Below are 230,686 nucleotides of genomic sequence, written 5' to 3'. Positions count from 1 at the left end.
CGCGCGCGTCGACGTCCTGGTGCGGCCGGCCGTGGATGATGAGCTGGCTGACGCTGTCCGACTTGGGCTTGAGCAGCAGCGGGTTCATGTGGACGATGGGCCGCTGCCTCGCCGCGAAGGACTGCACCGCCGTGGCCCGGGCGATTTCCTCGTTCTCCTCCGTGACGAAGGAGTTGAGGGACATGTTCTGCGACTTGAAGGGGGCCACGCGCAGCCCTTTGTTTGCGTACAGACGGCACAGGCCGGCGACCAGCGTGGTCTTCCCCACGTGGGAGCCCGTGCCTTGAATCATGAGGTGAGGGTGCTTCGGCATGGCGGGCCTCCTGGCGCGCGTGCACTATAAGGCGTCAACCTCTCACGGGTTCCCTGCTGCTCATGTCCGTCGCGCGCTCCCTCTCCCTGCTCGTCGTCTCCCTCACGCTCCTCGTCGGCTGCCAGCGCTCCGCGCCGGCTCCGGAGGCGGGGACGCGGCGAATCGTCTCGCTGTCTCCCGGAATCACGGAGACGCTCTACGCGCTGGGTGCGGGTGAGCAGGTGGTGGGCCTCTCCGACTGGGCCTCCTGGCCCTCCGAGACGGCATCCGTGCCCAAGGTGGGCTCCACGCTGTCGCCCAACTACGAGGCCATTGCCCGCCTCAAGCCCACCCTCATCATCGATGAGCAGGTGAAGCAGGCCCCCGCGGGCTCGCTGTCCGCGCTCGCCCCGGTGAAGGTGCTGCCCTGGCTCTCCGTCGACGATGTGGCGAACGGGATTCGCGAGCTGGGCCGCCAGACGGGGCGCGAGGACGCGGCCACGAAGCTCGCCCAGAAGGTGGAGACGACGCTGAAGCGCAAGCCCCCACCGGACGCGCCCCGGGTGCTGCTGGTGATTGGCGACCCGGAGGCCGCGCTCACCAGCATCTGGTACATCCGCAAGGGCTCGCTTCACGGTGCGGCCCTGGAAGCGGCGGGCGCGCGCAACGCCGTCGCCGAGGACCCCGCGGGCCCGCCCAACGTCTCCGTCGAGCAACTCATGACGTTGGACCCGGACATCATCCTGGTGCTGGTGGAGGGTCCCCGCCTGACGCCGGAAGAGGAGGCGCGACAGCTCGCCCCGTGGAAGCAACTGACGGTGCTGCGCGCGGTGAAGCAGGGGCGGGTGAAGCTGGTCGCGGGCCCGGGCGTGCAGTCCACCGGCCCTCGCATCCTGGACGTGGTGGAGCAGCTCCAGGCCGCGCTGCGCTTCGACACGAAGACCCCATGACGTCTCTTCTGGAGGTCTCCGGGGCGACGGTGCGCAAGGGCGAGCGGGCGTTGCTGGAGGATGTGTCCCTCCGCGTCGCACCGGGAGATTTCGTCGCCGTGGTGGGACCCAATGGCGCGGGCAAGACGACGCTGATGCGCGTGGCGCTCGGCCTTCAGCGCCCCGACGCGGGTCGCGTCACCGTGAATGGACGCGACGTGGGAGCCCTCTCCCCCCGGGAGCGCGCCGCGTTCCTCGCGTGGCTGCCCCAGCGCGTCCAGGTGTCCGAGCCCATCACCGCGCTGGAGCACGTGGCCGCCGCGCGCTACCGCTTCAAGGAGTCCCACCGTCGCTCGGAGGAATCCGCGCTCGTGGCGCTCGCCCGCGTGCAGGCGGAAGCCCTCGCCTCGCGGCCCATCACCGAGCTGTCCGGCGGAGAGCAGCAGCGCGTCGCGGTGGCGGCGCTGCTCGCGCAGGAAGCGCCCCTGGTGTTGCTGGACGAACCCGCCAACTTCCTGGACCCGGCCCAGCAGTTGGAGCTGTATGCGCTCGTGGGGCAGATGTGGCGCTCGGGGCTGGGCGTGCTGTGCATCACCCATGACATCAACGTGCTCGCCCATGCGATGCGCGCGGGCAGCGAGGGACGGATTCGGGTGCTGGGCTTGTCGAAGGGCCGCGTCGCCTTCGAATCGCACTACGACGCTCCGGACCTGGGTGAACACCTGGGCCGGGTGTTCTCCGTGCGGATGCGAGGCGTCGAAGTCGAGAACCGCCGGGTCTTCGTGGGCATGTCCCTGGAGCGTGGGGAATGAGGACGCGACTGGTGGTGATGCTGGCGGTGTGCGCGCTCGTGGTCGCCGTGGCGCCCTTCGTCGGGCCGCCCATGCCTCCGGACGCGCGCGACTTCATCCTCTGGCAGTTGCGCATCCCCCGGACGTTGATGGCGCTGGTGGTGGGAGGCACGCTGTCGCTGGTGGGCGCGGTGTATCAGTCCCTCTTCTCCAACCCGCTCGCCGCGCCGAGCACCATTGGCACCACGGCCGGCGCCACGCTGGGCGCGCTGGTGGCCATCGTCCTGGGCGCGCGCACCGCGCTGTGGGGCCTGCCGCTCATCACCGGCGCTGCCTTCGCGGGCGCGCTGGGGGTCAGCCTGCTGGTGGCCGCCATCGCGGCGGGGCGCAACGTGCGGATGAATGACCTGGTCCTCGCGGGCATCGCCTTCTCCATGGCGGCGGGCGCCATCTCCACGGGCGTGCAGTTCTCCGCGGACTCCGCCGAACTGCTCACGGCCATGCGGTGGACCATGGGCCACCTGCCGCAGGTGGGCTATCAGAACATCGTGATGTTGTTGCCCATTGCCGCGGTGTCGGTGGTGGGCCTGCTGACGCTCACGCGGGCGCTGGAGGTGTTCATCTCCGGTGAGGAGCACGCCGAATCGCAGGGCGTCAACGTGCGCGCGGTCCGCATGGCCTCCATCGGCCTGGGGGCGCTGGGCGTGGCGGGCTGTGTCGCGTGGTGCGGTCCCATCGCCTTCGTGGAACTCATCGTCCCCCACATCGTCCGGCGGGTGCTGGGGGTGAGTCGGCGCGTGCTGCTTCCGTGCTCGGTGGTGGTGGGCGCCAGCTTCCTCGTGCTCTGCGACGCGGTGGCCCGCATCATCCTTCCAGGCAGGGAGACTCCCGTGGGCCTGGTGACGGCGGCCCTGGGCACGCCGCTCCTCATCTACCTGGTGGCGCGCAAGTCGTCCTGAGTCGCTCAGCCCTGGCAGGGCAGTGAGGTGAGGCCTCGGAACACGGCGGTGTCGCGCCGCTTCCACGCGCCGGGTACCAGTCGCAGTCCAGGCAGGTCCCTGGCCAGCATGCCCAGCGCGCCCTGGGCCTCCATGCGCGCGAGCGCCGCACCGATGCACTGGTGGATGCCGTGGCCGAAGGCGATGTGCTGGAGGTCCGGGCGTTGGATGTCGAGCGTGTCGGGTTTCTCGAAGCGCCTCGGGTCCCGATTGGCCGCGCCCAGCAACACCCAGGCCCACTCACCCGCGCGCACGGCGGCGCCGCCCACCTCCACGTCCTCTTGCGCCATGCGGGAGCAGAGTTGCAGGGGCGTGTCGAAGCGCAGCAGTTCCTCCACGGCTCCCTTGAGGCGCGAGGGCTGGGCACACAGCGCCTCCCACTGCGCGCGGTGCTCCATCAGCGCGAGCACTCCGTTGCCGATGAGATTGACGGACGTGTCGTAGCCTCCGAAGAGCAGGAGCATGCAGGTGGGCAGCAGCTCCTCCTCGCTCAGCGCCTGCTCGTCCTCCTGCGCGGCCACCAGCAGCCCGAGGACATCGCCGCGACGCGACTGCCTGCGCCGGGTGACGGAGGCCTGGAGGCTCTGGCTCACCTCGCGGGTGGCGGCGCTGGCGGCCTCTCTCACGGCCAGCGGCGCGGAGGCGTCTCCACAGCGCGCGAGCGCGAGCGCCCAGCGCTGGTACAGGTCCGAGTCCAGCTCGTCGGCGCCCACGAGCCAGCGCAGCGTCGTCCGGGCCAGCGGCGCGGCCAGGTCCGCGATGATGTCCAGCTCTCCTTTCTGCCGCGCGCGGAAGAGGAGCGCCTCCACCGTGGCCTGGACGTGCAGGGACAGTTCCTTCATGCGTGGACCCAGCGCGCGCTTCGTCACGGCGCGCAGGCGCGTGTGGTCCGGCGGGTCCATCAACAGGAACCACTGACGGTGCATGGCGGACAGCGCCGCGAGCGCCTCCGGAGGCGAAGGGAAGTCCTCGGGGCGGCTCTCCCTGGCGCCCGTGATGTTCCGGCTGAAGCGCGGATGGGAGAGCACCTCCACGCAGTCCGCGTGGCGGGAGAACAGCCACAACCGGAGTTCGGGGTTCCAGCAGGCGGGCCGCTGGAGGAGTTGCTCATAGACGGCGTAGGGATTGCCCCGTGACTCGGCTGAGAAGGGATTGAGGCAGTGCGTCTCACGGGCCCCGGGGGCGCTGGGAGGCCTGTCGGCTTCGCCTCGCGGGTCGCTCTCCATGGGACGGGTCCCCCGTGCGGCGGATGGACGATGTGAGAAAGACAGACACAGCGCCGCGCCGTGAATCGCAAAGGCTACGCCTCGCGGACAAAACCGGTCAAGCCGAGGGCCCCGGGGGGCTGGCCCGCTGTGTCACGGCGCCGCGTTCGTCAACTTCACCACGGGCTCATCGCCATAGAAGTCGATGACATTCACGGCGGCGTGGACCTGGTCCAGGCGGAACAGATGTTTGTCCGCCATGCCCAGCGACTCGGCGAGGAGGGTGCGGTTGACGCCTCCATGCGACACCAGGGCGAAGCACTGTCCGACATGTCGCGCGCGCAGGGCTCGGCCCCCCGCACGGACGCGCTCGCGCATCTCCGAGAAGGTCTCTCCTTCTGGAAACCGCACCCGCTCGGGGTGCGCCATCCATTCCGCGTACACCTCCGGAAACTGGCGCTCGGCCTCCTCGTAGGTGAGGCCCTCGAAGAGTCCGAAGTCGATTTCGCGGAAGGCCTCCTCCACGCGGATGTCCAGGCCCCGTCCCTCCGCCACGCGCTTCGCGGTATCGAGGGCTCGGCGGCGAGGACTCGAGTAGAGGCCCTGGAGGTCCGCGCTGGCCAGCAGGGTCGCGGCACGCTCCGCCTGGGCATGCCCCTCCGGCGCGAGGCCCACGTCGAGCCGTCCGTAGCAACGGCCCTTCATCTCCTCGGAGGGCTTGCCGTGCCGCAGCAGAATCATGCGCGTCACGCCGCTCGGTATTCGCCAGTCCATGCCGCGTCCGTTCCCTATGCTCGCTTCACCACTTCAGCCGAGTGCCAGCGCGAGCACGAGCACCAGCGCCTCGCAGACCTCGGTGTTGGCTCCCATGGTATCGCCGGTGATGCCATCGATTTTCTTCCGGCACCAGAGGCCCTGGAGCGCGGATACGACGGCCACCATCACCAGGGCCACGCCCCCTCGCCAGCCCATCAGGCCCAGCGCGAAGCCGAGCGCCAGCACCGTGGCGCCGATGACTTCGACGCGGCCCACATAGTCGGTGATGGCCATGCCGATGCCCCCGCTTCGCCGCGCATAGGGAAGCAGCCAGCCTTGAGGGACGGAGCCCCAGCGGCCCAGCGCCAGCGCCACGACCAGCGCGGCGTCCGCCTGCCCGCGCTCCAGCAGCGCCGCCAGGGCGGTGGCCTTGAGTCCCACGGTCAGCAACAGCGCGACACCTCCATAGGCGCCAATGACGTGGTCTCTCATGATGCGCAGCACGTCCTCCTTGGTGCGCCCGCCGCCGAAGCCGTCCGCCATGTCCGCCAGCCCGTCCAGGTGCAGAGCGCCGGTGAGCAGCGCGTAGACGGCGAGCAGCAGATACGCCGTCACCATCGACGGCAGCAGGGGGTAGAGCGCGAAGCGCACGCCGACGAGCAGGGCGGCGAGCAGGGCGCCCACCAGGGGGAAGCACAGCGTCGCGCGGCCCACGTCGGCGGCATCGAAGGTGGCCGCCCCGGGGACGGGGATGCGACTGAGGAAGGCGATGCCGGCGAGGAGTCGCTTCATGGGGGCTCGGGTGTCGCGACTCCTGCCACGTTTCGGCCGGAGGAGCGAGCCTCAGCGCCGGCTCTTCTCCGCGACGCCCGCCGAGGCGAACGTCGCCATCTCGTGCAGGATGTGCATGCTGCTGTCCATCAGCCCCATCGCGAGCACGGCGCCCGTGCCCTCGCCCAGGCGCAGGCCCAGGTCGAGCAGGGGCCGCAGGCGCAGGGCCTCCAGCACCCGGCGGTGGCCCGCCTCGCGCGACATGTGACTGGCGAGCAGGAAGGGCATCACCTTGGGACACAGTCGTGCGGCCACCAGCCCGGCGACCGAGGAGATGAAACCATCCAGCATGACGGGCACCCGCCGCGAGGCCGCGCCCAGCGCCGCGCCGGCCAGGCCCGCGATTTCAAAGCCGCCCACCTTGGCGAGCACGTCCAGCGGGTCCGCCGCGTCCGGCTTGTTCACCGCGAGCGCGCGGCGCACCACCTCCACCTTGCGCGTGAGGCCCGCGTCGTCCACGCCCGTACCTCGCCCGGTGGCCATGTCCGGTGACACGCCCGCGAGCACGCACGTGAGCGCCGCCGACGCGGTGGTGTTGCCAATGCCCATGTCGCCCAGGCCCAGCAGCGTCACGCCCGAGTCCGCCAGTTCCAACGCCAGGAGCGCGCCCACGCTCAGGGCCTCCTCGGCCGTCTTGCGCGACATGGCCGGCCCTCGGGCCAGGTTGGCCGTACCGGGGCCCTGGCTGTGCATGCGCACGCCCTCCAGTCCCTCCACGGGAACGCGCACGCCCATGTCGACGACCTCCACGCGCACGCCGTGCTGTCGGGCCAGCACGTTGATGGCGGCGCCACCTCGGGCGAAGTTGGCCACCATCTGCGCGGTGACCTCCGCGGGGTAGGCGCTCACGCCTTCCTCCGTCACGCCGTGGTCCGCCGCCATCACCACCAGCCCCTTGCGCGGCATCGCGGGCGCGGGCTCACCGCGCAGCGTGGCCCACTGACACGCCAGCTCCTCCAGGCGGCCCAGGCTTCCCTGGGGCTTCGTCTTCATGTCCAGCAGGCCCTGGCACTGGCTCCCTGCCTCGGCATCAGGTTCGGGAATCCTGGCGAGCACGTCACGGTACGCAGGCATGGGGCCCCCTTCGAGGGAAACCCCTTCAAGCTAGGCGTGCGCGGTGCCGCGAGGCAATGGTCGCGGGCCGGTCCGAGGGCGCGGTGCTGCATGGTGGTGGACACAACCCCGCACGCGCGTCCTGTCGTGGAGGCCACGGGCGGTGTGCCTTCGAGGGCTGGGAGGCCATGCGACGAGGGGTGCCCTTCGAGGCGGGCGCATCGTCGAGCAGTGAGGGATTGGATTCCGGCGCGTCGGGTCAGTGACAGCGCTGAGGCGTGTGTCCCTGGCACGCGGCGCGGCGCGGGTGAAAGTGCGCGGGCCGCTGTACGGCTGTCCCGAGCTCAGGGCGGCGGGGGGAGGCGCTCATGAACAGGAAGGCACGGTGGTGGGGGCTGGCGCTGGTGGCGCTCGTCGCGAGCTGCAAGTGCGGGAGCGAGTCGGACCCGACGGGCACGGGGGGCAGTGGAGAGCCTCCGCCCCTGGTGGAAGTCACCACGCCGGAAGGGGGTGAGCCGGTGTCGCTGGCCATCATCGAGGCCTTCACTCGCCGCGAGGGAACGCCTCCACGCACGTCGTTCGTGACGAGCGAGGAGCTGGTGGTCCGCGCGCGCGTCACGGGCGGCGAGGCGGGGTTGGTGGACCGCATCAAGTGGACGGTGACGCCGGTGGGCACGCGCACCGGGCCCGCGGAGCCCGCCACGGCGACAGGCGCCGAGCTGACGTTCCGAGGCAAGTCCGCGCAGTCGGTGGCGGGCAGTCGGGACCCCAACCCTCCGCTCGAGTACGAGGTGTTGGGCGTGCTCGACCTGGAGGATGGCCGCGGGCTGGAGGTGAAGCTGCCTCCGTCCTCGTTCCTCCGCCAGGACGAGACGGACACGCTGAGACAGGAGTACGTGGATTACGACACGGACTTCCAGCCGACGCTGGCCAACATCCGCGTGCCGGGCAACACGACGCTCAACCGGGGCAACTACACGCTCGTCGCCGAGGAGACGCCGGGCGACCTGGACAAGCTGCTCCAGGACGTGGACGCCGAGCTGAACAAGCTCCTCAAGGATGATGTGCAGGTGGTGCCGGTGGGCACGGTGACGAGGAGCCCCGCGACGGTGGTCGTATCGTCCGGGGGGTCGGTGCTGATGCTCGGGCCCCTGGGAGACACCACGCCGAGCGGCGATGACGTGTGCGCGGGACTCCGGGTGGGCGGCCTGTGCGCGGGGCCCATCCTCGCCGGGCCGAACCGGCGGGCCGACACCACCGCGAACAACCGCGTCGCGACGGTGAGCGTGGAGCCCTTCATCACCAGCGCGTTCCGCAATCCCCAGCGCAACCGGTTCATCGGCTCGGGCTCCATCAACAGCCGTCACACCCGGGGACGCGCGCTCGACATCGACCCGCGCTCCATGGTGGTGCCAGGCAGGGACGCGCGGCAGCTCATGTGTCTGGTGGAACTCGCGGGCATCCGGGTGGTGGGCGAGGAAGACAGCTTCACGGAGAACGGGCCGGTGACGTTCCTCGACTGCAATGACCCGGCGGCGGACCACGTCCACATCCAGCGGTAGCAAGGAGGGCAGATGAGCGCGAAGGTTCTACTCGTCGCGGTGTGGGGGGTGCTCACGCCCGTGTTGGCACAAGTCCCGTCGTCCGCGGCGCCCAAGCCCTCGGTGGCGACGCCCGCCACGCTGTCACCCACGGCGAAGGAGGGCATCCGGTTGGCGCAGCGGGACTGTCCCTCGGATGGCTTCGACAAGGCGCGCTGCGCGAGGGCCATCGCCCTGCTGGAGGAAGCGGCGAACGAGAACCCGAACCAGCAGGACGTGCAGCTCGCGTTGGCGCAGGCGTACTGGAACACGTCGTTTCGCGAGTCACCGCAGGGGCGCTCCCGGGGGGACTTGCGGCAGCGCTCGCTGGACATCTACCAGCGGCAGGTGGAGCTGGGCTCGAAGGATGCCAGGCCCTACTGGGAGCTGAGCCTTCGACAGAAGGACGAGGCGCAGCGACTGCCGCTGTTGCGACGCACGGTGGAGCTCAACCCGGTCCATCCGCAGGCCAACCGGGAGCTGGCGCGCACGGAGCTGTCGGTGGGGGAGGTGGACGCGGCGGTGCTCAGCTACCAGAAGCACCTGGAGGTGAGCCCCTATCGCGACTCGAGTGATGCGCTCGCGCACCTGGACTTCGCGAAGCAGTTGGAGGGCGCGGGACGCCCGAAGGACGCGGCCCAGGTGACCGAGCGGGTGTCGACGCTCATGCAAGGCGAGCGTCGTGCCACGCGCTGCGAGGTCTGGCGGTCCGCGGACCCGAAGCTGTACGCGCAGAAGGCGGAGCTGTCGAAGAAGGTGAAGGAGCTGCTCCCCTACTGCACGGAGACCGCGTCACTCGAGCAGGCGGCGGAGCTGGAGCGCCAGGGGCGGGTCGACGAGGCGATTGTCGCCGCGAAGCGACAACTGGAAGAGAACCCGAAGCCCGAAGCGACCCACGTCATGCTGGAGCGCCTCTATCAGAGCAAGGGCGAGCCGGCGCAGGCCGCGCAGGTGGCCACGCAGACCCTGGAGCAGGAGCCCGATGCGAAGGAGAAGTGCGAGCGCTTCCGCGAGCTCGCGCCCACCACCGTGCGGGCCATGCCGCAGGACCAGGTGGAGGCGCTGCGGCGCGACTGCCATCAGCCGTGAGGGCCACGTCGCTCGGCGCTCCCGGGTGCGGGCGCCTCGCGCTCCCCGAGGAAGCGCCGCCGCAAGGTCTTCGTCACCTCCGCGTCCCAGCGCGGGGACAGCAACTCGACGAAGGTCCGCCGCCAGTGCAGCGCGCACGCGAAACACGCCAGCGTGGTGATGAGGCCGATGACGGCGTTCTGCCACGACGAGAGGTTCCACTGCCCCTGCCAGAACCACTCCCGGAAGCTGGTGGGCCAGTAGTAGTAGATGGGCCACCCCGGTCCGCTGCCCGCGAGGTCGCAGAGCAGGTGCAGGTGGAAGGTCCCCAACGCGAGCAGCCCCACGCGCAGCCGTTGTCGCGCCAGCCCCATGCACACCGCGGCGGTGAGGAGCGCCCCCACGTAGCCGTGGAACAGCACATGGTGATAGCGCACGTACAGCTCCTCGCCCCCCAGCAGCGTGAGCCCATCCAGGTCCGGGGCCAGGCCCGCGCAGGTGACCAGGATGCGGTCTCTTCGCTCGCGCAGCCCCTGCGCCGCCAGCCACGAGAACTCCGCATGGACGAGGGGATTCATGAAGCCCCGGAGCCTACGTCAGCCGCGCGTCCCCGCGCTCACGTGGGCACGGGCGAGCGACGGGGTGTGCCCAACAGCTCCAGCGTCCGCACCGCCACGTCCGCCAGCGTGGCCGAGCACGGCTGGCAGCCTCCACCACAGCAGGGGGACCAGTCCCCCTCCGGGTCCCTGAGCAGGCCATACACGCAGCTGCGCAGGGAGTCCGGCAGCCCGGCCTCCTCGGAAGCACGGCGCAGCGCCTCCTGCACGGTGGGGTCCTTCACGTCGAGCACACCCCTTCATAACGGTGCGCGTGGCCCTTGGGGATTCGCCTTCACTCCCCGGGCAGGCGAGCAGCCCTGCCTGTCTCTTTCTGGCGCCCTCCCGCAGATTTCTATTGCGCCCACTAGTTAGGGGCCTTACGAGTTGGGGGCGGCATCTTTTCGCCGCGCATCGAGATGAGCGTGAGTCCTCCTCCCATCACCCGCTTCGAGCGGTTGCAGCGACTGGCGCGGCGCTTCCCGCAGCTCGACACGAGCGGCCTGGAGACGTGCATCACCCTGCTGCGCCTGTCGAACGATTTATCCGACGCCTACGACGCCAGCCTGGCGCGACACGGGCTGTCGAAGGGGCGCTTCACCGTGCTCGTCCGGCTGTTCTCCACCAGCGAGGCGGAGGACGGCCGAGGGCTCACGCCGGCGGAGCTGGCGGAGAACTCGTGTGTGAGCCGCGCCACCATGACGGGCCTGCTCGACACGCTGGAGAAGGACGGCCTCATCTCCCGGGAGGACCACCCGGAAGACCGCCGCATGTACACAGTGCACCTCACGCCGAAGGCCCGGCAACTGCTCGAAGGGATGCTCCCCGAGCACTACCGCCGCGTCGCCGCGCTCATGTCTCCGTTGAACGAGCAGGAACGCGTCACCCTGCGCGAGCTGCTGGCCAAGGTCTCCACCGGCATCCCGGCCTTCCGGGAGCCGTGAGCCACCCCCTGAACCCTTGATTCCCCTTTGCCGATTCGGCGGATGAGCCGCTGCGTCCAGATGGTTAGCCACCAAATCATCGACCCGCTGAACCTTTGAGAACCACCATGAGCACTGCTTCCCCCTCCCTGGATGTGCAGGACAACGATGTTCCGAAGAACCTCCCCACCGTCGTGAAGGAGCCCGCGGCGCCGCGCTCGCGAGCGAAGAAGGTGTTGCCCGCCCTCGTCGCGCTGGCGCTGGTGGGAGGTGGCGCCCGCTGGGTGCTGACGCGTGGCCACGAGTCCACGGATGACGCGCAGGTGGAAGGCCGCATCGCCAACGTGTCGCCGCGCGTCTCCGGCATGGTCGCCAAGGTGCGGGTGAGCGACAACCAGGCGGTGAAGGCCGGCGACGTCCTCGTCGAGCTGGACTCCACGGACCTGGACGCGAAGCTGGAGGTGGCCCGCGCGGACGTGCTGAGCGCGGAGGCCCAGGCGTCCAACGCCCAGTCGCAGCTGGCGCTCACGGAGGTCAATGCCGGCGCCAACCTGCGCCAGGCGCGCGGCGGTGTGGTGCAGGCGAACAGCGGCATCAGCTCGTCCAAGGCGGCGCTGGACCAGTCGCACGCGGACGTGGCGGCGGCCGAGGCCCGCTTCAAGCTGGCGGACGCGGACATGACGCGCGTGAAGACGCTGAAGGCGGAGGGCGCGGTGACGCAGGCGGACCTGGACGCGCGGCAGTCCGCGTATGACCAGGCGAAGGCGTTGCTGGACGTGGCGCGCGCGCGGCTGACCTCCACGCAGGCGGGGGTGCAGGGCTCCTCCGGTGGGCTGGAGACGGCGCAGGGGAAGCTGGCCGCCGCGGAGACGGGGCCGGTGCAGGTGCAGGCGGCGCAGGCGGCGGTGAAGCTGTCCGACGCGAAGCTCAAGCAGGCCCAGGCGGCGCTGCATCTGGCGGAGCTGGCCGTCTCCTACACGAAGGTGCGCGCGCCGGTGGACGGCGTGGTGAGCCGTCGCACGGTGGAGGTGGGGCAGATGGTGGGCCCGGAGCGTCCGCTGATGGCGGTGGTGCCGCAGGACGACGTGTGGGTGGTGGCCAACTTCAAGGAGGACCAGGTGGGCGAGATGAAGGCGGGCCAGCCGGTGGAGGTGGAGGTGGATGCCTTTGGGAGCCACGCCTTCAAGGGCCATGTGGACAGCCTGGCCGGCGCCAGCGGCGCGCGCTTCGCGCTGTTGCCTCCGGACAACGCGTCCGGCAACTTCGTGAAGGTGGTGCAGCGCATCCCCGTGCTCATCCGCTTCGACGGTGAGTCGCAGGTGGCGCTCAAGCCGGGCATGAGCGCCGTCGTCACCGTGGACACGAGGAGCAACTAGTCGTGAAGGGCGACGTCATCACCGGCTCCAAGGCCGGCATCACCATCGCCGCCATGGCCGCGGCGCTGATGTCCGTGCTGGACATCTCCATCGTCAACGTCGCGCTCAGCGACATCCGCGCGAGCTTCGGCACGCCGTTGGACCAGATTGCCTGGGTGTCCACCGGCTACATGATGGCGAACGTGGTGGTCATCCCGATGACGGGCTGGCTCCAGCGGCGCTTTGGTTTCCGGCGCTACTTCACCGCGTCCATCCTCATCTTCACCGCGGCCAGCGTGCTGTGTGGCCTCGCGTGGGACCTGCCGTCGCTGGTGGCCTTCCGCATCCTCCAGGGCATGGGGGGTGGCGCCATCATCCCCACGTCGCAGGCCATCCTCTTCGCGCGCTATCCACAGAAGGAGCACGGCATGGCCGGCGCGCTCTTCGGCCTGGGCGCGGTGACAGGGCCGCTCCTGGGGCCCACGGTGGGCGGCATGCTCATCGAGGTGGCGAGCTGGCACTGGATATTCCTCATCAACCTGCCGGTGGGCCTGTTCGCCGCGTTCATGGCGTGGCGTCACATCAAGCAGGAGGACTTCGCGCCCTCCACGGCCCGCGTGGACCGGTGGGGAATCGCCCTGCTCGCGGTGGGCATGGCGGCGCTCCAGTTCGTGCTGGAGGAGGGCACGCGCGAGGACTGGTTCGACAGCATGAAAATCACCGTGCTCGCCGTGGTGGCGGGCGTGGCGCTCATCACCTTCATCGTCCACCAGTTGGAGACACCCGAGCCGGTGGTGGATTTGAGGGTGTTCGCCAACCGCTCCTATGCGGCGGCCACGGGGGTGAACTTCCTCGTCGGGACGGCGCTGTTCGGAGGCTCGTTCCTCTTCAGCCTCTTCTGCGGCACGGTGATGCACTACTCGGCGCTCGACATCGGCCTGGTGTTCCTCAAGGGCAGCTTCATCCAGGTGCTGTTGATGCCGCTCATCGGCAAGTTCGGCGGCAAGCTGGACGGGCGGTGGCTGGTGGGCCTGGGCATCGTCGGCATGTGCTTCTCGCTGTGGACCAACGGCCACTTGAGCAGCACGGCGGACGAGGCGGCGCTGATTACACCCGTCTTCATCCGCGCCTGCTCCATGGGCTTCATCTTCGTGCCGCTGTCGGTGATGGCGCTCAGCAATCTGCGTCCGGACCAGCGCGGCAACGCGGCGGGGCTCTTCAACCTGACGCGCGAATTGGGAGGCTCCATCGGCACCGCGTGGATGAGCAGCGCGCTCAACCGGCTGACGAAGGTGAACACCACGGCGCTCGCGTCGCACGTGGACCCGTACAGCCAGGTGACCCAGGAGCAGCTCGCCGCCCTCAAGGCCACGGTGGCCGCGCGGGTGACGGACCCCCTGGCCGCCGCCTATGGCCTGTTCAGCCAGCGCATCAACATGCAGGCGCTGGTGCGGGCCTTCAACGCCAACTTCACCGTGCTCACCGCCATCTTCGCGTGCTCACTGGTGCTGGTGTTCCTCCTCCAGCGCGCCAATCCCGGCGTGAAGGTGGAGGGCGCTCACTGACGTCCGGGCGGCTCGCGCCGCGCACGCGCTGAAAACACAAAAGCGGGTCCGCTCTCGAGGAACGGACCCGCTTTCGTGTTTCCAGGCGGCGGAGAAGAGGTCCGCCGGTTCATCTCAGCGCCGGGGGGCGCGGACTTGCGCGGGCTTGCGACGACGGCTCAGCAGCGTGGCCATGGCCAAGAGCGCGGTGGCGGCGACGAACGGAGCGCCGCCCGTGGCCGACGCGCCACAGCCCTGCGCGCCGCTGTCGGACATCGGGTTGTGGGTGCCATCGCCAGGATTGTTCACCACGCCGACGTTCGGCGTGCCGGTGCCGGGCAGCGTGGGCACGGTGATGACCGGAGGCGGGGTGGGCGTCGGGGTGGGGGTGGGCGTGGGGTCCGGCGTCGGCGTGGGAGTCGGCTCCGGCACGGGCGTCGGCGTGGGAGTCGGCTCCGGCACCGGCGCGGGGGGAATCACGTCCTCGAGCGCGGTGCTCATGGTGAAACCATCGTGGTACACGCTCGCCTCGGGCTGGATGGTGTCCTCGCGGTACAGGCCGAGCTTCAGGTAGTTCATCTCGCTGCCGAACTGCGTGGCGCCCATCGTCTTCGGCAGCGCCAGCTTGCCGTTGTGCCAGAGCTGCACGAAGCCGACCTTCGCGTTGGAAGACCACTTCACCTGGAGCACGAAGTCGTGCCACGAGCCCCGGGAGAGCGGGCCCTGCCAGGGGATGGGACCTTCGGAGCCGCCCACGCGCAGGAACATCTGGTCGCCCTTCACGAAGAACTCCAGCGGGGGCGAGCCACAGCAGCCCTCCTGGTGCCACTGCGCGAAGACCTGCCACCCGTCCGACAGGGGGTAGTCCTTCGGGAACAGCGTGCTCCACTTGTAGAAGTACGTGGAGCCCGCCTTCTCCTCACTGATGTAGAGCAACTCGTTGCGATTGCCGCTGGCGCCGATGGGGTCATCGCCCTGGCGCACGGTGGCCTTCAGGGCATAGCGGCCTTCGCGCACCATGTCCGTCACCACTTGAAGACGGCTGTTGGAGACGCTCTGCGAGCGCGTCCACTGCGAAATGTTTCCGGTCTCGAAGTCGCCCTTCCACACCACCTCCGCGGAGGCGAGTGAGGGAACCAGCAACACCAGGGCGGCGAGTCGAAGGAATGCGGTCAAACGAGGTCCTTTCATTCCGGGTTGGCGCATGGGGACACCCGGCCGGGCGTGCTACTTCCCGCTCATGACTGGCTGCCAACCCCCAGGGGTGCGCGCCCTCGTCCGTTCGCCCGGTGGGGAGTGAAGCGGCACGGCGCTTTCGTGCTCGCTCGCCGGTTGCCGCATCGCGCAGTGATTCTGGGGGGATGGAGCGCCGCGTCGCGGGTGGGTGCGCGGGCCACCTCGCGTCGTGTCGTGCTCGCATGCTCCACGGCCTGGGGACGCGCCGTCGTCCCGCACGTCCGCCGTTGCATGGGAGATCCGGACCTGCGTCACCGGTGCCGAGGATTCGGCGGCATGTCCGTTCGTACGAGACGGACGTGGACTCCCGAACGTCCGCACCCTGGGGGAGGGGTGTCTGCTTTCCGTCGAAAGTCGGCGGAGGCAGGAGGGTTGGTGTAGAACCCAACGCGTGGGCGGCTGCTTGGGGGAGGCGCCCGAGGGGGCAGCATGTTGAAGTCGACGTACGACAAGGCCCTGGTCCTGGCGTTGGCCGCGCCCGTGCTCGTTGTCACCTTCCTGCTCGCGCGCACACCGTCCGGGGGGAGCGGAGTGGAGACGCGATTCTGGGCCGAGCGCCGGGCGTCCGCGCGCATCGAGGCCCGCCTCACCTACCCGGAAGCCGACCGTTACCGTCCGCGCGTCTCCGCGGGTGGCTGTCTCATTCCTCCCGAGCCCATTCCGTTGAAAGAGCTGGCCCGGCTGGAGGAGGAGGGCGACTGGGCGGGCATCGCCGCCGCGTACGGCCTGCAGGGCGAGTGGAACCAGTCCGGCTCCTTCCTGGAGCGGATGACGTCATCCCCGGACCGCGACAGCGATCTGGCCGCCGTGCACCTGGCGAAGGGAGCCCACGAGCAGGCGCTGAGGTTGCTGGATGGCGTGCTGGCGACGAAGCCCCAGCACCCGCAGGCGTTGTGGAACCGCGCGCTGGTGCTGCGCGACATGGGGCTCACCATGAAGGCGGCGGAGACCTTCGAGAAGGTGGCCGCGCTCGGTGAGCAGGGATGGAGTCGCGAGGCGAAGGCGCACGCGCTGACGCTGCGCGAGGAGACGCTGGAGCGGGCGAGGAAGTGGCGCGGCGCGCGCGACGCGACGCTGGCGCTGATGGACGACGCGAAGGCGCCGCTGCCCCTCCAGGAAGCGCGTCAGAGTCCGGGGGTCGTCCGGCAGCACTTCTACGACGTGGTCCGCGCGGCGCCGTCGAAGGAGCGCGTGCTGGCGCTGATGCCGCTGGCGCGGGAGTTGGACCGCATCCAGGGCGGCTCCTCGCTCGGGGACTATGTGACGCGCGTGTCGTCCCGCGACTTCGCCCGCCGGGGTGAGCTGTCGCGGAGTTACGCGGAGGCGGTGCGCAAGCGCGCCGCCGCGCCGGAGTCGCTGGTGGAGATGGTGCGCGCCTCCAGTGAGGACGACCTCTTCGTCGGGCTGGCGCTGCACAACAAGGCCGCGCTGCGCTACCTGCCGGACCTGGAGTCGCGAACCCAGCGCGACCAGGACTCCTGGTTCAGCCTCTATCTGGAGCGCGAGCGGGCCCGCAAGGAGGTGGCGGACGGGGAGTGGTGGAAGGCCGAGCAGCGCCTGTTCAACGCGCTCCAGCGCTGCCGCGAGGGCGCCTTCTCCGTGCGCTGCGTGGAGCTGGAGGGCCGCCTGGGCATCCTCTACGCGGACCTGCGGCGGCTGACGGAGGCCGAGCAGCACACGCGCACCGCCTGGTCCTGGGCGCGCCAGCTCCAGGAGTGGGACCTGGAGCTGACGGCGCTGGAGAACCTCAACCACATCGCGAGGGACCGCGGCGATTTCTCCAGCGCGCTCGCCTATGTGGAGGAGTGGTCCGCGCGCGGCGGTCGCATCGACCCCTGCTACTGGCCGAACATCAATCGGGCCCACACGTCCTACCTGGCGCTGCGTCCGGAGGCCGCGCGTGACGCGCTGGCCGCCGCCGCCGCGTGCCCCCAGGCGCCGTTGGACCTGATGTTCGGCGCGACGTTCGCGGAGATGGCGCGCGCGCGTCCGGACCCGAAGGACGCGGAGCGGCTGCGCCACGTGTTCGACGTCGCGCGGGTCAACAACCCGATACCCGGCGACGCCGTGTACGCGCGCTACATCGAGGGCCGCTTCGCGCTGGACCGGGAGCATGAGCGGGGCGTGGAGTTGCTCACGCGCGCCATCGAGGACGCGCGGAAGCTGCCGTCCACCGACGTGCTGGCGCGCGAGTCGTGGACGCTGAGCTACTCCTCGCTCGTCACCGATGCGGGGCGCACCGGCGACTGGGCGCGGGTGCTGGAGTTGATGGCCGCGCAGCTGGAGACGCAGGTGCCCGCGAAGTGCGCGCTGGCCGCAGCGGTGCACAGCGAGCGCTCCGTGGCCGTCGCGCGCGGACCGGACGGCGAGCTGGTGGGCGACTACCAGGGAGACCGCAAGGCGCCCTTCGCCGAGAGCCCCAGCGCGCAGCTCATTCCCGAGCGGGTGCGGCAGGCGCTGCGAGGCTGCCCCCAGGTGGACGTGCTGGCCTGGGCCCCTGTCTTCGGGCGCACGGACCTGCTGCCCTCGGACCAGCCCTGGAGCTTCCGCATGGGCCGCACCGTCCCGCCTCCTGGCGGCGCGCCCTCGTCCCGGCGGCTGGTGGTCTCCAGCGTGGAGGCGCCCGCGCTCCTGCAACTGCCCCGGCTGCCCCCGTGGACGCCGTCGACCGAGACGGAGTCCACGGCGCTGGAGCTGCTGTCGGGCCCGGACGCCACGCCCTCGCGCGTGCTCTCCGGCATGTCGGACGCGACGGAAATCGAGATTCACGCGCACGGCATCAGCGACCCGGTCCTCTCCGACGCCGCGTTGGTGGTGCTGACGCCCGAGGGCAACGGCCGCTATGCGCTGACGGCGGACATCGTCCGGCAGCAGAAGCTGGCGGGCGCGCCGCTCGTCTTCCTCGCGGCGTGCAGCGCGGGGCGGCTGGCCTCCACCACCACCCATGAGCCCTTCAGCCTGCCGGCCGCGTTCATCGAGGCGGGCGCGCGCGCGGTGCTCGCCTCCACCGTGGACATCCCCGACGCCGCGGGCCGCTTCTTCGACGGCGTGCGCCAGCGCATCCGCGGCGGCACCGCGCCCGCCGTGGCCTTGCGCGACGAGCGACAGAAGTGGCTCGCGCGCGATGCCCGCAACGGCTGGACGCACCACGTGCTGCTGGTGGAGACGTCCGACTGAGCACGCGCCGCTAGAGCGGCGTGGGCAGGTACGTGTTCCCCTGGGGCACGAGGAAGTGGTGGAACGTGACGGACGCGCTCACGTCGAGCGCGTGCACCCAGTGCCACCAGCCCACGGGGATGAAGACCAGCTCTCCGGGCTCCAGCACGGCCTCCACCACGTGCGCTTCCGAGAACAGCGGGAAGCGCTCGGCGTCCGGGCGCGCCGCGTCCACGTGGCTGAACGTCCCATAGCGCGGGTACATCAGGTGGCGCTGGAAGGAGGGGATGAGCTTGATGTGCTTGCGCCCCATCACCTGCGCCAGCATCACGTTCATGTTGTCGTGGTGCAGCGGGGTGACGGTGCCCGCCGGGCCCAAGAGCAGCGTCATCATGTCCGGGCGGAGCTCCGCGTCGATGATGCCCTGGGGCGCGCGCACGTCGTCGCGCAGGGGCTTGAAGCCGTCGCGCTGCCAGTTCTCGTTGCGCGGCACCATGTAGTAGTCGTTCGTCGTGCCCCCCGTCGCCACGCGGTGCACGTAGTCGCGAAAGCGCATCGCCTCGCGGTGCTTCTCCGGCTCGGGCGCGTGGTCCGGGTTCGACTCCCGCCGCGTCATCACCTCCACCTCCGCGTCGCCCACGCGCTCCGCCAGGTACGGCAGCGTCCAGCGCTCCAGCGCGGGCCAGTCCTTCATCAACCCCGTCAGCACCACCGGCCGGTGGCCGAAGTAGTAGCGCGTGAAGAACTCGTCCGCGGACAGTCCCTCCCGCCGCTCCAGCGCCGCGTGCCCGCCCGACTGCCGGTGCAGCGTGCTGTAGACATCCATGACGGACTCCAGCCAGCCGTAGCGGCGCCCCAACCGCTGACACGCCTGGAAGAAGGGATGCGCCTCCACGCGCGCCACTTCCTCCCGCGCCACGTCCTCACCCACCCCCACGCCCATCAACGCGCGACAGGCCTCCTCCCGCGTCACCCCCAGCGCGAGGTTCTCCACCAGCCAGACTTGCCACTCCAATGCCAACCGGGACGTATCCGCGCTCATTTGGAAATCCTTGGATTTCACGACTCAATCCACCCCCCTGCCTCTCACGGAACCGCACCGGAGCATGGTAAGGACGGCGACAGTTTCAAAGTTTCATCCACCAGCAACTTGTACGTGCTGCCTGTATCCCAGCACGAGGAGCGAGGCATGACGCCCGGTTCCAAGCAGTCCCCGAGTGCGAAGGTCGTCGAGTCGAGTGCCGCGGACGCCCACGTGAAGAACAACTACGTGGACTGCGCCACCGAGGTGGGGGTGCAGCGCGAGCGCAAGCCCCTACCGATGCCGTCCACCCCCGCCCTGGCCTCCGCTCCGGAGCTCCGCTAGGCCGCTTCCCCGACCGGCGGCGGGGCCCGCACCCCCCGCTGAGATCCAATGCCCGGACGGGAATGACCCCCCTCCGGGCATTTCCTTGTCTGTGCCCTTGCGCTTTTTTCTCAAGGATCGGGCGCCTTCGCGTCTTTGACTGGGAAACCTGCCGCGCGAGCATGTAGGACAACATGGCAAACCTCTTCAACCGGGAGCGGAGGCGCTTTGAGGCGTTCATCCGACAGCACCGGCCCAGTCTTCTGGGTCTGGCGCGCCGGTTGTCCGCCCGTTCGAGCCTGGAGGCGGAGGACCTGGTCCAGGAGGCCTTCGAGCGGGCGATGCAGGACTTCGAGGCGTTGAAGGACCGGACGGACGCGGCGGCGGCGGCGTGGTTGTGCACGACGATGACCAACCGCTTCCTGGATTACTGCCGCAGGCAGCGGACGGAGTCGCGGGGGATGCCACACCTTGCCCTGGTGCAGGAGGGGGTGGCGCAGGGGGAGGCCCAGGAGAACTGGGAGCTGGTGAGCACCGAGGAGTTCCAGAAAGCGGTGGAGCGGCTGAAGCCGCACCTGCGCGACGCCTACCGGCTGCATGCGGAGGGCAAGCGCTACAACGCCATCGCCGAGCATTTCAACGTTCCCGTGGGCACGGTGGGCAGTTGGCTCACCCTGGCACGCAGGGACCTGAAGGACTTGCTGCTGCCACAGGTAGCGGTGGCCCGGGAGCGGGGGGCAACGAGCTCATGACGACGCCATGCACCAACAACCGACTGCACCTCTTCGTCGACGGAGAGCTTTCCGCCACGGAGGGTGAGGCCTTCCGGCAGCACCTGACGCGGTGCGCTGAGTGCGAATCGGGACTGAGGGACTTGCTGCAACTGGAGCTGCTCGCGGCGCGGGCGCTGGGGGGCGCTGCTCCGGTGGCCGAGCCGGTGGAGGTGGCCGAGCCGGTGTCCGCGAAGGTGGTGCCGCTGCGGGCCAGGCTCCAGAAGGTCTACCGCACCGCGGTGCCGCTGGCGCTGGCGGCGGGCCTGGCCGCGGTGGGGGTGTTCCGCTTTCAGGAGCCGCCCCAGATTCCGGACGCGGTATGGCTGGCGAGCGCGGACTCCCGCACGTTCGAGGCGCGGCTGAGCCACCCGAAGGCGGACCGCTTCCTTCCGTACAGCCCGATGCGCGGCACCAGTCACGCGTCGGAGATGTTGCCGCTTCGGCCGCTGGCGGAGCTGGAGGAGCGGCACGACTTCCGGGGCATCGCCGCGGCGTATGCGCTGCGCGGGGACTGGCAGCAGGCGGAGGCGTTCCTCGGGCGTGAGCCGGAGTCGGCGGACAAGGCGAACGACCAGGCGGTCGTGGCGCTGAGCCGGCAGCGGTACGAGGAGGCGCTGGGGCTGTTGACGAGCGCGCTTCGCCAGAACCCGAACCATGCGCAGGCGCTGTGGAACCGCGCGCTGGTGCTGAGGGAGAGGGACTTGCTGGACCGCGCGGCGGCGTCGTTCGACACCGTGGCCTCGCTGGGTGAGGAGGGCTGGAGCGCGGAGGCGCGTCGGATGGCGGCGGAGCTGCGCACGCAACTGGCGGAGGAGCGGGTGCGGTGGCGGCGGCAGGTGACGGACGCGTGGCTGACGCTGACGGGGGAGGCGCCCTGGGACGCGAAGCAGCTCGCGCAGCGGCCGGTGGTGGCGCGCGCGGCGCTGTACGAGGCGGTCCGCACGGTGACTTCGAAGGAGGGCGTGGAGGCGCTGTTTCCGCTCGCGAAGGAGCTGGACACGCTGGGGGGCGGCTCGGTGCTGCAGGACTACGTGCGGCAGGTGGCGACGCGGGACTTCGCCGCGAGGGCGCCGCTGGCGCAGGGGTATGCGGGGCTCCTGAGGGAGCGCGAGACGAAGAAGGACGCCACGGCGCTGTTGGAGTCGCTGCGCCGCTCGGGGGAGCGGGACATCTACTTCGGGGCGCTGGTGCATACGGGGAGCGCGGTGGTGGACGGCACGGCGCTGAGCGCGCTGCGCGGCTTCGCCGAGGGCACGCCGGACCCGTGGCTGCACCTGCTGGCCGAGCGTGAGAGCATCCGCCGCGAGCTGGCCGCCGGCCACACGGCGCTGGCGGAGAAGCAGCTGATGGACGCGATGCTGACGTGCAACGGGCTGGGCAACATCGTCCCGTGCATGGAGCTGAACTGAGGACGACGCGGCGTCCGCGCTGAGGTGTCGAGGGGTCGGTCCATCAGGGCCGGCCCCTTCGTCTTTGTAGGGCGCGTCGCGCTGTTGTCCACCGTGCGAACGCCGCACGGTGTGAGCGCGGTGTCCTTGGGGTGCGTGGCAGGCTCGCCCGCATGCCTGAGTTCGCGCCCCGCAACATGAGCGATTACGCGGCCACCCACCGTGACTTCCGATGGGAGCGGCCCGAGCACTTCAACTTCTCCACCGACGTGGTGGACCGGCACGCCACCGAGCGTCCGGAGTCGCTGGCGCTCTTGTGGTCCGACGAGTCCGGCCGCGAGCAGCGCTTCACGTGGCAGGGCGTGCGGCAGCGCTCGATTCACGCCGCGCAGTTCCTCGCGGGCCTGGGGCTGAAGAAGGGCGACCGGGTCTTCATCATGATGCCCCGGGTGCCGGAGTGGTGGTTCCTGGTGCTGGGCTGCATCCGCGTGGGCATCGTCTTCATGCCCGGCACGCCCATGCTCACCGTCAAGGACATCCGCTACCGACTGGTGGCGGCGGACGCCAACGCGGTCATCGCCGACGTGAGCTGCCTGGACCGCTTCGAGGGACTCGCGGGCACCGGCCGCGTGGAGACCTGGGTGGCGGTGGGCGATGGCGCCCCCGAGCCATGGGTCTCCTACAAGGCAGGCACGGTGGGCACCGGCGCGCATGGCCAGCCCTTCGCCGCCACGCGCGCGGAGGACCCGCTGCTCATCTACTTCACGTCCGGCACCACCGGCATGCCGAAGATGGTGTTGCACACGCACGCGAGCTACGGCCTGGGCCACGTGATTACCGGGCGGTACTGGCTGGATTTGACGCCGGAGGACCGCCACCTGACGCTGAGTGACACGGGCTGGGCCAAGTGTGCCTGGGGCAAGCTCTTTGGCCCGTGGAGTCAGGGCGCGTGCAACGTCGTCTACGACTTCCGGGGTCGCTTCGACGCGGGGAGGATTCTCAAGCTGCTGGAGTCCCAGCGCGTCACCACCTTCTGCGCGCCGCCCACCGCGTGGCGCTCGCTGGTGCTCCAGGACCTGAAGGCCTTCGACTTGTCGTCCCTGCGCCACACGGTGAGCGCGGGCGAGCCGCTGAACCCGGAGGTCATCGACTCCTGGAAGGCGGCCACGGGGCTGCACATCCGCGAGGGCTACGGGCAGACGGAGACGGTGGTGGTGGTGGGCATGTTCCCCTCGGTGGAGCCGCGCGTGGGCTCCATGGGCAAGCCGTCCCCGGGCTTTACCGTGGGCGTCATCGACGACACGGGGCAGGAAGTGAAGGACGGACAGGAGGGCGACATCGCGGTGCGCGTGGCGCCGGAGCGGCCGGTGGGGTTGTTCCAGGAGTACGTGGGGGACGACTCGGCCAACGCGGCCTGCCGCCGGGGGGACTGGTACGTCACCGGGGACAGGGCGGTGCGGGACGCGGAGGGCTACTTCTGGTTCGTGGGCCGCGCGGACGACGTCATCAAGACGTCCGGCTACCGCGTGGGCCCGTTCGAGGTGGAGTCCGCGCTGCTGGAGCACGCGGCGGTGGCGGAGTCGGCGGTGATTGGCGTGCCGGACGACAAGATTGGCCAGCGCGTGAAGGCGTACGTGGTGCTGGCACCGGGCTTCACGCCGTCACACGAGCTGGCGAAGGAGCTCCAGGAGCACGTGAAGCGGACGACGGCGCCGTACAAATACCCGCGCGAGGTGGAGTTCGTCTCCGAATTGCCCAAGACGGTGAGCGGCAAGATTCGCCGCGCGGAGCTGCGCGCCACGCCGCCGAAACCGGGGTGAGGACATCACCCCGGCTCCGAAGCGCTGTCAGCTGTTCCAGTCCGAGTGCACGAAGCCGGCGTCGGGCTTGTCCCGGCGCTGGTACGTGTGCGCGCCGAAGGCGTCACGCTGGGCCTGGGTGAGGTTCTGCGGCAGCTCCGGGCTGCGGTAGCTGTCCAGGTACGCCAGTGACGAGCTGAACACGGGCACGGGGATGCCCAGCTTCGTCGCCGCGCCCACCAGCTTGCGCCAGGACGGCGACAGCTTCTCGAGCACCGGCGCGAAGGCGTCCGAGACGAGGAGGTTGGGCAGCTCCGGCTGGCGGGTGAAGGCCTCCCGCAGCGGGGTGAGCAGCTTCGCGCGGATGATGCAGCCGCCTCGCCAGATGCGCGCCATCTCCGCCAGGGAGATGTTCCACTTGTACTCGTCTGACGCCGCCTGGATGAGCCGCATGCCCTGCGCGTACGTCACCACCCGCGCCGCATACAGCGCGTCATGGGCCCACGCCGCCAGCTGCGCCTTCTCCTCGGAGGACAGCGCCTCCGAGGGGCCCTTGAGCTTGTGGCTCGCCGCCACGCGCTGGTCCTTCATCGACGACAGGTTGCGCGCATCCAGCGCGGAGGCGATGGAGGGCACCGGCACGCCCAAATCCAGCGCCACCTGCACCGTCCACTTGCCCGTGCCCTTCTGCCCGGCCTTGTCCAGCACCAGGTCCACCAGCGGCTTGCCCGTCTCCGCGTCCTTCTTGCGCAGCACCTTGATGCTGGTCTCCAAGAGGAAGGACTCGGCGATGCCCTGGTTCCACTGCGCGAAGAGGTCCGCCACGCCCTCCGCCGACAGGCCCAGGCCCCGGCGCAGCACGTCGTACGTCTCCGCGAGCAGCTGCATGTCCGCGTATTCGATGCCGTTGTGCACCATCTTCACGAAGTGGCCCGCGCCATCCGGCCCCACGTGCGTGACACACAGGCCCTCATCGGTGCGCGCGGCGATGGCCTCCAGCACCGGACGCACCAGCGCGTACGCCTCCGTCGGGCCGCCGGGCATGATGGACGGGCCGTGACGCGCGCCCTCCTCGCCGCCGGACACGCCCACGCCCAGGAAGTGCAGCCCCTTGGACTTGCACAGCTCCTCGCGCCGGCGCGTGTCCAGGAACCAGGAGTTGCCCGCGTCCATGATGACGTCGCCTGGCGACAGGAGCGGGAAGAGCCGCTCCAGCATCTGGTCCACCGCCGCGCCCGCCGTCACCATCAGCAGGATGCGCCGGGGGCGCTCCAGCCGCGAGACGAACTCCTCCATCGACGCGGTGCCCTTCAGCTCCGGATGCCCGTGCTTCTGGTGCATCTCGTCGATGCGCTCCGGATGCCGGTCCCACGCCGTCACCCGGAAGCCGTGGTCCGCGATGTTCAGGGCCAGGGCCGCGCCCATGACGCCCATTCCCGCCACGCCGAACTGCGCGCCCGCCTGGGCGCTCGCTGCCGCACTCATGCATCCTCCGAGAAGGCCCGCTCACCGTCCCGCGGCGGCGGAGTCCAACATCCACTGCGCATTCGTCACCCGGGCCGCCGGAAGCGCCGGGTCGCCCGCGAGCGCCCGGTGCACCGTCTCCCGCTTGCCCGCGCCCGCCACCAGCATCAGCACCGCGCTCGCTGACAGCAGCGTCGGCATCGTGAGCGTCATCCGCCAGGGCGGCGGCTTGGGGCCCACCACGGACAGCACGCGCCGGCTCTGCTCCTCCAGCGCCGGGTGGCCAGGGAAGAGGCTGGCCGTATGCCCGTCCTCTCCCATCCCCAGCAACACCACGTTCAGCACCGGCGGCAGCTTCGCCTCGTACTCGCGCGCGGCGACTTCGCGGTCCCCGCGCTCGCCCTCCATGCGGAACACCTGCGACGGCGACAGCCGCAGCGGAGCCACCAGCGTCTCCTCCACCATGCGGTAGTTGCTGTCCGGGTGGTCCGGCGGAACGAAGCGCTCGTCCACGAAGTAGAGGTCCACCCGCTCCCACGGCAGCGTCAGCCGGGACAGCTCCCGGTACGCGGGGCCCGGCGTGCCTCCACCCGACAGGGCCAGGCTCACCCGCCGGTTCATCGCGAGCGACGTCTGGAGCGACCGAGCCATCCACTCGGCGGCCGCGCGCGCCAGGTTCTCCGGCGGGACGATGCGTGGAGGCAGCGCGCTCATAGCTGCGTCCACCGCCGCCCGTCGCGGGCCAGCAGAGCGGAGGCGGCCTGGGGGCCGGTGCTGCCGACCGCGTAGGAGTGCACCGTGCCGCCCTCGCCGGACTCCAGCGCCTGGAGGATGGGCGTCACGTAGGCCCACGCCTGCTCCACGCTGTCCTGCCGCGCGAAGAGGGTGGCGTTGCCGCGCATGCAGTCCAGGAGCAGCCGCTCGTACGCCTCCGGTACGGGCTTCTGGAAGCTCTCCTCGTAGTTGAAGTCCATGGTGACGCCCGCGATGTTGACGTCCTCTCCGGGCACCTTGGACTCGAAGGAGAGGGCGATGCCCTCCTGGGGTTGAATCCGCAGCGTGAGCACGTTGGGCTGCAGCCGCTGGCAGGTGGCGCCCTCGCCGGAGAACAGGCCGATGGGCACCGACTTGAAGTGGATGGACACCTCCGTCATCCGCTTCTTCAGGCCCTTGCCCGCGCGCAGGTAGAAGGGCACGCCCTCCCAGCGCCACGAGTCCACGCTGAGCTTCATGGCCACGTACGTGGGCGTGCGCGAGTCGGGCTTGACGCCCTTCTCCTTGAGGTAGCCCTCGTACTGACCGGCCACCACGGCGCGCGCCACCTCCTTGCCCTCCACGGGGCGCAGCGCGCGGAACACCTTGTTCTTCTCGTCGCGGATGTCCTCCGCGCCGAAGGACACCGGTGGCTCCATGGCGCACAGCGCGAGCACCTGGAGCAGGTGGTTCTGCACCATGTCCCGGATGACGCCCGTCTCGTCGTAGAAGCCGCCGCGGCCCTCCACGCCAATCGCCTCCGCCGCCGTGATTTCCACATGGTCGATGTGGTTGCGGTTCCACAGCGGCTCGAAGATGGCGTTGGCGAAGCGGAAGACCAGGATGTTCTGGACGGTCTCCTTGCCCAGGTAGTGGTCGATGCGGAAGATCTGCTTCTCGTCCAGCACCGCCGCCAGTTCGCGGTTCAGCTCGCGGGCGCTCTCCAGGTCGTGACCGAAGGGCTTCTCGATGACGAGCCGCCGCCAGGGCTTCGCCTGCGGATGCTCCTCGCGCTTGAGCAGCCCGGCGCCGGCCAGGCTGTGCAGAATCTGGGGGAAGGTGGAGGCGGGCGTGGCCAGATAGTAGAGCTGGTTGCCCTCGGTGCCCTGGCGCTTGGCGACCTGCTCCAGCCGCTCGCGCAGGCGCTTGAAGGACTCCGCGTCGTCATAGCCGCCGGAGATGCCCTCCAGGCGCGGGGCGAACTTCTGCCACGTCGCCTCGTCGAGCGGCTGCGTGCGCGCGAACTTCCGCAGCCCTTCCTTCACGTGGTCGCGGAAGGCTTCGTCGTCGAGCTGCGAGCGACTGAAGGCGACGACGGAGAAGTGGTCCGGCAGGAGGTTGGCGCGCGCCAGCTCGAAGAGGGCGGGGAACAGCTTGCGCTGCGCCAGGTCTCCCGTCGCGCCGAAGAGCACCACCGTGCATGGGTCCGGGCGCGTGGCGCGCAGCAGCGGGTCTCCCTCTCGGGGATGCGTCTCGATGTGCAGGCCCTGCGCGTCCATTCCGCTGCCTCCTCCGAGTGCCTTCGTGCGGGGCCACCTTACGCCGCTCTCGTTGCCTCGCGGCAAGCCAGAGTGCGCGCAGTGATGTGCGCGTGACGTCTGGAGCGTCCGAAAGAGCGCCTCGCGGGGCCTGCTCTAACGGCGGGCCTCCGGAGTCGCCACGCTCTGTCGAGGGAGGACCGTGCGTGGCGACCCTGGCGCGGACTCAGCGGTCGCCGCCGAAGGTGCCCACGAGCCGGATGTGGCTCTTGCCCGTCTCCGAGCACGTGAGGTCGAGGCTCACGCTCCAGGTGGGGACCTCGGAGTTCCAGGTGAGGCGCCCCGTCCAGGAGCCGCACGCGGAGGTGGGCAGCTGGCTGTTGAGTCTTATGCTGGTCACCCGGGAGTCCGGCAGCGTGTAGACGGTTCCCGGCGCCGGCAGGGGACGCTTGATGCGGAAGCTCACCCCGGTGAAGGCGACTCCGCACGTCGGAGCCCGGGAGGTGAAGTGGGTGAGGCTCACGTCGAAGCCGTCGTCCGTGGCGCAGTACGTCGGCGGCGAGCAGAACCACTCACCGGTGGTGGGCGTCGTGGAGTAGGTGCTGGCTTCGTAGAACACGCCCGTGGAGCTGGGGCTGGTCAGGTTCCAGTGGCAGGTGGGCTTCACCGTGCGACAGCACGCGGCGGCGTTCCCGTTGCAGCCGGTCGTGAAGCAGCCCATGGGATTGGTGGCCGTGCCATCTCCCTCGCACTTCATGCCCAGCACCGCATCCGTGCCGGTGCGCGTGCAGGACCACAGCGAGGTCCCTTCGCAGAAGGACTCGCCCGGCGTGCAGAGCTGGGGCGCCTGGCCCATGGGCCCCATCGGTCCCTGCGCCCCTGTGTCGCCCTTGGGGCCCTGGACTCCCTGGGGACCCACCACGCCGCGAGGCCCTTCCATTCCCTGCGGACCCTGTGCCCCCGTGGAGCCTGTCTCGCCGCGAACGCCTTGCGCGCCCTGAACGCCCTGCGGCCCGCGCTCACCGGTGTCGCCCTTGGGCCCCTGGGCGCCCTGGAGCCCCTGCTCTCCCCGAGGACCCGGCGGACCGCCCTCGGGACCTCGGGGGCCCTGGGGACCTTGCGGACCCTGGGTTCCGGTGGGGCCCTCGGTGGTGCAGGCGGCGGTGGTGAACAGGCAGCACAGCAGCAATGGCGCGAGTGCGCGCCAGGGGGTCTTCGTCATAGGGCGCGCCCGGTATCAGCTTGCCCTGCCGGGGGCAATACATCGCATGGGCCGAGACACGGCGAGTACGTGCCCCCGAATCCCTCTCATCCACGGCGTCTGCCTTCTGGAACCCCGGGTGAAGCGACCCGGGTTCAGATGCCCGGGGGCGGTGGAAACACCTGGGCGCGCAGCAACTCCGTTCTCCGGCGTCGGTGGGCATTGCCCTCGTCCAGCAAGGTGGCCAGCGAATAGAGCCGAAGCGCGGGCATGCGCTGCTCGTCCGCCTCCAGGGCTTCTCCACGCTCCGTGGCCAGGTCCGCGAGTCGCTCGCGCTCCACGGGCGAGGGCAACTCGCTCGACGGCTTGTACGTGAGCACGCAGCGCCAGCGCTTCAGGCCCCGTTCCGCTTCGCCGTCCCGGATGTCCTGCTCGAGAAGGCGTGTCAGTGCTTCTCGGTCCGGCGCCAGCGCCGCGCTTTTTCCTCCCGGACAGCGAGGGTCCTCCGTGGCCGACAGGCCGATGAGCTGCCACTCCGTCCCGCCGATATGCCGGAAGTTCGGCATCAGTCCGGGCAGTCTCGCCAGGTAGTGGCTCGGGCCGTGTGAGTCGAGAAGGAAGGGGGGCCCTTCCGACAGGAGGTAGTCCGAGAGGGCCTGGGGATTGCCCGAGTGATGCGCGATGGCATAGTCGCCGAGTCCCGCCACGTCGACGAGCTCCGCCTCGCGGAGCACCATGGCCTGCCCGCCCAGGTCCGGTGCCGCCACCAGCGGCCGGAGTTGACCCAGCTCGGCGGCGAGCCGCTTCACGCCCACGTAGTGACTGGCGACGTATTGGAAGGGCAGCTCCGGGGATGCCTTGATGCGAGGCGCGCGCAGCGTCGCCTCTCTCAGGCCTGGAAGACCCAGCCAGAGGGCCGCCACTCCCACGGCGCCCAAGCCGATGCGCGCGGGCCAGCGCCAGCGCTCACCGCGCGTGGTCAGCGCCGCCGCGCGCGCACGCACGCCCGACAGACCTGACGCCATGCACACGCCCAGCAAGGGCACCAGCGGCGCGATGAAGCGCCACTCGCGCATCCAGTCACCCGAGCGCCATGCGAAGAACCCACCCGCAGCCAGGAAGAGGGCGCCGAGCGCCGCGCTCCTCGCGGAGGCCACGCCTCCCATCAACCCCAGCACGGCGCCTGCCAGGGCGAGCTGAACCAGCGGGAGGGAGAGGTGGAGGTAGTCCTTCAGATATTTGCTTCCGTCGAGCTTCCAGAAGCGCTTGGCGTAGTAGGTGTTGGGGAACAGGTCCGCGAAGTAGGCCCACCTCACCGCGTACCATCCGCCCACCAGCACCAGCAGCCAGCAGGCGATGCCCAGCGCCTGTCGTCCGGTCCAGCGTCGCTCCAGGGTCCGGTGCGTCAACCACAAGAGGCCGGCGCCCAGCAGGTAGAGGAGTCCCTCGGGGCGGGTGAGGCACAGCAGCGCCAGCGCCAGACCCGCGCTCGCGCCCCGGCCCGTGCGCAGCTCGCGCAGGAGCAGGACGCCGGCCGTGGCCAGGAGGAGGGCCTGGAGTCCGGTCTCCATGCCGCTGGAAATCCACGTCATGTAGATGGGGCTGGTCGCGGCCACCCAGGGCGCCGCGACGTCCTCCAGTCGCGGACGGCGGCGCTCCGAGACAGGCCCCCAGAGCGCGAAGAGGGGCAGCGCCAGCAGACCCAGGATGATGCCCAGCGAGTGCGCGTACGTTTCGGGCGCCAGGCCCAGGGGCTGGCTCAGCCCCAGCAGCAGCGTCCACAGGGGATTCGAGAAGCCCTCCACGGGCTGCGAGTGAGGCGTGACACGCAGCCCCGCCCCCTCGAAGAAGCTGTGGCCGTAGGCGATGGAGATGGCGGCGTCGTCCACGACGGGCGTGGCGAGGTAGCCGCAGTGGTACGCCCCCGCCGCCACCGCGGCCAGGACAAGGCCGGCGGTCAACGCCAGCTCCCAGTCGGTCTTGAAGCGAGGGAGCGGTGGGTTGCTGGGCGTGGGGAGGCTCATGTACTCCGGACTTGGGGCAGGGCGCCGGGATGATAGCAGCGCCAGGCGGGCGGGCGTCCCGCGCACGTCGCGGGGGCCAAAAGGTGATATGCCCGGGCGTCCGTCTCGACCTCTCCCCGGCTTGTCGCGAGAGTCCCCTTCCGCTGCGCCGTGCACCGCGATGAAGTACCTCGTCACCGTCTGGTTCTGGCTCGTCTTCCTGCTCACGGCGCCCGTGCTCTTCACGCTGGGGGCGCTGCTGCTGCTCGTCACGTTCCCCGTCGACCGGGACCGCCGGATGTTGCACTGGCTGGTGTGTGGCTGGTGCCACTGGCTGTGGCTGCACCTGTCCCCAGGCTGGCGCACGCGCTTCGAGGGCCGTGAGCACCTGCCTCAAGGCCCGTGTGTCATCGTGGTCAACCACCAGTCCGCCATGGACATCCTCGCCGTCATGGGGCTGAACCACCCGTACAAGTTCGTGGCGAAGGCCTCGCTGTTCAACCTGCCGCTGGTGGGTTGGATGATGACGCTCCTGGCCTACGTGCCCATCGTCCGGGGCTCGTCCAGCGCCATGCACCAGTTGCTGGACCCGTGTCGCAAGTGGCTGCGTCGGGGCATGCCCGTCCTCATCTTCCCGGAGGGCACCTATGCGACGGGTGGACAGCGGCTGCCCTTCAAGCGCGGCGCCTTCCAGCTCGCGTTGGAGGAGCACGTCCCGGTGGTGCCCATCGTCGTGGAGGGCACGACGCAACTGCTCGACGGAGACGGGCCCTGGATGAACGCGCGGGCGTCCATGCGCGTGCGAGTCCTGCCGGCCCTGCCGCCGGAGTCACTGGGCGAGGACGCGGTGGAGCTGGCGGAGCGGGTGCGTGCGTTGTACGAGCGCACCCTCGCCGTCGGCGGCTGAGTCACGCGCATGGGCTGGCTACTCTGGACCTTGGAGACCTTGCTGGCGGTGGCCGCCGCGTGGGCGCTGTCCGCCGCGCTCCTGCGTGAGCGGTCCACGCTGGAGCGCTGGATGGCCGCGCTCCTGTTCGGCGCCGCGAGCATCCTCACCTGCGTCCAGGGGCTGGGCCTCTCGGGGCAGTTGGGCCGAGTGCAACTCGCCGTCGCGGGGCTCGTGCTCCACGGGGCCATGCTCGCGGTGGCCGTGCTGCGCGTCGGCGGCGCGGAGTTGCTCGCCCGACTGCGCGCCGACCTGGGCGCTCCGGTGCGCCTCTTGCGCGACATCCATCGGCGCCAGGAGCTGGCCGCCTGGGCGCTGCTGCCAGCGGTGTGCGCGCTCGTGCTCTCCTGCGTCGTCGCATGGTACTACCCGAACTGGGCCTGGGACGTCGTCTGGTACCACGTCCCCAAGACGAACTACGCGGTGCAGACGGGCAGCATCACCTGGGTGGACACCTCCGTCTGGTACGTCAACGGCTACCCTGAGCTCACCGAGCTGCTCTCCGTCTGGAACGTGCTGCTGCCCCGGCACACGCGGCTGGATGACCTGTCGCAGATTCCCTTCGGCCTGCTCGGGGCGCTCGCGGTGGCCGCGCTCTGTCGCCGGGCGAGCGCGAGCCCCGCGCTGGCCGCCTCGCTGGGCGCGATGTGGCTCACCCTGCCGGCGGTGTTCCTCCAACTGCACACCTCGCACGCCGACGTGGTGGCCGGCGCGCTGTTCATCACCGCCTTCTACTTCCTCACCGAGCGGGACTGGAGCCCCGTCGCGCGCACGCTGACGCTCCTGGCGCTGGGCCTGTACGCGGGCACCAAGGTGACGGGCCTCTTCCACCTCGCGCTCCTGTCGCCGCTGCTGCTGCTGCGAGGCGTGCTCGTCCTGCGACGCGCGAAGGGTGCGCGGTGGCGGACGCTGGGACAGGCGGGGCTCGCGGTCCTGCTGCTGCTCTGGCTGGGCGCACCCACGTACGTGGAGAACGCGGCGCGCACCGGCAACCCGTTCTGGCCCGCGCGCATGCGGGTGCTGGGGCGTGAGCTGGCGGGCCCCATCGGCGCGGAGGAAATCGCCGGGCCGCCGGCGTTCTTCGGCGCGCCCGGGGCCTTCGCGCGCATGGTGGACAACTGGAGCGCGCGCGAGGGGATGTACTGGCCCGACGTGCGCGAGCGCGCCTTTGGCTGGCTCTTTCCGTACCTGCTCCTGCCCGTGCTGTTGTGGGTGAGCGCGTCGGCCCTCTTCAGTCGTGAGCGCTGGTTCCGGTTGTCGCTGCCGCTGCTCGCGGGCCTGGCGGTGCTGGTTCCCGCGGCGTGGTGGGGCCGCTTCACGCTGGGGCTTCCCGCCGCGGGGCTGGTCGCGTTCGCCGTGCTGCACCGACAGGTGGGCACGCGCTATCTCCAGGCGCCGCTGTCCGCCCTCGCGGCCTTTCTCTGCGTGGCGTCCTTCGCGAAGGCCTCCGTGGGTTATCGGGTGTTGCCCACGCTGGGGCCGCGCGCCACCCCGGACGTGCGAGACGAGGACCGCCTCCGGTTGCAGATTGGCTGGCTGTGGCCACTGGAGGCGATGCACCTGCGCGAGCAGGAGCTGCGCCCCGGTGACGTGGTGGCGTACGACAGCGCGACGTCCTTCCTTGGCGAGTACTGGACGGACGACCTGCGCAATCGCGTCGAGTACGTCAACCACGAGGGCAATGACGGCGTGTACCTCGACAAGCTCCGCGCCCTCCGGCCGCGCTGGGTGAGCGTGCGTCGAGAGAGTCCCGCCGAGCATCTGCTGCGCGCACGGAGTCATGCCTTCGAGCGGCTCTTCGATTGTCCCCTCAGCTCCGCCGTCATGTATCGAGTCACCCGCGCGGACTGGTAGGTGTCTCGGCGGAAAGCTCCGTGTCGTGGCGCCACCTGGGAGTGAAGGCCACAGCCTCGCTGAAAGAAATCGGTGAGCGTGCGAACTCGCACGACGCATTCGGTTCAGTTGACGGACGGGGTGCGCGTGCCCGGTGCTGTATCTTCCGGGCCATGCGCCAACTCTTGATTCTGCTTCTATTGCTCGCAGCGCCAGTCTGGGCCGCCGTACCCACCGGCTTCACCGAGACCGTCTTCCAGTCGAGCACCCTGAATCAGGCCACGGGCATGGCGTGGGCCCCTGATGGCTCGGGGCGCCTGTTCATCACCATCAAGTCGGGGGCCATCCGGGTGGTCTCGACGGAGAGCGGCCTGCCGCAGACGACGACGCCAGGCGGCACCGCGCTGGTGACGAGCCTGTTCGCGACGGAGCCGGTCGTTCACACCAACAGTGAGTGTGGCGTCATCGGCATCGCGTTCGACCCGAACTTCACGGTCAACCGCTACGTCTACATCTTCGTCACCGTCTCCGCGTCGGAGCAGCAGATTGTCCGCTACACGGACTCCAACGGCACGGGCACGGCGCGCACGGTGATTGTCTCGCGGCTGCCCACTCGCGGAGAGAATCACGACGGCGGTGGCATCGGCTTCGGGCCGGACGGCAAGCTGTACTTCGCCGTGGGCGACCTGGGCAACGGCACGGGTGTGGATGCGGACCTGACGTCGATGGCGGCGAAGGTGAGCCGGGCCAACCGCGACGGCACGCCCGCCAACGACAACCCGTTCAACGACGGCGTGGGGCCGAACAACGAGTACATCTGGGCCCGAGGCGTCCGCAATCCGTTCACGCTGACCTTCCAGCCGAGCACCGGCCTGCTCTGGGTCAACGTGGTGGGCGACGGCTACGAGCAGACCTTCGTGGTGAACCGGCGCAACCACGCGGGCTACAACGACTATGAGAACAACCAGCCGGCCGGCAACGACTACATCACCCCCGTCATCAAGTACCGCACCAACAACATCGACACGCGCACCCTCACCGCGACGGGCGCCGCGCGCGCGGGCGGTATCGCCACCTTCACCACCACCGGCAACCACGGCTTCCGCAAGGGCGAGAAGCTCACCATCGAGGGCGTGTCGGATGCTTCGTTCAACGGGGACTTCTACGTCGCCAGCGTCCCCAGCGCGACGACCTTCACGCTGACGCAGACGGGCTTGCCCGATGTCGGCAGCGGCGGTGGCACCGCGAAGACCCAGGCCCTGGGGGCCTGCCTGAACGGCGGCGTCTTCTACGACTCCACGCTCTTCCCAGCCGAGTACCGCGGCAACTACTTCTTCGGTGACTATGTCTCCGGCAAGTTCGCGCGCGCCACGCTGGCGCAGGACAACACCGTGGCGACGGTGGACCTGTGGGGGACGGAGTTCAGCTCGTATGTCGACGCGACGGTGGGACCCGACGGCGCGCTGTACACCATCGGCGTCACCAACGGGCGTCTGCGCCGCATCGTGCCCAACGCTCCCGGACAGCGCCTGGTGGTGACCGGACTCTACCCGCGCGTCGTGGAGGGAGGCCGGGCCACCTTCACCGTGCGGCTGGCGGAGGCTCCCACGGCCCCTGTCGTGGTGGATGCCTTCAGGGCGGCGGGCGGCAGCACCGACCTGCGCCTGTCAGGTGTCTCCACCTTCACCTTCACGCCGGGGAACTGGAACGTTCCGCGCGTCGTGACGATTGAGGCGCTGGAGGACGCGGACGCGGTCGTGGACACGGCCACCTTCACCGTGGCGTCCAGCGGGCTGACCTCCGAGTCCGTGCTCGCGACCACCATCGAGGACAATTCCGCGCAGTTCGTGCTCTCGTCCAGCAACGTGAGCATCAACGAGGGCGGGACGGCGACGTTCGACGTGTCGATGAACCGCGCGCCCGCGAGCAACGTGAGCGTCACGGTGGCGCGCACCGCGGGCGACACGGACCTCACCGTGCAGTCCGGGGCCGCGCTCACCTTCACGACGTCCAACTGGAGCACGCCGCAGACCGTCACGTTGAGCGCCGCCTCGGACGCCGACAACGCGGATGGCGTCGCCACCTTCACCGTGTCGGCGACGGGCCTGGATTCGCGCGCCGTGACGGTGACCGAGGCGGATGACGAGCCGCTGGCGCCCGTCATCACCTCCACGGCTCCCCTCACCGCGGTGGTGGGCAACCCGTATCGCTACGATGTGGAGGCGCGCGCGAGGCCGGTGCCCACGTACACGCTCACCACCTCGCCGCCGGGGATGTCCATCGACGCGGCCACGGGCCTCATCTCCTGGACGCCCACCACGGTCATGACGGTGCCCGTCGAGGTGCGCGTGGCCAACACCGTGTCCCCGGATGCGACGCAGACCTTCTCCATCACCGTGAAGGAGGACGAGGCGCCCCGCGCGGTCCTCACGCGTCCCACGGCGGAGGAGCGCGTGTCCGGTGCGTTCTCGGAGTTCTACGGCGACTGCATCGACGACTACGGCTGCACGCGCGCGGAGTTCTTCGTCGACGGAGTGCGGCGGTACGCCGACGAGCGCACGGACAATCACTTCCACTTCGGCGGCGAGCACAACCGCTGGGACACGACGGACCTGGCGCCCGGTGGCCACCTGGTGAAGTTCGCGGTGGTGGACACCTCGGGGAAGCGGCACGAGGTCGAGGTGAAGGTGTGCGCCGGTGACGGTGACTGCACGCTGGTGCCGCAGGGGCCTCCGGATGCCGGCTCGGAGCCGGACGCTGGCGTGTCACCTGACGCGGGTTCGCAGCCCGATGCGGGTTCGCAGCCCGACGCTGGCCCCAGCCCTCAGTTGCCGGGGGAGGATGACGGCTGCGGCTGTGGCGCCGCCCCGGTGGGCTCGCTCGCGTGGGTGGCCCTGGCCGCGCTGGCGATGTCGCGCCGACGTCGCCGTCAGGCCTGACGGCTGCGTGCCTTGAGCACCGGTGCTCGCCTGGCGGCCTGAATCAGGGTGTCGGCCAGGGCGAGCGCCGGAGCGATGTGGGTCTCCAGCGCCGAGGTGGATGCGGGGACGCCCCGGTGCTCCGCCTCCAGCAGTCCCGCGACGATGGAGAAGCGCTGGTAGTGACGGTGGGCGCGCAGCAGGTGCTCGCCCACCTGGGGCGTGGTGAGCAGGGCGTGCGATTCCGGCGACAGGCCCTTCAGGTTGAGCGCCGAATCCAGCGCCACGTCACCCAGCTCCTCGTCGCGCACGCTGAACAGCTTCAGGAACTTGTCGCCCAGCCCCTCGGTTTCCAGGTGCAGCTCCTGGGGCACCACGTCGCTCACGTCCAGGCGCAGCACCATCACGTGGTACGAGCCCTGGTTCTGGCCGCGGACCTCGGTGAGCAGGGAGAGCTGCCGGTCCTGGTGGAGCCCCTGCACTTCCATGAAGTCCTTGGACTGGGTGAAGCTCCAGCCTCTCCGCGTCGCGAAGACGAGCCACGCCTTGCGTTGCCGACGCTTGTCCCTGGCGGCGAGGGTGAGCACGACCACGACGAAGAGCACCGTGCCCAGGAGCGCGAGCCATGGGACGAACGTGGATTCCATGCGGGAAAGCATCCCCCCGAGGGGACGGGCTCGGCCAGTCTCCCTGTCGGGTTCACCGCGCCCCCAGGACGCGTGGGGCCGGGTGGGGTCGCAAAGGCGCGAAATTCCAGGGGCTTGCCCGCATGTCAGAGGGAGCGTGTAAGGGAGCAGGCGCCCGGCGCTTGGAGCAGGCGGCTTCCCCGGAGGAGGCTGCCGGGCGGCCTGAGTGCCGTGGGGTGAGGGAGGGTGAACGCGGGATGCGCTTGCTGCACACGTCGGACTGGCACCTGGGACACACGCTGTACGACGTCTCGCGGGAGGCGGAGCACGGCGCGTTCCTGGAGTGGCTGCTGGACACGCTGGAGGCCCAGGCGGTGGACGCGCTGCTGGTGGCCGGCGACATCTTCGACACCTCCAACCCCAGCGCGGAGGCGCAGGCGGCCTGGTACCAGTTCGTCGCCAAGGCCCGGCGGCGGCTGCCCCGGCTGGACGTGGTCGTCATCGGTGGCAACCACGACTCCGCCGCGCGGCTGGATGCGCCGGACCCGTTGTTCGCGGCGCTGGGTGTGAAGGTGGTGGGCGGGCTGCCACGTGCGGGGGGCTCGCTGGAGTTGGAGCGACTGCTGGTGCCGGTGCACGACGCGAAGGGACACGTGGGCGCGTGGGTGGCGGCGGTGCCCTACCTGCGGCCCGCGGACCTGCCGCCGGTGCGGGAGGAGGCGGGGGACCGGTTGGTGGAGGGGGTTCGCGCGGTGTACTCGGAGGTGCTGGACGCCGCGCGGCACCGACGTCAGCCCGGTCAGGCGCTGGTGGCCATGGGCCACTGCTACATGACGGGCTCGGAGCTCTCGGTGCTCAGCGAGCGGAAGATTCTGGGCGGCAACCAGCACGCGCTGCCCGTGGAGCTGTTCTCGGACGATGTCGCGTACGCGGCGCTGGGGCACCTGCACAAGGCGCAGCGCGTGGGTGGGCGCGAGGGCGTGCGCTACAGCGGCTCGCCCCTGCCGCTGTCGCTGTCGGAGGCGGGATATCGGCACCAGGTGTTGCTGGTGGATTTGAAGGGGGACGCGCTGGAGGCCGTGCAGTCGCTGCCCGTGCCGCGTCGCGCGGAGATGATGCGCGTGCCGGCGCGGGACGCCGCGACGCTGGAGGAGGTGCTGGCGTTGCTGGAGGCATTGCCGGCGCTGGAGGAGGACGCGGTGGAGTGGCGGCGTCCCTACCTGGAGGTCTGCGTGTCGCTGCCCCGACCGGAGCCGTCCCTGCGGCAGAAGGTGGAGAAGGCGCTGGAGGGGCGCGCGGCGCGGCTCGTGAAGCTGACGCCCGCGTACACAGGCACGGGCGGCGCGCTGGCGGAGGTCCAGCCAGGGCTGTCGCTGCGTGAGCGCACGCCCGAGGACGTCTTCCGGGCGAGGTATGCGCGTGACTACGAGGAGCCGCCCTCGGAGGTGTTGCTGGAGGCGTTCCACACGCTGCTGACCCAGGTACAGGAGGACGCGTCATGAAGGTCCTCTGCATCCGGGGCAACAACCTGACGAGCTTCGCGGGGACGTTCGCGCTGGAGCTGGACCGGCCGCCGCTCGACAGGCTGGGACTGTTCGCGATTACGGGCGCGACGGGCGCGGGCAAGAGCACGCTGCTGGACGCGCTGTGCCTGGCGCTGTTCGACCGGACACCGAGGTTGGGCGGGCGGGGTGGTGTCCCGGTGGGGCGCGCGGACGAGGAGGAGGAGGCGCGGCTGTCCGCGTATGACGTGCGCGGCATGCTGCGGCGAGGCGCGGGCGAGGGCTTCGCGGAGGTGGACTTCCAGGGGAAGGATGGGAAGCGCTACCGGGCACGCTGGTCGGTGTGGCGGGCGCGCAGTCGCGCGGAGGGGCGCTTCCGGCCTCAGGAGATGACGCTCACGGAGGTGGCCACGGGACAGCAGTTCGGCCGCACCAAGGGCGAGGTGCTGGCGGCCATCCAGGAGCGGCTGGGGTTGTCGTTCGACCAGTTCCGCCGCTCGGCGTTGCTGGCGCAGGGGGAGTTCGCGGCCTTCTTGAAGGCGGATGCGAGCGAGCGCGCGGAGCTGCTGGAGCGGATGACCGGCACGGAGGTGTACAGCCGGCTGTCCATGGCCGCCCACGAGAAGAACAAGGGCGAGCAGGAGGAGCTGGCGCGCCGGGAACTTGGGCTGGCGGCGATTTCGCTCATGGAGGCCGGGGAGCGCGGCGCGGCGGAGGGGCGGCTCGTCGAGGAGGCCGAGGCGCGCAAGAGCGTGGAGGCGCAACTGGGGGAGGCGGAGGGCGCGGCGGCGTGGCACGCGGACCTAGCGGCGCTGGTGGGGGCGCAGCGAGACGCGGAGGAGAAGGAGTCGCGAGCGGCGGAGGCACTGGCGGCGGCGGCGCCTCGGGCGAAGAAGCTGGAGGAGGTCCGCGCGGCGGAGTCGTTCCGAGGGGCGGTGACGGCGGCGGAGGGGGCGGAGCGTCGGTGCGAGGAAGCGGACGCCACGGGTCGGGTTCGTGGCGCGGAGGTGGCGGAGGCGAAGGCTCGCGCGGCCCAACTGCTGGGTGCGTTGCGGGTGGCGGAGGAGGGGCGGCAGGAGGCGCGGTCGGCGCAAGAGGTCGCGGCGCCGGCGCTGGAGGCCGCGGCGGAGTTGGATGCGCGGAGTGCGACGGCCGCGCGTGACGCGGAGGAAGCGCGGGCGCGGGCGCGGGTGTCGGAGGACGAAGCGGTGAAGGCTCGGGCGGTGCTCGAGGAAGTCGTGGTCCGCGAGGAGGCCGCGCGGGTGGCGGGAGAGGGGGCTCGGGTCTGGTTGTTGGAGAAGGCCCACTGGGAGGCGCTCGCGAGGGAGTGGCCTCGCTGGCAGCGCGAGCTGGAGCGCTACGAGGTGGCGCTGGGCGAGGGGAAGACGGCGCGGGCGGCCGTGGAGAAGCTGCGCGGGGACGTGGATTTGCTGAAGGACGCGGAGCGTCTGAGGCGTCAGGAGCGGGACTCGGCGGCGGAGGCCGAGGCGCGGGCGCAGGCGGCGACGACGCATGCGGAGACCTCGCTGGGGGAGGGGACGGGCGTGGAGCGGCGGGTGCTGCGGGAGTCACTGCTCGCGAGGCAGGAGACGCTGCGCGCACTGGAGCTGGCCCGGCAGGGCCTGTGTTCGGGAGAGGCCGAGGCGCGAGAGGCCGCGCGTGAATCGGCGGTGGCGCGGGAGGAATCGGAGTCCGCGTCGGTCGCGGTGCGGGACTCGGCGGTGCGTCGGTTGGAGCATGAAGCGGCGCTGAAGGAAGCGCGCCGTGCGCTGTCCGTGGCGGAGGCGACACAGGGGCATGCGGCGCAGCGGGCGCTGCTTCGCGAGGGCGAGGCGTGCCCGCTCTGTGGTGCCACGGAGCATCCGTATCGGCATGAGGTGCCGGCCCTGGCGGGGTTGGTGGCGGAGTCCGCCGCGCGGGTGGAGACGCTGGAGTCCGAGCGGAATGAGTGCTCTCGCGAAGAAGTGGACGCGAGCGCGAGGCAGGCGGCGGCGCGAGCGCGAGTCACCCAGGCGGAGTCGCGGCGAGAGGGCGCGGCGGCCCGCTGTGGAGAGCACCGTGACGCGTGGGCGCGGGGCCGCGAGCAGTGGCGGCGGGTGCGGACTCAGGGCTCGGCGTCTTCGGGAGGTGGACCGGGACTGAGTGCGCGAAAGGGTGTTGTCGGGGCCCATGACTCCGAGTCGCCGGGTGGCGAAGAGGGTGCGGGAGTTCGTGACGCCACATCAGCCCCGGGAGTCGCCAGCGCGCGTGACGCCGCGTCTGCTCCCGAAGAGGGCTCGGGCCCGGAGGCGAGCGTCTGGCTGGAGGCAATGGTCGCCGAGGTCCAGGCACGGCTGTCCGCGCTGAAGTCCGAGGAAGAGGCGGCGGAGGGACTGGCCCGGACGGCGCGCGAGGCGCGAGCGGCGCTGGAGGCGCAGCGCACCCGACGTGAGGTGGCGGCCGATGCGCTCCGGCGCGCGGAAGAGTCCTTCACGCGAGTGGAGGGCGCGCTGAAGGAGGGGCTGGCCCGGGTGGAAGCGGCGGACGCGACGGTGCGACAGGTCCTGGCGGACGTGTCCCCCATCTTCGCCGCGGACGCGGGATGGGAGGCCAAGCTGGAGGCCGCTCCGGCGGACTTCCGCCAGAAGTGCGGCAAGCGCGTCTCCATGTGGAAGGAGCGCGAGGACATCGTCCAGAAGGCGAAGTCTCGGGAGGACGAGGAACAGCGACACCGTGCTCACGCGCAGGGCTTGCTGGAGGTGAGCGCTCGCCGTGCCGAGGAGGACGCCGCTCAGGCGACGCTCAAGGGCCAGGCTCGGGATGCAGCGGTGCGGGCCCGCGCCGCGCTGCTGGAGGGCCGCCCCACGGAGGAGGTCCGCGCGGAGCTGCGCGCGAAGCTGGAGGCGGCGCTGGCGGCCTACGAAAAGGCCCGCGTGTCAGCCGAAGCGGCACGACAAGCCGAAGGGGTGGCGCTGGCCCGCGCGGAGGATGCGTCACGCGACCTCACCCGTGCGCGGGCGGCCCGCGAGTCGGCCCGGAAGGAGCTGGAGCAACGGCTGGCGGCCCAGGGTGTGTCGCTGGACGTGGTGAAGGCGCTGCTGGCGAACGATGCCGCGTGGTGCGAGGCGGAGGCTCGGGCGCTGGCCGTGCTGCGCGAGGCCCAGGCCCAGGCGCGCGCGGTACGCGACGAGCGACGTGAGCGGCGCACGGGCCACGAGTCGAGCGGACCGCCCCGCTTGTCGGAGGAGGAGGCGACCACTGCCCGCGAGCACCTGCGAGGGGACGTGGAGGTGCGGCGCCGAGCCGAGGCGATGCTGCGCGCGAAGCTGGAGGCGGACGACGCGGCCCGTGCCCGTCACGGCAGCGAGGCCCAGGCGCTGGCGGAGCGCAGGCGCGCGGGCGAGGTGTGGAAGGCGCTGGGTGACCTCATCGGCTCGCATGATGGCAAGCGCTTCAAGGTCTTCGCGCAGAGCCTCACGCTGGACGCGTTGTTGCTGCACGCCAACGCGCACTTGCAAGAGCTGGCACGGCGCTACCGCCTGATGCGCGTGCCCGGACATGACCTGGACCTCCAGGTGGTCGACGGGGACATGGGGGACGAGGTGCGTGGCGTGGCCAGCCTGTCGGGTGGCGAGAGCTTCCTGGTGTCGCTGGCGCTCGCGTTGGGGTTGGCCTCGCTGTCGTCGGAGACGACGCAGGTGGAGACGCTCTTTATCGACGAGGGCTTCGGGACGTTGGACCCGGAGACGCTGGAGGTGGCGCTGGCCACGCTGGACGCACTCCAGGCCACGGGTCGACAGGTGGGCATCATCTCCCACGTCTCGGGGCTCGCCGAGCGCATCGGTGTGCAGGTGCGCGTGGTGAAGCAGGGCGGAGGCCGCAGCCGGCTGGTGGTGGAGGGCGACCTGGGCCTGCCGTACGTCGCGGTTCAGCAGCTCGCGTGAGGTCCAGGCCTCACACGCCCGTGCCCATCAACCCGCGCACCACGGCGGCCACGGCCAGCGGCGTGGCCACGCGGTCATCGGAGAGGGCCGCGAGGGCCCGCGCGAACTGCTCCGCGGAGCCGAAGCGCTGCGAGGGGTGAGGCGCCAGCGCGCGGTCCAGCACCAGCGCGAGCGCGTCCGACACCTCTGGCACCTGCATCCGCACGGGCTTCACCCGGCCCCCCCGGATGGCGGACTCCACCTCCTCACCGGGGCCAGAGGGGAAGGGCGACTCCAACGACAGCAGCTCGTACAGCAGCACCGCGGTGGCCCACAGGTCCACCGCCACGGACACCTCGCCCGCCAGCAGCTCCGGCGAGCGGTAGTGCTGCTTGCCCAGGCGTCGCGCGTCGAGCGCCATGCCCGCCCGTGAGCGAGCCACGCCGAAGTCCGCCAGCTTCACCTCTCCAGTTCGCGACAACAGCACGTTGTGCGGGGACACGTCGCAGTGCACGACGCCCAGCGGACGGCCCGTGGTGCTCGTGGCCTGATGCGCGTGCGCGAGGGCCTCCAGCACCTGCCGGACGATGAGCACGGAGATGTCGATGGGCAGCTCGATGCGCCGCCGTCGGCACTGTGCCAGCACGCGCCCCAGGTCCGGCCCCTCCACCAGCTCCAGCGCGAGGTAGCCCCCGTCGGGCAGCTCTCCATACTCGACGAAGCCGACGATGTGCGGATGCCGCAGACACCGGGCCAGCTCCGCTTCATGCAGGAGCTGCTCGTGCGCCTCGTCGTCGTGCGCGCGCTCGGGACGCACGCGCTTGAGCGCCACGTGCTCTCCGGCCCGCGCGCCGTGCTTCACGCGCGCGAGGAACACCTCCGCCATGCCCCCGCGTCCCAGGCGGGACAGCAACTCGAAGCGGCCACAGTCCCTCGGCCAGGTCTCCTCCACCACGTCCATGACTCAGCTCACCCCACCCACCAGGCTCGCCAGGTAGCCGTCGAGCGTCCGGGAGAAGGTGACGTCGTCACTGAGGAACGCAAGCCCCACGCCGCCGCTGTAAGGGTCATCCAACACGTGCACCACCACCGCCTCGCCCTGCAGATGCTCCCCGTTGGGCAGCTTCACGTCCACGGTGACGACGCTGTCGGGCGGAGGCCGGTGCGCGGTGCGCACGAAGAGGCCGCCGTTGGAGATGTTCAGCGCGTGCTCCCGCACGAAGTCCAGCTCGGTGCGGAACTCCAGCTCCAGCCGCACCGCGAACCGGCGCCCCCGGCGCTGGGGACCGCCCGTTGGCGCGGAGGGCACGCGGCGTGGATCATCCTCCGACGTGGGCACGGCGGCGGGACTCGGTGGCGCCGAGGGAGCAGGAGCCGCGGGTCGCGAGGCCAGCGCGCTCACGTGCTGCTCCAGCGCCCGTGCCGCGGCGGTGCGCTCCTCGCCCGCGTAGGCCTTTCCTCCCGCGAAGATGCTGTTGCGAAGCGCGTCGCGCTCCGGCTTGGGCAGACGCCACAGCTCCACGAAGGTGCCGCCGCTGCGCTTCACCTCGTTGGCGAGCCGCTCCACCGCGGCACGCGGATAGCCCGGGGCCTCCACCTTGAGCTCGATACCGGCCTGCTCGGCCTGCACGGAGACGACGAGCTGCATCGATTGCGCGGAGGGCAGCAGCTCGCCAAGCCCCTCCACCACCGCCGCGGCGCGTTCTGGTGAAGCCCCTCTATTCCACAATGCCGCGAGACCGAAGACAGGCACGAAAGAGACGATAACCGACGCTTCCCACCCCGCGAACAGTGTTCGCCAACAGTCATGCCGCAATCCGTCCATGAGGTTGGACAGAGAGCATACGAAGAGCGACGAAGAACTCGTACCGAGGGGAATAGTCACTGACCAAAAGGCGCAGGTCTTCATAGACTTCAGGTTCCCCCTGACTCATCCCAACCCCCCCGGAGTCAGGGAAATGGAGTCGAATGATGCGTACGTCCTTCACCCGGCTCATCGCCTGCGTGCTCGTGTCAGCTTCGTTGCTGGCTGGCTGCGGCGGGTCGGACCCCGAAGACCCCACTCCGCCCGGCAATGAAGATGCGGGTACGACCCCAGACAGTGGAACACCGCCCCCGGAGGATGCGGGCGTCGAGCCTGACCCGGACCCGGATCCAGGTCCGGTGCCCACGGATGTCGACGACAGCAAGAACCCCACCAAGGACTCCGACTGCGACGGCCTCACGGACGCGGAAGAGTTCGCCAATGTCTATGCTGGCGGGTTGAAGACGGACCCGGGTCGGCGTGACACCGACGGTGACGGCATTCGTGACGGCGTCGAAGTGGGCCGCACCTCGAGCATCAACACCACGTGTTCGTTCCGCGCGGACCTGGACCCGGACTCGCGCACCTCGCCGGTGAAGGCGGACACGGACGGCGACGGCATCCCCGACGGCCTGGAGGACACCAACCGCAACGGCGCGAGGGACCCGGGTGAGACGGACCCCAACGCCCTCGACTCGGATGGTGACGGGCTGAAGGACGGCGAAGAGGACGTCAACCACAGCGGCACGGTGAGCCCCGGCGAGACGGACCCGCGCAAGCGCGACACGGACGGCGACGGCCTGTCGGATGGTCAGGAGCGGACCATGGGCACGGACCCGCTCAAGCCCGACACGGACGGCGACTCGTGCAGCGACGGCGAGGAGGACCGCAACCGCAACGGCGTGCGGGACAGCGGCGAGACGGACCCGAAGGTGGCTGACTGCGCCGCCTCCATCCCCGACGCGGACTTCGACGGCATCCCGGACGCGGTGGAAGTGGCCACCGGCACGAACAAGGACAAGGCGGACACGGACGGTGACGGCCTCGACGACGGCGTCGAGGACGAGAACAAGAACGGCAAGGTGGAGGCGAACGAGTCGGACCCGCGCTTGACGGACACCGACTGTGACGGCCTGCAGGACGGCGCGGGCCGCGATGGCTTCCTGGGTGAGGACGGCAACGGCAACGGCAAGGTGGATGCCAACGAGACGGACCCCACCAACCCGGACACGGACGGCGACGGCCTGCGCGACGGCCTGGAGCGCGGTGTGACGACCGCCGCGGCGCCGCGCAAGGACTGCGGCTACGCGGGCGACGCGCACCCGAGCAGCACCACGAGCCCCACGACGGCGGACTCGGACGGTGACGGCATCGCGGACGGCGCGGAGGACGCGAACCAGAACGGCCAGGTGGACGCGAACGAGCTGGACCCGAAGAACCCGGCGGACGGCGCGCCCAACACGCCGGCGGGCCAGGCCTGCCGCGCGAACAACCTGCGGCCCGTCACCTTCAAGGAGGACAATGGCGCGGACGTGCGGCTCGCGCTGCCGGCTACCTTCAAGGACGCGAACATCACCAACATCACGGTGGCTGGCGCCACGGTGGGCGTCATCGGCTGGGACGACACGAAGCAGGTGACGCTGATTGCGTACAAGCGTGGCGCGGTGGGCGGCTCCATCACCCCCGCGGGCGACGAGGCGGGCATCCGCGGTGCCTCGTTCAACACCGCGACGAGTGACTACGCGCAGACCTTCAACACCTGGGACGGATACGCCGCGCTCGCGGCTCGCTACTCGCTGGCGGGCGGCGAAGACCTGAAGGCTCGCACCAACTCGCTGGTGCGGTCGCTGGTGCCCAGCAGCGCCGGTTCGCTCGCGGGTTCGGCGGGAATCACCGGTCCGTTCACCATCCAGGCGCAGTACGTCCACCGCTCCAACGACAGCGTGCTGGTGGTCATCGCCATCACCCCTACGTCCCGCTACAACGAGGCGGGCAGCCTCTTCTCGCTGGCGGACACGGCGGGCGGCTCGGCGCTGGCGCAGTTCGGTGACGCGGACGCGGTGCAGTGTGAGCTGTTCACCTCGCGCCAGGCGGTGGTGGACTTCATCTTCGTGGTGGACGACAGCGGCTCCATGGCCAGCTCGCAGCAGTCGCTGGCGGACGCGGCCACGGCCGTGGCGAACAAGCTGGGCAACTCCACGCTGGACTGGCGTGTGGCGATGGTGACCACGAGCTACACCTCCACCAACACCAACCATGCCAACCGCAACGTGGTGCGTGGCTTCACGCGGAACATCAACCAGTTCCGTGCGTGGCTGACGCAGAACAGCACCTGCGCCAGCGGCCAGTGCAATACCGTCACCATCCCCGCGGGGACGACGCCCACCACCTGTACGAACAACCAGTCGTGCTGGGTGGGTTTGAGCGGCTGGGGTGACGAGAAGCCCATGGAAGCGGTGCGAGCGGCCATCAACACCACGCTCGTGCCGAATGGCACGTCCTCGGACTCGCGCATCCGCGACGGCGCCAAGGTGGTGGTCGTCATCCTCACGGACACGCATGACTACTCGGCGGATTCCATCCAGACCTTCGAGCAGTACTTCAAGAGCACCGGCAACACGCCCGCGACGAAGAACCCGCTGAACCAGGTCATCCAGGTCCACGGCATCATCTGCCCGCCGGAGTTCGCCACCAGCAACACGGCGACGTGGTGTCACAACCAGGAGGACCCCCGCGACCCGAAGCACCTGGACATCATCCAGGCGACGGGCGGCGTGGTGGGCAGCATCCGCAACTCCACCTCCATCACCACGACCATCAACGGCATCATCGACAGCGTCATCGCGTCGGTGGGCTACCGCACGCAGCAGCCGCCCATCGGCGCGTCGGTGAAGGTGTCGGTGGCGACGGTGGCGGACGCGGTGTCGTGCCCCACGGCGGCGGACCTGCCGCGCAGCCGCACCAACGGCTTCGACGTGGATGGTATCAACCGCACGCTGTCGTTCTTCGGCGGCTGCCGGCCGCAGGCGGACAACACGCAGGCGGCGGTGTCCTACCGCTACTGGAGCGACCGGACGACGAACGCCAACGGCGTGCCGCCTCCTTGCAAGACGGACCCGTATTACGACGCGACGGAGGCGGACTACTGCGACGGCAAGCTCTCCTGCAACCGCACCACGGACAAGTGCGAGTGCCCGTCGGACTGCGGTGGTGTCGGCGCTCCGGGCCAGGTCTGCAACACGGACCCGGCGGTGTGCGCCTACACGTGCGCTTCGGATTGCGGTGGCACGTGCGGCACGTATGAGTCGTGCAACTCGGCGACCTGCGCGTGCTCGTGCGTCCAGACGGCCACGTGCGCGGCGGGCTACAAGTTCGACCCGAGCGTGTGCGCCTGTGCGTGTGACACCGCGTCGCTGAGCTGCGGCTCCACGACGCAGCCGGACGCGGCCTCGTGCTCCTGCGCTTGCAAGGCGGACTGCGGTGGCTGCCCGTCGAACACGGCGTGCAACCCGAGCACCTGCGCCTGCGAAGGCGTCATCGGCTGACGGTGACGTGAAGCGCCGGCCTTCACTCGAGGGCCGGCGTGGCGGAGTGCTTCCTCGGAAGCTGTCTGGGTCCGAGGAAGCCAGGGGCCTGGTGACGAAACGTCGCCGGGCGTCTGGGACCTGGCTCAGGACATGAAGAAGGCCCCGGTGGCGACGTGCCTCCGGGGCCTTCGTGTTTCTGGGGACTCAGCGGTGGTGACGCGCTACCGGCCCGCGGTGAGGCCCGTGGGCGCGGTGGCCGTGCGGAGGATGGGGTAGACGCGGTGCTGGGTGTCGCGAGCGGGGTGGCGCTCGTAGAAGAACCGCAGGCGCGCGCGCGGGTCCTTGGCGAAGGCGGGGTCCTTGAGCTTCGCGTCCCACTCGGCCTTCACGGTGGCGTCCCTGGCGAGCAGCTCCCGCGCGAAGGGCTCCAGCACGTAGTCCTCGATGTATTCCTTCTGCTCGAAGTGGGCGTTGAAGAAGCCCCACGCCAGGAGCGAGTCCGGCGCGGAGGGCTCCAGCAGGTGGGCCACCATCTCCACACCCGGCTGCGCGGTGGGGACGTACAGCGCGCCGGCGGAAAGTGACTGCGTCTGCTTCTCCCACGCGCCCTTCACAGACAGCGTCTGACGGCCCTCGTTGGACTGGGGACTCCACTTCGCCTCGGTGGCGCGGAACACCTCCACGTCGGTGGCGGGCGTCGGGCGGGACAGGCGCTGGAAGCGCAGGCCGTGGGTGGTGAGCTTCTGGGCCACCCAGGCGGCATGGGACGGCGGCACCAGGTAGCCGCCCGAGGGGATGGAGACGGTGAGGGCGGGCTCCACCTTGTCGAAGTACGGCACGGTCCACACCTGCGGCTTGGAGTCGTCGTAGCGAATCCACGTCTGCCCGGAGACGTCGGAGGCGCCGCGCTCGTAGGCGTAGCCCCGGAAGGCGATGGGGTGGCTCTCCGGCGTGTTCTTCCACGCGACGACGACGTCGCGCACCTTGCCGGCCTGGGCCTCCGCGTCGGCCGCCTTCACGGCGTTCATCAGCCCGGCGCCATCGCGGGCGACGAGGCGCAGGAGGCCGGCGACGACATCGCGCGTGGCCTTCACGCGCTCGGCATAGGGCTTCCACGAGTGCGTCTCCACGAGCACTCCGAACCGGTGGTACGCGGCGGCGTAGGCGTGGCTGAAGCGCGGAGGCGGCACGCCGTAGGCAAAGCCGGACGTCGGGTCATCGTCCTGGATGAACGAAGGGTAGAACTCCAGGGGCTGGTGGCCTTGCGTCTCCAGTTCCTGGAACAGCTCCTGGCGCAGCTTCACGCCGAGGGGGCGCAGGCGCTCCGGGCCGGACTTCTGCGGCTCGATGCCGACGGCGACGTCGGGCTCGAACTTGGCGCCGTCGGTGACGTGCAGGTCCGCGTAGACGAGCGCGTCCCAGGAGTGGAGGTAGCGCAGCAGGGCCACCATCTCCGGGCTCTCCGCCTTGGCGTAGTCGCGGTTGAGGTTGAGGTTCTGCGAGGTGACGCGCCAGCCCATCTCCTCGGGGCCCACCTGGTTGGGGCGGTTGTTGCGGCCGAAGCGCTCGTGGCCGTCGACGTTGAAGACGGGGACGAAGACGGCGGTGACACCCTTGAGGACACCCGGCAGCGTCTTGCCGGAGAGGACGTCTCGCAAGAGCGCGAAGCCGGCATCCTTGCCGTCGATTTCGCCGGCGTGGATGCCGCCCTGGAAGAAGACGACGGGGCGACTCTTCTTCGAGTTGGCGGCGGGGGTGAGCGTGCCGTCGGCGCTGGCGACGAGGGCGAGCATGGGCCGGCCCTCGGGCGTGGTGCCGAACGTGTCGCAGCGCACCTTGCCGGGGTAGGCCTTGGGGAAGGCGCGGCAGAGCGACTCCACCTCGGGGTAGCGGCCGGTGCGTGTCCAGCCGCTCTGCTCGGACGCGGTGGTGAGAGGCGGTGGAGCCTGGGCGAGCGCCAGGGAGAGGGCGGTGGCGAGGAGCATGGCCAACCCACAACACAGGCTCCCGTGGGTTTCAACCGCCTCGCACGGTGAGCGTTCCACCCACCGGTAGGACGTGGACGTGCTCGTGCGGCCAGCCTCGGCGGTTCCACTCGGCGTCCAGGCGGCGGGGCGGTTCGTCGAGCGGCTCGTCGGTGAGTTTGAACGTGCCCCAGTGCATGGCGAGGAACTCCCGGGCTCCGAGCGCCTCGAAGGCGCGGACGGCCTCTTCGGGGTTCATGTGCTGGCGGCTCATGAACCACTCCGGGTCATACGCGCCAATGGGGAGCAGGGCGGCGTCGAGCTTGGGAAAGCGGCGGCCGATTTCCTGGAAGCCATCGAACCAGGCGGTGTCACCGGAGTGGTAGACGCGGGCGCTGGAGCCCTCGACGACGAAGCCGCCCCAGAGCATCTCGTTGGCGTCGTTGAGGCCGCGTCGGCTCCAGTGTTGCGAGGGGACGTAGTGGACGGTGACGGGGCCCACCTGGGTGGATTGCCACCAGTCCAGTTCGGTGACGGCGAGCTTGCCGCCCCGGAACACGGGGGACTGTCCCAGGCCCGTGACGATGGGAGCGCCCACGTCGGTGAGCGTGGGCAGGTCCAGGTGGTCGTAATGGTTGTGGGAGACGAGGCTCGCGGCGATGGGAGGCAGCTTGTCGACGGGGACGCCGGGCGGGACGTTGCGGCGGATGACGACGTTGATGGCGTCGCGCAGCACGGGGTCGATGAGAAGGGAGAGGCCGTCGAGCTGGACGAGCCAGCTTGCGTGGCCCAGCCATGTGAGGCGCGCGCCCTCGCCGGGGGCGGGCGGTGTGGCGAGCAGGGCGAGGTCCGGCTCCACGCGAGGGACGGGTGCATGGTCGGGCGACTTGCGGCGGCGGCCGGAGAGCTTGTCGGCCACTGCCCATTTGAAGACGCTGCTGAACGGCTGAGGGCCGCTGCCGTCCAGGTTCTTGAAGCGCAAGGCCATGATGCGTGCTCCTCGAAGGACACCGGAGCGCGGAGCTCCGAGCGTCTGTCATGCTCGCGGGACGGTGCGGTTCGCAAGGGGAATGGAGCCCCTACCATGGTCGACATCACACATCGCATGCTCGAGACGAACGGGATTCGCCTTCATGTCGCGGAGGCGGGGAAGGGGCCACTCGTGCTGTTGCTCCATGGGTGGCCGGAGTCCTGGTACTCGTGGCGGCATCAGCTTCCGGTGCTCGCCGCCGCCGGCTACCACGTCGTCGCGCCGGACGTTCGAGGTTATGGGCGCAGTGACAAGCCGGGGCCCGTCGAGGCGTACAGCATGCGGAGCCTGGTGGCGGACTTCGTGGGGCTGCTGGATGCGCTCGGGGAGAAGACGGCGGTGGTGGTGGGGCACGACTGGGGCGCGGCGATGGCGTGGACCTGTGCCGCGCTTCATCCGGACCGCTTCAGGGCCGTGGTCGGCATGAGTGTGCCGCATCTGGGGCGTACACCGATGCCGCCCACGCAGCTCTTCAAGGCCGTGTTCGGTGAGAAGTGGTTCTACATCCAGTACTTCCAGCAGCCCGGTGTCGCGGAGGCGGAGCTGGAGGCGGATGTGCCGCGGACGGTGCGCACCGTTCTGGCGGGCTCCGTCGCGGGCTTCGACACGAAGTCGGAGTTGGTGCGCGCGAGGAAGCAGGGGGACGGGTTTCTCACGGGCATCGAGACGCCCGCGACCTTGCCCGCCTGGCTCACGGAGGAGGATGTCGCGTACTTCGTGAAGGAGTTCGAGGGCAGTGGGTTCCGGGGTGGGTTGAACCGTTATCGCAACATGGACCGGGACTGGGAGGAGCTGCCCGAGCTGGCGACGGTGCGAATCGAGCAGCCCGCGTTGTTCATCACGGGAGAGAAGGACCCGGGGCGCGCGCTGGCGCCGGTGGAGGTGATGAAGCCGCTGGTGCCGAATCTGAAGGACGTGCTCGTTGTTCCTGGAGCGGGGCACTGGGTTCAGCAGGAGCGTCCCGCGGAGGTCAACGCCGCGTTGTTGTCGTTCTTGAAGTCGCTGCCCGCGTGACGTCGCGGTGGGGCGGGTCTGTCACCAGTCGGGGTGACAGACCCATGGGCTTGAGGGGCGGCGCTGGAAGCAGCGGTAGCCGTCGTCACAGGTGTTGGGGCCCTTGGGGTCGCAGGGCTGCTCGCAGGCCCATCCGTCACAGATGAGGCCATTGGGGCATGGGGGGAGGTCCTTGCCGCAGCGCTCTTCGCATTCGGACCAGATGCGGTCGGGGAACCGGGAGGCGTGCATGAACTCGCAGGTCTGGCCCGAAGGGCAGGGGGTTTGTTGGCACTGTGGGCCGAACACCCTGGCGCACGCGGAGGCCCCTTCTTCGTGGCGGATACAGTGCTGTCCTTCGGGGCAGCCGCTCTTCTCACAGGTGGGGAGGCAGAGCGGTTCGGGTTGAGTGTCCGCGCAGAAGAAACTCGGAGTGCAACTTCCCGGCTCCGTCAGTGAGCAGGGGCGCGCGCAAAAACCGCCTTGGCTCCCGCATATCAATCCAGGTGCACAGGCTTCTTCCCGAGAGGCGGGAACCTTGATGCACCGCTCTCCTTCCGTGCGCACGCCGAGCAGCAAGCAGTAGCGCACCATGGGGCCGTGGCCTTCGGTTGCGAGGAGCTGACAGTGCTGTCCATCCTCGCATTGCGCATCCGTGAGGCACTGGCTGTCGGCGCAGTACTGGGCATGAGCTCGCGCATCCATGAGGCAGCCCAGCGGTGCCTCACAGTCGGAGCTTCGGGCGCAGTTCCGGTGATAGGTCCGCAGTGGGCCGCGTTCCTCTTTGGAGAGCAGGGGACTGACGGGGCGCCCTCGAAAGTGCTCCGGTCGCTCGGGTTGAAGTGTGCCGCCGAGGATGAGGACCAACGGCAGAGGAAGAAGCAGAGCGATTCCAACCCCCATGGGCGTTCGCCAGTTCATTCCGCTTCACCACAGCGTCGGATGCATTCCGGGTCCTTCGACGCTTCTCCGCTGCAGTATTGCTCGCGCTCCACGCTGGAGCAGCGCGTAGGGATGTTCTCCAGCGCATCTTGATGCGCGGCCCGGTCCACGAGGCCGTCACGCCGGTGGACCTCGGGACAGCCCATGACGGCGCAGGACAGCGCACAGACCCAGAAGGTCATCCATGGCATCGCTGTGTCCCCCCGACAGAGGAAACGACACAGGCATTCTACCGAAGGTAGGAAGTCGCGGAGACAACCTGGTTGATGGGGCGAGTGAGACTGTGCACGCGCCGACATCGCTCACCCACACGGCCCCGCACTCCCTTATATAGAGCGCGATGCTTCCCACCTCCGGCTCCACGACTCGCAAGCTGCTGCTCGCCTTCGGTGCGCTGGTGGCGCTGTTCACCGCCGCATCGGGCTTCGCGCTCGCTCGGCTGGCGGACATCCACGACGCCTCGCACGAGCTGCGTGAGGCCGGCGGCCGGGTCCGCGAGGCACTCGAGCTGGCCACCGCCGTACGAGACCAGTACGCGCATCTGGCCCACACCATCATCCTCGGCAACGCCAGCCACGTTCACTTCCACGAGGAGTCGCGAGCACGCGTCGAGACGCTCACCCGCCGGCTCCGAGAGCAGGCTCAGGACGCCGAGGAGCGCGCCTGGGTGGCGGACATCCAGGAGAACGGTGACGCGCTGGACCGGCTGTATCGCGAGACACTCCTGCCCGCCGTGCTGGCGAAGGACCACGCCGCCGTCACCACCGCCCACGGCCGCGCCCTGGAGCGCGTCTCCCTCATCCAGGCCCGCGCCGAGGCCCTGGCGCGCCGCTTCGACACTTCCATCGGCTCGTTCGAGGAACACGTCGCCGCCGTCGAGCACACCAGCTTCCGCTGGGCCCTGCTCTTCCTCGGAGGCGCGACGCTGTTCGCCGTGGGCGTGGGCATCTACATCGGCAACTCCGTGGCCCGCCCCGTGGCTCGACTGTCCGAAGGCGCTGCTCGACTCGCCCAGGGCGACCTGGACACGCGCATCCCCGAGGACGACCCGGGAGAACTCGGCCGACTCGCCGCGCAGTTCAACCGGATGACCGATGCCCTGCGCACGCACCAGGCCCAGCTCGTTCAACACGAGAAGCTCGCCAGCGTCGGCCGACTGGCGGCGGGCGTCGCCCACGAAATCAACAACCCGCTCGGCGTCATCCTCGGCTATGTGCGCATCCTCCAACGCAAGGCGGAGGGTGCCCTGGCGGAAGACCTGAAAGTGGTGGAGGAGGAGGCCGTGCGCTGCCAGCAGATTGTCGAAGGGCTCCTCGACCTCTCCCGCCCGGGCCAGGGCCCGGTGGAAATAGTCCCCCTGCGCGAGACGTGTGAGGACGTGGTGGCGAGGCTGCGCGAAGCAGAGAGACTCGGACAAGTGGACGTGCGCGTGGAGGGCTCGGCGAGCGCGTGGGCCCAGCCGTCGCGGCTGCGCCAGATTCTCCTCAACCTGGTGAAGAACGCCGCCGAGGCCGCCGGAACCGGTGGCACCGTCGAGGTCCGAATCGCGCCCGCGAAGGACGGCGGCGCGAGCGTCTCCGTCTCCGACTCCGGCCCCGGTGTGAAGCCCGAGGACCGCCGCCGCCTCTTCGAGCCCTTCTTCACCACCAAGTCCACGGGCACGGGCCTGGGGCTCGCCGTGAGTCAGGCCATCGCGGAGGCACACGGCGGACGCATCGAGGCGGACACGGGCCCGCTGGGAGGCGCGCGCTTCACGCTGCGCCTGCCCCCCGCGTCGGCGGAGCGGGAGGCCATGGCATGAGCACTCCAACCCAACCCGGCGTCCTGGTGGTCGACGACAAGGAGAACATGCGCAAGCTGTTCTCCCGCATCCTCGGAGACGCCTACGCCGTGACGGAGGCCGCCGATGGCGAGCAGGCCATGTCGCTGCTGGCCTCGCGCGACTTCGACGTGGTGGTGACGGACATCCAGATGCCCGGAGCGGACGGCTTCGCGGTGCTGCGCGAAGTGAAGCGCCGCGCTCCCGACACGGAGGTGATTCTCGTCACCGCGTTCGCCAGCATCCCCAAGGCCGTCGAGGCCATCAAGGAAGGCGCCTACGACTACCTCTCCAAGCCGTTCGACCCCGACGAGGTCGCGCTCGTCGTGGCACGTGCGCTGGAGAAGCGTCGCCAGGGCCGGGAGGCCGCGGGACTGAAAGCCCGGCTCGCGTCGGCCCCCGAACTCCACGGGCTGCTGGGCGGAAGCGCCGCGATGCACGCCCTGCACGGCCTGCTCTCCCAGGTCGCGGCGAGAGACCTCACCGTCCTGCTCACAGGCGAGACAGGCACGGGCAAGGAGCTGGCCGCGAGGGCTGTCCACAAGGAGAGCCCACGCGCCGCGAAGCCCTTCGTGGCGGTGAACTGTGGCGCGCTCCCCGCGGAGCTGGTGGAGAGCGAGCTGTTCGGTCACGCGAAGGGCGCCTTCACGGGCGCCACGGTGGCGAAGCCCGGACTCTTCGAGGAGGCCCACGGCGGCACGCTCTTCCTCGACGAGATTGGAGACCTGCCGCTGCCCGTGCAGGTGAAGCTCAACCGGGCCCTCCAGGAGAAGGAAGTCCGGCGCGTGGGCACCACCGTGCCGGTGAAGGTGGACGTCCGCGTGGTGGCCGCCACGCACCGTGACTTGTCCGCCGAGGTGGCCGCCGGTCGCTTCCGCGAGGATCTCTACTATCGCCTCAACGTGGTGACGGTGCGACTGCCCGCGCTGCGAGAGCGACGTGAGGACGTCCCATTGCTCGCGATGCATTTCCTGTCTGGCGCGGGACGGTCTGAAGTGGAGAGCTTCACCGCCGAGGCCCTGCGCGCGCTCGCGTCCTACGACTGGCCTGGCAACGTGCGACAGCTCGAGAACGCCGTGGCGCGAGCCGTGGCCGTGGCCCGAGGTACGCGCATCACCCCAGAGGACCTCCCTCCCGAGGTGGCCACGTCACGCGGTGTCACCTCGGGCGCCACGGCTCCGGGAGTGAGGGCCACCGCCGAATCCCTGGCGAAGCTGCCATACCGTGAAGCAGTGGACGGCGCCCGCGACACGGTGTCCCGCGAGTACCTCACCGCGTTGATGCAGGAGTTCAGCGGCAACGTCACCCACGCCGCCGAACGCGCCGGCATGGAGCGCGAGAGCCTCCACCGGTTGCTCAAGCGCTACGGAGTGCGCTCGGAGGACTTCAAGCGCTCCGAGTGACGTGCGTCGCAGAACGCTGGCACCACTAATCCGCCGCGAGATGCGGCAGTGCTCTCAGCCTGAAGCGCCCTGCGCAGCGAACCGCGCGACTCAGAACGCCGGCACCACCGCGCCGCCGTACTGGGACTCGATGAAGCGGCGCACCTCTCCGGACTGGAGCGCCTTGAGCAGCACCCGGACCTCGGGGCGGGACTCGTCGCCCTTCCGGACGACGAGCACATTCGCATAGGGATTGCGCGTGGAGGACTCGCGAGCCAGCACCTTCGCGTCCAGCTTCAGGTGCTTCTGTGCCTCCAGGAAGTAGTTGCCGTTGATGACGGCGGCGGCCACGTCCTCCAGCGTGCGCGGCTGCTGCTCGGCGTCGATCTCCCGCAGCTCCAGCTTGCGAGGGTTGCCCACCACGTCCTGCACCGTGGCGACGGCGCCCGCGCCCTCCTTCAGCCGCAACAGGCCCTGGTCCGCGAGCAGATGCAGCGCGCGCGACGCGTTGCTCGGGTCTGACGGAATCGTCACCTGCGCGCCCTCGGGCAACTCCGCGAGCTGACGGAACTTCGTCGAGTACAGCGCCAGCGGCTCCAGGTGCACCGCGCCCGCGCTGCGCAGGGAGAGCTGACGGTCCGCGGAGAAGCGCTCCAGATACGGCACGTGCTGGAAGTAGTTGGCGTCGAGCTGTCCATCCGCCAGGGCCACGTTGGGCTGCACGTAGTCGGTGAACTCCACCACCTCGATGCGCACGCCGTCACGCAGGGCCACGGGTACCGCGGCGCGAAGAATCTCGCCATGCGGCACCGGGTTGACGCCGATTCTCAGCGTGGGCACTCCGGGCGCCTCGCCGATGGCGGGAGCCTCCGACTTCTTGCAGCCCGTTCCCACGAGCAGCGCGATGGAGACGGCGGCGAAGGCCAGGGGGATGATGAAAAATGATGCAGGTGGCTTCATGGGGTGTGGATTCCGGAGGAGAGGCCGCGGGCAACAGCGTGACCGGGTGGATATTTCAGTCGTGCGCGCGGCGGGAGTGCGGCGAGGTGTGGTCGAAGCGCGAAGCCACTCCATCCCCAAGCCACTGCACGAGCTGCACCAGCGCCAGCAACACGGCGAGGCAGCCCAACATGACGTCGGTGCGGAAGCGCATGTACCCGTACTTCACCGCGAGGTCTCCCAGCCCACCTCCGCCCACGGCGCCCGCCATGGCGCTGTAGCCGAGCAGGCTGATAACCACGAGCGCGGTACCGCGCACGAGAGATGGCAGGGCCTCGGGAATCAGGACGCGGAAGATGACGCGCCGGTGGGTGGAGCCCATGGCGATGGCGGCCTCCACCAAGCCGGAGTCCACCTCGCGCAGCCCCTGCTCCACCACGCGCCCCATGAAGGGAATCGCCGCGACGACCAGCGGAACGATGGCGGCGGTGGTGCCAATCGTGGTGCCCACCAGCAGGCGAGTCAGGGGAACGATGGCCACCATCAAGATGATGAAGGGCACCGAGCGCCCCACGTTGACGAGCGTGCCCAGCACGCGGTGCAGCGCCGGGCGCTCCCACAGTCCGCCCCGGTCCGTCAGCACCAGCAGCACTCCCAGGGGCAGCCCCGCGAGCACCACCAGCACCGTGGCCACCGACGTCATGTAGAGCGTCTCCAGCGTGGCCACCCACAGCGAATGCGTCAGCTCACCAGGCATGGGCCGCCTCCTCCGACGTCAAGCCCTGCTCGCGCAGGAACGCCAGGGCCTGGCTCACCGCGTCCGGAGCACCCGTGAGCTCGAAGAGCAGCCGCCCCACGCGCGCCTCGCCCACGCGCTCCAGCGAGCCCTCCAGCAGATGCGCGTCCACGTCGAAGCGACGCGCCAGGGTGGAGAGGATGGGACGCGTGGAGTGCTCGCCCGACAGTGACAGCTCCACGCGCTGACCGCCCCGAAGGACGGCGCTCTCGCCCGTCGTGAAGGGTGGGTAGCACAGCCCATGCAGATGCGAGCCCGGACGGGAGAGCAGCTCCACCACCTTGCCCTGCTCCACGAGCCGTCCCTGCTCCAGCACGGCCACCGAGTCGCAGATGGCCTTCACCACCTCCATCTGATGGGTGATGAGCAGGATGGTGAGGCCGAGCTGTCGGTTCAAATCCCGGAGCAACGCCAGCACCGAGCGCGTCGTCTCCGGGTCCAACGACGACGTCGCCTCGTCGGACAGCAAGATGCGAGGACGCGGCGCCAGGGCGCGGGCAATGCCCACCCGCTGCTTCTGCCCACCCGACAACCGCGCCGGGTAGGTGTCCGCCTTGTCCGACAGGCCCACCAGCGAGAGCAGCTCCGCGACGCGCGCGCGAATCTGCTCGCGTGGCAGCCCCGCCACCTCCAGCGGATACGCGACGTTGGCCGCCACCGTCTGCGAGGAGAACAGGTTGAAGTGCTGGAAGATCATCCCGATGCCCTGCCGCGCCAGACGCAGCTCATCGGGATTCAGCGACAGCAGCTCCTTCCCATTCACCCGCACGCGGCCCTGGGTGGGACGCTCCAGGAGGTTGACGCAGCGGATGAGCGTGGACTTGCCGGCGCCGCTCTGCCCGAGCACGCCGAACACTTCTCCTGGGTCCACCCGCAGCGACACGTCCTGGAGCGCCGACACCTCGCGCCCGCCCTGCCTGTACACCTTGCTGATACCGCGCAGCTCAATCATCCACCGACTCCCTGCGGTGTGTTCGCCAGCTCTTCGGCGAACGCCGCGAACGAACTCCAGTACCGCTCACCGGTGTCGGGCAGCACGGTGAGCACCGTCTTGCCGGGGCCCAGTCGCCGCGCCACCTGCCGGGCCGCGTGCAGCGCCGCGCCACTGGAGATGCCCACGAGCAGACCCTCCCGGCTCGCCAGTTCCCGCGCGGCGAGGTACGCGTCGACATCCGCGACGTCGATGACCTCGTCATAGACGGAGCGGTCCAGCACCTCCGGCACGAAGTTGGCGCCAATGCCCTGGATGCGATGCGGCCCCGCCTTGCCCTGGGTGAGCAGGGGCGAGCGCAGCGGCTCCACGGCGATGACCTGCAGGGACGGGTTCTCCTTCTTGAGCACGCTGCCCGCGCCCGTAATCGTGCCGCCCGTGCCGATGCCCGCCACGAAGGCGTCGAGCTTGCGCACGTCCAGGTCTCCGAGAATCTCCTTCGCCGTGGTGCGCCGGTGAATCTCCGGGTTGGACGGGTTGCGGAACTGCTGCGGCATGAAGCCCTTGTCGCCCAGCTCCTTGATGAGCTCGTCGGCCGCCTCGACGGCGCCGTTCATTCCCTTGGCCGCGGGCGTCAGCACCAGCTCCGCGCCATAGGCCTCCAGGATGCGGCGGCGCTCCACGCTCATGCTCTCCGGCATGGTGAGGATGATGCGGTAGCCCTTCACCGCGGCGACCATGGCCAGGGCCACGCCGGTGTTGCCGCTGGTGGGCTCGACAATCGTCATGCCCGGACGCAGGCGGCCCTTGTTCTCCGCGTCCTCAATCATCGCCAGACCGATGCGGTCCTTCACGCTGCCACCGGGATTGAAGGACTCGACTTTCGCCAGCAGCGTGGCCGCGTCAGGGCCTCCGACGCGCGACAGGCGGATGATGGGCGTGCGGCCAATGAGCTGCGTCACGTCGGGGTAGATGTTGTTGGGCATCCGCGTCTCGGGGTTGGGGCCGGGACTTCGATGCAGCGCCCCGGCGTGTGGGGAAAATGGAACGGCCCGTCTCCAGGTTTCTGGGGGGACGGGCCGGACACGCCTGCGCGCGAAAGACGCTCAGTACGCTCGAACGGACGGACCCGTCGTGACGCGGCAACACATGCCGCGACAACAGGACCCGAACGGAGCGACGAAGCAGAGCATCGGCTTCAGGACGTAACCAATCCGCCGGAGACTGTCAACCCGACCTCCCTTTCACGCGGCCTCCTTCAAGGCCCGGCCCAGCGCGAGCGCGAGGTCCGCTTGCAGGTCCTCCAGGTCCTCCAGACCCACGGAGAAGCGGATGAGGCTGTCGGTGATTCCCCGTCGCTCGCGCTCGGCGGCGGGCACGGAGGCATGCGAGTGCCTCGCCGGCACGGTGATGATGCTCTCCACCGCGCCCAGCGACACGCCGAGCAGCGGCAGCCGCAGCGAGTCCACGAACGTTGCCGCCATCGAGTCGTGGGCGAGTCGGAAGGACACCACAGCGCCGGTGCCTGGATAGAAGACCTCTCGAATCTCCGGCCTGCCTCCGAGCCAGCGAGCGAGCGCCCCGGCCGTGCGCACCTGCCGCTCCATGCGGACCTGCAGCGTCTTGATGCCGCGCTGAAGCAGGAAGCAGTCCTGCGGCCCAAGCACCGCGCCCACCGCGTTCTGGAGGAAGTAGACCTCCTTCGCCAGCTCCGGCGTCCGCACCGCCACGGTACCCGCGATGATGTCGCTGTGTCCGCCCAGGTACTTGGTGGCGGAGTGGATGACGATGTCCGCGCCCTCGGTGAGCGGACGCGAGAGGTAGGGGGATAGGAAGGTGTTGTCCACGATGAGCAGCGCGCCGTACGTCCGCGCGAGGATGGACATGGCGGTGACGTCGGTGCGCCGCAGGAAGGGATTGCTCACCGTCTCGACGAGGAGCCCCTTCGTGTTGGGGCGGAACGCGGCGCGCACCGCGTCCGTGTCCGAGGTGTCCACGAAGGTGGCTTTGAGTCCAAAGCGGCTGAACACCCGGGTGAGCACGCGGTACGTGCCGCCGTAACAGTCGTCGGTGACGACCAGGTGGTCCCCCGCGCTGAAGAGCATCAGCACCGTGGACAGCGCGGCCATGCCGGAGCCGAAGGCGAACGCCCCGGCGCCCTCGTCCAGACTCGCGAGCACGCCCTCCAGCGCCTTGCGCGTGGGGTTGCCGGAGCGCGCGTAGTCGAACTCGCCGGAGTGCTCCAGACCCGGCTGGTCGAACATGGAGACCTGGTAGATGGGCACCGCGGCGGCGCCCGTCACCGGGTCGACTTCATGACCCGTGTGCAGCAGTCGGGTGGCGAAGTTCGACGGGCTGGGAGCGCCCTTCGAGCGCCTGGGCCAAATCGGAGATGATGTCATGGCAGTCCTCGATACCCACGGAGAGGCGAAGCAATCGGTCGGTGATGCCAAGCTGTTCCCTGCGCGCGACGGGGATGTCGGCGTGGGTCTGCGTGGCGGGGAAGGTGATGAGCGTCTCGACGCCGCCCAGGGACTCGGCGAAGAGGCAGATGCGCACGGCGGCGAGCACCTGGGGCACCAGGGCCGCGTCGGTGACGTCGAAGGAGAGCATCCCGCCCGAGCCCGGGTAGTAGACGCGCTCCACCTGGGGGTGGCTCGACAGGAACGCGGCCACCTCGCGAGCGTTCGACTGGTGGCGCTCCATGCGCAGCGCGAGCGTCTTGAGCCCGCGAATCACGAGGTAGGAGTCCTGCGGCCCGAGGATGGCGCCGATGCCGTTCTGGACGAAGGCGAGCCGTTCGCCCACCGCCGCGTCCTTCACCACGAGCGCTCCGGCGACGACGTCGTTGTGTCCGGCCAGATACTTCGTCGCGCTGTGGACGACGATGTCCGCGCCCAGCTCCAGCGGGCGCTGGAGGAACGGTGTGTTGAAGGTGTTGTCCACGATGAGGAGCGCGCCCGCCTTCCGGGCGACGTCCGCGAGCGCGGACAGGTCCGCCGTCTTCATCAGCGGGTTGGTGGGCGACTCCACCAGCAGAGCCTTGGTGTTGGGGCGCAGCGCCGCGCGCACCGCGTCCAGCCGCGTGGTGTCCACGAAGGTGTGGGGGATGTGGAGCAGCTTGTCCACCAGTCGGAACGTTCCGCCGTAGAGGTCCTCGGTGAGGACCAGGTGGTCCTCGGGGCCGAGGAGCTGGAGCGCGCAGTGCAGCGCGGCCATGCCGGAGGAGAAGGCGAGGCCCCGGCTGCCGCCTTCGAGGCCCGCGAGCGCGTCCTCGAGCGCGGCGCGGGTGGGGTTCTTCGTGCGCGAGTAGTCGTACCCGGTGGACTGCCCGAGCGCGGGGTGTTGGTAGGTGGCGGAATGGTAGATGGGCACCGCGACCGCGCCGGTGGTCGGGTCTCTGCGTGTGCCGGCGTGGACGAGGGCGGTGGCGAGTTTCATGACGTGGCTCCAGTTTCCGGGTGGACGGGGCTCAGCGGCCCCGAAGCGTCTGGGAGACGCGGAGAATATCGGCGAGCACGCCCGACGCCGTGACAGCGCCCCCCGCGCCCGCGCCTCGCACGGTGAGGGGGAACTCGCTGTGTCGCGTGGTGGTGAAGGAGACGAAGGACTCGGAGCCGCGCAGGTCCGCGGCCGGCTGGCCCGCTTCGACGGCGGTGAGTCCCACGCGGATGACGGGCGCGTCGGTGCCCAGCCGCGTCGGGTCGATGCGCGCCAGGTAGCGCAGCACCGTGCCGGACTGTCGGCAGCGCTCCACCTTCTGTGTGTACTCCGCGTCGAGTGCGCGGAGGCTTCGCAGATAGGACTCGGGGGAATCGCCCGCGTCCGAGGGCTCCGGGACGAAGGGCTCCAGGGCGACGTCGGAGAGTGACAGCGACAGGCCCAGCTCCCTGGCGAGGATGAGCGCCTTGCGTGCCACGTCCGCGCCGGACAGGTCCTCGCGCGGGTCCGACTCGGTGAAGCCGCGCTCGCGGGCCGTGCGGACGGCCGTGGACAAAGGGACGCCGGCCGTCAGCTCGTTGCAGATGAAGCCCACGCTGCCGGAGAGGGACGCGGTGATGAGGCGCACGGTGTCGCCGGTGCGCACCAGGTTGGCGAGCGTGTCGATGACGGGGAGGCTGGAGGCTACCGTCGTCTCGTAGTGGTACGCGACGTGGTGACGGCGTGCCTCGGCGAGCAGGGCCTCGCGCTCGTTCCAGGGCAGGGCGAGCGGTTTCTTGTTGGCGGCCACGACGTGGATGCTCCGACGGAACGCCTCCGTGTAGAGCGAGGCCACATCGCCGTCCGCCGTGCAGTCGACGAGGATGGGCACGGGCAGCCGGCGCAGTTCGTCCAGCAGCGGCGCCAGTGCGCGCGTGCCCGGCTCACCTCGGACGACGCGAGCGAGCTGCTCCTCGATTCCGTCCAGGGAAAGGCCGGCCGGGTCGAACAGGGTGTGTCGGCTGTCGGCGATTCCGACGACGCGCAGCGCGATGCCGTGGCGCTGGCGGAGCTGTTCCTGCTGGGCGCGAAGCTGCGCGAGGAGCTGACCTCCCACGGTGCCCTTGCCGAGCAGGAAGAGGCTGACTTGTTGATGGGCGAGGTTGAAGGCGGCGTGTGTCGTACGCACCGCGATGGCGGTGTCCTCCGCGTCCACCACGCAGGAGATGGAGCGCGAGCTGGCGCCTTGTGCGCTGGCTCGCACGCCGACGCCGACCGCGCCCAGAGCGCTGAAGAAGCGGCCGGCCACATTGACGCCGTGGCCCATCGCCTCGGCCACCAGGGTGACGAGCGTCACCGGCTCGCGGACGCCGAGCGGCTCCACCTCACGGCGCGCCAGCTCCTGCGCGAGCTCTGCTTCCAGGGCGTTGCGGGCGCGCTGCGCATCGGGTCGGGGGACGACGAGGGCGATGGACTGGCCGTTGGCGGACTGGGCGGTCATCCACACCGTGACGCGGGCGGCGCGCAGCGCGGAGAGGGCGCGCTCGCCGAGCTGGAACTGGTCGGAGAGCTTGCGCACCTCGATTCCCAGCAGGGCCAGGTCCTCGCGCGTGGCGATGCACGTGGGGCGCTGCCCGTCGCGCGAGCCGATGGCGTCGATGAGCGTGCCCGGGTGGTCCGGGTGCATGGTGTTGCGGATGCGCAGGGAGATGCCGGCCTCGATGAGGGGAATCATCGTGCGCGGGTGCAGCATGCGGACGCCGACGGCGGCCAGCTCCAGGCCCTCGCCATGGGTGAGGTGCGCCACGGGGTACGCGTCGCTGACGAGGTCCGGGTCGGCGGTGTGCAGCCCGAGCACGTCGGTCCACACGGTGACTTCAGAGGCTCCCAGTCCCTGCGCCACCAGGGCCGCCGTGTAGTCGGAGCCGTTGCGGCCCAGGGTGGTGGTGCGTCCGTCCAGCGTCGCGGCGATGAAGCCGGGGATGATGGGGACGGTGGTTCCCCACTCGGCGGTGGCTGACTGGAGGCGCTCGCGGGTCCGCGTCACATCCACGCGCGCGGTGCCGAAGGTGTCGTCCGTCACGAGCAGCAGGCGGGCGTCGCGAAAGTGAGCCTCGGTGCCCGCGGCCCTGAGCAACTCGGCGAGGAGGGTGGCGGAGATGAGCTCACCGAAGGAGAGGACCTTGTCCTTGGAAGGCGGGGAACACTCGCGGGTGAGGGAGATGCCCTGGAGGAGTTGCTGGAGTGGGGCGAGGAGCTGGTCGACGCGCGCGGCGAGCGTGGTGGACTGCGCGGGGTGGAGCGCGGCGGCGTTCGTCTTGGCGAGGTGGGCGATGCGGGCCACCACGGTGAGCGAGCCCTCCAGCTCGCCTCGGGTGGCGAGGTCGGCGGCCTCCAGGAGCCAGTCGGTGGTGTCGCCCATCGCGGAGACGACGACGGCGAGCGGGCCCGTGCGGGAGTGTTTGCCAATCAGCTCGATGACCTGACGCAGCCGGCGGGGTGAGCCCACGGAGGAGCCGCCGAACTTCATCACCCGAAAGGAATTGCTGCTCATCTGCGAACCTCGAACGAGGGCCGTGGCCCTGAAGACATGAGAGGGCGCGAGGCCGCGCTGTCGACACACGTCGAGCGAGCGCGGCGCCTGGGCGCCGACGAAGGAAGGAAAGGGAATGGGAGCGGAGTGGGAGCGCTAGCCGACGTGTAGCGGCCCGCGCATTCGCGGGACGGTGACGTGGCGGGCGCGGCGCATTCGAGCGCTCTCGCGGCGGGGGCGCTGCGTGGCGCGAGGGGATGCGGCGGAGGTGGATGGAACCACGGAGGTCCTCTCTCACCGAAGCTGAGGAGTTGCCTCGCTTCGGACGCTTGGTTTGCCCGTGGAGCACCTGCTCCCTGAGCCGCATCGTTTGGACACCTTGGAGGTCCGTCTCCAGGTTGTCGGGCCACCGCCGAAGCGGTACCGCTCTTGATGCTGCACGCGAGATAAACGGGATGCGGGGCCTTGTCAATCCCTCGCAGCGCGACTGCGGCTAGGTTTCGCCAGATATGCCGCTCATTCGCGACTCATTGTGGTTGCTGGTTGCCGCGCACTTGCTGGCTTGCTCCACCGCGCAGCACGTTCCTGACCCTCATGAGGTGGGTGGGACGGAAGTGGAGTGTTCCGCTCCGAGTTTGGACCGGTGTGTCGCGCTCCTGTGCCTGGGGGACATGTGCGGTTTCTATCGGTGTGAGGATGTGGCCAGTGACTTCGAACTCGCGCGCTTTCCTCCGTCACGTCCGCCAGCGGCGGCAGCGGCTCCCGGGATGGGGCCTCGACGGAACTGGGGCGGTGCCCAGCAACTCCCCAAGGGCGCCGTCATGGTCTTCCCGAATTGGAATGGTGCCCCCGAACGCGTCATCCCACCGTCCCATCAGCTCCCTCGGGGCCGGTTCGAGAAACACCACATATTCCCCCAGGCGGAAGATCTGGCGCGGTGGTTCGAGCGCCAGGGTCTCAAGATTCACGACTACACCATGCCCATTCCTCGAGACCTCCACAGAAGGATTCACGAAGGAGGACCCTCGGGAGGAGCTTGGAACAACGCCTGGCGGGAGTTCATCCGGAGCAACGACGATGCGCGGCCCGAGGAGATCTTCAAGCACGCAGGGGAGCTCATCTATCGATTCCAGCTCATGGGAGGTCCCATTCAGCCCTACCATTCCAGGCCGGGAGCGTGATGCGCGTCTTCGAACTCAGGTGGGACAAGTCACTCTGGCCTCGCTTTAACGGAGGCCTCAACGCCGCGCACAGGTGGGGGCTTCCTGGCGCGCACTGCACGATGTGTGGTGCGACCTGGAGTTCCTCGGGACACCAGTATCCGGCGGTCGACCTGTCCGGACTGCCAGACCAGGATGAGTTCTTGAAGGCCCGGCCCGAACCCTTCCCTGAGTTCGCACGTCTCCGAGAACGAGTGAGGCCGCTGGCACCGTCGACCGCGACGTTGCCTCCTGGAACGGCATTCGGCCCGCTGGTGGGGACTGCTTCTGGCAGGTTCGCAGCCTTCGCCTGGTTGGGCGACAGCTTGCTGCTGGTTCGGAGTGAAGTGCTGGAGCCGCTTCAAGCGGAGGGCGTGCGCGGACTCGTGGACTGCCGAACAGAGCTTCGCTTCCGTCAACAAGAACCCCTAGCGTTGCTGGAGCTTCAGATCGAACCACGCGGACGGCTGCACCCGGATTGTCTTCCTCCGGATTTGCCTCCGCCGTGTTCGACTTGCGGACGGGTCGGGCTCCGGCTGCCAGAGGAGCCCATCCTCGACGCCGCGACCTTGCCCCTGGACCGTGACCTCTTCAGGGTGGGCGACTTCGCCACGGTGATTGTGGGAACCGAGCGGTTCATGGAGGCGGTGCATCGGTTGGCCTTGGAAGGAATCTCCTTTCGCGAGCTGCCGACGCGCTGAGCAGGTCGCCCCACTGGGAGCGCTGGTCGCTCGGGCCCATCACAGTGTGATGGACATGGTCACACCTGGTGCGGCCTCACTTGTGCCCAACTTGTTGGAATCCTTGGCCTTCGGGTTGGGTACGCGACTTGCGTTGGGACGTGGACATGTTGCTCGTGCCCGCTGCCCTGTCGCTCGTGCTGGCTGCCTCGCCCCTGGAGGCGTGGCCGCTGGCGCGCGTGGCGTCGGAGGCCGTGGCTCGAAGTCCCGAGGTCGCGGCGGCACGCGCCGAGGAAGAAGGTGCCGAGGGAACTCGCGCAGCGGACGGCCGCTGGCTTCGAAACAATCCCTCCCTCGAGGTCGCGGTCGTCAGTGATGCCCTCACGGGCGCACAAGGTGAGCAGCGCACGGAAGTCGTGCTGAGCCAGATGCTGGAGGTCGCTGGACAGCGCGGCCTGAGACTGGACCGCGCGAGGTCTGCTCAAGAGGCGGCGCGTGCGCGGCGTCAGGCCGCGATGCTGAGCGCTTCGTCAGGTGCGGTGGATGCGGCGGTGGAGTTGGAGCGGCGCGAAGCTCGCTCCTCCCTGGCTCGCGAGGCGCTGGAGCTGACCCGGGAGATGGAGACCGCCACGGTGCGCCGCTTCGCCGCGGGTGACGTGTCGGAGCTGGAACGCAATGCCGCGACCTTGGAGCGAGCCCGCGCGGAGGCTCGGGTCGCACAGGCCCACGCGGAGGCGCAGGCGGCTCGCGTCGAACTGAATCGGAGACTGGGCCGCCCGGCGGACGCGCCGCTCACGGTCGCCCTCCTCGACTCGGCGACGGACACCCTGCCGTCGGAGCTGACGGGCGAACAGCCGACCCTGGTGGCCGCGCGCGCGGAGGTGACGGCGGCGGGCTCCGAGGTGGACCTGCTGCGCCGCGAGCGCATCCCCAATCCCACGCTGTCCCTGGGCTACGAGCGTGAACGTCGGCCGGAAGCCCACGGTGCCTTCACGGACCTGCACACCGAACACCTGCTCATCGCCCGACTGTCGGTGCCGCTGCCGTTGTGGGACCGCAACCAGGGCGAGCTGGCGCAGGCTCGGGCTCGACACAAGGTGCGTGAGTCGGAGCGCATCGCGCGAGCGCGTGAGGTGGAGTCAGAGCAGGCCGTGGCACGCACGACGTTCGAGGCCGCGCGAGCCGCGCACACGGCCTTGATGTCGGTGCGTCCTTCGGTGGACCGAAATCTGGAATTGGTGCGCCGTGCCTACGAGGCGGGGCAACTGGGACTGGACTCGTTGTTGCTCGCCAGGGACCGGTCCTTCGCCGCCTCGGCGGACGCGGTGGACGCGGCGGCGGCGCTGGCACGTGCGCGCACGGCCTTGCTGCGCTCGGTGGGACGGATGCCTACGGGCGAGGTGCCGGAATGAGGACCGATGAACGGCTCGGGTTCGCGACCCAGATGCGGCGAGAAGCAGGGACGAGCCGCTCTGCTTCCGCACGAGGTGTCGCGATGAGGGCAGCGCGGTGGTGGGTGTTGATGGCCTGCATGTCGCTGCCAGCCCTGGCGCATGAGGGCGCGGCCCACGGAGACACCGCCACCGCGTCCGTGCCGGGTGAGGCCTGGCATGTCCTCTCCGCCACGGGAGAGGTGTTCGAGGTGGTGCTCAAGCACCCGGAGCATTCAGAGGCGGCGAAGACGCCTGTTCGCCTGTGGGTCGCGGACGTGGAGACGAACGCGCCGGTGAGCAGCGCCCATCTGGAACTCACCCTCACCGGGTCGACCGTGCAGACGCTGGCGCCGAAGCTGGAGTCCCCCGGCGTCTACGTGGCCGACGCGGAGCTGCTACCCGGAGCGGAGCTGGCGGCGGTGGTCACTGTGACTCGTGGCAACGACCTGGACGTGCTGGCGCTGGGGACGGTGCATCTGTCCTCGGAACACGACGCCACCGATGCCGGCCCTGGCTTGCGCGGGCCCCTGGGCTGGCGTGCCACGGGTGGCATCGTCCTGTTGCTGGTGGCGGGTGCGTGGTGGATGAACCGACACAAGAAGGTGCGGCCATGAGCGGGTCTGCTATCTCCCTCACTGCTCGTGGGATGCTGTCGCTCACGCTGCTCCTCACGAGTCCCCTCGTCCTGGCGCACGCTGGTGAGCAACACGGGAAGCCCGCTGCGGCGCAGCAGCCCATTGTCGCTGGCGCCTCCTTCACCGTGCCGAAGGAAACACAGTTCCTGCTGGAAGTCCGGACGCAGCGAGCGGCGGTGCGCTCCCTGGAGTCGCGGCTGGTGACCCCGGGAAAGGTGGTGCCGCGCACGGACCGCTTCGCACAGGTGTCCGCGCCCGTGTCGGGAAGGGTGCTCGCCGCGAATGGCACCGTGCCGCTCGTGGGCCAGCGCGTGAAGCGCGGTGAGGTGCTCGCGCTGGTGCAGCAGAGCCTGTCCACGTCGGAGTCCACGGGGCTGTCGACCAGTCACTTCCAGGCCGAAGCGGAGGCCGTACGCGCGCAGGCGGCCCTGGAGCAGGCCCGTCGGGATTTGACGCGCCTGGAGTCCCTTCAGGGCGTGGTGGCGGAGAAGGAAGTCCAACAGGCGCGGCTCGCGGTGAACACCGCCGAACAGGAGTGGAGCCGAGCGAAGTCCGCGCGAGACGTGCTCGCGGGCGCACGACAGGGTCAGGGCACCGCGCGCTTCTCGCTCGTCTCGCCCATCGACGGAGTGCTGGTGGAGGCCCGCGCATCCGTGGGCGAGCAGGTGGACCCGTCTCGCGCCCTCTTCGCGGTGTTGGACTCTTCCGTCCTCTGGGTGGAGGCGCGGGTCTTCGAAGGAGATGTGTCGCGCGCGGAGGGCACCACGGGCGCGCTGGTGACCACGCCCGCCTACGCGGGCCAGCACTTCCCCGCGCGGCCCTACCACGTGGGGCAGATGGTGGACGAGTCGACGCGCAGCGTGCGCGTGCTGTTCGAGGTCGACAACCGCGACGGTCGACTGCGGCCGGGCATGTTCGTGGATGTGGCCCTCGGAGAAGGTGGCCAGAAGGACGCGCTGGCGGTGCCGAAGGACGCGGTGGTGGAGGAGGAAGGGCGGACCTTCGTCTTCGTCCACACCGCGCCAGAGGCCTTCGAGCTGAGGCCCGTGGTGCTGGGTGGCAGTGACGGCGCGTGGCGCGCCGTGCTCAAGGGCTTGCAGGCCGGTGAGCGGGTCGTGGTGACCGGGGTGGCGGCATTGAGGTTGGCCAGGGGAGGGCGGTAGTGCTCGACCACGTCATCCTGTTCTCGCTGCGCCACCGCCTGTTCGTCGTGCTGGCGGCCGTGGCGGTGCTGCTCTACGGCGGCTGGGCCGTCACGCGTCTGCCCGTGGACGTGTTCCCGGACCTCAACCGTCCCACCGTGACGGTGATGACCGAAGCGGGCGGCCTGTCTCCCGAAGAGGTGGAGACCCTCATCACCACGCCCATCGAGACGGCGATGAACGGCGCGCCGGGCGTGCAGCGCGTGCGCTCGTCCTCGGGCGTGGGTCTGTCCATCGTCTACGTGGAGTTCGATTGGGGCACGGACATCTACCTGGACCGACAGCTCGTCTCCGAGCGACTCCAGGTGGCGAGCGAGCGACTGCCGCGTGACGTGGCGCCCCACCTGACGCCCGTGTCCTCCATCATGGGAGAAATCCTCCTGCTCGGCGTGCAGAGCGAGGAAGGCCGCACGTCACCGCTGGAGCTGCGCTCCCTGGCGGACTGGGTGCTGCGTCAGCGGCTCCTCACCATTCCGGGCATCGCGCAGGTGACGGTGCTGGGCGGCGGGGTGAAGCAGTTCCAGGTGCGCGTGGCACCGGAGAAGTTGCTGTCATTCGGTCTCACCTTCGAGGACGTGGAGCGCGCGGCGGGACTCTCGCAGGGCAACACCACGGGCGGCTTCGTGGACCAGGGTGGGCGTGAGTACCTGGTCCGCAACCTCGCGCGCAGCGCCTCCGTGGAGGACCTGCGCGGGACGGTGGTGGCGGTGCGCGAGGGCGTGCCCGTGCGACTCTCCCAGGTCGCGGAAGTGGACGTGGGGCCCGCGGTGAAGCGCGGTGACGGCGGAATGAATGGGCGGCCCGCGGTCATTCTCGCCGTGCAGAAGCAGCCCGGCGCGAGCACCCTGGCGCTCACGGAGCAGGTGGACGCGGCGGTGAAGGACCTCCGGCTCACGCTGCCCGACGACGTGCGGGTGGAGACTCTCTTCCGACAGGCGGACTTCATTCAAGCCGCTGTCGGCAACGTGGTGGAGGCGCTGCGAGACGGCGCGCTCCTCGTCGTAGTCGTTCTGTTCCTCTTCCTCGTCAACCTGCGCACCACGGCGATAACGCTCACCGCGATTCCGCTGTCGTTCGTCATCACCGCGCTGGTGATGAAGGCCTTTGGCCTGTCCATCAACACGCTGACGCTCGGCGGACTGGCCGTGGCCGTGGGCGAGCTGGTGGACGACGCCATCGTCGACGTGGAGAACGTCTATCGACGCCTGCGGGAGAACCGCGCGAAGGACACGCCGGAGCCCGCGCTCCGGGTCATCTACCGCGCCTCCGCCGAGGTGCGAGGCTCCATCGTCTTCGCCACCCTCATCGTGGTCCTGGTGTTCCTCCCGCTGTTCGCCCTGGGTGGCATCGAGGGACGACTCTTCGCGCCGCTCGGCGTGGCCTATGTGGTGTCCATCCTCGCCTCGCTGCTCGTGTCCCTCACCGTGACCCCGGCGATGTGCGCGTACCTGTTGCCGCGGGGCCGCTTGCTGGAGCATGGCGACGGAGCGCTGGTGCGGTGGTTGAAGGCGCGAGCGCGGCGAGTGCTCGACGTGGCCCTGGGCCACCCGAAGCCCGTGCTGGTGGGCGCGACGCTGCTGGTGCTCGCCGCCGTGGCGGTGGTGCCCTTCCTGGGCCGCTCCTTCCTTCCGCCGTTCAACGAGGGCACCGCGACGGTGAATGTGCTGGCGCCTCCGGGCACCTCGTTGGAGGAGTCCAACCGCTTCGGGTTGCTCGCCGAGCGGCTCATCGCCTCCGTGCCGGAAGTGAAGACGGTGGGGCGACGCACGGGCCGCGCCGAGCAGGACGAGCACGCGGAGGGCGTGCACTACTCGGAGCTGGATGTGGACTTCAAGGAAGGGGGCCGGCCTCGCGACGTGGTGCTGGCCGACCTCCGCGAGCGACTGGCGGTGCTGCCCGGCCTCTCCGTGTCCGTGGGGCAGCCCATCTCCCACCGCCTGGACCATCTGCTGTCGGGCATCCGCGCGCAGGTGGCGGTGAAGCTCTTCGGCCAGGACCTGGATGCGCTGCGGAGCAAGGCGGAAGAGGTCCGCGCGGTCATGGCCCAGGTGCCCGGCGTCGTGGACCTCCAGGTGGAACAGCAGACGTTGATTCCCCAGCTCCAGGTGCGCCTGAAGCGCGAGGAGTCGGCGCGGCTGGGCGTGCAGCCGGGGGCCATGGCGGAGCAGCTCGAGAAGGCGTTCAACGGCGTGGTGGTGGGGCAGGTGCTGGAGGGACAGCGCACCTTCGACGTGCTGGTGCGGTACGAGGAACGCGCGCGCGTGGACGCGGAGGCTTTTCGCCGGGCGCTGGTCGACACGCCGTCCGGCGCGCGCGTGCCCGTGGCCGCGATCGCCGACGTGGTGGAGTCACGGGGCCCCAATGTCATCCACCATGACCACCTCCAGCGGCGCGTGGTCATCATGGCCAACGTGGCCGGGCGTGATTTGGGCGGCGCCGTGGAAGAGGTCCGCGAGCGCGTGGCCGCGAGTGTGACGCTTCCGACCGGGACCTTCCTCTCCTACGAGGGGCAGTTCGAGAGCCAGCAGTCCGCCACGCGGCTCATCGCCTTGCTGTCGCTGCTGTCGCTCGCGGGCATGTTCCTGGTGCTGTACGCCCACTTCCGCTCGGTGCGACTGGTGGCGCAGGTGATGCTCAACATCCCGCTCGCGTTGGTGGGCAGCGTGACGGCGGTGGTGCTCACCGGCCAACCGCTGTCGGTGGCGACGCTGGTGGGCTTTGTCACCCTGTGCGGCATCGCCAGTCGGAACACCATCATGCTCATCTCGCACTACCTCCACCTCGTGGAGCAGGAGGGCGAGGTGTTCAGTCGCGAGCTGGTGCTGCGCGGCTCGCTGGAGCGACTGGTGCCGGTGTTGATGACGGCGCTCACGGCGGGGCTGGCCCTGGTGCCACTGGCGCTCGCCTCGGGGGCGCCGGGCAAGGAAATCCTGCACCCGGTGGCGACCGTCATCCTCGGCGGGCTCATCAGCTCCACGCTGCTGGACCTGCTCGTCACCCCGGCTGTGTTCTACCGCTTCGGGCGTCCGGCCCTGGAGCGTTACCTGGCGCGCAAGGCCGCGGCGCGCGCCGAAGATGACCTGACGCTCCCCGGGCCGAAGCCCGAGGGAGAGCGACTCGCGAGCGCGGGCTGATGACCGGGCCTCGCGTGGCATTGGATTGAGGAGACAGGGTGCGTTCGATGGGACAGAGAATCATCGCGGTGTTCGCGGCGGCGGGGTTGGTGGTCGGATGCAGCAAGAAGGAAGCGCCCGCGCCCGAGCCCACGCCGACCGAGGTGGCCCACTCCGCGCGGCAGGCCCACGCCCACGCGGCGCCTCACGGTGGTCAGGTGGAGTCCACGCCCCGAGGGCACCTGGAGTTGGTGACCACGCGTGGCGGTGGCTATCGCGTGTACCTGCTGGACGACGCGCTGGCACTTCGTCCGGTGGCGGGTGCCACGGGCTCCGTGAAGGTGGCGAAGGGGGGCTATCCGAATATCGTGCTGACGCCTTCGGGAGACCACCTGTCGGGGCAAGGGCCGGAGCACGCCGATGACCACCTGGCCATGGTGGTGACGGTGGTGCGGGACGGGAAGCCGGAGGTGGCTCGCTTCGCCGCGCACCTGGAGGCGAATGGGCATGGCGGTGGAATCGTGGGGACGCTCCGCCTGGCTCCGTGCCCGACGCCACCCGCCGTGGGACTGAGCGCCGAGGCCTGCGCGAAGCAGGGCGGCGTGTACTCGCTGGAGAAGGAGGGGGGCGCCACGGCCCTCGTGCTCGCCTCTCCGGGACAGGACGTGAAGACCTTGCTGGGGGCTCGCGTGGGCCAGCGCGTCCACGTGAAGGGCACGGAGGCCGAGGGACGCGTGGTGGCCGAGGCCGTGGCCCTGGAGCATGACCACACTCCGTTCCATGGCGGTGTCGTGGCCATGAGCGGAGACACGCATCTGGAAGTGGTGTCCCTGCGGTCCGGCGAGGTGCGGGTGTGGGTGACGGATGCCTTCCGCCAGCCGCTCCCCCTGGCGGGCCGCAAGGGAACGGTGGAGGTGGGCGGTGTGTCCGCGCCGCTCGTGCCCGAGGGGGGAGGGACCTTCCTGACGGGAACGCTCCCCGCGGCGGACGCCGAGCGCGAAGTGACGGTGCGCCTGCCCCTGCCCGAAGACCCCGAGTACTTCATCGGCTTCCTGCTGACGCCCATGGACGCGCCGAAGCCGTCCTCGAAGTCCCCGGAGTCGAAGGGCGACGCGGTGCAGGAGGTGACGATTACCGTGCAGGGTGGCTACCAGCCGAGCGAGGTCACGCTGAAGCAGGGTGTGCCCGCGCGGCTGCGCTTCGTGCGCAAGGACTCCGGTGGGTGCGGTGACGAGCTGCTCATCCCCGACCTCGGCATCCAGCGTCCCCTGCCTGGTTTGTCGGAGACCGTGGTGAGCTTCACGCCGGACAAGGTCGGCGCGTTCCCTTTCACCTGCGGCATGCAGATGATGAAGGGCATGCTGGTGGTTCAATGAGTGAGACCGGACATACGGGCGTCGAGGCGACACGGGAGGACGGCGACGCGGTGACACGCGCGCTGGTGGAGAACCATCGCCAGTTCCTGGCCTTCGTGGAGCGCCGCGTGGGCAATCGCGCGACGGCCGAGGAAATTCTCCAGGCCGCCTTCGTGAAGTCACTGGAGAAGGGCGAGACGTTGCCGGAGCCCGAGGGCGCGGTGACGTGGTTCTACCGGCTCCTGCGCAACGCGCTGGTGGACCATCGCCGTCATCAGCAGGTGGAAGGGCGGGCCCTGGCGCGCGAGGCCCGCGAAGCCGAGGAGCCCTCCGAAGACCCCGAGCTGAAGCAGACCGTCTGTGCCTGTGTGGGAGCGCTCCTGCCCACCCTCAAGCCGGAGTACGCGGAGCTGGTGCGCAAGGTAGACCTGGAGGAGCGCGCCGTGCCCGACGTGGCGCGCGAGGCCGGCATCACTCCGAACAACGCGGGCGTGCGACTGCATCGGGCGAGGCAGGCCCTCAAGAAGCAACTGGAGCGGAGCTGCGGCTCCTGCGCGGCGCATGGCTGCCTGGACTGTTCGTGCAAGGCACGCTCCTGAGCAGGCGGTGGGCGGGGCGCTCGCGGCGCGAGAGAAAGCCCTTGCCGAAGTTCCGCCCCCGCCGTTAACTCTTCACAGAGGTGCCGAGGGGCGCCTTCCCGAAAAGACGACGTCACCCTCGTTTCTCCCGGCAGGCCCACAGTTTCCGATGAGTTCCTTCCACGGCCCGTGACACGGGTGGGGCCGCCAACGAGGGACTTTTCATGGGAACCGTCTCACCCGCCGCCGAGCTCCTCTCCCTCCACGAGTGCAAGGTCCGCGCTTCGCTCCTGCTCAAGGAGCTGGGCTCGACAGACTCGGCGCGAGCGACGCGGGCCGCCGAGCGACTGCGGGCGCTGCCTGTCTTCGCGGGACTGCCGCTGGGCGAGGTGCTCGCGCGTCGGGAGTCGGTGCAGCGCAAGCACGTGCTGGCCGTCATCGCTCGGGAGCAGGGGTACGCCACCTGGAGCGAGCTGAAGCACGCGCTGGAGGCTCGGGACGCGCCTCGGGTCGACTTCGAGCGGCTCCTGGAGCGCGTGGGCCCCCACTTCCTCAACCACTGGTTCGCCACGTACGAAGACGCCGTCGCCTCGCTGCGTGTCTCGGGAGGTCATCTCTTCCCCTTCCGTGAGCAGTTCTTCATCTGCCAGTCCGCGGTGTTGACCGCGCTGGGCCTGGACCCTTCCGACGTCGATTGGAAGCTGGCGGGGCCCAACTGGCTGGAGCCGCTGGATGCGCAGGCGCATGCGCGACTGGAGCAACGCCTGCTGAAGCTGTGCGGCGATGACGCCGCCGAAACACTGTCCCCCCCTCACCCAAGGAAGTCCGCCATGTCGTCCACGGATTCGAGCCGAGCGCGACGCTCGGACCTGAAGCGCGAGTACAAGGAGAAGCCCCCGCCGATGGGCGTGTATGCGGTCCGCAATCGCGCCAACGGGAAGGTGCTGGTGGGATCGAGCCTCAATGCCCCCGGCATGCTCAACCGCATCCGCTTCGAGCTGACCAGCGGGATGCCTCGCATCCCCGCGCTCCTGGAGGACTGGAGGCGCGACGGCGCGGACAGCTTCTCCTTCGAGGTGCTCGACGTGCTGGAGCCTCCCAAGGAGCCGGGCGTGGACCTGAAGGCGGAGCTCCAGGTGCTGGAGAACCTCTGGCTGGAGCGCCTGAAGCCCTACGGGGACGCGGGCTACAACGAGCCGCCGAAGTGAGCCAGGGAGCGCTCGGCGGCCCCCTGGCCCGGCGCTGATTCGCCGTCGGTGGACACCTGGGCCACTCGGGGTGCGCATTCTTTCGAAAAGTCACCTGTAAGAGCTGGCCGGGTATCTCGTTGGCCTGGGTGAAAGGAGAGACGCACCATGAACCGCCACTCCCACCCGGGCTCGCATCATCACTCGCATCCGACGCCCCCTCTGCCTCCAGGCGAGGGGACTCACGTGGTCGACCCTGTCTGCGGGATGAAGGTGGACCCCCTGGCTCCCAAGGGCGGCAGCCTGGAGCACGAGGGGCACACCTTCTCCTTCTGCAATCCGAAGTGCCGGGAGCGTTTCCGCGCGGACCCGGCGCGTTTCCTCGCGCCTCCCGCCGAGAAGCAGGAGGAGCCGCCCGCCGCGCCGGGGACGATGTACGTGTGCCCGATGGACCCGGAGGTGCGTCAGGACCACCCGGGGGCCTGCCCGAAGTGCGGCATGGCGTTGGAGCCGGAGACGCTCTCCGTCCCGGAGACGCGCGTCGAATACGTGTGCCCCATGCACCCGGAGGTGGTGCGAGACGGGCCGGGGAGCTGCCCCATCTGCGGCATGGCGCTGGAGCCTCGCACCGTGCTGCCCGAGGACGTTCCGGACCCTGAGCTGAAGTCCATGTGGCTGCGCTTCCGTGTCGGCATGGGCCTCACGGTGCCGCTGCTGGTGCTGGCGATGTCGGACATGATTCCGGGACAGCCCGTGCAGCATGCGGTGCCGGCCTCGGTGCTGGCCTGGGCGCAGCTCGTGCTGGCCACGCCCGTGGTGCTGTGGGGCGGCTGGCCCTTCTTCCAGCGCGGCTGGACGTCGGTGCGCAACCGGCACCTCAACATGTTCACGCTCATCGCCCTGGGGACGGGCGCGGCGTATGCCTTCAGCGTCTTCGCCACGCTCTTCCCGCATGTGTTGCCGGAAGGGCTGCGCACGGGACATGGCGGCACGGCGCCCCTCTACTTCGAGGCCGCCGCCGTCATCATCACCCTGGTGGCCCTGGGGCAGGTGTTGGAGTTGCGGGCGCGCCACGCGACGTCGGGTGCGCTGCGCTCGCTCCTGAGCCTGGCGCCGCCGGTGGCTCGGCGGATGCGTGACGACGGGCATGAAGAAGACGTGCCGCTGGCGCATGTGCATCCAGGGGACCGGCTGCGGGTGCGGCCGGGCGAGAAGGTGCCCGTGGACGGTGAGGTGCTCGAGGGCGCCAGCGCGGTGGACGAGTCGATGGTGACGGGCGAGTCGCTCCCGGTGGAGAAGTCCTCGGGCGCGAAGGTGACGGGCGGCACGGTGAATGGGACGGGCTCGCTGGTGATGCGGGCCGAGCGGGTGGGGAAGGACACGCTGCTGTCGCGCATCGTCCAGCGGGTGAGCGAGGCTCAGCGCACCCGCGCGCCGATTCAGCGACTGGCGGACAAGGTGGCTGCGGTCTTCGTGCCGGTGGTCATCGTGGTGGCGGTGGTGACGGCGGTGGTGTGGGGTGTGTGGGGGCCGGAGCCTCGGCTGGCGCATGCGCTGGTCAACGCGGTGGCGGTGCTCATCATCGCGTGCCCGTGCGCGCTGGGTCTGGCCACGCCCATGTCCATCATGGTGGCCACGGGGCGGGGCGCGCAGGCGGGGGTGCTCATCCGTGACGCCGCCGCGCTGGAGCGTCTGGAGGCGGTGGACACGCTGGTGGTGGACAAGACGGGAACGCTCACCGAGGGCAAGCCGCGCCTCGTGTCCGTGATTCCCTCGGAGGGCTTCGACGAGGCGACGCTGTTGCGGTTGGCCGCCAGCCTGGAGCGTGGCAGCGAGCACCCGTTGGCGGAGGCGATTGTGTCCGGTGCGAAGGAGCGCGGCGCGGTGCTGACGGCGGTGGAGGACTTCCGCTCGGACACCGGCAAGGGCGTGGTGGGGCGGGTGGATGGCGTGGAGGTGGCGCTGGGCAACGCGGCGTTGATGACAGCGCGTGGGGTGGAGGCCACGGACCTGACGGCCCGCGCGGAGGCGCTGCGAGGGGAGGGTCAGACGGTGGTGCTGGTGGCGGTGTCGGGGCGCGTGGCGGGGCTGCTCGGCGTGGAGGACCCGGTGAAGGAGTCGACGCCGGAGGCCCTGGCGCTGCTGCGTCAGGAGGGGCTGCGGGTGGTGATGTTGACGGGGGACAGCCGCACCACGGCGGAGGCGGTGGCTCGCCGGCTGGGAATCTCCGAGGTCATCGCGGGGGTGTTGCCGGAGGGGAAGGGGGACGTGGTGAAGCGGCTTCAGAAGGAGGGCCGCGTGGTGGGCATGGCGGGGGACGGGGTCAACGATGCGCCGGCGTTGGCCCAGGCGGATGTGGGCATCGCCATGGGGACGGGCACGGACATCGCGATGGAGAGCGCGGGTGTCACCCTGGTGAAGGGAGACTTGAGGGGCATCGTCCGGGCGCGGCGGCTGAGCCAGGGCTCACTGCGCAACATCCGGCAGAACCTCTTCTTCGCCTTCATCTACAACCTGCTGGGGGTGCCCCTGGCGGCGGGGGTGCTGTACCCCTTCTTCGGCCTGCTCCTGAGCCCCATCTTCGCCAGCGCGGCGATGAGCCTGTCCTCGGTGTCCGTCATCGTCAACGCGCTCCGGCTGCGGCGGCTGAAGCTGTAGGCGGAAGGGGGCCTCCCGTGTGGGTGCCGACTGCTCGGCCCCCGGCGGGAGGCCCGGGCGCTCACGGGAAGGCGTGCACTGGCCGTGCGCGCCATTAGACTGCGTCTCATGAGCTCCCGCGAGGAGGCGCGCACCCCAGGTGCGGCCGCCGGTCACGTCTCCGTCGTTCACCTGCCGAATGCCTGGTTCATCCTCTGTGCGTCGCGAGAGCTGGGCGACAAGCCGCTCGCGCGCACGCTTCAGGGCACGCCGCTCGTCCTCTTCCGGGGCGAGGGCGGCAAGCCCGGCGCGTTGATGGACCGCTGCCCTCACCGCAACGTGCCCCTGTCGCTGGGGCGGGTGAAGGAGGGGCAGCTCCAGTGCGGCTATCACGGTTGGCGCTTCGACACGGGAGGGCAGTGCCGCGCCATTCCGGGCTTCCTAGGCGAGCCCGAGGCCCGCACCCGCTGTGCGACGTCCTATGCGACGCGTGAGCAGGATGGCTTCGTCTGGGTGTACTCCACGCCGGGCGTGGAGCCGACGACGGAGCCGTTCCGTTTCCCACTGCTGGACGCGCGCGAGTACACCACGGTGAGACGCGTGCTGCGTGCGCCGGGCTCGCTGCATGCGACGCTGGAGAACACGCTCGACGTGCCACACACGGCCTACCTGCATGGGGGCCTGTTCCGCACGGAGGAGAAGCGCAACGAGATTGACGTGGTGGTGCGCCGGAGCGCGGACCGGGTGGAGGCCGAGTACATCGGTGAGCCTCGTCCCAGTGGAGTCGTGGGTCGGCTGTTGGCTCCGGGTGGCGGCATGGTGCAGCACTTCGACCGCTTCCTGATGCCGTCCATCGCGCAGGTGGAGTACCGCATCGGCGAGGGCAGCCACATCATCGTGACCTCGGCGATGACGCCCGTGGCGGACTGGGACACGCTGGTCTACGCGGTGGTGACGTTCCGACTGCCGCTGCCGCGTTGGCTGCTTCGCGCGGTGCTGCCGGTGGCCATGCCCGTGGCGCTCCACATCTTCAGCCAGGACGCGCGCATCCTCCGGACGCAGACGGAGAGCATCCGCCGATTCGGAACGGAGACGTATGCGTCCACCGAGATTGACGTGCTCGGGCCCGGCATCCTCCGATTGCTGCGCGCCGCGGAGCGCGAGAAGCCCGGCGCGGTCGGTGATGCCGTGCATGAGACCCGACTGAAGATGCGGACTTGAGGCTGGGCGTCAGCGGGAGGCTTGGCGCGGTGCACGAGTCCCGGCTGAGGATGCGGACCTGTGCGACTGCCCGTCGCCAACCGTGAGAAGCCCGGTACGATCCGCGACGCCGTGCATGGGACGCGACTGAAGCTGCGGAAGTGCGTGGCTTCATGCGGGCCAGGCCCGAACTCGCGGCCAGGCTCAGGTGTGTCGTCAGTCTGATAGGCGCTTTGGTGCGAGGGTTCGCCCAGCCAGTACGAGCCTCGAGCTGGGCGAACCACTGTTGTTGCTCAGCCCTGCCCGAGTCCCGCCGGTGACGCGGGCAGCGCCTTGGGTGGCGCATTCACGTCGATGCCGTCCTGGCGCAGTTCCTCCGTGTTCGCCGCCACCGCCAGCGTGCCGGGCGGGTTGTCGTACCAACCCGGGTCTCCATCGCCGGCAAGCCGCTCGCGCACCTTGAGCACGGTGAACATTCCTCCCATGGTGATGACGTCGTGCTTGCCCCGCGCTCCGCTCATGGGGATGGAGTTGGCGGGCACCGGCATGCCCATCTCCACCATGTCGCCCATGCCCGTCTGCCCCATGGTCATGTAGCCCGGCAGCAACGTGCGCACCTTCGCGTCGAGCCCACCCGGCTTCACGCCGATGAGGTTGGGCAGGTCATGGCCCATCTGGTTCATCAGGTGGTGTGTCATGTGGCAGTGCATGGCCCAGTCGCCGGGCGCATCGGCCACGAACTCGACGGTGCGCGTGCTGCCCACCGGGACGAGCACCGTGGTCTCCGGCCACTGCGCGGACTCGGGGATGCGTCCCGCGTCCGTCTCCGTGATTCGGAAGTGGTAGCCGTGCAGGTGGATGGGGTGATGGTCCATCGCGCTCAGGTTGCCCAGGCGGATGCGCACCCGCTCGCCCTGTCGCACCACCAGCGGCTCCGTGCCGGGGAACGCCTTCGCGTTGAACGTGAGCAGGTTGAAGTCCGTCATCTCGTTCGGGTCCGGCCGGCTCGCACCCGGGTCCACGCGCCACTCGTGCAGCATGAGCGCGAAGTCGCGGTCCACGCGTGGGCCCACGGGCCGCCGCGGGTGCATGATGAACAACCCCACCATGCCGAGCGCCATCTGCGTCATCTCGTCATGGTGCGAGTGATACATGCCCGTGCCGGACTGGCGGATGGTGAACTCGTAGCGGAACGTCTCTCCCGGGGCGATGGACTTCTGGTTGAGCCCACCCACGCCGTCCATGCCGTTGGGCAACAGCAGGCCATGCCAGTGCACGGTGGTGGGCGCGGGCAGTCGGTTGGTGACGTAGAAGCGGACGCGGTCGCCTTCCACGACTTCGATGGTGGGCCCGTGCACCTGGCCGTTGTAGCCCCAGCAGTGGACCTTCAGCCCGGGAGCCAGCTCGTGTTCGACCTCCTCGGCCACCATGTGGAAGACCTTCACGCCGTCCACGACCTTCCACGGCAACTTCGAGCCGTTCGGCACGATGACGGGGCGATAGTCCCGGTTCGGCATTCCCGGAGCCAGCCAGTCCCGCCGGCCCGCGCGCGGAGCGGGGGGACGTGGCGCGACTTGCGCCTGCGCGACACCACCTCGGAGCAGCAACGCACCACCCGCGAGCGTGGCGCCGGCCGTCGCCAGCATGCCTCGTCGGGTCATCGCGCCCGGAGCGGTCGTCGTCTCCGTCGTGTCCTCCGCATCCTGCGCGCGGAGAGAGGAATCAGGGGAGAGGGGATTCATGGAGTCGCTCCGTGGCCGTGTGCGGGGGGATGGCCGTTTCCAGAAGGGGGTTCAGTGGGAGGCGAGGACTCAGGAGGGGTCGCCTCCGGTGGACGCTCGGATGCCGGGGGCGTGGCGTTGCTCGGTGCGTCCTGGCGCGAGGCCGTGCCGGGCAGACTGCCGCCGACGAGTTGCTCCAGCTCCGCTCGGGCCATCCAGTAGTCGCGGACGGTCTCGATGAAGGTGCGGTACGCCTCGACCTGGGACTGCTTCGCGTCGAGCAACGCATACAGGCCAATCTGCATCGCGTTGTATTGGAGCTGGGACTGCTCGACGACCTTCTCGCGCAGGGGCAGGACGACGCGCTGGTAGCGCTCGGTGACGCCTCGGAGCGTGAGCAGGCGGGCCCTCGCGGCGCGAACTTCCGAGCGCGCGTTGATGGACAGCTCCGCGAGACGACGCTCGCCTTGGCGATGCTGTGCCTCCAGCCGGGCGATGAGTGCCTGTCGCTGGTCGAAGATGGGCAGCTCCAGCGTGAGCGTGGGCCCGAAGAGTCGCGGACCGTTCGCGTCCCGGTGCGTGTGGAGACCCACGTCGACGCGGCCGAAGAAGCGCGTGCTGCGCGCCAGCTCCAGCGCGTTCCACAGGAGCTCCGACTGCTTGCGCGCGGCGTCGATGTCGAGCCGCTGCCGGATGGCGAGCGACTCCAACCGCTCCAACGACGCCTCCTCCAGGGGCGGTGCCGGGAGCTTCTCGGAGATGGCCCACTGGGTGCGCGGCCCCCACAGGCCCAAGAGGCGGTTGAGCCGCTCCCGGTCTTCCACCAGGGTCAGCTCCTCGCGCGCCAGCTCCAGGCGGGCCTCCTCGGAGGCGGCCTGCTCCGTGACCAGCTCCAGGTCGGTGATGTTGCCCGCGCCGTGTTGGAGCGTGGCCAGCTCGGCGGCGGCCTCGGTGGCCTGGAGGACCATGCGGCGCAGCTCCACGAGCTGCTGCCGCGCCTGGACCTCGCTGAACAGCTTGCGCACCTCCGCGGCGGTGGAGAGCGCTTCGTGCGCGACGCGCAGCGTGTCCGCCATGAACTGCTCCTGGGCCACGCGCTTGCGCAGCGGCAGGGTGAACAGCTCCACGAAGCCCTGCACCAGCGAGAACTCCGTCTCGCTGACACCGTCGTTGGAGAGCGGGAAGCCGATGCTCGCATCGAACGTCGGGTTGCTGAGCAGGCCCGCCTGCACCATGTCGGCCTGGGAGATGCCCAGGTCTTCATAGGTGGATTGCAGGGCGGGATTGTTGAGGAGGGCCACCTCCACCGCGTGGTCGGAGGTGAGGTCGCCCTTCAACAGTCCGTCGAGGTGCCGCGACACCTCCGCGTCCTCGGGCGTGCCCTGGTTCCACCGCGTCTTGCGGCCGATGCGCTCCTCGACGAGCGTGGCGACCTCCGCGTGGCCTTTCTCTTTCTGGATGGAAGCGCAGCCGCCCGCGAACAGCAGCGCGCAGGCGAGGGTGAGCAGTCTCACGGATGGGCTCCGTGTCCTTCATGACCGGGCGCGGCCTTCTTGGCCGGCGCGGTGTCATCGGGCTTCACGGGCGTCAGCTTCATGCCGCACTTGGGGCAGGTTCCGCCCGGCTTGTCGGACTGGACTTCGGGGTGCATCGGGCACGCGTAGACGGTGGTGCCCGCGTCCTCCTTGGCGGGTTTGGGCGCGTCGGAGTGCTGCGGTCGGGAAGGTGGCGTCGCGGCGAGCGCGGTGGGCAGTGAGGCGAGCGGGGACTCGGGCGCATCGGGGCTCGACGGGTCCACGGCGGGAGCGAGCCTCTTGGGCTCGGAAGCACAGGCGGCGAGCGTGATGAGGCTCGCGAGGACACAAAGGAAGGAACGCATGGAAGACCTCGAAGTGGCGCGACGCGGTGGCGCCAGGAATCGCAGCGGTGTTGAGCAAGCTCCAGGCCACGAGGACCGGAGACACAACTCCGCGGACTGACGACGCACGAGAGGCCAGGGAACGCAGGTCCGCGCGGTCCCGGTGTAACCGGGGTCATCACACTGTGATGGCCGCAACCGTGCCTGGTTGTTCACCGGCGCACTTCATGCGGCGCGCGCTTCCGGGGAACAGGCGGGACACCTGCCCGTTTCAAACACGAAGCGCGGGGAGCGTCCCGAAAGGACCCTCGACCCGCGCTTCACCACACCTGCTTCACCGCGTCAGCTCAGGAGATGCCCTTGCGCAGCCGCGACCAGTCGAAGTTGGGGGCCGGGTCGTTCTTGCGGCCCTTGGGCACCGCCACGTCCGCGTGGCCGACGATGTTCTTCATCGGCACGTCGTACTTCTCCTTCAGGTGGCTGGTCAGCTGGGTGAGCGCCTTGTACTGCGCCTCCGTGAAGGGCGTCTTGCCGCTGCCGTCGTTGACGATTTCGATGCCGATGGAGCGCGCGTTGACGTCCGTGGGAACGCCATGCAGCTCGCTCTTGCCCGCGTGCCACGCGCGCTTGTCGTCACCCACGAGCTGATAAATCTTCCCGTCGCGGTCCACCATGTAGTGCGCGGACACGCCACTCTTCGGGTTGCGCATCCACGACAGGTCCGCCTTGCCGTCGTTGGACGCGGTGTGGTGCATGACGATGGTGTCGATGTCCGCGCCGTTGCGGCTGTCGGAGTTGGGCGAGGGCGCGCTGATGACCGCCGGCTTGGTGCCCGGCGTCGTGGGCGTCGTCGGAGTCGTGGGCGTGCCCGCCAGCGCCTTCTTCAGCGCCGCCTGCGTCTGCTCGCCGTAGTAGCCGGTGGTGGGCAGCTTCTTGTCGCCCTGGAACTTCTTCACCGCCGCTTCGGTCTGCGCGCCAAAGGTCCCCGGGCCCGTGTTCACCTGGGCCTTGGTCAGGTAGCCCAGCTTCAACAGCGCGTCCTGGAGCTGTTTTACCTTCGGGCCTGAGTCACCCTTGCGAAGTCCCGCCGGAGGCGCGGTGACGGTCGTCGCCGCCGCTGAAGCCTTGGTGGAGGTGGTACGGGTCGCGGTGGCGGAAGGAAGGCGAACGCTCATGAGAGGCCCCGACGTGTGGAATAGGGGAAAAACACGGGATTGTCGGTGTTCCGGGCCGAAAGTTGCCGGTCCAAGGCCCGGAACACCTTCCCTGTCTCTCAGGACACAGTTGACCTGCGATCGGCCACACGCCGGCTGATGCGCTCTCTCACGCCATGAACAAATGCGTAGAAAGTGGGAAGAACCAGCAGGGTGAAGAGGGTCGAGGTCACCAGTCCGCCCACCATGACGACGGCCAGGGGCCGCTCGATTTCCGTCCCGTGCAGGGGCAGCACGAGCAGGGGAAGCAGGCCGAGGATGGCGGTGGCGGCGGTCATCAGCTTGGGGCGGACGCGACCGAGGCTCGCCTGACGGATGGCCTCGTCGAAGGGCATGCCGCGTGAGAGCAGGTCCTTGGTCTGAGAGACCAGCACGAGGCCGTTCTGCACGGCGATGCCGAACAGGCCGATGAGGCCCACGAGGCTGGAGACGTTCCACGTCTCTCCGGCGATGAGCAGCGCGAGGATTCCGCCGACGAAGGCATCCGGGAGCGTGGCGAGGATGACGAGCGCCTCCGCCACCGAGTCCAGCGCGAGGTACAGCAGGATGAACACCGCGAGGATGGCGACGGCGATGGCCATGGCCAGCGACTGCGCGGCGCGCTGCTGACTCTCCACGCGTCCTCCCACGTCGAGGAAGTACCCGGTGGGGAGCTTCAGCTCCGCGGCCAGCCGCTCGCGCACCTCGGCCGCGGTGCTGCCCAAATCCCTGCCGGACACGCTGGCCTCCACCGCGAGCCGACGGCTGCCGGCCTCGCGCCGCACGCTGCCCGCGCCGAAGGTCTCCTCGATGGTGGCGAGCTGACTCAGGGGAATTCGCGTGCCGTCATGTCCATCCACCAGGAGGTTGCGCAGCGCCTGGAGGTCTCCCCGCTTGTGGTCCGCCAGCCGCAGCACCAGGTCGTGCCGCCGCTGACCCTTCCACACCTGGGAGGACTCCTCGCCCACCAGGCCCACGCGCACCGCGCGGATGACGTCGCCGGGCGTCAGCCCCACCCGCGCCACCGCGGCGCGATTCACGGTGATGCGAAGCTGCGGCAGACCGCTGAGCTTCTCGACGCGCAGGTCCTCCACGCCGTCCACCTTCGCGAGGATGGCGCGGGCCCGCTCTCCCAACGTGGCGAGCGTCTCCAGCTCCGGCCCGAAGATGCGCACGGACAGGTCCGCGGGGCTGCCGCCCAGGCCCTCGTCGATGCGCATGCCCAGCGGCGTGGTGAACAGCGTGGTGACGCCGGGCACGCGCGCCACGGCGACTCGCAGGTCCGCCTCCAGCTTCTCCAGGTTTCTGCCCCGGTCCTTCTTGAGCACGACGAGCACGTCCGACACCGTGTGAGGCATCGGGTCCTCGGTGCGCTCGGCGCGGCCGGTGCGCCGCACGACGTCCTCCACCTCCGGGAAGCCGAGCAGCACGTCCTCCACCAGGTGGTTGAGCCGGTCCACCTCCTCCAGTGACGCCTCGGGCGGCAGCACCGTCTGGAGGAGGAAGGCGCCTTCATCCAGTCGAGGCATGAAGTCGCTGCCCACCGCGAAGGCGAGCCCCAGCGCCGGCACGGTGATGGCGAGCGCCACCAGTCGCACCAGTCCCGCCCTGCGCATGCACGCGTCCAGCATGGGCGCGTACACCGTCTTGATTTTGCGGATGAGCCACACGTCCTCGGGTTGTCCCGGACGCGGGGCCTTGAGCAGCAGCGAGGAGGCCACCGGCACCAGGGTGAGCGCGAGCGCCAGCGACGCGGCGAGGCACGCCACCACGGCGGCGGCGAGGGGCTGGTACATGCGCCCCTCGATGCCCGTCATGGCGAACAGCGGGATGAAGACGGACACGACGATGAGGGTGGCGAAGGCGATGGGACGCCCCACCTCCAGCGACGCGGACAGCGCTTCATCGCGCACGGACTTGCGCCCCGCGCCTTCGCGCAGGTCATGGATGATGTTCTCGGTGACGATGATGGCCGCGTCCACCAGCAGACCCACGGCGATGGCCAGGCCGCCCAGCGTCATGGTGTTGATGCCGATGCCGGCGAGCTTCAGGAGGATTCCCGCCAGCGCCAGCGACAGGGGCAGGGTGAGGGTGACGATGAGCGCGGCGCGCCAGTCTCCCAGCAGCGCGAACAGCACCAGCACCACCAGCAGCGCGCCCAGGAGGATGGCTCGGCTGACACCCCCCAGCGCCTCGTCCACCAGCACCGACTGGTCATAGACGACGCGCAGTTGCACGCCCTTGGGCATCGACTGCTCCAGCTCCTTGATGGCCTCACGCACGCCCGCGGCCACCCGCTGCGTGTCCGCGCCGAACTGCTTGATGACGCGGCAGCTCACCACCTCGCCCTTGAGGCGGTGCGCGATTCCCCGACGCAGCGCGGGGCCTTCGCGCACGTCGGCCACGTCCGCCAGCAACACGGGCGTGCCCGCGCGCAGCGCCACCACCGTGCTGTTCAGGTCCTCCACCGTCTGCGCGCGTCCAATCGCTCGCACCGTCCACTCCATGGGGCCCTGCACCACGAAGCCGCCGGACGCGTTGAGGTTGGCGCCCTCCAGCGCGTGCTCCACCTCGTTGAGGCTGATGCCGCGCGCCACCATCTGGTCGGGGTCCAGCAGCACCTGGAACTGCCGCAGGTAGCCGCCCAGTCGCTCCACGCCCGCGACGCCGGGCACGGCGAGCAGCCGGTTCTTCACCTCGAACTCGGCCAAATCCCTCAGCGCCATGAGGTCCGCCGCGCCGGGCTCCGCTTCGAGGGTGAACTCGAAGACTTCATTGAGCCGGCCGGTGAGGCTGGAGACGAGGGGCGCGTCCGTGCCAGGGGGCAATTCTCCCTGGGCCTGGGCCACGCGCTCGGCGACGTACTGCCGGCTGCGGAAGTAGTCCGCGTCCGGCTCGAACTCCACCGTGACCTGGGTGACGCCCAGCTGCGAGGTGGAGCGGATGCGGCGCACGTCGGGCAGGCCCGCGAGCGCGACCTCCATGGGAATGGCCACCGCCGTCTCCAGCTCCTCCGCGCCCATGGCGGCGTTCTGGACGATGACGTTGAAGATGGGCGCCGACAGGTCCGGGAAGACGTCGCGGCGAAGCCCATGCAGCGCCACCGCGCCGAAGGCGGACAACGCCAGGGCCAGCACCACGGTGAGGCCGGGCCGCGCGAAGGACGTGCGCAGCACGCGCCCCACCAGGGACGACGTGGGCTCAGTGGCCATGTTCGGCACCTCCGCCGGCGGACTTCTCGACTTCCGCCTTGAGGAGGAAGGCGCCGTCCACCACCACCTGCTCACCGACCTTCAGGCCGGAGAGCACCTCCACGTGGTCTCCCAGCGTGCGGCCTCGTCCCACCTCGCGCCGCTCGAAGGAGCCGCGCTCCCCGGTGGGCAGGAATGCCACCCAGCCATTCTCCAGGCGCTGGAGCGAAGCGGCCGGCACGGTGGTGATGGTTCCATCCGGGCTGCCGAGCGGAATGGATGCGGTGGCGGACATGCCCGGCTTGAGCAGGCCCTCGCGGTTCTCCAGCACCAGCCTCACGGGGATGGTGCGCGAGGAGGCGTCCACGCGCTGCCCCACGTGGCCCACCTTCGCGGTGAGCTCCTTGCCCGGGAAGGCGGCGAAGGTGACGCGGGCCTCGGCGTCCTTCTGGATGCGCACCGCGTCGCGCTCGAAGGCGTGGACGATGAGCCACAGCGAGCCCAAATCACCGATGCGGAAGAGGGGATGTTCGGCGTCCGCCATCTGTCCCATCCTCGCATCACGCTCGATGACGGTGCCCTGGATGGGCGAGCGCAGGATGAAGCCCGGCGTGCCCGCGCCCTGACGAAGGTCCCCTTCGCTCGCGCCCAGCGCCGCCAATTCCGCGAGGGCCGCGGCGACCTCCGCATCGGCGCCCGCGGCGTCCACGTCCGCGGCCTGCACGTCCTTCTGCGCGACGATGCGCTCGGCGGCGAGCGCGCGCTTGCGCTCTGCGGTCTGTCTGGCGGAGGCGGCGCGGGCCTTCGCGGACTGGAGGGCGGCGCGGGCCTTGCCCAGCTCGGGGCTGCGCAGCTCGGCCAGCTTCTCGCCTTCCTTCACCTCCTGGCCGGTGGTGACGAAGACGGTGCCCACCCGGGCGGAGATGGGGGAGGCCACCTCCGCGTAGGCGTCCTCGCTGAACATCAGCTCGCCCAGCGCGGTGACGCTTTCTCCTCCGGGACGCGCCGACGCGGGCGCGGTGGTGACGCGCAAGTCACGGAGCATCTCCGGCGCGATGTGGACGTGGGACTCATCGTGTCCCTCGTCATGTCCCTTGGGTTCGGCGCCTTCTTCGTGCGCGTGGTCGTCTTCATGCTCGGGCTTGTCGGACTTGCAGGCGGACAGCACGACGAGGGCGGACAGGAGGAAATGAGAGGGCTTCATGGCAGGGCTCCTGTCTCGACGGCGAGCTGCACGCGGGCGAGCGCGGCCTGGAGGTGACTGTCGAGCAGCGCCACGCGCGTCTCGAGCGTTTCACGGCGGACGAGGAGGAACCCCGCGAGGTCCATCTCCCCGGCTTCATAGGACTTGCGGGCGAGCGACTCGTTCTCGTCCAGCAGTGGCAGGGCATCGCGCGTCAGCACCTCCAGCGCTTGCTGGCGCCGGGTATCGCGGACGCGGGCGGCTTCCACCTGGACATCGCGCGTGCGGCGCGCGGCCTCCAGCAGGGTGCGCAGCCGTCGCACGCGGGCCTCTCCCGTCACCTTCTCTTCCTGACCTCGGGAGAACACGGGCAGTGGCACGCTGAGGGTGCCGAGCCACGCGGACTCGTCCACCTCCTTCTCGTAGCGCACGCCCACGCTCAGGTCCGGCAGCGCCTGGCTGCGTCCCAGTCGAAGCTCCGCCTCGGCCTGGGCGAGCGCCGACTCCAGGGCGCGGATGTCCGCGCGCTCGGAGGAACCCGTGGGCTTCGCCACCGGGAGCGAGGAGAGTTCCTTGAGCGCGCCGCGCACCGCGAGCGGCTCCTGGAGGGGCAACCCGAGCTGTGCGCGCAGCTCGCTCACGAGCGCCTCCTCCTCGCCCTCGGCCACGACCACGGCCGCATGGGCCCGGGCCTGCGCCACGCGCGCCACGTTGACGTCCACCACGGGCACGTCACCCGCCTCGAAGCGCTTGCTCGCGGAGCTGGCCAGGTTTCGCGCGGCCTCCTCCGTTTCGTGCATCAGCCGCGAGAACTCGCGGGCGTAGAGAGCGCGCAGGAACGACGCGGCCACTTCACCGAGCACGCGTCGCTCGGCGTCCTGCTGCTCGGCGCCCTCGCGGGCGAGCCCCGCGCGAGCGGACTCCCGACGCGCGCCCTGCTTGCCACCCAGCTCGAAGGGCTGCGCCAGCCCGAGTGAGAGTTGGAGGCCCCGGGTGCCGTCGTCGAGCCTGCGCGGGCCCACCTCGGCGCTCAGGGTCGGGTTGTCACGCAGCCAGGGCGCGGAGCCCGCGACGGCCCCCTGTGCCTCCGCGACGCGGCCCGCTGCATCCAACAGGGAAGGAGCGCGCTGGCGGGCCAGGGCCAGCGCGTCTTGGAAGGACAACTCAGAAGGTGAAGCGGTGCTGGCGCAGGGCCAGACCAGGGCGGCGGCGAGCCCAAGGGCCGCCGTCGCGGAAGGATTGAACACGGAAGTAGACCTCGCGAAAGGGAAGCGAGCGTCAGGCGCGAGGTGTCCTGGTACTGCCGTGGACGCACCTCACCTGGAGCCGCTCGCGCGAAGAGACGGACACTGCCTCAGGCGAGGAGGGCTTTGGGGACGTGGAGGATGTCGTCCAGGTCCGCGGAGGCGGGCGCATCCTCATCCTGAAGGACGAGACGCGGCCGAGGTGCTTCCAGGAGCAACGAGGGAGGGGAGACGGGCGCGGCGATGGAGCGCACATGGCCGCAGCAGGTGCAGTCCGCGCAGTCCGGCGCGCACTGACCGCTCGCATCGTCATCCGGGCAACGTTGCGCGCACACGGTATCCGTCACGTCGGCGATGACCTTCCACAGGCCACCTTCCGTCGGGGCGAACAGCAACAGGCTGAGGCACAGCCAGATGCGTGTGAGCACGAAGTCGGCTTCTAGCATGACCCCGGACGGTGCGCACGCGGATGCATGCTCAGCGTGAACCAGGCATCGGAAGAGGGCGTGCCTGCTCGCCCGTGAGGGCCGGCGGAGTGTTGTCGCGCCGGCCCTTTGCGTGAGTGTGCGTCAGGCCACGACGCGCGGCGGCGCGGGCCGGTGCTGAATCAGCTCGGTGGAGAAGTAGCGCTCCATCCGGTCCGGGAACACCGTCACCACCTGCGCGCCGGGACCCAGTCGCTTCGAGGCCTCCACCGCCGCCACGTAGTTGAGGCCGGAGGACGGGCCCACCGGGAAGCCCCGGCGGATGAGGGCGCGCGCGGTGCACATGGCCTCTTCGTCCGACACGTCCAGCTCCACGCGCCCCGGCATGTCCGAGTCGCGGTACAGCTTGGACATGCCGTCCACGACACCGGGCACGCGCGGACTGAAGCTGCAACACTCGATGTCGCAGCCGAGCCCCGCGATGGGCCGCGCGATGAAGGCCGTCACCGGACAGCCCGCTTCCGCGAACGCCTGGTACAGGCCCACCACCGTGCCGCCCGTGCCCACGCCGCTCACCACGCCATGCACCAGGCCGCCCGGAATCTGGGAGAGGATCTCCTGCCCCGTCCACACGCGGTGCGCCTCGGCGTTGTCCGGGTTCTCGAACTGGCGGGGCGCGAAGGCCTTGCGCTCCCGGGCAATCTGCTCCGCCTTGGCGATGGCGCCACGCACGCCCTCCGCCCTCGGCACCAGCACCACGTCGCCGCCGTAGGCGCGGATGGTGAGCACACGCTCGTCGGTGACACCCTCGGGCATCACCGCGGTGAAGCGCACGCCCATCTGCGCGCTCGCCAGCGCGAGCGCGATGCTCGTCGAGCCGCTGGACGCCTCCACCACCTCGCCGCCGGGCTGCAACTCGCCCAGGCGCCAGGCCTTCTCCAACATGTAGCGCGCGATGCGGTCCTTCGTGGAGCCACTGGGGTTGAGAAACTCCAGCTTGCACCAGATGGTGGGGCCCTCCGGGTCCAGTCGGACGGGGACAAGGGGCGTGGGAGCGATGGCCTGAAGAAAGCGGCCATCCGCGGGCAGCGGGCGACAGGGAGGACGCATGATGTCCTCCCTATCGCGAATCGACCCGGCCCGTTAGCGTCCTGAGCGTCTTCCCGACGGACAGGGATTCCATGGGCTGTCCGCCCGGCCTGTCAGGAAGCACCCGTGGGCGGCGATGGATGTGGCGCGACCGGAGTCCGGCGGGTACGAAGGAGTACCTCTGCCCCGCACGTCATGAGTCCTCCATCTCCGGTCATTCTCAACGTCAATGATGATGAGGCCAGTCGCTACGTCACCAGCCGCGTGCTGGGGCTCGCGGGCTTCCAGGTGGTGGACGCGGGCTCAGGCAGCGAGGCCCTGGCCCTCGCGGATGAGCACACCGACCTGGCCATCCTGGACGTCCGGTTGCCGGACATCAGCGGACTGGAGGTCTGCCGGCGCCTGAAGCAGGCCTCTCGCACCCGGGGCATGCTCGTCCTGCACCTGTCCGCACAGGCGGTGGGGCCGGGCGACCGGGCGCACGGCCTGGAGCACGGCGCGGACGGCTATCTGGTGGCCCCGGTGGACCCAGAGGAGCTGGTCGCCCAGGTGCACGCCCTGCTGCGCCTGCGCCGCGCCGAGCGCGAGGTGCACGCGCTGTCGCGGGAAGTGGAGCGCCAGCGTCGACTGCTGGACATGGCCATGGCCTCCGCCGCGGACCCCATCGCGCTGTTCGACGCGTCGGGACGTCTGCTGTTCGCCAACCAGGCGGCGCATGCGGCGCGAGGCAGCCACGAGGTCCTCGTCTCGGGTGAATCGCTGAGCGCGCGGGAGGAGAAGGACCCGTCGCTCGCGCCCTTCATCCGGTTGATGGAGGTGGCGCTGAGCACCGGTCAGGTCCAGCGCGGCGCAATCACCCTGTCGACGGACCAGGGGCCCCGTCACTTCGACTACACGCTGTCACCCACGCTGGATGGTGACGGCCAGGTGGCCGCGTTGATGGCCACGTCGCGGGACGTCACCGAGGAGCGCAGCGAAGAGGAGTTCCGCGAGCAGTTCATCGGGATGCTCGGGCATGACCTGCGCAATCCCCTCAATGCGCTGTCCATGTCCGCGCAGCAGCTCAAGCGCAAGGGCAACCTGGACGAGCGCCAGTCCTCGCTCACCGAGCGCATCCTCACCAGCGCGGACCGCATGGACCGGATGATTCGCCAGCTCCTGGACTTCGCGCGCTCGCGCCTGGGGGGCGGTGTCCCGGTGGTGGCCTCGGACTGCGACGTCTTCGACGTGGCGCGTCGCACGTTGGAGGAGATGCGCGCCAGTCACCCCGGGCGGATGCTGGTGCTGGAGGTGGTGGGGGACGGGCGCGGCGCGTGGGATTTGGACCGGCTGGAGCAGGCGTTCAGCAACCTGCTGGCGAATGCGCTGAAGTACAGCCCCGTGGACAGTCCCGTGCGGATGTGGGGCCAGGCGAGTGCGCGGGAAGTGGTGCTGCGCGTGCACAATGGCGGACCGCCGATTCCTTCGGAGGAGCTTCCACACATCTTCGCCGCATGGCGTCGAGGCTCGCGAGCCATCCAGCACGAGGCGGCGGCGTCCTCGGGGCTGGGGTTGGGGCTCTACATCACCCGGCAGATTCTGCTCGCCCATGGAGGCGAGGTGACGGTGGAGTCCAGTGCGTCGGGTGGGACGACCTTCACGGTGCGGCTGCCCCGGTGATGATGACCATCTGACGTTTGACATGCGGAATGGCTCGCCGTTGCGGGGGGCCATTGCCACTTATCCGTCATGTCGCCCGAGAAGCTCATCTTCGCGCAGTCCGTGGAAGCCCTCTTCGTGAGGGCCCTGGGCCCCTATCTGACGCGGGAGGGGCGCCAGCGCCTGAAGGGAGTGGGCCTGGATTTGTCGGAGCGGCTGCGGCCGGCCTACTCGCTGGAGCAGTGGCGAGGCTTCCTGCGGGTGGCCGTGCAGGACATCTTCCCGTCGCTGCCGGCGAAGGAGGCCTGGCTGGCGTTGGGTGCGCGCTATCTCCAGGGCTTCCGGCAGACGCCGGTGGGGCGGGCCAGCCTGTCGCTCGTCACCCGCCTGGGGCCGATGAGGACCCTGGAGCGGGTGCCCTACAACGTGAGGGCTGGCAACAACTTCAACGAGGTGCGGGTGGAGGAGTCCGGCGAGGGCGCCGCCACGCTGTGGATGAAGGACGTGGCGGCGGACAACCCGTACTTCTCCGCGGGTTTCCTGGCGGAGTCGCTGCGCGTCGCGGGCGCCGGGCACGTGGAGGTGGAGCCCATCGCCTTCGACGGCACGGCGGCGACGTACCGCATCGTCTGGAACAGGACCGCGGCGGCTCCAGTGGGGGAGGCCGCGCCCGCGCCGGGGGCGTAAGGCCCTCCGCGCTCACTTCATGAGGAAGGCCCGCAGGTGCTCCCGCTCGTTCTCCAGCGATGCGGTGAGCCATGCCCGTTGGAGTGAGGGCAGGGGCCACAGGTCCATGCGCTGGGGCTGGGTCACGCGCGCGAGCTTGAAGGCATGGCACTGTGCCGCGCCGACTTCTTCCCGTCGCTTCGGGTCGTTGAGCATCTCCACGCCCTGAATCACCATGCGCAGGCCTACCAGATACTCCACGAGCGTGGTCTCTTCGACGATGCGCTCGCCAATGGAGGACAACACGTGGCCCAGTCGCTCACGGTCCCCGGCCGTGAGCGTGTCCGAGACGAGTGCTCGCTGGGTGAGGCGGTAGGGACCGGTGAGCGCCAGCTCTCCCACGAAGGCTGAGAAGGCACTGGCTTGAAGGCGGGAGACCTTCGCCAGCGTCAGGAGCCGCATGGCCTCGGTGTACATCGAGAGGGTGGAGGCGGTCCGGTAGTCAGGGAGGTCGGCGATGCGCTCCAGCTCGGCGAGCTCTTCTGGAGTGAAGGGCGCTTTCGGGTCGGTGTCCCCCAGCAGCACGAGCAACCGGAGTTGAATCTCCTGGGGCGATGTTGCGGCGAGTTGTTGAAGGCGGGGCTTGAGCGTGGTGCGCGCCTTCGCGAGCGCCTCGGGATGTTGGGGGGCCGCGGTCAGGAAGTGCTCGAAGGCGGCGCGCAGGAGGACGGGGTCCTTCACCTTGTCGAGGTGCGTGGCGAGCCACTCCAGGTCAGGGCTGCCGAGCATGTTTCCCGAGAGCGCGAGGATGAGGCGGACGTCCGCTGCTTCGGTGCGTTCCCAGGCGGCGTCGAACTCAGGCTTGCCATCGCTGGATGAGGTGGGTGGTTCCAGCAAGAAGCGGCTCTCCGCGAAGAGGGGGCGCTCTGCCTGGGCCCACGCGTGAAGGAAGGCCTCACGCCAATCGAACTTCGGTTGACGGGTGCGTTGCTCCACCAGGGACGAGAGGATGACGACCTCCGGCTCCTTCGCGGCGACCGCGCGAAGCCGCTTCAGGGTCTGCTCCGCCTTGGGCAACGCGCCCTGCTCCAGGAAGACGCACGTCTGGACGAAGAGGGCGCTCGCGTCTTGGGGCGCTTCCTTGAGCGCTACCGTGAGTTCCTTCTGGGCTTCCGCGCCATTGCCGGACCGGGCGTACTCGGAAGCGCGTTGGATGCGCGCGACGAGCGGTTCCGACGCGGCCGTCTCCGGAGGGGCCGCTCCGAGGCTGAGGGCCGCGATGATGAGCCAGGGGACGATGGGTGTGCGCATGTCCCCAGCCTAACGGCGCGGTCGCCTGCTCTGGGAGTACCCGAGCGGAGGGTGTGGGCGAGGCCGTTCCCCACGCCGCGTGCGCGTTGACGCCCGCCTGTACCTGTGTTCAGGCTCCGGGTGGAGAGGTGCGCATGCCCCCGCAGATCAGTCTCGACTTCGCCGCCGAGTGCGCGGCGCACCCGGCACTGGCGAGTTTCCACCCGGTGGTCCGCCGCTGGTTCGCCGAACGACTGGGCGAGCCCACGCGTCCCCAGGTGGAGGGCTGGCCGCTCATCCAGGCCGGGCATGACGTCCTCATCGCCGCGCCCACGGGCAGCGGCAAGACGCTCACCGCGTTCCTCGCCGCGCTCGACTCGCTGTTCCGGCTCGCGCTGGAGCGGAACCTGGAGGACCGAACCCAGGTGCTCTACGTCTCGCCCTTGAAGGCGCTGGGCAACGACGTGCAGAAGAACCTGCTCCAGCCGCTGGAGGAGTTGCTCACTCGAGCCCGCGCGGAGGGCTACACGCCGGGCGAGCTGCGCGTGCAGGTGCGCAGCGGTGACACGTCCGCTTCCGAGCGCGCGCAGATGGTGCGCCGTCCTCCGCACATCCTCATCACCACGCCGGAGTCGCTCTACCTCTACCTCACCGCCGAGCGTGCCCGCGCCACCCTGCGCGGCGTGCGCACCGTCATCGTCGACGAGATTCACGCGCTCGCGCGCGACAAGCGGGGCAGTCACTTCACGCTGTCCATGGAGCGGCTCAAGGCGCTCACGGAGATGCGCCCCCAGCTCATCGGCCTGTCCGCGACGCAGAAACCGCTGGATGCGATTGCCGGCTTCCTCACCGGCGCGTCCCACCGCGAGTGCCGCAAGGTGGAGGTGGGCCATCTGCGCCCGTGGGACTTGAAGCTGGAGATTCCCGACGCGGAGCTGTCCTCGCTGGCGAGCCACGAGATGTGGGGCCAGGTCTACGACCGGCTGGTGGCGCTGGCGGGTGAACACCGCACCACGCTCATCTTCGTCAACACGCGGAAGATGGCGGAGCGCGTGGCCCATGATTTGGGCGAGCGATTGGGCGAAGGTCTGGTGGCGGCCCACCACGGCAGCATGTCGCGCGAAATCCGGCTGGCGGCGGAGGAGAAGCTCAAGGACGGCCGACTGCGCGTCATGGTGGCCACCGCGTCGCTGGAGCTTGGTATCGACGTGGGCAACGTGGACCTCGTCGTCCAGTTGGGCACCACGAAGGCCATCTCCGTGCTGCTCCAGCGCGTGGGCCGCGCGGGCCACCACAAGGCGGCCATCTCCAAGGGCATCGTGTTCGCGATGACTCGCGACGAGTTGATGGAGTGCGCCGCGCTCCTCAACGCCGTGCGCGAGGGTGACCTGGACGCGGTGATCATCCCGCAGAAGCCGCTGGACGTGCTCGCGCAGCAAGTGGTGGCCGCGTGCGCGTGCGAGGAGTGGGACGAGCGCGCCCTCTTCAGCCTCTTCCAGCGCGCGTACCCGTACCGCGAGCTGACGTGGGAGGAGTACCAGGGCGTGCTGGAGGTGCTGTCGGAGGGCATCGCCGACCGGCGTGGACGCGCGGGCATCCACCTGCACAGAGACCGCGTGAATCAGCGCCTCAAGGGCCGGCGCGGCGTGCGCATCACCGCGCTCACCAATGGCGGAGCCATCCCGGACACCTTCACCTTCAGCGTCACCGCCGAACCTGAGGGCAAGGTGGTGGGCACGCTGGACGAGGACTTCGCGGTGGAGTCGTCGCCGGGAGACGTCTTCCTCCTGGGCAGCACCGCCTGGAGAATCCAGCGCGTGATGGGCAGCACGGTGATGGTGGAGGATGCACGCGGCGCGGCGCCCAACGTGCCCTTCTGGCGAGGTGAGGCCCCAGGACGCACGGACGAGCTGTCGCTCCAGGTCGGCCGTCTGCGCGACGAACTCCTCAACCGCGACGACGCGGCCAGCTTCCTGGAGAAGGAGCTGCGCATGCCGCCGCCCGCGGTGGATGCGCTGCTGGGCTACCTGCGGCTGGGCAAGAAGATGCTGGACGCGGTGCCCAGCAATCAGCTCGTGGTGGCCGAGCGCTTCTTCGACGAAGCAGGCGGCATGCAGCTCATCATCCACGCGCCCTTCGGCAGTCGCATCAACCGGGCCTGGGGAATGGCGCTGCGCAAGCGCTTCTGCCGCTCGTTCGACTTCGAGCTCCAGGCGGCGGCGACGGAGGACGGCATCCTCCTGTCGCTGGGCGAGCAGCACTCCTTTCCGCTGGCGGACATCTTCGACTTCCTTCACCCGGACCAGGTGGAAGAGGTGCTGGTGCAGGCGGTGCTCCAGTCGCCGCTGTTCGGCACGCGCTTCCGCTGGGTGGCCACGCGAGCCCTGGCGCTCAACCGGATGATGGGGGGCAAGCGCGTGGCGCCCAACCTCCAGCGCGCGCGCAGCGAGGACCTGCTGGCCGCCGTCTTCCCGGCGCAGGTGGGCTGTCAGGACAACCACGGTGGCGGCGACGTCGAGCTGCCGGACCATCCGCTGGTGAAGCAGACGATGGACGACTGTCTGCACGAGGCCATGGATGTGGAGGGCCTGCGCGAGGTGCTCCGTCGCATGAAGGACGGCCGCATCCGCCTGGAGGCGCGCGACGTACCGGAGCCGAGCGTCTTCGCGCACGCGATGATTCACAGCCAACCGTACACATTCCTGGATGACGCCCCGGCGGAGGAGCGCCGCGTGCGCAACGTGGCCCTGCGCCGCGCGCTGCCAGCCGAGGACGCGGCGGCCTTCGGCGCGCTGGACGCGACGGCCATCGCCACGGTGGTGGAGGACGCCGCGCCGCCAATGCGCGACGAGGACGAGCTGCACGACATGCTCCTCCAGTGGGTGCTGGTGCGGGACGCGGAGGTGCCGAAGGGACTGGCGACGCCGCTGTTCGAGCAGGGCCGGGTGGCGTGGTTGGACCTGCCCGCCGGACGTTTCCTCGTCGCGGCGGAACGGGGGAGCGCGGTGCGAGCGCTGTTCCCCGACGGGGTGACGCAGCCGCCGTTGCCGGTGCTGGCGCATGACCGGCCGGTGGAGCGGGAGGCCGCGGTGCTCCAGGTGGTGCGCGGGCGGATGGAGAACGTGGGCCCCACCACGGTGGCGGAACTGTCTCGCCTCTGCGTGCTGAGCGAGGACGAGGTCAACGCGGCGATGCATCAGCTGGAGATGCAGGGCACCGTGCTGCGGGGCCGCTTCCGTCCGCTGGAGACACCTCTCGCGCCGGGAGAGACGCCGCCGCTGGAGTGGTGCGACCGCCGTCTGCTCCAGCGAATCCACCGGATGACAGTGGGGCGGCTGCGCCGGGAAATCGAACCGCTGAGCGGACGCGACTTCATGCGCTTCCTCTTCCGGTGGCACCACATGGAGGACGTGGACGCGCTGCGCGGCTCCACGGGACTCATGAAGGCGGTGCGGTTGCTCCAGGGTTACGAGGCGCCTGCCTCCGCGTGGGAGCGCTTCCTGTTGCCCGCGCGCATGCGGGGCTACACGCCGGACATGCTGGAGCGCGCCTGCTACGCGGGTGAGGTGGCCTGGGGCCGGCTGACGATGAAGGACCAGCCGAAGCCCGTGCCGGGACCTCGTCGCGGCGCGCCCGTGACGCCGCCGGAGCCGGAAGTTCCGGCACCCACCCGCTCGCGAGCCTCGCCCACTCGCAACGCGCCGCTGACCTTCACGCTGCGAGAGGACCTGGAGTGGATGCTCGCGGCGGCGCGGCCTCACGCGGTGCTCGCGGATGGGGACGTGTGGACGCCGCCGGACCTCAGCGTGGCCGCCAAGGATGTGGTGTCGGTGTTGGAGCGCCGGGGCGCGTGCTTCTTCCAGGACCTGGTGTCCCGCGCGCGACGACTGCCCGCTGAAATCGAGGACGCGCTGTGGGAGCTGGTGGCGCGCGGCCTGGTGACGGCGGACGCGGTGCAGAACCTGCGCGTGCTCCAGAGCCCCGCGCATCGCAAGCGGCAGAAGCTGTTGCAGCGCGGTGGACCCGGACGCTGGAGCCTGCTGGCGCCCGCGGAGCCGAAGACGTCGGACGAGGTGATGGACTCGCTGGCGCGCCTGTTCCTCCAACGCTACGGCATCGTCTGGCGAGACCTGGTGATGCGAGAGGCGCTGGCGCCCACGTGGCGTGAGTTGCTGTTCGTCTACCGACGCATGGAGGCGCGAGGCGAGGTGCGCGGTGGTCGCTTCGTCGCGGGCTTCGTTGGAGAACAGTTCGCGCTGCCGGAGGCGGTGGACATGGCGCGCGCGGTGCGACGGCAGCCTCCTTCCGGGGTGCGAGTGCAGCTCTCCGGCGTGGACCCGCTCAACCTCACGGGTGTGGTGACTCCAGGGCCGCGCGTGCCCGCGATGCCGGGCAACGTCGTCACCTACGTGGATGGCGTGCCGGGCGGCGTCGACGCGCTGGAGGACGATTCCGAGGAGAACGTTGGCGAGGACACGGAGAGCGGCGGCGGGGTGGCGCAGGCCAGCTGAGAATCCCCGTTCGTCTGGACACGCGGTGTTAGGGTCCCCCCACTGTTTCCTGGAGGGGGTTCTCTCGAATGCGTCGTCTATTGCTCGTCGGAATGTTGCTGCTCTCCGCCACGTCGTGTGACGAGGACGGCGGGGGCGGGCCTGATGCGAACTCCGGCACCGTCGCGGGGACGCTGACGCCGTTCCGCAGCAACGAGCAGTCCTCCGAGGGTGGAGTCTCCCGAGCCACCCACCTTCCCTTCGGCAAGGGCGTGCTGGCGCGGCTGAAGGACTCGATGCGCGGCGCGAAGGCACAGCGCGTGCGCCGCTCGGCGGTGGACCAGACGGACCCGGGCCTGCCCATCATCCCCGCGCCGCTGGGGCCGCCGCCCCTGGCACGCATCCCCCAGGAGGACCCGACCATCGCTGGTGACGTGGTGGTCCGCTTCGAGGAAGCGGGCGTGTCACCCGAGCACGTGTTGTCCGCCACGGCGCTCCCGGGCTACCGCGTGGTGCACAAGGGCCATGCGAGCGAGTACCTGCACCTGGTGGGCTTCGAGGCGGAGGACGGCCACGCGGTGACGACGGACGAGACGCGAGAGCTGGTGTCGAAGCTCGCGGCGGTGCCGGGCGTGCGCTACACGGACCGCAACCTGCGCATGTACAAGACGGCCGTTCCCGACGACAAGGGCTACGGCCTCCAGTGGCACTACCCCACCATCAACCTGCCGGCCGCATGGGACATCGAGTTCGGAGCGGACGGCGTGGTGGTGGCGGTCATCGACACCGGCATCGTCTCGCACCCGGACCTCAACACCCACGTGGTGCAGGGCTACGACATGATTGCCGACCCGACCAACGCGGGTGACGGCAATGGCCGCGACCCGAATCCCCTGGACGAAGGGGGCGATGAGCCGCAGGGCGGCTCGTCGTGGCATGGCTCGCACGTGGCCGGCACCGTGGCCGCGGTGACGAACAACGGCGTCGGCGTCGCGGGCGTGGCCTGGAACGCGCAGCTTCTGCCGGTGCGCGTGCTGGGCAACAAGGGCGGCAACAGCTTCGACATCGCGGCGGCCATCGCCTGGGCCACCGGAGGTGATGTGCCCGGCATCACCCAGCGCCCGGCCAAGGCCGCCAAGGTGGTGAACATGAGCCTGGGTGGCAGCGCGCCGCCGCAGCCGCTCTACCAGGACGCCATCGACGCCGCCGTCCGTCGCGGCGCCATCATCGTCGTCGCCGCCGGCAACGAGAACGTGGACGCCTCCAACAGCACGCCGTGCAACCAGGAGAACGTCATCTGCGTGGGCTCCACGGGCCTGTCGGGCCGGCGCAGCAGCTTCTCCAACTACGGTGCGCGCGTGGACGTGGTGGCCTCCGGCGGTGAAATGGTGGAGGACATCAACGGCGACGGCTACGCGGACGGCGTGTTGTCCACGGTGCTGGATGACAACCGGCAGCCCGCGTATGCCTTCTCCCAGGGCACCAGCATGGCGGCGCCGCACGTGGCCGGCGTGGTGGCGCTGCTGGCGGCGACCGCGGCCAAGCTGAGCGCGGACCTCACGTCGAGCCAGGCGGAGAGCGCGCTGAAGACCACCGCGACGCCGATTCCCTCCTCGCTGTGCGCCGGAGGTTGTGGCGCGGGACTCATCAACGCGCAGGCGGCGCTGCGGCGCATCCAGAGCACGGACCCGGCGTTGGAGCCGCCGAAGCTGAGCGTGTCGACGAGCACGCTCTTCTTCCGGCAGAGCGTCACGCAGCAGCTCACGCTGAGCAACGTGGGCGGCCGACAGGGCGGCGACCTGGTGGTGACGGCCACTGTTTCGGGCGCGCAGCAGTCGGCGGTGTCCTTCCCCGGGGGAAGCACCAAGACGGTACCCGCCTACGGCTCGACGACGCTGGACGTGGCGGTGAACACGGCGGGCCTCGCGGATGGCGACTACGTGGTGAACCTCAACCTCGCGGGCTCCGGAGCGGCCGGCTCGGCGACGGTGGCGCTGAAGATTGGCGTGGGCACGTCGGACGACCTGGATGCCATTGTGGCCTTCGTCTGGCAGAACGCGCTGACGGGCGAGTGGGAGGCGGCCCAGGAGGCCATCACCGTGGCTCGCGCGTCGCGCGGTTACGACTACTCCCTAGCGCTGGAGCCCCGGACCTACTACGCGCTGGCGACCATCGACGACGACGAGGACGGCGAGCTGTTCGAGGACGGGGAGCGCACGGGCTTCTGGCGCAACGTCGACTCCTTCGAGCCGCTCGACGTGGAGGCCGGTGACTCCACGCCCGGTATCAGCTTCGACCTGCTCCCGCTGGCGCCCATCGACGATGACCCGACGCTGGACGTGGGCGCATCGTGCACGGATGACTCCGACTGCGCGGAGGGGTTCTGCAACACGAACTTCCCTGGAGGCTACTGCTCCCTCGTGTGCAACACGACGGCGTGTCCCGCGGGCTCGAAGTGCTACACGGTCAGTTCGTCGGGGCTGAAGAACTGTCTGGACAGTTGCTCCCGCGAGGTGGGAACCGGTCAGGGTGACTGCCGTTCGGGCTACGTCTGCTACAGCGACGGCACTGGCATTGGCGCGTGTCAGCCGAGCTGCATCGGCTCCGGCCTCAACTGCTTGCCTCCGGCCACGTGTCGGAGCGACGGCTTCTGTCGCTGAGTCGCCGTCCGTGGCGAAGCGGGTTCCCGGTGAGGTCGACCGGGGACCGCGCGGCGCCTCACGTCTTCACGCGGACGGCTTCGCGCGTTCGAGCAGCACCGCGCGACTGTCCACGTTGAGCACCTGGGTGCCGCCAGGAAGGGTGGCGAGCGGCGTCTCCCAGTGGGCATGGCCGCAGACCACCAACAGGTTTGCGCGCCTCTGCACGGACTCCCGGATGACGGGGCTGCCGCGCAGCCGAGTGCCCTCGACGTCCGGCCCCTGATGCAGCACCAGCACGTCCGGTGTCTCGCGCAGCGTCGCATCGAGCTGTCGCAGGAAGTCCGTCTCCCCGCGTCGGCCGGCCTTGTCCGGGTTGCCGATGATGCCACCCACGCCGCCCACGCGAAGGCCCTCCAGGTCCACCACCTCGCCGTCGAGCAGGTGGATGCCGGGGCGCTGCTGGAAGCGTACTTGCTCGCGCGCACCGCCGAACGTGTCGTGGTTGCCGGCCACGCCCACCACCCAGCGGAAGTGCTCGGCGAAGGCCTGCCAGACGGCGCGCACGTCACCGGAGGCGCCGCGCACATTCGCATTCGCTTCCGAGTACAGGTCTCCCGCGAGCACCACGCCGACGGTTCCCGGCTGGGGCAGCGTGCCCAGCTCACCGAGAATCGCCAGCTCATCGGCGAGCACTTCTCCGAGCAGCGCCACCGCGCCGTCCTGGAGTGCATGAGGAGCCACGCCCTGGAGGTCGGAGAGCACCAGCAGCGCGGCGACTTCATCCGGGAGAACATCCACCGTGCCGCGCAGCAGGGGGAACCACACGGTCTGGCTCCCACCCCGAGGCGCGGCGGATTGGTAGGGCCAGCTATGACACGGCACTTCATCGAGCGTCAGGATTCGCATGGCGCCCCGGTCGGCCGCCTCCTCACGTTCCTGACAGGGAGCCCTGGCGGCGTTGGTTGGGATTTAGCCATTCCCTCCGAGCCCGGGTGGGGCCATCTTGGTTGAACCGTGTCCCTGCTGCCGCGACTCAAGACGGAAACCCGCCCCCACCACGAGCGCACCGAGTCCGCCGTGCGATTGCTGGAGCCTGGACTGACGCTCCAGGGCTATCGCCGCCACCTGGAGGCGCTCCACGGCTTCCATCTCCCGGTGGAGGACCAGCTCACCGCACTGATGGGAGCCGCGCTGCCCGGGCTGGGCCTTCACGAGAGGGTGAAGGTGCCGTGGTTGGAAGCGGACTTGCGCGCGCTCGGCCATGACACGCCGTCGCTCGCGCGGCTGCCAAGGTGCCCGGAGCCACCGCCGCTGCTCGGTCTGCCCGAGGCGCTCGGGAGTTGCTACGTGCTGGAGGGCGCCACGCTCGGAGGCCAGCTCATCCTCCGACACCTGCGCCGCCACTTCGAGGGAACCCCCGCGGGCGACTTCGTCTTCTTCCGCGCCTACGGTGACGACGTGGGCCCCCGGTGGCGCGCCTTTGGCGAAGTGCTCACGCGCGCATCCGTGGACGCGGCCGACCCTGCCTTCGATGACCGCGTGGTGAAGGGCGCCCAGGACACCTTCGACGCCTTCGAGCGCTGGCTCCGACGCGCGCTGCCCTGAGCGTCGCTACAGGGACGTCAGGCCGCCGCGCAGCATGAAGTACACCACCACGCCCGTCACCGACACGTACACCCAGATGGGCGCCAGCCACCGCGTCACCTTGCGGTGCCGGGGGAACTCCTTGCGCCACGCGAAGTAGAAGGCCACCAGCGCCAGGGGCACGACACCCATGGACAGCAGCACATGGCTGGCCAGGATGCACAGGTACAGCCCTCGCCAGTCGCCCACGTAGCGCGTGTCTCCGTGCACGTAGTGGTAGGTGAGGTAGCAGACCAGGAACAGCGCCGACGCCGCGAAGGCCGCCACCATCAGGTACTGGTGCACGCGCCGCGCGCCGCGCTTGATGGCCACCCATCCGGCGATGAGCAGCGCCGCCGCTGTCGCGTTCAGGCTCGCGTTGACGGCCGGAAGGAAGCGCAAATCCACACCCTCCACGCCGTCGCGACGGCCCATCAGAATCCACGCGATGAAGGCGAGCGCGAGCGCGGAGACAACACCGGTGAAGACATAAAAAGCCCGGTCGCTCACTCGGGGCTGAAGCGGAGCAGAGGTGGCGTTCGACATGCGCCCTATCTCTCGCGACACGTCCGCCGATGCAACCAATGCAGTAGCGATACACCGTTGTGCCGACATGTCGGATGAAGCGTTCTGTTAGGCCGACTGGATCTTCTCCCTGTAATTCTTGCATACTCAGTCACGGTCGCCCCCGACTCCCCCCCTCCACGGAGGTTCCCCGTGCTCCGCGAGCGTTGCCTTGCCATCCTGGCTGGCGCCGCCTTGTTCCTGGCTCTGCCAGCCTCCGCCGATGAGGCCGCTGTTTGCGCGCCCGTCGCGAAGGTCCCTCCTGAAAGACATCTGCGGCAGCTGACGCTCGACCTGCTCGGTCGGCCGCCCACTTGGGAGGAGTACAAGGCAGTCCAGGCGAAGGGCTCGGTGTCTGAAGAAGACATCCGCGCCATGATGAATGACGAGTTGTTCTACACGCGCGTGCGCAACTTCCACCGCGCCCTCCTGCGCTCGAACATCAGCGCGAGTGTCTTCGACAACGGCAACTCGCGCCTGGGTGGCAACGGCACCAGCGCCGCCTTCGGCTTCGCGAACAATCCGTCCACGGCGCTGCGAGGCGTCAACGGCCAGTCCTGCAACTCCGACATCGAGCAGAGCTCCTGCTTGACGACGACGCAGGACGGGCACGCCGTGGCGCCGCGCACCAGCTGCACGGATGCCATGGGCGTGCCCATGCCGGTCAGCTACGACTACGACACCAACTTCTTCGAATGCACGGAGTTGGCCGTCAAGACGGCCAACGTGGTGACGACCTGTGCCCAACTGGCCGCCCTGCCCGCGACCGACGAATGGGGGAAGTACCGCTACTTCTGCGACAACCGCGGCGCCGCGGCGACCGTGAAGTCGTACCTGTGCCTGCCCGACCCGAAGAAGAACACGACCTCCGTGCTGAAGGAGAAGACGGATGCGGCGACCGGCGGCTCGGGCCTGGTGGTGTCCTTCGACCATCCCAATCCAGAGACCAAGCCGAGCCTCCTGACGCTCACTCGCTGCACGCTGGACCTCGCCATCAACAACAACATCAAGGGCGCCTACTCGACCACTCGCGGCTGCATCCAGCGCGAGGGCTACGTGACGAAGCCCGCACCCTACTGGGCCCCTGCGGGCTCGCCAGCGACGGTGAAGGTGTGCGCCATCGAAGCCCAGGAGCGCGACCACAACCCCTGGACGCGTGAGTCCTGTGAGACGGGCCGCTTCGCCAATGACCGCAGCTGCGGCTGCGGCGTGGGCATGCGCCGCTGCGGCGTGTCGAACATCGGCCAGACCACGGACCCGCTCTACGTGCGCAACGTTCACGACATGCGCGTGGCCGCCTTCAACGAGGAGCCGCTGCGCATCGCCGAGTCCGTCGTCCGCCGCGACGAGCCCTACTACAACATCCTCACCACGCGCCGCTCGTTCGTGAACGGCACCCTGTCGGAGTTCTACCGGCAGCGGCAGGGCGTGGGTGTCTTCAGCGCCACCGCGCCCGCGCCGCTGGAGTCGATTCCCGCCATCGCCTACACCGACGCCGCGAACTGGAAGGAATACACCCGGGATGAGTCGCACTCCGGCGTGCTGACGACGCCCGGGTTCCTCTACCGGTTCCCCACGCACCGGGCCCGCGTCTCCGAGTTCTACGAGGCGTTCCTCTGCAAGACCTTCGTGCCCGGCTCGGAGACGTCCCTGCCCGACCCCGAGGATGCCTGCAACCGGGAGAACAACCTGGCCAAGCGCTGTGGCTGCAACTACTGCCACGCCACCATCGAGCCCACCGGCGCCCACTGGGGCCGCTACGCCGAGCGCGCCGCGCAGTTCCTGCCGGCCAACCAGTTCCCGCGCTTCGACCCGAAGTGCCGCGACTGCGCCATCAACGGCGACACCAACTGCGGCGGCGAGTGCTCCCAGTACGTCATGCAGGCGTACGACGGCGACGGCGCAAGCAGCCTGGGCATGCTCAAGACGTACCTGTACCGCACGGCCGACGAGGAGCAGAACATCGAGGCGGGTCCGCGGCTGCTCGTGGAGCGCATGTACCAGTCGGGTGAGCTGGAGCGCTGCACGGTGAAGCGGGTCTGGAACGAGTTCCTGGGCCGCCCGATGACGGCGGAGGAGCAGCGGATGTACCTGGCGCCGCTCGCCAGTGACTTCGCCAAGAGTGGCCACCGCTTCAAGTCGCTCATCGAGCGCGTGGTGACGACCGACGCCTACCGGAGGATTGACTGATGCGCCGCTCGCTCCTGATCGCCGCGTTGCTCACGCTGAGCGCCGGCTGCAACAAGTCCACCGAGGAGAAGCCCGGCCCCACCCTGGACGGGCAGCTCGAACCGGTCGCCAACCCCCACCAGCCCGGGGACTTCGACCCGCTGCCGGACCCGGAAGCGCAGGGCGGTAGCGTGGGCCGCGCCCCGCGCCGGCTCACCGTCGCCCAGCTCGACGCCGCCATCCTGGAGGCCGTCGGCCGCCGCTGGGTGAATGGTGGCGACGGCATCGACGCGCGCGCCTCGTCCCTGGGCCGCGCCGACTTCGCCCTCGTCTCCAGCGAGAACACCGAGCCCAACCTGGTGTTCGCCAAGTTCCTGGAGGATGGCGCGCGCTTCGTGTGCATCGCCCAGGCGGGTGATGAGGTGAAGCAGGCGGATGCCTCCAAGCGCACGCTGTCGCGCACGCTGCCGGGCACCTGGGATGACCTGCGCAAGTTGACGGACACCCAGGTGCGAGAGTTCCTCGTCTACAACTCCCTGCGCTTCTGGGGTGCGCCCCTGGAAGGCGAGGAGCTGACGAAGTGGGTCGGTTTCTTCACCCAGGCCGCGGCCCGGGCGGAGACGGCCAAGCGGCGCTCGGACGCGCTGGCGGTGATGTGCATCGCCATGCTGACCGACGCGCGGTTCATCACCTACTGAAGCTCGGAGTGACTTCGATGAAGAAGAATCGACTCGACGAGAACCACCGTCCCGAGCGCCGCACCTTCCTCAAGGCCGCGGCCGGCTTCATGGGCTCCACGCTGCTGGGCGGGCTGCCCTTCCGCTCCTTCGCGCAGGCGGCCTCGCTGGCCCCGGCCGACCGCTGCTTCGTCTTCGTGTACTTCAACGGTGGCTGGGACCAACTGCTCGCCTTCGACCCGAAGGACCCGGACGAGTTCACCCCGGACCGCGCGGCGGAGACGCGCATCCTGCCGGGCTACAACCTCATCAATGACGCGCGCTTCTCCGCCATCCCCCTGCGCCCGGAGAAGTCGGGCGTGGGCCGGTCCAACATCGACTTCGGTCCCGCGGTGGGTGACCTGTCGAAGCACTTCGACCGGATGACGGTGGTGCGCGGCATCAACATGAACACGCTGGGCCACGAGGTGGGCTATCGCTACTTCCTCACCGGGAAGATGCCCATCGGTAGCGCGGCGCGTGGCTCCTCCACGGCGACGGAAATCGTGGGGCAGATGAAGCCCCGCGTGCCCATCTCCAACATCGCGTTCAACGTGGAGTCGTACAACGACCGGTACCCGGGCTACGCCAACGCGCTGCGCGTCAGCCGCAAGGACGACCTGCTGCTCACGCTCAAGCCCAGCTCGCAGCTGCTGGACAGCGAAATCGAGAAGCAGTTGGTCGACTTCCGGGGCCAGCCCATCACCTGCGAGGAGGCCGCCTACGGCGCTCGCGGCGTGGGCACCACGTACCAGAACAGCCGGGACCAGATGCAGCAGGTGATGGCCCAGAAGCTGGAAGCGTCGTTCAAGTTCGACGCTCAGACCCCGGAGATGGCGGCGGTCCGGGAACGCTATAGCCTGCCAGAGAGTGGCAACTACGACACCGAGGCGGGACGTGCCGCCATGGTGGCCACCGCGCTCAAGAAGGGCATCGCCCAGTGCCTCACCATCAACCTCACGGGTGGCCTGGACACGCACTTCGGCACGCAGCTCACCCACGCCAACAACCAGCGCCGGGGCTTCGACGCGCTGTCCGACCTGGTGGATGACCTGATCGACACCCCCCACCCGGCGGGCGATAGCTTCATGGACCACACCACCATCATGGTGTTCTCCGAGTTCTCCCGCACGCCGCTCATCAACAGCGCGGGCGGCCGGGACCACCACATCTCCAACTCCTGCATGCTCATGGGCGCGGGCGTGAAGCACAACCATGTCTTCGGGAAGAGTGGAGACATTGGCATGTCGCCCGGCACGTTCGACCTGCGCACCGGCGCCATCGACCCTCGGGGTGAGAACATCTTCCCCGAGCACATCATCGCCACGGTGCTGGCGTCGGCGGGCCTGGACTACAGCATCACCCGCGTGGAGCCCCTTCGTAGCATCCTCGCCTGAACCGCATGCGCACCCATCCCCGAGCCCCCCGGGAGATGGACGAGGGGCGGTCCGCCGCCCCCGTTCTTCTTCGTCTCCTTCCCCTCTGCGCCGCCGTCCTCCTCACCGCGTGCGGCGACGACTCCCTCCCGTTGGACAGGCCCCGGCCCGTCTCCTTCCGGCCCACCGAGGTCCGGTCGAAGACGGCGCTGGCGTCGGCTCCGGGCTTCGCGGACCAGGCAGGTGGCGGCATCTTCGCCAACACCACCGGCACCGTCGTCCGCATCCGGTTGGATGGCTCGCTGGGGGCCCTGGCACCCCACCCGGGCAACAGCGCCGAGCTGGGCACGGTCAACGCCGTGTTCCGCATGGGGCCGCACAGCGCGCTGGTGGAGGCGCGGAACGGCCTCTTCCTCGCCGAGTCGGGGTGGCTCATCTCCCCGCCGTGGCGTGACGCGCTGGGCCTGGGCATCACCGCGACCACGCAGTCCTCGGATGGCGCGGTGTGGCTGGCGCATCCCACGGGCCTGTTCCAGCTGCGCGACGGCACGCTGTCCGCGCTGAAGGTGAAGGGCGAGGCGCTCACCGGCATCACCGCGCTGGCCGCGGCGCCGACGGGCGAGGGCTCCGCGGGCGTGTGGTTCCTTCGCGACGGCAAGCTGCACGTCGCGGTGGCCACCAGCCTGGTGCACTTCGACGTGCGCGAGGCGGGCGCTCCCTTGGAGGAGGGCGAGGTGGTGGAGTCGCTGGCCGGACTGGGCCCGGGCCTGGGCACCTCCGGAGAGCTGTGGCTGCTCACCAACCAGGGCCTGCTGCGTCGGCCGAGGGAAGGCTGGCGGCGCGTGACGCTGCCTCAGCGGCCGGTGCAATTGCTCGCGTCGGGCCGCTTCCTGTGGGTGAAGTCGAGCGACGCGCTGCTCCTGTACGACGCGGACGCGAACGAGTGGGGCCTGGCGCAGGGCATCGACACGCGTGAGTTCCGCTTCCTGTCCGCGGACGAGAGTGGCTGCGCGTGGGTGCAGCTGGGCGGCGAGACGGTGGCGGTGAGCCGCTCGCCGGCGCCGCGCGTGACGGGCCTGCACCAGGGCATGCAGGTGGTGGAGGACGGGCTCGTGGTGCGCGCGGTGATGCCCACGGGCGTGGAGCCAGACTCCGTCGTCTTCCAGCTGGGCGGCGTGGAGGTCCCCGCCACGGGAGAAGGACCTGTGTACAGCCTGGGGGGCCAGGAGGCGGACGGCACCCCGAAGCCGTACTCCTTCGCGGGCCTGGAGGCGGGACGCCAGGCGCTCGGCGTGGTGGCGCGCTTCCTGGATGGCACCGAGGCCAAACGCCTGGTGCCGTTCGACTACCAGCCCGTGAGCACCGTGGCGCTGAGCTGGGCGACGGACATCCAGCCCATCCACGTGTCGCGCTGCGAGAAGTGCCACGCCACCGGCCCCGGCCGGGCGCTCAACACGTACGAGTTGTGGAAGGAGAACGCGGCGCTCATCACCGCCGCGGTGAGAGACCAGCGCATGCCCGCGGATGGGCCGTTGGACCCTCAGCTCATCTCCCTCATCCAGCGCTGGGCCGCGTCCGGCGCGAAGCCCTGAAGCCCCCGTCGCACCCGCCTGACTCCCCTCGAGGCACACCATGATTCGATTTCCTCGCGTGGCCCCCCTCCTCGCGCTCCTCGTCACGGCCTGCTCCGATGACCTGGACCCCGCGCGTGAGAACGAGCCACCTCCGGAAGTGGACCAGTGCACGGGCCTGGCCCCGCTGGCCTTGCGCGCCGAGCCCGCCCGGGTTCGCGTGGGCAGCCCGGTATCGCTGGTGGCCAGCGGTGGCAGCGGCCAGTACCGCTACACACTGGAGGACGGGGGCTCGTCCGGTGAGCTGCGCGCGTCGCGCTTCATCGCGGGGCACACCCCGGGCACCGACACGCTGGTGGTGGAGGACGCCCGCTGCCCAGGTGATGCCCGTACCACGCTGGAGGTGCTGGCCCTCTTCGACATCGCGCCGGCGCGGGCGCAGCTGCGGCCGGGCACGTCCTTCCAGGTGTCGACGAAGGGCCTGCTGGGCACGGCCACGTACAACCTGACGCAGAACCTCTCTGGCGGCACGCTCACCGCCGAAGGGCGCTACACGGCGGGCCCCACCGAGGGGCTGGACCTCATCACCGTGCGCGACTCGCAGACGGGTGACGAGGCCATCCTCCAGTACGACGTGAGCAAGGCGGCCCGGCTCGGTGGCGCGCCCGCGTTCCTCGCGGTGCCCTCGGGCTCGTCCGTGCCGCTGGCCACGCGCGGTGGCAGCGACACGGTGGTGTGGACGAAGGTGTCGGGCCCCGGGACGATTGCCGCCGGGCGCATCGGCTTCCTGGCGGGCGACACGGGCGCGGCGGTGCTGGAGGCGTCGGACCCCTTCTCCGGAGACAAGGCGTCGGTGACGGTGGTGGTGCTGGACGAGCTGACGCGGCCGGGCCTGGCGCATGGCCGGCTCACGGATGCCGCCACGATGGTGACGGCGGACTTCGACGGTGACGGCACGCTGGACCTCGCGGTGGGCCAGCGCGAGAGCGACATGGGCCGGCCCACGGGCGGCGCCGTGTTCATCTACAAGGGCGGCACGGGCGGGTTGGAGGCGCAGCCGCTGTGGGTGCTCACGGGCGACACGGACACCGCGCAGTTCGGTGACGCGCTGGCCGCGGGCGACTTGGACGGTGACGGGCGCGCGGAGCTGGTGGTGTCCTCGCCGGGCGCGGACGTGGCGACGAGCAATGCGGGCGCCGTGTACCTCTACACCTTCAAGGGAGGCGCCCCCGCGCCGCTGCGCCTGCAGCTCGCCGGCCTGCTGCGGGATGCCGCGTTCGGCGCGGGCCTGTCCGTGGCGGACATCGATGGTGACGGCAAGGTGGACCTGGTGGTGGGCTCGCCAGCGGGAGACCTGGCGCCCAGCAACAACATCCGCGCGCGCGGTACCGTGGACATCTACCTGGCCACGGCCAGCGCCCCCGTTCCGGATTTGCCCACCATCCGCCTGGGTGGCTCGGACCTGACGAAGGACGGCGTGCCCATGGCGCGCACGGGCTCGGACCTGGGCCGCGCGCTGGTGACGGCGGACTTCAACAAGGATGGGCGGCTGGACATCGCCGCGCTCAGCCGCGTGTCCCGCTACACCGCGGAAGGCGCCGTCTCCGGTACGCAGGTGGCCATCTCCGTCTTCTTCGCGCGCTCCGAGGGGATTCGCTTTCGGGCGAGCCCGGACGTGTATGTGCTGCCCGCGAACCTCGCGGACTCCAATGAGGGCACGTGGCGGCTGGCCGCCATCGCGGGTGACGGCACGCGTCCGCCGTTGTTGATGGCGGTGGCGGACCGCGCGGACTCGCCGGACCTGAGCGCCAGCGGGGGTGTGCGCTCCGGAGCGGACGCGGGCGGCGCGCTGCTGTTCGACCTGAGTGCCCATGCGCCCACCGGCGACCCGGCGACCACGCCGCCGCAGGTGAAGCGCGAGGAGGCCTTCGCGCGCATCTACGGTGACGCGGCCGGTGTCGTCGCGGGCCGCAGCTTCGCGGTGCTCGACGTGGACGGCACGCCGGGGCCGGAGCTGGTGCTGGGCGCGCCGTATGCCGCGCCGCCCGGGCCGAGCAACACCACGCTGCGCTTCGGCGGCAAGGTGCTCGTGTATCCCTTGTCGACGCTGACGAAGGGCGCCGTCATCAACAAGTCGCTGACCGCGCTCAATGGCATGGCGAAGTCGGACACCCTGGGCTCGGGCCTGGCGGTGTGGCGCCTGCCGGACGGTGAATCGCTGGCGGCCTTCTCTGGCCGAGCCTCGTCGGACCAGGGGGCCTTCACCGGCCGCGTGGAGCTGTTCCGCCGAGGGGGCGCCTCGCTGGTGGAGTGGGCGCGCACCAGCGCCAACGTGCCGGCGAAGCCCAGCGTGGAGCGCGTGGGTGAGCAGGTGGCCGTGGCCGTGGGGCCCAAGGGCGCGGTGGCGCTGCTGGGAGCGCCGGGCTGGTCGGGTCCGGGGGCCAACGGCGATGGTGATGCGATGTCCATTGGCCGGGCCTACGTGCGCGAGGTGGCTCGGACTGCCTCCGCCGTGGTGGCCGAGGAGGGCGCGCCTTCCCCGCACAAGGCGGGGCGCACCGTGGGCGCGGACGTGGCCTTCACGGACTTCGACGGGGACAAGCGACCGGACCTGGTGGTGGGCGCCCCGGGCTTCGTCGTGCCGGCCAGCAACAACGCGGAGCTGGCCGCGACCTACCAGACGGTTCGACCGGAGTGTGTCACCACGGCCAACCAGTCGGTGGGCGGCGTGTTTGTATCGCTGGGGCAGCCGGACGGTTCGTTCAAGCCCGCCTATCGCTTGTGGGCGCCGCTGCAGATCGCCACCTGCGTGCCGGAGACGGACGCGAAGTGCAAGCGCTCGGCGCTGGGCCGCGGGTTGGTGGGCGGCTTCGACTTCAATGGGGATCGCAAGGAGGACGTGGGCGTGCTGCGGGACAGGGGCATGGAGGTGTTCCTGGGCCGGCCTCCGGACGAAGCGTCGCTGACGAAGCTCACCATGACGTGTGACCCCGTCTACTCGTGGCCCTCCGAGGCCATTCAGACGAGCGCGCCGACGTCGCTGGGGGATATCAACGGGGACAGCTGCGACGACCTCGCGTGGCGGTACGCGGAGGGCAGCCGCTCGGGCGTGGCCATCCTCTTCGGCTACGACGCGGGCGGTGTGCGCTGCAGCGGGCGCACCACGCCGACCGTGTGGCGCATCGCGGGCGACAGCGAGGTGCAGCTCAACAACATCGGCCTGGGACTGGCCATCACCCGCGCGGGCAAGGTCATGCGCAACGCGGGCGGCACGACGGGAGACGGGCGGGACTTCCTGGCCATCAGCGCCACCGCGGTGCCGTTCAACGGCGTCACGCAGCCCGTGGTGCTGCTCTTCGACATCGCGCAGCTCACCACAGTGATGGCGACGCTCCCCTCGCGGAACAGGCCGTTCGTGCTGGGCGCCTTCGGCGACGACCTGACGCCGGTGGTGGTGGTCCACAAGTCGCGCGCGGTGGGCTTCGGCACGGCGCTGGCGGGCAACGTGGACCTGTCTGGCGACAATGTCCCTGACCTGGTGGTGAGCGCGCCGGGCTCCTCCGAGGCCTCGGATGGTGGTGGCGCCGTGTTCGTCTACGCGGGTGCGCCCAACCTGGGCGGCGCGCTCTCGCCGTACTTCACCGTCGTGGGTGATGGCGCCGAGCGAGCCCAACTGGGACAGGACCTCGCGCTCGTGCCGGGCTCGGGCGGAACCCCGCCAACGATGGTTATCGGTGCTCCCCGGAGTTTCCGGACAGGCACGCAGAACGGGACAGCGTTCGCGCTGCCGCTGCGCTTCTAGCTCGGGGGCCATTGGGAACCGCGGGCGGCCGGGCCTATCCTGGGCCCGGCCTCATCGCGGGAGTCTCATGGCAAGGGATTGGGAGCAGGAGTGGAGCCACGGCGAGCAACGCGCGTGGCTGGAAGCGCCGGACATCCTCTGGGCGCGCTTCCGGGGCGCCATCACCGAGGACACGTCGCGCTGGTCCTGTGGCCTCTACAAGACGCTGTCAGCCGAGGGGCGCTTCTACCTGGCGGCGGACATCACCGACTCGCAGCTCAGTCCGGAGTCCCGCCGCTACCTGGTGGACCACGCGAAGGCGGACTGGTTCCTGGGCATCGTCTACATCGGCGCGGCGCTGGAGCAGAAGGCCACCACCAAGAGCCTGATGGTGGGCTCCATGCTCAGCGGTGGGCGTCCGCTGGACGTGCGCTACGTGGACACGCTCGACGAGGCCCGCGCGTGGGTTCAGGAGCACCGCGCGCTGAACGCCTCGCGTTGACGCCAGCGCTTCAGCTCGGAGTGCCCTCGTCGGTGGGACGTGGCGCGGCTTCCTTCGGCAGCACGTTGGCCAGCGCGGCGCCTCCGAGGATGAGGGCGCCGCCCACGACGAGTGACAGGGTGAAGGGCTCGCCGAGGAAGGCGACGCCCAGCACCACCGCCACCAGCGTGTCGAGCAGGGCCATGGCGCCCAGCGCGGTGAGAGAGATTCGCGGCAAGAGCCAGTAGAGGCACAGGTACGTGAAGGCCGTGCCGAACACCGCCAGATAGAAGACGGCGCCCATCGCGCGCGGCGTCCAGTTCCCCGGCGAGTCCGCCTCCAGCAGGAAGGAGAGCGCGAGCAGGGGCACCGCGCTGCTGAGCGTCTGGCCGAAGACGAGCACCTGCGCGGGGACGTGCGACATGTAGCGCCGGGCCAGCACGTTGGCCACGGCGATGATCGCCACGGCCACCAGCGTCATCACGACGCCGAGCAGCACCTTGCCGGACAGCGCGAGGCCCTCGACGCCCGAGGAGTGGAGCACCACCACGCCCACCGCGCCCAGGCTCGCCGCGAGCAGCTTGCCCGGCGTCAGGGGCTGGTCCGGCATCAGCACGCGGCCGATGAGCAGCAGCCACAGCGGGAAGGTGGAGAACAGCAGCGCGGCCCAACTGGAGGGAATCCACTGCTGCGCGAAGAAGAGCAGACCGAAGGGCACGGCGAGCTGGAGCAGTCCCAGCGCGGCGATGCGACCTCCGGTGCGTGCGTCCACCCGTCCCCGCGAGCGCGCGAAGGGCAGGAGGAAGAGGCCCGCCACCAACATGCGGGTGCCGAGGAAGCGCAGCGGCGGCAGGTCTTCCAGCCCCACCTTCACCACGGACCAGGTCGAGCCCCACAGGATGAAACACGTGCAGTAGGCGAGGGCGACCTTCAGCGAGCCAGCCGGCTTCACGGTGCCGGATGCGGTGGCGGAGTCCATGGTGGCGTCGCCATAGCACCCGTTCCGGGCACATGCACTGAGCGCATCATGCGCGCGGGAGAGCAGGCGACCGGGCGTCAGTCCGGCAACTTCTGCGAGTGCTTCAGCGCCGGGGCGAACAAGTCCCCCACGGCATCCAGGCGTTTCTTCAGCGTGCGGAGGTTGAAGCGCGCGGGGTCCAGTCTCCGCGTCACCTCGCTCCACTTCAGGGGCGCGGAGAAGGGAGCGGCCTCGCGTGCGCGCAGCGAGTAGGGCGCCACCACCGTCTTGCCGCGCGCGTTCTGTCCCGCGTCCAGATAGAGCCGTCCCTTGCGCGCGCTGATGCCGCGCGTGGTGGTGGCCAGGTCCCCCAGCCGTGCCTCCAGCGCGTGGGCCAGTTGGTTCGCATGGGCCTGGACCTTCGCGTAGGTGTGCCCAGGGCCCAGCGGTATCAGGACATGCAGGCCGCGTTTGCCGGAGGTCTTCGGGTAGCTCTCCAGGCCCTGGTCCTCCAGCAGCTCACGAAGCGCGAGCGCCGTCGTCACGACGTCCGACCAGCCGCCCTTGCCCGGGTCCAGGTCCATCACCAGGAAGTCCGGCTGCGAGAGCTGGGGTGCATGGCTCAGCCACATGTGGAGCGTGAGCGCGGACTGGTTGGCGAGCCAGAGCAGGGGCTCCTCGCCGTTCACATTCACGTGGCGCAGCGTCTTGTCCACGTGGCGGACGCGCAGCGTGGGCACCCATTCAGGGGTGCCGGACAGCTCGTGGCGGAAGAAGCCGGGGGCCTCGATGCCAGCGGGCCACTGCTGCACGGAGATGGGTCGGTCCGTGAGGATGGGAACCAGCAGCGGCGCCACCTCGCGGTAGTAGGCGAAGACGTCCGCCTTCGTCAGTCCGCTGCGCGCGAAGAGGACACGGTCGCCATGGGAGAGCTTCGCGCGCCCGGACTCCGGGGCCTCGCGACGTTCGGGCGCGGAGGTCCGCGCCGCCTGCGCTCTGGGCGCACGGAGCGCTCCCGTGGTGCGGGGGCGTGCATTGGGGCGGTTCACGTCCCAACGGTTGGCATCCGGGGAACCTGTCGCAATGTCGTGCGCGCTTGGGGGGCGTGCTCTTCCGCCCCAAGCCGCCAGGCAACCGAGCCCCGTCCGGCCCGCTGACTCATCCAGCGCCTCCCGAGGCCTCACGGTGTCAGGAGCAAAGCGCGGACATCCTGGCTGACAGCGAGCGAGCGCATGCGCATCTGTATTCGGGAGGGTGCATGGGCACCGAGGCCGTGGGCTGGTTCAGTTCCTTCGTCTTGTTGATGACCTTGGGAACGCAGATCCACAAACAGTGGAAGTCGGGCTCCAGTCAGGATGTCTCCAAGTGGCTCTTCGTGGGGCAGATGACGGCCTCGCTGGGCTTCACCGTCTACAGCGTGCTGGTGGGCAACTGGGTCTTCGTGGTGACGAACGCGCTCTTGCTGGTGAGCGCCGTGCTCGGGGAACTCATCGTCCTCAAGCACCGTCGGGTTGCTCGCCGTGACGACGCGCTCCCCTTGAGGCCCGCGCACCCGCGCCCCTGAGCTGCTGCCCGCTCGCCCGGCGCGAGGGCGGTCGGACCCGGGACTTGAGGGACGGGTTGGCCTTCGGGAAGAGACTTCTCACATTGCACACGTCCCTGGCGCGGAGGAAGTCGACATGGCCGAGAAGTCCGAAGTGGCACGGCTGCGAAGCCTGGCCCAGCTCGACGCGGATGCGGTGGGCGCGTACGACGCGGCGCTCGCCCGAATCCCGGAGCCGCTGGTCCGTGAGCGGCTCGGCGAGTTCCGCGCCGACCACCTGCGCCACGTGCGGGAACTCAATGGCTTCATCCACCACTTCGGCGGCGCGCCGGTGGACCTGCGTCCGGACCTGAAGGGCGCGGCGATGAAGGGGCTGACCGCGATGTCCAGCATGATGGGCACCGAGGCGGCGCTGGTGGCCATGCTCGGCAACGAGGAGTTCTCCAACCGGGCCTATGACCTGGCGCTGCGCTTCGACTGGAGCCCCGACGTGCGCGTCCTCATCGAGCGCCACCGCGAGGACGAGCGGCGTCACATCTTGTGGATTCGTGAGGCCGTCCGGACCCGTCCCTGGGAACGGGAGCGGGCCTCCGCCCACGATGGCTCCGAGGTCCAGGCCTGACCCTGTCTCTCCGGAGGCAGGGCTCCTGGCCGATATGCGAGACACATGCCGTCGTTCTAGTCTCCCGGAGACGGGTTCCTTGGAGGCGGCATGATGCGCTTGGCCACTGTATTGGCGTGTGTGTTCATGGTGACGGGCTGCGCGGCCCATCGCGGTGAGCTGGACTACCCGGACCGTGAGGCCGTCTACGACCGGCCGCTCGCCGAGATGTGGCCCGAGGTCCGGGGGTTCTTCACCCGCAACGAGCTGTCCTTCCGCGAGGACAAGGGCAGCATGGTGCTGGAGACGGAGTGGCGGCAGGAGTTCGGCGGCTCGAGGATTTCGGGCTTCTTCCACCGGTACATGGTGGTGGGCCGGCGCGAGACGCCCACGTCGAGCAAGCTGCAGATCTTCCGCATCACCAAGAGCGTGAACAAGACGCTGTCGCCGCCGGGTAACCAGATTGACTGGGGTGTCAACCGCAACATGGGTGGGCCCAACCAGGAGGACAATGGGCAGAGCGTGGAGGACTTCGAGGACCGGCTGGCCCTTCCGCGAGGGGAGAACGGCTTCTTCGCGGAGTCGGGTCAGGGCCAGCGCGACATGGTGATGGAGTGGCGGGTGTTCCGCGAGGTGGCGCCGCTGCTGGCGAAGGAGGAGAACGCGCCCCAGCCGGTGCGGGTGGCGAAGGCGCCGGACGCGAAGGAAGCCCCTTCGCAATTCGCGGTGGAGTGCGGGCTGCCCATCATCGGTCTGGGCAAGCAGGCGAAGCCGGGCGCGGTGTTGCTGCTGGGAGAGATGCACGGCACGCAGGAGGTGCCGCGCTTCGTGGCGCAGGCGTCCTGTCAGGCGACCGTGGCGGGCATCCCGGTGACGGTGGGCCTGGAGCTCCCGCTGGAGAACCAGGGCCGCGTGGACGCGTTCCTGGAGAGCCAGGGTGGGGAAGAGGACTGGCTGAAGCTGATGGAGGCCCCTTTCTGGCGCAGCCCGTATCCGGACGGCCGAGGCAGCGCGGCGATGGCGAACATGCTGGAGCACCTGCGCCAGCTGCGCGCGCAGGGCCTGGATGTGGACGTCTTCGTCTTCGACCACCCGAAGGCCAACGGGCAGCAGCGCGAGGACGCGATGGCGGGCACGGTGGCGTTCCAGGTGGAGTCGAGCCCGCGGCGCTTCCACATGGTGTTGTCGGGGAACATCCACGCGCGCACGAAGCAGGGCCTGCCGTGGGACAAGAAGCACCGGCCCATGGGTCTGCTGTTGAAGCAGCGGCTCGACAGCGTGGTGTCGCTCGACATGGCCTACGACACCGGCACGACGTGGATCTGCTCGGTGGACTCGAAGGGCGTGCGGGACAGGCTGGACTGCGGCGTGCGCGAGGCGAAGGGCAAGGACAACGGCGAGCGTTACTTCGTGCACACCTGGGACTCCACGAACGCGGAGGGCTACCACGGGGTGTTCTATGTGGGCGCGGTGAACGCGTCCGCGCCGGCCATCCGACTGGGTGAGCAGGGACCGGGCAAGGAGGGCAGCAAGAGCCCCTTCGCGCGGGAGGAAGGGAAGCTCGCGTCCTCGCACTGAGCCGTGGCGATATGGTGCCCTCCTGGCTCCGTTCCATTTCGGGAACGTGATGCCCGGAGGGTGGATGCGCTCGGTACTCTACGCGGTGGTGTTGTTGGCCTGGGGCTTGGGGGGCTGTGCGGCTCACCGAAGCGACCTGGAAATCCCGGACCGTGAAGCCATCTACGACCGGCCGCTCGCGGAGATGTGGCCGGAGGTCCGAGGCTACTTCACGCGCAACGAGCTGCCCTTCCGCGAGGACAAGGGCAGCATGGTGCTCCAGACGGAGTGGCGGCAGGAGTTCGGCGGCTCGAGGATTTCGGGTTTCTTCCACCGATACATGGTGGTGGGCCGGCGCGAGACGCCCACGTCGAGCAAGCTGCAGATCTTCCGCATCACCAAGAGCTCCAACAAGACGCTGTCACAAGGCGGCAGGGAGCTGGACTGGGGCGTCTCGCGCGGTGTCGGACTGGGGCCCACCGGTCAGGAGGGCAGCGCAACGCATTCGATTTCGGAAGGTGATCAACCCCTGACCAGTGCCGAGGACTGGGAGGAGGTCATGGACACTCCGCGGGGCGAGAACCTCTTCATCGAATCGGCGCAGGCCCAGCGAGACCTGTTGATGGAGTGGCGGGTGTTCCGTGAGGTGGCACCGCTGCTGGCGAAGGAGGAGAACGCGCCCAAGCCGGTGCAGGTGGCCAAGGCCCCGAACGCGAAGGAGGCGCCGTCGCAAATCTCCATGGAGTGCGGGCTGCCCATCATCGGCCTGGGCAAGCAGGCGAAGCCGGGCGCGGTGCTGATGTTGGGCGAGCTGCACGGCACGCGCGAGGTGCCGCGCTTCGTGGCGCAGACCTCCTGTCAGGCGACCGTGGCGGGCATCCCGGTGACGGTGGGTCTGGAGCTGCCGCTGGAGAACCAGGGCCGCGTGGACGCGTTCCTGGAGAGCCAGGGTGGGGAAGAGGACTGGTTGAAGCTGATGGAGTCGCCGTTCTGGCGCAGCCCGTACCCGGATGGCCGTGGGAGCGAGGCGATGGCGAACATGCTGGAGCAGTTGCGCCAGTTGCGCTCGCGGGGCCTGGACGTGGACGTCGTCGTGTTCGACCACCCGAAGGCGAATGGTCAGCAGCGCGAGGACGCGATGGCGGCCACGCTCATCCACCAGGTGGAGTCCGCGCCCCAGCGCTTCTATGTGGTGCTGTCGGGCAACATCCACTCGCGCACGAAGAAGGGCCTTCCGTGGAACAAGCAGCACCGGCCCATGGGTCTGATGCTGAAGGAGAAGCTCGACAGTGTGGTGTCGCTCGACATGGCCTACGACACTGGCACCGCATGGATCTGCTCGGTGGACTCGAAGGGCGTGCGGGACAGGCTGGACTGCGGCGTGCGCGAGGCGAAGGGCAAGGACAACGGCGAGCGCTACTTCGTGCACACGTGGGACTCGGTGAACTCGGAGGGCTACCACGGGGTGTTCTACGTGGGCGCGGTGAACGCGTCCGCGCCGGCCATCCGCGTGGGTGAGCGAGGGCCCGGCAAGGAGGGCAGCAAGAAGCCCTTCGCGCCCGAAGCGGAGTCTGTCGTCTCCGCGCGCTGAGCCGTGGCGATATGCCACCCTCCCGCTCCCGTTCCATTCCAGGTACGCGATGCTCGGAGGGTGGATGCGCTCAGCGGTGTATACGGTGTTGCTGTTGTCCTTGGGTTTGTCGGGCTGCGCGGCCCATCGCGGCGCGCTGGAGTACCCGGACCGGGAGGCCATCTACGACCGGCCGCTCGCGGAGATGTGGCCGCAGGTTCGGGAGTTCTTCACCCGCAACGAGCTGCCCTTCCGTGAGGACAAGGACAGCATGGTGCTGGAGACGGAGTGGCGGCAGGAGTTCGGCGGCTCGAAGATTTCGGGCTTCTTCCACCGGTACATGGTGGTGGGCCGGCGCGAGACGCCCACGTCGAGCAAGCTGCAAATCTTCCGCATCACCAAGAGCCTGAACAAGACCCTGGCCAACTCGGGCAATCAGGTGGACTGGAGCCCGACCCGGGCCTGGGGCATGGGGGCGACGATTGAGGGCCCGGCCGAGGATTACAAGGCCGAGCCGATTCAGCCAGCGAGCGCGCCGCTGTCGTCGGCCGAGGACTGGGAGGAGGTCATCGCCACGCCTCGGGGAGAGACCTCGTTCTTCGCGGAGTCGGGCCAGGGGCAGCGAGATTTGGTGATGGAGTGGCGGGTGTTCCGCGAGGTGGCGCCGCTGCTGGCGAAGGAGGAGAACGCGCCCAAGCCGGTGCAGGTGGCCAAGGCGCCGAACGCGAAGGAGGCACCGTCGCCGTTCGCGGTGGAGTGTGGCCTGCCCATCATCGGCCTGGGCAAGCAGGTGAAGGAGGGTGGGGTGCTGCTGCTGGGTGAGGTGCACGGAACGCGCGAGGTGCCGCGCTTCGTCGCGCAGGCCGCCTGTCAGGCGGTGGTGGCGGGCATCCCGGTGACGGTGGGCCTGGAGCTTCCGCTGGAGAACCAGGGGCGCGTGGACGCGTTCCTGGAGAGCGCGGGTGAAGAGGCGGACTGGCTGAAGCTGATGGAGGCGCCCTTCTGGCGCAGCCCGTATCCGGACGGCCGTGGCAGCGAGGCGATGGCGAACATGTTGGAGCACCTGCGCCAACTGCGCTCACAGGGCCTGGACGTGGACGTCTTCGTCTTCGACCACCCGAAGGCCAACGGGCAGCAGCGCGAGGACGCGATGGCGGGAACGGTGGCGTTCCAGGTGGAGTCGAGCCCCCAGCGCTTCCACATGGTGTTGTCGGGGAACATCCACTCGCGCACGAAGCAGGGCCTGCCGTGGGACCAGAAGCACCGGCCCATGGGGTACTTGCTGGAGCAGCGGCTGGAGCATGTGGTGGCGCTGGACATGGCGTACGCCAGCGGCTCGGCGTGGATCTGCTCGGTGGACCAGAAGGGCGTGAAGAGCGCGCTCGACTGCGGTGTGCGTGAGGCGAAGGGCAAGGACAACGGCACCCGCTTCTTCGTGCACACCTGGGACTCAACGAACTCGGAGGGCTACCACGGGGTCTTCTACGTGGGCGCGGTGAACGCATCCGCACCGGCGGTGCAGCGCGGCCTGGGGCGTCCGGGCGCGGATGACAACACCGTCCACCCGGCCCCGGACGAGGGCTCGAAGATGGCGTTCGCGCGCTGACAGCCTCGCTGGCGGACCGTGTCGTGGCTGCTGCGGGGCGCGGTCCGCTGGCATACGCTGTCGGGGTGAGCGACATCACTGTCTACCAGCCGGACTTCCTGTACGTGGGAGGCCGGCTCATCGAGGGACGTGCCCTGGCCGTGGGTGCCGAGGGCCGCGTCGTCGAGGCGTCGTCGGTGCCCGCCGGGGCGAGCGTCGTACGGCTCCCGGGCCGCGCGCTGCTGCCGGGGCTGGTCAACGGCCACTCCCATGCCTTCCAGCGCCTGATTCGCGGACGCACGGAGTACGTCGTCTCCGGACGCGAGGCGGATGACTTCTGGAGCTGGCGAGAGGCCATGTATCGCGCCGCCGAGGCCCTGGGCCCCGAGGACGTGTACGTGGCCTCGCGGCAGGTCTTCGTGGAGATGGCGCTGGCGGGCATCACCACCGTGGGCGAGTTCCACTACATCCATCACCAACAGGACGGCACGCCGTACGCGGACCGGAACACGCTGGCCCATGCGGTCATCCGGGCCGCGCGGGACGCGGGGCTGCGCATCTGTCTGTTGCGCGTGGGGTATGCGCGCGCGGGCTACCAGGTCGCGGCGAATCCGCGGCAGCGTCGCTTCATCGACCCGGACGTGGACACCTTCCTTGCGTCGGCGGAGTCGCTGGCTCGCGAGGTGCGGGACGACGCGGCGGTCAGCGTGGGACTGGCGCCGCACAGCGTGCGAGCGGTGACGAAGGACTGGCTGGCCGCCGTCTCGAAGGCGTCTGGTTTCCCCGTACACATGCATGTGGCGGAGCAGCCGAAGGAAATCGAGGCGTGCCTCGCCGAGCATGGGCGACGGCCGGTGGAGCTGCTGTCGGACCTGGGGCTGTTGAGCGCGGGCTTCACCGCCGTGCATGGCGTGCACCTGACGGACGAGGAGGTGGCCATGCTGGGCACCGCCCGGGCGACGGTGTGCGCGTGTCCTTCCACGGAGCGCAACCTGGGTGATGGCATTGTGCCAGCGGATGCGCTGGTGAAGGCGGGGGCGAGCATCAGCCTGGGCTCGGACAGTCAGGCGCTGGTGGACCTGCTGGACGAGGCGCGTCAGCTCGAAGGCCACCTGCGGCTCGCGAGGTTGCGGCGCGCGGTGCTGGACCCGGGAGGCGGCGAGGTGTCGGGCCTGGCGGCGCGGCTGTTGGGCATGGCCACGGTGGAGGGGGCGCGCAGTCTGGGCTTGTCCACGGGGATGCTGGAGGCGGGGGCGCTCGCGGACTTCTTCACGGTGGACGTGGGGCACCCGTCGCTGGTGGGCGCGGGGCCTTCGTCGTTGCTGGCTTCCATCGTCCTGGGTGCCGACAAGGCGGCGGTGCGCGAGGTGGCGGTGGCCGGACGGCTGGTGGTGAGGGAGGGCCGGCATCCGCTCGCGGAGGAGAGTGGACGCGCCTTCCAGGCGCTCGCGCGCACGCTGTACCCCTGACGGGGCGTGGGAGACAGGAGTCCCTCCGGGGGCTGGCGCCAGACGCCAGGGGGTGGCATGACGCGGCCACCGGAGGTTGTCTTCATGAGCGACACGCTGCCCGCGCTGCGGGCCACCCTGACGGAGTTGGTGGCGATGGACACCACGTCCGCGCGACCCAATGCCCCGCTCATCGACTATGCGCAGGCGCGCCTGGAGAAGGCGGGCTTCAGCGCCGAGCGTCAGCGGTACACCGACGACGCGGGCGTGGAGAAGGTGAACCTGGTCGCCGTGAAGGGCGGCTCCGGACGCGCGGCGCTCGCGCTGGTGGGGCACTCCGACTGCGTGCCGTTCGATGCGGCGTGGACGGATGCGCTGAAGCTGACGGAGAAGGAAGGCAAGCTCTACGCGCGCGGCGCCTGCGACACGAAGGGATTCATCGCCTGTGCGCTTCATGCCGCGGAGCGGGCCACGAAGCTTCAGGCCCCGCTGATGGTGGTGCTCACCGCCGACGAGGAAGTGGGGCTGGTGGGCGCCAAGAAGTTGGTGGCGGCGGGACTGGGCCGCGCGCGCCACGCCATCGTCGGAGAGCCCACGAAGCTCACGCCGGTGCGCGCCAACAAGGGCTATTGCCTGGCGGAGGTGGAGGTGCTCGGCAAGGAGGGCCACAGCGCGTATCCGGACACGGGCGCGTCCGCCATCTTCCGCGCGGGACGCTTCCTGAACCGGCTGGAGCAGCTCGCCACGACGGTGCTGCGCGAGGAGCTGGATGAGGGTTTCCAGCCGCCCTTCACCACGGTGAACGTGGGCGTCATCCAGGGGGGCAAGGCGAAGAACATCCTGCCGGGCTCGTGCCGCTTCACGGTGGAGTGGAGGCCCATTCCGGGACAGCCGGTGCAGCGGGTGGCCGAGCTGCTGGAGTCCATCCGCCAGGAGCTGGTGCGCGACGAGCCCGCCTACGAGGCCCACATCCGCGTGCTGCGCACGGACCGGGGTGTGAATACGCGCGCGGACGCGGAGGTGGTGCGCTTCCTCGCGGAGGCCAGTGGCAACGCGTCCACCACGGTGCCTTTCGGCACGGAGGCTCCGCAGATGACGGAGCTGGGAGCGGAGGCCGTGGTGTTCGGCCCCGGCGACATCCGCGTGGCGCATCAGACGGGCGAGTACGTGCCCACCGAGGACCTGGTGCGCTGCGAGGCCGTGCTGTCGCGCGCCGTCGTACACTTCTGCGGCGAGCAGTGAGGCAGGCCGGGTCGGCGCGCGTCGGAGTGCGCCGACCGGTTCTCCAGGCCGGAAGTCACCGGTGTGAGGTCACCCACGTGAGTGGCGCTCGCGTGGAGTCGTCGCCGGAGCACGTTGGCGGCGGCAGAGGCACCTGAGGGCGCGCGCTGCGTGCGTCGCGAGGCTCCCATCGTTGGTGGGTTCACCCACGTGGGCGCCGCTCGTGTTTGTCGTCGCCGGAGCGCAGGGGCGGGGACAGAGGCACCTGAGGGCGCGCGCTTCGTGCGTCGCGAAGTTCCCGGCGTTATGAAGATGCCGCCGGTGCACACTCCGTGCTTTCTCTCCGGCTCCTTTCTGGACCGACGACATGAGTTCCTCCTCCGCGACGCCGCGCAACGTCCTCTTCCTGCTCGCCAGCGCCCGTGAGAACGGCAACGCGGAGCAGCTCGCTCGCAAGGCGGCCGAGTCGCTGCCTTCCGGCACGGTGACTGACTGGCTCCGGCTGGACGCCTACCAGCACGAGGCTTTTCGAGACCTGCGTCATGCTCCCGGCGGCTACGCGGCACGGCCCGCGAGCCCGGAGATGCTGGCGCTCGCCGAGCGGACCCTCGCCGCCGACGAACTGGTCATCGTCGCCCCCGTGTACTGGTACAGCCTCCCCGCCAGCGCGCAGTCCTACCTGGAGCACTGGTCCTGGTGGTTCCGGCTGCCGGAGCTGCGCTTCCGCGAGCGCATGCGCGGCAAGGTGCTGTCGCTCGTGACGACCCACTCCTCCGACGAGGATGACGGCGTGGCGCAGCCGCTGCTCATGAGCCTCCAGCTCAGCGCGGATTACATGGAGATGGGGTGGAGAGGCGCCCTCATCGGCCATGGCAATCAGCCCGGAGAGGTGCTCCAGGACCCTCGCGCCATGGCCAACGCTCGTGAGTTTCTCCGGCGTCCCGTGACTGTCGCGAAAGTCGAAGCTGCCTGAACTTTGGGAGTGCGGGGCACTGAATTGACGCGTGCTCCCGTGCGCCGCTAGGTTGCCGCGCCTTCGGACCCGGGGGGCTTGCGAGCGCATTGCGCCGCACGCTGTGTCGTCAGTGATTCTGACGTGTCACGTCCCTCCGGCCATCCGTGTCTGAATTCCCTGGAGGGGGAGTCACATGCAGCGTGGCAGGTGGTTGTTCGCGGTGATGTCGCTGGTGGCGGTGAGCGCGTGGGCCCAGGTGCCCGAGCAGGCGGGTGACTCGGAGGAGGTGGAGGCCCCGGCGCTTCCCGAACTCCACCCGCGGACCGGTGAGGTCGTGCTGGGAGGCGGCCTGGCGAAGATGGTGGTGCCGGAGAGCTTCGGCTACCTCTCGCCCGAGGAAGCGGAGAAGGTGCTCGTGGAGGTCTGGGGCAACCCGCCCGGCTCCAAGACGCTGGGCATGGTGATTCCGTCGGACGTGAGCGTGGACTCGCCCGAGGGCTGGGGCGTCGTCATCCAGTACGACGACGATGGCCACGTGGAGGACGAGGACGCGGCGGGCATCGACTACGCGGACCTGCTCGAGGAAATGCAGGGGAACACCCGCGATGAGAACGCCGAGCGCGTCAAGGCGGGCTACGGGGCGGTGGAGCTGGTGGGTTGGGCCGCGACTCCGCGCTACGACGCGAGCACGCGCAAGCTGTACTGGGCGCAGGAGCTGGGCTTCGGTGACTCGAAGGAGCACACGCTGAACTACAACGTCCGCGTGCTGGGCAAGGAGGGCGTGCTGGTGCTCAACGCCGTCGCCAGCATGGTGGCGCTGCCCCAGGTGGAGAAGGACATGCAGCAGGTGCTGGCCTTCACCCACTTCCAGCCCGGCCACCGCTACGAGGACTTCGACCCGAGCACCGGCCGCGTGGCCGCGTACGGTGTCGCGGGTCTGGTCGCCGGCAAGGTGGCCGCGAAGGCGGGGCTCTTCAAGGGGCTGATCGCGGTGCTGGTGGCCGGCAAGAAGGTCATCTTCGCTGGCCTCGCGCTGCTCGTCGTCGCGCTGGGCAAGCTGTTCAAGCGCGGTGGCAACGACGGCACGCCGTAATCATCAGCGCGCTGGAGTGCGAGACAGAGGCTCGGGACCCCGCGGTCCCGGGCCTCTTCTCGTTTCGGGACGGCTCAGCTCCGGGGCAGCGAGCAGTGGTCCAGGTCCCTCAGCACCTTGCGCGCCTCGGCGATGAGGTCATGTCCCTGGAGGCCCTGCGCCACGCGGGCGATGAGCTTCATGTCTGGCGTGAGGCGGTAGTAGCCCTTCGAGCGCTGCACCAGCCCGGCGACCTTCGGTCCGTCCAGGAGCGCGTCCGCGCCCAGCGTCACCACCAACCGCTGGGTGCCGACCTCCAGGCCCCGCAGTCGCAAATCACGCATGTCGATTTTCAGCAGCGTCAGCTCGGACAGGTGGTCCACCTCGTCCGGCGCCTCGCCGTAGCGGTCCACCAGCTCCGCGCGCAGGTCCGTCACCTCGTCGGGGTGGCCGGCCTGGCTGAAGCGCTTGTAGAAGACGAGCCGCTGGTGCACGTCGCTGACGTAGTCGTCCGGGATGAGCGCGGGCATGGGCAGCGTGACGTCCGGCTCGATTTGCACCTTGGGCGGCTGGCCCTGCAGCTCCGCGACGGCTTCCTCCAGGAGCTGCGCGTACATGTCGAAGCCAATCTCGGCGATGGCGCCGGACTGCTTCTCGCCCAGCAGGTTGCCCGCGCCGCGAATCTCCAGGTCATGGCTGGCGATGGAGAAGCCCGCGCCCAGCTCGGTGAAGTTCTGGAGCACCTCCAGCCGCCGCTGCGCATCGCGAGTCACCGCCCGACGCGTGGGCACCAGCAGGTACGCATACGCGCGCTCCTTGGAGCGGCCCACGCGGCCTCGGAGCTGGTAGAGCTGCGCGAGACCGAACTGGTCCGCCCGGTTCACAATCATCGTGTTGGCGCTGGAGATGTCGATGCCGCTCTCGATGATGGCGGTGCACAGGAGCACCTGGTGCTTGCGCTCGGTGAACTCCAACATCACCTTCTCGAGCTGCCCTTCACCCATCTGTCCGTGCGCCACGCCGACGGACAGCTGTGGCACCAGCTCGCGCAGCTGCTGCTCCATGGACGGCAGGGACTCCACGCGGTTGTGCACGAAGAAGACCTGCCCGCCGCGAGCGACCTCCCGCTCAATCGCCTCCTTCACCACCATGGCGTCGTACTTCATGACGAAGGTGCGGATGGCGCGCCTGTCCTGCGGCGGCGTGGCGATGATGCTCATGTCGCGCACACCCGACATGCTCATGTGCAGCGTGCGGGGAATGGGTGTCGCCGTCAGCGTCAGCACGTCAATCTGGGAGCGCCACTTCTTCAGCGACTCCTTCTGCTTCACGCCGAAGCGCTGCTCCTCGTCGACAATCATCAGCCCCAGGTCCTTGAAGGCCACCTCGCCGCCCAACAGCTTGTGCGTGCCGATGAGGATGTCGACCTTGCCCTCCTTGGCGCGCTTGAGGATGTCCCGCACCTCCGGCGGCTTCTTCAGTCCGGAGATGACCTCCACCGTGACGGGGTAGTCGTTGAAGCGCTTCCTGAAGGAGAGGAAGTGCTGCTGCGCCAGCACCGTGGTGGGCACCAGCACCGCCACCTGCTTGCGGTCCAGCGTCGCCTTGAAGGCCGCGCGCATGGCGACCTCCGTCTTGCCGTAGCCCACGTCGCCGCAGACGAGCCGGTCCATGGGCTCCGGCTTCTGCATGTCCGCCAGCACGTCCTCAATCGCCTTCGCCTGGTCCGGCGTCTCCTCGAACTCGAAGTCCGCCTCGAACTGGGCGAAGTAGCGGTCCGGCGCGCTGAAGGAGTGGCCCGGGTGGGCGCGGCGCGAGGCGGCGATTTGCAGCAGCTCCGCCGCCATCTTGAGGAGCTGTTCCTTGACGCGCTTCTTCGTCTTCTCCCAGCTCGTCGTCCCCAGCTTGTCGAGCTGGATGGTGTCCGGGTTGCCGCCGGTGAACTTCTGGATGAGCCGCATGCGGCCCACCGGCAGGTAGATTTTGTCCCGGCCCGCGTACTCCAGGACGAGGAAGTCCCCGGGCACGCCGTTCACCTGCATCTTCGTCAGGCCCGAGTAGCGGCCGATGCCGAAGTCGGTGTGGACGATGAGGTCGCCTTCCTTCAGGTCCTTGAAGCCCGCGGCGAAGGCATCCAGCTTCTTGCCGCGCTTGACGCGCCGACGCGCGCGGACGCCGAAAATCTCCTCGTCCGACAGCACGGCCAGCCCGCCCGAGCCGTCCACGAAACCCTGGCTCACCTCGCCCGTGAAGAGGTGCGCCCACACCGACGGCTCGTACAGCACCGACGCGTCCGTCATGGGCTCGGTGTGCACCTTCACCATGACGTCGCGGTCCAGCAAGAGCCGCTTGAGCCGGTCCGCCTGGCTCAGCGTGCCGCACGCCACCGCGCACGCGACGCCCGAGTCCCGCCAGCGCTGGAGCCGGTCCACCAGCGGCGAGAGCGCCCCCTCCTCGCCATGGTGCGCGAGAATCGCCTCCCGCAGGTCCTGCGTGCCGCCGAACTGGAAGAGCACCGGCGGCTTCTCGGACTGCGTGAGCGACAGGCCTCCACCCTCGACGACGCGATAGGCGCCCAGCAGCTCCGCGACGGCCTCGCGCGAGAGGAAGTGCTCGGCCGGCGGGCGCACCAGGTCCTTGCGCTCCTCGGCCGCGACGAAGGTTCGCTCCAACTCGTCCCACAGCGCGTCCGCGGCGCGCCCCAGCTCCAGCGGGTCGTCCAGGTAGAAGACCGGCGCCTCCGGGCTCCACGTGCGCAGGAAGTCGAACACCGTGGCCAGTCCGCCCTCGAACAGCGCGGGCAGCAGGCCCTCGAGTCCGAAGCCGGGCATCCCCTCGCGCAACGCGTCCAGCCGCTCGCGCAGCTGGATGGTGGGCAGGTTGATGTGCTCGGCCACTTCGCGGGCGGCGGCCTCGGCGCGCGGGCGGGTGTCCTCGGTGAGCAGCAGCTCCCGCGCGGGCACCAGGTCCACTTCCTTCAGCGCGTCCACCGTGCGCTGCGACTCCGGGTCGAAGGCGCGGATGGAGTCGATGGTGTCCCCGAAGAACTCCAGGCGCACCGGCTTGTCGTAGAGCGGGCTGAAGACGTCCAGCAGACCGCCGCGCACGGAGAACGTCCCCACGTCCTCCACCATCGGGCTGTTCTGGTAGCCCATCCGGGAGAGCTTCCGCGCCAGCGCGTCCCGGTCGTACTCCTGGCCCACCACCACCCGGTCCGTGAGCGCGGCCATGACGTCCGGGCGCAGCACGCGGCGGTGCAGCGCGCGCAGGGATAGCACCAGCACCGGGAAGCGCGTGCCTTGAGACAAGTGAAACAACGCGCCCAGCCGCTCGGTGACGGCGACCGCCTCCGGGGACAGCTCGTCGTAGGGCAGCACCTCGTCGGCGGGCAGGCGCAGCACGCTCGGCCGCAGCAGCGTGCCGGTGCCACCCAGGAAGAAGGCGAGGTCGGCGGCCAGGGCATCGGCTGCTTCCTCGTCCGCCGCCACGCAGACGAGCGGCGCGCGTGCTTCACGGTGCAGGCGAGCCAGCACGTGGCCCCGGGCGGAGCCCTTCAGTCCCTGCGTCCGCGCGCGGTGTCCCGGGCGCAGCTCCGCCAGCAACCGGGCGAAGGTGTCACCCGCCACGAGCGGCACGCCGCCAGGCTGCGCCGCCTCGTCATCCCGCCTCTGTGTGAAAGGAGTGTCCATGAGTGGACCCCTGAGGGCCGCAGGGTAATTAGGGGCATGCCCCTGACAGGTCAACGACAGAGCGCATTGCGTGTCGTGTGTCGGAGCCGACGCGGCCACGAATGCTGTGTCCGCCACGAATCAGCCGTACCTGGGGTGGGTTGGCCGCATGCCCGGGGCAGGAACTACTCTCCTGCAAGGCATCGCTGGGGGGTGCCACACGCCAGCCATGCAATCCGGCCGTTGGAGCAACAGGTTGATGAGCGGGGCGGGCGCACCCCCCTCCGAAGCAGTGATGGTGCTGCGCAGCGTCCGCTCCGCTGGGCACGGCATCCTGGACTTCGAGTGCGTCTCCGCGAATGTCCACGCGGAGCGCTGGCTGGGGCGCGATGAGCGTCCGCTCGTGCGCCAGCGCCTCCTCGAGGAAGCGCCGTGGGTGGGCGAATGTGGCCTGTTCGCCGCGTGTGTCCGAGTGGCGGTGCGCCGCGAGCCGGAGGTGGTGCGTGTCTCCCGCCAGTCCTCCGTGGGGCTCGTCTGGCTGCTGGCGCGGGTGTCGCCCTGGGAGGACGGCGTTGTCGTCTTCCTGGAGGACCTGACGGAGCGGATGGCCGCCGAGGAGACGCTGCGCAGGGACCATGACCTGCTGCACGCCGTCATCGAGAGCGCCACCGACGCCATCTACGTGAAGGACGTGGATGCGCGCTACGTGCTCATCAATCCCGCCACCGCGCGGGCGTTCAATCGGGCGCCGCAGGACATCCTCGGGCGCACGGACCTGGAGTTGCTGGGCGAGGACGTCGCCGGGCCCACGCTGGCGCATGACCGCGCGGTGATGGAGTCCGGCGTCACCGCCACCTACGAGGACTCAGAGGGCGGGCCGGGAAGCGACCGCATCTGGCAGACGACCAAGGGCGTGCTCCGTCGGGGCGACAGCACCGTCTACGGCCTGTTCGGCATCAGCCGGGATGTCACCGCGCGCCGCCGCCAGGAGCTGGAGCGGGACGAGGAGGCGCGCTTCCAGGAGCGCTTCATCGGCGTGCTGGGGCACGATTTGGGCAACCCGCTGGCGGCGGTGCGGCTGTCCGCAGCGGCCCTGCTGGCCCAGGCCACGCTGACGCCGGAGGCGCGGCGCGTGGCGCAGCGCATCGACGGGAGCGCCGAGCGTATGGCGCGGCTGGTGAAACAGTTGCTCGACTTCACCCGCGCGCGCATGGCGGGAGGCATTCCCCTGCGTCCGCGCGAGGTGTGCATGGAGTCGGTGTGCCGTCGCATCATCTCCGAGCTGGAGCCGGCCCATCCCCAGCATCAGGTGGACCTGGAGGTGGACGGCGAGTCGCGCGGCATCTGGGACGAGGAGCGGCTGGGACAGGTGCTCTCCAACCTGGTCGGCAACGCGCTGCAACACAGCCCCAGTGGCACGTCGGTGCGCGTGCGGCTGGCGGCGAGTGACCCGCTCTTCCAGCGCGTGGAGGTCCACAACCTCGGGCCGCCCATTCCGGACTCGCTGCGCCCGCGCCTGTTCGCGCCCTTCCACCGCGCCACGCCCGAGCCGGGCATGCCCCGGCCCCACCGTCACGGGCTGGGCCTGGGGCTCTACATCGTCTCGCAAATCGTCACGGCCCACGGCGGGTGGGTGGATGTCGCGTCCTCACTGGAGGCCGGGACGTGTTTCTCGGTGACGCTGCCCCGCGTGGTCCAGGCCCAGGACGAGACCCAGACGCGCTGGGCCTGAGCCGAGGGCACGCCTGCCTGCTCAGTAGCGGCCGTACCGGGCCGCGGCGCGCAGGCGCATCAAGTCGTTGAGGACACCGGGGTCCACCAGCTCCAGCGCCGCGGCTCCGGAGACACCGGCGTAGCGGGAGCGGTAGTCCTCCTCGTCCTCCTCGTCGTCGCCACCCTTGTCGTCGCCGCCCTTGTCATCCCCGTCCCCACCTCCCTTGCCGTCGCCAGGACGCAGCGAGAGGGGCTCGGGCCGGGACACTCCCGGCTCGATTCGCGGGGAGGTCAGGGCATCGGCGCGAACCGAGGCGAACAGACCGGCCATGGACAGGCAGAACACGAGGGCGGTGGAGAGGGTCTTCATGGTCGGCTCCGTTTCTCTGTCCGGCTGACGCGCACCCCGGAGGGATATTCAGCGAGCCGCGGGGCCCTACTTCGCCTTCATGGTGCGGATGTATCCCACCAGCGCGTCAATCTGCGCGGCGGTGAGCTTGTCCTTGAAGGCTTTCATCTTCGTGTTGCGAGGGGAGCCGTCGGCAATCGCCTGACGGATGTCCGCGTCCGACTCGGCCGCCTGCCAGGCAGCCTGGCTCATGTCGACGATGGACTCCTTCTTGCCCATCTTGGTCTGCGCCTTGCCGTCGTCGCCGTGACACGACTTGCACTTGGCCTTCCACACGTCCGCGACTTCATCCTCCGCGTAGACGCTTGGGGCCAGACAGAGGCTCATCACCAGGGCAACCCGCTTCATCATCGTCACTGCCTCCTTGGGAGGAGACAACTGTGGCACGGAACGTCGTGCCCGGGGAGTGCCGCTGGCGGCGAGGAGGTCGTCGCCATGGAGCCCGCCCAGGGAGTTGGACGCGCCTCCGGTTACTCAGGCGTCTCAGTGAGGCTGACGGGGCCAGAACGACACGTGGCCCTGGGGAGGCGCGAGCCACACGGACTCCAGGAACCGCACGGCATTGCGGTCCGCGTCGTCATGTTCGGTGGTCTGGTAATGCAGGGTGGTCACCAGCAGCAGCGTCGCGAGACCGGCGGCCACGGAGGGCAGGGCGGGCCAGCGCCGCCCGGGGGGCGTGGAGAGAGTGGCGAGGACCCAACCCGTCACGGCCACCAGGAGGACGAGCAGCAGCACGCCCGCGATGGATTGGGGCACACCGAGGAAGGACAGCACGGAGGGAGGGAAGAAGCCGGCGTGCAGCAGCGGCAACGTCAGACCTCCCAGGGCGTTGGAGACGTCGTCTGGGATGTAATTGACGAAGGTGGCCAGCCCCGTGGTGAGGATGGCGGCTCCGCACAGCATGGCGCCCGCGCCCAGGGCGGTGAGGCTTTGACGCTCGCGCAGGCGCTCCAGCCACAGGCCCGCGGGCAGCAGGAGGAAGGGCACCAGGCCGGTGAGGTGGCGCGGCCCCGTCGTCCAGCCCCAGGAGTCATAGGAGAAGGAGGACGTGAAGTAGAGGTAGCCCGCGAGGAGCGCCGCCGTCATCCACGCCAGGGCGCGCTGCTCGGCGGAGACGTCGGCGCCGCGCCGGAAACGCAGCCGCGAAAGGCCGGGCACGGCCAGCAGCAGGAAGGGGGCGAGCGTGAACAGCCCCCGCAGCGGAGAGACGAGCGACAGGGTGAAGGCGCGCGGGTCCGGCGTGCGGATGCCCAGGAATCCGCCCAGGTGCCACGGCTGGTAGCCGGAGTCGTTGAGGTACTTGTACCCGCTCGTCAGCGGATGTCCGAAGGTGGCCTGGTGGTACGCCATCAGCGCGAGCACGAAGGGCAGCGCGCCCAGCGTGGCGAGCCCGGCGGCGCGGCCCAGGCCCCGCAAGCGCTCGCGGGCCGGGACGTCGCGGAAGAGGAAGGTGAGCGCGGCGTACAGCACCAGCCCGAGCACCCCCAGGGCGCCGGTGTACTCGGCCGCCACGGTGGCTCCCGCGCACGCCCCCGCGAGGACATAGCCCCGCTCGCGCCACTCCCCGCGCGCGCAGCGCCACAGCGCATAGAAGCCGGCGAAGAGCAGCACCGCCGTCGTCTGGTGGCTCATGAACAACAGGGAGTAGCTGAACGCCAGCGAGCCCAGTCCGTACGTCACGGTGAGGGCGTCGGCGACGGGCGCAGTGAGGGTGGCACGCAGGTAGCGCCGCACCAGCCACAGCAGGCCCAGCGTGGGCAGCACGGTGAGCCACAGGCGCGAGAAGAAGACGAGGGGGACCTCGGGCACCGGCTCCGGACCCGAGGCGGCGCGCAGCGCGGCGTACACCGGCGCGGCGGCGAACGAGAGCAGCGGCGCCTTGCTGGGGTAGTACTTCCCATCCTTCACGGACAGGTCGCCCACGTAGCCCCGGTCGCGCAGCACCTGGTTGATGTCGAGCGTGCCGTGCTCCACCAGCGCGATGCTCTGCCAGAGCCGACACAGCTCATTGGGTGAGCGCAGCTTCGGGTGGTATGGAAACAACAACACATACAGCGCCGCCAGGGCGGCCCAGACCGCGCGAGGCGCGCCCCGGGAGGCCATGACGGGCTTCCCGGTGGGGCCGGGCGCCGAGGACTCCGAAGGGGTCTGCGAGTCGGTGGCCGGCCCTGGCGCCAGACTCACGGCGTGGTGCTCCCCGCGGTGTGGTGCGTCGTCGCCGGGAGGCGCATCCTCAAGCGTCGCCTCCGGTGACGCGGGCCACGGCGAAGAGGCTCATGCCCACCGGCAGCTTCACGTTCGCCTCGGCGCGGGCGAACAGCGGGGCCAGCGTGTCGTACAGCTTGAGCTGGAGCTTGGGCACGGAGCGGCGGCGCAACAGCCGGCTGTTGACGAACCAGCCGGGCATGCCCACCAGGTTCATCCACTCCAGCTTCTCCACCTCGAAGCCATTCTCCTCCAGCACGGCGCGCAGGCTGGCGGGGGTGTAGCGGCGGTAGTGGCCCACGGCCTCGTCGATGCTGCCGAACAGCTGCTCCAGCGCGGGGACGAGGATGAGCACCCGTCCGCCGGGCGCCAGAATCTGACGGAAGCGGCGCACCGCGGACCCGTCGTCGGGGATGTGCTCCAGCACGTTGGAGAGGACAATGGTGTCCAGGCGCTCCTGCTTGAGCGACTCCCAGTCCGCCAGGGCCACGTCGGACAGGTACGGGCGGACGTGGGGCCGGCCGCGGAAGAGGTTCTTCAGGCGGTCGACGTAGAAGCGGTCGACCTCCAGCGCGATGAGCAGCTCCGCGCCGGACTCCAGCTCGCGGGTAATCGTGCCGATGCCGGCGCCAATCTCCAGCACGCGGCGGCCCAGGTGCGCGCGGAAGCGGCGGCCCAGCCACTGGTTGTAGTGGGTGGCGCCGTCCATGCGCTCCAGCGTGGTGTAGCCCTCGTGCTGGTTGTCTGCGTCGTCGCGCACGGTGGCGTAGCGCATCAGCGTGCGCAGCTGCGACAGGCGCGCGGCGCGCGGGCGGCGGGGCACGGCCTGCATGGGCGGCAGCGACACTTCCGTGAGGCGGTAGAGTTGCGCGGCCAGCTTCACGACGAGCTCGGCGTCCACCGCGTCGTCATCGCTGGTGAGGGTGACGGAGCGCAGGGCTTCCGTGCGAAACGCGCGCACGCCGCTGAGCGGGTCCTTCACCGGCACGTCCGTGACGAAGCGGGCGACATGGCCCATCGCGCGCTCGGCCCACAGCTCCGGCGTCAGGCCGGGGGTGCCACGGCGGCCGAAGACGGCGTCCGCGGTGTCCGCCTGGAGGGGGCCCATGAGGGCCTCATAGGCGTCCGGTGCATAGGCCGCATCCGGGTCCTGGAGCACCGTCACGGCGCTCGTCACGTGGGACAGCGCCGCGCGGATGGACGCGCCCTTGCCTCCCTGGACGCTGAGCACATGCAGGCCGGGCCGTGATGCCACATCAGGCTGGCCGTCTCCGGCGAGCACCACTTCCGCGCGGCCCGCCAGGGCGCGGGCGAAATGGGCGGCGGCATCTACAGTGGACGAGTCGAAAGGGATGATGACGGAGTGCGGAAAGCTCACGTCGCGCTCCCTAGCACAGGCGGCCCGAATGCGCGCGTTCCTCCCTCGAAGAAGGGTGGAAGGGGGGCGTCCAGGCGACGGCGGAACGATGGACAACCCGGGGCGGACACGGCACGCTCGACGACGGTGTCCATGGGTGTGGGTGAAGGTCGGCCCCGGCCCAGGCGCTCCAGGCTCCAGGAGAGACAAGACGTGGAAGGAACCGTGTTCGACCCGGCCGGTGGCAACAACGGCCCGACGCCCGCGGGATTGATGCTCCGCGCGCGGGCGCTCTGGCGACGCAAGTGGGTCGTGCTCGGCGTGGCGGTGGTGGTGGCGGCGCTCGCGGCCGTCTACACGCTGCGCCAGCCCAAGGTCTTCTCCGCCAGCACCTCGCTCATCATCGACGTGATGGCGCCTCGCTTCCTGGACGGCGAGGTGAAGGAGGTCATGGGCGAGGAGCGCAGCAACTACTGGTTCAACAAGGAGTACTACGCCACGCAGAGCGAAATCATCACCTCGCGCGCGGTGGCCAGCCGGGTGGTGGACAAGCTCGGACTGTCGACGGACCCAGGCTTCCTGGGGCTCGCGGGCCTGCAGGACGAGAAGGCCCGCGTCCAGGCCATGCAGGGCTCGGACGCGGTGGGGCTGCTCCAGTCGCGCATCCGCGTGCTGCCCGCGAAGGACTCGCGGGTGATGAACATCGCGGTGGATGACCTGGATGCCCAGCGCGCCGCGCTGCTCGCCAACGAAGTGGCGGGCGCGTACATGGCGGAGAACCTGGCGCTCAAGCTGCGCATGACGGAGGACGCGCAAAGCTGGCTGGAGGGGCGGCTGGAGGACCTGGAGAACCAGTCCAAGGCGAGCGAGATGGCCGTCTACGACTTCAAGAAGGACGCGGACATGTTGTCCACGTCGCTGGAGTCGCGGATGAGCATCGTCAGCGACCGCATCAACAGCTACAACCTGAACCTCACCGAGGTGAGCACCCGCATCGCCGCGCTGCAGGCGCGCGTGGAGGCCATCCAGAAGCTGCGCAAGGCCTCGCCCGACGACGAGCTGTGGGCGGAGGCGCTGCCGGGGGCCAAGGATGGCTCCATCCAGGACCTCAAGAAGGCCTACACGGACGTGCGCGTGGCGTGCGCGGAGCTGACCGAGCGCTACCTGCCCGAGCACCCGAAGCTCCTGGAGTGCCAGGGCAAGCTGGCGGTGATTCAGGCCGACTTCCTCAAGAGCCTGCGCAACCTGGTTCGCTCGGCGGAGACGGAGCTGTCCGAGGCGGAGGCGCAGCGCAAGAACCTGGTGCGGCTGCTGGACGACGCCAAGGCCGAGGCGTTCCAGGTGAACAAGAAGTCCATCGAGTACGACCGGCTCAAGCGCGAGTCGGACAACAACCAGCGGCTCTACGAGCTGGTGCTCAAGCGGCTCAAGGACATCGAGCTGTCGGGCCTCTTGCGCACCAGCAACGTGCGCGTGTTGGACTCGGCCCGGCCGCAGTACATCCCGGTGAAGCCGAACGTGAATCGCAACCTGCTGGTGGGGTTGGTGATGGGGGTGCTCGCGGGGCTGGGCGTGGCGCTGCTCCTGGACCTGCTGGAGAACAGCGTGGCCACGCAGGCGGACGTGGAGGAGCGGCTGGGGCTGGCGTTCCTGGGCGTGATGCCGCGCATCGAGGGGCACCACCCGCCGAAGGACCGGGACCTCTACGTGCACCGCGAGCCGAAGTCGTCGGTGGCGGAGTGCTGCCGGGCCATCCGGACCAACCTCCTGTTCATGTCTCCGGACACACCCTTCAAGACGCTGGTGGTGACGTCCAGTGGTCCTCAGGAAGGCAAGTCCACCACCAGCATCAACCTGGGCGTGGCCATGGCCCAGAGCGGCAACCGGGTGTTGCTGCTGGACACGGACATGCGCAGGCCCCGGCTGCACCGGGCCTTCGGCGTGCCGAACGAACTGGGCATCTCCTCGTTGGTGGTGGGCGAGGGCACGCTGGACGCGGCGGTGAAGAGCACGGAAGTGCCCGGCCTGTTCGTGTTGCCGTGCGGCCCCATCCCACCCAACCCGGCGGAGCTGTTGCACACGCGGGCCTTCACGGAGCTGTTGAAGGCGGCGGCGGGGAAGTTCGACCGCGTCATCCTGGACAGCCCGCCCCTCAACGCGGTGGCGGACGCGGCGGTGCTGGCGACGCAGTGTGACGGCGTGGTGCTGGTGCTCAAGGCGGGCAAGACGAACCGCGAGTCGGCCCGGCGCGCGCTGCGCTCGCTGGCGGACGTGCAGGCGCGCATGTACGGCGCCATCCTCAACGACGTGGACTTGAAGGCGCCGCGCTACGGGGACTCGTACCTGGCCTACCAGGGTTATGGGCAGTACGCGGAGGAGTCCAAGGACGGGGTGACGCAGTCGTGAGCACGCCCCCGGCGGGAGCGGGTCTGCGGGTGTTGCACCTGGGCAAGTTCTATCCGCCCGCGTCGGGTGGAATGGAAGCACATGTCCGGACGCTGGCGCTCGAGCAGGCCGCGCTGGGCGCGCGGGTGGAGGTGATTTGCGCCAACCACTCAGCGGATGGGACAGGGACGAGCCACGAGTTCCTGGGGCGAAGTCCCACGCGCGAGGACTGGGACGGTCCGGTGCGCGTGGTGAGGCTGGGCCGCCGCGCCTCCGTGGCGCGGATGGACCTGCTGACGGACCTGCCCGGGGCGCTGTGGCGCGCGCTCGGACGGGGCGTGGACGTGGTGCACGTTCACACGCCCAACCCCACCATGGTGTTGGCGCTGGACGCCGTGCCCCGACTGCCGCCCGTCTTCATCACCCACCACAGTGACGTCATCCGTCAGAGGGTGGCGGGTGCGCTCTTTCGTCCCTTCGAGGCGCTCCTGTATGCGCGGGCGTGCCGGGTGCTGGCCACCAGCGACGCCTATGTCCCCGGCTCCGCGCTGCTGCGCGCGTTCCGCTCCAAGGTGCGGGCGCTGCCCCTGGGCATCGACGTGTCGCCCTTCCTCCATCCGTCCGCCTCCGCTCGGACGGAAGAGGCCCGGTGGCGTGAGGTGGCCGCGGGCGAGCCGCTGTGGCTGATGGTGGGGCGGCTCGTCTACTACAAGGGATTGTTCACCGCGCTGGAGGCCCTGACGCGGGTGCCGGGGCGACTGGTGGTGGTGGGCGAGGGGCCGGTGGAGGCGGAGGCGCGGCGCCAGGCGAAGGCGCTGGGCGTGGAGGCGCGCGTGATATGGGCGGGCTACCTGTCGCCCGACGCGCTCGCTGGAGCCTATCGCGCGGCGACGGCGCTGTGGTTTCCCAGCAACGCCCGGAGCGAGGCGTATGGCTTGTCTCAAGTCGAGGCCATGGCCAGCGGGCTGCCCGTGTTGAACACGGCGATTCCTCACTCGGGCGTACCCTGGGTGAGCCGCCACGAGGAGACGGGGCTGACGGTGCCGGTGGGTGACGCGGTGGCGCTGGCACGCGCGGCGCGCAGGCTGCTGGACGAGCCGGAGTTGGTGCGGCAGCTGGGACGTGGAGGGCGTGAACGCGCGATGGGGGCGCTGCGGCACGACGTCATGGCGGCCCGCAGTCTGGGGCTGTACGCCGAGGCGCTGGGGCGCCCCATGTCGGTGGCGGAGGCTCCGTCCGAAGTGCCAGCTCGCGCCGCGTCGGGGAGGTCTTGAGGCCCACCATGCGCGCGCTGCACGTCTACAGTGGCAATCTCTACGGCGGCATCGAATCCCTCCTCGTCTCGCTGGCGCGCGTGGCGGCGCGCCACCCGGAGGGCACCGTGCACGAGTATGCGCTGTGCTTCGAGGGACGCCTGGCCGACGAGCTGCGCGCCGCGGGCGCGACGGTGCATCTGTTGGGGCCAGCGAAGGTGAGCCATCCCTGGACGGTGTGGCGCGCGCGGCGGGCCCTGGGCGCGGTGTTGAAGCAGGGCGCGTACTCGGCGGCGGTGTGTCACTCGGTCTGGCCCCAGGCGCTGTTCGGTCCGGTGGTGCGCGCGGCCGGCGTCCCGCTGGTGTTCTTCCAGCACGAACCGTTGGCCGGCGCGCATTGGCTGGAGCGCTGGGCGAGCGTCACCCCCCCGGACCTGGTGCTGTCCAACAGCGCCTTCGCGGCGCGCTCGCTGGGGTCCGTCTATCCCCGGGCGGCCTATCGGGTGCGGCACCCGCTGGTCGCCGAGGCAGCGCGTGAGCTGGAGGCGGCGGAGCGGGCCTTGCTGCGTGCCGACCTGGGCGCGAGCGAGGACGACGTGGTCATCATCCATGTCAGTCGCATGCAGGCATTGAAGGGGCATCGGCTGCTGCTCGAGGCCCTGGGCCGCATGCGCGAGGCGCGAGGGTGGCGACTGTGGGTGGTGGGGGGCGCTCAACGCGAGGAGGAGACGCGCTACGTGGACGGGCTGCTCGCGCAGTCGAAGGCGCTCGGGCTGCAGGGGCGGGTGCGGTTCCTCGGGCAGCGTTCGGATGTGCCCCGGTTGTTGCGCGCGGCGGACCTGCACTGTCAGCCCAACACATCGCCGGACTCTTTCGGGCTGGCCTTCGTCGAGGCGCTCCAGGCGGGACTTCCCGTGGTGACGACCGCGTTGGGTGGCCCCCTGGAAATCGTGGACGAGACGTGTGGCAGGCTCGTCGCGCCCGAGGCCGGCGCGCTGGCCTCGGCGCTCCTTCGCCTGGTGGTCGACGCGGAGGCCCGGCGCAGGCTGGGGGAGGGCGGGCCCGCTCGCGCGGCGAGGCTCTGCGCGCCCGAGGTCTTCCTCGCGAGCCTGGACGAGGACCTGCGCTCCGTCATGTCCGTTTCCCGAGTGGCCGCGTGAGTGCTCCGCGCCCACCGCTCGGGGTGAGACCGGGGCTGCAGGGGCCGGGCGTGCTCGGGCGCAAGTTCGTGCGCCGCGCTCCGGATGTACCGCTGGAGGTGGTGACGCGGAGGGCCGAGCCCAGGAGGGGCCTGCTGTCGTCGGGCAAGCTGGTGCCGCTGTTCATCGGCCTGCTCATCTTCTGTCAGCTCGCCTTGCTGGTGGACGCCATCGGTCCGCTGCGCCTGGTGGTGCGCATCCTGGCCTTCGGCATGAGCCTGGCGTTGCTGGTGTGCGTGCCGGGACGGGGCCTGAGGCATCCGGCCCTGCCCTTCGTGCTGGGCTCGCTGGGCATCACCGCGCTCAACTTCTTCAACCCGGGCACCGTCAGTCCACTGGGCGCGGCGGCGCAGCTCGGCATCCAGCTCTCCATCATCGCTCCGCTGCTCTGGGTGACGCGGCTGTCCATCGACCCGAAGGTGTTCCGCCTCACGCTCGCGCTGCTGTTCTTCTTCAACGTGGCGAGCGCGGCGGTGGGTGTGCTCCAGGTCTACTTCCCGGGCCGCTTCCAGCCCGCCGTCTCCTCCGCCGTGCAGTCGCAGGGTGACTCCTACCTGCGCAGCCTGGAGTTCGAGACGGCGAGCGGCGAGCGCGTCTACCGTCCCATGGGGCTGACGGACATGCCGGGTGGCGCGGCGACGGGCGCGTTCTACGCGGTGTTGCTCGGCAGCGGTTTCCTGCTGTCGTCGCGTCGCGGGCTGACGCGCGGGCTGAGCGGCGGTGGCATCCTGATAGGGCTGCTCAGCCTCTACCTGTGCCAGGTTCGCGCGATTGCGCTGATGCTCGTCGTGTGTCTAGCGGCCATGGCCTTCGTGCTCACGCTCACGGGCCGGGTGGGGCGGCTGGCGAAGCTGTTCGCCGTGGTGGGCGGGGCGGCTGTGTTCGCCTTCGGCTGGGCCGTCGCGGTCGGGGGCGACGCGGTGCAGTCGCGCTGGGACTCCTTGTTCGAGGCGAAGCCCGAGGAGGTCTACCGCAGCAACCGGGGGCGCTTCCTGGAGGGGACCTTCGAGCACCTGCTGCCGGAGTATCCGCTGGGCGCGGGCCTGGGACGCTACGGAATGCCCAACGCGTACTTCGGGGACAACTCCGACCCGGCCTACCCGGGCCTGTGGGCGGAAATCCAGTGGACGGCGTGGGTCTACGACGGTGGGGCCCTGGTGATGGTGCTCTATCCGCTGGGCCTGCTTGCAACGATGGCCTGGGTGCTGCGCATCGCGCGGCGGCGCGAGGACCTGGGTGAGGAGTTCTGGCTGTGGGGGAGCGTCATCTTCGCGTACAACCTGGGCGCGCTGGCGCTGACCTTCAGCTATCCGTTCTTCATGAGCCAGGTGGGCATGGAGTTCTGGTTGCTCAACGCGGCGCTCCTGGGCGCCTGGACTCATGCGAAGACCCTACACGCTCATCGCCGGTGACTTCGTGGCCACCGGTGGGATGGACCGGGCGAACCTCGCGCTGGCGCTCTGGCTGGCGAAGCAAGGCGGCCCCGTGCGGCTGGTGGCGCACCGCGTGGCGGACGAACTGCTCGGCTTCCCCAACGTGCGCTTCGTGCACGTGCCCAAGCCCGCGAACTCCTATCTGCTGGGCGAGCCGTTGCTGGATGCCATGGGACGCGCCTGGGCCCTGCGCACGCGCGCCGAGGGTGGCCGCGTCCTGGCCAATGGTGGCAACTGCGTCGTCCCTGGCGCCAACTGGGTGCACTACGTCCACGGCGCCTACGTCTCGGAGCCGGTGGGCGGTGCGCTTCGCCGGCTCAAGGGGCGGGTGAGTCACCAGCGCTACAAGAACGATGAGCGCAAGGCGCTGTGGCGCTCGAACGTCATCATCGCCAACTCCGAGCGGACTCGAGCCGACCTGGTGGCGGCGACGGGCGTCCCCGAGGCGCGGGTGCATGTCGTCTATTACGGCAGCGAGCCGGAGCGCTTCCACCCTGTCTCGCTGGAGACTCGGAGCGCGACGCGCGCGGCGCTGGGTTGGCCGACGGACCGGCGGGTGGCGCTCTTCATCGGAGCGCTGGGCGACAGGCGCAAGGGCTTCGACACGCTCTTCGAGGCGTGGTCCCGACTTCATGCCCGAGGCGATTGGGACACGGACCTCAAGGTGGTGGGCGCGGGCGCGCAGCGCGAGGCCTGGGAGCATGAAGCGCGGGTGCGTGGCCTGTCGGAGCGCATCCAGTTCCTCGGGTTCCGAAGTGATGTGCCGGTGCTGCTGTCCGCCGCGGACCTGCTCGTGGCGCCGACGCGCTACGAGGCCTATGGGCTGGGAGTTCAGGAGGCCCTGTGCGCGGGGTTGCCCGCGCTGGTGAGTCGCGCCGCGGGCGTAGCGGAGCGCTATCCCGCCGCGCTGCGGGACTTGTTGCTGAACGACCCGGACGACGTGGCGGGGCTCGTGGGCGCGCTGGAGTCCTGGCGGATGAATGCGAGCGCCTGGGCCGCGCCGCTGGCCTCGCTGTCGGAGTCGCTGCGCTCCAGGACGTGGGACGACATGGCGTCCACGCTCGTCGAGGTGATGGAGCGCGAGGGCTGAACGCGGTCAGCGGCTCGCCAGGACTTCTTCAAAAAAGTCCAGGTGGGCCCGTGCCACGACAGGCCATGCGAAGCGGGTGACGGCGCGCTCCCGTCCGCGCGCGGCGAGCTCCCGGCGTTGCTCGGGGCTCTCCAGGAGTCGGGCCAGCGCGGCGGTCCACGCTGGGACATCCGCTTCGGGGAGCACGAGGCCGGCGTCGCCCACGGTGCGAGGTACCTCGCCCGAGTCACTGCCCAGCACGGGCACCCCGCAGGCGAAGCCCTCCGCGAGCATGCGCCCGAACTGCTCCTTCCACCGAGGCGTCGTCTGGCTGGGCGCGCACAGCAGGTCCATGGCGTTGAGCGCGCGTGGCACGTCGCCGTGGGGAACGCCGGTGACGATGCGCACGCGGCCCTCATGGTGTGAGGCCCATGCTCGCAGGGCGCCGTCCAGGGGGCCTCCTCCCACGAACAGGGCGCGCCACGGCGTCTGGAGTCGGTCCAGGGCCGCCATCAGCAGGGGGACCCCCTTCTCTTGAACGAAGCGTCCCAGGTAGCCGACCACGGGAGGGCCCGGCGCATCCCAGCCTTGCTCGCGCAGGAAGGCCTCGCCCGCGGCGCGGTGTGGACGGAACAGCTCCACGTCCACGCCCATGGGGATGGCGCGCGCGGGCCTCGCGGCATAGCCGGGACGGGTGGTGAGGAGCTCCTTCACCGTCTCGCCCCAGGCCACCCAGCCCGAGGCGCGCTGGATGACGAAACGCTCGGCCTGCGCGAAGGGCGGCGGGTAGCGCTTGAAGAGGTTCTGCGCCGAGCAGAAGACGAGGGGCGTGCGGCGAGGAGTGAGCAGGGCCACCTCCAATCCGGCGAGCACGTAGGGCTCCTCCCAGGAATGGACGAGGTCCACGTCGCCCGCGAGACAGCCGCGCAGCTCCGGCCCGTACACGAAGGCATGCAGGGAGCGACTGAAGAAGGCCCGCACGGCTTCCAGCGTCGCGGCCTCACCGTCGTCGCGCTTCAAGAGGAGAGGGCTCAGGTCTCCCTGGAAGGAGCGGGGCGCCACGGCCTTCACCTCCCACGTCCCCGCTCCCACGCGCGCCAGCTCGTTGGCGAGGCGCCGGTTCAGGGAGACGACATAGGAGTGCGAGACGGTGACGAGTCTGCGAGGCCGCTTCACGGAGGCTCCCGGTCCACCGAGGACCGAACCAGACCCGCTCCACCGGGTCAAGGCACCAGAATGGACGGCGGCCCGTCAGGTGGACAGCAGCGCCTGGTACACGGCGAGCACCTCACGCGCGTAACGCTCGCGAGAGAAGCACGCCACCGCGCTCTTCCGGCCCGCCTCGCCCAGTCGCGCGCGCTCTCTCGCCTCCGACAGCAGGGGGCGAAGCGCCGTGGCGAGGAGGCGGGCATCACCCGGCTCGATGAGCCGGGCATCCACTCCGTCCGTGAGCGCCTCCGCCGCGCCGCTCGCGCGCGAGACGACGGCGGGCGTCCCGCAGGCCAGGGCCTCCGCGATGGTGAGACCAAAGGGCTCGCGGCGTATGCTGGCGTGCACGAAGACATCCAGGGCGCGGTAGACGGCGGCCGGGTTGGCCTGGAAGGGCACCAGCCCGACCCGGCCGGTGAGCTGGTGGTGGTCGATGTACCGCCGCAGCTCATCCTCGGTGAACTGGGAGCCCGGGGTCCGGTACAGCGGCGCGCCCACCAGGTAGAAGCGCACCGCGAGCGTCGGCGCCTGACGCGACAGCAACGCGGCGGCTTCCAGGAAGACGTCATGACCCTTCCAGCGCGCGTAGGTGGCCACCAGCCCCACGCGCAGCGTGCCCTCCGGAGCAGGGGGCAATCCCGCGAGCGCGTCCAGGTCCGCCGGGGCGCCCGGTGCGAAGCGCTCCGTGTCCACGCCGTTGTAGACGACGTGGACGGGGACTCGGCCAAGCACCGAGCGCGTGTCCTCGCCCACTGCGCGGGAGTTGGCGATGGCCGCCGAGGCCAGCGGCGCCAGCGTGCCCAGCGCGCGTCGCACCAGGGGGCGCTCGCTCAAGAAGTCGTGGATGTGCCAGACGCGCTTGAGCGGCAGGCCCGCCGTGACGGGGCTCAGCAGGTGGGTCTTGATTCCATTGGAGTGCAGCAGGTCCGGCCGCAGCCTCGCGACTTCGTGACGCAGCGCACGGCCGTAACCGGCGAGGAGCGCGGGCGCGGGCAGCAGGCTTCGCGCGAAGCGCCACGCCTCCCCAGGCCCCTGCCCACGCAGTGCGCTGTCGCCCAGGCCGGACAGCCCCGCTGGAAGCGGAAGGAGGCGGGTGTCGACGCCCACGGCCCTGGCCGCGTCCAGCAACGGGCCCTCGGAGCCCGCGAGCAGGTGCAGGGACAGCCCCGCGTCCAACTGGCGCAGGCAGGCCATCAGGTCCAGCAGCGCGCGCTCGGCGCCACCCAGGATGCCCACGGGATTGAGGAAGAGGACGCGCACGCGCCTGGGACCGAAGCAGACCCCTCCGAACCCGTCAATCGCGCCCGTGCGTCGTTTCCGACCGCGTTCTGCTTGGGCGCGGGGGGGGGGCTGAGATTGGTTTGGATGAAGTCAAGCCAGGCAAGTGAATCCAGGAAAGCCGCGTGTTACGGCGTTGCGATTGCCCTCGGTGAGATGGATTCCACCCAGTGGGCCGAGCGATAGTCCGAGAGACGATGAGCCCCTCTCGAAAATGCCCGCGCTGCGGAGCGGACCATCGACCGGGTGTCACGGTGTGCCCGCAGGAGGTGTTTCGCGTCGGAGTCGTGGCGCCGGCCGGTGCGTATCGCCCGGACGCGGAAGAGGACACGGACGAGGCCACGTTCAAGCGCGAGCGGAACATGTTGCCGGAGCCCGTGCGTCCCCTGGTGTCGGGGGTTCCCCCAGCGTACTCGGCGCGGGCGATGAAGTGGGAGGAGTCCGTCACCCGCGACGCGCTGGTGGGCACGAAGGTGGGCGACTACCTCATCAAGCGCCGCATCGGCCGCGGTGGCATGGGCATCGTCTACGAGGGAGAGCACTCGGTCATCGGGCGCAGGGTGGCCGTGAAGGTCATCCGCCCGGACTTCGTCGAAGGTGGTCGCGCGCGAGACCTGGCCACGGAGGCGCGCTCGGCGGCGGCCATCCGTCATCGCGGCATCATCGACATCTTCGGCTTCGGGACCATCCCCGACGTGGGGCAGTACCTGGTGATGGAGTACCTGGAGGGCGCACCGCTGGACGAGGTCATCCACCAGCGCGCCCCCATGTTGGAAGTGGAGGTCATCAGAATCCTCGATGCGCTCTTGAGCGCGCTGGCCGCGGCGCATGGGGTGGGCGTCATCCACCGCGACCTCAAGCCGGGCAACGTCTTCATGGTGCGCGAGGGTGATGGCAGCGAGTCCGTCAAGGTGCTCGACTTCGGCATCGCCAAGCGCAGCGAGGCGCCTTACGGCAGCACGCCCCAGACGCATGCCAACGCCCTGGTGGGCACTCCCGAATACATCGCTCCGGAGCAGGCGTGTGGACATCAAGTCAGCCCGCAGACGGACCTGTATGCCGTGGGGGTCATCGCCTACGAACTCCTGACGCGGCGACTGCCCTTCGAGGGTGAGTCGGCCATGGCCATCATCGTCCACCACGTCCGCACGCCACCTCCGCCGCTCTCCAAGTACCGGGAGGTGAACTCCGCGCTGGAGGCGCTGGTGATGCGGCTGCTGGCGAAGGAACCCACCGAGCGCCCCGCCTCCGCGGAGTCCGTGCGTCGCGAGCTGAAGCACGTCCTCGCGGGGTTCTCCGAAGGCGCCACCCGGCTCTCCGCACCGCCCCCGGAGACGCGCGCGACGGAGTTGCTCCAGGCGATTCCCCAGGTGAAGGGGAAGAAGGGTGGACGGCGAGAGCCTCGCCGCCGGGGGCCCATCTCCGACTCCGAGCGTCCGACGAGCATCATGGTGACGCCCACGATGCTGCTGGAGGCGACGTCGCTGGACCACAAGCCGCTGCGCCCGCTGCGTTCGCGCAAGCTGCTGGTGGGCGGCGCGCTGGCCCTGGTGGTCGTGGTGGGCGGCTGGGCGTTCCTGGCGCAAGCCCGGACGCGCTCACCCCGTCGCGACACGACGCGTGCGCGAGTCCAGAAGACCGCGCCTCGAGGAATGGGCACGGTGGTGCTCAAGGTGAACGGGCCTCCGCTCCAGGACGTGCTCGTGGACGGGAAGAGCCACGGCGAGAAGTACGTGCTGGAGCTGCCCGAGGGCATTCACCGGCTGGAGGTGCGGGGCCCGGACCTTGGAAGGCCGCACAGCAGCTCTGTCGACATCCGGGCGGGTGCGTTCATCGAGCACCACGTGACGTTGCCCTCGCTCTTGTGATTCAGCGCGCGAGTCGCTGATACGCATCCAGGATGGCGCGCGTGTGCGCGGTCCAGGTGAAACACGCCGCGCGGGCGAGGCGACGGGTGAGCGGCGGCGGTGACACGCGTCCGGTGAGGAGGGAGTCGACGGTCTCCGTCCACGCGGAGAGGTCTCCGACGGGGCAGTAGAGACAGGTGGATTCGCCCACTTCGCGCAGCACGGGCAGGTCGCTGGCCACCACGGGGACGCCGCAGGCCAGGGCTTCGATGAGCGGGAGCCCGAAGCCCTCCGCCTCGCTGGTGATGAGCACGGCCTTCGCGTTGCGGTACAGGCCCGCGAGCGTGGACCGCTGCTGAAAGGGGGGTTGGAACAGGGCGTCGCCGATGCCAAGTCGAGCGACGTGCTCCCGCTGCGCCGAGTTCAACGCGCCCCCCTGCTGGACGAGGCGCAGGTCCGGGTGGCGGGCGCGCAGCGCGGCGAACACGTCGAAGAGCACGTCCAGACGTTTGCGCGGAATCGCGCTGCCGACATGCAGGAGGTAGGGCCGGCCCTCGAGGGGCGCGAGCACTTGCTGGCTCTGGTCTCCCGGGACGGCTTCGACGCGGTACTCGGGAGAGGTGCCCAGCGGGGCCCAGACGAGACGGGCGGGGTCGACCACGCCATGCGTGAGCAACTCGTCCCGGATTGTCTGGGTGTTGTGGAAGACGATGGCGGCGCGCTCGAGCCCTCGAAGCTGGGTCCTGGCCATGAGTCGGAACCACGCGGGCCGGGCTTCGCGGTGAGGTTCCACGACGGAGCGGAACGCATCGAGGTCGTAACAGAAGACGCCGGTGCGCGAGGCCGGGAGCGCGTGGACGAGCTGCGCGTAGCTGTGGTCGACGATGTGGAAGGCGTCGAACCGGGAGCGCGCGAGCAGCGCGCGCGCCGGGTAGAGGCCGAAGCGGGTGAGGATGCGGTCGACGTTGAACGCCGCGCGCCGCGAGCCCAGGCGTGGCAGCCGGCGGGCCACGGCCGGCAGGGGTGGCCGCAGGCCTTGGGCGGAGACTTCGCCAGGGAAGGCCTCCAGTCCATCGACGAGTGCCTCGCCCACGAGGTCCATGCTGGGCCAGCCCTCTTCGAGAGGGTCCATCAACACCGCGAGTCGGAGGGGCGTCGAGGACGTCACGGAGTGCTCCCTGGCGGGTGCAGGAGTGCTTCCACCGTGCGTTCCAGGGTGAATCGCTCGCGATACAGGCGGGCCGCGCGCGCACCCAATGCGGCGCGTTCCTCCGCGTGGGCCAGGAAGTATTCGGCGCACTCGAGCAGCGCCCCGGCAGTGGTGTCCTCCGCGAGGGCGACGGCCCGCGACTCGCGCCAGAAGGGTTCCGTGAGATGCCCGGTCTGGGTCACCAGGGGACATCCCAGTGCCAGCCCGGCCATGGAGGTCGTCCGGCGCGTGCTCACGCCATCCAGATAGGGCTGTATCAACAGGTCCACGGACGACAGGTGTGCCGACAGTTCGGCGGGCGCCAGGTCATCCCGCGAGGTGATTCGTGGGGCGAGCTCTGGATGTCGCAGGCCCAGTTCCTGGACGAAGCGTCGGCTGCCCCGTCCCAGCAGCAGGCCCTTGCGGTGTTCGTCCGCGCGCAGCAGTGGGACGAGGACCGTCGACAGGAGCTCGCTGATGGCGGGGTCGTACGTGCCGAAGTGGCCCAGCCAGGGCCCCGTCCCCAGTGCCAGCCGTACTGCTTCACGCGTCTGTTCCGGAACTTCTGTTGGAAGCGTGCTGGGAATGGGGCGCCATTCCGCGCGATGTCGGACTCTCGCGGGCAGGTGCTCCGCCCATGACGGGATGGACACGAAGAGTCGCTCCGCCGCGCCGCCCACCATCCCCGCCATCACCCGCGTGACTCCCGCGAGCACTTGATGGCGCAGCGGAGACGTTGGCTTCCACGGGTAGACGATTTCGTGGAAGAAGACCCAGCGCTCGTCCTGGCGACGCGCGGCGAACCAGGCGCAGAACGGAACGTTCATCGCTTTCATGCCCAGGGCGTGCGGGACGTACTGGAGCAGCAGCCGCCTTGGCGTGGGACAGTGATTCAGCTCGCGCGTCAGGTGGCGCAGCCCCATCGGCGTGAAGAGTCCGGGAACGCGGTGCACCGTGACGCCGAGCTCCTCGCGTGCGCCTGCCTCTCCCGGTGCCCAGACATGCACCTGCTGCCCTGCGTGGACGAGCGCCTGAGCCACCAGCCGGGTGTAGTCACTGACGCCGCCAGGCTGCGGTGGATACTCCCCGGTGAGCAGGTGCCACGAGACGGGCCTGTCACCGTCCCGTGGTTCGCCGGAGGAGGAGGTCACGGCTCAGGAGGCTTCCAGGTCGCGGACGGCGAGGAGTTGGAAGGCGTGCTGGGGGAAGCGCGTGGCGAAGGGCTCGGTGAGGATGGACAGCCGGCTGCCCAGTCGCGCGGGGCGGAGGCGGGGCAGCGCGAAGTCACCTCGCAGCGGCTTCCAGCCGCTCATGCCGGTGACGCGATAACCGCGCAGCTCGAAGTCATAGACCTCCCAGCCCGAGCGGTGGACCTGATGGACGTTGTTGTCCCATTCATCCTGGGGAAGAAACCCGTTGGGCGTGAAGATGACGACGCGCTTTCGCGCGAGTGACTCCATCATCTCCAGCAGTCGATATCCCTCGGGCTTCTCGAAGTGCTCGATGACGTCCAGCGCGATGACCGCGTCGAAGCTCTTGGGCGCGAAGTGCTTGCCGACCTCGAGCAGGTCCATGCAGTGGTACTCCTGATGGATGTCCGCGGCGCGACTGCGCTCGATGCTCGCCGGGTAGCCATCCACGCCCACGGTGCGCGAGAACAGGTGCGAGATTTTCTTCAGGGGTGAGCCCGAGCCGCAGCCGATATCGAGCACGCTGTCGCACGAGCCCACCAGCGTGTCCCGCAGCGTACGGTGGAAGACCTCGTGCTCGCTGACGAGCACCTCGCGCTTGAGGAACTGGAAGAGGGAGTGGCTCGGTGACATGCCCGGCGGACCGTAGCCCCGGGGCTTCCTGGGTGGCAACCACGCGTCGGGCACCCAAGCAGTCAAGCCGCTGACCCACTGTCCCGACGCCCTCGCATTGCTTGTGAGGGTGGGACGGCCCCGGTAGCATCGAGTGGGCGCCGTCCACCTGGGGCGGCCCTCGTCTTTGCTGCCCGGGAGCGGGCTGTCCCCCTTGCGATGACCGCGACCGCCGCACCCGACGTGGACACTGGCGACGTCAAGGCCCGTGCCCTGAAGGGCATGGTCGTGCTGATAGCGCGGACCGTGGCCTCGCAAGGCTTGCGAGTGGTGAGCGCCCTGGTGCTCTCCCGGCTGCTGTTCCCCGCTGACTACGGTCTGTTTGGCATCGTCGCCTATGCGGCCTCCCTGGGGGTGTTCCTGGGGGACCTGGGGTTGAGCGCGGCGCTGGTGCGTCAGCCCCATGAGCCCACGCGGGATGAGACCTTCACCATCTTCTGGTGCCACCAGGCGCTCACCGCCGTCATCGTCGCCGTCGTCTGCGCGTTGGCCCCCCAGCTCGCGGAGGGCTATGCCCTGGGCGAAGGGGCGGTGCCCATGGTGTGGGTCATGGCCCTGGGGCTGTTCTTGTCCTCGCTGCGCGTGATTCCGCTGATGGCGCTGGAGCGGCGGCTGGCCTTTCCGGCCATCGCGCGGGCGGAGCTGGCGGAGAACATCGCCCAGGTGGCCAGTACGTTGGCCCTGGCGGCGGCGGGCCTGGGGGCGTGGGCGCTGGCGCTAGGGTCCCTGGTTCGCGGCGTGGTGGGGTTGGTGTGCATCGGCTGGGCTTCGCCGTGGCGCCCGCGCGGGACGTTCCGGGTGGACGTGCTGCGGCGGCTCCTGGGCTTCGGACTGGCCTTCCAACTCCCCCCGCTCGTGGCGGCCGTGGTTGCGGGCTGGGTGCCGCTGGTGGTGGGGAGGGTGCTCGGCAAGGATGCCGTGGGGCTGGTGAACTGGGCCGTGGCGCTGGCCTCCACTCCGATGATGCTCAGTGTCGTCCTCAACCGCGTGGCCTTCCCGGCCTATTGCCGGATGCAGGATGACCCGGAGGGCTTCGCGGAGTACCTGCGCACCTCGCTGCGGCGGCTGGCCGTGGTGCTGTTGCTGACGCTCCCCGTGGCGGTGCTCGGGATGCCCGTGCTGGTGCCGCTGTTCTTCGGGCAGCGGTGGGTCGCCGCGGTGCCGTTGGTGCAGTGGTTCAGCCTGGAGTGTCTGCTCATCGTGTTGACGGGCCTGCTCGCCACCGCGCAGAACGCGGGAGGCCGCCCCTGGGAGCGGCTGGCCGTCGTCGTGGGCGTGGGCGTGGTGAAGTGGAGTGTCGGTACGTGGGCCATCCACCGCTTCGGCCTGGCGAGCGTGGGGCCCATCGGGCTGGCGGTGTCGCTGGGGGAGGTCTGGGTGACGGCGTGGCGGGTGTCGCGGCTCAACCCGGCGCTGCGCGGGCTGGTGCTCCAGGTGGTGGAGCCGCTGGTGACCGTGGGGATGGTCGTGGCCGCGGCCTTCCTGGTGGTGCGCCTCTGGATTCGAGACGGTGGGTTGTCGGGCTGGGCGGTGGGGACGGTGGTGTTCGCGCTGCTCATCCTCGTGCGCGAGCGCCTGCCGGGGACGCTCTCGCTCCTGGGCGAGGTGCGCGACATCCTCGCGTTCATCCGGGCGCGGCGAGCCGCTCGGACTGTCCCGGTGAGCCCGGTGTCATGAGAGGGACGTGAGGCATCCGATGACGAAGCCGGACCTGGTCATCTCCATCGTCAACCACAGCAACCCGGAGCTGCTGCACGACTGTCTGCGGACGCTGTACGCGACGACGCGGGAGTGCACCTTCGAGGTGTGGGTGGTGGACAACGCCACGGATGGGCGAGGCGTGGAGGCCATGCGGCGCGACTTCCCCCAGGTGCGCTGGCTCTTCAACTCCGCTCGAAAGGGCTTCTCCGCCAATCACAACCAGGTGTTGCGACAGGCGCGCGGGCGCCACTTCTGCATCTTCAATGACGACACCATCGTCCACGAGGATGCGTTCGATTCGCTCGTCCGTTTCATGGATGAAAATCCGCGAGTGGGCATGGCGGGTGCACGGCTGTTGAACGCGGATGGCACCATCCAGAACTGCACCTTCCGGCCCATGTCGCTGTCCGGGCAATTGTTCGACCTGCTCTTCCTTCCGAGCCCGCTGCACTTCCTGAAGCGCAAGGACATCGACCCCGCGCAGTACGGACACGAGGATGCCCGGGTGAGCTGGGTGCTGGGGGCCTGCATCGTCGTGCGGGAGGAGACGCTGGCGGAGGTGGGGTTGCTCGACGAGGAGCTGTCGCCCCTGGGCAACACGGAGGACACGGACTGGTGTGTCCGGGCGTGGAAGGCGGGCTGGGAGGTGGCGTTCTGTCCGGAGGCGGTGATTACGCACCTGACGAGCCGCTCATTCCGTCCCTCCGCCACGGGGCCTGACAAGGTGCGCATCGAGCTGTGGCGCACACGGGTGGCCTACTTCCGAAAGCACCACGGCCGGCTGCGGGAGTGGATGCTGCGCGCCATCCTGGTGGGGACGCTTCCGTACAACTCGCTGGTGTTGACGCAGACGCTGCTGCGCGGACGCATGGCGCTTCCGGAGTACCGGCGGCAGCTCGCCACCTTCCTGCGCATCTCCGAGATGGGGCTGCGGACGCGACTCTGACATGCCCTTCTTCTCCGTCGTCATCCCCACCTACAACCGGGCGCGGCTGCTGGAGCGGACGCTGGCCTCCGTGTTCGCGCAGGAGGAGCGGGACTTCGAGGTGCTCGTCGTGGACGACGGCTCCCAGGACGACACGCTGGAGGTCCTCGCGCGGCTGGGTGAGCAGGTAAGGGTGCTCCAGCAGTCCAACGCGGGCCCCGGCGCCGCGCGCAACCTGGGCATCCAGGCGGCCCGTGGCGAGTACGTGGTGTTCCTGGACAGCGACGACCTGTGGTTCCCATGGACGCTGGCGTCGTACCGGCAGGTGCTGGAGGAGCACGGTGCGCCGACGGTGGTGATGGGCACGTCGGTGTCTTTCAGTGGCGAGGAAGAGCTGGCCCGGGTGGCTCGGGAGCCCGTGCGGGCCTCGCTGTTCACGGACTACCTGGCGAGCGCCCTGGACCGGACGCCGCGCACGGCGTGTGTGCTGGCGGTGCGGACGGAGGCGCTCAGGCGGGTGGAGGGTTTCACGCCGCTGCGCATCGTCGCGGAGGATTATGACCTCCTGTTCCGGTTGGGGACCGAGCCGGGCTTCGCCTGGGTGAGGACGCCCGTCATGGTGGGCTACCGAAGGCACGACGGGTCCGAGTCGACGATGCTGGAGTCGAGCCACCAAGGCATGGCGTATCAGCTGATGCAGGAGCGACTGGGGCGCTATCCCGGCGGGGGCGAGCGGAGGCGCGAGCGACTGGAGATGTTGCTCTATGCCACGCGGCACGTCTCGCACGTGCTCGTCGAGCACAGGCGGATGGACCTCGCCGTTGACTTGTATCTGCGCGGCCTGCCGTTCCACCTGGAGGTGCCGCGCTGGCGGTACCTGCTGGGCTTCCTTCCGAAGGTGGCGGTGACACAGGTGTTCCGGCGCCTCAGGGGGCGTTGATCGAGGCCGCGCGGGCCCGCCCTCCCGAGCGACTTCCGTGTCGCCGCACGGTCGCACGCTCGCCCTGACCTACCGCTGCGCCAACGACCTGTCAGGCGAGCGGGTCGCGGAGGTCGAGCCGAGACTGCGCATCTTCCATGGGACGTGCGCATGCGCGTGGTTGCCGGAGGCACGACATGGATGAGGTTCGGTCGGTGGGAACGGGGAAGGCTCGCGGAGGGCCGACCCCTGGCACGGCGAAGGCTTGGGGTGGCATCGACCTGGGCGGAACCAAAATCGAGGCGGTCATCATCGATGAGACGGGCAAGCCGATAGGCCATGCGCGCCATCCGACGCCGGTGCAAGGCAAGCCGGAGGAGGTGGTGCGGGAGATGTATGGGACGCTGGAGGAAGCGGCGGTGACGGCGGGGTTGTCCTCTCGGCGCCTCGAGGGTGTGGGAGTGGGGGCGCCCGGCGCGGTGGATGCGAGGGCGGGGACGCTGGCCCGGGTGAGCAACGTGGGGCGTGGATGGACGGAGCCCTACCCCATGGCGAGCGACCTCTCGAATCTGGTGCACGGCCGGGTGGTGTTGGGCAACGACGTCCAGGTTGCGGTTGTCGCGGAGTATCGCCTGGGGGCTGGGAGGCCCTATCGATCGGTGCTGGGGGTGTGGTGGGGCACGGGCGTGGGCGGGGGGCTTGTGTTGAACGGGGTGCCCTGGCGAGGCCGTGGAGCGGCGGGCGAAGTCGGCCACATGGTGGTGAAACAGGGTGGGGCTCGCTGTGGTTGCGGACGGTACGGGTGCCTGGAGGCGTATGCGGGGCGCGCGAGGATGGAACGCGAGGCGCGAAAGGCCGAGGAGGAGGGCAAGAAGACGGTCCTCTTCGAGATGATGAAGAAGAAGCAGCGCACGCGCCTGACGAGCAGCATCTGGAAGAAGGCGCTGAAGGAGAAGGACCCCCTGGCCACGAAGCTCATTGAGCGGGCGCTGCGGATGATGGGCGTGGGGATTGCCTCGGCCATCAATCTGACGGACGTGGACGCGGTCATCCTGGGAGGTGGCCTGGGCACGAGGCTGGGCGAGGAATACGCGGACCGACTGCATGAGGCCATGCGTCCCCACATCTTCATGCCCGGGCGTCAGCCCCCCGTGCTGGCGGCGGAGCTGGGAGAGCTGGCGGGAGCCATTGGTGCGGCCCTGCTCACGGAACCGCCGATGAAATAGCGATTGCCTGCTGTGCTTGCGAGTTGAATCGCACGCAGTGCAGTCTGGAGTTGCGAAAAACGCCAGGCGCTCGATGCTACCGCCCGTACCACGTCCGGCCAGGAGTCGAGGCTTTGGAGTTCAAGGGCTGTGATGGTCGTGTTTGTTGTTTGCCGAGCGCGATGGCTGGCTGCTCGATGTATCTCCAGGACATCATCGCAAGCAGGAGCGTGACAGGGAGGGACAACGCCGCGTTCCACCACCACGGCATGGGGCCTCCCAGCATGGCCGTGACGGTTTGCTGCACGGGAAAGGCGTAGATGTAGAGGCCATACGAGAAGTCCCCGTGGCGTCCGAAGTGCGCGAGCCTGCTCGGGAGGAACGCGAGGTACAGCACGAGGTACGCGCCACAGGAGCCGATGGCGACAGGGAGGCCCTTGCCCGCCATCGACGTGGCGGTGAGCACCAGGACACAGGCCACCGCGAGCCATGGACTCATCCTCACGCGCTCTCTCCAGAGATAGAGCACCAGGCCCCCTCCGAAGTAGAGCCCGAGGACCGGCCAGAAACCCAGGCGTCCGATGTGCAGGAAGGACAGCACCGCCGTGACACACCACCCGGCCAGCGCCAGTTCCTTGCGCAGCAGTCCCGTGACTCCCAATCCCAGTACGAGCAGGTAGAAGCCGACTTCGTACTTCAGCGTCCACAGCGAGCCATTGACGGCGCTGGGATACACGTTCCCTTCGAACACCCCGGGCAGGTTCCACTGCGGATTGATGAGGGTGAAGTTGCGCAGCAGGAAGCGGTACGTGTCGGGCGCCGTGAAGTACTCACCCAGCGGGTAGGTGGTGAACGCGGCGCCGAGCACGAGCGTCGTCAGCAGGAGCGACACCGCCAGCCCCGGGAAGATTCGCAGCGTGCGCGCCAGGACGAAGCTTCGGACGTCGCGCGTCCGCTCCCAGCTTCGGGTGATGAGGACCCCACTGATGACCAGGAACACCGCCACGCAAACCAACCCGAGCGAGACCTGGCCGTGGGTGAAGACGGTCAGCGGCTCGGGGCTCCCCTGAGGGCCCTCGCCCAGCGGAAAGGAGTGGCTGAGGATGACGCCCGTGGCCGCGGCGAAGCGCAGGAAGTCCAGGTTGTTTCCCCGGCCTTCGAGACACTCACTCAACGTGGGACGTGGCCGGGGCGCCATGGGGGAGGGCTGCTCAACGCGTCTCGTGGAGTTGGGGATACGGCCCCTGCACCTGCGCCCAGCGACTCGCCAGCACGAACAGAATCTCTCGCACGGAGTCTCCCCGGAACGCGAGCACGGGACTGGCGAGCCCGGCACCGAGCAGCCGCGCAAACGCCTTCCAACGCGCCATGCCTCCGGAGCGCCGTCCCAGATAACGCGCCTGGAGGGTCTGCTCGCTGCGCACCACGCCCACGATGAGTCGGAAGAAATAGCGCGTCTCGAAGCGCGAGCGCGGAATGACGTGCCACACCTTCAGCGCGGGAGCGTAGAGCCGACGATGGCCCGCCTTGCCGAGCAGGAAGCCCAGCTCGATGTCTCCTCCACTCAGGAGTTGGTTGCCGAGCCGATCCGGCATGAGCTGCTCCGGCGTTCGCCACGGCACGGCCTCCAGGACGGCCGCGCGCCGCAGCCACAGCCCGGCTCCAATCGTGGGTGCGAGCGTGGCTCCCGCCCCGAAGTCGACGAGGTCATCCCCCATCCGGTGATTGATGGCGAGAAGATGCTCGCGCCGGGAGATGCTGGGCGGAGGCGGCGTCTCGTACTGGGGATAGATCCGGGAGACCACCACGCCGACTGCCGCGTCCTCGAAGTGCGCCAGCCCGTCGGCGAGGAAGTTCGGCTCGGGGATGTTGTCGTCGTCCAGGAAGCAGATGACCTCGCGCCGCGCGCTGTGGATTCCGCACAGGCGCGCGAAGAGCAGCCCCTGGCGGGCTTCATGGACCACGCGCACGTCCACGCCTCGGCGACGCAGTCCCGCGACGGCCGGGCTGTCTTCCACCACGCGCGCCGTCCCGTCCGCCGAGTTGTTGTCCACCACCACCACCTCGAAGCACGCGCTCGGCGCCTGCTGCGCGAGCAGGGCTTGAAGCGGCGCTTCCACGCGCCTTGCTCCGTTGTAGGTGGGGATGACCACTGTGACGCCCGCTGAACTCATCGACGTGCCTCGGACTCACGAGGACGCGCCCAGAGCAGCCCGTTCACCTCGCCACTCCAGAGGCCAGGAGTGACTTCATGGCCCAGCGCTTCGAGGGTCTGCTCGCACCAGGCCTTGCCGTCCGGCCTCTCCCGGGTTCGATGCCACTCCATGACGAGCGTGCGAATCCGCAGGCGCGCGAAACGTAGGTCGCGGCGACCCAGCGGCAGCGCCCTCCAGGCGAGGTACCGCGGCTGGCTCAGCGACGTCAGTCGGTCCCTCAGTCGTGCCATGGTGTTCCTACGGGGACAAGACGCCCGGCGGGAGCGCCCCACGCGTCAACAGCCAGTCTCGCAGCTTGAGGCAGGGTTTCTCCACCGTGACATAGGTCACCCAGGCCACGCCCAACGTCAAGGCGAGGTACGCGAAAAGGTCCAGCCCCCAGGCGCCCAGGCTGGTGCCCAGCCGCTCCACCACTCGGACCAGGAGCCCATGCCAGAGGTAGGCGCCGTAGGAGAGCAGCGCGGTCTGATAGACGCCCCAGCGCAGGCCGCGTGGGAGCTGGAGCGACTCGATGCCCACGAGCACCGCGCCGAAACCCACCGCCAGCCCGGCGAAGATCCAGACATGGCTCGACGTCGTCACGATGGCGCCGTAACGCCCCACCGTCAGCGCCAGCACCCCCACTCCCGCGAGGGCACACGCTGTTCGCCGGTGCCGAGACCAACTCCTCCACGTGGGCGCGGTCCGGGCCAGGAACACCCCGATGCCGAGCCCGTCCAGGTGCAGCTCGGTGGACCAGGGCGCGAACGTGGAGAGGCCCGTCACGGGCAGGTCCGCCGGCAGGTTCCTCGAGAAGAGCCAGCGCGCCACGACGCTCACCACCATGGGTGCCAGCCACGCCCAGGCGGGCCAGCGTCGCCCCCCCAGCGCGAAGGCGAGCAGCGGCAGCACGACGTAGAAGTGCTCCTCCACGCACAGCGACCAGCTCTGCACGAAGTCGCGCGGCATCGTGAAGTTCTGGAGGAAGAGCGCGTAGTGCCAGCCTCCGCCCACGAAGGGTGTGCCCACCGTCCAGGGCTTGAGCGCGTAGAACGCGAGCACGACGAAATACAGCGGCAGGGTGCGCATCCAGCGCTTCAGCCAGAAGGTGCGCAGCCGGGAGCCCAGGGGAGGTTCGCCATCCTCGGCGAAGACCTGCCGGCCGACGAGGTATCCCGAGAGGACGAAGAAGAGGTCCACGCCCATCCACCCATGCGCGAAGGCGAAGCGCACCGGGAGCGGCACGGCGTCATGGATGACCGCGGGCGCGTGGAAGACCAGCACTCCGAGGATGGCGAAGGCCCTCAGGACATCCAGCCCATCCATGCGCCGCGCGGAAGCAGTGTCGGCGCTCAACGCGTGACTCCGCGCGGTTGACGCTCGCGGGCTCGTGGGAAGGGGGAAGACCTGGTGGGGCACATGCGGGTGGTGGGTGCATTGTGTCCCCCGTCCCCGGGGCGTCAACAACGGACCGCGAAGGGCCTGGCCGCAGGGCAGGCGTGGCACTGAGGTCAGCCATGACACTTCCAGGCCGCGCCAAAGCCCGCATGGTCGCTCGCTGGGGGACGACTCGGGCGACATCGGGGTGTCGGACAGGAACGCTCATTGACGCGCCGTGACGCTCACCGTCAGCATGGTGGGAGCGGCCCTTCTCGATGATCACCTTCTTCGTCGCGTTCCTTGTTTCGTTGATGGTGGCCCTGGGCCTCACGTATGTCGTGCGCAACCAGGCGCTGGCGTGGGGTTGGCTGGACCAGGCCAACTCGAGTCGCAAGGTCCACGTCCGGCCCATCCCTCGGCTGGGTGGAATCGGCATCGTGGCGGGGTTCTTCGCCCCCCTGTGCGCGCTGTTCCTGGTGGACTCCGGCGTGGGACACCACTTCCGGCTCCACACCGAGCTGATTTCGGGCCTGTTCATGGGGGGCGCGGCCATCGCCGCGCTCGGGCTGTATGACGACCTGCGAGGCGCGGGCGCACGGCTCAAGTTCAGCGTGCAGCTCATCGTGGCGCTCGGGCTCTACCACCTGGGCTTTCGCATCGAGGTCATCGCCAATCCGTTCGGCCCCGAGCTGACACTGGGCGCGCTGAGCCTGCCGTTCACCGTGCTGTGGATGGTGGGCGTCATCAACGCGCTCAACCTGATTGATGGCCTCGACGGGCTCGCGGGCGGCGTGGCGTTCTTCGGCGTGAGCACCAACTTCATCCTCGCGCTGTCGCGAGGAGACGTGCTGCTGTGCCTGCTGATGGCGGCGCTCGCGGGCGCCATCCTCGGGTTCCTCGTCTTCAACTTCAACCCGGCCTCCATCTTCATGGGGGACACCGGCAGCATGTTCCTCGGCTTCGTGCTGGCGGCGGTGGCCATCAAGACGAGCACCAAGAGCGGCACGGCCGTGGCCATGCTCGTGCCGGTGATGGCGCTGGGCCTGCCCCTCATGGACACGCTGCTCGCGGTGGTGCGCCGCTCGCTCCTCGGGCGACCGCTGTTCAGCGCCGACAAGGAACACATCCATCACCGGGTGATGAGCCGCATGGTGCTCAGCCACCGCTCCGCCGTGCTGGTGCTGTACGGGCTGTGCGGCCTCTTCATGTTGACGGCCCTGGGCCTCAACTTCGCCAACAGCGCGCAAAGCGCCTTGCTGCTGTGTGGCATGGGCGTGGTCATCGCGGTGATGATGCGCAAGCTGGGCTATCTGGACCTGGGTCGCGCGGGCGACATGCAGCAGCGCCGCCAGAGAAACATCCGGCTGCGCTCGCTGGTGAAGGAGGTCATTGGCGCCGTGCGCGAGGCGAGGTCCCTTCAAGAGGTCTGGGGCGCCGTGCGGCTCCTGTCGGAGGTGCTGGACGTGTCGCGGCAGGAGCTGCGCTTCCAGCACCTGCGCGACGGACTCCTGGACGGCGTTGTCTTCGAGACCCAGCGTGCCGCGGGCCTGTCGATGCCCTTCGAGCTGCGCCTGGAAGTGAAGGACGAAGAAGTGGTGCTCGGCTCGCTGCTGCTCGTCTGGCGCGATGGCCGCACTGCCATCGACCGGGACGAGGAGCTGGCGCTGGAGCTGGTGGCGGACGCCGTCGCCGAACGCGCCGCGAGGCTCCTGGCGGTGGCGGATGCCGACCCCGCGCGCGTCGTCGTCCTGAGAAGATGACCACGACGGTGGGTTCAAGCGCTCTCGTCGCGCTGCTGCGCTCCTGGCCCCTGCCCCCCGCGAGAGGGGCTCCCGAAGGCGACGAGGCCACTGCCTTCGTGCGCGGGGCCGTCCGCCACGGGCTCGCCGGGTTCGTGGCTCACGCGGTGGGGCAGGTGGGTTGGGAGCTGCCCGCCGATTCGGGCGCACTGTTGCGCCGCGAGTCCCTGACGGGCGCGGCCCGCTCGCTCCAGGTGAAGGCCCTGCTGCTCAAAAGCCTGGAGGCCCTGGCCTCCGAGGGCATCGTCCCCGTGTCGCTCAAGGGGTACGGACTGGCGCTGCGGCTGTATCCGGACCCGCTCCAGCGCGCCACCCGCGACGTGGACCTGCTGGTGTCTCGGAGCGAGGTCGAGACCGCCGTGCGCATCCTCACCGGGCTGGGACTGACGGCGCGTCCGACGCGCGATGGGCGCCACGCGGACATGGACTCGCACCACCTGGAGCTGGAGGGAAAGGCGGGGCTCGTGGAGCTGCACTTCCGTGCCCTCGCGGGCTGGGGACGGACGCTGGAAGGTGATGCGCTGGTGTCGCGCGCGGTGGAGGGCGCACTGGAGGGCCAGCGGGTGCGGTGGCTCTGTCCCGAGGACGAGGCGGTGTACCTGGCCCTTCACGCGAGCCACCACTTGTTGCAGCGCCTGGCGTGGCTGTTCGACCTGAAGCTCCTGGCGGCGCGGGGACTGGACTGGGACCGCGTCGTCGCGGGGGCTCGTGGAACGGGCCTGCCACAGCTCGTGTTTCACGGCTGGGAGGTCGCGAGGAGGCTTTTGGGCGCACCGGTGCCGGAGGCCGCGCTGGAAGCCCTGGCGCCTCCCTGGTGGCAGCGGCGGCTCGCGCGAAGGTTCTTCACGGAAGAACGACTGGTGGAAACGGAGCTGGTGCGCAGCCGGCCGCGCTGGATGGCGGCGAAGCTGCTGCTGGCGCCCGAGCCGGGGGCGATGCTCCGCTATGCGCTGCGGCGCCTGGACACCGCGATTCGCCCCCCTTCGGACAGATGAACCGTCGCCCCCAGGGGCGGGCCTTTGTCCTGTGTCCACCACGCCGTCATCCCGTGGGGCTCAGGCAGTGATTGCAGGCGATGCGGTGGGCCCGTTAAAGGGGGCCACCATGCCGCTCAGCCTGCTCGACACCTTCCGCGTCCTCGCTTCGTTCGAACCACCGCGAGGAGCCCTCAAGGGCGCGCCCTGGGAGGAATACGTCGACTGGGCCATCGCCCAGGGCCTGGCCCCGCTGGCGGCCTACAACCTGGAGTACCGCCTGGGCGCCAGCGCCGCGCCCGAGTGGGCCCGAGACAGGCTGCTCGCCATCTACCAGGGCTCCGTCAACGACAACGTGATGAAGCTCGTCAACTTCAAGCAGGTGGTGGACGAGCTGCAAGGCCGCAAGCTGGTGCTCATCGGCTCCGCCGCCTTCGCCGAGGCGCTCTACCCGCACATCGGCTTCCGCCCCGTGCTGGACCTCCAGCTCCTCATGCGCCGCATGGACGTGGACGGCTTCGCGGGCTTCCTCTCCAACCACGAGTTCAAGCCGGAGACGGACACCTCCCACAGCGGCGCGACCAAACTCGTCTCCGACGGGCGCACCGCCATCTACCTCTACTCCGACATCCTGGGTCCCCAGCGCCGCGAGCAGACCGCCGGCATCATCGAGCGCGCCAAACCCATGAAGGTCTACGGCCCGTCCATGTTCCGGGCCGACCTGGAGGATTCGGTCCTCCTCGTGTGCCTGGAGCACGCGCGTCAGGGGTATGACGTACCCTGGCTGTCCTTCATCGACCTGCGAGAGCTCGTCACCGGCGCCAAGTGGATGGGCGGCGTGTACTCCCGGCCGCTCGACATCCCCGCGCTGCTGGCCCGGGCCGCGGAGTGGCGCCTGGAGCGCGCCCTCTACACGTCGCTGTCCATCGTCGCCCGGCTCTTCCCGGAGGCCGCCGCGGAGGCCTCCGCCGCCTTGCCGCCGCTGCGTCGGGCCACTCGGGAGCTGCTGGACCGGACGGTGGTGGGTCCAGTCAGCACCCCCGGGCGCACTTCGGCTCTCAGAGGCTTGGAAAGAGTGCGCCGTCTGCTCACGGGGCAGTGAGGCTGCCCGGCCGCTGTGCGGGCCCCGGGGACGGGCTTTCTTTCCGAGCGCGTCCCGGCGTATGAGTTCCAGTCAAGACACCTCCCCACTGGGACTCTTTCAATGCGTATCGCCATCATCGGAACGGGCTACGTCGGCCTGGTCGCGGGCACCTGCTTCGCGGACTCGGGCAACGACGTCACGTGCGTGGACATCGACGAGCGGAAGATCCGGATGCTCCAGGCGGGCGAGGTGCCCATCTACGAGCCCGGCCTCGAGGAGCTCATCAAGAAGAACGTCCGCGAGAAGCGCCTGTCCTTCACGCGCGACCTGCCGGAGGCGGTCTCCAACGCGCACGTCGTCTTCATCGCCGTGGGCACGCCCGAGGGTGAGAGCGGCGACGCCGACCTCCAGTACGTGCTGGCCGCCGCCGAGCAGATTGGCAAGGCGATGAAGCAGTACACCGTCGTCGTGGACAAGAGCACCGTGCCGGTGGGCACCGCGGACAAGGTTCGCGACGCCATCCGCAAGGTGACGAGCGTCGAGTTCGACGTCGTCTCCAACCCGGAGTTCCTCAAGGAAGGCGCCGCGCTGGACGACTTCCTCAAGCCGGACCGCGTCGTCATCGGCGTGGACTCCGAGCGCGGCCGCAAGGTCATGGGCGAGCTGTACGCGCCCTTCGTGCGCACCGAGAACCCCGTGCTGTTCATGGACACGCGCTCGGCGGAGCTGACCAAGTACGCCGCCAACGCGATGCTCGCCACGCGCATCTCGTTCATGAACGACATCTCCGCGCTGTGCGAGAAGGTCGGCGCGGACGTGGACTTCGTGCGCAAGGGCCTGGGCTCCGACAAGCGCATCGGCTACCCGTTCCTCTTCCCGGGCGTGGGTTACGGCGGCTCGTGCTTCCCCAAGGACGTGAAGGCGCTGGGTGCCACCGCGCGTGAGTTCGGCCTGGAGCTGGACCTGCTGCGCGCCGTGGAGCGCACCAACGAGCGGCAGAAGAAGCTCCTGGTGAACAAGGCGACCAAGCACTTCGGCGGCTCGCTGGAGGGCAAGAAGTTCGGCGTGTGGGGCCTGGCCTTCAAGCCGAAGACGGACGACATGCGCGAGGCGCCGTCCATCGACGTCATCGAGGGCCTCATCGGCAAGGGCGCGTCGGTGGTGGCGCACGACCCGGTGTCCACGCACACCGCGAAGCGCGTCTTCGGTGACCGCATCCGCTACGCCAGCGTGCCGTACGAGGCGCTGGAGGGCGTGGACGCGCTCTTCGTCGTCACGGAGTGGAACGAGTTCCGCCACCCGGACTTCGAGCGCATGAAGTCGCTGATGAAGGCGCCGGTCATCTTCGACGGCCGCAACGTGTTCGACCCGGTGCGCATCCGCGAGCTGGGCTTCACGTACTACGGCATCGGCCGCCGGTGAGCCGAGGCGGTTCGCTCGATGCCCTGACGGGGCTGCGTTTCTTCGCGGCCCTGCATGTCGTGTTGTTCCACTTCGCGCGCCCGGCCCTGGAGCCGGCGCCGGAGTGGCTGCGGAACTTCGTGGGCGCGGGCTACTCCGCCGTGGGCGTCTTCTTCGTCCTGTCCGGTTTCGTCCTCGCCTGGAACTACCTGGACGTCGACGGGCGGATGGAGACCGGGACGCGCGCCTTCCTCGTCGCCCGTGCCGCCCGCGTCTATCCCGTCTATCTGCTGACCTTCCTGCTGTCCGCGCCGCCCACCGTCCTCGCGTCGGTGGCGGACAACGGCTGGAAGCTCGCCTGCGTGAAGCTCGCGGTGGGCGCGGTGGCGACGCTCGCGCTGGTGCAGGCCTGGGTGCCGCGGCTGACGCTGTACTGGAATCCCCCGGGCTGGTCCGTGGCGGTGGAGGGGTTCTTCTATGCCCTCTTCCCCCGGCTCGCGCGGTGGCTGCCCACGCTGCGTCCCTCGCGGCTGCCCATGTTGATGGGCGCGGTCTGGGTGCTGGGGCTGACGCCGCCGGTGCTCTACCTCGCGCTGCGGCCGGACGGGCCGGGGGCGCTGGACGCGCACTCGGGAGGCGTGTGGCTGTCGGTGGTGAAGTTCACCCCGCTGGCGCGGCTGCCGGAGTTCCTCTTCGGGGTGCTCTTGGGCTGGTGCTTCGTGCGCGAGCGCGCGGCGGGTGGGACGAAGGGCTCGGGCGCGGTGCTGGCTTCAATCGGCGCGGCGCTGCTGGTGGCGGCCGGTGCGGCGGGGGAGTGGATTCCCTATCCGCTGATGCACAACGCGCTGCTGGCGCCCGCGTCGGGGCTGCTGGTGTACGGGCTGGCGCGCGGGGGAGGGTGGCTCGGCTGGGGGCTGTCGCGCCCGCTGGTGGTGCATCTGGGGGCGGCGAGCTACGCGCTGTACCTGCTGCAGTACCCCGCGGGCGAGGCGGCCATGAAGCTGGAGCGCGTGCTGTCGCCCTGGGTGGCCCTCAACACGCCGCTGGGGTGGTTGGGCTCGGTGCTGCTCTTGGCGGTCCCGACGTCCGTGCTGGTGCACCGGTACGTCGAGACGCCGCTTCGCTCCCGGGTGCGCAAGGCGCTTCAGCCCTGGGTGGATGCGGAGGGTGCCGCGGGCGCGGCCCGGACTGGGGTGTCGGGGGCCTGAGCCAGCCGCGTCAGTCGACGCCGCCCGGACGGGCGATGCCGCACTCGCGCTTGCCTTCGGGGGTTTCAATCTTCTTGCAGTCGCAGCCCTCGAGCTTCGCCTCGCAGACGACCTCGTCCTCGGGCGTGGGCTCCACGCGGCTCTCGTCGAGCGAGGCGTTCTGGAGGCACAGCTCCTTCTCCACGGAGTTGATGGAGCAGTCGCACAGCTTCTCGGACAGCTCGCGGCAGGCCCCCTTGCAGCCGGTGAGACCGGACAGGGTGGAGCAGAGGAGGGCGGCGGTGAGGAGGAAGCGGCGCATGGGTGCGGCGAACATGCCAGAAGGTCTTCCGGATGCAAGCCAACTCCGGGCCCGGGCGTGCATGAACGGATGCCGGACAGGCCCGCTCGCTCGTCCTGACTCCCGGGCCTGGGAGGGCCGGCGAGCCGAGGGGCCCCTGCGTCCCGAGGGCAGCGCGGATTTCAACGCCTGACAGAGGGGGCTGGTTCTCCCCCTGGTGCCACCTGACGCCCGCGCCGGTCCTCGACAGCGCCCGAGATGCGGGCCTCGACCGGTGGACCCGCGAGCCCTGTGAGGAATGTGGCCGGGGGCCCACGGGCTTCGAGCTTGCCGGCTCTGTCAGCCGCCAAGCGGGAACCCGGGACGGAAAGAAGAGGCCTCCGAGGCTCGTGTCATACTCTCCGCCCCGCTCCGAATGGCCCCCTCGCATCGCAGCTGCTCCCGGTACACCCGGCTCGCCGAAGTGGCCCTGGCCACTCTTGTCGTGGTGTGTCCGCTGGCGCTCGGCGGCGCGGCGCGGTGGGTGGCCTGGCCGCTGATGGGGCTCGCGGGCGCGGCGGCGCTGCTCGCGGGAATCGGGGCCCGGCGCCAGGGCCAGTCGCTGCGTGTTCCCCTACTGGCCGTGCCCCTGGCGGCGAGCGTGGTGCTGTGCGCGGTGCAACTCGTCCCCCTGCCGGAGGGGGTGCTGCGCGTGCTGAGTCCGGAGGCCGCCGCGCTGCGCGAGTTCGCGCTGGAGCCGCTGGGCCTCACGGGCGCGCGGCCAGTGTCGTTGGACTCCTCGGCCACGTGGCGCGAGCTGTCCAAGCACCTCGCATATCTCATGACCTTCCTCGCCGCGGTCCAGGTGTGTCGGGCCCGGGACAGCCGTCGGCGCCTTCTCGCGGTGGTGGCGTTCAGCGGCGCGGCGGTGGTTGTCGTCGGCCTGGGACATGCGCTGCTCGGCATGCACTCCCTCTTCGGGATGATGCCCTGGGTGCATGCGCGGCCCCCGCTGATGACGTTCTTCGCCAACCCCAACCACCTCGCGGGCTTCCTCGGGCTCGCGGCCTCGGTGGGCGTGGGGCTGGCCCTCACCACGCGGCCTCGCTCGAAAGCGCTGCCCTTCGCGCTGGCGGCGGGCGCCAGTGGCCTCGGGGTGCTGCTGTCGCTCTCGCGCGGGGGCATCGCCTTCTTCCTCTTCGGACAGGCGCTGCTGATGCTGTGGCTGGTGCGTCAGCGCCGCGAGGGCGGCGCGCCCCGATGGGCCCGGAGCACCGCCGCCCTGCTGGGTCTGCTGGCGGTGCTGGCGGTGGGCGCCTACGTCGCGGCGGACTCGCTGTGGGCCGAGGCACGCTCCGCGAACAGCATCGAGAAGCTGAGTCAGTCCAAGGTGGCGCTGTGGCCGATGATGGCGCAAGCCGCGCGAGCCTTCCCCGTGCTGGGCATGGGGCGCGGCGCGTTCGAGGCGGTCTTCCCTCGCTACCAGTCCGAGCCCAACCCGAACACGCTCACGCATCCGGAGAACGCGGTGCTCCAGGCTGCGACGGAGCTGGGCCTCCCAGGGCTGTTGCTGCTGGCCGTGGCGCTCTGGGGCTTCGTGCGGCTGGTGCGCCGCGAGGACCTGGATGCGCTGGAGCTGGCGGTGCTTTCGGGCGTGGCGGCGCTGGGGCTGCATAACCTCTTCGACTTCAGCTGGGAGCTGCCGGCCTGCGCGGTGGCCACGCTGCTCGTGCTGGGCGCGGTGGCCCGGCCTCGGGAGCGCGGCAGGGCAACGGAGGGAGCGCGGCAGGGACTGACGCCATCGCCAGTGTTGCTGGGAGCAAGCGTCGCGCTGACGGCGCTGGGGTTGCTGGCGCTCGTGCCGGGGGCGCACCGTCTGGCGGACGCGGAGGCGGAGCTGGCGGCGCTCGTCAGTGCCCGGGCGCCCGTGGACGTGGTGCATGCCAAGGGCCTGGAGCTCATCGACCGGCACCCCTCGGACTATCTGCTGTATCGGCTGGTGGCCTCGGCCCATGCCTCGCGCGGAGGAGAAGGCGCGGGGGACACGCTGGCCTTCGTCAATCGCGCGCTCTACCTGGCCCCTCGGGATGCCGTGTCCCATCGAGTCGCTGGGCGCGCGCTGCTGGCATTGGGCCGCCGCTCGCAAGGCTTTCTGGAGTACCGGCTGGCGGGCGAGGCGGGTGATGCCGGTGCGCTCCTGGGAGAAGCGGTGCGCCGGGCGCATTCGGTGGAAGAGCTGGCGACGATGACGCCGGACTCGCCGGAGGTGGCGGGCCGACTCATGGACGCGCTGAGCAACACGCCCGGGCGTCAGGAGCTGGCGCTGGTCTACGGGGCCTGGGCCCGGGAGCACTTCGAGGGACGGCACGGCGTGACGGAGCTGTGGACGCGCGAGGCGCGGCTGCGCCTGCTGCGCAAGGAGCTGCTGGAAGCGGAGGCCGCCTGCGCGCAGGTCGAGCGTCGTGAGCCGGAGCGACTGGACACCGCGCTGCTGCGCGCGGAGGTGCTCAAGGGCCGGGGCGAACTCGACGCCTCGCTCGGGGCCGTGGAGGCGCTGCGGGCCCGTCACCCGGGAAACGTGGAGCTGGCCTTCACCCTGGCCTCCTGGCAGTTGGAGGCGGGGCTGACGCGGCGCGCTCGCGAGACGCTCCAGTCGGTGGGCGGCCTCATCTCGGACTACCGCCAGCGGGCGCGGATGCTGTCGATGGAGGCGGACGGCCTGGAGCGTGAGGGGCTGCTGTCTCGCGCGGTGGAGCGACGACAGACGGCGGCGCGACTGGTGCCGAGCGCGGAGGGGTACTTCGCGGTGGCGCGGTTGCAGGAGTCACTGCGTCGCTATGACGCCGCGGCGCGCTCCGTGCGCGAGGGGCTGGGATTGCTACCGCCCGACTCCCGCGAGGCCGCGCGGGCGTGGATGACGCGCCTGGAGTCCGCCGAGCGCACCCGGGTGGACACCCGTCGCAAGGAGTTGATGGACGACCCGAGGGCCCAGGAGCTGGAGCACCTGTTGGGAGGGCCGAGAGAGCCGCCCGTGGAGCCCTAGCGTCCACGGACGGCGCGTCATGCGGGCATCGGTGCTTCCTGCTCCATCAGCAGCGGAGTGATGGGAATCACCGACGGGACGGGTTGCTGCAGTCCCTCGTGGATGAACGAGGCCACCAGCGGCCACTCCAGCGTGGCGAAGTCCTGGAAGCGCATCTCCAGGGCCTCCTCGTGAGAGCCGGCGCGGATGAGCAGGTGCTCCGTCAGGCTGAGCGTCTCGTCCACCGCCACCGGGAGCCCGTACATCTCGCCGAAGGGTGGCTCGGCCCCCAGCTCGCAGTCCGGGAAGTGGTCGGAGAACTCCCGCTCCGTGGCGAGCCTCGCCGTGCGACAGCCCAGAAGCTCCCGGACGCGTTCCATGTTCACGGTGCCCGCGGCGGGCACGACGAAAATCCACGGCTGTCGGTCCGCCATGACGATGACGGACTTGGCCACGCGCCAGCCCGAGACATGGAGCGCCTGGGCCAGCTCCTGTGCTGTGACGGCACGCGGGTGCCAGTAGCGCTCATAGAAGACGCGGTTGCGTTGCAGATAGTGCTGGATGGATGCCGGAATCACGGGGCGTCACCTCCTTGATGGAAAGGTGCTCACCCCGACGGTTCCGACCACCACACCCCACGCCCCTCGGCACCATGGCCGTCCGAGGGGCGCCCGCTGACTCGTCACTGGAGCAGGCGAGCGGGCTTCCGCCCCTCACTGCTGGAAGTCGTAGACGCTTCCCAGCTTGAGGATGCGTGTGAGCTCATCCAGCGCGGTCATCGTCTCACGCGCCAGCTGCGGGTCCTGCAGGTCGCGCGGGCGCAGCACCTCGCGGTAGTGGCGGCGCACCCATGCGGCCAGGGACTCGTGGAGGGCGGGCGTGTAGAAGACGTCGGCGTCGATGGCCCGGCGCTCGGTGTCCGTCAGCCACACGCGCTGGCGCAGGCACGCGGGGCCTCCACCGTTGTTCATGGACTGGCGCACGTCCAGGTAGTGCACGGCCTTCACCGGGGTGTCCTCGGCGAGGATGCGCTCCAGGAAGCCGCGCGCGGCGGGCGTCTCGCGGCTCTCCACCGGAGCCACAATCGCCATCGTCCCATCCGGCAGCGTCAGCACCTGCGAGTTGAACGGGTACGCCTTCACCGCGTCCTTGGGCGGCAGCTCCGCGCTGCTGGCCACCACCGCGCGGAAGTCCGGTCCCAGCTTCTCGCGCAGCACCTGGAGCAGGCCCGGGTAATCCACGAACGCCAGCTCGTGCAGCATGAGGAAGCGCTCGTTGCCCACCGCGAGCACGTCCGTGTGGAAGGCGCCCGCGTCGATGCCATCCGGGTGTTGCTGCGGGAAGAGCACGCAGCGCGCGTCCAACTGGTGCAGCCGCGCCAGCGCCTGGCTCGACTCCAGCGTCTGCCGGGCGGGGAAGCGCTTGGGGCCGGGGACGTCCTGCCACGCGCTGCGCCCCCAGGCGAGCAGGTGCACGCCTGGGTGTCCCGGAGTGGCCAGCCGTGTGTGGTTGGCCGCGCCCTCGTCCGCGAAGTGGCTGCCGGGCGGCAGCGGCGCATGCACCGCGAAGTGCTTCTCGTTGGCGAAGATGGCGCGCAGCACCGAGTGCGTCGTCTCCGCCTCCAGCGCGCGGTGGAACATCTGCGACAGGTTGGCGGGCGTCAGGTGGACGCGCCCGTCGGCCGTGTCCGTGCTCGGCGCCACGGTGGCGGCGTTGGCCGTCCACATGGAGGAAGCGCTGGAGGTGAGCCGCAGCAGGTGCTCGCCCTCGCGCGCGGCGCGGGTGATGACCTCCTCGTCCGTGCCGGTGAAGCCCAGGGCGCGCAGGGCGCGCAGCGAGGGGCGCGGCTGGGGAGGCAGCACCGCCTGGCCCACCCCCAGGCTGGAGACGAAGCGCATCTTCTCCAGGCCTTGGAGCGCGGCTTCGCGGGGATGGCTCGGCTCTCCGACATGGCTCTGCGACGCCAGGTTACCGGGCGACAGGCCAGCGTAGTTGTGAGTAGGACCGACGAGCCCGTCGAAGTTGTATTCGCGCATGGGGTATGGAGCGACTGTGGAGCATCCCCCCTTAGCAAAGCGCCTGAAACGTTTCCTCCGGTACCTGCTCATCCGCAGCGTCCTGTTGTGCCTTCAACCCCTCCCCCTGGGTTGGGCCCGGGCCCTGGGCTTCCGCCTGGGCGGACTTGCCTACACGCTGGCCGGTGGGGAGCGTCGCAAGGCCTTGAAGTCCCTGACCGTGGCCTTCCCGGAAAAGTCCGACGCGGAGCGGCAGGCCCTGGGCCGCGCCTCCTTCCGGCACCTGGGCGCCGCGGCGCTGGAGGTGGCCTGTACGGGCGCGCTGGACCGGGGGCTGGAAGAGCTGGTGGCCTGGCCGGACGCGGACCGGGCCGTGCTGGACGCGGCCCTGGCGAAAGGCAAGGGCGTGGTCTTCATCACCGGCCACGTGGGCAACTGGGAGCTGCTCGCCCGCCGAGTGGCCCGCGCGGGCTACCCCAGCCAGAGCATCGCGAAGGAGACCACCGACCCCCGGCTCACCGTGTTGGTGGAGCGCTTCCGGGCCCGGGGCGGGGTGCGCAGCATCTGGCGCGGTCAGGACGGGGCGGCGCGGGCCATGCTGCGCGCGCTGCGTGCCGGGGAAATCCTGGGCCTGCTCATCGACCAGGACACGAAGGTGCAGTCGCTCTTCGTGCCCTTCTTCGGGGAGCTGGCGGCCACGCCCCGCGCGCCGGCGGACCTGGCGGTGCGCACGGGCGCGGCGGTGGTGACGGGCTTCTGCCACCGCGTGGAGGGTGGGGGCTACCGGCTGTCGATGGAGGAGGTGCCCGTGCCCGTGAGCGAGGACCGCGAAGTCGCGGCGCTGGAGCTCACCCAGGCCCTGTCGGCGCGCATCGAAGCGGCCATCCGGCGCACCCCCGAGCAGTGGGTGTGGATGCACCAGCGCTGGAAGACGCGCCCTCCGGTGGCCCCCCAGCCCGTGCTCGCCGAGGCGGCGCACGCCACCGCCCGGTGATAGAAGGCACCCGTGCCGCGCCTGTCCGTCCGACTCCTCGCCGCCTGCCTGCTCGTCGCCGCGTGCTCTCCGCGCCGCCCGGCGGAGGCGCCCCCACAGCAGCCTCCGCCCCAGGTGGTGCTCCATGGGGCGCGCCTGATGTCCTACGAGGGCGAGCGCCTCACGCTGTCGGGTGAGGCCGAGCAGCTGACGTACCAGCGCGCGGGGGGCGACGTGCAGGCCTCCAACGCGACGCTGCGCATCCCCCCGGGCAGCGCCGAGGAGGGCATGTCGGTGGGCACCGCCGCGGGCATGGACATCAGCGCCCCGAATATGGAGGGCAGCCTCGCGTCCAAGCAGCTGGTGGCCTCCGGAGGCGTGGTGGTGCGCACGGGTGAAGGCATGGTGGTGAACACTCCCCGGTTGACCTACGACGCCATCCAGAAGGGCGCGCATGGCAACGAGGGCGTGCAGGTGCGAGGGCCGGCGTACCGGTTGCGGGCGGACCGTTTCTCACTGTCCTTCCCGGATGAGACATTCAACTTCGAAGGCTCGGTGGAGACCGTGCTGGGAGCGGCTGAGCGTGATTGAGTTCCTCGTGATGGCCTTCTTCGTGGCGCAGCCCCTGCCCGCGGCCGCGGCCACGCCCGTCGATGGCGGGACGCCTCCGGTGGCCGATGCCGGCACCGCGAGCCCAGGCCCGAACCCGCTGGGCCCGGTGGACCTGAAGGAGCCGGTTCAAATCAACGCCGACCTCATCGAGGGCGGCAAGTCGCAGGCGACGCTCACCGGCAACGTGAAGGTGAAGCACCGCACCCTGGATTTGAAGTGCGACCGGATGATTGCCTACTTCGCGGAGACCCGCGTGGTGACGCGTGTGGTGTGCACGGGCGGAGTGCACGCGGTGGATGGCGACCGCATGGCCCGGGGTGAGCGCGCCGAGTACGACGTGGCCAGCGGAGTCCTGGTCGTCACGGGCACGCCCGAGGCGCGCCAGGGGACGACGTACATGCGCGGGACGAAGGTGCGCCTCACGTTGGGGAGCGAGCGGCTCGACGTGGAGAACGCCGTCATCATCTTCGAGTCCCCGCCGTCGGCCCCCGCGCCCGCACGGCGGAAGGCCGCGCCCGCTCGCACCACGCCCGCGCAGCCGCAGGAGGCGAAGCCGCGATGAGCGACGGGAAGCTGCACGCCGATGGCCTGAAGAAGGCCTATCGCGGGCGCCAGGTCGTCAACGGCGTCTCCTTCACCGTGGCCCCGGGCGAAGTGGTGGGCCTCTTGGGCCCCAACGGCGCCGGCAAGACGACGAGCTTCAACATGGTGGTGGGCCTGGTGACGCCCGACGCGGGCCGCGTGCGCGTGGGCGACGAGGACCTCACGCACCTGCCCATGCACCGCCGCGCCCGCCGGGGCGTGGGCTATCTGCCCCAGGAAGCCTCCGTCTTCCGCAAGCTCACCGTGCGCGACAACTTCCTGTCCGTGCTGGAGCTCCAGAAGGGCCTGGACAAGCGCGCCCGCGAGACACGCGCCAACGCCATCCTGGAGGAGTTCGGCCTCACCCACGTCTCCGAGTCCCTGGGCGGCACCCTTTCCGGTGGCGAGCGCCGCCGCGCGGAGATTGCCCGGAGCCTGTTGCCCGAGCCCCGCTTCATCCTCTTCGACGAGCCCTTCGCCGGCGTGGACCCCATCAACGTCGGTGATTTGCAGCGGCAGATATTCCTGCTCCGGGAGCGCGGACTGGGCGTCCTCATCACCGACCACAACGTCCAGGACACCCTGGGCATCTGCGATCGCGCCTACATCATCACACAGGGGCAGATCCTCGAAGAGGGGACACCCGCCGAGATTGCCGCCTCTCCCCGGGCCCGAGCCGTCTACCTGGGAGAACGGTTCCGTCTCCAGCAGCCCTTGTGAGGACGACTGGCCTTCGGCCAACCGAATGCATAGACTGCGTTGGCCCCGCTTTTGCGTCGACAGGTCAACACGGTCGAGTCACGCCCAGTGCGTGTAAGCTCTTGGTTTCCTTGTGGAATTTTGAATATGCAAGCAAGGGACCACGATTGCGCCACTAGACGTCGTCAGGGTGCCTTGTTACGTTGGCACGGTCTTTGATTGGTCCCGTGTTGTGTAGGGACTGAATCACTCGGGGAGACCCTGTCTCATGGCGATGGAACTCAAACAAAGCCTGAAGCTTGCGCAGCAGCTGGTGATGACGCCCCAGCTGCAGCAGGCCATCAAGCTGCTTCAGCTCTCCCGCATGGAGCTGTTGGAGCAGGTCCGCGAGGAGATGGATCAGAATCCACTCCTGGAGCAGCCGGACGAGCAGGCACCGGGCGACGTGGGGGACAAGGAGCCCGGGGAAGCGTCGCTGGAGGCGGACAACGTCGAGATGCCGCGCGACGGGGACATGCCGGCGGCCACGAGCGACACGGCCACGGAGTTCAAGGCGGACGGCGACGGCCCGCCGGAAATCGACTGGGAGGCGTACCTCAACAGCTACCAGTTCAACGAGCAGACCACCGCCTCCAACAAGGGGAACGTGGCCACGGACGACCTGCCGTCGTTCGAGGCCAACCTCGTCAAGAAGGAGGACCTGGTCGACCAGCTCCAGGAGCAGCTTGGCACGCTGCGCCTGAACGACGCCGAGCGCCGCGTCGCCATGCTCATCCTCGGCAACCTGGATGACGACGGCTACCTGAAGCTGCCGGACGTGGAGGGCGACCCGCTCATCCGCCTGTGCAACGAGGCGGACGTGCCCATGCACGTGGCCGAGCGCACCCTGCGGCGCATCCAGATGCTGGAGCCCCGGGGCTGCGGCGCGCGTGATTTGCAGGAGTGTCTGCTCATCCAGTTGCAGGGGATGAAGGAGCCGCACGCGCCGCTCCTGGGCCTCATCATCAAGCGGCACATGAAGTACCTGGAGAGCAAGAACCTGCCGGCCATCGCCAAGGACCTGAAGGTCACCTTGGAAGAGGTGGTGGAGGCGGTGAAGCTGCTCCCCAAGCTGGACCCCAAGCCGGGCCGCAACTTCAGCGGCGACGACGCGCAGTACATCACCCCCGACGTGTTCGTTTACAAGATGGGGGAAGAGTACACGGTGGTGCTCAACGATGACGGCCTGTCCAAGCTGCGCATCTCCGGCACCTATCGGAACGCGCTGAAGACGGGCGCGGTGGGCCCTGGCCAGACGAAGGACTTCATCCAGGACAAGCTGCGCAGCGCGGTGTGGCTCATCCGCTCCATCCACCAGCGGCAGCGGACCATCTACAAAGTCACCGAGAGCATCGTGAAGTTCCAGAAGGACTTCCTGGACAAGGGCATCGCGCACTTGAAGCCGCTCATCCTCCGGGACGTGGCCGAGGACATCGGCATGCACGAGTCCACGGTGAGCCGCGTGACGACGAGCAAGTACGTGCACACGCCGCAGGGCATCTTCGAGCTGAAGTACTTCTTCAACTCGTCCATCTCCCGCGTGTCCGGCGAGGACACCGCGAGCGAGGCGGTGAAGCACCACATCAAGCAGCTCGTGTCGCAAGAGGACGCGCGCAACCCGTACTCGGACCAGAAGATCGTGGAGCTCCTGCGCTCGCAGGGCACCGAAATCGCGCGCCGCACGGTGGCCAAGTACCGCGAGGTGCTGGGCATCCTCCCGAGCAGCAAGCGCAAGCGGTACTACTGAGTCCGCGACAAGTGGCTCTTTCCCCCGGCTCTCCGGGGGATGAGATTCAGGGGCGCCATGAGCGCCCCTTTTTCTTTCCCCTCCGATGCCGACGCCCCTCGCCGGGCGCTTTTGCCCCTCGTCGTGCCGCCCGTCGTCCTGGAGGGGCGCACGGTGCGCCTGGAGCCCATGGCGCTCGAGCACGCCCCGGCCCTGGCCGCGCTGTGCGAGGACGACATCTTCACCCACTTCTCGGTGGTGCTGCGCACCCAGGAGGACGTGGAGCGCTACATCACCCGGGCGCTCGGGGCGGCGGAGCGGGGCACGGAACGCCCGTTCGTCATCGTGGAGCGCGAGACGGGGGAGGTCCTGGGCACCACCAGCTACCTGGACATCCAGCGAGAGCACCGGACGCTGGAGATTGGCTGGACGTGGCTGGGCCGCCGGGCGTGGCGCACGCGCGTGAATACCGAGTGCAAGTACCTGCTGCTGTGCCTGGCCTTCGAGACGCTCGGAGTCATGCGCGTGCAGCTCAAGACGGACCGGCGCAACGCGCGCTCTCGCGCGGCGATTGAGCGGATGGGCGCGAAGTTCGAGGGCATCCTCCGCAACCACGTCCTGGTGCGCGGCGGGGTGGTGCGCGACAGCGCGTACTACGGCGTCATCGACACGGAGTGGCCGGAAGTGAAAGCTCGGCTGGAGGGCTTCCTCCAGCAAGCGGGCTAGCGGACAGGCGGGCGTGCGCGGGGGTGGGAAAGGTGACGGCCCGGCGCCGTTCTGCTCCCAGTCCCCAGGGGTGGCGGGTATAGGGTGCGGCCTGTATGCACTCTTCCTCTCGTTTCCCTGGTGGCGCGGTATCGGGAGTCCTTGTCGCGCTCGGACTGCTGGCGGGCTGTGGTGACTCCCTCACCACCGAGTCGGTGGACCTCGTGGCGCTCGCGGACCGCACGCTGACGTACTCGCACGCGGACGTGGACCTGTTCGAAGTGGAGCAGGCCCCGGGCTCCCACCGCGTCACCGTGACATTTTCCCAGGCGGGTGGAGACCGCTGCACCCGCCTGAATGACGGCGCCACCGCGACGTTCAACGGCCAGGCCATGCTCCTGGAGCAGGGCGGCGTCGATGCCACGGCGGGCCGCGACGTGTGCCTGCCCACGCGGGTCTTCTACGAGTTCGACCCCGATGCCTGGGCGGCGATGGGCCCGACGGACGCGCGCGTCGTCATCCAGGATGCGAGCCACACCGTCGTCCTCACGATGAAGGAGGGCCAGGCGAAGCGCTCCTTCACGGGGCCGACGATGCGACTGCTGCGGGGACAGACGTACTCGTTCCAGTGGAACCCGACGACCGAGTCGCTCAACGCCGCCGCCGCCACGCTCCTGCCCGAGGGCGGCACCGTCACCGCGGGGATGGCCGTCACGCGCGAGGGGGGAAAAATCACCTTCACCGTGCCCGGCCAGCTGGGCGCGGCCACGCATCTCTTGACCTTGAGCGGCACCGTCCAGGGCGAGGTGGTGGAGTGCCAGGGAGTGGCTGCCTGCAGGGGCACCTACTTCCACTCGCAGGAGCAGGTGGTTTCGGTGCAGTGAGCAGGCTGCTCGCCTGAGCCCGTGTCTCACGATACCCGGCTTGAGACACACGGCGTGGCGCAGCGCGTGATTCCGAGGGGTTGAAGAGTCTGGTGCCCCGCATGAATGCGGGCCAGCGACGCCGGGTTGTCAGCCCCCGGACGCGTGGTGCGCTCGGGAAGAGGCAACGTGGGGAGACGGGTTGCTTTCCCGAGGTCAGAAGTTTCTGATCTGTCACGCAGCTCCCCTCACCCTAGGAGGCAGCCACGCATGCAGTTCAACATCACCTTCCGTCAGTTCGGGGCGTCGGATTCCCTTAAAGAATACGCACGCGAGAAGGTCGAGCGGGTGAACAAGCTGTTGGACAGAGCAGGAGAGGCACACGTCGTCTTGTCACTGGAGCGTTACCTCCACCACGCGGACATCACCATCCAATCCGGCGCCTGGGTGCTGCGCGGGCGGGAGAAGAGCGATGACATGTACGCGTCCATCGACCTGGCGATGGACAAAATCGAGCGCCAGCTGCGCCGCTACCGCGACAAGCTGAAGATGCATCACGGTCGAGATCGCGTCCATCACCGCCAGGACCTGGTGAACAGCCTGAAGGTGCGTCACGCCGTCTTCGAGGTGCCAGAAGCGGAGGAGCTGGCCGTCATCGCCGCGACGTCCACGTCGGAGCCGTCCACGACGATGAAGGCCGCGGACCCCGTGGACACGGCCGCCAGCGCCGCGACGCGCGTGGTGCGCGCCACCCAGCTCACCGTCAAGCAGCTGTCGGTGGATGAGGCGGTGATGCAGATGAACCTCATGGACAACGACTTCTACGTCTTCCACAACGTGGAGTCGGACGCGCTGGGCATCGTCTACCGGCGCAAGGATGGCCAGTACGGCCTCATTGAACCCCACGAGCCGCCGGCCCTGGCCGTCGCCGCGGGGACCTGAGCCCGCCCGCCGTCACAGTCCGGTCTGGAAGAGTCGCGCTCCGCCACCCCCCTCGAGGAGGCGGAGCGCGAACACCCCCGTCCGGTGTGGGACGGGGGCGTTGCCGTTCCTTCATGGATGCCGCATCCGGTGCCCGTGGTCGGCCACGTGCACCAGTGTCCCCCCAGCCACCCGGAATGGCGGCTGGCGCATCCATCGCCAGGAACGACGGCGCGCTCGGCGCATATCGGTCCGAAAAAAGACGGCGCGCTCCACCTCTCCCCCGAAAGGTGGAACGCGCCCGGTGGTGCCTGCTGGGCCGAGGCCCCCTTCAGTAGAACTTCTTGCAGGAGTCGGCCTTCTGCTCGTTGCGCGCGTCGCCGCCCGACAGGCTGGAGATGGTCATCGAGGTCGTGACGAGGGGCGCCCGGGTGTTGACGAGCGCCAGCGTCATCAGCGCGGCCCGCTCGCCCAGGGGGCGCTGGTGGAGCGTCGCGGGGAAGGCCAGGGTGACGTCCTTCTCCAGCGCGCTGCCGCACTCGCGCACCCCCGTCAGGGTGTCACCCTCGCGCTTCAGGACGTAGGCGCAGGGCCCCACGCGTCCGTGCAGGTACGTGCCGTCCTCCGTGAGGTCCACCGTCATTCCGCCGAAGGTGCCCCAGACGCGGGTGTCATCCCCCTCCGCCAGCTCCAGCCGAGTCGCCCGGTAGCCCACCGAGCCCGTCATCTTCTGGTAGTCCCATTCGAGCGACACGGGGTCGCGACGGTAGCGGCCGTGCATGGCGTTCTCGGTGATGCTCAGCGTGGAGCTGGGCCCGGTGATGGCGCCGCCTTCCAGGCGCAGGGACTCCTCGGCGGCGTCTCCCAGGGCCACGCCCCGCGCGGTGGTGGCGCAGCCGGTGGTCAGCGCCGAGATGAGGACAAGGCTCGAGCACAGCGTTCGCTTCATGGCGGTCGCTCTCTTCCTGATTCAGTTTCAGTGTGGAGGGTTCACGGCGGAAAACGGTCGCCTGGGCGGCGCATATCGCCCCAGGGGACGACTGGGGAGGGTGGCATGAGGGCGACCCAAGGCCCCCCGGGCCCTGACGCGCAGTGAGCGGCCGTGGGGCCAGGACGACAGGCGACCCTTGCGCGAATCGAGGGTGAGGAGTAATTGCCGCCATCTCAGGAGCGCCAGCGCGGGAGCGTCAGTGAGAATCGCCGAGTTCCTCAGCCCCCAAGCCGTCATCGCGGACATGCAGTCGCGGACGAAGCCGGAGGTGTTGCGCGAGCTGAGCGCCACGTTGGTGCGAGCCCACCCCCTGCTTCAGGAAGACCGGCTGGTGGAGGTGCTGCGCGAGCGCGAGAAGCTGGGCAGCACCGGCATCGGCGAGGGCGTGGCCATCCCCCACGGCAAGCTGCCGGGCATGACGCAGCTCCAGGCGGCCTTCGGCGTGTCCCGGGCGGGCGTGGACTTCGAGGCCATCGACGGGAAGGCCACCCACCTGTTCTTCGCGCTGGTGGCCCCCGAGAACAGCGCGGGCGTGCACCTCAAGGCGCTGGCCCGCATCTCCCGCCTCTTCAAGAATCCCCGCTTCCGGGCCTCCATCCTGGAAGCGCCCACGGCCGCGGACATCCACGCGCTCATCATCCAGGAAGACGCACGGCCCTGAAGTGCCGTGTCCCAACGGGGGGACCCCATGGACGTGGTGTTGCGGCCCATCAACGACCGGTTCTTCCACGAGCAGGTGCTCCCGTTCCTCTCGCGCGCCATGGGCGACGCGAGCGGGGCCCTGGAGTCGCTGCTGGAGACGCTGGGGGACGGGCAGGCGCGGATGCTGTGCGAGCGGATGCTGGCCACGGCGGTGCCCGGGGGCCTGGGCTCCGTGGACGCCGACCCCTGGTCGGACCTGGTGGACCGGCTCGCCTTCCTTCCCTGGAAGGAGGGCCCCACGGGCTGGGAGGTGGGCGCGCAGCACGCCGGCTACGCGGACGCCTGGGACGAGGCGCTGCACCTGTCGCTGATGCTGGAGGAGCCCAACTACCCGTATTGGGACTCGAAGGGCGCCCGCGAGGTGCGCGACGGCTTCCGCTTCAGGCCCCTGGCGGACATGGGGCTGGCCTCGCTCCTGGCGGGACACTGGGACCCGTTCCCGGAGTTCCCTCCGGACCGCGTCTTCGTCACCCAGGGCCGGGGCGAGTATTTCCCCACCGAGCGCTTCGCCTTCGCCGACTGGGCCTGGCGCCCGGCCCGCGCGGTGGCGCACTGGCAGGTGAACCTGCCGCGCAAGCTGGAGCGGCTCATCGCCCGCGAGCAGGAGCGCATGAGGCTGCCGTCGCTGCCGGAGAAGGACGAGGTGCTCGGCTACTGGCTGGGCAAGCTGCCTCAGCCTCCGCCGCTGACCGTCGCCTTCTCCGGGCTGGGGCCGCGCGCGGCCAGCTGGATTCGGGAGCTGGGCGCGCTCACCACGCACATCCGCCAGGCGGCGATGGCCAGGCAGGGCCTGGCCGCGCTTGTCACCAAGGGCAGCACCGTCCGCGTCTAGGGTCTGGGTGGCGCCGGAGCCGGAACCGGGCTGTCCAGGATGAGGGTGACGGGCCCGTCGTTGACGAGCGCGACCTTCATGTCGGCCGCGAAGATGCCGGTGCCCACGGTGAGGCCGCGCTGGCGGAGGCCCTCGCAGGCGCGCTCGTACAGGGCCTTGGCGACGGCGGGCTCCATGGCGTCGATGAAGCTGGGGCGCCGGCCCTTGCGCGCGTCTCCGTAGAGGGTGAACTGGCTGACGACGATGAGCTGACGGGAGGTGTCCTCCAGGGACAGGTTCATCTTCCCGGCGGCGTCCTCGAAGATTCGCAAGCTGGCGAGTTTCTCCACCATCCACGCGACGTCCGCTTCCGTATCGCCCTTGCCCACGCCCAGGAGCACCAGCAGGCCGGGGCCCATGTCACTCACCCGTTGCCCGTCCACCGTCACCGAGGCCTCCAGCACCCGCTGCACCACCGCTCTCATCGAAGTTTCCTCCAGGGCTGTCAGGGGCACCCCTCATGATGCGCCCAGGCTTTATCGGCATCTTGGGCGCTGAGAGGACCGCAGTGAAAAGAAGTCCACATGTGAGGGGTGCCAATTTCCACTTGGCGGTAGAGCGAGCGCCCAACCGTGGACTCCCGCACCCCCTCTCCCTTGCCGTGCTTTCGCGCCCTTCCCCATAATGGCCGCCGACTTCCCCGGAGCGTGCGTGCAGGTTCTTCGAGCCAGACACCTCTTGGCCGCGACGGCCATCGTTTCCCTGCTGCTTCCATACGGCGCCGTCGCGGCGCCGCCTTCCTCCGCCGAGAAGCGCGCGGACCGCGAAGCCCTGCGGACCGCCTTGCTCGAAGTGCTCCAACGCGCCCCGCTCAAGGTGAGCCGGGTGGGCGTGCACATGCAGAGCCTTGATGACGGCACGGTGGTGTTCACCCACAACGCGGACGAGCTGCTCAACCCGGCGTCGAACGTGAAGCTCGTCACGTCCGCGGCGGCGCTGGCGACGCTCGGGCCGGAGTTCCGCTACGACACGGAGTTCCTCGTCGAGCCGGAGCTGCCCGCGGACGGCAAGGTGAAGACGCTCTACGTGCGCGGCAAGGGTGATCCGTCCATCACGACCGAGCGCCTGTGGGGCGTGGTGTCGGAGCTGTGGCACTCGGGTCTGCGCGAGGTGGGGGACATCGTCGTGGACGACTCCTGGTTCGACGCCGAGCGCACGCCGCCCGGGTATGACCAGGAGGACTCGGACCGGGCCTATATGGCGCCCACCGGCGCGCTGAGCCTCAACTGGAACGCGGTGGCCATCTTCCTGCGCCCTGGCGCGAGCCCCGGCGCCAAGGGCACCGTGGAGATGGAGCCGCCGAGCGACTACTTCATCGTGGACAACCAGCTGTCCACCGGCGCGCGGCGCGCGCGACGCGTCTCCGTGACGTCGGACCCGTCCGGCGCCCAGCAGAAAATCGTCGTGCGCGGGCAGGTGCCGGCCGAGCGCGGCGGGGCCGTCAGCGTCTGGAAGAAGATCGACAACCCTCCCATGTACTTCGGCCAGACGCTCAAGCAGCTGTTGAGCACGCGGGGCATGAAGGTGAAGGGCCGGGTGAAGGTGGGCCTGACGCCGTCCAAGGCGCGCACGGTGCACGTGGCCCAGTCGGACACGTTCGACGTGCTGCTCAAGCGCCTCAACAAGCTCTCCAGCAACTTCGTCGCCGAGCAGCTGCTCAAGACGATGGGCGCGGAAGGGCGAGGCCAGCCGGGCTCCTTCACCAAGGGCGTGGAGGTGGTGGAGCAGTTCCTGGAGCGCGACGTGGGCATCTCCCGCGGCACGTACGTGATGAAGAACGGCAGCGGCCTGAACGACGCGAACCGCTTCTCCGCAGCCCAGCTCAACAAGCTGCTCCGTCACATGTCCATCCGCTTCCCCTTCGCGCCGGAGTACCTGTCCTCGGTGCCCATCGCCGGCAAGGACGGCACGCTGAAGTACCGCTTCGAGGGCAGCGACGCGGTGGGCAAGCTGCGCGCGAAGACGGGCACGCTGGAGGGCGTCTCCGCGCTGAGCGGCTACGTGACGAGCGCGGGCGGTGAGCGCTTCTCCTTCTCCATGATGGTGAACGACTTCGCCGGCCGTGCCGGGCCCATCGTCGCGGGCCTGGATGCGCTGGGCGCGGCGGTGGCGGCCACGGGCTCCAGCCTGGGGCCTTCCAGCGCGGTGGCGTCCCTGGCGGACGGGGGCAAGCCGTCGGGCGCCATCGACGACGTGGCCGCCCGCATCAAGACGTACCTGGACCTGGGCCGGCAGAGGGACCAGCGCAACCTGGGCTTCCTGCGCACGGCGTGGCGCAGCGAGAGAGACCCTGCGGTGCGCGCGGTGCTGGCGGAGAGCCTCTACCAGTCCAACCCGCATGACTACCTGGGCGCGCGCACGCTCCTGGACAGCTACTCGGCGGGCAACGACGTGTATGGCCGACTGAGGGAAGTGGCGCGGGTGTTGTCCGTGGAGGTGCCCGGCGTCACCAGCATGGTGGAGCTGGCGGCGGGCGGTAACACGGAGGCGCTGGCCCGGGTGCTGGAGCTCGCGGGCGCCACGGGTGTGGATGCCCAGGCGCAGGCGGAGATGTCCGTCGCGCTGGGCGAGGTGGCTCGCACGGCGCCGGAGGAGCTGGTGGTGGCGCTGCGCGCGTCTTCACCGGCGGACCGCGAGGCGGCCTCGACGCTGCTGGCCCGCGCGCTGGTGCAGGCGGGGCAGGCGGACCATCCCTTCTGGAAGTCGCTGCGCCGGCTGCAGGGCGCGGCGGACCCCCAGGTGGCCGCCTTCTCCAAGGGGCTGGACTCCACGCTGTCGCAGAAGGTGGCGGAGGCCAAGGCGCCCCGTCCGTCCGAGGGCGGCGCTCCGGTGCAGGTGGTGGCGCCGGCGGGAGGCGCGTCGTCCCCTACGCCCCCGCGTTCCACGGGCAGTGCCCCTGATGCGTCGCGCACCGCGGAGACGCGTCCGGGCGGGTAGCACCCGGTGGGCGGGTGCCACCTCCCAGGTGGTGCCCTCCCGCACCTTTCCACCGTCGCCTCCCTGCCTGCGGGGCCGCCGTCCGGGCGGGCCCGGGGCCCGGGGTCCGCCTTCTGGAAATGTCAGGCCGCACTGCTATACGTCGGAGGCAACCTGCCAGGGCTGATGCTCGGCGGGCAGTTTCCCCGCCGTGGTGGTGGGGAACTCGACGGAAAGACAGAGGGAGCAGTCATGGCTGGAGGCGTGAACAAGGTCATCCTCATCGGCAACCTGGGTGCGGACCCCGAAGTGCGGTTCACCCCGGGCGGTCAGGCGGTCGCGAACTTCCGCATCGCCACCAGCGAGAGCTGGCAGGACAAGAACGGCCAGAAGCAGGAGCGGACCGAGTGGCACCGCATCGTCGTCTGGGGAAAGCTCGCGGAGCTCTGCGGCGAGTACTTGAAGAAGGGACGGCAGTGCTACGTCGAGGGCCGCCTGCAGACTCGCGAGTGGATGGATAAGGAGAACCGGAAGAACTACACCACGGAAGTCGTGGCCAACGCGGTGACGTTCCTGGGCGGTCGTGACGCCGGGGAAGGCGCGGGTGGCGGTGGTGGGGGTCGCCGGCAGTCCGGTGGTGGCGGGCAGCCGCGCGGCATGGACAACAACGACTACGGCCAGCCGCCTCCCATGGATGACGGCATGGGCGGTCCCTCCGGCGGTGGCGGCGGCAACAACGAGGACGACATCCCGTTCTGAGCGCCGCCCGTCGCGCGGCACTCCAGAAACGAACCGGCCGCTCCCCAGAAAGACTTGGGGGCGGCCGGTGTGCTTTCAGGGCTGGAACGACGGGAGCGGGTGCGCCCGCGCGAGGGGCTTCCCGCTCCGGAGCTTTACGAGCCCGAGGGGCCGAAGGCGGCGCCCGCGGTGTAGAGCGCGTAGATGACGCTCCAGCTCATCGCCGTCAGCAGCAGGAAGAGGATGATGGAGACGGGCTCGAAGCGGCGCATGGCGCGCTCGCTGCCCAACAGGCCCCAGCCCATGGCGAAGCCCTGGAGGCCGTTGGCCAGGTGGTACGCGGTGCCCAGCGTGCCCAGCAGGTAGACGATGAGCGTGGGGCCGTGGAAGCGCATCTCCCGGGCGATGTCGGAGAACGCCTCCGGGTGTCCCGCCACCAGCCGGGGCTGCAGGAAGGCCAGCCAGATGTGCGCGCCGAGGAAGGCGAGCACGCCCAGGGCGCTCACGCGCTGGAGGATGAACTTGAAGTTGCCGTAGTTGTTGTACCGGTTGTTGTTCGGCCGGAAACTGAAGAGCCGGACCAGGCCCCAGCCGGTGTGGAACAGCAGCGGCAGCATGACGATGATGAACGTCAGGGCCTGCGAGTACGGGTTGGCGTACGTGGTGACGGACTTCTCCCACGCGGCCGCGCCGTTGAACGCGGAGAGGTTGTCCCACAGGTGGTTGACGACCCAGAACGTCAGGGGCACCACCGCGAGGAACGAGCCCAGGCGGGACTTGAGGAGCGGAGTCTTCGTTGAAACGGCGTCGGCTGTGGCGGCCTGGGTGCTCATCGGGTCTCCAGCGATGGCGCGCGGGCAAGTGGCCGCGCCCCAAGTCAAAGTCGGGTGACTGTCGGAGGGCGGTTTATAACCGTTCCGGCCAGGACGCTGGATTTCTTCCGCCTCCCCGCATGGCAGCCGTCGCGCATGGAGGCATAAGCCTGGCCTTATGCGTCACCCTGGGTGGCCCTGCTGCCGGGCCGGCATGCGACGGGGCGTCCGCCTTCCGACGTTGGCGGGCACGACGGGCTCGGGCACGCTAAGTCGCTCTGCCATGTCCGATGAGCTCGTCAGTGGATTGCTGAAGAAGTCCGATGTGCGCGTGGTGCTGGCGCTCACCACGGACCTGTCCCGCCAGGCCCGCGCCACCCACCACACGGCCCCCGCCGCCGCGGCGCTGCTGTCCCAGGCGCTCACCGCCGCCGCCCTCCTGGGCGCGCTCCAGAAGGGCGACTCCCGCGTCAACCTCCAGGTGGAGTGTGACGGGCCGCTGCGGGGCCTCTTCGTGGACGGCGACACGTCCGGCCTCGTGCGGGGCTACGTGAAGAACACCCTCGTGGAGTACGTGGGCGGTGGCGGCGACCAGTACCTCTGGCGCCCCGTGCTGGGGAACAAGGGCTTCCTGTCCGTGCTGCGGGATTTGGGCGGAGGCGAGCACTACCGCTCGTCGGTGGAGCTGGAGCACTTCGACCTCGCCGCCGACCTGGAGCGCTACTTCCATCAGTCGGATCAGCTCCCCTCGCGCCTGGTGCTTGCGCAGCTGCCGGCCCAGGTCGACGGCAAGACGGAGTCCCTGGGCGTGGTGGCCGGCCTGCTCATCCAACCCTTGCCCGGCGCGGACCTGGAGGCCTTCCAGGCGCTCGGTGAGCGGCTGCGTCATGACGCCCCGTCGGTGCTCCTGACGCACGCGGCGTCGGGTGGGGCCGCGGTGTTGCGCGCGCTGTTGCCGGAGGCGGACTTCGAGGTGATGTCCCGCTATCCGCTGCGCTTCGGCTGCTCGTGCAGCGAGGACCGCGTGAAGCGCGCGCTGCTCGCGATGGGACGCGAGGAGCTGCAGGACCTCCTGGAGAAAGAAGGACAAGCGGAAGCAACGTGTCAATTCTGTACGACGCGCTATGTCATTCCAGGAGAGGAAATTCGAAGCATGCTGGCGAGCGGCACGGTTTGACTTGGGTGCGTGGCCTCGGTAGAGGCCGCGCGCCATGAGTTACTTCACGCAATTGCTCGAGGGCGGCTACGAAGCCGTCCATCTGCTCAGCGACTCCCGGACGGGCCTGAGGGCCATCGTCGGAATGCACAACACGCGGCTCGGTCCCGGGCTGGGGGGTACGCGCGCGTTGGCGACGTACACCAGCGAGGAGGAGGCCGTCGCGGACGCACTCCGGCTGGCGCGAGGCATGACCTACAAGGCGGCGCTGGCGGGCCTGCCGCACGGCGGTGGCAAGGCCGTCATCATGCTGCCGCGTGGCAACTTCGACCGGGCGAAGCTGTTCGAGTCCTTTGGTCGCGCGGTGGAGTCGCTCGGCGGCCGCTACATCACCACCGAGGACAGCGGCACCAGCACGGACGACATGGAGCACGTGCGCAAGCACACCAAGAATGTCGTCGGCCTGAAGGAGCGCAGCGGAGACCCGTCGCCGGTGACGGCGTACGGCGTGGCGCGCGCGATGGAGGCCACGGCGAAGCACGTCTTCGGCCGGCCGGACCTCAAGGGGCTGCGCGTCACGGTGCTGGGCGTGGGCCACGTGGGCATGTACCTCGTGAAGGAACTGCACGAGCGCGGCGCGAAGGTCTGGGTGAGCGACATCAACGCCCAGAGCGTGGCGCACGCGGTGAAGGAGTACGGCGCCACGGCGGTGGACGCGGACACCCTGCACCGCATGGAGGCGGACGTGTACGCGCCCTGCGCGCTGGGCGGCGCCATCAACGACGCCACGCTGCCGCTCTTGAAGGTGAAGGCGGTGTGTGGAGCGGCGAACAATCAGCTGCTCACCATGCGACACGGCGAGCAGCTCGCCAGCCGAGGCATCCTCTACGTGCCGGACTACGCGGCCAACGCCGGGGGCCTCATCAACGTGGCCCAGGAGTGGGCGGGGTATGACCGGGAGAAGGCGTATGCCCGGGCGGCGAACATCTTCGACACCATCGACACGGTGCTGCGGCGCGCGAAGGAGTCCGGTCTTCGTCCGGAGCAGGTCGCCGACCGGATGGTGGAGGAGAAGCTGGCGGCCTGAGGTGGGCCGGCACCTCGACGTGTCTTCGGACGCGTCGAGGACGGGGACTTCAGCGGGATGTGGCCAGGGCGCGGTCCTCGGGGTATGACGGGGCCGCACCCCAGCCGGAGCTCACCGCCGTGGCCACCAAGCGGGCAGCGCCCGGGCCCAAGGCCCAGGGCAAGCGCAAGCCCACCGCGAAGTCCTCCTCGAAGAAGACTTCTCCGAAGTCTCGTGTCGCGCCGTCGTCGGCGTCGTTGTCCGCCGCGGAGCGCAAGCAGGCGCAGAAGCTCGTCTCCATTCCCGTGGACCTGGTGTTGGCGCCGCAGGTGGAAGCGCCGCGTCAGCCCACTGGCAAGGACCAGTCGCGCAAGCGCTCCGCGGGCGTGAAGGAGCTGACGTGGGCGGACTTCGACCGCGCCGTGCACCACCTGGCCGACGCCATCCGCAAGACGTTCAAGCCGGAGGCGGTGGTGGGTGTGGCCCACGGCGGCGTCTTCGTCGGGGGCGCGCTGTCCTCGGCGTTGGGCTGCGCGTTCTTCCCGGTGCGCATCAGCCGTCGCAGCCGGGACAGGGGTGACGAGGGGCGTCCGAAGGGCGGCCCCAAGACGAGCGGGGAGATGCCGCGCGAGCTGAAGGGCAAGCGCGTGCTCATCGTCGACGACGTGGCGTCCAGCGGCGACACGCTGTCGCTGGCCACGGCGCTGGCGCGTGAGGCGGGCGCCACCAAGGTGTCGACGGCGTGCCTCATCGCGAAGCCGGAGGGGTTCGCCCCGGACTTCGCCGGGCTGACCACGGGCTCGCTCGTCGTCTTCCCGTGGGACTACGCGCCTGGCGCGGGCGACGCGCGCTTCGAAGAGGACCCGGACAAGGCGGGGGCGTGAGCGGTGCCGTGGTGAGGCGATGATTGTCGGCACCGCGGGCCACATCGACCACGGCAAGACGTCGTTGGTGAAGGCCCTCACCGGCATCGACACGGACAGGCTCCAGGAAGAGAAGCGTCGGGGCATCACCCTGGAGCTGGGCTTCGCGCACCTGACGCTGGATGACGGCACGGTGGCGGGCGTGGTGGACGTGCCCGGCCACGAGCGCTTCGTGAAGGCGATGGCCGCGGGCGCTGGCGGCGTGGACCTGGCCGTGCTGGTGGTGGCGTCGGACGAGGGCGTGATGCCCCAGACGCGCGAGCACCTGGACATCTGCCGGCTCCTGGGCGTGCGCGCCGGTGTTGTCGCCCTCACCAAGTCGGACCTGCTGGCGGAGCCGGGGCCGGAGTGGCGCGTGCTGGTGGAGGCGGACCTCGCCGCGCTCACCACGGGCTCGTTCCTGGAGGGGGCGCCGGTGGTGCCCTGCTCGACGCGCACGGGGGAGGGACTGGACGCGCTGCGCACCGCGCTCAGCCGCGCCGCCGGGGCGCTGGCGAAGCGTCCCTCCGAGGGGCCGACGTTCCTCCCGGTGGACCGCGTCTTCACGCTGAAGGGCTTCGGCACGGTGGTGACGGGCACGTTGCTGTCGGGCACGGTGGCGGTGGACGACGCGGTGTCGCTGTTGCCGGGACAGCCGGGCCCGTTGCGTGTGCGCGGCGTGCAGGTGCACGGGCGGGCGGTGGAGAAGGTGGAGGCCGGGCAGCGCGCGGCGGTGAACCTGCCGGGCGTGGAGGCGGAGTCACTCCACCGAGGTCAGGTGCTGACGCGCGCCGGAGAGCTGCCCGAGACGCGCATGCTGGACGTGGAGTTGACGCTGCTGCCGACGGCGGAGTCGCCGCTGCCGCGTCGCCGGAAGCTGCTGTTGCACCTGGGCACCTCCCAGGTGGAGGCCACGGTGGCGCTGCTGGACGTGGAGCGGCTGGAGCCCGGCGAGACGACGCTGGCGCAGCTCCGGTTGGAGGCTCCGGTGGCGGCGCTCGTGGGCCAGCGCTTCATCCTCCGGGGCTCGCGCGCGCTGCCGGGGCGGGGCGCGACGCTCGCGGGCGGACGCGTGCTGTCGATTGTGCCCCCCCGGCGCCGCAAGGGGGGCTCGGCGGTGGTGGCGCCGTTGCGAGAGGCGGACCCGGCGGGGCAGGTGGCCTGGTTGCTGCGGCAGGCGGGCTATCGCGGACTGACGCAGCAGGAGCTGTTCGGCCGCTCCGGGCTGGGGCCTCGGGTACTGACGCGCGCGCTGGAGCTGTCGGGCACGCGGGGCGCGGCGTTGCTGCTGGACCGCGAGAAGCGGCTGTATCTGTCCGGCGAGGTGTTCGAGGGACTGCAGGGGCGAGCGCTCGCATTGCTGGCCGCATTCCATGAGCGCGAGCCCTTGCGCGAGGGCCTGTCCCGAGAGGAGCTGCGGCAGCGCCTGTCGTCCGAGCTGGACGCTCGCGCCTTCCAGCGGGTGTTGCAGGGACTGGGGGACACCGGGAAGCTGGAGGTGGACCGGGACCTCGTGCGTCTGAAGGGGCGCGGCCGTGCATTGTCGCTGGGGGACGAGGCGGCCCGGGCGCGGCTCGCCGCGGAGCTGTCCGCGACGGGACTGGCCCCGCCCACGGAGGGCGAGCTGTCCCAGAAGCTCCAGCTCCCGGTGCCCCGCCTGCGAGAGCTGATGAAGGTGCTGGTGGCCGAGGGGAGGGTGGTGAAGGTCAGCGAGGAGCTGTGCTTCGACGCGGCGGCGCTGGGCGCCCTTCGGGAGCGGCTGGTTGCCCACCTGCGCGAGAAGAAGGAAATTACCACCCAGGCCTTCAAGGAACTGGTGGGACAGAGCCGCAAGTTCGTCATCCCTCTGTCCGAGTACTTCGACCGGGAGAAGGTGACGCTCCGGGTGGGCGAGAAGCGGGTGCTGCGTCGCGGATGAGCACGAGGCATTACAGCGAGGCGTCGCTGCGCGCCTTCATCGAGCCCTTCGCCAACCCCGTGCTCGCGGTGGTGGACGGACGGGTGTTCGCCGCGAATGACGCGTACCTCGCGCTCCTGGGGCTTCCCCGGGAGCGAGTCGAGGGGCGCTCCATCATGGACTTCGTCCAGCCGGAGGACCGCAGCAGGCTGGTCGAGCGCTACCGCCTGCTGGAGTCCGGCGTGCCCATGGAGGCGGCGACGCAGCTGTACCAGGTTCCCTCGGCGGACGGCGTCACCCGCGAGGTGGCCCTCTACGCGTCCCATCTCTCGCTCGAGAGCGGGGGGCGGGCGCTGCTGCTCAACCTGCTTCCCATGGTGGACCGGCCCACCGAGCTGTCCGTGGCCGAGCGACTGGTGGAGACCTCCGCGGGCCTCGTGTCCGCGCACTCCGAGGACGCGGTGCGCCGCGTCGCGCTCAAGGGCCTGGAGGCCGCGGGCTTCCGGGTGCGGCTGTTGCGGTGGGACGGCATGCGGCTGCATGCGCTCGACGGGGGGCCTCCTCCGGTGGACGTGTACCTGGGGCTGGAGGCGCTGTCGGACGGGCGCCCTGTCTTCGGTGGCGCGGAGCGGGCCTCGCCCACGCACGTGTACCTGCCGGTGGGGGGGCCCCAGGTGGAGGTGCTGCGCGTGGAGGGCCCGTGGGTGGCGCCTCGCCACGGCTCGGTGCTGACGCTCTTCGCCAAGGTGGTGGGGGCGGCGCTGACGGACGCGCGTGTGCAGGCGGACAGCACCCGCAGCCGGTGGGAAGTGGGCGCCGTCGCGGAGATGGCGCGCTTCGTGGCGCGGCCGATTCCCCCCACGCCAGAGGACTTCCTGTCGCGCGTGTCGGAGCTGCTGCTGGCGGAGGCCGCCGTGCTGCACCTGACGAGCGGCGAGGAGGGGCCGCTGGAGCTGACCGCCCACTTCGGGCTGGCGGAGAGCGGTGTCTCCCCGGGGGCCGTGGACCGCCTGAGCCGGGTGATGGGGGCCTCGGTGCCGGACGCCCTGGATGGAGACCTCACCACGGAGGCCCAGGCGGCGGTGCTGCGCGAGGTCTCCGGCGGCGCGCTGGGCAGTGGCGCGGCGGTGCGGCTGGCTCGGGGCGGAGAAATCTGTGGGGTGCTCCAGGTCCTTCGTGCTCCGGACCGGCCCTTCGACGCGCGGGATGTGCGGCTGCTCGGGACGTTGTCGGAGTTGCTGGTGACGCTGCTGGAGCAGCGGCGGCTGCGCTCGGAGTCCGGGCGGCAGCTCACGGAGACGCGCCTGCTGTTGGACCTGGCCCGCACCACGTCGGGCGTGCTGGAGACCTCCAGCATCCTCGACGTGGCCTCGGACTTCCTGGTCCACCTGCTGGACGTGTCCAACTGCTACATCATGCTGTACGACGAGAGCGCCAAGGTGCTCCGGGGCGCCGCGGCCTCCGCGGCCCATCGCGACTTCTTCCGCACGGTGGTGTTGTCGCTGAGCAGTGACAGCGTGGCGGCCCGGGCCGCGCGCGAGCGGCGGCCGGTGGCCATCGAGGACGTGGAGGCCTCTGGCGGAGGCTTCAACCCGCAGCTCGTCCAGCGCTTCGGCGAGAAGGCGCTCCTGGCGTTGCCGCTCACCTCGCGCGAGGAGCTCATTGGCGTGGTGTTGGTGGACGACACGCGGCGCACCCGGGGCTTCAGCCCCCAGCTCGTCGAGCTGGCGGAGGCCACGTGTGGCCAGCTGGCGCTCTCCATCGCCAACGCGCGCCTGTACGAATCGCTGTGGGCCAGCTACGCGGAGCTGGCCGCCACGCGCGCGGAGATGGTGAAGCGCGAGCGACTGGCGGCGCTGGGCGAGCTGTCCGCGATTGTCGCGCACGAGGTGCGCAACCCGCTGGGCGTCATCTTCAACGCGGTGGCGTCGCTGCGCCGGCTGCTGGAGCCCGCGGGTGACGCGGGCATGCTGCTGGACATCCTGGGCGAGGAGAGCGACCGCCTCAACCGCATCGTCGGCGACCTGCTGGACTACACGCGCCCCAGGAACCCGGTGCTCCAGCACGAGGACCTGGGCCGCGTGCTCCAGGACTCACTGGAGGCGGCGCGCGTGCAGGGCGGTGGCACGGACCGGCCCGTGCAAATCGATTCGGAGGTGGAGCCCGGCTTGCCGCCGGTGCCCATGGACCGCAGGCTCATCCGCCAGGCGCTCGTCAACGTGGCCGTCAACGCGATTCAGTCCATGCCGCAGGGCGGGAGGGTGCAGGTGCGGGCTCGACGGGAGGCGCATGGTGGGCGTGAGCAGCTGCGCATCGACGTGGCGGACCAGGGGCTGGGCATTCCCGCCGAGCTGCTCCACCGCGTCTTCGAGCCCTTCTTCACCACCAAGGCGCAGGGCACGGGCCTGGGCCTGGCTGTCGTCAAACGTATCCTCGAGGAACATCGAGGCGAAATCGCCGTGGACAGCGTCCCCGGTCGCGGTACCACCTTCACTTTCCGCCTTCCCCTCTCGCAGCCCCCGTCCTTCCCATGACTGACGCGAACACCCCGCCGTCCCGTGGACGCATCCTCGTCGTGGACGACCAGCGCAACATGCGCGCGACCACCGCGTTGCTTCTGCGCGCCGAGCACTACACCGTCTTCGAGGCGGGCACGGGTGAGGAGGCCCTGGCCCACCTGTCGGGCGGCAGCATGGACCTGCTGCTGACGGACTTGAAGATGGAGCCCATGGACGGGCTGACGCTGCTCAGGCGCGCGCTGGAGGTGGCCCCCCGTCTCCAGGTCATCATGATGACGGCCTTCGGCTCCATCGAGAGCGCGGTGGAGGCGATGCGGCTGGGCGCCTACGACTACGTCACCAAGCCCTTCAAGGAGAGCGAGCTGCGCTACCGCGTGGAGCGCGCCCTGGAGCGCGCGCGCCTCCTGCGCGACGTGGACAACCTCGCCACCGACTTCAACCAGCGCCACGGCCTGTCCGCGCTGGTGGGACGCAGCGCGGCCATGAGGGACCTCACCTCGCGGCTGATGCGCGTGGCGCAGAGCGACGCCACCGTGCTCATCCAGGGCGAAAGCGGCACCGGCAAGGAGCTGGTGGCCCGGGCGCTCCACGCGCACAGCCGTCGCAAGAGCCGCTCCTTCGTGCCCGTCAACTGCGCCGCCATCAGCGAGTCCCTGCTGGAGAGCGAGCTGTTCGGCCATGCGAAGGGCGCCTTCACGGGCGCGGTGAAGGCGCGCCGCGGCCTCTTCGAGGAGGCCGATGGCGGCACGCTCTTCATCGACGAGGTGACGGAGACGAGCCCCACCTTCCAGTCCAAGCTGCTGCGCGCCCTCCAGGAGGGTGAAGTCCGCCGCGTGGGCGAATCCACCGCGCTGCGCGTGGACGTGCGCACCGTCGCCGCCACCAACCGAGATATCGAAGTGGAGGTGCGCGAGAAGCGCTTCCGCCAGGACCTCTACTACCGCCTCAACGTGGTGACGCTGCGCGTGCCCCCCCTGCGCGAGCGTCTGGAGGACGTGCCCGCGCTCGCCGAGCACTTCCTGGAGCGCGCCAACGCCCGCAGCCCCAACCCCCGGCGCCTGTCCGCCTCCGCCGTGACGCACCTGATGGGCTACGACTTCCCTGGCAACGTGCGCGAGCTGGAGAACCTGGTGGAGCAGGCCGCCGCGCTCGCCGAAAGCGACGAGCTGCTGCCCGAGGACTTCCCGCTGCGCCAGGCCCGCCTGCCGCCCGCGCACGGCTCATCTGGCCTCAGTTCCCTGGACGGGCAACTGGGCCTGGGCTCGGGCACGAGCGGAGGCCCCACGCTGGCCCAGGTGGTGGAAGAGGCCGAGCGCCGCGCCATCGCCCAATCCCTGGAGCGCCATGGCGTGGACCTTGCCCGTGTCGCGGACGAGCTGGGCGTCTCCTCCACCACGCTGTGGCGGAAGATGAAGCGCCTCAACCTCCGCCCGCCCAGCGAGGCGGTCCGGGAGTAGGGTGGAGTTGGACGTGTAACTTTTGCGCACCTGTGGATTCAGATCCGAAATGAACGAGGTTCATCGGTGAAAAACACAGGCGCTTGAAATCATTGAGAATTTTCAGTTCTGCAAGTCGATTTCAGGGCTGCAATGCAATCGCCGAGGTTGGCCAGTGTCGGGTGGACCTCTAAGTGCCTGAGAAAACTGGAGTTTGTCTCAAAACGACTCTTGGCACGACGACTGCTATAGCTCCACGCGGGACACATCGAAGCGAGGCTGAAGGCGGTTCCCCCCCACCCCTTCAGCACTTCCGGTGAGTCACCTTCAGAAGACCCGCGGCCCGACCCTCCCCTGTGGAGTGTCGGGCCGCCTTCTTTTGTGCTGTTGGCCGTTGAAATCCGCCCGCGTCGGTGTTCGCTCCATCCTTCTGCGGAGGAATGCCTGATGGCGGTGGAAGCGCGACGGCAGCCGAGTGCGTGGGCCCTGAGGCCTGGCCGGGCCTCTGACTACGAAACCTACGTGAGGTTGTTCGCGGAGCTGGGGGTGGACGAACCACCTCCGTCCGCCTCCATGTGGGCCCATGAGGTGGCCCCCCGCACCCTGCTGGTGGACGGGCCGGGTGGGGTGGAGGGGTACACGTCGACGGACGCGCTGGGAGAGCTGGGCTACGTGGGGCAGTTGGTGGTGGCGCCCTCCGCGCGTCGGCGGGGGTTGGGGCGCTGGTTGATGGAGCGGGTGGCGGAGCGCTTCCGGGAGCAGGGCTGTCGGAGCTGGGCCCTCAACGTGAAGCGGGACAACGTCGCGGCCCTGGGGCTGTACACCTCGCTGGGCATGAGGCGCGCGCGCCAGGGCATCAACCTGAAGGTGACGCGAGCCCAGGTGGCCGCGCTTCCGCCCGTGCCTGGCGGGCTGGTGGTGGTGCCCCTGGAGGCAGGTGACTGGGCGCCGCTGACGGGGGCCTTCGGGATGATGCCGGGCAAGCTGGCGCGCTACGCGACGCTGGCCTCGCACCGACTGCTGCGGCTGGCGCGCGAGGATGGTGTGGAGGAGGCGCCGCTCGGGATGATGGACGTGCGCTCGGGTGGCGCGGTGTTGTTTCCCTTCTTCGCGGCCTCACTGCCTCATGCGCGGGCGCTGCTGGAGGGCGCCTTCTCGCTGTTGGGGGCCTCTCGCGAGTCGATGGGCGTGGTGGTGACGGATGACGCGCCACTGGAGCGACTCCTGCGCGACGCGGGAGCCGCCGTGAGCCTGGAGACCTTCGAGCTGCGTGGAGCGCTTCCGGAGCCGTAGCGCGCGCTTCGTCGCGGGCCCCGGAAAAGACGACGCCCGCCCGAGCACGAGGCCGGGGCGGGCGTGGGAACAACCACGGGGCAGGCAGCCCCGCGAGGGCTACTGGCCGAAGATGCTGCTGGCCTGCTCCAGCCACGCGGTGATGGGGCCGGGGAGGATACCGAACACCACCACGGCGGCGGTGGAGAGGACCAGCGCCAGCTCCGTGGACCAGCTCCGCTCGAGCGGCTGGGCGCCCTCGGGCACGGGCCGCATGAACATGTAGACCACCACGCGCAGGTAGTAGTAGGCGCCCGCCGCGCTGGCGAGCACGCCGACGATGGCCAGGCCGATGAGGCCCGAGTCCACCGCGCTCTGGAAGATGAGCAGCTTGCTCATGAAGCCGATGGTGGGAGGAATCCCGCCCAGCGACAGCATGAAGGTGGCCATGGCCACGGCCCAGCCCGGACGGCGCTGCGCCAGCCCGCTGAACCGCTCCAGGTCCCACGCGGTTCCCTTCTCCTCGTCCTCGCGGCGCTCCAGCACGGACACCAGGGTGAAGGCACCCACGGCGCTGAAGGTGTAGGCGAGCAGATAGAAGAGGATGCCGCGCAGCGCCTGCGAGCGGGCCAGCTCCACCGGCGAGCCACCCGTCAGCTCGGACGGGCCGAGCAGGCGGAACTGCTCGCCCGGCGCGGTGACGAACAAGGCCGCCACGCCCACCAGGAGGTATCCGGCGTGGGCGATGGACGAGTACGCCAGCATGCGCTTCACGTTGCGCTGCGGAATCGCCAGCAGGTTGCCCACCACCATGGTGAGGAAGGCGAGGGTGGAGAACAGCACCAGCGGCAGGTGCGGGTCGATTCCCTTGCCCAGCGTGAGGAACACGCGCACCAGCGCCGCGAAGGCCGCGGCCTTCACGCCCGCGCTCATCAGCGCGGTGACGGGGGTGGGGGCACCCTCGTACACGTCCGGCGTCCACATGTGGAAGGGCACCGCGGCGACCTTGAAGGCGAAGCCGGAGCCCAGGAGGATGAGGCCCGCGTAGACCAGCGCCGGCTGGGTGGCGAGCGCGCCGGACAGCGGGCCCACCATGGCCGTCAGCTTCGTGGTGCCGGTGGCGCCGTACAGGAGCGCCGCGCCGTACAGCAGCACCGCGGAGGAGAACGCGCCGAGGATGAAGTACTTGAAGCCCGCCTCGCTCGGCCGCGTGCCACGTCGCAGGTACGACGTGAGCGCGTAGGTCGCGATGGAGAGGACCTCCAGGTTGACGAAGAGGGTGATGAGCTCGTTGGACATCGCCAGCAGGCTCATGCCCGCCGCGGCGAAGAGCATCAGCGCGTAGAACTCACCGCGCTCAGCCCCGCGCTTGCGCAGGAAGCTCACCGAGCTCAGCGCCGCCAGGCCCAGGCCCACGCACACCACGAAGGTGAGGAAGCTGGAGAAGGGGTCCAGCACGCCGAAGCCGAGGAACGCCTCGTGCGCCGGCTCGAACATGGAGGCCACGGCCACGGCGCCCGCCGCCACCGCCGCCACCACGGTGAGCACGGCCTGGTAGGAGCGCGACGCGGTGGCGCTGAGGAACACCTCCGACAGGAGCAGGATGCAGGCTCCCACCACCAGGATGATGGCGGGAATCAGCGGGAGGAAGTCTGCCAGGGTGAGATTGGGCAGGATCATGTCGTGGGCTCAGGCGGCTTACGGCCGAGACGAGGGGACAGCCCGGGCGGCGAGCGGGGTGGGGGCGCTCGGAGCAGCCACGGTGGGGTGGGCCGGCAGCGCCATCACTTCCACGCGCACCTGGTCCTCCTGCACGGTGGCTCCCGGGGTGCCCACGCGAGCGCGGGCGAGGAAGCGGCCAGTGGACGGCTCGATGCGGTCGAGGAACGGCTGCGGCATCAGGCCCATCACTCCGACGAGGATGATGAAGGGCAGCACCGTGAGCATCTCCCGCAGGTTCATGTCGGTCAGGTGCTGGTTCTCGCGGTGCGTGAGGCCGCCGAAGAACACCTTCTGCACCATCCACAGCATGTACGCGGCGCCCAGGATGACGCCCAGGGTGGCGAACGCGCCGAACACCATCGTCAGGTGCGGGTTGCCGGCGGCCGCGCCCAGGTCCGACTTGAACGTGCCCATCAGGACGAGGAACTCACCGATGAAGCCGTTGGTGCCCGGCACCGCCACCGACGAGAAGGTGATGATGACGAAGGCCACCGTGAACACCGGCATGACCTTGGCGATGCCGCCGAAGTCCGCCATCAGTCGCGTGTGGCGCCGCTCGTAGAGGAAGCCGAACAGGAGGAACAGCGCGCCCGTGGAGATGCCGTGGTTGAGCATCTGGTACGCGCTGCCCGTGGCGCCCTCCGCCGTCAGGGCGAAGATGCCCAGCATGCAGTAGCCCAGGTGGCTCACGGACGAGTAGGCAATCAGCTTCTTGATGTCCCGCTGCGCCAGACACATCAGCGCGCCGTACACGATGCCGATGACGGCCAGCGTCGCCAGGAAGGGCCGGGCGTTCTGCGCGGCCACCGGGAAGAACGGAATCGCGTACCGCCAGAAGCCGAACGTGCCCATCTTCAGCATGACGCCAGCCAGAATCATGGAGCCGGCCACGGGCGCCTGCACGTGCGCGTCCGGCAACCACGTGTGCACCGGCCACATGGGCACCTTGATGGCGAACGCCAGCGCGAAGGCGGCGAAGAGCCACGGGCCATAGGTGTGCAGCGTCGCGGCCAGTCCCGTGAGCGAGTCACACGCTCCGGGGGGTCCCGCGTTACAGGCGGACAGCTGCCGGTTCGCGTCCAGCAGGCCGTTGTACATCGTGGAGTAGTCGAACGAGCGCGCGCCCGCGGGCGAGCTGATGAAGTACACGGCGATGAGCGCCACCAGCATCAGCAGCGAGCCGACCAGCGTGTAGAGGAAGAACTTCACCGCCGCCATCTGGCGGTCCTCGGCGCCCCACACACCCACCAGGAGGTACATGGGGATGAGCATGGCCTCGAAGAAGATGTAGAAGAGCAGCACGTCCAGCGACACCAGCGCGCCCAGCATCGTCGTCTGGAGCACCAGCAGCGCCAGGTGGAACTCCTTGATGCGGTGACTGATGTACGTGGTGGAGGCCATCACCACCAGCGGGCCCAGGAACACCGTGAGGAGCAGCAGGCTCACCGCCAGGCCATCCACGCCCAGGTGGTAGCTGAGCCCGAACTCCTTGAACCAGGACACCCGGTACTCGAGCTGGAACTCCGGGCCGCCCGGCTCGAAGCGCATGTACGCCCACACGCCGAACACGAGGTCCACCAGCATGGCGATGAGCGTGACGGTGCGAATCTGTCCCGACTCGCCCGCCGGCAGCATCAACACCAGCACCGCGAAGATGAGGGGCAGGAAGACGACGAGGTTGAGCAGGTGGGTGTCGAAGAAGCTCATTGCAGCACCTGGATGAGGGCGTAGGCGACTCCGCCCAGCAGGGCGAGGGCCATCACTGCGGCGTAGGCCTGGGCGTCGCCCGACTGGACGTAGCGCAGCGCGCTGCCCACTCGCGCCGTCACCCACGCCGTGCCGCGGACCGCCACGGTGTCGATGAGGAGCGCGTCCACCACGCGGAAGAGGATGAAGCTCATGAACTTCACCGGCCGGATGATGGCCAGCTCGTACAGCTCATCCACGTAGAACTTGTTCTGCGCCGTGCGGCGCACCGCCCGGGCGAACGCGGGAACCGGCTGGCCCACGCGCGCCGGGAAGAAGCGCAGGTAGAGGAAGCCCGCCAGCGCGCCGCCAGAGACGGCGACGAGCCACGCGAAGACGTAGTCGCCCATGGCGGGGACGCTGGTGTCCAGTTCCACCGTCTTGCCCGACGCCACGATGCGGTTCATCGCCGCGAACACCGGGCTCAGGAAGTTCTCGAACACCGGCTGGGGCCGGCCGTCGCCCGGCGCCTTCATCAGCGGCCACGCGTACACCGCGGACACCACGCTGAGCACCGCCAGCACCACCAGGGGCAGCGTCATCTGCCACGCGCTCTCGTGAGCGTGCGCCAGCTTCGCCTCCTTGGAGCGCTGACCCTCGAAGGTCAGCAGGTACACGCGCGTCATGTAGAACGCGGTGCAGGCGGCGATGAGCAGGCCCAGGTAGTAGACGACGCTGGACACCCAGTGCAGCCCTTCCAGGTGGTTGTGGTGCACGCCGTGGAAGATGGCGTCCTTCGAGAAGAAGCCGGACAGCGGGATGATGCCGGTGATGGCCAGCGTGGCGACGAAGAACGTGCCCCACGTCCACTTCATCTCGTGGCGCAGGCCACCCAGCTTCTTGATGTCCGTCTCGTCCCCGTTGCCGTGCATCACGCTGCCGGCGCCCAGGAAGAGGCAGGCCTTGAAGAACGCGTGCGTGACGAGGTGGAGCACCGCCGCCCAGAACACGCCCATGCCCACGCCCATGAACATGATGCCCAGCTGGGACACCGTGGAGTAGGCGAGCACCTTCTTGATGTCGTCCTGCGCGAAGGCGATGAGCGCCGCGAGCAGCGAGGTCAGCGCGCCGATGATGGCCACCGTGGCCATGGCCGTGGGGCTGAGCACCAGCAGCGCGGACATGCGGCTGAACAGGTAGATGCCGGCGGTGACCATCGTCGCCGCGTGGATGAGGGCGGAGACGGGCGTCGGGCCCGCCATCGCGTCCGGCAGCCAGACGTAGAGGGGCAGCTGCGCGCTCTTGCCCGCGGCTCCCAGCAGGAACAGCAGCATCGCCGCCGTCATCACCCCGCCGAACGTGTAGCCCTCCAACGGGCCCGCGGCGATGGGGGTGGACAGCGTCACCTTGCCGCCGCCCTCGGGCAGCGCCTCGGCCATCTTCTGCAGGCCCAGGAAGGTGACGGGGCCCTTGTCCTGGAGCGCGGACGCGTAGCGCTGGCTGCTGCTGCCCGCCACCGTGTAGTCGCGCTCGTCGGCCTGCTTGTTGAAGGCGCCCACCAGGAGCACCATCAGGAACGTGGCGATGAGGAACGCGAAGTCACCGATGCGGTTGGTGACGAACGCCTTGCGGCCCGCCCACGCCTTGGCCGGGTCCGTGTACCAGAAGCCGATGAGCAGGTAGCTGGCCATGCCCACGCCTTCCCAGCCCACGAAGAGCAGGACCAGGTTGTCGGCCAGCACCAGCGTCAGCATCGCCGCGACGAACAGGTTCAGGTACGCGAAGTACCGCCAGTAGGACTCGTCGTGCTCCATGTAGCTGGTGGAGTACAGGTGGATGAGGAACCCGACGCCGGTGATGACCAGCAGCAGGGTGCCCGACAGGTGGTCCACCATCAGCCCGAAGTTCACCCGGAAGTCGCCCACGGCGAACCAGGTGCCGTAGTCGTGCGCCAGGGCGTAGCGCACGTAGTCGCGCTCGTTGCCGAACGGGTTCACGAGGAAGGACAGGAGCCTGCGGGTCTCCGGGTCCGTGGCGCTGGTGGCCCAGAAGGCCAGCACGCTGAGCACGAACGCGCCGCCCACCGCCGAGCAGGCGACCAGGTTCACGTTGGCCCGGCCCAGCATCTTGCCGAACACGCCGCAGATGAACGCGCCGAGCAGCGGCAGGGCGATGATGAGCCACAGGGAGGGCGCCATCACGTCGGGAGCGACGGGCGCCGTCGTCAGGAATTGCGAGAGGGTCATGACAGGGCTCCTGGCGGGTCCGTCAGTGCTTCATGGTCCGGATGTCTTCCACCAGGACGCTGCCTCGGCTCCGGAAGACGGCGATGACGATGGCGAGGCCAATGGCCGCTTCCGCCGCCGCGACGGCGATGACGAAGAAGGCGGAGACATGGCCAACGCTGTCTCCGTGCATTCGGGCGAACGCGAGGAAGGTCAGGTTCGCGGCGTTGAGCATCAGCTCCACGCACATGAAGATGACCAGCGCGTTGCGGCGCACCATCACGCCAAACATGCCCATGCAGAACAGGGCGGCGGCAAGCAGGAGATAGTAGGAGATGGGGACCATGGGCCGATTCGGGGCCTCGCGGGCGACGACCTGCGCCGCCATCTAGCACAGAAAGTTGGGGGGAGTCGGCAGCGATCAGATTCGCGACTTGGCCACCACCACGGCGCCCACCATGGCCACCAGCAGCAGCAAGCTCACCGCTTCGAAGGGAAGCAGCCACTGGGTGAAGATGACCTGACCCAGGGTCGCCATGGTGCCGAAGGTCGCCTGCCCCTCCAGTCCCAGCGAGGGCGGCGGCCCGGAAGGCAGCTTCGACAGGGCGATGCCCAGCACCACCAGCAGGCCCACCGTGGAGGCGCCACCCACGATTCGCGCCAGCGTGGGCCGGCCCCGCGTGGGGGACTCCCCCAGGTTGAGCAGCATGATGACGAAGAGGAAGAGCACCATGATGGCGCCCGCGTAGACGAGCACCTGGAGCACCGCCACCGTGTGCGCCCAGAGCAGGATGTACAGGCCCGCCAGGAAGAAGAAGGTGGAGACCAGGGCCATGGCGGAGTTGATGGGGCTCCGCGCGAAGATGACCGTCCCGGCCGACAGCAGCGTCAGGAGCGCGAACGCCCCGAAGAGGATGAGCTCGATGTTCAAGACCAGTCTCCGAACGAACCCCAGGGCTTGTCGCCGAACGGGCAGCGGTGCTCGCGGATGTGGGCCTCGAACTCGTCCTTGTACCGCATCAGGAACGAGTGCGTGGGCAGCGCCGCCGCGTCACCCAGCGCGCAGATGGTGTTGCCCAGGCCGATGGGCGGGTAGGGGGCAATCGAGGACGCCACGTTGGACAGCATCTCGATGTCGCCCGGCTCGCCGCGGCCCTCTTCAATCTTGCGCAGAAGCCGCGTCTGCCACGGCGTGCCCTCGCGGCACGGCGTGCACTGGCCGCAGGACTCCTCCGCGTAGAAGCGCGCCACGCGCCACAGGCTGCGCACCATGCAGGTGGAGTCGTCCATGACGATGACGCCGCCGGAGCCCGCCATGGTCTGCTTGACCTTGAGGGCCTCGAACTCCATCGCCACGTCCAGCTCGTCCGCGCCCAGCACCGGCGCCGAGGACCCGCCCGGAATCACGGCCTTCACCTTGCGACCCGCCGGCATGCCCCGGCCGAACTTGTCGTCGTAGATGAGCTCCGCGAGCGTGGTGAACATGGACACTTCGTAGACGCCGGGGCGGTTCACGGAGCCCGACAGGCAGACCAGGCGCGTGCCGCCCGACTTGTCCGTGCCCAGCTTCGCGTACCAGTCCGAGCCCCCCGTGAAGACGTGCGGCACGCTGGCGAGCGTCTCCACGTTGTTCACCACCGTGGGGCTGCCGAACAGGCCGACCACCGCGGGGAAGGGGGGCTTCAAGCGCGGCCAGCCCTTCTTGCCTTCCAGGCTCTCCAGGAGGGCCGTCTCCTCACCGCAGATGTAGGCGCCAGCGCCACGGACCAGGTAGCAGTTGAGCTCGAAGTCCTTGCCCAGCATCTTCTTGCCGAAGATGCCCGCCTTGTAGGCCTCGTCGATGGCCGCCTGGCAGCGCTCCGCGGGGAACTTGAACTCGCCGCGCAGGTACACGTAGCAGGTGTGCACGCCCAGCGCGTACGACGCGATGGCGATGCCCTCCAGCATCATGTGCGGGTCATCTTCCAGGATGTAGCGGTCCTTGAAGGTGCCCGGCTCGGACTCGTCGCCGTTGACGGCCAGGTACTTGGGCTTGGGGCTGTCCTTGGGGACGAAGCTCCACTTCAGGCCCGTGGGGAAGCCGGCGCCGCCGCGCCCTCGGAGGTTGGACTTCTTCACCTCGTCGATGATGGCCGCCGGCTGCATCTCCAGCGCCTTCTTGAGGCCCTCGTAGCCACCGCGCTTCTTGTAGCTGTCCAGGGTCCAGGACTGCGGCTTGCCCCAGGCCGCCGAGATGATCGGGTCGATCGTCTTTGCCGTAGCGGTCATGTGATGACGTCCTACCGGAGTAAAAGGGGTGGGCTCAGCTCAGCTTGGCCAGGATGGCGTCCAGCTTGGCGCGGGTGAGGCTCTCGTGATGATCCTCGTTGATCTGCAGGCACGGTGCGGTGCCGCAGGAGGCCAGGCACTCGGTCTCGCGCAAGGTGAACTTCTCGTTGGCTTCACCTGCCTTGAGGCCGAGCTTCTCCTCCAGGTAGGCGAGCATCTTCTCCGCTCCCCAGAGCGAGCAGGACAGGTTCGTGCAGACGTCGATGACGTACTTGCCCGGCTTCTTCAGGTGGTACATCACGTAGAAGCTGGCGACCTCGTAGGCGCGCTCCGGCGTGACTTCCAGGCTCTTGGCGACCAGCCGCAGTCCCTCGGGCGGCAACCAGCCCTTGATCTCCTGGAGCACGCGCAGCGCCGGGAGCATGCCCGCGCTTTTGCGATCAGGGGGGTAGTGGGAGATGATCTCCGCGATACCCGCGTCGAACTTCTTCTGCTCTTCAGGAGTGAACAGGGGCTCCGCCATGGCGGGGGGCTACGTATTGCTCCCATGGCCGCGTTGTCAACATAAACCCTCGACGGTACACTGGGCCGCCATCAGCAAATTGCCGAGCGATTTCAACCCCTTGTTATGACCCCGGGCCCAGAGAACAAGCGCCAGCACCCCCGGATCCCGGCCGTGCTGAAGGTGGAGTACGCGGACGGACGCCATGCGCGTGACGTCACGGAGAACCTGTCCCATGCGGGGCTCTTCGTGCAGACCGAGCAGGCCTTCACATTGGGGGAGGATGTCCGGCTCGCACTTTCTTTCCCGGGACTGCTGGATCCGGTAGAAGTCAGCGGCATCGTGGCCTGGGTCAGGCCGGCGAGCTTCGATCAGCCCGGAGGTGTCGGCGTCCGAGTGGAGCGCGCAGAAGACCGGCGGAGACTGGGTGACATCTTGAGTGCGGCAGGTCCAGACAGCCAGGAGTCCACCGGCGAGCACGAGGGGTACCGTGTGCTCATCGTCGAGGACAACCCGCACATCATCGAGATGTACAGCTACGTCCTGAAGAAGCTGGCCAGCGGGGAGCTGCACGGGAAGGTGCCCCTGGAGGTCCACTTCGCGCCGGACGGTCACCACGCGCTCCTGATGCTGCGCGAGGGCCGCTTCAGCCTTGTGATGACGGACCTGTACATGCCGGTGATGGACGGCTTCGCCCTGGTGGAGCGCATCCGCGAGGAAGAAGCGCTCCGGGCCATCCCCGTCATCGCCATCTCCGCGGGCGGCAAGGAAGCCCAGGACCGCGCCCTGCAGCTCGGCGTCGACATCTACCTGCGCAAGCCGGTGAAGTTCGTCGAGGTGCTGGAGACGGTGAAGCAGCTCTTGCGCATCAAGTAGCCGTCCCCCGGGTTCTGGCAGTCCCACGTTGAGTGAGGACGGGGGGACGTCGTAGAGTCGCCCACCCATGCCGAAGGCCGCCATCAACCGCGACGCCGTCAGTGGCGAGGCGCTGTTCATCCTCCGCAACCTGAGGGAGAACGGCCGACTTGGACGCTCGAACAAGCTGGCCGATGTGAAGGCCGCTCTCGAACCGTCCGTCTCGCTCGAGTTCGACAACTACTTCTTCTTCCTGCGCAAGTTCCACTACATCGCCATGGACCGCGAGGCCCAGCTCAAGCTCACCGACCAGGGTGAGCGCGTGGCGGGCGGGGAACTTGGGGACAAGTTCTCCACGGAGGTGGGCGAGTTCTTCGCCGAGCAGCTCGCCTCCGCCGAGGACGAGCCGCCGGTGGCCCAGGGCACCGAGGAGCCCATGCAGCTGCCGCCGCCCCCGCCAGAGCTGCTGCTGGACGAGGCGGAGGTGGTGCCCACCGGGGCCACGCAAATCGCGCCGCCTCCCTCGCCTCCGTCCATGGCGCCCATGCGGGCCGCGCGCTCGGCCATGCCCGCGCTGGAGTTGACGCCCCCGCCGGGGGCGGCGCAGGTGCCGTCGTCCGTCGGCTCGCCTTCGCCCGTGGCGCTCATCACCCCCGCGGTCCCCGAGCCTCGCCGGGAGACGTCCATCGGCCCCGCTCCCGTCGCTCCCGCGCCGCTGCCCTTCGCTCCTCCTGCGTCGTCCGTTTCCTCCATGCCCCCTCCCGCCGCCACTCCTGTCGCCGCCGCGCCCGTCGCTTCCAAGGGCACCGAGCTGGACCTGCGCTACCAGAAGTTCGACCCCATTGGCACGGGCCCCCTGGGCACCGTCTTCAAGGGTCGCTTCACGGCGCTCGGGCTGGACATCTGCCTGAAGGAGCTCAAGGACATCTTCGGCTACTTCTCCTTCCTGCAGCGTGGGGAGGTGCTCAAGCGGCTGAAGAAGGAGCTGTGCGCGCAGGCCCAGGTGCGCCACCCCGGCATCGTCCAGGTGGTGGATCAGAACGTGGACGCGAGCCGGCCCTACTTCGTGCTGGAGTTGATGAACGGCAGCCTGAAGGAGCGGCTGGAGGCGGGCGGTGGCAGCGGCGTGCCGGTGCCCTTCGCGCTGCGCACCTTCCTGCAGATGGCCTACGGCCTGCGCGCCGCGCACGCCACGGGCCTGACGCACCACAACCTCAAGCCGGAGAACGTCCTCTTCGACGCGTACGGCAACGCGAAGCTCGCCGACTTCGGCCTGGGCCGCGTGGTGGAGGTGGACTCCACCAAGGGCATGCCCCAGGTCTTCGTGGGCACCGGCGGAATGCCCTACATGGCCCCGGAGCTGATGAACCGGGGCGCCAAGGAGCCGGGCCCGTCCGCGGACGTCTACGGGCTGGGCATCCTGCTCTACGAGATGCTCACCGGGCAGATTCCCGGCCGCCGCTCGCCCCTGCCCTCGGAGGTGAACCCCGAGGCGCCCAGCGGTCTGGACCAGCTCTTCGACAAGGCCACCCAGGACAAGCGCGAGCAGCGCTACCCGGACGTGGATGCGATGCTCGAGGACTTCTACAAGGCCTTCCCGGACAAGGAGTTCCTCGTCCGGGGCGACCTCGTCCTCTCCTCGGACGCGCCGCAGCCGTGATTCACCGGTGGGCGCGGGCCGCATGAGGCCCGCCCCGCCCGCGCGCGGTCGTGGCATCGTCCGGGGGACATGACCCCGACTTCTTCCGGCTGCGTGCTCGTCACCGTCACGGGCAAGGACCACCCTGGCATCACCGCCCGCCTCACCGGCCTGCTCGCGGAGGCGGGCGCGGAGCTGCTCGACGTGGAGCAGGTGGTGGTGCAGGGCCGCCTCACGCTCTGCCTGCTGGTGCGCCTGCCCGACGCGCATGGCATCCCCAGCGCGCTGCTCTTCGCCGCCCGGGAGCTGGGCGTGGACCTGGACTTCCAGGCGGTGGAATCGCCGGACGCGAGCGCCCCCGCGAAGTCCGCGCCCGCGCGCTACGTCGTCACGGCGGTGGGCCGCGCGCTGGGCGCCCGCGAGCTGCATGCGTTGTCCTCGCACCTGGCGGGGCAGGGCGCGAACCTGGAGCGCATCGTCCGGCTGACGCACACGCACCTGGGCTCGGTGGAGCTGCACGTCACCCTGCCTGACTCCGTGGAGCCGGAGGCGCTGAAGCGCTCCCTGCTGGCGCTGTCCATGCGCGACAACACCTTCGACGTGGCGCTGCAGCGCGAGAGCCTGTTTCGCCGCAGCAAGAGGATGGTGGTGATGGACATGGACTCCACGCTCATCCGCATCGAGGTCATCGACGAACTGGCGCGCGCGCACGGCGTGGGCGAGCAGGTGTCGCGCATCACCGAGCGCGCCATGCACGGGGAGATGGACTACGACGAGTCGCTGCGCCAGCGCGTGGCGCTGCTGGCGGGGCTGGACGTGGCCGTGCTGCACCAGCTCGCGGCGAACCTGCCGCTGACGGAGGGCGCACAGACGCTGGTGCGCGTGCTGCGGCGCCTGGGCTACCGCACCGCGGTCATCAGCGGAGGCTTCTCCGTGGCCGCCGAGGCGCTCAAGGCGCGCCTGGGCATCGACCATGCCTTCTCCAACGTGCTGGAGGAGGAGGGCGGGAAGCTCACCGGGCGCACCGTGGGGCCCATCGTCAACGCGCTCCGGAAGGCGGAGCTGCTGGAGCAGCTGGCGAAAGAGGAGGGCATCCTGCTCGAGCAGGTCATCGCGGTGGGCGATGGCGCCAATGACTTGCTGATGCTGGAGCGCGCGGGGCTGGGCATCGCCTTCCGCGCCAAGCCCCGGCTGCGCGAGGCGGCTGATACCTCCATCTCCGCAGGCGGCCTGGACGCCATCCTCTACCTCTTGGGGCTCACCGGTCGCGAGCTCGAGGAAGCCGGCTGACGACTACAGCCGCATCTTCGCGGCCAGCTCCCGCTGCTGCAGCTTGCCCTTCTCCAGCAGCAGCTCCAGCAGGGCGCGCAGAATCTTGGAGCTCTTCTCCTGGTTCTGCTGGAGCGTCTGCAGGCGCTGCAGGTCCTCGTCCGTCCACTCGGAGGCCGGGACGCCGCCGGCCAGGATTTCATCCAGGATGTCCGCCGCGCTGGAGGAGCCATTGGCCACGGGCGGTGCGGGCTTGTCCGCGGCACGGGGCGCGGGCGCGGTGGCGGGAGAGCCCGGCGGGACGATGTCGGCGATTCGCTTCACCACCGTGTTGCCGCTCATGTCGACGACCTTGAACTCGTCCTCCTCCTGCTGCTCCTCGTCGACGGTGGAGGGCGTGTTGGCGGACTGGCTGCGCGACGGCGCGAAGCGGCTGCTCGCCACCGGCTCCTGGTTCCGGTAGTGCCGCAGGATGGCGTGCTCGATTTCGCGCTCGCCCGCCACCATGGGCACCACGCGAGCGCGGCTGCGGGCCGCCACCTGGTCCAGCGTGGCCAGGTCCGTGGGGTCCGCCATCGCCAGCACCAGCGTCTTGCCGTTGTCCTTGAGCGACACGGGGAAGACCGCCTTCTGCTCGGCCAGGCCCACCTCCACGCGCGCCAGCGCGCTCGCGTCGCGGCTGATGTTGCCCAACTGCACCCGCTGCATCCCCAGGCCCTGGCAGATGGCCTCGGTGACGATGTCCTCGCTGGCCAGCCCCAGGTCCGCCACCACGCGCGACAGCCGCCCGCCCCACTGGTCCAGGGTGGCCATGGCGCTGCGCAGCTGGAGGTCGTCGATGACGCGGGCCTTGACGAGGATGTCACCAATACGATTGCGGGAAGGAGAAGCCATGGCTCGGGAGTCTACCGTCTGAATGCGCGGACGCTCAGTCCGCGACGCAATCGCCCGCTTCGAGGGCGAGGAGGCACCACCATGCAGCCCTTCGCGGAAACCGCCATCCAGCAGTGCCCCTACTGCGGCGAGGAGGTAGAGGTCGACGTGGACCCCATCGGCGCCAGCGCGGAGCACTACATCGAGGACTGCCCCGTGTGCTGCCGTCCCTGGACGGTGCACGTCGCCCGTGACGAGGAAGCCGTCTCCGTGTCCCTGGGCCGCGAGGACGACTGACGCCGCGGTACCCGTCCTGGAAGGCGCCTTCCCGGTGCGCAGGAGGGCAGGCAGGCGGGCTTGTGGGGACGGGCGCGGCGGGGCCGGGGGCGTTGCTTGACACGTCCCGGAGCATGGTTCTCTTGAGTCTTGTGAGGCGGCGCTGGAGTGGAGCCCCGATGGGGCCCCCGAGGCGACCGCCGACTACGACAACGTCTGTGATTCACACACCGTGCACCCTGCCCAGGGTGGCACGCACAGGAGAAGACCATGCAAAGCCGAAACCCGTTCAACTCCGCCGTGGTGGTGAACCCCCTGATGCGCGACTTCGACGCGCTCTTCCGTGAGCTGGGGCAGCCGGGCTTGTTCCGTCAGTCCGCGCGGAGCACCGAGCGCGCTCCCGCGGCCGACATCCTCGAGTCCGAGGCCGGCGTCACGTTGCACCTCGACATCCCTGGCGTGGACGTGAAGGACATCCAGGTGACGGTGGAGCGCGACGTGCTCACCGTGAAGGCCGAACGCAAGGCGCAGCCGCTCGCCGAAGGCGTCAGCGTGCGTCGTCAGGAGCGCGGCCAGGGCAGCTTCACGCGCTCGTTCTCCCTTCCGGAGACCGTGGACGCCACCCAGGTGGAGGCGCGCTACGAGCAAGGCGTGCTGACGCTGACGCTGCCTCGGCGCGAGGAGTCCAAGCCCCGAGTCATCGAGGTCAAGGTCCAGAGCTGAACCGCGCGCACACCCCTCCTGGGAGGCCGCTGTCCGCCGAAAACGGCGCGGCTTCCTGCTGACTTCACCCCTGTCGAGGGCTTCCGCGAGGGGGTGGCGGAAGCCCTCCGCGCTTCAGCGCTTGGCGCTGAGCGAGATGGGCACGCGGAACAGCTCCAGCACCTGCTGTACATCCAGCGGCTTGGCGAGGCACGCGAGCGCGCCGGCCTGCTTCGACTGCTCCACCACATCGGCGGTGTGCACGGACGTCATCGTGATGAGACGCACGCCCTCCATCTGCTTGCGCTGACGAATACGACGGCACACCTCCAGGCCATCGATGTCCGGCATGTTGAGGTCGATGATCATGCCGTGCGGCTTCTGCTCGGACACCAGCAGCAGCGCCTCCACGCCACTGGTCGTCGTCTGCAACTCCACCTGCGCCGCGAACGGCTTGAACGCGCGCTTGATGGCGTCCAGCACCGCGCGCTCGTCGTCCACCACCAACAGGCGCACCGTGCCGCTGCCCAACTCCTCCGGCACCGGCATCTGGTGGGTGATGAGGAACGTGCGCAGGTCCGCCGACCGCACCCGGCGGTGACCGCCCGGCGTCCTGAAAGCCATCAGGATGCCCCGGTCAATCCACTTGCTCACCGTGGACGGATCCACCTGAAGCAAGCGACTGATGTCGTGCGTCGTGTAGAGCTGGTCCGTCATCGCCGTACTCCCCTCTTGCTGCATCATTCCGCTGCCCATGGAATCAACCACCTACCTTGAATACGGGGTTTCCTTCAACCTCTCTGCGCACTGCGTCCATCAGTCCCCCTCATCAGACCCACGGCGTTCTCCCACCGTCCACTGGCCTTGAGGCACAGCTCGACGAGCTCTCGGGCGGCGCCACGGCCGCCCGGACTCTGGGTGATGAAGTGAACCTCCTGACGCACCTCGGGAACAGCATCCGCGGGACACGCGGACAAGCCCACCCTCGAAAGAGGGGCCAGGTCATTGTGGTCGTCACCCATGTAGGCACACGCCTCCAGGGGAACGGCCAGTTGCTGGAGCAGCTCGTCCAGTGCGGCACCCTTGTCGCGGCGGCCTTGAAACACAGCCGCCAGCCCGAGCTCCCTCCCGCGAGCCTCCACGATTCCTGAGGTGCGGGCGGTGAGGATGGCGGCGGGCAGGCCCGACAACCGGGCCATGACCAGGGCGTGGCCATCCTTCACATCGAAGCGCTTCATGAGCTCCCCGCCGTCGCCGTAATACAGGCCGCCGTCGGTGAGCACCCCGTCCACGTCGAAGACAAGCAGCCGCACGCGTGCCGCGCGAGACGTCAGCTCTTCCTTTCCAGGCTTGGAAGGTGCTTCCGTCGACATGACTCGCTCGGCTCCTCCCCTCGTCGTGTCCATCAACCGGGCTCGTGTCCCAACACCCGGCGGATGTTCAGCACATTTCGTACCACGTCCTCGAACATCTGTGGATTGAGGGAGCACGGACCGTCACACAGGGCACGATCAGGGTCCTCATGGACTTCCGTGAACAATGCATCAATCCCGGCCGCCGCGGCGGCATGGGCGAGCAGTGAGACGAACCTGCGCTCGCCCCCCGTCACTCCGTCGCCGGAGCTGGGCTGCTGCACGGAATGCGTGGCGTCGAAGCACACGGCCAGGCCCGCCTCGCGCATGTGGGCGAGCCCTCGCATGTCCACCACCAGGTTGTTGTAGCCGAACGTGGACCCCCGCTCCGTGACGAGCACGTTGGGGTTGCCCGACTCGAACGCCTTGCGCGCCGAGTGGACGATGTCCCTGGGGGCTACGAACTGTCCCTTCTTCAAGTTCACGCCCTTCCCCGTGCGAGCCACGGCCTCCACCAAGTCTGTCTGCCGGCACAGGAACGCCGGTATCTGGATGATATCCACAACTTCCGAGGCAGGACCTACGTGGCTGGTTTCATGGACGTCCGTGAGGACCGGGACGCCCACTTCATCCCTGATACGCGCTAGAATACGCAGCCCTTCCCGGAGGCCAGGACCTCGGAAGGACTTCCCGCTTGTCCGGTTGGCCTTGTCGTAGGAGCACTTGAACGCGTAGGGCACGCCCAGTCGGCTGGTGATGCCCTTGAGCAAGTGAGCATGTTTCAGCGCCATCTCCTCGGACTCGATGCTGTCCGGGCCGGCGATGACGAAGAGCTTCTGCCCGGGGCCGACCTTGTAACCACACAGGTTGATGGGGAGGCTGCTGGCGCTCATGCGCGCACCTGACCGGCCGTGGCGTCACGCTGCTCGAGCGCCGCCTTGATGAAGCCGGAGAAAAGAGGGTGAGGAGCAAAGGGCTTGCTCTTGAACTCGGGATGGAACTGGCAGCCGACGAAGTACGGGTGGTCCGACAATTCAATCATCTCCACGAGGTTCAGCTCCGGATTATGCCCGGAGATGACGAGTCCCGCCTCCTGAAGCCGGCCCCGGTAGGCGTTGTTCACCTCGAAGCGGTGGCGATGACGCTCCTGGATGGTGTCCTGGCCATACAGCTGGTGTGCCCGTGAGCCGGGCTTGAGCGCGCAGGCGTAGCTGCCCAGACGCATGGTGCCGCCCTTGTCCTGCACCGTGACCTGGCTCTCCATGAGCGTCACGACGGGGTGCGGGGTGTGCTCGTTGAACTCCAGGCTGTTGGCCGCGGGGAGGCCCAGCACGCTGCGGCTGAACTCCACGACGGCCATCTGCAGGCCCAGGCAGATGCCGAAGAAGGGGATTTTCTTTTCCCGCGCGTAGCGGACCGCGGCGATTTTGCCCTCGGTGCCACGCACGCCGAAGCCGCCGGGCACGAGGATGGCGTCCACGCCCGCCAGGAGCTTCTCCGGGCCTTGCGCCTCCACGTCCTGGCTGTCCACGAAGTGCAGGTTCACCTTCACGTCGTTGGCGATGCCGCCGTGCAGCAGCGCCTCGTTGAGGCTCTTGTAGCTCTCCGTCAGGTTCACGTACTTGCCGACGATGGCGACCTGGACCTGGCCGCGCGCGGGCTCGTACACCTTGCGGATGATGTTCTCCCAGCGCTCCAGGTGCGGCGCGCGGCTCCAGATGTTGAGCACCTCCGCGAGCCGGTCATCCAGACCCTGGCGGTGCAGCTCCAGCGGCAGCTCGTAGATGCTGCGCACGTCCGGCGAGGTGAACACGTTGCCCGTGTCCACGTTGCAGAACATGGCGATCTTGTCCTTGATCTCCCGAGACACCTCGCGGTCCGTGCGACACACGAGGAAGTCGGGCTGGATGCCAATCTCCCGCAGCTTCATCACCGAGTGCTGCGTGGGCTTGGTCTTCACCTCGCCCGCCGCGCCGATGTACGGCAGGAGCGTCAGGTGCACGTAGACGGCGTTCTGGCTGCCCACGTCGTAGCGCATCTGCCGGATGGCCTCGAGGAACGGCAGCGACTCGATGTCGCCCACCGTGCCACCGACCTCGACAATCACCACGTCCGCGTCCTGGGCCGCCTGACGGACGCTCGCCTTGATTTCATCGGTGATGTGCGGAATCACCTGCACCGTCTTGCCTAGGTACTCGCCGCGGCGCTCCTTCATGATGACCGCGTGGTAGATGCGGCCCGACGTGAAGTTGTTGAGCCGGCTCATCCGAGCGTTGGTGAACCGCTCGTAGTGGCCCAGGTCCATGTCCGTCTCGCCACCATCCTCCGTGACGAAGACCTCGCCGTGCTGGAACGGGCTCATCGTGCCCGGGTCCACGTTGATGTACGGGTCCAGCTTGAGCAGCGTGACGGCGAGCCCACGGTTCTCGAGCAGGGCGCCGATGGATGCCGAAGCGAGGCCCTTGCCGAGGGAGCTGACCACTCCGCCCGTCACGAAAATGAACTTGGTTTTCTTGGAGCGCATATCCCGTTCTGCCAAGTAGGGCAGGGATGCGTCAATTATTCTGAGTAGGACGTGCGGCCGGTCGGCGCCCCGGCTGACACCTTCTCAGTTGCCGTCCCAACCACCCGGGCGAGACACGGCGAACTCCCGGACGTCGGGTTGTCCGACCCGGAAGGCGCGCAGATCGCAATTGCGGCAGCTCCACCCCTCCCAGCCGCGCTTGACGACCATGTGCAGGCAGGCGTCGTAGTTGGGGCAGTAGAGGTTGCGCTGCGCATCGACAGCCTCTTCGTCGCGCAGGGCGGTGGGCAGAGGGCTGGGGCACGGGGTGATGGACACGGCGAATCTCCCGGATGGGTACGAAAAGGGTCGGCCACTCCCCCCGGCGGGTCGGAACAGGTCGCTTACGACTCCATTCCCGGGAGAAAGTAAAAGACCCGTCCCCGCGCGAACGCGGAAACGGGCCCTTGAAACCTTCAGCGTCTGCCACCGCCGCGGTGACCCTCTTCAGGCCGCCGTGGCGGAGGTGGACGCCTGATTCTTGCTGTCAATCAAGGCATCACCTCCTTTCTTGAGGATGGAAGAGCTAATCACCGGCTTGATTCCGCGCCACTTTCCAGAGCGATAAGCGCGGGCTCGGGTGGTGGCCAGCCGTTCAGGCGGCGACGAACTGGCGCTCCACCAGCCGGCGGTAGAGGCCTTCCTGGCTCATGAGGCTCGCGTGGGTGCCGCTCTGGACGATGCGGCCGCCCTCCAGCACGAGCACCCGGTCCACGTTGGCCACGGTGGACAGGCGGTGGGCGATGATGAGCGTGGTGCGGCCCTTCATCAGTCGCTCCAGCGCGTCCTTCACCAGGTGTTCGCTCTCCGCATCCAGGGCGCTCGTCGCCTCGTCGAGGATCAGCAGGCGAGGGTCCTTCAGCACGGCGCGGGCGATGGCCACGCGCTGCTTCTGGCCTCCGGAGAGCTGGACGCCGCGCTCGCCCACCTGGGTGCCGTAGGCTTCCGGGAAGCGCTGGATGAAGTCGTGGGCGTTGGCGGCGCGCGCGGCCTCTTCCACCTGGGCGTCGGTGGCGTCCGGCTTCGCGTAGCGGATGTTGTCCGCGATGGAGCAGGAGAACAGCTGCGGCTCCTGCGCCACCATGCCGATGTTCCGGCGCAGCCACTCCGGCTCCAGCGTGGTGAGCGGGTGCCCGTCCAGGGCGACGGCGCCCCCTTGCGGGTCATAGAAGCGGGACAGCAGTGACGCGAGGGTGGACTTGCCCGCACCGGACGGACCCACCACGGCGACGACCTCGCCGGGCCGCAGCTCCAGGTCCAGGCCCTGGAGCACTGGCACGTCGGGGCGCGTGGGGTAGGAGAAGCGCACGGCGCGGAACTCCACATGTCCCTTCACCGAGGCCAGCCGCTCGCCTCCGGCGGGAATCGCGGGCTCGCGGTCCACCAGCTCGAAGACGCGCTCGGCGGCGCCGGTGGCGCGCATGACGTCCGCCCACACCTCCGTCACGGCGCTCAGCGAGAGCGCCACCAACGAGGTGTAGATGAGGAACGACGTGAGCGCGCCGGCGCTGAGCTCGCCGTCCACCACCATCCGGCCGCCGTACCAGAGCATCGCCGCGGTGGAGCCGTACATGGCGATGGAGGCGCTGCCCATGAAGAGCGCCCCCTGCCGCGCGCGCTCCTTCGCGAGCTGGAGCGCCCGGTCCACCGCCGCGCCGTAGCGTTCGACTTCATGGCTCTCCGCGGCGAAGGAGCGCACCGTGCGGATGCCGGAGAGGTCCTCCTCGGCCACCTCGCTGGAGGCCGCGAGCGCGTCCTGTGCCGCCTTGGCGAGCACGCGCACGCGACGGCCATACACCACCGCGCCAATGGCCACCGCGGGGATGAGGGCGAGCATCACCATCGTCAGGCGCGGGGACGTCAAGAAGAGCAGCACCACGCCGCCGAGCCCCTGGCAGGCGTAGCGCAGCATCATGGAGACATTGGTGGTGACGGTGCTCTGCAGGATGCTCGTGTCCGAGGCGAGCCGGCTGGTGAGCTCACCGGTGCGGCGCTCGTCGAAGAAGGCCACCTCCTGGGAGAGCAGGCTCTGGAACAGGCGCTTGCGCAGCCGCGTCACCACGCGCTCGCCCGCGTTGCTGAAGAGGTAGACGCGCAACGCCATGGCCACCGACTGCACGACGAAGACGCCGAACATCACCAGGGCGATGGTGTCGAGCCGCGAGCGATTGCGGGCGCCGAGCGCCTCGTCCACCAGGTCTCCGATGGCGCGCGGAAACACCAGCGTGGCCGCGCTGCTGACGAGCAGGAAGAACGTGCCCACGACGAGCGTGGGGACCTCCGGCTTCGCGAGGGTGAGCAGGCGGCCCAGCGTCAACCGCGAGGGGAGATGGGGCTTGGAGGCGGTCGAGGTGGGGGACACGCGCGGAGACTAGCGCGGAGCCCCTCGCTTCGCACGGTCGCGGGCTGTCGGAGCGGGTGGGAGGTGCTAATCCTTCGGGGCACGGAGGTAGGCCATGGAGCAGCGCGTTTTCGGCGGCACCGGGAAGCAGGTCCCCGTCCTCGGTCAGGGCACGTGGCAGATGGAGGAGGATGACCGCGAGGAGGCCATCCGCTCCCTGCGCGCGGGGTTGGACCTGGGGCTCACCCACGTCGACACCGCCGAGTTGTACGGCCACGGCCGCGTGGAGGAGTCCATCGTCTCCGAGGCCATCGCCGGACGACGCGAGGAGGTCTTCCTCGTGTCGAAGGTCATGCCCTCCAATGCCACCTACGCGGGCACGCTGACCGCGTGCGAGCGGAGCCTGAAGCGACTGCGCACCGACTGGCTCGACTGCTACCTGCTGCACTGGCCCGGCTCGCACCCGCTGGCGGAGACGGTGCGCGCCTTCGAGAAGCTGGTCGCGGACGGGAAGATTCGCTCCTGGGGCGTGAGCAACTTCGCGGTGTCGGATTTGGACGAACTGCTGACGCTCACGAAGCCCGAGCACATCGCCTGCAACCAGGTCCTCTACCACCTGGAGGAGCGGGCCATCGAACACGCCGTCCTCCCGTGGTGCGAGGAGCAGGGTGTGGCGGTGGTGGGCTACAGCCCCTTCGGCAACGGCCGCTTCCCCAAGCCCCAGAGTCCGGGAGGGCGCGTGCTGGAGGCCATCGCCCGGGCGCATGACGCCACGGCCCGACAGGTGGCGCTCCAGTTCCTCGTGAGGCGGCCCTCCCTGTTCGCCATTCCCAAGGCGAGCCGCGTGGCCCACCTGCGCGACAACGCGGCCGCCGTGTCGCTGAAGCTCTCCGCGGACGAGCTGGCGCGCATCGACGCCGCGTTCCCCAAGGGCGCCTACAGCGACGAGCTGCCCGTCATTTGAGGCCGGAGGCGAAGGCCTTGCGGAAGGCGGACACGGTGGGCTCTCCCTCGCCCACCGTCACCGTGCCCGTCTCGCCCTCCAACGCGGCTCGCATGCCCTTGCCTCGGACGAAGCGCACCGTGGCGATGCGGCGCATCACCTCGCGTCCCTGCTCCTGCGCGAGCGCGCGCAACGCGTGGCCCGTGACATTCACCGCGGCCTCCAGCGCGCGACGTCCGGGCTCGTCATCCAACCCCACCCAGTCCACCTCGAAGCGCAGCGGCCTGCCACCCAGTGCCTTCTCGCCCGGCCAGAACTGCTCGGTGAGGGCGTGCGGCAGCTTCTCCACCAACGTCGCCACGTCCTGACGCGTGGGCGTGGGGCGCACCAGTTGCGTCAGCTCGAGCAGCTTGCTGGCCTGGCCCACCGTCACCGCGACCACCGTCGCCAGGTCCACGTACGTCACCGACTCCGAGCCGAGCAGGCCCTCCTTGCCGAGCGCCAGCAGCACCGAGTCTCGCGGCGCGTAGTCCACCACCGTGCCCGTCACGGTGTGTCCGTGGGCCAGGTGCAGCGTGACGGTGACGGTGGGGACCTCCTCGCCCGTGCGGGCTCGTATCGCGAGCGTCCCGAGTTGCTCCAGCACCCGCTCCACCTTGCGCGACACCAGTCGCTGCACGCCCTCCATCTGGTGTTCCTCGTCGTCCGCCCACTTGCGTCGGCGCGGGTCGTTCTTCGGCGTCGGTGCGGGCGCGGGCGTTGGCGCGGGCGTCGGTGCCGCCGCCGCGACGTGGGGATTCGCGGGGACTTCCTTCGCGGGCTCCGGGGGCGTGGCGGCGGGGGCCTCCGGCGTCTCGTCCTTCGCCTTGGTGTCGTTTCCGCCAAACAGGTCCTGGAAGATGCCCATGGCTACAGTCCTTTCTCGCGCATGACGGCTTCAACCTTCGCGACGTCTCCGGGGACATCCACCGCGACCGTGCGCCAGGAGACTCGGGCGCAGCGGATGGAGATGCCGTGCTCCAGCGCGCGGAGTTGCTCCAGCTGCTCCGTCTCCTCGAGCGGCGTGGGCGCCAGCTCCGCGAGCCGCAACAAGACGTCCCGCCGGTAACCATACAGGCCGATGTGGCCCCAGCGGGGGACGGGAGTCCCGGTCTCCCGCGCGTGGGGAACGAGGCTGCGGCTGAAGTAGAGCGCGTCGCCGTTGAGCGCGAGCACGGCCTTCACCACGTGCGGGCTGTCGGCTTCGTCCGCCTCCAGGGGCCTGACGAGTGTGCCCATGCGCACGGTGGTGTCCGTGAAGAGTCCGGCGAGCGACTTGAGCGCCTCCGGGTCCACCAGGGGCTCGTCACCCTGGACGTTCACCCACACGTCCACGTCGGGCCGCTCGCGCGCCACCTCCGCCACCCGGTCCGTCCCCGTGGCGCAGGCGGGGCTGGTCATCACCGCGCGGCCTCCGAAGCCCTCCACGGTGGCGCGGATGCGCTCGTCGTCCGTGGCCACCCAGACCTCGTCGAAGACGCCCGCCTCCTGACAGCGGAGCCACACGTGCTCCACCATGGGCTTGCCGGCGATGAGGACGAGCGGCTTGCCGGGGAAGCGGGTGCTGGCATGACGGGCGGGGATGACGGCGATGGTGCGTGAGGAGGGCATGGCACACTCGGTCTATCAGATTCAGGACGGACGCTGGCTCCGCGGAGACGAGTCGCCCCGCAGCCACTAGGCATCCGACTCGCCGTGCCTAGCTTGGCTGGCGACATGAAGAAGGTCATCCATATCGTCGGTGCGCGGCCCAATTTCATGAAGGTCGCGCCCATCCACCGGGCCATCGCCGCGCGCACCCCGCTCCAGCAGATCCTCATCCACACGGGGCAGCACTACGACGTCAAGATGAGCGACGTCTTCTTCTCCGACCTGGGCCTGCCCGCGCCGGACGTGCACCTGGGCATCGGCTCCGGCAGCCACGCACAGCAGACGGCCCGGACGATGGTGGAGCTGGAGAAGGTCTTCCTGGAGCACAAGCCGGACCTCGTCTCCGTCGTGGGTGACGTGAACAGCACTGTCGCCGCCGCGCTCGTGTCGTCGAAGCTGGCGATTCCCCTGGCCCACGTCGAGGCCGGCCTGCGCAGCTACTCCCGGCACCAGCCGGAGGAAATCAACCGCGTCGTCACCGACCGGCTGGCCGACCTGCTCCTCACGCCCTCGCGCGACGCGGATGCCAACCTGCTCAAGGAAGGGCTGGAGCCGGACCGCATCCACTTCGTGGGCAACGTGATGATCGACTCACTGCTCGCCTCGAAGGAGCGGGCGGAGCAGCTGCCCGTGCTGAAGAGCCTGGGCCTTGCGCCTCATGGCTACGCGGTGTGCACGCTCCACCGGCCGTCCAACGTGGATGACCCGCGCGTGCTCGGCGGGCTGCTGTCCGCGATTGCTCACGTGGCCTCCCGCATCCCGGTCGTCTTCCCGGTACACCCGCGCACGCGGAAGATGATCTCCGAGCAGGGACTGGGCTCCGCGTTCGAGCGCAATCCGAACCTGCGCCCCGTGGACCCCATGGGCTACCTGGAGTTCCTCGTGCTGACGTCGCAGGCCCGGCTCATCCTCACCGACTCGGGCGGACTCCAGGAGGAGACCACTGCGCTGGGCGTGCCGTGCCTCACCCTGCGCGAACAGACCGAGCGCCCCATCACCGTCGAGGAAGGGACCAACGAGGTGGTGGGCACCGACCCGGACCGCATCCGCGAGGCCGCCGACCGCGCGCTCAACGGGCAGGGCAAGAAGGGCCGCGTGCCGGAGTACTGGGATGGTCGCTCGGGTGAGCGCATCGCGGACCTGTTCGCGCGCTTCCTCTCCGTCGAGCAGGGCTCGCTTCGCGCTGTCTCCGCTTGATGGAGGTGACGAGGGGCCGCGACACCTGTGTGACGGTGCCTCGTGGCCGTGCTCGTTCCGACTGTGCGTGCTTCCGCTCCATGTTAGAGCTGGGAGGTCATGCGCGGCGATGAGGACGCATCGGCGGAGGTCTCCGCCTCCGAGAAGGACCCGGCCCCCGAGGGCTTCGTCGACATCCCCTTCGTCGTCGAGCCCAACTATGCGGGCTGGCGCCTGGAGGACTACCTGGGCCAGAAGCTGCGCCGAATGCCTCGGGAGCGCCTGGCCGGAATCATCCTGCGCGGTGTTCGCTGTGACGAGCAGCGGCTGAAGCCCTCCACGCCTGTGTATCCCGGCATGGCCTTCCGACTGCGCCGTCCCGGTACCGAAGAACCCGAGACGCCCACGGCGCTCCCTGTTGTCTTCCAGGATGACTGGCTGCTCGTGCTCGACAAGCCCGCGGGACTGCCCATCCATCCCACCGCGCGCTACCACAAGGGCACCCTCGTCTCCATCCTGCGCGAGCGCTTCGGTGAGCGCTTCGCCGAGCCCGCGCACCGACTGGACCGGGAGACCAGCGGGCTCGTCGTCTGCGGACGCACCACCGAGTCCTGCCGGATGCTGGGACGACTCTTCGTCTCGCGCGACGTGCACAAGGAGTACCTCGCCGTCTGCGAGGGCCATCCCTCCGAGGACTCCTTCGTTGTCGACGCGCCCATCGCCGAGGGCACCGAACTCATCCGCATCGCCGTGCGCATCGACCCCGTGGAGGGCAAGCCGAGCCGCACCCGGTTCCAGGTGCTCCAGCGCTTCACTCGCGATGGCGCCCCCTTCGCGCTGCTGCGCTGCTTTCCGGAGACAGGTCGTCAGCATCAGATTCGCATCCACCTGCACGTCGCGGGCTTCCCGCTGGTGGGCGACAAGATGTACGGGCCGGACCCCGGCTACTTTGATCGCTTCAGCAAGCACAGCCTGGAGCCCGAGGCGTGGACCCGGCTGCGGCTGCCACGACACGCGCTGCATGCCGCGCGCATCGTCTTCCCGCATCCTGGCACCGGTGTGGAGGTTGCCTTCGAGGCTCCGCTTCCCTCCGACTTCACGGACTTCATCGCGGGGGCTTCGCTGCCGCCCGCGCCTCCCGTGAAGAGCGGCGGGGAGGTTTAGCCGGGGCCCCGCAACTTCCGGGCGGCTCCTGGGTTCCAGAGGGAAACACCCTCCTCGCGTCACTGACACGTCCTCCTCGGGAGCCTTTCATGCGCCGCACCGTCCTCGCCGCCACTGTCGCCTTCTTCCTCGGCGGTTTCGTCAACCAGGCCCAGGCGGAGCGTCAGCCGCGCATGCGTGACGCCTTGGTGCATCTGGAGAAGGCGCTCTCCACCCTGAAGAACGCGTCCCCCGACAAGGGCGGCCACCGCGTGAAGGCCATCGGCCTCACCGAGCAGGCGCTCGGCGAGGTTCGCGAGGGCATCCAGTTCGACAACCGCCACTGACGCGCGAAGGGAGTGAGGCGCCTGCCCAGAGGTCTGTGCGCGGCGCCTCGCTGGCGTGGCGTCTCGACTGACGCCCGGAGTGACCACGGCCCTGGTCCATGGGCGAGGGGCCTCGCTGAAGCGAGGTCTCGACCGCCACCTGGAACGAGCAAGGCCCCCGACCCGAAGAGAGGGCAGGGGGCCTTGTGCTGGTACGTCCCGTCAACGCCCGGTCAGGCGGTGAGCTTGTTCGCTTCCGGCGCGGAGGGTGACAGCTCTCCGATGAGATACTCGCCCGAGAAACACGCCGTGCAGAAGCTGCCTCGGCTGGGGTCTCCCACCGCCGTGCCCAGCCCCTCCAGCGAGATGTAGCCCAGCGTGTCCGCCGTGACGTACTTCGCGATTTCGTCCGTGCTGTGGGTCGCCGCGATGAGCTCCTGACGGCTCGGCGTGTCGATGCCGTAGAAGCAGGGCCACTTCGTCGGCGGCGAGGAGATGCGCAGATGCACCTCCAGCGCTCCCGCGGCCTTGATCATCTTCACGATTTTGCGGCTCGTGGTGCCCCGGACGATGGAGTCGTCCACCACCACCACGCGCTTGCCCTTGAGCACGTGCCGCACCGCCGACAGCTTCAGCTTCACGCCGAAGTGACGGATGGACTGCTGCGGCTCGATGAACGTGCGGCCCACGTAGTGGCTGCGGATGAGGCCCACGTCATACGGAATCCCGCTCTGCTGCGAGAAGCCGATGGCCGCCGCCACGCCCGAGTCCGGCACCGCGATGACCAGGTCCGCGTCGGGCGCCGGCTGCTCGCGCGCCAGCTGCATGCCCATCTGCTTGCGCACCTCGTACACGCTGTTGCCGAACAACACCGAGTCCGGACGCGCGAAGTACACCTGCTCGAAGATGCAGCGCCCCAGGCGCGGAGGCTCCGCGAAGGGCCTGCTGGTGCGCAGCACGCCGTTCTCGATGACCAGCAGCTCGCCCGGCTCCAGCTCGCGCACCACATCCGCTTCGATGAGGTCCAACGCGGTCGTCTCGCTGGCGACCACGTACGCGCCTTCCTTCATCCGCCCCAACACCAGCGGCCGGATGCCCAGCGGGTCCCTCACCGCGACCAGCTTGTTCTGCGTGAGCACCAGCAGGCTGTAGGCGCCTTCCACCTTGCGCAGCGCTTCCACGAGCTTCTGCTCGAAGCTCACCTGCTTGGAGCGCGCCAGGAGGTGCATGATGACCTCCGTGTCCGCGTCCGACTGGAAGATGGCTCCGTCGGCCTCCAGCTTCTCCTTCAGCGCTCCCGCGTTCACCAGGTTGCCATTGTGCGCGACGGCGACCTGTCCTCCCGCGTACGCCACGAAGAGCGGCTGAGCGTTCTTGAGCTGGCTGCCACCGGCCGTCGAGTACCGCACGTGTCCGATGGCCGACTGGCCAGGCAGGCCGGCGAGCACCGGCGCGTCGAAAATATCAGCCACCAACCCCATCTGACGGTGCGCCCGAAGACCGTGGCCGTCGGAGGCGACGATGCCAGCGGACTCCTGACCGCGGTGCTGCAGGGCGTGCAGCCCCAGGTACGTCAGGTTAGAGGCCTCGGCGTGTCCCGTGATTCCGAAGATGCCGCACATGGCGCGGTGCCTTACTCCTTTCGGGCGATGAGCGGAACAGGAACGCACGCCCCTCTGGTGGGTATTCCACCCGCCACCGGAGTCGGCCCATGTGGGCACACGAGCCTCGCGGTACGAGCACCGTCCCGTTAGTCTCGCCACCGCATGGCTTCCCCGCGACGAGCCTCCTGGCGTTCCCTGTTTCCCCTGGTCCTGCTCACCGTGGGTGCCGCTTATTCATTGGGTTCATGGAACTGGTGTGGCACCTGGGCAGAGCGCGCGCCCGTGCTGCTGTCTCAGGTGAAAACAGAAGGTGCGTTGCGCGCGGGCGCGGCGAAGGTGCCGCTCGTGCCGCCGTTTCCGGTGGTGGTCGCGGGGTACTCGCCTCCGCGTCCGGATGCGAGCCAGTCCGACCCGCCGCTCCATGCTCGCGCGGTGGTGCTGGAGTCGGGGAACACGCGGGTGGGGTTGGTGTCGCTCGAGTTGCTGCTCGTCACGGATGCGGTGACCGCCAAGGTGCGCGAGCGAGCGCTCGCCGCCGGACTGCAGGACGTGCTGGTGCTGGCCACGCACACGCACTCCTCGCTGGGAGGTTATGACAGCCGCCTGGTGTCACAGCTCGTCGGGACGGGGCGCTACCGGGAGGACTCGCTGGAGGCCGTCGTCGCCGCCGCGAGCGCCGCGCTGCAACAGGCCGCCGCCGCGCTCACCGACGTGACGCTGGAGCTGGGCGAGGCGAAGGAGCCCTCCTTCGTCTACACGCGCAGCGGTGGCACCGCGCCGGATGGCTCCTTGACTCGCGCGGTGCTGCGCGGCGCCTCGGCCCCGGTGGCGGAGTTGCTCTTCTTCGCCGCGCACCCCGCGATGGTGCCCCGGCAGCGCGCGTACGTGGACCCGGACTACCCGGGGCGACTCAGCTCGCTGCGCGAGTCCGAGGGCAGCGGCGTGACGCTGCTGTTGCAAGGCGCGGTCGGCAACGCCTCGGTGGCCTTCTCCGAAGGGCAGGGGCTGGAGCGTGTGTCCGCCTTTGCTCGGGCCTTGTCCGACCTCGCGGGCAAGGTGCCCATGGCTTCCGTGGGGCCTTCGGTCCGGCTGTCATTGGTGCGCGCGGAAGCGGTGATGCCTCGGCCGGATGCGTCGCGGCTGGTGCCGTCATTCACTCGCGCCGCGGGCGACAACCTGCTGTGCGGTTCCTCCGAGCGCGTGGCGGAAGTGGCGGCGTTGGTGCTGGGGCCGCTGGAGCTGGTGACGGTGCCGGGTGAGCCCACCGTCGACGCGGGCGCGGTGCTGGTGGGACGCACCGGGGCCTCGGGGGTGCTGGGGCTCGCGGGTGGATACGTGGGCTATGTGGAGACGCCGGAGTTGGTGCGCGTGAGCGGTGGTGAGTCGCGACGGCAGTACTTCGGTCCCTCGCTGCTGGAGCGACTGGGTGAAGCGGCGGAGCTTGCCGCCAGCACCGCGGGCTTCACGCGCTGACTTTGCCCGCGGTGGTTGGATGCACGGGCCTTGTCGGCGGCCTGTCGGGACGGTCCTGAACGTCCTTTGCTGGACGGCGGGGCGAGCGTGATGGCGTCGCCAGGGCCGCATGGCGGAAACTGGCGCTCCCTTCTTCACCGTGGAGCGCCCCATGAGCCCATCGGATCCTCGCATCACCCTGGAAGTGCGCGGTCACCTCGCCCTCATCGGCATCCACCGGCCGGAGAAGCGCAATGCGTTCGACGTCGGCATGTTGCGGGGACTGTCGTCCGCGGTGACCGAGGCGGACCGTCATCCGGACGTGCGGTGCATGGTCATCTTCGCGGTGGGCGACCACTTCTCCGCGGGCCTGGACCTGGCGAGCGTCGCGCCCGCCCTCTCCAGTGGCGAGCCGCTCTACTCCGAGGGCGCCATCGACCCGTGGGGCATCCAGGGAGCGCTGAGGACCAAGCCGCTCATCGTCGCCGTCCAGGGCCTGTGTCTCACGCTGTCCATCGAACTCATCCTCGCGGCGGACATCGCGGTGGCCTCCGAGGACGCACGCTTCGGACAGATTGAAATCAAGCGCGGCATCTTCCCGTTCGGCGGCGCCACCCTGCGCTTCCCGCAGCGGGCCGGATGGGGCAATGCCATGCGCTGGCTGCTCACGGGCGACGAGTTCGACGCGCGCGAGGCCTACCGGATGGGACTGGTGCAGGAAGTCGTCGAGCGCGGCCGTCACCTGGAGCGCGCGCTGGCCCTGGCGGAGACGGTGTCGAAGCAGGCGCCGCTGGGGGTCCAGGCGACGCTCGCGTCCGCGCGACAGGCGGTGCACGAGGGGCCCGAGGCGGCGGCGCGCGCGCTGCTGCCCCAACTGCTGCGGCTGGCGGGAACGGAGGACGCCGCCGAGGGCGTCCAGTCCTTCATCGAGCGCCGCGAGGCCCGCTTCACCGGCAAGTGAGGCGGCCCCGGGCGCGGTCCGTCAGAACTTCTCGAACTTGGAGTCCTCTTTGCGCTTCTTGAAGAACAGGGCGGTGCGGCCCAGGAGCTGGGCCTGGTCGGCGCCCGTGCCCTCGGCGATGCGCGCGGAGGCTTCCTGGCGCGTCTCCGGACCGTCGTTGATCTTCACCTTGATGAGCTCGTGGTCATGCAGCGCCTGCTCGACGGCGGCGATGACGCCCTCGGTGACGCCGGATTGACCGACGATGACCACCGGCTCCAGGTGGTGTCCGAGCGCGCGCAGATGGCGGCGTTGCTTCCCGGTGAGCGGCACGTTGCTATCTCCTTCGACTCGTCCGGCGGGGCCCCAGGCCCCTCCCGGACGGGGGGCGCACCCTACTTCTTCTGGGCCGCCATGCGAATCTCCCGCTGCGCGTCGATGTGGTCTGGCTGAAGCTCCACTGTCCGCTTGAAGTGCTTGAGCGAGCCCGGAACGTCCCCCGACAGCTTCGCAATCACCCCGAGGAAGTAGTGCGCGGGCGCACAGCGCTCATTGCGCTTGATGGCGTTCTGGATTTCCCGGAACGCCTCCGGCTGAGCCGCCTTCTTGTCCGCCGCCGTGAAGAACCGCGCATAGCCCCGCCACGCGTAGAACTCGGCCTCCTCCGCGTTGAGCTGGATGGCCTCGTTCAACATCTTCACGGCCTCGGGGAACTTGCGCGCCTTCACGAGAATGCACGCCTTCTGGAAGAGCTCCTCGGCCTGGAGGATGGCGTTGATGTCGACTTCCGCTCCCGCGCCGCCGCTCTTGACCTCCTCCAGATAGGACGCACGGCTCTTGTCGTCGGACAGCATCCGGTAGGCATCGCCGATGTAGGCGAACACCTCGGCCTTGAGCTTCTCCAGCTCCGGAGGCGCGCCCTGCGGAAGCGTGTCCGGGTGGTAGAGCTTGGCGAGCCGGAAGTAGGCGACCTTCACGGCACTCGAGTCCGCCTGCTCCGAGAGCCCCAGCCGCTGGAAGTGGTTCTGCTGCTTGAGCGCCATGACGAGCTGGCGCAGCGACGGAATCTCGTCCGAGCCCGGGGCATTGGCGGTGACGGTGGGCGGCGCGGGACGGGCCGTGCCTGGGCCCGCCGTGGGCGCCGCTGAACCGACGACCGGAGGACCCGCGGGACGGGGCGCGGCTCCTGGGGGATTGCCAGGACGCGCGGCTCCAGCGGCGGCGGTGCCCACGCCTGGAGGATTGCCAGGGCGAGCGGCTCCAGCCGGGGCCGCTCCAACGCCGGGAGGATTGCCGGGACGGGCGGCTCCAGTGGCGGCGGTGCCCACGCCTGGGGGATTGCCAGGGCGAGCGGCTCCGGCCGGGGCCGCTCCAACGCCGGGAGGATTGCCAGGAGTCGCCGCTCCCGAAGGGGCGGTGCCGACGCCGGGAGGACTGCCAGGGCGGGCTGCTCCAGCCGGGGCCGCTCCAACACCTGGAGGGTTTCCGGGACGAGGTGCCTGGGCCGCCGTGGGTGCGGGACCGGTCGGGGCGGCTTGTGGACTCGCGGCAGCAGGACCGGGGTGCGCCCCGGCTCCTGGCTGCGGGGCCACGGCGGCGAAGGACACGGCGTCCAGCTCTCGTAGCAGGAACGCGAGGCGCAGCAGGTGGTCGGCGTCCTGCGGGAAGTCGGTGAGGAGCTGGTTCACCGAGCGCACGCCGTCGATGACGGTGAGGGCCCGGACTTCATGCGGGGTGAGGCGCAGCTCGCTCGCGGCGACCATGCCCCCCGACTTCATTATGGGCAGTTGGAGCACCGGCATGAGCCGGCGCTTGAGCTCCGTGGACGGCATGCGGCGCACGGTGTCGCTGAGCACGGCCCACCGGTTGCCGAGCGGCATGGCCTTGTTGCCAGCCAGCTCGCGGACCTCGAAGGTGAACGTGCCCGCCTCGGTGCGCAGGGCCTTGAACAGGATGCTGGCGGCGCGCTGCGCCAGGATGGCGAACGCGCTGGCGGGTTGCAGCAGTCCCAGACCAAAGAGCGCGGCGAGCAGGTCTCCACCGAAGCGGTCCTTCGCGGACTCGGCCTGCTGGAGCTGCTCGGGCGTGAGCAGTCGCCCACCCATCAGCGACGTGCCCAGCGCATCTTCGGGATGGGTCGAGTCGACGAACTCCGGGTTGCCCTTGCGGAAGTGAATCAGGGCGACGCGGTCCGAGAGCGTCAGCGTGAGCAGGCCCGTCTGCTCCGCCATGGCGACGCGCCCGTAGAGGTTCAGCGGCGAGGTCTGCTCCAGCTGTCCCTGGGCTGGCACCGCGTAGGGGGCGGCCTCCGTTGTGACGGCCGCGACGGGGCGCGCGCCAGCAGCGGGAACTCCCGCCTGCGGAGCGGCTCCCATGGGGGCCTGCTGCGCTCCGGGAGTCGCGGGGGCCTGCTGCGCTGGTGCCACGGGGCGTGCGCCGGTCGCGGGCACACCTGCATGCGGAGCGACTCCGGGCGCTTGCGGTGCACCGGCGGGACGGGTGCCCGCGGTGGGAACTCCCGCCTGCGGAGCGACTCCGGGCGCTTGCGGTACTCCAGGCGCAGTGGCCATGGGAGGCCGCCCGGGGGCCGTTGCGACGCCGGGCGGGACTCCCGGGGCAGGACGCGCGGCGACGTTCGGCGCTCCGGGAGCGGCGGTACCCGGAACTCCGGGGCGTGCTCCCTGTGGCGCGCCAACGCCCGGGTTGCCTGGGGCGCGAGGATCTCCAGGCCGCGTTCCGGGCCCTGCCATCGGAGCTGACCCAGGCGTGCTTCTCGCGACCGCACCGGGTCCCGCCATATGCGCGGTGCCCGGACCGGCCATCGGCATTCCGCCAGGATTCGCACCCGGGCCCGCCATCGGCATTCCACCGGGATTCGCACCAGGGCCGGCCATGTGCGCGGTGCCCGGACCGGCCATCGGCATTCCACCCGGATTCGCACCCGGACCGGCCATGGGCATTCCACCGGGGTTCGCACCGGGGCTTGCCATGGGCGCGCTCGGCGCCTGCTGGGGCGCGTCGGGCGCTCCGTCACCCCAGAGCTCCCGGGGGAAGGTGTCGCGGGCCTCGGGGAATCGCCAGGGGAAGGCGAAGTTGCGCCCGTCCTCGGAGACCTGGAGCTTCCCCTTGATGGAGCCGCTGTCGATGAGCAGCTCGATGGTCGGCAGGGTGAGGGGCCCCCACAAGGTGCCCCTGTCGTTGCGAACCCAATATTGACGGACGTCACCCTCCGCCATGTGCGGTTCTACTCCGTTCGAGCTGCGAGAAGATGGAACCCTACCGCTCTCCCCGGAAGGGTCAAAGCAGACGACGGGGCAGAGTGCTCATACAGGGCGTCAGGGTGTGGCGCCGTCGAGGGTGGCCAGCCCCAGCACGGACAGGCACGCCGCGTCCGCCTGCTGCTCGGCCGGGGGGTCGAAGCAGAACACCTCACTGTCGAAGACCTTGCACAGCCCCGCCGGCGTGGACGCACAGGCCGACTTCGAGAACGCGGTGGTGCACCCGTAGCCACACACCGGCCCGGACTCGCTGTTGCGGCACTCGGGCGCGGGCAAGGTGCGCTTCCAGGCGCAGAGCGCGGCGGGAGACGGGTCGAAGCAGGTGATGCGACCACTCGCCATCTTGCACACCCCCGCGGGCGTCTTGTTGCAGCGCACCCCCTCCGGGACGTTCAGGCAGTTGTAGCCGCACGTCAGCTCCACACTGTTGCTGCGGCAGTCCGCGCGGGGCGTGTCCTTGCCGTAGACGGCGAAGACGATGGCCGGCGGGTCGAAGCACTCCACCTCGCCGCTGCGACCTCGGCACACCCCGGCCGGAGACTTCGCGCACTTCACCCGACCCGGCTGCGTCGCGCAGTTGTAGCCACACGCCACCACGCCATCGATGGCCTTGCACTCGGGGTCCGGCAGCGAGGCGCCGTACGCCTTCACCACGTAGGCCGGCGGGTCGAAGCACACCGCCTGGCCGTCCACCACCTGACAGCGCCCCTGCGGCGTCTGCGCGCACCGGGCCCGGTTCGAGTCCGACTTGCACCCATAACCACAGGCCACCTGGCTGTTCATGGAGCGGCAGGAGGGGGCGTTGGGGTCCTGCGACGGCGGTGCCGAGGCCAGCGTGAGCGCCAGCAAGGTGACGAGGGAGGCGAGCATGGTGACCTCGGAAGCAGGGGAGTGTCGCGGAGGCATTGACGCCCAAGGCGCGCGGTGACGCAAGAAGCGGGCGGGCGCGACGGCGCTTCGGGCGCGTGGTACCCAGGCGCCGTTCGAGCCGAGGGAGACACCCAGGTGGATTTCATGGTGGACGTCAGTGCGCAGCAACTCCTCCTGCTGTGCGTCGCCGCGCTGGTCGCGGGCCTGGTGGACGCCATCGCGGGAGGTGGCGGGCTCATCACCCTGCCCGCGCTCCTGACGGTGGGGTTGCCGCCCCACGTGGCGCTGGGCACCAACAAGGGGCAGTCCGTCTTCGGCTCGTTCGCCGCGCTGGTCCGCTTCTCGCGCTCGGGGCTGGTGGACTGGAGGCTGGCGCGCGTGACGTTCCCCTTCGGCCTGGGAGGTGCGTTCGCCGGCGCCGCGCTGGTGCTGCTGGTGAAGCCAGAGGTGCTCAAGCCGCTGGTGCTCGTGCTGCTCATCGCGGTGGCCGTGTTCCTCGCGTTCCGGCGGACGCCTGCCTCCGGGGCCAGGACGGAGCCCTCACCCCGGCCGCGCGCGCTCGCCATCGGTTCGCTCATCGCGCTGGCCGTCGGCACCTATGACGGGTTCTTCGGTCCGGGGACGGGCACCTTCCTCATCGTCGGCTTCAACACGCTGCTGGGCCACGGACTGGCCCGCGCCTCCGCCGACGCGAAGGTGGTGAACTTCGCGTCCAACCTGGCGTCCATGGCCCTCTTCGCCCTCAATGGCGTGGTGCTCTGGAAGGTGGCGTTGCCCATGGCCGCCGCGCAGTTCACCGGCGCGTGGCTGGGCGCGCACCTGGCGGTGAAGGGCGGCGACACACTGGTGCGCAAGGTGGTGCTCGCCGTGGTGCTGGCGCTGGTGCTGAAGCTGGGGCGCGACGTGGTGATGGGCTGACGTGGGGCGCGCCCCCGGTGGCTTCAGCCGATGTGCACCAGCAGCGCGTCCCCGCGCTTGCCCATCTGGGCCATGAACTTCTGGAGCTCGTCGAAGTAGGAGACCATCTCCTCCAGCGGGTCCGAGTCGTCGGGCGGCTCTTCCCACGTGCCGGGGTAGATGTCCTGGGCCTGCATCTCCACCGCGTCGTAGCGGCGGCGCAGCGTGTTCTCGGACACCTCGCGCAGCGCGGAGGCGAGCACCTTCACCTGCTCGGGCGAGAAGACGCGCGCGGTGCCTTCATCCGAGGGGATGTCGCCCACGTCCACGCCGCCGCGCACCAGGAAGTCCAGCGGCGCGCTGCCCTCCCAGGGCGTCCCGGTGAGCAGGTACTGGAGGCCGTGCCAGGCCTCGCCGATGTCCAGTTCCAGGAATGCTCCGCCCTTCGGGTCTCCGAAGTCCTCCTCGTCGTCGAGGAAGTCGTCCAGGCGCTTGGGGGCCTGAAGCAAGGCGTCGCGCTGCGCCTCCGTGACGCTGCGCAAGGTGCAGAGCATCTCCATGCGGGGGACC

183 protein-coding genes and 1 riboswitch (1 of these 184 only partly in view) are annotated in these 230,686 nt (G+C 69.8%); of the genes, 101 read left to right on the top strand and 82 right to left on the bottom strand.

Features of this window, described 5'->3' with window-relative positions:
• A protein-coding gene (locus tag HUA76_RS01625; RefSeq protein ID WP_174459795.1) for a cobyric acid synthase crosses the window boundary here: on the bottom strand, positions 1 to 313 show its beginning. The gene continues 1,160 nt to the left of window position 1, outside the view; 313 of the gene's 1,473 nt are visible here — the first part of the coding sequence; the start codon lies at positions 311 to 313; its stop codon lies off the left edge, out of view.
• Between the two features lie 62 nt (positions 314 to 375).
• On the opposite strand from HUA76_RS01625, the gene HUA76_RS01620 reads away from it, so the two are divergent.
• The 3 genes from HUA76_RS01620 to HUA76_RS01610 are packed head-to-tail and all read left to right on the top strand — an operon-like array spanning position 376 to position 2,971.
• Positions 376 to 1,242 carry an ABC transporter substrate-binding protein gene (locus HUA76_RS01620; RefSeq protein ID WP_174454469.1) on the top strand — a complete coding sequence of 289 codons (867 nt, stop codon included), beginning with the start codon at positions 376 to 378 and terminating at the stop codon, positions 1,240 to 1,242.
• Complete coding sequence (locus tag HUA76_RS01615) at positions 1,239 to 2,033, top strand: ABC transporter ATP-binding protein (protein ID WP_141643462.1); 795 nt, start codon at positions 1,239 to 1,241, stop codon at positions 2,031 to 2,033. The genes HUA76_RS01620 and HUA76_RS01615 overlap by 4 nt, the downstream gene beginning before the upstream one ends.
• Positions 2,030 to 2,971 (top strand): iron ABC transporter permease, encoded by a 942-nt coding sequence (locus HUA76_RS01610; RefSeq protein ID WP_141643463.1) that lies wholly within the window; start codon positions 2,030 to 2,032, stop codon positions 2,969 to 2,971. Before HUA76_RS01615 ends, HUA76_RS01610 begins: the two co-directional genes overlap by 4 nt.
• Before the next feature lie 5 nt (positions 2,972 to 2,976).
• Here the strand turns inward: HUA76_RS01610 and HUA76_RS01605 are convergent, their stop codons facing one another.
• The 4 genes from HUA76_RS01605 to cobT form a co-directional block, all read right to left on the bottom strand.
• Positions 2,977 to 4,236, bottom strand: a complete 1,260-nt coding sequence (locus tag HUA76_RS01605; RefSeq protein WP_174459794.1) for a cytochrome P450 — start codon at positions 4,234 to 4,236, stop codon at positions 2,977 to 2,979.
• A gap of 132 nt (positions 4,237 to 4,368) precedes the next feature.
• Entirely contained in the window at positions 4,369 to 4,989 is a 621-nt protein-coding gene (locus HUA76_RS01600) for a histidine phosphatase family protein (protein WP_174454472.1), read from the bottom strand.
• Positions 4,990 to 5,022: 33 nt separating this feature from the next.
• Positions 5,023 to 5,763, bottom strand: coding sequence for an adenosylcobinamide-GDP ribazoletransferase (cobS, locus tag HUA76_RS01595; protein ID WP_174454473.1), 741 nt, complete (start codon positions 5,761 to 5,763; stop codon positions 5,023 to 5,025).
• Between the two features lie 51 nt (positions 5,764 to 5,814).
• A complete protein-coding gene (gene cobT, locus HUA76_RS01590; RefSeq protein WP_174454474.1) occupies positions 5,815 to 6,876 on the bottom strand; it encodes a nicotinate-nucleotide--dimethylbenzimidazole phosphoribosyltransferase in 1,062 nt (353 codons plus the stop codon).
• A 347-nt stretch (positions 6,877 to 7,223) separates the two neighbouring features.
• Between cobT and HUA76_RS01585 the strand changes: the two genes are divergently transcribed.
• Both HUA76_RS01585 and HUA76_RS01580 read left to right on the top strand, forming a co-directional pair.
• Positions 7,224 to 8,417, top strand: a complete 1,194-nt coding sequence (locus HUA76_RS01585) for a D-Ala-D-Ala carboxypeptidase family metallohydrolase (RefSeq protein ID WP_174459793.1) — start codon at positions 7,224 to 7,226, stop codon at positions 8,415 to 8,417.
• Between the two features lie 12 nt (positions 8,418 to 8,429).
• Positions 8,430 to 9,524, top strand: a complete 1,095-nt coding sequence (locus tag HUA76_RS01580; protein WP_174459792.1) for a lipopolysaccharide assembly protein LapB — start codon at positions 8,430 to 8,432, stop codon at positions 9,522 to 9,524.
• Here the strand turns inward: HUA76_RS01580 and HUA76_RS01575 are convergent.
• Both HUA76_RS01575 and HUA76_RS01570 read right to left on the bottom strand, forming a co-directional pair.
• Entirely contained in the window at positions 9,515 to 10,081 is a 567-nt protein-coding gene (locus HUA76_RS01575; protein WP_174459791.1) for a metal-dependent hydrolase, read from the bottom strand. The genes HUA76_RS01580 and HUA76_RS01575 overlap by 10 nt on opposite strands.
• A 38-nt stretch (positions 10,082 to 10,119) precedes the next feature.
• Positions 10,120 to 10,353, bottom strand: coding sequence for a hypothetical protein (locus HUA76_RS01570; RefSeq protein ID WP_174454476.1), 234 nt, complete (start codon positions 10,351 to 10,353; stop codon positions 10,120 to 10,122).
• Between the two features lie 165 nt (positions 10,354 to 10,518).
• Here HUA76_RS01570 and HUA76_RS01565 point away from each other — a divergent pair, with 165 nt between their 5' ends.
• The 3 genes from HUA76_RS01565 (at position 10,519) to HUA76_RS01555 (ending at position 13,942) form a co-directional block, all read left to right on the top strand.
• A complete protein-coding gene (locus HUA76_RS01565) occupies positions 10,519 to 11,043 on the top strand; it encodes a MarR family winged helix-turn-helix transcriptional regulator (protein ID WP_141643472.1) in 525 nt (174 codons plus the stop codon).
• Positions 11,044 to 11,150: 107 nt separating this feature from the next.
• Positions 11,151 to 12,398, top strand: coding sequence for an HlyD family secretion protein (locus HUA76_RS01560; protein ID WP_174459790.1), 1,248 nt, complete (start codon positions 11,151 to 11,153; stop codon positions 12,396 to 12,398).
• A 2-nt stretch (positions 12,399 to 12,400) separates the two neighbouring features.
• Complete coding sequence (locus HUA76_RS01555) at positions 12,401 to 13,942, top strand: DHA2 family efflux MFS transporter permease subunit (RefSeq protein WP_141643474.1); 1,542 nt, start codon at positions 12,401 to 12,403, stop codon at positions 13,940 to 13,942.
• Positions 13,943 to 14,056: 114 nt separating this feature from the next.
• On the opposite strand, the gene HUA76_RS01550 is transcribed toward HUA76_RS01555, so the two are convergent.
• Entirely contained in the window at positions 14,057 to 15,097 is a 1,041-nt protein-coding gene (locus HUA76_RS01550) for a polysaccharide lyase (RefSeq protein ID WP_174454478.1), read from the bottom strand.
• A gap of 489 nt (positions 15,098 to 15,586) precedes the next feature.
• On the opposite strand from HUA76_RS01550, the gene HUA76_RS01545 reads away from it, so the two are divergent.
• Positions 15,587 to 18,334, top strand: coding sequence for a CHAT domain-containing protein (locus tag HUA76_RS01545; RefSeq protein ID WP_174459789.1), 2,748 nt, complete (start codon positions 15,587 to 15,589; stop codon positions 18,332 to 18,334).
• A gap of 10 nt (positions 18,335 to 18,344) precedes the next feature.
• Here HUA76_RS01545 and HUA76_RS01540 read toward each other — a convergent pair whose 3' ends face one another.
• On the bottom strand, positions 18,345 to 19,355 hold the full coding sequence (locus HUA76_RS01540) for a cupin-like domain-containing protein (RefSeq protein WP_174454480.1): 1,011 nt from the start codon (positions 19,353 to 19,355) through the stop codon (positions 18,345 to 18,347).
• Positions 19,356 to 19,502: 147 nt separating this feature from the next.
• Between HUA76_RS01540 and HUA76_RS01535 the strand changes: the two genes are divergently transcribed.
• The 4 genes from HUA76_RS01535 to HUA76_RS01520 all read left to right on the top strand — a co-directional run bounded on the left by HUA76_RS01535 (position 19,503) and on the right by HUA76_RS01520 (position 23,639).
• Positions 19,503 to 19,679 (top strand): hypothetical protein, encoded by a 177-nt coding sequence (locus HUA76_RS01535; protein WP_174454481.1) that lies wholly within the window; start codon positions 19,503 to 19,505, stop codon positions 19,677 to 19,679.
• A gap of 173 nt (positions 19,680 to 19,852) precedes the next feature.
• Positions 19,853 to 20,410, top strand: coding sequence for an RNA polymerase sigma factor (locus HUA76_RS01530; protein WP_141643478.1), 558 nt, complete (start codon positions 19,853 to 19,855; stop codon positions 20,408 to 20,410).
• Positions 20,407 to 21,840 (top strand): tetratricopeptide repeat protein, encoded by a 1,434-nt coding sequence (locus HUA76_RS46005; protein ID WP_141643479.1) that lies wholly within the window; start codon positions 20,407 to 20,409, stop codon positions 21,838 to 21,840. Before HUA76_RS01530 ends, HUA76_RS46005 begins: the two co-directional genes overlap by 4 nt.
• Before the next feature lie 152 nt (positions 21,841 to 21,992).
• Positions 21,993 to 23,639, top strand: a complete 1,647-nt coding sequence (locus HUA76_RS01520; RefSeq protein ID WP_174459788.1) for an acyl-CoA synthetase — start codon at positions 21,993 to 21,995, stop codon at positions 23,637 to 23,639.
• 27 nt (positions 23,640 to 23,666) lie between these two features.
• Here the strand turns inward: HUA76_RS01520 and gndA are convergent, their stop codons facing one another.
• The 5 genes from gndA to HUA76_RS01495 form a co-directional block, all read right to left on the bottom strand.
• On the bottom strand, positions 23,667 to 25,103 hold the full coding sequence (gene gndA / locus HUA76_RS01515) for an NADP-dependent phosphogluconate dehydrogenase (protein ID WP_141643481.1): 1,437 nt from the start codon (positions 25,101 to 25,103) through the stop codon (positions 23,667 to 23,669).
• A 21-nt stretch (positions 25,104 to 25,124) separates the two neighbouring features.
• Positions 25,125 to 25,796, bottom strand: a complete 672-nt coding sequence (gene pgl / locus HUA76_RS01510) for a 6-phosphogluconolactonase (RefSeq protein WP_141643482.1) — start codon at positions 25,794 to 25,796, stop codon at positions 25,125 to 25,127.
• Entirely contained in the window at positions 25,793 to 27,334 is a 1,542-nt protein-coding gene (zwf, locus tag HUA76_RS01505; RefSeq protein ID WP_141643483.1) for a glucose-6-phosphate dehydrogenase, read from the bottom strand. Before zwf ends, pgl begins: the two co-directional genes overlap by 4 nt.
• Before the next feature lie 205 nt (positions 27,335 to 27,539).
• Positions 27,540 to 28,535, bottom strand: a complete 996-nt coding sequence (locus tag HUA76_RS01500) for a collagen-like protein (RefSeq protein WP_174459787.1) — start codon at positions 28,533 to 28,535, stop codon at positions 27,540 to 27,542.
• Positions 28,536 to 28,669: 134 nt separating this feature from the next.
• A complete protein-coding gene (locus HUA76_RS01495) occupies positions 28,670 to 30,538 on the bottom strand; it encodes a hypothetical protein (RefSeq protein WP_174459786.1) in 1,869 nt (622 codons plus the stop codon).
• Positions 30,539 to 30,698: 160 nt separating this feature from the next.
• Between HUA76_RS01495 and HUA76_RS01490 the strand changes: the two genes are divergently transcribed.
• The 3 genes from HUA76_RS01490 to HUA76_RS01480 all read left to right on the top strand — a co-directional run bounded on the left by HUA76_RS01490 (position 30,699) and on the right by HUA76_RS01480 (position 36,235).
• The gene (locus HUA76_RS01490) at positions 30,699 to 31,424 is read left to right on the top strand and encodes a 1-acyl-sn-glycerol-3-phosphate acyltransferase (RefSeq protein WP_141643486.1); all 726 of its coding nucleotides are present in this window, start codon (positions 30,699 to 30,701) and stop codon (positions 31,422 to 31,424) included.
• A gap of 9 nt (positions 31,425 to 31,433) precedes the next feature.
• Positions 31,434 to 33,317 (top strand): hypothetical protein, encoded by a 1,884-nt coding sequence (locus tag HUA76_RS01485; protein ID WP_174459785.1) that lies wholly within the window; start codon positions 31,434 to 31,436, stop codon positions 33,315 to 33,317.
• 152 nt (positions 33,318 to 33,469) lie between these two features.
• Positions 33,470 to 36,235: a PQQ-dependent sugar dehydrogenase gene (locus HUA76_RS01480; RefSeq protein ID WP_174459784.1), complete on the top strand. Its 2,766-nt coding sequence runs from the start codon at positions 33,470 to 33,472 to the stop codon at positions 36,233 to 36,235.
• Here HUA76_RS01480 and HUA76_RS01475 read toward each other — a convergent pair.
• Complete coding sequence (locus HUA76_RS01475) at positions 36,226 to 36,861, bottom strand: hypothetical protein (RefSeq protein ID WP_174459783.1); 636 nt, start codon at positions 36,859 to 36,861, stop codon at positions 36,226 to 36,228. The genes HUA76_RS01480 and HUA76_RS01475 overlap by 10 nt on opposite strands.
• A 236-nt stretch (positions 36,862 to 37,097) precedes the next feature.
• Between HUA76_RS01475 and HUA76_RS01470 the strand changes: the two genes are divergently transcribed.
• Together HUA76_RS01470 and HUA76_RS01465 are read left to right on the top strand one after the other, a co-directional pair.
• Entirely contained in the window at positions 37,098 to 38,342 is a 1,245-nt protein-coding gene (locus HUA76_RS01470) for an exonuclease SbcCD subunit D C-terminal domain-containing protein (RefSeq protein ID WP_174459782.1), read from the top strand.
• On the top strand, positions 38,339 to 42,265 hold the full coding sequence (locus HUA76_RS01465) for an AAA family ATPase (protein WP_174459781.1): 3,927 nt from the start codon (positions 38,339 to 38,341) through the stop codon (positions 42,263 to 42,265). Before HUA76_RS01470 ends, HUA76_RS01465 begins: the two co-directional genes overlap by 4 nt.
• A gap of 10 nt (positions 42,266 to 42,275) precedes the next feature.
• On the opposite strand, the gene HUA76_RS01460 is transcribed toward HUA76_RS01465, so the two are convergent.
• Both HUA76_RS01460 and HUA76_RS01455 read right to left on the bottom strand, forming a co-directional pair.
• Positions 42,276 to 43,205 (bottom strand): serine/threonine-protein kinase, encoded by a 930-nt coding sequence (locus HUA76_RS01460; RefSeq protein ID WP_141644692.1) that lies wholly within the window; start codon positions 43,203 to 43,205, stop codon positions 42,276 to 42,278.
• Positions 43,206 to 43,208: 3 nt separating this feature from the next.
• On the bottom strand, positions 43,209 to 43,997 hold the full coding sequence (locus HUA76_RS01455; protein ID WP_174459780.1) for a TIGR02266 family protein: 789 nt from the start codon (positions 43,995 to 43,997) through the stop codon (positions 43,209 to 43,211).
• Positions 43,998 to 44,215: 218 nt separating this feature from the next.
• On the opposite strand from HUA76_RS01455, the gene cglD reads away from it, so the two are divergent.
• Entirely contained in the window at positions 44,216 to 47,593 is a 3,378-nt protein-coding gene (cglD, locus tag HUA76_RS01450; RefSeq protein ID WP_174460431.1) for an adventurous gliding motility lipoprotein CglD, read from the top strand.
• Between the two features lie 203 nt (positions 47,594 to 47,796).
• On the opposite strand, the gene HUA76_RS01445 is transcribed toward cglD, so the two are convergent.
• Together HUA76_RS01445 and HUA76_RS01440 are read right to left on the bottom strand one after the other, a co-directional pair.
• Positions 47,797 to 49,560 (bottom strand): M14 family zinc carboxypeptidase, encoded by a 1,764-nt coding sequence (locus tag HUA76_RS01445; RefSeq protein WP_174459779.1) that lies wholly within the window; start codon positions 49,558 to 49,560, stop codon positions 47,797 to 47,799.
• A gap of 31 nt (positions 49,561 to 49,591) precedes the next feature.
• Positions 49,592 to 50,527 carry an MBL fold metallo-hydrolase gene (locus HUA76_RS01440; RefSeq protein ID WP_174454494.1) on the bottom strand — a complete coding sequence of 312 codons (936 nt, stop codon included), beginning with the start codon at positions 50,525 to 50,527 and terminating at the stop codon, positions 49,592 to 49,594.
• Positions 50,528 to 50,623: 96 nt separating this feature from the next.
• Here HUA76_RS01440 and HUA76_RS01435 point away from each other — a divergent pair, with 96 nt between their 5' ends.
• Positions 50,624 to 51,583 carry an alpha/beta fold hydrolase gene (locus tag HUA76_RS01435; RefSeq protein ID WP_174459778.1) on the top strand — a complete coding sequence of 320 codons (960 nt, stop codon included), beginning with the start codon at positions 50,624 to 50,626 and terminating at the stop codon, positions 51,581 to 51,583.
• Between the two features lie 896 nt (positions 51,584 to 52,479).
• On the opposite strand, the gene HUA76_RS01430 is transcribed toward HUA76_RS01435, so the two are convergent.
• Positions 52,480 to 52,695 (bottom strand): hypothetical protein, encoded by a 216-nt coding sequence (locus tag HUA76_RS01430; protein WP_174477333.1) that lies wholly within the window; start codon positions 52,693 to 52,695, stop codon positions 52,480 to 52,482.
• A 149-nt stretch (positions 52,696 to 52,844) separates the two neighbouring features.
• Between HUA76_RS01430 and HUA76_RS01425 the strand changes: the two genes are divergently transcribed.
• On the top strand, positions 52,845 to 54,305 hold the full coding sequence (locus HUA76_RS01425) for an ATP-binding protein (RefSeq protein ID WP_141644698.1): 1,461 nt from the start codon (positions 52,845 to 52,847) through the stop codon (positions 54,303 to 54,305).
• Positions 54,302 to 55,726 (top strand): sigma-54 dependent transcriptional regulator, encoded by a 1,425-nt coding sequence (locus tag HUA76_RS01420; protein WP_174454498.1) that lies wholly within the window; start codon positions 54,302 to 54,304, stop codon positions 55,724 to 55,726. The genes HUA76_RS01425 and HUA76_RS01420 overlap by 4 nt, the downstream gene beginning before the upstream one ends.
• A 90-nt stretch (positions 55,727 to 55,816) precedes the next feature.
• On the opposite strand, the gene HUA76_RS01415 is transcribed toward HUA76_RS01420, so the two are convergent.
• The 7 genes from HUA76_RS01415 to thrA all read right to left on the bottom strand — a co-directional run bounded on the left by HUA76_RS01415 (position 55,817) and on the right by thrA (position 64,345).
• On the bottom strand, positions 55,817 to 56,665 hold the full coding sequence (locus HUA76_RS01415) for a MetQ/NlpA family ABC transporter substrate-binding protein (protein ID WP_174454499.1): 849 nt from the start codon (positions 56,663 to 56,665) through the stop codon (positions 55,817 to 55,819).
• A 55-nt stretch (positions 56,666 to 56,720) separates the two neighbouring features.
• Positions 56,721 to 57,401, bottom strand: coding sequence for a methionine ABC transporter permease (locus HUA76_RS01410; protein WP_174454500.1), 681 nt, complete (start codon positions 57,399 to 57,401; stop codon positions 56,721 to 56,723).
• Positions 57,391 to 58,392, bottom strand: coding sequence for a methionine ABC transporter ATP-binding protein (locus HUA76_RS01405; protein WP_174454501.1), 1,002 nt, complete (start codon positions 58,390 to 58,392; stop codon positions 57,391 to 57,393). The genes HUA76_RS01410 and HUA76_RS01405 overlap by 11 nt, the downstream gene beginning before the upstream one ends.
• Positions 58,389 to 59,357 (bottom strand): cysteine synthase A, encoded by a 969-nt coding sequence (gene cysK, locus HUA76_RS01400; protein WP_163869456.1) that lies wholly within the window; start codon positions 59,355 to 59,357, stop codon positions 58,389 to 58,391. Before cysK ends, HUA76_RS01405 begins: the two co-directional genes overlap by 4 nt.
• 258 nt (positions 59,358 to 59,615) lie before the next feature.
• Positions 59,616 to 60,773, bottom strand: a complete 1,158-nt coding sequence (locus tag HUA76_RS01395; RefSeq protein ID WP_141644704.1) for a PLP-dependent aspartate aminotransferase family protein — start codon at positions 60,771 to 60,773, stop codon at positions 59,616 to 59,618.
• Positions 60,685 to 61,812, bottom strand: coding sequence for a PLP-dependent aspartate aminotransferase family protein (locus HUA76_RS01390; protein WP_174454503.1), 1,128 nt, complete (start codon positions 61,810 to 61,812; stop codon positions 60,685 to 60,687). The genes HUA76_RS01395 and HUA76_RS01390 overlap by 89 nt, the downstream gene beginning before the upstream one ends.
• A 31-nt stretch (positions 61,813 to 61,843) precedes the next feature.
• Positions 61,844 to 64,345 carry a bifunctional aspartate kinase/homoserine dehydrogenase I gene (gene thrA / locus HUA76_RS01385; protein WP_174454504.1) on the bottom strand — a complete coding sequence of 834 codons (2,502 nt, stop codon included), beginning with the start codon at positions 64,343 to 64,345 and terminating at the stop codon, positions 61,844 to 61,846.
• Between the two features lie 299 nt (positions 64,346 to 64,644).
• Positions 64,645 to 64,765: riboswitch (SAM-I-IV-variant riboswitch) on the bottom strand.
• Between the two features lie 68 nt (positions 64,766 to 64,833).
• On the opposite strand from thrA, the gene HUA76_RS01380 reads away from it, so the two are divergent.
• The 11 genes from HUA76_RS01380 (at position 64,834) to HUA76_RS01330 (ending at position 79,564) form a co-directional block, all read left to right on the top strand.
• Positions 64,834 to 65,505 carry a TIGR02269 family lipoprotein gene (locus HUA76_RS01380; protein ID WP_174454505.1) on the top strand — a complete coding sequence of 224 codons (672 nt, stop codon included), beginning with the start codon at positions 64,834 to 64,836 and terminating at the stop codon, positions 65,503 to 65,505.
• Positions 65,502 to 66,224 carry a double-CXXCG motif protein gene (locus HUA76_RS01375; protein ID WP_371817223.1) on the top strand — a complete coding sequence of 241 codons (723 nt, stop codon included), beginning with the start codon at positions 65,502 to 65,504 and terminating at the stop codon, positions 66,222 to 66,224. The genes HUA76_RS01380 and HUA76_RS01375 overlap by 4 nt, the downstream gene beginning before the upstream one ends.
• Before the next feature lie 146 nt (positions 66,225 to 66,370).
• Entirely contained in the window at positions 66,371 to 67,615 is a 1,245-nt protein-coding gene (locus HUA76_RS01370; RefSeq protein ID WP_174454507.1) for a TolC family protein, read from the top strand.
• Positions 67,616 to 67,698: 83 nt separating this feature from the next.
• The gene (locus HUA76_RS01365) at positions 67,699 to 68,250 is read left to right on the top strand and encodes a hypothetical protein (RefSeq protein ID WP_174454508.1); all 552 of its coding nucleotides are present in this window, start codon (positions 67,699 to 67,701) and stop codon (positions 68,248 to 68,250) included.
• Positions 68,247 to 69,434, top strand: coding sequence for an efflux RND transporter periplasmic adaptor subunit (locus HUA76_RS01360; RefSeq protein WP_174454509.1), 1,188 nt, complete (start codon positions 68,247 to 68,249; stop codon positions 69,432 to 69,434). The genes HUA76_RS01365 and HUA76_RS01360 overlap by 4 nt, the downstream gene beginning before the upstream one ends.
• Positions 69,434 to 72,607, top strand: coding sequence for an efflux RND transporter permease subunit (locus tag HUA76_RS01355; RefSeq protein WP_174459775.1), 3,174 nt, complete (start codon positions 69,434 to 69,436; stop codon positions 72,605 to 72,607). The genes HUA76_RS01360 and HUA76_RS01355 overlap by 1 nt, the downstream gene beginning before the upstream one ends.
• 47 nt (positions 72,608 to 72,654) lie before the next feature.
• Positions 72,655 to 73,962, top strand: coding sequence for a cupredoxin domain-containing protein (locus HUA76_RS01350; RefSeq protein WP_174459774.1), 1,308 nt, complete (start codon positions 72,655 to 72,657; stop codon positions 73,960 to 73,962).
• A complete protein-coding gene (locus tag HUA76_RS01345; protein ID WP_174454512.1) occupies positions 73,959 to 74,540 on the top strand; it encodes an RNA polymerase sigma factor in 582 nt (193 codons plus the stop codon). Before HUA76_RS01350 ends, HUA76_RS01345 begins: the two co-directional genes overlap by 4 nt.
• Positions 74,541 to 74,743: 203 nt before the next feature.
• Positions 74,744 to 75,727: a GIY-YIG nuclease family protein gene (locus tag HUA76_RS01340; RefSeq protein WP_174454513.1), complete on the top strand. Its 984-nt coding sequence runs from the start codon at positions 74,744 to 74,746 to the stop codon at positions 75,725 to 75,727.
• 147 nt (positions 75,728 to 75,874) lie between these two features.
• Positions 75,875 to 78,364, top strand: coding sequence for a heavy metal translocating P-type ATPase (locus HUA76_RS01335; RefSeq protein ID WP_174454514.1), 2,490 nt, complete (start codon positions 75,875 to 75,877; stop codon positions 78,362 to 78,364).
• Between the two features lie 108 nt (positions 78,365 to 78,472).
• Complete coding sequence (locus tag HUA76_RS01330) at positions 78,473 to 79,564, top strand: aromatic ring-hydroxylating dioxygenase subunit alpha (RefSeq protein WP_174454515.1); 1,092 nt, start codon at positions 78,473 to 78,475, stop codon at positions 79,562 to 79,564.
• A gap of 272 nt (positions 79,565 to 79,836) precedes the next feature.
• Here HUA76_RS01330 and HUA76_RS01325 read toward each other — a convergent pair whose 3' ends face one another.
• The 9 genes from HUA76_RS01325 to HUA76_RS01285 all read right to left on the bottom strand — a co-directional run bounded on the left by HUA76_RS01325 (position 79,837) and on the right by HUA76_RS01285 (position 91,468).
• A complete protein-coding gene (locus HUA76_RS01325; protein ID WP_254613960.1) occupies positions 79,837 to 81,285 on the bottom strand; it encodes a multicopper oxidase family protein in 1,449 nt (482 codons plus the stop codon).
• Positions 81,282 to 82,778 (bottom strand): TolC family protein, encoded by a 1,497-nt coding sequence (locus HUA76_RS01320; protein ID WP_174459773.1) that lies wholly within the window; start codon positions 82,776 to 82,778, stop codon positions 81,282 to 81,284. The genes HUA76_RS01325 and HUA76_RS01320 overlap by 4 nt, the downstream gene beginning before the upstream one ends.
• Positions 82,775 to 83,143 (bottom strand): heavy metal-binding domain-containing protein, encoded by a 369-nt coding sequence (locus tag HUA76_RS01315; protein WP_174459643.1) that lies wholly within the window; start codon positions 83,141 to 83,143, stop codon positions 82,775 to 82,777. Before HUA76_RS01315 ends, HUA76_RS01320 begins: the two co-directional genes overlap by 4 nt.
• Before the next feature lie 326 nt (positions 83,144 to 83,469).
• Complete coding sequence (locus tag HUA76_RS01310; protein WP_174454517.1) at positions 83,470 to 84,297, bottom strand: N-acetylmuramoyl-L-alanine amidase; 828 nt, start codon at positions 84,295 to 84,297, stop codon at positions 83,470 to 83,472.
• Positions 84,298 to 84,395: 98 nt separating this feature from the next.
• Positions 84,396 to 87,527, bottom strand: a complete 3,132-nt coding sequence (locus tag HUA76_RS01305) for an efflux RND transporter permease subunit (RefSeq protein WP_174459772.1) — start codon at positions 87,525 to 87,527, stop codon at positions 84,396 to 84,398.
• On the bottom strand, positions 87,517 to 88,710 hold the full coding sequence (locus HUA76_RS01300; RefSeq protein WP_174459771.1) for an efflux RND transporter periplasmic adaptor subunit: 1,194 nt from the start codon (positions 88,708 to 88,710) through the stop codon (positions 87,517 to 87,519). The genes HUA76_RS01305 and HUA76_RS01300 overlap by 11 nt, the downstream gene beginning before the upstream one ends.
• Entirely contained in the window at positions 88,707 to 89,852 is a 1,146-nt protein-coding gene (locus HUA76_RS01295; protein ID WP_254613959.1) for a TolC family protein, read from the bottom strand. Before HUA76_RS01295 ends, HUA76_RS01300 begins: the two co-directional genes overlap by 4 nt.
• A 191-nt stretch (positions 89,853 to 90,043) precedes the next feature.
• Positions 90,044 to 90,379, bottom strand: coding sequence for a hypothetical protein (locus HUA76_RS01290; RefSeq protein ID WP_174459769.1), 336 nt, complete (start codon positions 90,377 to 90,379; stop codon positions 90,044 to 90,046).
• Positions 90,380 to 90,502: 123 nt separating this feature from the next.
• A complete protein-coding gene (locus HUA76_RS01285; protein WP_174459768.1) occupies positions 90,503 to 91,468 on the bottom strand; it encodes a PLP-dependent cysteine synthase family protein in 966 nt (321 codons plus the stop codon).
• Positions 91,469 to 91,642: 174 nt separating this feature from the next.
• On the opposite strand from HUA76_RS01285, the gene HUA76_RS01280 reads away from it, so the two are divergent.
• Together HUA76_RS01280 and HUA76_RS01275 are read left to right on the top strand one after the other, a co-directional pair.
• On the top strand, positions 91,643 to 93,106 hold the full coding sequence (locus tag HUA76_RS01280) for an ATP-binding protein (RefSeq protein ID WP_174459767.1): 1,464 nt from the start codon (positions 91,643 to 91,645) through the stop codon (positions 93,104 to 93,106).
• Between the two features lie 69 nt (positions 93,107 to 93,175).
• Complete coding sequence (locus HUA76_RS01275) at positions 93,176 to 93,772, top strand: DUF2378 family protein (protein WP_174454522.1); 597 nt, start codon at positions 93,176 to 93,178, stop codon at positions 93,770 to 93,772.
• Between the two features lie 12 nt (positions 93,773 to 93,784).
• Here the strand turns inward: HUA76_RS01275 and HUA76_RS01270 are convergent, their stop codons facing one another.
• Positions 93,785 to 95,062 (bottom strand): M48 family metallopeptidase, encoded by a 1,278-nt coding sequence (locus HUA76_RS01270; RefSeq protein ID WP_254613958.1) that lies wholly within the window; start codon positions 95,060 to 95,062, stop codon positions 93,785 to 93,787.
• A 134-nt stretch (positions 95,063 to 95,196) separates the two neighbouring features.
• Between HUA76_RS01270 and HUA76_RS01265 the strand changes: the two genes are divergently transcribed.
• Entirely contained in the window at positions 95,197 to 99,552 is a 4,356-nt protein-coding gene (locus HUA76_RS01265) for a DEAD/DEAH box helicase (RefSeq protein WP_174459766.1), read from the top strand.
• Between the two features lie 68 nt (positions 99,553 to 99,620).
• A complete protein-coding gene (locus tag HUA76_RS01260) occupies positions 99,621 to 102,191 on the top strand; it encodes a S8 family peptidase (protein WP_174459765.1) in 2,571 nt (856 codons plus the stop codon).
• A gap of 66 nt (positions 102,192 to 102,257) precedes the next feature.
• On the opposite strand, the gene HUA76_RS01255 is transcribed toward HUA76_RS01260, so the two are convergent.
• A complete protein-coding gene (locus HUA76_RS01255; RefSeq protein ID WP_174459764.1) occupies positions 102,258 to 103,079 on the bottom strand; it encodes a metallophosphoesterase in 822 nt (273 codons plus the stop codon).
• 108 nt (positions 103,080 to 103,187) lie between these two features.
• Here HUA76_RS01255 and HUA76_RS01250 point away from each other — a divergent pair, with 108 nt between their 5' ends.
• The gene (locus HUA76_RS01250; protein WP_371823416.1) at positions 103,188 to 103,778 is read left to right on the top strand and encodes a biliverdin-producing heme oxygenase; all 591 of its coding nucleotides are present in this window, start codon (positions 103,188 to 103,190) and stop codon (positions 103,776 to 103,778) included.
• Positions 103,779 to 103,784: 6 nt separating this feature from the next.
• On the opposite strand, the gene HUA76_RS01245 is transcribed toward HUA76_RS01250, so the two are convergent.
• Complete coding sequence (locus HUA76_RS01245) at positions 103,785 to 104,342, bottom strand: DUF420 domain-containing protein (protein WP_174454526.1); 558 nt, start codon at positions 104,340 to 104,342, stop codon at positions 103,785 to 103,787.
• Positions 104,343 to 104,513: 171 nt separating this feature from the next.
• On the opposite strand from HUA76_RS01245, the gene HUA76_RS01240 reads away from it, so the two are divergent.
• The 6 genes from HUA76_RS01240 (at position 104,514) to HUA76_RS01215 (ending at position 114,475) form a co-directional block, all read left to right on the top strand.
• Positions 104,514 to 106,550, top strand: a complete 2,037-nt coding sequence (locus HUA76_RS01240; protein ID WP_174459763.1) for a DUF1585 domain-containing protein — start codon at positions 104,514 to 104,516, stop codon at positions 106,548 to 106,550.
• The gene (locus HUA76_RS01235; protein WP_174459762.1) at positions 106,550 to 107,227 is read left to right on the top strand and encodes a hypothetical protein; all 678 of its coding nucleotides are present in this window, start codon (positions 106,550 to 106,552) and stop codon (positions 107,225 to 107,227) included. Before HUA76_RS01240 ends, HUA76_RS01235 begins: the two co-directional genes overlap by 1 nt.
• Positions 107,228 to 107,244: 17 nt before the next feature.
• Positions 107,245 to 108,642, top strand: a complete 1,398-nt coding sequence (locus tag HUA76_RS01230) for a DUF1501 domain-containing protein (protein ID WP_174454529.1) — start codon at positions 107,245 to 107,247, stop codon at positions 108,640 to 108,642.
• A gap of 5 nt (positions 108,643 to 108,647) precedes the next feature.
• Positions 108,648 to 110,213 carry a hypothetical protein gene (locus tag HUA76_RS01225; RefSeq protein ID WP_174454530.1) on the top strand — a complete coding sequence of 522 codons (1,566 nt, stop codon included), beginning with the start codon at positions 108,648 to 108,650 and terminating at the stop codon, positions 110,211 to 110,213.
• A 40-nt stretch (positions 110,214 to 110,253) separates the two neighbouring features.
• Positions 110,254 to 113,994, top strand: a complete 3,741-nt coding sequence (locus HUA76_RS01220) for an FG-GAP-like repeat-containing protein (RefSeq protein WP_174459761.1) — start codon at positions 110,254 to 110,256, stop codon at positions 113,992 to 113,994.
• A 67-nt stretch (positions 113,995 to 114,061) separates the two neighbouring features.
• Positions 114,062 to 114,475 (top strand): hypothetical protein, encoded by a 414-nt coding sequence (locus tag HUA76_RS01215; protein WP_141641754.1) that lies wholly within the window; start codon positions 114,062 to 114,064, stop codon positions 114,473 to 114,475.
• A 10-nt stretch (positions 114,476 to 114,485) separates the two neighbouring features.
• Here HUA76_RS01215 and HUA76_RS01210 read toward each other — a convergent pair whose 3' ends face one another.
• Positions 114,486 to 115,433, bottom strand: coding sequence for a DMT family transporter (locus HUA76_RS01210; RefSeq protein WP_174454532.1), 948 nt, complete (start codon positions 115,431 to 115,433; stop codon positions 114,486 to 114,488).
• 77 nt (positions 115,434 to 115,510) lie between these two features.
• Positions 115,511 to 116,461 (bottom strand): non-homologous end-joining DNA ligase, encoded by a 951-nt coding sequence (gene ligD / locus HUA76_RS01205; protein WP_371823415.1) that lies wholly within the window; start codon positions 116,459 to 116,461, stop codon positions 115,511 to 115,513.
• A 209-nt stretch (positions 116,462 to 116,670) separates the two neighbouring features.
• Between ligD and HUA76_RS01200 the strand changes: the two genes are divergently transcribed.
• The 9 genes from HUA76_RS01200 (at position 116,671) to HUA76_RS01160 (ending at position 126,985) form a co-directional block, all read left to right on the top strand.
• Positions 116,671 to 116,976 (top strand): hypothetical protein, encoded by a 306-nt coding sequence (locus HUA76_RS01200; RefSeq protein WP_141641757.1) that lies wholly within the window; start codon positions 116,671 to 116,673, stop codon positions 116,974 to 116,976.
• A 115-nt stretch (positions 116,977 to 117,091) separates the two neighbouring features.
• A complete protein-coding gene (locus HUA76_RS01195; protein ID WP_174459759.1) occupies positions 117,092 to 117,577 on the top strand; it encodes a ferritin-like domain-containing protein in 486 nt (161 codons plus the stop codon).
• Between the two features lie 90 nt (positions 117,578 to 117,667).
• The gene (locus tag HUA76_RS01190; RefSeq protein ID WP_174459758.1) at positions 117,668 to 119,134 is read left to right on the top strand and encodes a hypothetical protein; all 1,467 of its coding nucleotides are present in this window, start codon (positions 117,668 to 117,670) and stop codon (positions 119,132 to 119,134) included.
• A gap of 64 nt (positions 119,135 to 119,198) precedes the next feature.
• Positions 119,199 to 120,704, top strand: a complete 1,506-nt coding sequence (locus tag HUA76_RS01185) for a hypothetical protein (RefSeq protein ID WP_246137070.1) — start codon at positions 119,199 to 119,201, stop codon at positions 120,702 to 120,704.
• Between the two features lie 64 nt (positions 120,705 to 120,768).
• Entirely contained in the window at positions 120,769 to 122,289 is a 1,521-nt protein-coding gene (locus HUA76_RS01180; protein WP_174459757.1) for a hypothetical protein, read from the top strand.
• A gap of 65 nt (positions 122,290 to 122,354) precedes the next feature.
• Positions 122,355 to 123,737, top strand: coding sequence for a formimidoylglutamate deiminase (gene hutF / locus HUA76_RS01175; RefSeq protein WP_174459756.1), 1,383 nt, complete (start codon positions 122,355 to 122,357; stop codon positions 123,735 to 123,737).
• Positions 123,738 to 123,821: 84 nt separating this feature from the next.
• Positions 123,822 to 124,958, top strand: coding sequence for an acetylornithine deacetylase (gene argE / locus HUA76_RS01170; RefSeq protein ID WP_174459755.1), 1,137 nt, complete (start codon positions 123,822 to 123,824; stop codon positions 124,956 to 124,958).
• Between the two features lie 346 nt (positions 124,959 to 125,304).
• The gene (locus tag HUA76_RS01165) at positions 125,305 to 125,910 is read left to right on the top strand and encodes a flavodoxin family protein (protein ID WP_174454537.1); all 606 of its coding nucleotides are present in this window, start codon (positions 125,305 to 125,307) and stop codon (positions 125,908 to 125,910) included.
• A 175-nt stretch (positions 125,911 to 126,085) separates the two neighbouring features.
• Entirely contained in the window at positions 126,086 to 126,985 is a 900-nt protein-coding gene (locus HUA76_RS01160) for a DUF2167 domain-containing protein (protein WP_174454538.1), read from the top strand.
• A 74-nt stretch (positions 126,986 to 127,059) separates the two neighbouring features.
• On the opposite strand, the gene mfd is transcribed toward HUA76_RS01160, so the two are convergent.
• Entirely contained in the window at positions 127,060 to 130,653 is a 3,594-nt protein-coding gene (gene mfd, locus HUA76_RS01155; protein ID WP_174459754.1) for a transcription-repair coupling factor, read from the bottom strand.
• A 208-nt stretch (positions 130,654 to 130,861) separates the two neighbouring features.
• On the opposite strand from mfd, the gene HUA76_RS01150 reads away from it, so the two are divergent.
• Positions 130,862 to 132,364 (top strand): PAS domain-containing sensor histidine kinase, encoded by a 1,503-nt coding sequence (locus HUA76_RS01150; protein WP_174459753.1) that lies wholly within the window; start codon positions 130,862 to 130,864, stop codon positions 132,362 to 132,364.
• 21 nt (positions 132,365 to 132,385) lie between these two features.
• Here the strand turns inward: HUA76_RS01150 and HUA76_RS01145 are convergent, their stop codons facing one another.
• The 4 genes from HUA76_RS01145 to HUA76_RS01130 all read right to left on the bottom strand — a co-directional run bounded on the left by HUA76_RS01145 (position 132,386) and on the right by HUA76_RS01130 (position 136,337).
• On the bottom strand, positions 132,386 to 132,715 hold the full coding sequence (locus HUA76_RS01145) for a hypothetical protein (RefSeq protein WP_141641766.1): 330 nt from the start codon (positions 132,713 to 132,715) through the stop codon (positions 132,386 to 132,388).
• A gap of 66 nt (positions 132,716 to 132,781) precedes the next feature.
• On the bottom strand, positions 132,782 to 133,105 hold the full coding sequence (locus tag HUA76_RS01140; protein ID WP_174454541.1) for a c-type cytochrome: 324 nt from the start codon (positions 133,103 to 133,105) through the stop codon (positions 132,782 to 132,784).
• Positions 133,106 to 133,237: 132 nt separating this feature from the next.
• Positions 133,238 to 134,938 (bottom strand): hypothetical protein, encoded by a 1,701-nt coding sequence (locus HUA76_RS01135; RefSeq protein ID WP_174459752.1) that lies wholly within the window; start codon positions 134,936 to 134,938, stop codon positions 133,238 to 133,240.
• Positions 134,939 to 134,987: 49 nt separating this feature from the next.
• Positions 134,988 to 136,337 (bottom strand): bifunctional glycosyltransferase/class I SAM-dependent methyltransferase, encoded by a 1,350-nt coding sequence (locus HUA76_RS01130; protein WP_174454543.1) that lies wholly within the window; start codon positions 136,335 to 136,337, stop codon positions 134,988 to 134,990.
• Positions 136,338 to 136,529: 192 nt separating this feature from the next.
• Between HUA76_RS01130 and HUA76_RS01125 the strand changes: the two genes are divergently transcribed.
• From HUA76_RS01125 to HUA76_RS01105, 5 genes are read left to right on the top strand one after another with little or no spacing between them, the layout of a single operon-like run.
• A complete protein-coding gene (locus HUA76_RS01125; protein ID WP_174454544.1) occupies positions 136,530 to 138,722 on the top strand; it encodes a polysaccharide biosynthesis tyrosine autokinase in 2,193 nt (730 codons plus the stop codon).
• Positions 138,719 to 139,975, top strand: a complete 1,257-nt coding sequence (locus HUA76_RS01120; protein WP_174454545.1) for a glycosyltransferase — start codon at positions 138,719 to 138,721, stop codon at positions 139,973 to 139,975. Before HUA76_RS01125 ends, HUA76_RS01120 begins: the two co-directional genes overlap by 4 nt.
• Positions 139,976 to 139,983: 8 nt before the next feature.
• On the top strand, positions 139,984 to 141,114 hold the full coding sequence (locus HUA76_RS01115; protein WP_174459751.1) for a glycosyltransferase: 1,131 nt from the start codon (positions 139,984 to 139,986) through the stop codon (positions 141,112 to 141,114).
• The gene (locus HUA76_RS01110; protein ID WP_371745656.1) at positions 141,111 to 142,565 is read left to right on the top strand and encodes a hypothetical protein; all 1,455 of its coding nucleotides are present in this window, start codon (positions 141,111 to 141,113) and stop codon (positions 142,563 to 142,565) included. Before HUA76_RS01115 ends, HUA76_RS01110 begins: the two co-directional genes overlap by 4 nt.
• Entirely contained in the window at positions 142,534 to 143,676 is a 1,143-nt protein-coding gene (locus HUA76_RS01105) for a glycosyltransferase family 4 protein (protein ID WP_254613957.1), read from the top strand. The genes HUA76_RS01110 and HUA76_RS01105 overlap by 32 nt, the downstream gene beginning before the upstream one ends.
• Before the next feature lie 6 nt (positions 143,677 to 143,682).
• On the opposite strand, the gene HUA76_RS01100 is transcribed toward HUA76_RS01105, so the two are convergent.
• Positions 143,683 to 144,831 carry a glycosyltransferase family 4 protein gene (locus HUA76_RS01100; protein ID WP_174459750.1) on the bottom strand — a complete coding sequence of 383 codons (1,149 nt, stop codon included), beginning with the start codon at positions 144,829 to 144,831 and terminating at the stop codon, positions 143,683 to 143,685.
• Positions 144,832 to 144,906: 75 nt separating this feature from the next.
• Positions 144,907 to 146,124, bottom strand: a complete 1,218-nt coding sequence (locus HUA76_RS01095) for a glycosyltransferase family 4 protein (RefSeq protein ID WP_174459749.1) — start codon at positions 146,122 to 146,124, stop codon at positions 144,907 to 144,909.
• Positions 146,125 to 146,429: 305 nt separating this feature from the next.
• On the opposite strand from HUA76_RS01095, the gene HUA76_RS01090 reads away from it, so the two are divergent.
• A complete protein-coding gene (locus tag HUA76_RS01090; RefSeq protein WP_174459748.1) occupies positions 146,430 to 148,010 on the top strand; it encodes a serine/threonine-protein kinase in 1,581 nt (526 codons plus the stop codon).
• 1 nt (position 148,011) lies between these two features.
• Here the strand turns inward: HUA76_RS01090 and HUA76_RS01085 are convergent, their stop codons facing one another.
• Genes HUA76_RS01085 through HUA76_RS01075 form a run of 3 tightly spaced genes read right to left on the bottom strand, consistent with a single transcriptional unit; the run spans position 148,012 to position 151,001 of the window.
• Complete coding sequence (locus HUA76_RS01085) at positions 148,012 to 149,121, bottom strand: glycosyltransferase (protein ID WP_174460429.1); 1,110 nt, start codon at positions 149,119 to 149,121, stop codon at positions 148,012 to 148,014.
• Between the two features lie 32 nt (positions 149,122 to 149,153).
• The gene (locus HUA76_RS01080) at positions 149,154 to 150,329 is read right to left on the bottom strand and encodes a glycosyltransferase (protein WP_174459747.1); all 1,176 of its coding nucleotides are present in this window, start codon (positions 150,327 to 150,329) and stop codon (positions 149,154 to 149,156) included.
• A gap of 3 nt (positions 150,330 to 150,332) precedes the next feature.
• Entirely contained in the window at positions 150,333 to 151,001 is a 669-nt protein-coding gene (locus tag HUA76_RS01075) for a bifunctional 2-polyprenyl-6-hydroxyphenol methylase/3-demethylubiquinol 3-O-methyltransferase UbiG (RefSeq protein ID WP_174454551.1), read from the bottom strand.
• A 198-nt stretch (positions 151,002 to 151,199) separates the two neighbouring features.
• Between HUA76_RS01075 and HUA76_RS01070 the strand changes: the two genes are divergently transcribed.
• The 4 genes from HUA76_RS01070 to HUA76_RS01055 all read left to right on the top strand — a co-directional run bounded on the left by HUA76_RS01070 (position 151,200) and on the right by HUA76_RS01055 (position 155,811).
• A complete protein-coding gene (locus tag HUA76_RS01070) occupies positions 151,200 to 152,717 on the top strand; it encodes an oligosaccharide flippase family protein (RefSeq protein ID WP_174459746.1) in 1,518 nt (505 codons plus the stop codon).
• 19 nt (positions 152,718 to 152,736) lie between these two features.
• Positions 152,737 to 153,687 (top strand): glycosyltransferase family 2 protein, encoded by a 951-nt coding sequence (locus HUA76_RS01065; protein WP_174454552.1) that lies wholly within the window; start codon positions 152,737 to 152,739, stop codon positions 153,685 to 153,687.
• A 1-nt stretch (position 153,688) separates the two neighbouring features.
• Entirely contained in the window at positions 153,689 to 154,606 is a 918-nt protein-coding gene (locus HUA76_RS01060; RefSeq protein WP_174454553.1) for a glycosyltransferase family A protein, read from the top strand.
• 176 nt (positions 154,607 to 154,782) lie between these two features.
• On the top strand, positions 154,783 to 155,811 hold the full coding sequence (locus tag HUA76_RS01055; protein WP_174459745.1) for an ROK family protein: 1,029 nt from the start codon (positions 154,783 to 154,785) through the stop codon (positions 155,809 to 155,811).
• A gap of 76 nt (positions 155,812 to 155,887) precedes the next feature.
• Here HUA76_RS01055 and HUA76_RS01050 read toward each other — a convergent pair whose 3' ends face one another.
• The 4 genes from HUA76_RS01050 to HUA76_RS01035 are packed head-to-tail and all read right to left on the bottom strand — an operon-like array spanning position 155,888 to position 159,341.
• On the bottom strand, positions 155,888 to 156,988 hold the full coding sequence (locus HUA76_RS01050; protein WP_174459744.1) for an acyltransferase: 1,101 nt from the start codon (positions 156,986 to 156,988) through the stop codon (positions 155,888 to 155,890).
• Between the two features lie 13 nt (positions 156,989 to 157,001).
• A complete protein-coding gene (locus tag HUA76_RS01045; RefSeq protein WP_174459743.1) occupies positions 157,002 to 157,964 on the bottom strand; it encodes a glycosyltransferase in 963 nt (320 codons plus the stop codon).
• Positions 157,961 to 158,236: a hypothetical protein gene (locus tag HUA76_RS01040; RefSeq protein WP_174459742.1), complete on the bottom strand. Its 276-nt coding sequence runs from the start codon at positions 158,234 to 158,236 to the stop codon at positions 157,961 to 157,963. Before HUA76_RS01040 ends, HUA76_RS01045 begins: the two co-directional genes overlap by 4 nt.
• Positions 158,237 to 158,243: 7 nt before the next feature.
• Positions 158,244 to 159,341 (bottom strand): acyltransferase, encoded by a 1,098-nt coding sequence (locus HUA76_RS01035; RefSeq protein WP_254613956.1) that lies wholly within the window; start codon positions 159,339 to 159,341, stop codon positions 158,244 to 158,246.
• A 299-nt stretch (positions 159,342 to 159,640) separates the two neighbouring features.
• Between HUA76_RS01035 and HUA76_RS01030 the strand changes: the two genes are divergently transcribed.
• The 5 genes from HUA76_RS01030 (at position 159,641) to HUA76_RS01010 (ending at position 165,831) form a co-directional block, all read left to right on the top strand.
• Positions 159,641 to 161,125, top strand: coding sequence for an MraY family glycosyltransferase (locus HUA76_RS01030; RefSeq protein WP_174459741.1), 1,485 nt, complete (start codon positions 159,641 to 159,643; stop codon positions 161,123 to 161,125).
• Positions 161,126 to 161,133: 8 nt separating this feature from the next.
• On the top strand, positions 161,134 to 162,159 hold the full coding sequence (locus HUA76_RS01025) for a nucleotidyltransferase family protein (protein ID WP_371823414.1): 1,026 nt from the start codon (positions 161,134 to 161,136) through the stop codon (positions 162,157 to 162,159).
• Positions 162,160 to 162,268: 109 nt separating this feature from the next.
• Positions 162,269 to 163,240, top strand: a complete 972-nt coding sequence (locus HUA76_RS01020) for a nucleotidyltransferase family protein (protein ID WP_174459739.1) — start codon at positions 162,269 to 162,271, stop codon at positions 163,238 to 163,240.
• A 102-nt stretch (positions 163,241 to 163,342) separates the two neighbouring features.
• Complete coding sequence (locus HUA76_RS01015) at positions 163,343 to 164,644, top strand: UDP-glucose/GDP-mannose dehydrogenase family protein (protein ID WP_174454561.1); 1,302 nt, start codon at positions 163,343 to 163,345, stop codon at positions 164,642 to 164,644.
• Complete coding sequence (locus tag HUA76_RS01010) at positions 164,641 to 165,831, top strand: acyltransferase (RefSeq protein ID WP_174459738.1); 1,191 nt, start codon at positions 164,641 to 164,643, stop codon at positions 165,829 to 165,831. The genes HUA76_RS01015 and HUA76_RS01010 overlap by 4 nt, the downstream gene beginning before the upstream one ends.
• A gap of 10 nt (positions 165,832 to 165,841) precedes the next feature.
• Here the strand turns inward: HUA76_RS01010 and HUA76_RS01005 are convergent, their stop codons facing one another.
• On the bottom strand, positions 165,842 to 166,147 hold the full coding sequence (locus HUA76_RS01005; protein ID WP_141645546.1) for a hypothetical protein: 306 nt from the start codon (positions 166,145 to 166,147) through the stop codon (positions 165,842 to 165,844).
• Between the two features lie 379 nt (positions 166,148 to 166,526).
• On the opposite strand from HUA76_RS01005, the gene HUA76_RS01000 reads away from it, so the two are divergent.
• Positions 166,527 to 169,133, top strand: coding sequence for an O-antigen ligase family protein (locus tag HUA76_RS01000; protein WP_174459737.1), 2,607 nt, complete (start codon positions 166,527 to 166,529; stop codon positions 169,131 to 169,133).
• Positions 169,134 to 169,150: 17 nt separating this feature from the next.
• On the opposite strand, the gene HUA76_RS00995 is transcribed toward HUA76_RS01000, so the two are convergent.
• Complete coding sequence (locus HUA76_RS00995; RefSeq protein WP_174459736.1) at positions 169,151 to 169,690, bottom strand: YbaK/EbsC family protein; 540 nt, start codon at positions 169,688 to 169,690, stop codon at positions 169,151 to 169,153.
• A 135-nt stretch (positions 169,691 to 169,825) separates the two neighbouring features.
• On the bottom strand, positions 169,826 to 171,148 hold the full coding sequence (astB, locus tag HUA76_RS00990; RefSeq protein ID WP_174459735.1) for an N-succinylarginine dihydrolase: 1,323 nt from the start codon (positions 171,146 to 171,148) through the stop codon (positions 169,826 to 169,828).
• A 16-nt stretch (positions 171,149 to 171,164) separates the two neighbouring features.
• On the opposite strand from astB, the gene HUA76_RS00985 reads away from it, so the two are divergent.
• The 8 genes from HUA76_RS00985 to hpf all read left to right on the top strand — a co-directional run bounded on the left by HUA76_RS00985 (position 171,165) and on the right by hpf (position 178,268).
• Positions 171,165 to 172,121 (top strand): lysophospholipid acyltransferase family protein, encoded by a 957-nt coding sequence (locus HUA76_RS00985; RefSeq protein WP_174454566.1) that lies wholly within the window; start codon positions 171,165 to 171,167, stop codon positions 172,119 to 172,121.
• A 21-nt stretch (positions 172,122 to 172,142) separates the two neighbouring features.
• Positions 172,143 to 172,691, top strand: a complete 549-nt coding sequence (locus HUA76_RS00980; RefSeq protein WP_174460427.1) for a hypothetical protein — start codon at positions 172,143 to 172,145, stop codon at positions 172,689 to 172,691.
• Positions 172,684 to 173,274: an LptA/OstA family protein gene (locus HUA76_RS00975; RefSeq protein ID WP_174454567.1), complete on the top strand. Its 591-nt coding sequence runs from the start codon at positions 172,684 to 172,686 to the stop codon at positions 173,272 to 173,274. The genes HUA76_RS00980 and HUA76_RS00975 overlap by 8 nt, the downstream gene beginning before the upstream one ends.
• On the top strand, positions 173,271 to 174,014 hold the full coding sequence (lptB, locus tag HUA76_RS00970) for an LPS export ABC transporter ATP-binding protein (protein WP_141645552.1): 744 nt from the start codon (positions 173,271 to 173,273) through the stop codon (positions 174,012 to 174,014). The genes HUA76_RS00975 and lptB overlap by 4 nt, the downstream gene beginning before the upstream one ends.
• 247 nt (positions 174,015 to 174,261) lie before the next feature.
• Entirely contained in the window at positions 174,262 to 175,779 is a 1,518-nt protein-coding gene (gene rpoN, locus HUA76_RS00965; RefSeq protein ID WP_141645553.1) for an RNA polymerase factor sigma-54, read from the top strand.
• A 57-nt stretch (positions 175,780 to 175,836) separates the two neighbouring features.
• Positions 175,837 to 176,484, top strand: a complete 648-nt coding sequence (locus tag HUA76_RS00960; protein ID WP_174459734.1) for a GNAT family N-acetyltransferase — start codon at positions 175,837 to 175,839, stop codon at positions 176,482 to 176,484.
• Positions 176,485 to 176,579: 95 nt separating this feature from the next.
• Entirely contained in the window at positions 176,580 to 177,347 is a 768-nt protein-coding gene (locus HUA76_RS00955; RefSeq protein WP_174459733.1) for a hypothetical protein, read from the top strand.
• 249 nt (positions 177,348 to 177,596) lie between these two features.
• Positions 177,597 to 178,268, top strand: coding sequence for a ribosome hibernation-promoting factor, HPF/YfiA family (gene hpf, locus HUA76_RS00950; protein ID WP_174459732.1), 672 nt, complete (start codon positions 177,597 to 177,599; stop codon positions 178,266 to 178,268).
• A 310-nt stretch (positions 178,269 to 178,578) separates the two neighbouring features.
• Here the strand turns inward: hpf and HUA76_RS00945 are convergent, their stop codons facing one another.
• Positions 178,579 to 179,196, bottom strand: a complete 618-nt coding sequence (locus tag HUA76_RS00945) for a hypothetical protein (RefSeq protein ID WP_174454572.1) — start codon at positions 179,194 to 179,196, stop codon at positions 178,579 to 178,581.
• 241 nt (positions 179,197 to 179,437) lie between these two features.
• Here HUA76_RS00945 and HUA76_RS00940 point away from each other — a divergent pair, with 241 nt between their 5' ends.
• On the top strand, positions 179,438 to 179,899 hold the full coding sequence (locus HUA76_RS00940) for a PTS sugar transporter subunit IIA (protein WP_174454573.1): 462 nt from the start codon (positions 179,438 to 179,440) through the stop codon (positions 179,897 to 179,899).
• A gap of 27 nt (positions 179,900 to 179,926) precedes the next feature.
• Complete coding sequence (locus HUA76_RS00935; RefSeq protein WP_141645559.1) at positions 179,927 to 180,772, top strand: hypothetical protein; 846 nt, start codon at positions 179,927 to 179,929, stop codon at positions 180,770 to 180,772.
• On the opposite strand, the gene dtd is transcribed toward HUA76_RS00935, so the two are convergent.
• A complete protein-coding gene (dtd, locus tag HUA76_RS00930) occupies positions 180,769 to 181,236 on the bottom strand; it encodes a D-aminoacyl-tRNA deacylase (protein ID WP_141645560.1) in 468 nt (155 codons plus the stop codon). The two genes, HUA76_RS00935 and dtd, sit on opposite strands and share 4 nt — an antisense overlap.
• A 226-nt stretch (positions 181,237 to 181,462) precedes the next feature.
• On the opposite strand from dtd, the gene dacB reads away from it, so the two are divergent.
• Both dacB and HUA76_RS00920 read left to right on the top strand, forming a co-directional pair.
• Positions 181,463 to 183,748, top strand: a complete 2,286-nt coding sequence (dacB, locus tag HUA76_RS00925; protein ID WP_141645561.1) for a D-alanyl-D-alanine carboxypeptidase/D-alanyl-D-alanine-endopeptidase — start codon at positions 181,463 to 181,465, stop codon at positions 183,746 to 183,748.
• Between the two features lie 231 nt (positions 183,749 to 183,979).
• Complete coding sequence (locus tag HUA76_RS00920) at positions 183,980 to 184,486, top strand: single-stranded DNA-binding protein (protein ID WP_141645562.1); 507 nt, start codon at positions 183,980 to 183,982, stop codon at positions 184,484 to 184,486.
• Between the two features lie 134 nt (positions 184,487 to 184,620).
• Here HUA76_RS00920 and HUA76_RS00915 read toward each other — a convergent pair whose 3' ends face one another.
• Positions 184,621 to 185,298, bottom strand: coding sequence for a succinate dehydrogenase (locus tag HUA76_RS00915; RefSeq protein WP_141645563.1), 678 nt, complete (start codon positions 185,296 to 185,298; stop codon positions 184,621 to 184,623).
• 262 nt (positions 185,299 to 185,560) lie between these two features.
• On the opposite strand from HUA76_RS00915, the gene HUA76_RS00910 reads away from it, so the two are divergent.
• The 7 genes from HUA76_RS00910 (at position 185,561) to HUA76_RS00880 (ending at position 195,546) form a co-directional block, all read left to right on the top strand.
• Positions 185,561 to 186,454, top strand: a complete 894-nt coding sequence (locus HUA76_RS00910) for an Hsp33 family molecular chaperone HslO (RefSeq protein WP_174459731.1) — start codon at positions 185,561 to 185,563, stop codon at positions 186,452 to 186,454.
• Between the two features lie 34 nt (positions 186,455 to 186,488).
• The gene (locus HUA76_RS00905; protein ID WP_141648593.1) at positions 186,489 to 187,520 is read left to right on the top strand and encodes a Glu/Leu/Phe/Val dehydrogenase dimerization domain-containing protein; all 1,032 of its coding nucleotides are present in this window, start codon (positions 186,489 to 186,491) and stop codon (positions 187,518 to 187,520) included.
• Between the two features lie 119 nt (positions 187,521 to 187,639).
• Complete coding sequence (locus HUA76_RS00900; protein WP_141648592.1) at positions 187,640 to 188,383, top strand: phosphoribosyltransferase; 744 nt, start codon at positions 187,640 to 187,642, stop codon at positions 188,381 to 188,383.
• A gap of 19 nt (positions 188,384 to 188,402) precedes the next feature.
• A complete protein-coding gene (selB, locus tag HUA76_RS00895; RefSeq protein ID WP_174459730.1) occupies positions 188,403 to 190,319 on the top strand; it encodes a selenocysteine-specific translation elongation factor in 1,917 nt (638 codons plus the stop codon).
• Complete coding sequence (locus HUA76_RS00890; RefSeq protein WP_174459729.1) at positions 190,316 to 192,832, top strand: ATP-binding protein; 2,517 nt, start codon at positions 190,316 to 190,318, stop codon at positions 192,830 to 192,832. Before selB ends, HUA76_RS00890 begins: the two co-directional genes overlap by 4 nt.
• A complete protein-coding gene (locus HUA76_RS00885) occupies positions 192,829 to 194,274 on the top strand; it encodes a sigma-54 dependent transcriptional regulator (protein WP_174454577.1) in 1,446 nt (481 codons plus the stop codon). Before HUA76_RS00890 ends, HUA76_RS00885 begins: the two co-directional genes overlap by 4 nt.
• A gap of 426 nt (positions 194,275 to 194,700) precedes the next feature.
• Entirely contained in the window at positions 194,701 to 195,546 is an 846-nt protein-coding gene (locus HUA76_RS00880) for a GNAT family N-acetyltransferase (protein WP_174459728.1), read from the top strand.
• A 99-nt stretch (positions 195,547 to 195,645) separates the two neighbouring features.
• On the opposite strand, the gene HUA76_RS00875 is transcribed toward HUA76_RS00880, so the two are convergent.
• The 7 genes from HUA76_RS00875 to nuoE all read right to left on the bottom strand — a co-directional run bounded on the left by HUA76_RS00875 (position 195,646) and on the right by nuoE (position 203,949).
• Positions 195,646 to 197,205, bottom strand: coding sequence for an NADH-quinone oxidoreductase subunit N (locus tag HUA76_RS00875; RefSeq protein WP_141648587.1), 1,560 nt, complete (start codon positions 197,203 to 197,205; stop codon positions 195,646 to 195,648).
• Positions 197,206 to 197,223: 18 nt separating this feature from the next.
• Complete coding sequence (locus HUA76_RS00870; RefSeq protein ID WP_174459727.1) at positions 197,224 to 198,954, bottom strand: NuoM family protein; 1,731 nt, start codon at positions 198,952 to 198,954, stop codon at positions 197,224 to 197,226.
• Positions 198,951 to 201,179: an NADH-quinone oxidoreductase subunit L gene (nuoL, locus tag HUA76_RS00865; RefSeq protein ID WP_141643159.1), complete on the bottom strand. Its 2,229-nt coding sequence runs from the start codon at positions 201,177 to 201,179 to the stop codon at positions 198,951 to 198,953. Before nuoL ends, HUA76_RS00870 begins: the two co-directional genes overlap by 4 nt.
• 22 nt (positions 201,180 to 201,201) lie before the next feature.
• Positions 201,202 to 201,504: an NADH-quinone oxidoreductase subunit NuoK gene (gene nuoK / locus HUA76_RS00860; protein WP_141643162.1), complete on the bottom strand. Its 303-nt coding sequence runs from the start codon at positions 201,502 to 201,504 to the stop codon at positions 201,202 to 201,204.
• Positions 201,505 to 201,579: 75 nt separating this feature from the next.
• Positions 201,580 to 202,089, bottom strand: a complete 510-nt coding sequence (locus tag HUA76_RS00855) for an NADH-quinone oxidoreductase subunit J (RefSeq protein WP_141643158.1) — start codon at positions 202,087 to 202,089, stop codon at positions 201,580 to 201,582.
• Positions 202,086 to 203,426: an NADH-quinone oxidoreductase subunit NuoF gene (nuoF, locus tag HUA76_RS00850; protein ID WP_141643157.1), complete on the bottom strand. Its 1,341-nt coding sequence runs from the start codon at positions 203,424 to 203,426 to the stop codon at positions 202,086 to 202,088. The genes HUA76_RS00855 and nuoF overlap by 4 nt, the downstream gene beginning before the upstream one ends.
• A gap of 34 nt (positions 203,427 to 203,460) precedes the next feature.
• The gene (gene nuoE, locus HUA76_RS00845) at positions 203,461 to 203,949 is read right to left on the bottom strand and encodes an NAD(P)H-dependent oxidoreductase subunit E (protein ID WP_141643156.1); all 489 of its coding nucleotides are present in this window, start codon (positions 203,947 to 203,949) and stop codon (positions 203,461 to 203,463) included.
• 105 nt (positions 203,950 to 204,054) lie between these two features.
• Here nuoE and HUA76_RS00840 point away from each other — a divergent pair, with 105 nt between their 5' ends.
• The 3 genes from HUA76_RS00840 to serB all read left to right on the top strand — a co-directional run bounded on the left by HUA76_RS00840 (position 204,055) and on the right by serB (position 207,712).
• A complete protein-coding gene (locus HUA76_RS00840) occupies positions 204,055 to 204,804 on the top strand; it encodes a TIGR02266 family protein (RefSeq protein ID WP_141643155.1) in 750 nt (249 codons plus the stop codon).
• Between the two features lie 67 nt (positions 204,805 to 204,871).
• The gene (locus HUA76_RS00835; protein WP_174454581.1) at positions 204,872 to 206,443 is read left to right on the top strand and encodes a serine/threonine-protein kinase; all 1,572 of its coding nucleotides are present in this window, start codon (positions 204,872 to 204,874) and stop codon (positions 206,441 to 206,443) included.
• Between the two features lie 69 nt (positions 206,444 to 206,512).
• Entirely contained in the window at positions 206,513 to 207,712 is a 1,200-nt protein-coding gene (gene serB / locus HUA76_RS00830; protein ID WP_174454582.1) for a phosphoserine phosphatase SerB, read from the top strand.
• 3 nt (positions 207,713 to 207,715) lie between these two features.
• Here the strand turns inward: serB and HUA76_RS00825 are convergent, their stop codons facing one another.
• Positions 207,716 to 208,585, bottom strand: coding sequence for a general secretion pathway protein GspE (locus tag HUA76_RS00825; protein WP_141643152.1), 870 nt, complete (start codon positions 208,583 to 208,585; stop codon positions 207,716 to 207,718).
• 81 nt (positions 208,586 to 208,666) lie between these two features.
• On the opposite strand from HUA76_RS00825, the gene HUA76_RS00820 reads away from it, so the two are divergent.
• Positions 208,667 to 208,861 carry a CPXCG motif-containing cysteine-rich protein gene (locus tag HUA76_RS00820; RefSeq protein WP_141643151.1) on the top strand — a complete coding sequence of 65 codons (195 nt, stop codon included), beginning with the start codon at positions 208,667 to 208,669 and terminating at the stop codon, positions 208,859 to 208,861.
• Positions 208,862 to 209,110: 249 nt separating this feature from the next.
• Positions 209,111 to 209,563, top strand: coding sequence for an Hsp20/alpha crystallin family protein (locus tag HUA76_RS00815; protein ID WP_141643150.1), 453 nt, complete (start codon positions 209,111 to 209,113; stop codon positions 209,561 to 209,563).
• A 114-nt stretch (positions 209,564 to 209,677) separates the two neighbouring features.
• Here HUA76_RS00815 and HUA76_RS00810 read toward each other — a convergent pair whose 3' ends face one another.
• From HUA76_RS00810 to HUA76_RS00785, 6 genes are all read right to left on the bottom strand, one after another.
• Positions 209,678 to 210,298: a response regulator gene (locus HUA76_RS00810; RefSeq protein ID WP_015346747.1), complete on the bottom strand. Its 621-nt coding sequence runs from the start codon at positions 210,296 to 210,298 to the stop codon at positions 209,678 to 209,680.
• A 35-nt stretch (positions 210,299 to 210,333) separates the two neighbouring features.
• The gene (locus HUA76_RS00805; RefSeq protein ID WP_141643149.1) at positions 210,334 to 210,915 is read right to left on the bottom strand and encodes an HAD family hydrolase; all 582 of its coding nucleotides are present in this window, start codon (positions 210,913 to 210,915) and stop codon (positions 210,334 to 210,336) included.
• 32 nt (positions 210,916 to 210,947) lie between these two features.
• Complete coding sequence (kdsA, locus tag HUA76_RS00800) at positions 210,948 to 211,787, bottom strand: 3-deoxy-8-phosphooctulonate synthase (RefSeq protein WP_141643148.1); 840 nt, start codon at positions 211,785 to 211,787, stop codon at positions 210,948 to 210,950.
• On the bottom strand, positions 211,784 to 213,418 hold the full coding sequence (locus HUA76_RS00795) for a CTP synthase (RefSeq protein WP_141643147.1): 1,635 nt from the start codon (positions 213,416 to 213,418) through the stop codon (positions 211,784 to 211,786). The genes kdsA and HUA76_RS00795 overlap by 4 nt, the downstream gene beginning before the upstream one ends.
• 84 nt (positions 213,419 to 213,502) lie before the next feature.
• The gene (locus HUA76_RS00790) at positions 213,503 to 213,736 is read right to left on the bottom strand and encodes a hypothetical protein (protein WP_141643146.1); all 234 of its coding nucleotides are present in this window, start codon (positions 213,734 to 213,736) and stop codon (positions 213,503 to 213,505) included.
• A gap of 316 nt (positions 213,737 to 214,052) precedes the next feature.
• The gene (locus HUA76_RS00785; protein WP_141643145.1) at positions 214,053 to 215,819 is read right to left on the bottom strand and encodes an ABC transporter ATP-binding protein; all 1,767 of its coding nucleotides are present in this window, start codon (positions 215,817 to 215,819) and stop codon (positions 214,053 to 214,055) included.
• A gap of 94 nt (positions 215,820 to 215,913) precedes the next feature.
• Here HUA76_RS00785 and HUA76_RS00780 point away from each other — a divergent pair, with 94 nt between their 5' ends.
• The gene (locus HUA76_RS00780; RefSeq protein WP_174459726.1) at positions 215,914 to 216,762 is read left to right on the top strand and encodes an aldo/keto reductase; all 849 of its coding nucleotides are present in this window, start codon (positions 215,914 to 215,916) and stop codon (positions 216,760 to 216,762) included.
• On the opposite strand, the gene HUA76_RS00775 is transcribed toward HUA76_RS00780, so the two are convergent.
• Both HUA76_RS00775 and kdsB read right to left on the bottom strand, forming a co-directional pair.
• A complete protein-coding gene (locus HUA76_RS00775; protein WP_174459725.1) occupies positions 216,755 to 217,648 on the bottom strand; it encodes a hypothetical protein in 894 nt (297 codons plus the stop codon). The two genes, HUA76_RS00780 and HUA76_RS00775, sit on opposite strands and share 8 nt — an antisense overlap.
• Positions 217,649 to 217,650: 2 nt before the next feature.
• Complete coding sequence (gene kdsB, locus HUA76_RS00770) at positions 217,651 to 218,391, bottom strand: 3-deoxy-manno-octulosonate cytidylyltransferase (RefSeq protein WP_174459724.1); 741 nt, start codon at positions 218,389 to 218,391, stop codon at positions 217,651 to 217,653.
• 105 nt (positions 218,392 to 218,496) lie between these two features.
• On the opposite strand from kdsB, the gene wecB reads away from it, so the two are divergent.
• The 3 genes from wecB (at position 218,497) to HUA76_RS00755 (ending at position 221,096) form a co-directional block, all read left to right on the top strand.
• Positions 218,497 to 219,627, top strand: a complete 1,131-nt coding sequence (wecB, locus tag HUA76_RS00765; protein ID WP_174459723.1) for a non-hydrolyzing UDP-N-acetylglucosamine 2-epimerase — start codon at positions 218,497 to 218,499, stop codon at positions 219,625 to 219,627.
• A gap of 99 nt (positions 219,628 to 219,726) precedes the next feature.
• Positions 219,727 to 220,770, top strand: coding sequence for an RluA family pseudouridine synthase (locus HUA76_RS00760; RefSeq protein ID WP_174459722.1), 1,044 nt, complete (start codon positions 219,727 to 219,729; stop codon positions 220,768 to 220,770).
• An 89-nt stretch (positions 220,771 to 220,859) separates the two neighbouring features.
• Entirely contained in the window at positions 220,860 to 221,096 is a 237-nt protein-coding gene (locus HUA76_RS00755) for a hypothetical protein (protein WP_174459721.1), read from the top strand.
• Between the two features lie 212 nt (positions 221,097 to 221,308).
• On the opposite strand, the gene purF is transcribed toward HUA76_RS00755, so the two are convergent.
• Positions 221,309 to 222,697, bottom strand: coding sequence for an amidophosphoribosyltransferase (purF, locus tag HUA76_RS00750; RefSeq protein WP_174454590.1), 1,389 nt, complete (start codon positions 222,695 to 222,697; stop codon positions 221,309 to 221,311).
• A gap of 144 nt (positions 222,698 to 222,841) precedes the next feature.
• Here purF and HUA76_RS00745 point away from each other — a divergent pair, with 144 nt between their 5' ends.
• A complete protein-coding gene (locus HUA76_RS00745) occupies positions 222,842 to 224,152 on the top strand; it encodes a neutral/alkaline non-lysosomal ceramidase N-terminal domain-containing protein (protein ID WP_141643137.1) in 1,311 nt (436 codons plus the stop codon).
• A gap of 151 nt (positions 224,153 to 224,303) precedes the next feature.
• Positions 224,304 to 225,092, top strand: a complete 789-nt coding sequence (locus tag HUA76_RS00740) for a crotonase/enoyl-CoA hydratase family protein (protein ID WP_174459720.1) — start codon at positions 224,304 to 224,306, stop codon at positions 225,090 to 225,092.
• A 21-nt stretch (positions 225,093 to 225,113) separates the two neighbouring features.
• Here the strand turns inward: HUA76_RS00740 and yhbY are convergent, their stop codons facing one another.
• From yhbY to HUA76_RS00725, 3 genes are all read right to left on the bottom strand, one after another.
• A complete protein-coding gene (gene yhbY, locus HUA76_RS00735) occupies positions 225,114 to 225,404 on the bottom strand; it encodes a ribosome assembly RNA-binding protein YhbY (RefSeq protein WP_141643135.1) in 291 nt (96 codons plus the stop codon).
• 62 nt (positions 225,405 to 225,466) lie between these two features.
• On the bottom strand, positions 225,467 to 227,446 hold the full coding sequence (locus HUA76_RS00730; protein WP_371823413.1) for a DnaJ domain-containing protein: 1,980 nt from the start codon (positions 227,444 to 227,446) through the stop codon (positions 225,467 to 225,469).
• A 960-nt stretch (positions 227,447 to 228,406) separates the two neighbouring features.
• Positions 228,407 to 229,219, bottom strand: coding sequence for a hypothetical protein (locus HUA76_RS00725; RefSeq protein ID WP_141643133.1), 813 nt, complete (start codon positions 229,217 to 229,219; stop codon positions 228,407 to 228,409).
• A 144-nt stretch (positions 229,220 to 229,363) separates the two neighbouring features.
• On the opposite strand from HUA76_RS00725, the gene HUA76_RS00720 reads away from it, so the two are divergent.
• The gene (locus tag HUA76_RS00720; protein ID WP_174454592.1) at positions 229,364 to 230,137 is read left to right on the top strand and encodes a TSUP family transporter; all 774 of its coding nucleotides are present in this window, start codon (positions 229,364 to 229,366) and stop codon (positions 230,135 to 230,137) included.
• A gap of 23 nt (positions 230,138 to 230,160) precedes the next feature.
• Here HUA76_RS00720 and HUA76_RS00715 read toward each other — a convergent pair whose 3' ends face one another.
• On the bottom strand, positions 230,161 to 230,676 hold the full coding sequence (locus HUA76_RS00715; RefSeq protein WP_141643131.1) for a YfbM family protein: 516 nt from the start codon (positions 230,674 to 230,676) through the stop codon (positions 230,161 to 230,163).
• Positions 230,677 to 230,686 lie beyond the last annotated feature (10 nt).

It is taken from the genome of Myxococcus sp. CA056 (assembly GCF_013336715.1).
GTDB lineage: Bacteria > Myxococcota > Myxococcia > Myxococcales > Myxococcaceae > Myxococcus > Myxococcus llanfairpwllgwyngyllgogerychwyrndrobwllllantysiliogogogochensis.
The sequence above is the reverse complement of the archived record's forward strand: the minus strand, read 5'-3'. Positions and strand labels throughout refer to the sequence as shown.

Bases quoted from the DNA above. Each gene is read 5' to 3' on its own strand.
- HUA76_RS01620 (WP_174454469.1), top strand. From the start codon at position 376: ATGTCCGTCGCGCGCTCCCTCTCCCTGCTCGTCGTCTCCCTCACGCTC.
- HUA76_RS01615 (WP_141643462.1), top strand. From the start codon at position 1,239: ATGACGTCTCTTCTGGAGGTCTCCGGGGCGACGGTGCGCAAGGGCGAG.
- HUA76_RS01610 (WP_141643463.1), top strand. From the start codon at position 2,030: ATGAGGACGCGACTGGTGGTGATGCTGGCGGTGTGCGCGCTCGTGGTC.
- HUA76_RS01605 (WP_174459794.1), bottom strand. From the start codon at position 4,236: ATGGAGAGCGACCCGCGAGGCGAAGCCGACAGGCCTCCCAGCGCCCCC.
- HUA76_RS01600 (WP_174454472.1), bottom strand. From the start codon at position 4,989: ATGGACTGGCGAATACCGAGCGGCGTGACGCGCATGATTCTGCTGCGG.
- cobS (WP_174454473.1), bottom strand. From the start codon at position 5,763: ATGAAGCGACTCCTCGCCGGCATCGCCTTCCTCAGTCGCATCCCCGTC.
- cobT (WP_174454474.1), bottom strand. From the start codon at position 6,876: ATGCCTGCGTACCGTGACGTGCTCGCCAGGATTCCCGAACCTGATGCC.
- HUA76_RS01585 (WP_174459793.1), top strand. From the start codon at position 7,224: ATGAACAGGAAGGCACGGTGGTGGGGGCTGGCGCTGGTGGCGCTCGTC.
- HUA76_RS01580 (WP_174459792.1), top strand. From the start codon at position 8,430: ATGAGCGCGAAGGTTCTACTCGTCGCGGTGTGGGGGGTGCTCACGCCC.
- HUA76_RS01575 (WP_174459791.1), bottom strand. From the start codon at position 10,081: ATGAATCCCCTCGTCCATGCGGAGTTCTCGTGGCTGGCGGCGCAGGGG.
- HUA76_RS01565 (WP_141643472.1), top strand. From the start codon at position 10,519: ATGAGCGTGAGTCCTCCTCCCATCACCCGCTTCGAGCGGTTGCAGCGA.
- HUA76_RS01560 (WP_174459790.1), top strand. From the start codon at position 11,151: ATGAGCACTGCTTCCCCCTCCCTGGATGTGCAGGACAACGATGTTCCG.
- HUA76_RS01545 (WP_174459789.1), top strand. From the start codon at position 15,587: ATGTTGAAGTCGACGTACGACAAGGCCCTGGTCCTGGCGTTGGCCGCG.
- HUA76_RS01540 (WP_174454480.1), bottom strand. From the start codon at position 19,355: ATGAGCGCGGATACGTCCCGGTTGGCATTGGAGTGGCAAGTCTGGCTG.
- HUA76_RS01535 (WP_174454481.1), top strand. From the start codon at position 19,503: ATGACGCCCGGTTCCAAGCAGTCCCCGAGTGCGAAGGTCGTCGAGTCG.
- HUA76_RS01530 (WP_141643478.1), top strand. From the start codon at position 19,853: ATGGCAAACCTCTTCAACCGGGAGCGGAGGCGCTTTGAGGCGTTCATC.
- HUA76_RS46005 (WP_141643479.1), top strand. From the start codon at position 20,407: ATGACGACGCCATGCACCAACAACCGACTGCACCTCTTCGTCGACGGA.
- HUA76_RS01520 (WP_174459788.1), top strand. From the start codon at position 21,993: ATGCCTGAGTTCGCGCCCCGCAACATGAGCGATTACGCGGCCACCCAC.
- gndA (WP_141643481.1), bottom strand. From the start codon at position 25,103: ATGAGTGCGGCAGCGAGCGCCCAGGCGGGCGCGCAGTTCGGCGTGGCG.
- pgl (WP_141643482.1), bottom strand. From the start codon at position 25,796: ATGAGCGCGCTGCCTCCACGCATCGTCCCGCCGGAGAACCTGGCGCGC.
- zwf (WP_141643483.1), bottom strand. From the start codon at position 27,334: ATGGACGCGCAGGGCCTGCACATCGAGACGCATCCCCGAGAGGGAGAC.
- HUA76_RS01500 (WP_174459787.1), bottom strand. From the start codon at position 28,535: ATGACGAAGACCCCCTGGCGCGCACTCGCGCCATTGCTGCTGTGCTGC.
- HUA76_RS01495 (WP_174459786.1), bottom strand. From the start codon at position 30,538: ATGAGCCTCCCCACGCCCAGCAACCCACCGCTCCCTCGCTTCAAGACC.
- HUA76_RS01490 (WP_141643486.1), top strand. From the start codon at position 30,699: ATGAAGTACCTCGTCACCGTCTGGTTCTGGCTCGTCTTCCTGCTCACG.
- HUA76_RS01485 (WP_174459785.1), top strand. From the start codon at position 31,434: ATGGGCTGGCTACTCTGGACCTTGGAGACCTTGCTGGCGGTGGCCGCC.
- HUA76_RS01480 (WP_174459784.1), top strand. From the start codon at position 33,470: ATGCGCCAACTCTTGATTCTGCTTCTATTGCTCGCAGCGCCAGTCTGG.
- HUA76_RS01475 (WP_174459783.1), bottom strand. From the start codon at position 36,861: ATGGAATCCACGTTCGTCCCATGGCTCGCGCTCCTGGGCACGGTGCTC.
- HUA76_RS01470 (WP_174459782.1), top strand. From the start codon at position 37,098: ATGCGCTTGCTGCACACGTCGGACTGGCACCTGGGACACACGCTGTAC.
- HUA76_RS01465 (WP_174459781.1), top strand. From the start codon at position 38,339: ATGAAGGTCCTCTGCATCCGGGGCAACAACCTGACGAGCTTCGCGGGG.
- HUA76_RS01460 (WP_141644692.1), bottom strand. From the start codon at position 43,205: ATGGACGTGGTGGAGGAGACCTGGCCGAGGGACTGTGGCCGCTTCGAG.
- cglD (WP_174460431.1), top strand. From the start codon at position 44,216: ATGCGTACGTCCTTCACCCGGCTCATCGCCTGCGTGCTCGTGTCAGCT.
- HUA76_RS01445 (WP_174459779.1), bottom strand. From the start codon at position 49,560: ATGCTCCTCGCCACCGCCCTCTCCCTGGCGCTCGCCCAGGCTCCACCG.
- HUA76_RS01440 (WP_174454494.1), bottom strand. From the start codon at position 50,527: ATGGCCTTGCGCTTCAAGAACCTGGACGGCAGCGGCCCTCAGCCGTTC.
- HUA76_RS01435 (WP_174459778.1), top strand. From the start codon at position 50,624: ATGGTCGACATCACACATCGCATGCTCGAGACGAACGGGATTCGCCTT.
- HUA76_RS01430 (WP_174477333.1), bottom strand. From the start codon at position 52,695: ATGCCATGGATGACCTTCTGGGTCTGTGCGCTGTCCTGCGCCGTCATG.
- HUA76_RS01425 (WP_141644698.1), top strand. From the start codon at position 52,845: ATGCTTCCCACCTCCGGCTCCACGACTCGCAAGCTGCTGCTCGCCTTC.
- HUA76_RS01420 (WP_174454498.1), top strand. From the start codon at position 54,302: ATGAGCACTCCAACCCAACCCGGCGTCCTGGTGGTCGACGACAAGGAG.
- HUA76_RS01415 (WP_174454499.1), bottom strand. From the start codon at position 56,665: ATGAAGCCACCTGCATCATTTTTCATCATCCCCCTGGCCTTCGCCGCC.
- HUA76_RS01410 (WP_174454500.1), bottom strand. From the start codon at position 57,401: ATGCCTGGTGAGCTGACGCATTCGCTGTGGGTGGCCACGCTGGAGACG.
- HUA76_RS01405 (WP_174454501.1), bottom strand. From the start codon at position 58,392: ATGATTGAGCTGCGCGGTATCAGCAAGGTGTACAGGCAGGGCGGGCGC.
- cysK (WP_163869456.1), bottom strand. From the start codon at position 59,357: ATGCCCAACAACATCTACCCCGACGTGACGCAGCTCATTGGCCGCACG.
- HUA76_RS01395 (WP_141644704.1), bottom strand. From the start codon at position 60,773: ATGACATCATCTCCGATTTGGCCCAGGCGCTCGAAGGGCGCTCCCAGC.
- HUA76_RS01390 (WP_174454503.1), bottom strand. From the start codon at position 61,812: ATGAAACTCGCCACCGCCCTCGTCCACGCCGGCACACGCAGAGACCCG.
- thrA (WP_174454504.1), bottom strand. From the start codon at position 64,345: ATGAGCAGCAATTCCTTTCGGGTGATGAAGTTCGGCGGCTCCTCCGTG.
- HUA76_RS01380 (WP_174454505.1), top strand. From the start codon at position 64,834: ATGCCGCTCATTCGCGACTCATTGTGGTTGCTGGTTGCCGCGCACTTG.
- HUA76_RS01370 (WP_174454507.1), top strand. From the start codon at position 66,371: ATGTTGCTCGTGCCCGCTGCCCTGTCGCTCGTGCTGGCTGCCTCGCCC.
- HUA76_RS01365 (WP_174454508.1), top strand. From the start codon at position 67,699: ATGAGGGCAGCGCGGTGGTGGGTGTTGATGGCCTGCATGTCGCTGCCA.
- HUA76_RS01360 (WP_174454509.1), top strand. From the start codon at position 68,247: ATGAGCGGGTCTGCTATCTCCCTCACTGCTCGTGGGATGCTGTCGCTC.
- HUA76_RS01350 (WP_174459774.1), top strand. From the start codon at position 72,655: ATGGGACAGAGAATCATCGCGGTGTTCGCGGCGGCGGGGTTGGTGGTC.
- HUA76_RS01345 (WP_174454512.1), top strand. From the start codon at position 73,959: ATGAGTGAGACCGGACATACGGGCGTCGAGGCGACACGGGAGGACGGC.
- HUA76_RS01340 (WP_174454513.1), top strand. From the start codon at position 74,744: ATGGGAACCGTCTCACCCGCCGCCGAGCTCCTCTCCCTCCACGAGTGC.
- HUA76_RS01335 (WP_174454514.1), top strand. From the start codon at position 75,875: ATGAACCGCCACTCCCACCCGGGCTCGCATCATCACTCGCATCCGACG.
- HUA76_RS01330 (WP_174454515.1), top strand. From the start codon at position 78,473: ATGAGCTCCCGCGAGGAGGCGCGCACCCCAGGTGCGGCCGCCGGTCAC.
- HUA76_RS01325 (WP_254613960.1), bottom strand. From the start codon at position 81,285: ATGAATCCCCTCTCCCCTGATTCCTCTCTCCGCGCGCAGGATGCGGAG.
- HUA76_RS01315 (WP_174459643.1), bottom strand. From the start codon at position 83,143: ATGCGTTCCTTCCTTTGTGTCCTCGCGAGCCTCATCACGCTCGCCGCC.
- HUA76_RS01310 (WP_174454517.1), bottom strand. From the start codon at position 84,297: ATGAGCGTTCGCCTTCCTTCCGCCACCGCGACCCGTACCACCTCCACC.
- HUA76_RS01305 (WP_174459772.1), bottom strand. From the start codon at position 87,527: ATGGCCACTGAGCCCACGTCGTCCCTGGTGGGGCGCGTGCTGCGCACG.
- HUA76_RS01300 (WP_174459771.1), bottom strand. From the start codon at position 88,710: ATGAAGCCCTCTCATTTCCTCCTGTCCGCCCTCGTCGTGCTGTCCGCC.
- HUA76_RS01290 (WP_174459769.1), bottom strand. From the start codon at position 90,379: ATGCTAGAAGCCGACTTCGTGCTCACACGCATCTGGCTGTGCCTCAGC.
- HUA76_RS01285 (WP_174459768.1), bottom strand. From the start codon at position 91,468: ATGCGTCCTCCCTGTCGCCCGCTGCCCGCGGATGGCCGCTTTCTTCAG.
- HUA76_RS01280 (WP_174459767.1), top strand. From the start codon at position 91,643: ATGAGTCCTCCATCTCCGGTCATTCTCAACGTCAATGATGATGAGGCC.
- HUA76_RS01275 (WP_174454522.1), top strand. From the start codon at position 93,176: ATGTCGCCCGAGAAGCTCATCTTCGCGCAGTCCGTGGAAGCCCTCTTC.
- HUA76_RS01270 (WP_254613958.1), bottom strand. From the start codon at position 95,062: ATGCGCACACCCATCGTCCCCTGGCTCATCATCGCGGCCCTCAGCCTC.
- HUA76_RS01265 (WP_174459766.1), top strand. From the start codon at position 95,197: ATGCCCCCGCAGATCAGTCTCGACTTCGCCGCCGAGTGCGCGGCGCAC.
- HUA76_RS01260 (WP_174459765.1), top strand. From the start codon at position 99,621: ATGCGTCGTCTATTGCTCGTCGGAATGTTGCTGCTCTCCGCCACGTCG.
- HUA76_RS01255 (WP_174459764.1), bottom strand. From the start codon at position 103,079: ATGCGAATCCTGACGCTCGATGAAGTGCCGTGTCATAGCTGGCCCTAC.
- HUA76_RS01245 (WP_174454526.1), bottom strand. From the start codon at position 104,342: ATGTCGAACGCCACCTCTGCTCCGCTTCAGCCCCGAGTGAGCGACCGG.
- HUA76_RS01235 (WP_174459762.1), top strand. From the start codon at position 106,550: ATGCGCCGCTCGCTCCTGATCGCCGCGTTGCTCACGCTGAGCGCCGGC.
- HUA76_RS01230 (WP_174454529.1), top strand. From the start codon at position 107,245: ATGAAGAAGAATCGACTCGACGAGAACCACCGTCCCGAGCGCCGCACC.
- HUA76_RS01225 (WP_174454530.1), top strand. From the start codon at position 108,648: ATGCGCACCCATCCCCGAGCCCCCCGGGAGATGGACGAGGGGCGGTCC.
- HUA76_RS01220 (WP_174459761.1), top strand. From the start codon at position 110,254: ATGATTCGATTTCCTCGCGTGGCCCCCCTCCTCGCGCTCCTCGTCACG.
- HUA76_RS01215 (WP_141641754.1), top strand. From the start codon at position 114,062: ATGGCAAGGGATTGGGAGCAGGAGTGGAGCCACGGCGAGCAACGCGCG.
- HUA76_RS01210 (WP_174454532.1), bottom strand. From the start codon at position 115,433: ATGGACTCCGCCACCGCATCCGGCACCGTGAAGCCGGCTGGCTCGCTG.
- HUA76_RS01200 (WP_141641757.1), top strand. From the start codon at position 116,671: ATGGGCACCGAGGCCGTGGGCTGGTTCAGTTCCTTCGTCTTGTTGATG.
- HUA76_RS01195 (WP_174459759.1), top strand. From the start codon at position 117,092: ATGGCCGAGAAGTCCGAAGTGGCACGGCTGCGAAGCCTGGCCCAGCTC.
- HUA76_RS01190 (WP_174459758.1), top strand. From the start codon at position 117,668: ATGATGCGCTTGGCCACTGTATTGGCGTGTGTGTTCATGGTGACGGGC.
- HUA76_RS01185 (WP_246137070.1), top strand. From the start codon at position 119,199: ATGCGCTCGGTACTCTACGCGGTGGTGTTGTTGGCCTGGGGCTTGGGG.
- HUA76_RS01180 (WP_174459757.1), top strand. From the start codon at position 120,769: ATGCGCTCAGCGGTGTATACGGTGTTGCTGTTGTCCTTGGGTTTGTCG.
- argE (WP_174459755.1), top strand. From the start codon at position 123,822: ATGAGCGACACGCTGCCCGCGCTGCGGGCCACCCTGACGGAGTTGGTG.
- HUA76_RS01165 (WP_174454537.1), top strand. From the start codon at position 125,305: ATGAGTTCCTCCTCCGCGACGCCGCGCAACGTCCTCTTCCTGCTCGCC.
- HUA76_RS01160 (WP_174454538.1), top strand. From the start codon at position 126,086: ATGCAGCGTGGCAGGTGGTTGTTCGCGGTGATGTCGCTGGTGGCGGTG.
- mfd (WP_174459754.1), bottom strand. From the start codon at position 130,653: ATGGACACTCCTTTCACACAGAGGCGGGATGACGAGGCGGCGCAGCCT.
- HUA76_RS01150 (WP_174459753.1), top strand. From the start codon at position 130,862: ATGCAATCCGGCCGTTGGAGCAACAGGTTGATGAGCGGGGCGGGCGCA.
- HUA76_RS01145 (WP_141641766.1), bottom strand. From the start codon at position 132,715: ATGAAGACCCTCTCCACCGCCCTCGTGTTCTGCCTGTCCATGGCCGGT.
- HUA76_RS01140 (WP_174454541.1), bottom strand. From the start codon at position 133,105: ATGATGAAGCGGGTTGCCCTGGTGATGAGCCTCTGTCTGGCCCCAAGC.
- HUA76_RS01115 (WP_174459751.1), top strand. From the start codon at position 139,984: ATGCGCGCGCTGCACGTCTACAGTGGCAATCTCTACGGCGGCATCGAA.
- HUA76_RS01105 (WP_254613957.1), top strand. From the start codon at position 142,534: ATGCGAAGACCCTACACGCTCATCGCCGGTGACTTCGTGGCCACCGGT.
- HUA76_RS01085 (WP_174460429.1), bottom strand. From the start codon at position 149,121: ATGGACCCTCTCGAAGAGGGCTGGCCCAGCATGGACCTCGTGGGCGAG.
- HUA76_RS01075 (WP_174454551.1), bottom strand. From the start codon at position 151,001: ATGTCACCGAGCCACTCCCTCTTCCAGTTCCTCAAGCGCGAGGTGCTC.
- HUA76_RS01070 (WP_174459746.1), top strand. From the start codon at position 151,200: ATGACCGCGACCGCCGCACCCGACGTGGACACTGGCGACGTCAAGGCC.
- HUA76_RS01065 (WP_174454552.1), top strand. From the start codon at position 152,737: ATGACGAAGCCGGACCTGGTCATCTCCATCGTCAACCACAGCAACCCG.
- HUA76_RS01060 (WP_174454553.1), top strand. From the start codon at position 153,689: ATGCCCTTCTTCTCCGTCGTCATCCCCACCTACAACCGGGCGCGGCTG.
- HUA76_RS01055 (WP_174459745.1), top strand. From the start codon at position 154,783: ATGGATGAGGTTCGGTCGGTGGGAACGGGGAAGGCTCGCGGAGGGCCG.
- HUA76_RS01050 (WP_174459744.1), bottom strand. From the start codon at position 156,988: ATGGCGCCCCGGCCACGTCCCACGTTGAGTGAGTGTCTCGAAGGCCGG.
- HUA76_RS01045 (WP_174459743.1), bottom strand. From the start codon at position 157,964: ATGAGTTCAGCGGGCGTCACAGTGGTCATCCCCACCTACAACGGAGCA.
- HUA76_RS01040 (WP_174459742.1), bottom strand. From the start codon at position 158,236: ATGGCACGACTGAGGGACCGACTGACGTCGCTGAGCCAGCCGCGGTAC.
- HUA76_RS01030 (WP_174459741.1), top strand. From the start codon at position 159,641: ATGATCACCTTCTTCGTCGCGTTCCTTGTTTCGTTGATGGTGGCCCTG.
- HUA76_RS01020 (WP_174459739.1), top strand. From the start codon at position 162,269: ATGCCGCTCAGCCTGCTCGACACCTTCCGCGTCCTCGCTTCGTTCGAA.
- HUA76_RS01015 (WP_174454561.1), top strand. From the start codon at position 163,343: ATGCGTATCGCCATCATCGGAACGGGCTACGTCGGCCTGGTCGCGGGC.
- HUA76_RS01005 (WP_141645546.1), bottom strand. From the start codon at position 166,147: ATGTTCGCCGCACCCATGCGCCGCTTCCTCCTCACCGCCGCCCTCCTC.
- HUA76_RS01000 (WP_174459737.1), top strand. From the start codon at position 166,527: ATGGCCCCCTCGCATCGCAGCTGCTCCCGGTACACCCGGCTCGCCGAA.
- astB (WP_174459735.1), bottom strand. From the start codon at position 171,148: ATGCGCGAATACAACTTCGACGGGCTCGTCGGTCCTACTCACAACTAC.
- lptB (WP_141645552.1), top strand. From the start codon at position 173,271: ATGAGCGACGGGAAGCTGCACGCCGATGGCCTGAAGAAGGCCTATCGC.
- rpoN (WP_141645553.1), top strand. From the start codon at position 174,262: ATGGCGATGGAACTCAAACAAAGCCTGAAGCTTGCGCAGCAGCTGGTG.
- HUA76_RS00960 (WP_174459734.1), top strand. From the start codon at position 175,837: ATGAGCGCCCCTTTTTCTTTCCCCTCCGATGCCGACGCCCCTCGCCGG.
- HUA76_RS00955 (WP_174459733.1), top strand. From the start codon at position 176,580: ATGCACTCTTCCTCTCGTTTCCCTGGTGGCGCGGTATCGGGAGTCCTT.
- hpf (WP_174459732.1), top strand. From the start codon at position 177,597: ATGCAGTTCAACATCACCTTCCGTCAGTTCGGGGCGTCGGATTCCCTT.
- HUA76_RS00945 (WP_174454572.1), bottom strand. From the start codon at position 179,196: ATGAAGCGAACGCTGTGCTCGAGCCTTGTCCTCATCTCGGCGCTGACC.
- HUA76_RS00935 (WP_141645559.1), top strand. From the start codon at position 179,927: ATGGACGTGGTGTTGCGGCCCATCAACGACCGGTTCTTCCACGAGCAG.
- dtd (WP_141645560.1), bottom strand. From the start codon at position 181,236: ATGAGAGCGGTGGTGCAGCGGGTGCTGGAGGCCTCGGTGACGGTGGAC.
- HUA76_RS00920 (WP_141645562.1), top strand. From the start codon at position 183,980: ATGGCTGGAGGCGTGAACAAGGTCATCCTCATCGGCAACCTGGGTGCG.
- HUA76_RS00915 (WP_141645563.1), bottom strand. From the start codon at position 185,298: ATGAGCACCCAGGCCGCCACAGCCGACGCCGTTTCAACGAAGACTCCG.
- HUA76_RS00910 (WP_174459731.1), top strand. From the start codon at position 185,561: ATGTCCGATGAGCTCGTCAGTGGATTGCTGAAGAAGTCCGATGTGCGC.
- HUA76_RS00905 (WP_141648593.1), top strand. From the start codon at position 186,489: ATGAGTTACTTCACGCAATTGCTCGAGGGCGGCTACGAAGCCGTCCAT.
- selB (WP_174459730.1), top strand. From the start codon at position 188,403: ATGATTGTCGGCACCGCGGGCCACATCGACCACGGCAAGACGTCGTTG.
- HUA76_RS00890 (WP_174459729.1), top strand. From the start codon at position 190,316: ATGAGCACGAGGCATTACAGCGAGGCGTCGCTGCGCGCCTTCATCGAG.
- HUA76_RS00885 (WP_174454577.1), top strand. From the start codon at position 192,829: ATGACTGACGCGAACACCCCGCCGTCCCGTGGACGCATCCTCGTCGTG.
- HUA76_RS00880 (WP_174459728.1), top strand. From the start codon at position 194,701: ATGGCGGTGGAAGCGCGACGGCAGCCGAGTGCGTGGGCCCTGAGGCCT.
- HUA76_RS00875 (WP_141648587.1), bottom strand. From the start codon at position 197,205: ATGATCCTGCCCAATCTCACCCTGGCAGACTTCCTCCCGCTGATTCCC.
- HUA76_RS00870 (WP_174459727.1), bottom strand. From the start codon at position 198,954: ATGAGCTTCTTCGACACCCACCTGCTCAACCTCGTCGTCTTCCTGCCC.
- nuoL (WP_141643159.1), bottom strand. From the start codon at position 201,179: ATGACCCTCTCGCAATTCCTGACGACGGCGCCCGTCGCTCCCGACGTG.
- nuoK (WP_141643162.1), bottom strand. From the start codon at position 201,504: ATGGTCCCCATCTCCTACTATCTCCTGCTTGCCGCCGCCCTGTTCTGC.
- nuoF (WP_141643157.1), bottom strand. From the start codon at position 203,426: ATGACCGCTACGGCAAAGACGATCGACCCGATCATCTCGGCGGCCTGG.
- nuoE (WP_141643156.1), bottom strand. From the start codon at position 203,949: ATGGCGGAGCCCCTGTTCACTCCTGAAGAGCAGAAGAAGTTCGACGCG.
- HUA76_RS00840 (WP_141643155.1), top strand. From the start codon at position 204,055: ATGACCCCGGGCCCAGAGAACAAGCGCCAGCACCCCCGGATCCCGGCC.
- HUA76_RS00835 (WP_174454581.1), top strand. From the start codon at position 204,872: ATGCCGAAGGCCGCCATCAACCGCGACGCCGTCAGTGGCGAGGCGCTG.
- serB (WP_174454582.1), top strand. From the start codon at position 206,513: ATGACCCCGACTTCTTCCGGCTGCGTGCTCGTCACCGTCACGGGCAAG.
- HUA76_RS00825 (WP_141643152.1), bottom strand. From the start codon at position 208,585: ATGGCTTCTCCTTCCCGCAATCGTATTGGTGACATCCTCGTCAAGGCC.
- HUA76_RS00820 (WP_141643151.1), top strand. From the start codon at position 208,667: ATGCAGCCCTTCGCGGAAACCGCCATCCAGCAGTGCCCCTACTGCGGC.
- HUA76_RS00815 (WP_141643150.1), top strand. From the start codon at position 209,111: ATGCAAAGCCGAAACCCGTTCAACTCCGCCGTGGTGGTGAACCCCCTG.
- HUA76_RS00810 (WP_015346747.1), bottom strand. From the start codon at position 210,298: ATGGGCAGCGGAATGATGCAGCAAGAGGGGAGTACGGCGATGACGGAC.
- HUA76_RS00805 (WP_141643149.1), bottom strand. From the start codon at position 210,915: ATGTCGACGGAAGCACCTTCCAAGCCTGGAAAGGAAGAGCTGACGTCT.
- kdsA (WP_141643148.1), bottom strand. From the start codon at position 211,787: ATGAGCGCCAGCAGCCTCCCCATCAACCTGTGTGGTTACAAGGTCGGC.
- HUA76_RS00795 (WP_141643147.1), bottom strand. From the start codon at position 213,418: ATGCGCTCCAAGAAAACCAAGTTCATTTTCGTGACGGGCGGAGTGGTC.
- HUA76_RS00780 (WP_174459726.1), top strand. From the start codon at position 215,914: ATGGAGCAGCGCGTTTTCGGCGGCACCGGGAAGCAGGTCCCCGTCCTC.
- HUA76_RS00775 (WP_174459725.1), bottom strand. From the start codon at position 217,648: ATGGGCATCTTCCAGGACCTGTTTGGCGGAAACGACACCAAGGCGAAG.
- kdsB (WP_174459724.1), bottom strand. From the start codon at position 218,391: ATGCCCTCCTCACGCACCATCGCCGTCATCCCCGCCCGTCATGCCAGC.
- wecB (WP_174459723.1), top strand. From the start codon at position 218,497: ATGAAGAAGGTCATCCATATCGTCGGTGCGCGGCCCAATTTCATGAAG.
- HUA76_RS00760 (WP_174459722.1), top strand. From the start codon at position 219,727: ATGCGCGGCGATGAGGACGCATCGGCGGAGGTCTCCGCCTCCGAGAAG.
- HUA76_RS00755 (WP_174459721.1), top strand. From the start codon at position 220,860: ATGCGCCGCACCGTCCTCGCCGCCACTGTCGCCTTCTTCCTCGGCGGT.
- purF (WP_174454590.1), bottom strand. From the start codon at position 222,697: ATGTGCGGCATCTTCGGAATCACGGGACACGCCGAGGCCTCTAACCTG.
- HUA76_RS00745 (WP_141643137.1), top strand. From the start codon at position 222,842: ATGGCTTCCCCGCGACGAGCCTCCTGGCGTTCCCTGTTTCCCCTGGTC.
- HUA76_RS00740 (WP_174459720.1), top strand. From the start codon at position 224,304: ATGAGCCCATCGGATCCTCGCATCACCCTGGAAGTGCGCGGTCACCTC.
- HUA76_RS00730 (WP_371823413.1), bottom strand. From the start codon at position 227,446: ATGGGAGCCGCTCCGCAGGCGGGAGTTCCCGCTGCTGGCGCGCGCCCC.
- HUA76_RS00725 (WP_141643133.1), bottom strand. From the start codon at position 229,219: ATGCTCGCCTCCCTCGTCACCTTGCTGGCGCTCACGCTGGCCTCGGCA.
- HUA76_RS00720 (WP_174454592.1), top strand. From the start codon at position 229,364: ATGGTGGACGTCAGTGCGCAGCAACTCCTCCTGCTGTGCGTCGCCGCG.
- HUA76_RS00715 (WP_141643131.1), bottom strand. From the start codon at position 230,676: ATGGAGATGCTCTGCACCTTGCGCAGCGTCACGGAGGCGCAGCGCGAC.